The sequence below is a fragment of the Winogradskyella arenosi genome (genome assembly GCF_003337305.1).
Classification (GTDB): domain Bacteria; phylum Bacteroidota; class Bacteroidia; order Flavobacteriales; family Flavobacteriaceae; genus Winogradskyella; species Winogradskyella arenosi.
This window is the reverse complement of sequence record NZ_QPJO01000002.1, coordinates 634,387-865,072: the sequence shown is the minus strand read 5'-3', so window position 1 is coordinate 865,072 and position 230,686 is coordinate 634,387. Positions and strand designations below refer to the sequence as shown.

196 protein-coding genes, 3 tRNA genes and 2 other RNA genes (2 of these 201 running past the window's edge) are annotated in these 230,686 nt (G+C 35.6%); 101 read left to right on the top strand and 100 right to left on the bottom strand.

Annotated features, from left to right (window positions below; genetic code table 11):
* The 5 genes from DFQ08_RS08470 to DFQ08_RS08450 form a co-directional block, all read left to right on the top strand.
* A protein-coding gene (locus DFQ08_RS08470; RefSeq protein WP_114309560.1) for an AI-2E family transporter crosses the window boundary here: on the top strand, window positions 1-340 show its final stretch. 749 nt of this gene lie to the left of the window's left edge; the window shows 340 of its 1,089 coding nt (coding positions 750-1,089); its start codon lies beyond the left edge, outside the window; its stop codon occupies window positions 338-340.
* 4 nt (window positions 341-344) lie between these two features.
* Entirely contained in the window at window positions 345-1,526 is a 1,182-nt protein-coding gene (locus DFQ08_RS08465; protein ID WP_449441478.1) for a THUMP-like domain-containing protein, read from the top strand.
* Between the two features lie 348 nt (window positions 1,527-1,874).
* A tRNA-Ser gene (locus DFQ08_RS08460) sits at window positions 1,875-1,963 on the top strand.
* A 54-nt stretch (window positions 1,964-2,017) separates the two neighbouring features.
* A tRNA-Pro gene (locus tag DFQ08_RS08455) sits at window positions 2,018-2,092 on the top strand.
* 33 nt (window positions 2,093-2,125) lie between these two features.
* Window positions 2,126-2,199, top strand: a tRNA-Arg gene (locus tag DFQ08_RS08450).
* A 240-nt stretch (window positions 2,200-2,439) separates the two neighbouring features.
* On the opposite strand, the gene DFQ08_RS08445 is transcribed toward DFQ08_RS08450, so the two are convergent.
* Together DFQ08_RS08445 and DFQ08_RS08440 are read right to left on the bottom strand one after the other, a co-directional pair.
* Window positions 2,440-2,802, bottom strand: a complete 363-nt coding sequence (locus DFQ08_RS08445; RefSeq protein ID WP_114309558.1) for a hypothetical protein — start codon at window positions 2,800-2,802, stop codon at window positions 2,440-2,442.
* A gap of 257 nt (window positions 2,803-3,059) precedes the next feature.
* Window positions 3,060-5,111: an HD family phosphohydrolase gene (locus DFQ08_RS08440; RefSeq protein ID WP_114309557.1), complete on the bottom strand. Its 2,052-nt coding sequence runs from the start codon at window positions 5,109-5,111 to the stop codon at window positions 3,060-3,062.
* Window positions 5,112-5,226: 115 nt separating this feature from the next.
* Between DFQ08_RS08440 and DFQ08_RS08435 the strand changes: the two genes are divergently transcribed.
* Together DFQ08_RS08435 and DFQ08_RS08430 are read left to right on the top strand one after the other, a co-directional pair.
* Entirely contained in the window at window positions 5,227-6,405 is a 1,179-nt protein-coding gene (locus DFQ08_RS08435) for an acetyl-CoA C-acyltransferase (RefSeq protein ID WP_114309556.1), read from the top strand.
* A gap of 9 nt (window positions 6,406-6,414) precedes the next feature.
* A complete protein-coding gene (locus tag DFQ08_RS08430; protein ID WP_114309555.1) occupies window positions 6,415-7,164 on the top strand; it encodes a C40 family peptidase in 750 nt (249 codons plus the stop codon).
* Between the two features lie 46 nt (window positions 7,165-7,210).
* Here the strand turns inward: DFQ08_RS08430 and DFQ08_RS08425 are convergent, their stop codons facing one another.
* Complete coding sequence (locus DFQ08_RS08425) at window positions 7,211-8,497, bottom strand: tetratricopeptide repeat protein (RefSeq protein ID WP_114309554.1); 1,287 nt, start codon at window positions 8,495-8,497, stop codon at window positions 7,211-7,213.
* A gap of 35 nt (window positions 8,498-8,532) precedes the next feature.
* Window positions 8,533-11,070: a DNA gyrase subunit A gene (gene gyrA / locus DFQ08_RS08420; RefSeq protein WP_114309553.1), complete on the bottom strand. Its 2,538-nt coding sequence runs from the start codon at window positions 11,068-11,070 to the stop codon at window positions 8,533-8,535.
* Between the two features lie 425 nt (window positions 11,071-11,495).
* Between gyrA and DFQ08_RS08415 the strand changes: the two genes are divergently transcribed.
* Window positions 11,496-14,051 (top strand): ATP-dependent Clp protease ATP-binding subunit, encoded by a 2,556-nt coding sequence (locus tag DFQ08_RS08415; protein WP_114309552.1) that lies wholly within the window; start codon window positions 11,496-11,498, stop codon window positions 14,049-14,051.
* 72 nt (window positions 14,052-14,123) lie between these two features.
* A complete protein-coding gene (locus tag DFQ08_RS08410; RefSeq protein ID WP_114309551.1) occupies window positions 14,124-14,492 on the top strand; it encodes a hypothetical protein in 369 nt (122 codons plus the stop codon).
* Window positions 14,493-14,522: 30 nt separating this feature from the next.
* Here the strand turns inward: DFQ08_RS08410 and hutH are convergent, their stop codons facing one another.
* Window positions 14,523-16,052 carry a histidine ammonia-lyase gene (gene hutH, locus DFQ08_RS08405; protein ID WP_114309550.1) on the bottom strand — a complete coding sequence of 510 codons (1,530 nt, stop codon included), beginning with the start codon at window positions 16,050-16,052 and terminating at the stop codon, window positions 14,523-14,525.
* A gap of 351 nt (window positions 16,053-16,403) precedes the next feature.
* Here hutH and DFQ08_RS08400 point away from each other — a divergent pair, with 351 nt between their 5' ends.
* Window positions 16,404-17,441 carry a TlpA family protein disulfide reductase gene (locus DFQ08_RS08400; protein ID WP_114309549.1) on the top strand — a complete coding sequence of 346 codons (1,038 nt, stop codon included), beginning with the start codon at window positions 16,404-16,406 and terminating at the stop codon, window positions 17,439-17,441.
* A 68-nt stretch (window positions 17,442-17,509) separates the two neighbouring features.
* Here the strand turns inward: DFQ08_RS08400 and DFQ08_RS08395 are convergent, their stop codons facing one another.
* Window positions 17,510-19,063 (bottom strand): NAD(P)H-hydrate dehydratase, encoded by a 1,554-nt coding sequence (locus DFQ08_RS08395; RefSeq protein WP_114309548.1) that lies wholly within the window; start codon window positions 19,061-19,063, stop codon window positions 17,510-17,512.
* A 400-nt stretch (window positions 19,064-19,463) separates the two neighbouring features.
* Between DFQ08_RS08395 and thrA the strand changes: the two genes are divergently transcribed.
* The 11 genes from thrA (at window position 19,464) to DFQ08_RS08340 (ending at window position 29,713) form a co-directional block, all read left to right on the top strand.
* Window positions 19,464-21,938 (top strand): bifunctional aspartate kinase/homoserine dehydrogenase I, encoded by a 2,475-nt coding sequence (gene thrA / locus DFQ08_RS08390; RefSeq protein ID WP_114309547.1) that lies wholly within the window; start codon window positions 19,464-19,466, stop codon window positions 21,936-21,938.
* Window positions 21,939-21,941: 3 nt separating this feature from the next.
* Window positions 21,942-22,868 (top strand): homoserine kinase, encoded by a 927-nt coding sequence (locus tag DFQ08_RS08385; protein WP_114309705.1) that lies wholly within the window; start codon window positions 21,942-21,944, stop codon window positions 22,866-22,868.
* A gap of 22 nt (window positions 22,869-22,890) precedes the next feature.
* Entirely contained in the window at window positions 22,891-24,180 is a 1,290-nt protein-coding gene (gene thrC / locus DFQ08_RS08380; RefSeq protein WP_114309546.1) for a threonine synthase, read from the top strand.
* A gap of 51 nt (window positions 24,181-24,231) precedes the next feature.
* The gene (locus DFQ08_RS08375; protein WP_114309545.1) at window positions 24,232-25,050 is read left to right on the top strand and encodes a hypothetical protein; all 819 of its coding nucleotides are present in this window, start codon (window positions 24,232-24,234) and stop codon (window positions 25,048-25,050) included.
* A 2-nt stretch (window positions 25,051-25,052) separates the two neighbouring features.
* Complete coding sequence (locus DFQ08_RS08370) at window positions 25,053-25,403, top strand: ribose-5-phosphate isomerase (protein ID WP_114309544.1); 351 nt, start codon at window positions 25,053-25,055, stop codon at window positions 25,401-25,403.
* A 73-nt stretch (window positions 25,404-25,476) separates the two neighbouring features.
* Window positions 25,477-26,016 (top strand): TlpA family protein disulfide reductase, encoded by a 540-nt coding sequence (locus tag DFQ08_RS08365; protein ID WP_114309543.1) that lies wholly within the window; start codon window positions 25,477-25,479, stop codon window positions 26,014-26,016.
* 8 nt (window positions 26,017-26,024) lie between these two features.
* Window positions 26,025-26,801 (top strand): thioredoxin family protein, encoded by a 777-nt coding sequence (locus DFQ08_RS08360; RefSeq protein ID WP_245935396.1) that lies wholly within the window; start codon window positions 26,025-26,027, stop codon window positions 26,799-26,801.
* A 146-nt stretch (window positions 26,802-26,947) separates the two neighbouring features.
* Window positions 26,948-27,811, top strand: a complete 864-nt coding sequence (locus DFQ08_RS08355) for a helix-turn-helix domain-containing protein (RefSeq protein WP_114309542.1) — start codon at window positions 26,948-26,950, stop codon at window positions 27,809-27,811.
* A gap of 60 nt (window positions 27,812-27,871) precedes the next feature.
* Window positions 27,872-28,099, top strand: a complete 228-nt coding sequence (locus DFQ08_RS08350) for a hypothetical protein (protein WP_114309541.1) — start codon at window positions 27,872-27,874, stop codon at window positions 28,097-28,099.
* A 13-nt stretch (window positions 28,100-28,112) separates the two neighbouring features.
* Entirely contained in the window at window positions 28,113-28,973 is an 861-nt protein-coding gene (locus tag DFQ08_RS08345; protein WP_114309540.1) for an SDR family oxidoreductase, read from the top strand.
* 11 nt (window positions 28,974-28,984) lie between these two features.
* Window positions 28,985-29,713 carry a siderophore-interacting protein gene (locus DFQ08_RS08340; protein WP_114309539.1) on the top strand — a complete coding sequence of 243 codons (729 nt, stop codon included), beginning with the start codon at window positions 28,985-28,987 and terminating at the stop codon, window positions 29,711-29,713.
* Between the two features lie 115 nt (window positions 29,714-29,828).
* On the opposite strand, the gene guaB is transcribed toward DFQ08_RS08340, so the two are convergent.
* From guaB to DFQ08_RS08295, 9 genes are all read right to left on the bottom strand, one after another.
* Window positions 29,829-31,301: an IMP dehydrogenase gene (gene guaB / locus DFQ08_RS08335; protein WP_114309538.1), complete on the bottom strand. Its 1,473-nt coding sequence runs from the start codon at window positions 31,299-31,301 to the stop codon at window positions 29,829-29,831.
* Between the two features lie 56 nt (window positions 31,302-31,357).
* Complete coding sequence (locus tag DFQ08_RS08330) at window positions 31,358-33,784, bottom strand: TonB-dependent receptor domain-containing protein (protein WP_114309537.1); 2,427 nt, start codon at window positions 33,782-33,784, stop codon at window positions 31,358-31,360.
* Window positions 33,765-35,129, bottom strand: coding sequence for an HTTM domain-containing protein (locus DFQ08_RS08325; protein ID WP_114309536.1), 1,365 nt, complete (start codon window positions 35,127-35,129; stop codon window positions 33,765-33,767). The genes DFQ08_RS08330 and DFQ08_RS08325 overlap by 20 nt, the downstream gene beginning before the upstream one ends.
* Window positions 35,130-35,186: 57 nt before the next feature.
* Window positions 35,187-36,299: an imelysin family protein gene (locus DFQ08_RS08320; RefSeq protein ID WP_114309535.1), complete on the bottom strand. Its 1,113-nt coding sequence runs from the start codon at window positions 36,297-36,299 to the stop codon at window positions 35,187-35,189.
* A gap of 87 nt (window positions 36,300-36,386) precedes the next feature.
* Window positions 36,387-37,589, bottom strand: coding sequence for a DUF4856 domain-containing protein (locus DFQ08_RS08315; RefSeq protein WP_114309534.1), 1,203 nt, complete (start codon window positions 37,587-37,589; stop codon window positions 36,387-36,389).
* A 201-nt stretch (window positions 37,590-37,790) separates the two neighbouring features.
* The gene (locus tag DFQ08_RS08310) at window positions 37,791-39,986 is read right to left on the bottom strand and encodes a PepSY domain-containing protein (protein ID WP_114309703.1); all 2,196 of its coding nucleotides are present in this window, start codon (window positions 39,984-39,986) and stop codon (window positions 37,791-37,793) included.
* A gap of 8 nt (window positions 39,987-39,994) precedes the next feature.
* Entirely contained in the window at window positions 39,995-40,483 is a 489-nt protein-coding gene (locus tag DFQ08_RS08305; RefSeq protein ID WP_114309533.1) for a DUF2271 domain-containing protein, read from the bottom strand.
* Window positions 40,484-40,496: 13 nt separating this feature from the next.
* Window positions 40,497-41,984, bottom strand: coding sequence for an ankyrin repeat domain-containing protein (locus DFQ08_RS08300; RefSeq protein ID WP_114309532.1), 1,488 nt, complete (start codon window positions 41,982-41,984; stop codon window positions 40,497-40,499).
* 23 nt (window positions 41,985-42,007) lie between these two features.
* Entirely contained in the window at window positions 42,008-42,910 is a 903-nt protein-coding gene (locus DFQ08_RS08295) for a DUF6607 family protein (protein WP_114309531.1), read from the bottom strand.
* 101 nt (window positions 42,911-43,011) lie between these two features.
* Between DFQ08_RS08295 and DFQ08_RS08290 the strand changes: the two genes are divergently transcribed.
* From DFQ08_RS08290 to DFQ08_RS08275, 4 genes are all read left to right on the top strand, one after another.
* Window positions 43,012-45,150 (top strand): TonB-dependent receptor plug domain-containing protein, encoded by a 2,139-nt coding sequence (locus DFQ08_RS08290; RefSeq protein WP_114309530.1) that lies wholly within the window; start codon window positions 43,012-43,014, stop codon window positions 45,148-45,150.
* A 13-nt stretch (window positions 45,151-45,163) separates the two neighbouring features.
* On the top strand, window positions 45,164-46,246 hold the full coding sequence (locus DFQ08_RS08285) for an HmuY family protein (RefSeq protein ID WP_114309529.1): 1,083 nt from the start codon (window positions 45,164-45,166) through the stop codon (window positions 46,244-46,246).
* An 89-nt stretch (window positions 46,247-46,335) separates the two neighbouring features.
* Window positions 46,336-47,589 (top strand): T9SS type A sorting domain-containing protein, encoded by a 1,254-nt coding sequence (locus DFQ08_RS08280; RefSeq protein ID WP_114309528.1) that lies wholly within the window; start codon window positions 46,336-46,338, stop codon window positions 47,587-47,589.
* Between the two features lie 252 nt (window positions 47,590-47,841).
* Complete coding sequence (locus DFQ08_RS08275) at window positions 47,842-49,095, top strand: FG-GAP-like repeat-containing protein (protein ID WP_181858380.1); 1,254 nt, start codon at window positions 47,842-47,844, stop codon at window positions 49,093-49,095.
* Between the two features lie 59 nt (window positions 49,096-49,154).
* Here the strand turns inward: DFQ08_RS08275 and DFQ08_RS08270 are convergent, their stop codons facing one another.
* The 4 genes from DFQ08_RS08270 to DFQ08_RS08255 form a co-directional block, all read right to left on the bottom strand.
* Entirely contained in the window at window positions 49,155-50,018 is an 864-nt protein-coding gene (locus tag DFQ08_RS08270) for a hydroxymethylglutaryl-CoA lyase (RefSeq protein ID WP_114309526.1), read from the bottom strand.
* 138 nt (window positions 50,019-50,156) lie between these two features.
* Window positions 50,157-50,912, bottom strand: coding sequence for a hypothetical protein (locus tag DFQ08_RS08265; RefSeq protein WP_114309525.1), 756 nt, complete (start codon window positions 50,910-50,912; stop codon window positions 50,157-50,159).
* Window positions 50,913-50,916: 4 nt separating this feature from the next.
* Entirely contained in the window at window positions 50,917-51,534 is a 618-nt protein-coding gene (locus DFQ08_RS08260; protein WP_114309524.1) for a LysE family translocator, read from the bottom strand.
* A gap of 44 nt (window positions 51,535-51,578) precedes the next feature.
* Window positions 51,579-52,607, bottom strand: coding sequence for a quinone-dependent dihydroorotate dehydrogenase (locus DFQ08_RS08255; RefSeq protein ID WP_114309523.1), 1,029 nt, complete (start codon window positions 52,605-52,607; stop codon window positions 51,579-51,581).
* Between the two features lie 148 nt (window positions 52,608-52,755).
* Between DFQ08_RS08255 and DFQ08_RS08250 the strand changes: the two genes are divergently transcribed.
* The 6 genes from DFQ08_RS08250 (at window position 52,756) to DFQ08_RS08225 (ending at window position 57,366) form a co-directional block, all read left to right on the top strand.
* Complete coding sequence (locus tag DFQ08_RS08250; RefSeq protein ID WP_114309522.1) at window positions 52,756-53,586, top strand: universal stress protein; 831 nt, start codon at window positions 52,756-52,758, stop codon at window positions 53,584-53,586.
* A gap of 22 nt (window positions 53,587-53,608) precedes the next feature.
* Complete coding sequence (gene pepT, locus DFQ08_RS08245; protein ID WP_114309521.1) at window positions 53,609-54,838, top strand: peptidase T; 1,230 nt, start codon at window positions 53,609-53,611, stop codon at window positions 54,836-54,838.
* Window positions 54,839-54,945: 107 nt separating this feature from the next.
* The gene (locus tag DFQ08_RS08240) at window positions 54,946-55,314 is read left to right on the top strand and encodes a DUF2200 domain-containing protein (RefSeq protein ID WP_114309520.1); all 369 of its coding nucleotides are present in this window, start codon (window positions 54,946-54,948) and stop codon (window positions 55,312-55,314) included.
* 124 nt (window positions 55,315-55,438) lie between these two features.
* Window positions 55,439-56,002 (top strand): TetR/AcrR family transcriptional regulator, encoded by a 564-nt coding sequence (locus DFQ08_RS08235; protein ID WP_114309519.1) that lies wholly within the window; start codon window positions 55,439-55,441, stop codon window positions 56,000-56,002.
* A gap of 61 nt (window positions 56,003-56,063) precedes the next feature.
* Window positions 56,064-56,612 (top strand): carboxymuconolactone decarboxylase family protein, encoded by a 549-nt coding sequence (locus tag DFQ08_RS08230; RefSeq protein WP_114309518.1) that lies wholly within the window; start codon window positions 56,064-56,066, stop codon window positions 56,610-56,612.
* 115 nt (window positions 56,613-56,727) lie between these two features.
* Entirely contained in the window at window positions 56,728-57,366 is a 639-nt protein-coding gene (locus DFQ08_RS08225; RefSeq protein WP_114309517.1) for a DsbA family oxidoreductase, read from the top strand.
* A 106-nt stretch (window positions 57,367-57,472) separates the two neighbouring features.
* Here the strand turns inward: DFQ08_RS08225 and yajC are convergent, their stop codons facing one another.
* The 4 genes from yajC to DFQ08_RS08205 all read right to left on the bottom strand — a co-directional run bounded on the left by yajC (window position 57,473) and on the right by DFQ08_RS08205 (window position 60,732).
* Window positions 57,473-57,763: a preprotein translocase subunit YajC gene (yajC, locus tag DFQ08_RS08220; protein WP_114309516.1), complete on the bottom strand. Its 291-nt coding sequence runs from the start codon at window positions 57,761-57,763 to the stop codon at window positions 57,473-57,475.
* A 24-nt stretch (window positions 57,764-57,787) separates the two neighbouring features.
* Entirely contained in the window at window positions 57,788-58,354 is a 567-nt protein-coding gene (locus tag DFQ08_RS08215) for a DUF1573 domain-containing protein (protein WP_114309515.1), read from the bottom strand.
* 220 nt (window positions 58,355-58,574) lie between these two features.
* A complete protein-coding gene (gene nusB / locus DFQ08_RS08210) occupies window positions 58,575-59,486 on the bottom strand; it encodes a transcription antitermination factor NusB (RefSeq protein ID WP_114309702.1) in 912 nt (303 codons plus the stop codon).
* A 142-nt stretch (window positions 59,487-59,628) separates the two neighbouring features.
* Window positions 59,629-60,732 carry a Glu/Leu/Phe/Val family dehydrogenase gene (locus tag DFQ08_RS08205; RefSeq protein WP_114309514.1) on the bottom strand — a complete coding sequence of 368 codons (1,104 nt, stop codon included), beginning with the start codon at window positions 60,730-60,732 and terminating at the stop codon, window positions 59,629-59,631.
* 130 nt (window positions 60,733-60,862) lie between these two features.
* Between DFQ08_RS08205 and DFQ08_RS08200 the strand changes: the two genes are divergently transcribed.
* Together DFQ08_RS08200 and DFQ08_RS08195 are read left to right on the top strand one after the other, a co-directional pair.
* A complete protein-coding gene (locus DFQ08_RS08200; protein WP_114309513.1) occupies window positions 60,863-62,617 on the top strand; it encodes an ABC transporter ATP-binding protein in 1,755 nt (584 codons plus the stop codon).
* A gap of 63 nt (window positions 62,618-62,680) precedes the next feature.
* The gene (locus DFQ08_RS08195) at window positions 62,681-63,070 is read left to right on the top strand and encodes a PUR family DNA/RNA-binding protein (RefSeq protein WP_114309512.1); all 390 of its coding nucleotides are present in this window, start codon (window positions 62,681-62,683) and stop codon (window positions 63,068-63,070) included.
* A gap of 75 nt (window positions 63,071-63,145) precedes the next feature.
* Here the strand turns inward: DFQ08_RS08195 and DFQ08_RS08190 are convergent, their stop codons facing one another.
* Window positions 63,146-63,481, bottom strand: coding sequence for a tRNA-binding protein (locus DFQ08_RS08190; RefSeq protein WP_114309511.1), 336 nt, complete (start codon window positions 63,479-63,481; stop codon window positions 63,146-63,148).
* Between the two features lie 53 nt (window positions 63,482-63,534).
* Between DFQ08_RS08190 and DFQ08_RS08185 the strand changes: the two genes are divergently transcribed.
* The 4 genes from DFQ08_RS08185 to DFQ08_RS08170 all read left to right on the top strand — a co-directional run bounded on the left by DFQ08_RS08185 (window position 63,535) and on the right by DFQ08_RS08170 (window position 66,558).
* The gene (locus tag DFQ08_RS08185) at window positions 63,535-64,089 is read left to right on the top strand and encodes a thioredoxin family protein (RefSeq protein ID WP_114309510.1); all 555 of its coding nucleotides are present in this window, start codon (window positions 63,535-63,537) and stop codon (window positions 64,087-64,089) included.
* Window positions 64,090-64,171: 82 nt separating this feature from the next.
* Window positions 64,172-64,687 carry a GNAT family N-acetyltransferase gene (locus tag DFQ08_RS08180; protein WP_114309509.1) on the top strand — a complete coding sequence of 172 codons (516 nt, stop codon included), beginning with the start codon at window positions 64,172-64,174 and terminating at the stop codon, window positions 64,685-64,687.
* Between the two features lie 149 nt (window positions 64,688-64,836).
* A complete protein-coding gene (locus tag DFQ08_RS08175; protein ID WP_147269458.1) occupies window positions 64,837-65,475 on the top strand; it encodes a hypothetical protein in 639 nt (212 codons plus the stop codon).
* An 84-nt stretch (window positions 65,476-65,559) separates the two neighbouring features.
* On the top strand, window positions 65,560-66,558 hold the full coding sequence (locus DFQ08_RS08170; RefSeq protein ID WP_114309507.1) for a lipoate--protein ligase: 999 nt from the start codon (window positions 65,560-65,562) through the stop codon (window positions 66,556-66,558).
* A gap of 9 nt (window positions 66,559-66,567) precedes the next feature.
* Here DFQ08_RS08170 and trhA read toward each other — a convergent pair whose 3' ends face one another.
* The 4 genes from trhA to DFQ08_RS08150 all read right to left on the bottom strand — a co-directional run bounded on the left by trhA (window position 66,568) and on the right by DFQ08_RS08150 (window position 72,658).
* On the bottom strand, window positions 66,568-67,194 hold the full coding sequence (trhA, locus tag DFQ08_RS08165) for a PAQR family membrane homeostasis protein TrhA (RefSeq protein WP_114309506.1): 627 nt from the start codon (window positions 67,192-67,194) through the stop codon (window positions 66,568-66,570).
* 2 nt (window positions 67,195-67,196) lie between these two features.
* Entirely contained in the window at window positions 67,197-67,889 is a 693-nt protein-coding gene (locus DFQ08_RS08160) for a DUF4294 domain-containing protein (protein WP_114309505.1), read from the bottom strand.
* Window positions 67,890-68,095: 206 nt separating this feature from the next.
* Window positions 68,096-71,677, bottom strand: a complete 3,582-nt coding sequence (locus DFQ08_RS08155; RefSeq protein WP_317048383.1) for an ABC transporter permease/M1 family aminopeptidase — start codon at window positions 71,675-71,677, stop codon at window positions 68,096-68,098.
* A 90-nt stretch (window positions 71,678-71,767) separates the two neighbouring features.
* Window positions 71,768-72,658: an ABC transporter ATP-binding protein gene (locus DFQ08_RS08150; protein ID WP_114309503.1), complete on the bottom strand. Its 891-nt coding sequence runs from the start codon at window positions 72,656-72,658 to the stop codon at window positions 71,768-71,770.
* A 126-nt stretch (window positions 72,659-72,784) separates the two neighbouring features.
* Between DFQ08_RS08150 and DFQ08_RS08145 the strand changes: the two genes are divergently transcribed.
* Window positions 72,785-73,873 (top strand): M42 family metallopeptidase, encoded by a 1,089-nt coding sequence (locus DFQ08_RS08145; RefSeq protein ID WP_114309502.1) that lies wholly within the window; start codon window positions 72,785-72,787, stop codon window positions 73,871-73,873.
* 53 nt (window positions 73,874-73,926) lie between these two features.
* Window positions 73,927-74,493 carry an NUDIX hydrolase gene (locus tag DFQ08_RS08140; RefSeq protein ID WP_114309501.1) on the top strand — a complete coding sequence of 189 codons (567 nt, stop codon included), beginning with the start codon at window positions 73,927-73,929 and terminating at the stop codon, window positions 74,491-74,493.
* 505 nt (window positions 74,494-74,998) lie between these two features.
* Here DFQ08_RS08140 and DFQ08_RS08135 read toward each other — a convergent pair.
* Window positions 74,999-75,976 (bottom strand): helix-turn-helix transcriptional regulator, encoded by a 978-nt coding sequence (locus DFQ08_RS08135; RefSeq protein ID WP_114309500.1) that lies wholly within the window; start codon window positions 75,974-75,976, stop codon window positions 74,999-75,001.
* Window positions 75,977-76,070: 94 nt separating this feature from the next.
* Between DFQ08_RS08135 and DFQ08_RS08130 the strand changes: the two genes are divergently transcribed.
* The 6 genes from DFQ08_RS08130 (at window position 76,071) to DFQ08_RS08105 (ending at window position 83,189) form a co-directional block, all read left to right on the top strand.
* A complete protein-coding gene (locus DFQ08_RS08130) occupies window positions 76,071-77,327 on the top strand; it encodes a flippase (RefSeq protein WP_147269457.1) in 1,257 nt (418 codons plus the stop codon).
* Window positions 77,328-77,330: 3 nt separating this feature from the next.
* The gene (locus DFQ08_RS08125; RefSeq protein ID WP_114309498.1) at window positions 77,331-78,008 is read left to right on the top strand and encodes a PrsW family intramembrane metalloprotease; all 678 of its coding nucleotides are present in this window, start codon (window positions 77,331-77,333) and stop codon (window positions 78,006-78,008) included.
* A 130-nt stretch (window positions 78,009-78,138) separates the two neighbouring features.
* Window positions 78,139-78,615: an acetyl-CoA carboxylase biotin carboxyl carrier protein subunit gene (locus DFQ08_RS08120; RefSeq protein WP_317048382.1), complete on the top strand. Its 477-nt coding sequence runs from the start codon at window positions 78,139-78,141 to the stop codon at window positions 78,613-78,615.
* A gap of 140 nt (window positions 78,616-78,755) precedes the next feature.
* Window positions 78,756-80,195, top strand: a complete 1,440-nt coding sequence (accC, locus tag DFQ08_RS08115; protein ID WP_114309496.1) for an acetyl-CoA carboxylase biotin carboxylase subunit — start codon at window positions 78,756-78,758, stop codon at window positions 80,193-80,195.
* Between the two features lie 94 nt (window positions 80,196-80,289).
* Window positions 80,290-81,831, top strand: a complete 1,542-nt coding sequence (locus tag DFQ08_RS08110; protein ID WP_114309495.1) for an acyl-CoA carboxylase subunit beta — start codon at window positions 80,290-80,292, stop codon at window positions 81,829-81,831.
* 155 nt (window positions 81,832-81,986) lie between these two features.
* A complete protein-coding gene (locus DFQ08_RS08105; protein WP_114309494.1) occupies window positions 81,987-83,189 on the top strand; it encodes a multidrug effflux MFS transporter in 1,203 nt (400 codons plus the stop codon).
* 7 nt (window positions 83,190-83,196) lie between these two features.
* On the opposite strand, the gene DFQ08_RS08100 is transcribed toward DFQ08_RS08105, so the two are convergent.
* The 3 genes from DFQ08_RS08100 to DFQ08_RS08090 all read right to left on the bottom strand — a co-directional run bounded on the left by DFQ08_RS08100 (window position 83,197) and on the right by DFQ08_RS08090 (window position 88,102).
* On the bottom strand, window positions 83,197-83,817 hold the full coding sequence (locus DFQ08_RS08100; RefSeq protein ID WP_114309493.1) for an L-threonylcarbamoyladenylate synthase: 621 nt from the start codon (window positions 83,815-83,817) through the stop codon (window positions 83,197-83,199).
* A gap of 280 nt (window positions 83,818-84,097) precedes the next feature.
* The gene (locus tag DFQ08_RS08095; RefSeq protein ID WP_114309492.1) at window positions 84,098-86,434 is read right to left on the bottom strand and encodes an ATP-dependent helicase; all 2,337 of its coding nucleotides are present in this window, start codon (window positions 86,432-86,434) and stop codon (window positions 84,098-84,100) included.
* A gap of 99 nt (window positions 86,435-86,533) precedes the next feature.
* Window positions 86,534-88,102, bottom strand: a complete 1,569-nt coding sequence (locus DFQ08_RS08090) for a hypothetical protein (protein WP_114309491.1) — start codon at window positions 88,100-88,102, stop codon at window positions 86,534-86,536.
* 132 nt (window positions 88,103-88,234) lie between these two features.
* Here DFQ08_RS08090 and DFQ08_RS08085 point away from each other — a divergent pair, with 132 nt between their 5' ends.
* The gene (locus tag DFQ08_RS08085) at window positions 88,235-88,756 is read left to right on the top strand and encodes a DUF7935 family protein (RefSeq protein WP_114309490.1); all 522 of its coding nucleotides are present in this window, start codon (window positions 88,235-88,237) and stop codon (window positions 88,754-88,756) included.
* A gap of 76 nt (window positions 88,757-88,832) precedes the next feature.
* Here the strand turns inward: DFQ08_RS08085 and bshA are convergent, their stop codons facing one another.
* The 11 genes from bshA to DFQ08_RS08030 all read right to left on the bottom strand — a co-directional run bounded on the left by bshA (window position 88,833) and on the right by DFQ08_RS08030 (window position 101,757).
* Window positions 88,833-89,972 (bottom strand): N-acetyl-alpha-D-glucosaminyl L-malate synthase BshA, encoded by a 1,140-nt coding sequence (gene bshA, locus DFQ08_RS08080; protein WP_114309489.1) that lies wholly within the window; start codon window positions 89,970-89,972, stop codon window positions 88,833-88,835.
* Between the two features lie 178 nt (window positions 89,973-90,150).
* Entirely contained in the window at window positions 90,151-93,108 is a 2,958-nt protein-coding gene (locus DFQ08_RS08075; RefSeq protein WP_114309488.1) for a glycoside hydrolase family 3 N-terminal domain-containing protein, read from the bottom strand.
* Between the two features lie 128 nt (window positions 93,109-93,236).
* The gene (gene serB, locus DFQ08_RS08070; protein WP_114309487.1) at window positions 93,237-94,466 is read right to left on the bottom strand and encodes a phosphoserine phosphatase SerB; all 1,230 of its coding nucleotides are present in this window, start codon (window positions 94,464-94,466) and stop codon (window positions 93,237-93,239) included.
* Window positions 94,467-94,551: 85 nt separating this feature from the next.
* Window positions 94,552-95,037: an ABC transporter ATPase gene (locus DFQ08_RS08065; RefSeq protein WP_114309486.1), complete on the bottom strand. Its 486-nt coding sequence runs from the start codon at window positions 95,035-95,037 to the stop codon at window positions 94,552-94,554.
* Between the two features lie 34 nt (window positions 95,038-95,071).
* Window positions 95,072-96,580 carry a PH domain-containing protein gene (locus tag DFQ08_RS08060; protein ID WP_114309485.1) on the bottom strand — a complete coding sequence of 503 codons (1,509 nt, stop codon included), beginning with the start codon at window positions 96,578-96,580 and terminating at the stop codon, window positions 95,072-95,074.
* Window positions 96,567-97,091: a PH domain-containing protein gene (locus tag DFQ08_RS08055; RefSeq protein WP_114309484.1), complete on the bottom strand. Its 525-nt coding sequence runs from the start codon at window positions 97,089-97,091 to the stop codon at window positions 96,567-96,569. The genes DFQ08_RS08060 and DFQ08_RS08055 overlap by 14 nt, the downstream gene beginning before the upstream one ends.
* 248 nt (window positions 97,092-97,339) lie before the next feature.
* Window positions 97,340-98,122, bottom strand: coding sequence for a (Fe-S)-binding protein (locus DFQ08_RS08050; protein ID WP_114309483.1), 783 nt, complete (start codon window positions 98,120-98,122; stop codon window positions 97,340-97,342).
* Between the two features lie 8 nt (window positions 98,123-98,130).
* The gene (locus DFQ08_RS08045) at window positions 98,131-98,313 is read right to left on the bottom strand and encodes a hypothetical protein (RefSeq protein ID WP_114309482.1); all 183 of its coding nucleotides are present in this window, start codon (window positions 98,311-98,313) and stop codon (window positions 98,131-98,133) included.
* A 2-nt stretch (window positions 98,314-98,315) separates the two neighbouring features.
* Window positions 98,316-99,629, bottom strand: coding sequence for a (Fe-S)-binding protein (locus DFQ08_RS08040; RefSeq protein ID WP_114309481.1), 1,314 nt, complete (start codon window positions 99,627-99,629; stop codon window positions 98,316-98,318).
* Window positions 99,630-99,639: 10 nt separating this feature from the next.
* Window positions 99,640-100,587, bottom strand: coding sequence for an MlaD family protein (locus DFQ08_RS08035; RefSeq protein ID WP_114309480.1), 948 nt, complete (start codon window positions 100,585-100,587; stop codon window positions 99,640-99,642).
* A gap of 54 nt (window positions 100,588-100,641) precedes the next feature.
* The gene (locus DFQ08_RS08030; protein ID WP_114309479.1) at window positions 100,642-101,757 is read right to left on the bottom strand and encodes an N-acetylmuramoyl-L-alanine amidase family protein; all 1,116 of its coding nucleotides are present in this window, start codon (window positions 101,755-101,757) and stop codon (window positions 100,642-100,644) included.
* Window positions 101,758-101,866: 109 nt separating this feature from the next.
* Here DFQ08_RS08030 and DFQ08_RS08025 point away from each other — a divergent pair, with 109 nt between their 5' ends.
* The 7 genes from DFQ08_RS08025 (at window position 101,867) to DFQ08_RS07995 (ending at window position 111,205) form a co-directional block, all read left to right on the top strand.
* Complete coding sequence (locus DFQ08_RS08025) at window positions 101,867-104,632, top strand: putative LPS assembly protein LptD (protein WP_114309478.1); 2,766 nt, start codon at window positions 101,867-101,869, stop codon at window positions 104,630-104,632.
* Window positions 104,633-104,763: 131 nt separating this feature from the next.
* Window positions 104,764-105,144, top strand: coding sequence for a RidA family protein (locus DFQ08_RS08020; RefSeq protein WP_114309477.1), 381 nt, complete (start codon window positions 104,764-104,766; stop codon window positions 105,142-105,144).
* Between the two features lie 130 nt (window positions 105,145-105,274).
* A complete protein-coding gene (locus DFQ08_RS08015; protein WP_114309476.1) occupies window positions 105,275-106,324 on the top strand; it encodes a GNAT family N-acetyltransferase in 1,050 nt (349 codons plus the stop codon).
* Between the two features lie 241 nt (window positions 106,325-106,565).
* Complete coding sequence (locus DFQ08_RS08010; protein ID WP_114309475.1) at window positions 106,566-107,606, top strand: GMP reductase; 1,041 nt, start codon at window positions 106,566-106,568, stop codon at window positions 107,604-107,606.
* A 23-nt stretch (window positions 107,607-107,629) separates the two neighbouring features.
* Complete coding sequence (locus DFQ08_RS08005; protein ID WP_114309474.1) at window positions 107,630-108,400, top strand: TIGR02757 family protein; 771 nt, start codon at window positions 107,630-107,632, stop codon at window positions 108,398-108,400.
* Between the two features lie 53 nt (window positions 108,401-108,453).
* Window positions 108,454-109,944, top strand: a complete 1,491-nt coding sequence (locus DFQ08_RS08000; protein WP_114309473.1) for a S10 family peptidase — start codon at window positions 108,454-108,456, stop codon at window positions 109,942-109,944.
* A 70-nt stretch (window positions 109,945-110,014) separates the two neighbouring features.
* A complete protein-coding gene (locus tag DFQ08_RS07995; RefSeq protein WP_114309472.1) occupies window positions 110,015-111,205 on the top strand; it encodes a sensor histidine kinase in 1,191 nt (396 codons plus the stop codon).
* A gap of 84 nt (window positions 111,206-111,289) precedes the next feature.
* Here DFQ08_RS07995 and DFQ08_RS07990 read toward each other — a convergent pair whose 3' ends face one another.
* Window positions 111,290-113,182, bottom strand: coding sequence for a M61 family metallopeptidase (locus DFQ08_RS07990; protein ID WP_114309471.1), 1,893 nt, complete (start codon window positions 113,180-113,182; stop codon window positions 111,290-111,292).
* An 84-nt stretch (window positions 113,183-113,266) separates the two neighbouring features.
* Here DFQ08_RS07990 and DFQ08_RS07985 point away from each other — a divergent pair, with 84 nt between their 5' ends.
* From DFQ08_RS07985 to DFQ08_RS07965, 5 genes are all read left to right on the top strand, one after another.
* A complete protein-coding gene (locus tag DFQ08_RS07985) occupies window positions 113,267-114,274 on the top strand; it encodes a glycosyltransferase family 2 protein (protein ID WP_114309470.1) in 1,008 nt (335 codons plus the stop codon).
* A 164-nt stretch (window positions 114,275-114,438) separates the two neighbouring features.
* Window positions 114,439-116,364: a BatA domain-containing protein gene (locus DFQ08_RS07980; protein WP_114309469.1), complete on the top strand. Its 1,926-nt coding sequence runs from the start codon at window positions 114,439-114,441 to the stop codon at window positions 116,362-116,364.
* Complete coding sequence (locus DFQ08_RS07975; protein WP_114309468.1) at window positions 116,361-117,614, top strand: dihydroorotase; 1,254 nt, start codon at window positions 116,361-116,363, stop codon at window positions 117,612-117,614. The genes DFQ08_RS07980 and DFQ08_RS07975 overlap by 4 nt, the downstream gene beginning before the upstream one ends.
* A complete protein-coding gene (locus DFQ08_RS07970) occupies window positions 117,614-117,946 on the top strand; it encodes a hypothetical protein (RefSeq protein ID WP_114309467.1) in 333 nt (110 codons plus the stop codon). Before DFQ08_RS07975 ends, DFQ08_RS07970 begins: the two co-directional genes overlap by 1 nt.
* Window positions 117,947-117,948: 2 nt before the next feature.
* Window positions 117,949-118,593, top strand: coding sequence for an alpha/beta hydrolase (locus DFQ08_RS07965; protein ID WP_114309466.1), 645 nt, complete (start codon window positions 117,949-117,951; stop codon window positions 118,591-118,593).
* 54 nt (window positions 118,594-118,647) lie between these two features.
* On the opposite strand, the gene DFQ08_RS07960 is transcribed toward DFQ08_RS07965, so the two are convergent.
* Together DFQ08_RS07960 and DFQ08_RS07955 are read right to left on the bottom strand one after the other, a co-directional pair.
* Complete coding sequence (locus DFQ08_RS07960) at window positions 118,648-119,154, bottom strand: hydrolase (RefSeq protein WP_245935395.1); 507 nt, start codon at window positions 119,152-119,154, stop codon at window positions 118,648-118,650.
* Window positions 119,155-119,156: 2 nt separating this feature from the next.
* The gene (locus DFQ08_RS07955; protein WP_114309465.1) at window positions 119,157-119,918 is read right to left on the bottom strand and encodes an MBL fold metallo-hydrolase; all 762 of its coding nucleotides are present in this window, start codon (window positions 119,916-119,918) and stop codon (window positions 119,157-119,159) included.
* Between the two features lie 209 nt (window positions 119,919-120,127).
* Between DFQ08_RS07955 and DFQ08_RS07950 the strand changes: the two genes are divergently transcribed.
* Complete coding sequence (locus DFQ08_RS07950; protein WP_114309464.1) at window positions 120,128-121,588, top strand: TonB-dependent receptor; 1,461 nt, start codon at window positions 120,128-120,130, stop codon at window positions 121,586-121,588.
* A 68-nt stretch (window positions 121,589-121,656) separates the two neighbouring features.
* Here the strand turns inward: DFQ08_RS07950 and bcp are convergent, their stop codons facing one another.
* A complete protein-coding gene (bcp, locus tag DFQ08_RS07945; protein WP_114309463.1) occupies window positions 121,657-122,112 on the bottom strand; it encodes a thioredoxin-dependent thiol peroxidase in 456 nt (151 codons plus the stop codon).
* Window positions 122,113-122,148: 36 nt separating this feature from the next.
* On the opposite strand from bcp, the gene DFQ08_RS07940 reads away from it, so the two are divergent.
* On the top strand, window positions 122,149-122,805 hold the full coding sequence (locus DFQ08_RS07940) for an endonuclease III domain-containing protein (protein WP_114309462.1): 657 nt from the start codon (window positions 122,149-122,151) through the stop codon (window positions 122,803-122,805).
* Window positions 122,806-122,852: 47 nt separating this feature from the next.
* A complete protein-coding gene (locus DFQ08_RS07935; protein ID WP_114309461.1) occupies window positions 122,853-123,404 on the top strand; it encodes a hypothetical protein in 552 nt (183 codons plus the stop codon).
* 24 nt (window positions 123,405-123,428) lie between these two features.
* Here the strand turns inward: DFQ08_RS07935 and DFQ08_RS16155 are convergent, their stop codons facing one another.
* Window positions 123,429-123,572, bottom strand: coding sequence for a hypothetical protein (locus tag DFQ08_RS16155; protein WP_181858379.1), 144 nt, complete (start codon window positions 123,570-123,572; stop codon window positions 123,429-123,431).
* 57 nt (window positions 123,573-123,629) lie between these two features.
* A complete protein-coding gene (locus DFQ08_RS07930; protein ID WP_114309460.1) occupies window positions 123,630-124,214 on the bottom strand; it encodes an RNA polymerase sigma factor in 585 nt (194 codons plus the stop codon).
* A gap of 361 nt (window positions 124,215-124,575) precedes the next feature.
* Here DFQ08_RS07930 and uvrA point away from each other — a divergent pair, with 361 nt between their 5' ends.
* Window positions 124,576-127,365 carry an excinuclease ABC subunit UvrA gene (gene uvrA / locus DFQ08_RS07925; protein WP_114309459.1) on the top strand — a complete coding sequence of 930 codons (2,790 nt, stop codon included), beginning with the start codon at window positions 124,576-124,578 and terminating at the stop codon, window positions 127,363-127,365.
* A 119-nt stretch (window positions 127,366-127,484) separates the two neighbouring features.
* Here the strand turns inward: uvrA and DFQ08_RS07920 are convergent, their stop codons facing one another.
* On the bottom strand, window positions 127,485-128,561 hold the full coding sequence (locus tag DFQ08_RS07920) for a DUF3667 domain-containing protein (RefSeq protein WP_114309458.1): 1,077 nt from the start codon (window positions 128,559-128,561) through the stop codon (window positions 127,485-127,487).
* 191 nt (window positions 128,562-128,752) lie between these two features.
* Here DFQ08_RS07920 and DFQ08_RS07915 point away from each other — a divergent pair, with 191 nt between their 5' ends.
* On the top strand, window positions 128,753-129,892 hold the full coding sequence (locus tag DFQ08_RS07915; RefSeq protein ID WP_114309457.1) for a hypothetical protein: 1,140 nt from the start codon (window positions 128,753-128,755) through the stop codon (window positions 129,890-129,892).
* A 109-nt stretch (window positions 129,893-130,001) separates the two neighbouring features.
* Here DFQ08_RS07915 and DFQ08_RS07910 read toward each other — a convergent pair whose 3' ends face one another.
* The 4 genes from DFQ08_RS07910 to DFQ08_RS07895 form a co-directional block, all read right to left on the bottom strand.
* The gene (locus tag DFQ08_RS07910) at window positions 130,002-131,465 is read right to left on the bottom strand and encodes an oligosaccharide flippase family protein (protein ID WP_114309456.1); all 1,464 of its coding nucleotides are present in this window, start codon (window positions 131,463-131,465) and stop codon (window positions 130,002-130,004) included.
* Between the two features lie 46 nt (window positions 131,466-131,511).
* A complete protein-coding gene (locus tag DFQ08_RS07905) occupies window positions 131,512-132,801 on the bottom strand; it encodes a glycosyltransferase (RefSeq protein ID WP_114309455.1) in 1,290 nt (429 codons plus the stop codon).
* A gap of 54 nt (window positions 132,802-132,855) precedes the next feature.
* The gene (locus DFQ08_RS07900) at window positions 132,856-135,288 is read right to left on the bottom strand and encodes a YfhO family protein (RefSeq protein ID WP_114309454.1); all 2,433 of its coding nucleotides are present in this window, start codon (window positions 135,286-135,288) and stop codon (window positions 132,856-132,858) included.
* 86 nt (window positions 135,289-135,374) lie between these two features.
* Window positions 135,375-135,668: a DUF4834 family protein gene (locus tag DFQ08_RS07895; protein WP_114309453.1), complete on the bottom strand. Its 294-nt coding sequence runs from the start codon at window positions 135,666-135,668 to the stop codon at window positions 135,375-135,377.
* Between the two features lie 103 nt (window positions 135,669-135,771).
* Here DFQ08_RS07895 and DFQ08_RS07890 point away from each other — a divergent pair, with 103 nt between their 5' ends.
* Together DFQ08_RS07890 and DFQ08_RS07885 are read left to right on the top strand one after the other, a co-directional pair.
* The gene (locus tag DFQ08_RS07890; RefSeq protein ID WP_114309452.1) at window positions 135,772-136,740 is read left to right on the top strand and encodes a transporter; all 969 of its coding nucleotides are present in this window, start codon (window positions 135,772-135,774) and stop codon (window positions 136,738-136,740) included.
* Window positions 136,741-136,759: 19 nt separating this feature from the next.
* Window positions 136,760-137,878: a GNAT family N-acetyltransferase gene (locus DFQ08_RS07885; RefSeq protein WP_114309451.1), complete on the top strand. Its 1,119-nt coding sequence runs from the start codon at window positions 136,760-136,762 to the stop codon at window positions 137,876-137,878.
* A gap of 99 nt (window positions 137,879-137,977) precedes the next feature.
* On the opposite strand, the gene DFQ08_RS07880 is transcribed toward DFQ08_RS07885, so the two are convergent.
* The 3 genes from DFQ08_RS07880 to DFQ08_RS07870 all read right to left on the bottom strand — a co-directional run bounded on the left by DFQ08_RS07880 (window position 137,978) and on the right by DFQ08_RS07870 (window position 142,683).
* Window positions 137,978-139,237, bottom strand: a complete 1,260-nt coding sequence (locus tag DFQ08_RS07880) for an aminotransferase class I/II-fold pyridoxal phosphate-dependent enzyme (RefSeq protein WP_114309450.1) — start codon at window positions 139,235-139,237, stop codon at window positions 137,978-137,980.
* 275 nt (window positions 139,238-139,512) lie between these two features.
* A complete protein-coding gene (locus DFQ08_RS07875) occupies window positions 139,513-140,550 on the bottom strand; it encodes a PLP-dependent cysteine synthase family protein (protein WP_114309449.1) in 1,038 nt (345 codons plus the stop codon).
* A gap of 69 nt (window positions 140,551-140,619) precedes the next feature.
* Complete coding sequence (locus DFQ08_RS07870; RefSeq protein WP_114309448.1) at window positions 140,620-142,683, bottom strand: S9 family peptidase; 2,064 nt, start codon at window positions 142,681-142,683, stop codon at window positions 140,620-140,622.
* Window positions 142,684-142,758: 75 nt separating this feature from the next.
* Here DFQ08_RS07870 and DFQ08_RS07865 point away from each other — a divergent pair, with 75 nt between their 5' ends.
* Window positions 142,759-143,082: a YbaB/EbfC family nucleoid-associated protein gene (locus DFQ08_RS07865; protein ID WP_114309447.1), complete on the top strand. Its 324-nt coding sequence runs from the start codon at window positions 142,759-142,761 to the stop codon at window positions 143,080-143,082.
* On the opposite strand, the gene DFQ08_RS07860 is transcribed toward DFQ08_RS07865, so the two are convergent.
* Window positions 143,075-144,091, bottom strand: a complete 1,017-nt coding sequence (locus DFQ08_RS07860) for a threonine aldolase family protein (protein WP_114309446.1) — start codon at window positions 144,089-144,091, stop codon at window positions 143,075-143,077. The two genes, DFQ08_RS07865 and DFQ08_RS07860, sit on opposite strands and share 8 nt — an antisense overlap.
* 107 nt (window positions 144,092-144,198) lie before the next feature.
* On the opposite strand from DFQ08_RS07860, the gene prfB reads away from it, so the two are divergent.
* The 4 genes from prfB to DFQ08_RS07840 all read left to right on the top strand — a co-directional run bounded on the left by prfB (window position 144,199) and on the right by DFQ08_RS07840 (window position 148,784).
* Window positions 144,199-145,309, top strand: a protein-coding gene (prfB, locus tag DFQ08_RS07855; protein WP_114309445.1) for a peptide chain release factor 2 whose coding sequence is annotated in 2 segments (ribosomal slippage) — window positions 144,199-144,261 and window positions 144,263-145,309 — 1,110 coding nt in all. Because the reading frame shifts where the segments join, the coding sequence is not laid out codon by codon here.
* Window positions 145,310-145,321: 12 nt separating this feature from the next.
* Window positions 145,322-145,663 (top strand): arsenate reductase (glutaredoxin), encoded by a 342-nt coding sequence (gene arsC / locus DFQ08_RS07850; protein ID WP_114309444.1) that lies wholly within the window; start codon window positions 145,322-145,324, stop codon window positions 145,661-145,663.
* A gap of 11 nt (window positions 145,664-145,674) precedes the next feature.
* Window positions 145,675-146,130 carry a hypothetical protein gene (locus tag DFQ08_RS07845; RefSeq protein WP_114309443.1) on the top strand — a complete coding sequence of 152 codons (456 nt, stop codon included), beginning with the start codon at window positions 145,675-145,677 and terminating at the stop codon, window positions 146,128-146,130.
* Window positions 146,131-146,255: 125 nt separating this feature from the next.
* Complete coding sequence (locus DFQ08_RS07840) at window positions 146,256-148,784, top strand: TonB-dependent receptor domain-containing protein (protein WP_114309442.1); 2,529 nt, start codon at window positions 146,256-146,258, stop codon at window positions 148,782-148,784.
* Between the two features lie 90 nt (window positions 148,785-148,874).
* On the opposite strand, the gene DFQ08_RS07835 is transcribed toward DFQ08_RS07840, so the two are convergent.
* Window positions 148,875-149,537 carry an HAD family hydrolase gene (locus DFQ08_RS07835; protein ID WP_114309441.1) on the bottom strand — a complete coding sequence of 221 codons (663 nt, stop codon included), beginning with the start codon at window positions 149,535-149,537 and terminating at the stop codon, window positions 148,875-148,877.
* A 125-nt stretch (window positions 149,538-149,662) separates the two neighbouring features.
* Here DFQ08_RS07835 and DFQ08_RS16150 point away from each other — a divergent pair, with 125 nt between their 5' ends.
* A complete protein-coding gene (locus tag DFQ08_RS16150) occupies window positions 149,663-149,824 on the top strand; it encodes a hypothetical protein (protein ID WP_181858378.1) in 162 nt (53 codons plus the stop codon).
* 2 nt (window positions 149,825-149,826) lie between these two features.
* Here the strand turns inward: DFQ08_RS16150 and acs are convergent, their stop codons facing one another.
* From acs to DFQ08_RS07820, 3 genes are all read right to left on the bottom strand, one after another.
* Window positions 149,827-151,734: an acetate--CoA ligase gene (acs, locus tag DFQ08_RS07830; protein WP_114309440.1), complete on the bottom strand. Its 1,908-nt coding sequence runs from the start codon at window positions 151,732-151,734 to the stop codon at window positions 149,827-149,829.
* A gap of 35 nt (window positions 151,735-151,769) precedes the next feature.
* Window positions 151,770-152,126: a DUF779 domain-containing protein gene (locus DFQ08_RS07825; protein ID WP_114309439.1), complete on the bottom strand. Its 357-nt coding sequence runs from the start codon at window positions 152,124-152,126 to the stop codon at window positions 151,770-151,772.
* A gap of 68 nt (window positions 152,127-152,194) precedes the next feature.
* A complete protein-coding gene (locus DFQ08_RS07820) occupies window positions 152,195-153,694 on the bottom strand; it encodes an aldehyde dehydrogenase family protein (RefSeq protein ID WP_114309438.1) in 1,500 nt (499 codons plus the stop codon).
* Window positions 153,695-153,866: 172 nt separating this feature from the next.
* Between DFQ08_RS07820 and DFQ08_RS07815 the strand changes: the two genes are divergently transcribed.
* Window positions 153,867-154,787, top strand: coding sequence for an AraC family transcriptional regulator (locus DFQ08_RS07815; protein ID WP_114309437.1), 921 nt, complete (start codon window positions 153,867-153,869; stop codon window positions 154,785-154,787).
* A 7-nt stretch (window positions 154,788-154,794) separates the two neighbouring features.
* On the opposite strand, the gene DFQ08_RS07810 is transcribed toward DFQ08_RS07815, so the two are convergent.
* Window positions 154,795-156,171: an alanine/glycine:cation symporter family protein gene (locus tag DFQ08_RS07810; RefSeq protein WP_114309436.1), complete on the bottom strand. Its 1,377-nt coding sequence runs from the start codon at window positions 156,169-156,171 to the stop codon at window positions 154,795-154,797.
* A gap of 233 nt (window positions 156,172-156,404) precedes the next feature.
* On the opposite strand from DFQ08_RS07810, the gene DFQ08_RS07805 reads away from it, so the two are divergent.
* The 4 genes from DFQ08_RS07805 (at window position 156,405) to DFQ08_RS07790 (ending at window position 159,633) form a co-directional block, all read left to right on the top strand.
* Window positions 156,405-157,346, top strand: coding sequence for a mechanosensitive ion channel family protein (locus tag DFQ08_RS07805; RefSeq protein WP_114309700.1), 942 nt, complete (start codon window positions 156,405-156,407; stop codon window positions 157,344-157,346).
* Between the two features lie 96 nt (window positions 157,347-157,442).
* Window positions 157,443-158,531 (top strand): heparan-alpha-glucosaminide N-acetyltransferase domain-containing protein, encoded by a 1,089-nt coding sequence (locus DFQ08_RS07800; RefSeq protein WP_114309435.1) that lies wholly within the window; start codon window positions 157,443-157,445, stop codon window positions 158,529-158,531.
* A gap of 42 nt (window positions 158,532-158,573) precedes the next feature.
* Window positions 158,574-159,026 (top strand): hypothetical protein, encoded by a 453-nt coding sequence (locus DFQ08_RS07795; RefSeq protein WP_147269456.1) that lies wholly within the window; start codon window positions 158,574-158,576, stop codon window positions 159,024-159,026.
* Between the two features lie 133 nt (window positions 159,027-159,159).
* Complete coding sequence (locus DFQ08_RS07790) at window positions 159,160-159,633, top strand: nuclear transport factor 2 family protein (RefSeq protein WP_114309433.1); 474 nt, start codon at window positions 159,160-159,162, stop codon at window positions 159,631-159,633.
* Window positions 159,634-159,767: 134 nt separating this feature from the next.
* On the opposite strand, the gene DFQ08_RS07785 is transcribed toward DFQ08_RS07790, so the two are convergent.
* From DFQ08_RS07785 to DFQ08_RS07765, 5 genes are all read right to left on the bottom strand, one after another.
* The gene (locus DFQ08_RS07785; RefSeq protein ID WP_114309432.1) at window positions 159,768-160,322 is read right to left on the bottom strand and encodes a 1-acyl-sn-glycerol-3-phosphate acyltransferase; all 555 of its coding nucleotides are present in this window, start codon (window positions 160,320-160,322) and stop codon (window positions 159,768-159,770) included.
* 119 nt (window positions 160,323-160,441) lie between these two features.
* The gene (locus DFQ08_RS07780; RefSeq protein ID WP_245935394.1) at window positions 160,442-161,524 is read right to left on the bottom strand and encodes an iron-containing alcohol dehydrogenase family protein; all 1,083 of its coding nucleotides are present in this window, start codon (window positions 161,522-161,524) and stop codon (window positions 160,442-160,444) included.
* Window positions 161,525-161,717: 193 nt separating this feature from the next.
* Window positions 161,718-162,419 carry an HAD family hydrolase gene (locus tag DFQ08_RS07775; RefSeq protein ID WP_114309431.1) on the bottom strand — a complete coding sequence of 234 codons (702 nt, stop codon included), beginning with the start codon at window positions 162,417-162,419 and terminating at the stop codon, window positions 161,718-161,720.
* Window positions 162,410-163,138: a 3-deoxy-manno-octulosonate cytidylyltransferase gene (kdsB, locus tag DFQ08_RS07770; RefSeq protein WP_114309430.1), complete on the bottom strand. Its 729-nt coding sequence runs from the start codon at window positions 163,136-163,138 to the stop codon at window positions 162,410-162,412. The genes DFQ08_RS07775 and kdsB overlap by 10 nt, the downstream gene beginning before the upstream one ends.
* A gap of 327 nt (window positions 163,139-163,465) precedes the next feature.
* Window positions 163,466-164,905 (bottom strand): ATP-dependent DNA helicase, encoded by a 1,440-nt coding sequence (locus DFQ08_RS07765; protein ID WP_114309429.1) that lies wholly within the window; start codon window positions 164,903-164,905, stop codon window positions 163,466-163,468.
* A gap of 157 nt (window positions 164,906-165,062) precedes the next feature.
* On the opposite strand from DFQ08_RS07765, the gene DFQ08_RS07760 reads away from it, so the two are divergent.
* From DFQ08_RS07760 to DFQ08_RS07750, 3 genes are read left to right on the top strand one after another with little or no spacing between them, the layout of a single operon-like run.
* Complete coding sequence (locus DFQ08_RS07760; RefSeq protein WP_114309428.1) at window positions 165,063-165,788, top strand: hypothetical protein; 726 nt, start codon at window positions 165,063-165,065, stop codon at window positions 165,786-165,788.
* A 1-nt stretch (window position 165,789) separates the two neighbouring features.
* Window positions 165,790-166,620, top strand: coding sequence for a DUF3822 family protein (locus DFQ08_RS07755; protein ID WP_114309427.1), 831 nt, complete (start codon window positions 165,790-165,792; stop codon window positions 166,618-166,620).
* Window positions 166,611-167,159, top strand: a complete 549-nt coding sequence (locus DFQ08_RS07750; protein WP_114309426.1) for an RsmD family RNA methyltransferase — start codon at window positions 166,611-166,613, stop codon at window positions 167,157-167,159. The genes DFQ08_RS07755 and DFQ08_RS07750 overlap by 10 nt, the downstream gene beginning before the upstream one ends.
* A 45-nt stretch (window positions 167,160-167,204) precedes the next feature.
* Here DFQ08_RS07750 and rnpB read toward each other — a convergent pair.
* An RNA gene (gene rnpB / locus DFQ08_RS07745) (RNase P RNA component class A) lies at window positions 167,205-167,515 on the bottom strand.
* Window positions 167,516-167,660: 145 nt separating this feature from the next.
* Between rnpB and dnaX the strand changes: the two genes are divergently transcribed.
* The 3 genes from dnaX to miaE are packed head-to-tail and all read left to right on the top strand — an operon-like array spanning window position 167,661 to window position 170,558.
* Window positions 167,661-169,385, top strand: coding sequence for a DNA polymerase III subunit gamma/tau (dnaX, locus tag DFQ08_RS07740; protein ID WP_114309425.1), 1,725 nt, complete (start codon window positions 167,661-167,663; stop codon window positions 169,383-169,385).
* A gap of 4 nt (window positions 169,386-169,389) precedes the next feature.
* Entirely contained in the window at window positions 169,390-169,974 is a 585-nt protein-coding gene (locus tag DFQ08_RS07735) for a hypothetical protein (RefSeq protein ID WP_114309424.1), read from the top strand.
* 2 nt (window positions 169,975-169,976) lie between these two features.
* Complete coding sequence (gene miaE / locus DFQ08_RS07730; protein WP_114309423.1) at window positions 169,977-170,558, top strand: tRNA-(ms[2]io[6]A)-hydroxylase; 582 nt, start codon at window positions 169,977-169,979, stop codon at window positions 170,556-170,558.
* A gap of 82 nt (window positions 170,559-170,640) precedes the next feature.
* On the opposite strand, the gene DFQ08_RS07725 is transcribed toward miaE, so the two are convergent.
* From DFQ08_RS07725 to DFQ08_RS07710, 4 genes are all read right to left on the bottom strand, one after another.
* Window positions 170,641-171,171, bottom strand: a complete 531-nt coding sequence (locus tag DFQ08_RS07725) for a porin family protein (protein WP_114309422.1) — start codon at window positions 171,169-171,171, stop codon at window positions 170,641-170,643.
* A 105-nt stretch (window positions 171,172-171,276) separates the two neighbouring features.
* Window positions 171,277-172,182, bottom strand: coding sequence for a Ppx/GppA phosphatase family protein (locus DFQ08_RS07720; RefSeq protein WP_114309421.1), 906 nt, complete (start codon window positions 172,180-172,182; stop codon window positions 171,277-171,279).
* 3 nt (window positions 172,183-172,185) lie between these two features.
* Window positions 172,186-174,240, bottom strand: coding sequence for a polyphosphate kinase 1 (gene ppk1, locus DFQ08_RS07715; RefSeq protein WP_114309420.1), 2,055 nt, complete (start codon window positions 174,238-174,240; stop codon window positions 172,186-172,188).
* Window positions 174,240-174,725, bottom strand: coding sequence for a SixA phosphatase family protein (locus DFQ08_RS07710; protein ID WP_114309419.1), 486 nt, complete (start codon window positions 174,723-174,725; stop codon window positions 174,240-174,242). Before DFQ08_RS07710 ends, ppk1 begins: the two co-directional genes overlap by 1 nt.
* A 320-nt stretch (window positions 174,726-175,045) precedes the next feature.
* Here DFQ08_RS07710 and DFQ08_RS07705 point away from each other — a divergent pair, with 320 nt between their 5' ends.
* The 4 genes from DFQ08_RS07705 (at window position 175,046) to DFQ08_RS07690 (ending at window position 183,907) form a co-directional block, all read left to right on the top strand.
* Window positions 175,046-175,231 (top strand): hypothetical protein, encoded by a 186-nt coding sequence (locus DFQ08_RS07705; RefSeq protein ID WP_114309418.1) that lies wholly within the window; start codon window positions 175,046-175,048, stop codon window positions 175,229-175,231.
* 81 nt (window positions 175,232-175,312) lie between these two features.
* Window positions 175,313-181,012, top strand: a complete 5,700-nt coding sequence (locus DFQ08_RS07700; RefSeq protein ID WP_114309417.1) for a DUF6923 family protein — start codon at window positions 175,313-175,315, stop codon at window positions 181,010-181,012.
* Between the two features lie 14 nt (window positions 181,013-181,026).
* Window positions 181,027-181,962, top strand: a complete 936-nt coding sequence (locus DFQ08_RS07695; protein ID WP_114309416.1) for a PorP/SprF family type IX secretion system membrane protein — start codon at window positions 181,027-181,029, stop codon at window positions 181,960-181,962.
* 13 nt (window positions 181,963-181,975) lie between these two features.
* Window positions 181,976-183,907, top strand: a complete 1,932-nt coding sequence (locus tag DFQ08_RS07690) for an OmpA family protein (RefSeq protein ID WP_114309415.1) — start codon at window positions 181,976-181,978, stop codon at window positions 183,905-183,907.
* A 1,011-nt stretch (window positions 183,908-184,918) separates the two neighbouring features.
* Here DFQ08_RS07690 and DFQ08_RS07685 read toward each other — a convergent pair.
* Window positions 184,919-185,416: a CAP domain-containing protein gene (locus DFQ08_RS07685; RefSeq protein WP_114309413.1), complete on the bottom strand. Its 498-nt coding sequence runs from the start codon at window positions 185,414-185,416 to the stop codon at window positions 184,919-184,921.
* Window positions 185,417-185,639: 223 nt separating this feature from the next.
* Window positions 185,640-186,287: a pyridoxamine 5'-phosphate oxidase gene (gene pdxH, locus DFQ08_RS07680; RefSeq protein WP_114309411.1), complete on the bottom strand. Its 648-nt coding sequence runs from the start codon at window positions 186,285-186,287 to the stop codon at window positions 185,640-185,642.
* Window positions 186,288-186,369: 82 nt separating this feature from the next.
* Here pdxH and DFQ08_RS07675 point away from each other — a divergent pair, with 82 nt between their 5' ends.
* The gene (locus DFQ08_RS07675; protein ID WP_114309409.1) at window positions 186,370-186,789 is read left to right on the top strand and encodes a hypothetical protein; all 420 of its coding nucleotides are present in this window, start codon (window positions 186,370-186,372) and stop codon (window positions 186,787-186,789) included.
* On the opposite strand, the gene DFQ08_RS07670 is transcribed toward DFQ08_RS07675, so the two are convergent.
* The 5 genes from DFQ08_RS07670 to rpsA all read right to left on the bottom strand — a co-directional run bounded on the left by DFQ08_RS07670 (window position 186,776) and on the right by rpsA (window position 191,860).
* Window positions 186,776-187,684, bottom strand: coding sequence for a ribonuclease Z (locus DFQ08_RS07670; RefSeq protein WP_114309407.1), 909 nt, complete (start codon window positions 187,682-187,684; stop codon window positions 186,776-186,778). The two genes, DFQ08_RS07675 and DFQ08_RS07670, sit on opposite strands and share 14 nt — an antisense overlap.
* Before the next feature lie 59 nt (window positions 187,685-187,743).
* Complete coding sequence (locus tag DFQ08_RS07665; RefSeq protein WP_114309405.1) at window positions 187,744-188,076, bottom strand: ribonuclease Z; 333 nt, start codon at window positions 188,074-188,076, stop codon at window positions 187,744-187,746.
* Between the two features lie 3 nt (window positions 188,077-188,079).
* On the bottom strand, window positions 188,080-189,009 hold the full coding sequence (locus DFQ08_RS07660; RefSeq protein WP_114309403.1) for an aspartate carbamoyltransferase catalytic subunit: 930 nt from the start codon (window positions 189,007-189,009) through the stop codon (window positions 188,080-188,082).
* A 126-nt stretch (window positions 189,010-189,135) separates the two neighbouring features.
* Window positions 189,136-189,675, bottom strand: coding sequence for a bifunctional pyr operon transcriptional regulator/uracil phosphoribosyltransferase PyrR (gene pyrR, locus DFQ08_RS07655; protein WP_114309698.1), 540 nt, complete (start codon window positions 189,673-189,675; stop codon window positions 189,136-189,138).
* 358 nt (window positions 189,676-190,033) lie between these two features.
* A complete protein-coding gene (gene rpsA, locus DFQ08_RS07650; RefSeq protein ID WP_114309402.1) occupies window positions 190,034-191,860 on the bottom strand; it encodes a 30S ribosomal protein S1 in 1,827 nt (608 codons plus the stop codon).
* Window positions 191,861-192,152: 292 nt separating this feature from the next.
* Here rpsA and DFQ08_RS07645 point away from each other — a divergent pair, with 292 nt between their 5' ends.
* Window positions 192,153-192,530, top strand: coding sequence for a LysM peptidoglycan-binding domain-containing protein (locus tag DFQ08_RS07645; protein WP_181858377.1), 378 nt, complete (start codon window positions 192,153-192,155; stop codon window positions 192,528-192,530).
* An 88-nt stretch (window positions 192,531-192,618) separates the two neighbouring features.
* Here DFQ08_RS07645 and cmk read toward each other — a convergent pair whose 3' ends face one another.
* The 10 genes from cmk to DFQ08_RS07595 form a co-directional block, all read right to left on the bottom strand.
* Window positions 192,619-193,308, bottom strand: coding sequence for a (d)CMP kinase (gene cmk, locus DFQ08_RS07640; RefSeq protein WP_114309398.1), 690 nt, complete (start codon window positions 193,306-193,308; stop codon window positions 192,619-192,621).
* Window positions 193,309-193,311: 3 nt separating this feature from the next.
* The gene (gene porQ / locus DFQ08_RS07635; protein WP_147269455.1) at window positions 193,312-194,331 is read right to left on the bottom strand and encodes a type IX secretion system protein PorQ; all 1,020 of its coding nucleotides are present in this window, start codon (window positions 194,329-194,331) and stop codon (window positions 193,312-193,314) included.
* A 233-nt stretch (window positions 194,332-194,564) separates the two neighbouring features.
* On the bottom strand, window positions 194,565-197,018 hold the full coding sequence (lon, locus tag DFQ08_RS07630) for an endopeptidase La (protein ID WP_114309396.1): 2,454 nt from the start codon (window positions 197,016-197,018) through the stop codon (window positions 194,565-194,567).
* A gap of 357 nt (window positions 197,019-197,375) precedes the next feature.
* Entirely contained in the window at window positions 197,376-198,110 is a 735-nt protein-coding gene (locus DFQ08_RS07625; RefSeq protein WP_147269454.1) for a hypothetical protein, read from the bottom strand.
* 29 nt (window positions 198,111-198,139) lie between these two features.
* Window positions 198,140-199,519, bottom strand: coding sequence for an MFS transporter (locus DFQ08_RS07620; protein ID WP_114309391.1), 1,380 nt, complete (start codon window positions 199,517-199,519; stop codon window positions 198,140-198,142).
* Between the two features lie 130 nt (window positions 199,520-199,649).
* Entirely contained in the window at window positions 199,650-200,477 is an 828-nt protein-coding gene (locus DFQ08_RS07615) for a M48 family metallopeptidase (protein WP_114309389.1), read from the bottom strand.
* A 66-nt stretch (window positions 200,478-200,543) separates the two neighbouring features.
* On the bottom strand, window positions 200,544-202,961 hold the full coding sequence (locus DFQ08_RS07610) for a glycoside hydrolase family 31 protein (RefSeq protein ID WP_114309387.1): 2,418 nt from the start codon (window positions 202,959-202,961) through the stop codon (window positions 200,544-200,546).
* 208 nt (window positions 202,962-203,169) lie between these two features.
* A complete protein-coding gene (gene glgB / locus DFQ08_RS07605; RefSeq protein ID WP_114309385.1) occupies window positions 203,170-205,080 on the bottom strand; it encodes a 1,4-alpha-glucan branching protein GlgB in 1,911 nt (636 codons plus the stop codon).
* A 3-nt stretch (window positions 205,081-205,083) separates the two neighbouring features.
* Complete coding sequence (locus tag DFQ08_RS07600) at window positions 205,084-206,349, bottom strand: glucose-1-phosphate adenylyltransferase (RefSeq protein ID WP_114309383.1); 1,266 nt, start codon at window positions 206,347-206,349, stop codon at window positions 205,084-205,086.
* 7 nt (window positions 206,350-206,356) lie between these two features.
* Window positions 206,357-207,760 (bottom strand): glycogen synthase, encoded by a 1,404-nt coding sequence (locus DFQ08_RS07595; RefSeq protein ID WP_114309382.1) that lies wholly within the window; start codon window positions 207,758-207,760, stop codon window positions 206,357-206,359.
* A gap of 140 nt (window positions 207,761-207,900) precedes the next feature.
* Here DFQ08_RS07595 and msrB point away from each other — a divergent pair, with 140 nt between their 5' ends.
* Together msrB and lpdA are read left to right on the top strand one after the other, a co-directional pair.
* A complete protein-coding gene (gene msrB, locus DFQ08_RS07590; RefSeq protein ID WP_114309380.1) occupies window positions 207,901-208,392 on the top strand; it encodes a peptide-methionine (R)-S-oxide reductase MsrB in 492 nt (163 codons plus the stop codon).
* A gap of 168 nt (window positions 208,393-208,560) precedes the next feature.
* On the top strand, window positions 208,561-209,937 hold the full coding sequence (gene lpdA / locus DFQ08_RS07585) for a dihydrolipoyl dehydrogenase (protein WP_114309371.1): 1,377 nt from the start codon (window positions 208,561-208,563) through the stop codon (window positions 209,935-209,937).
* Between the two features lie 177 nt (window positions 209,938-210,114).
* On the opposite strand, the gene DFQ08_RS07580 is transcribed toward lpdA, so the two are convergent.
* Window positions 210,115-210,753 carry a porin family protein gene (locus DFQ08_RS07580; protein ID WP_114309696.1) on the bottom strand — a complete coding sequence of 213 codons (639 nt, stop codon included), beginning with the start codon at window positions 210,751-210,753 and terminating at the stop codon, window positions 210,115-210,117.
* Window positions 210,754-211,369: 616 nt separating this feature from the next.
* The gene (gene aroQ, locus DFQ08_RS07575) at window positions 211,370-211,795 is read right to left on the bottom strand and encodes a type II 3-dehydroquinate dehydratase (RefSeq protein WP_114309368.1); all 426 of its coding nucleotides are present in this window, start codon (window positions 211,793-211,795) and stop codon (window positions 211,370-211,372) included.
* A 138-nt stretch (window positions 211,796-211,933) separates the two neighbouring features.
* On the opposite strand from aroQ, the gene xerA reads away from it, so the two are divergent.
* Window positions 211,934-212,842: a site-specific tyrosine recombinase/integron integrase gene (xerA, locus tag DFQ08_RS07570; RefSeq protein WP_114309366.1), complete on the top strand. Its 909-nt coding sequence runs from the start codon at window positions 211,934-211,936 to the stop codon at window positions 212,840-212,842.
* 240 nt (window positions 212,843-213,082) lie between these two features.
* Window positions 213,083-214,264 carry a sensor histidine kinase gene (locus DFQ08_RS07565; protein WP_114309361.1) on the top strand — a complete coding sequence of 394 codons (1,182 nt, stop codon included), beginning with the start codon at window positions 213,083-213,085 and terminating at the stop codon, window positions 214,262-214,264.
* Window positions 214,265-214,303: 39 nt separating this feature from the next.
* Here the strand turns inward: DFQ08_RS07565 and rny are convergent, their stop codons facing one another.
* The 4 genes from rny to DFQ08_RS07545 form a co-directional block, all read right to left on the bottom strand.
* The gene (gene rny, locus DFQ08_RS07560; protein ID WP_114309357.1) at window positions 214,304-215,881 is read right to left on the bottom strand and encodes a ribonuclease Y; all 1,578 of its coding nucleotides are present in this window, start codon (window positions 215,879-215,881) and stop codon (window positions 214,304-214,306) included.
* A gap of 55 nt (window positions 215,882-215,936) precedes the next feature.
* A non-coding RNA gene (gene ssrS / locus DFQ08_RS07555) (6S RNA) lies at window positions 215,937-216,067 on the bottom strand.
* A 61-nt stretch (window positions 216,068-216,128) separates the two neighbouring features.
* Complete coding sequence (locus DFQ08_RS07550; protein ID WP_114309354.1) at window positions 216,129-216,416, bottom strand: cell division protein ZapA; 288 nt, start codon at window positions 216,414-216,416, stop codon at window positions 216,129-216,131.
* Window positions 216,417-216,436: 20 nt separating this feature from the next.
* Window positions 216,437-216,727, bottom strand: coding sequence for a hypothetical protein (locus DFQ08_RS07545; RefSeq protein ID WP_114309351.1), 291 nt, complete (start codon window positions 216,725-216,727; stop codon window positions 216,437-216,439).
* Window positions 216,728-217,065: 338 nt separating this feature from the next.
* Here DFQ08_RS07545 and DFQ08_RS07540 point away from each other — a divergent pair, with 338 nt between their 5' ends.
* The 3 genes from DFQ08_RS07540 (at window position 217,066) to DFQ08_RS07530 (ending at window position 223,325) form a co-directional block, all read left to right on the top strand.
* The gene (locus tag DFQ08_RS07540; RefSeq protein ID WP_114309347.1) at window positions 217,066-218,781 is read left to right on the top strand and encodes a M23 family metallopeptidase; all 1,716 of its coding nucleotides are present in this window, start codon (window positions 217,066-217,068) and stop codon (window positions 218,779-218,781) included.
* Window positions 218,782-218,896: 115 nt separating this feature from the next.
* The gene (locus DFQ08_RS07535) at window positions 218,897-221,365 is read left to right on the top strand and encodes a TonB-dependent receptor (protein WP_114309343.1); all 2,469 of its coding nucleotides are present in this window, start codon (window positions 218,897-218,899) and stop codon (window positions 221,363-221,365) included.
* Window positions 221,366-221,504: 139 nt separating this feature from the next.
* Window positions 221,505-223,325 (top strand): T9SS type A sorting domain-containing protein, encoded by a 1,821-nt coding sequence (locus tag DFQ08_RS07530; RefSeq protein WP_114309340.1) that lies wholly within the window; start codon window positions 221,505-221,507, stop codon window positions 223,323-223,325.
* Here the strand turns inward: DFQ08_RS07530 and DFQ08_RS07525 are convergent.
* A complete protein-coding gene (locus DFQ08_RS07525) occupies window positions 223,322-224,467 on the bottom strand; it encodes a cysteine desulfurase family protein (RefSeq protein WP_114309337.1) in 1,146 nt (381 codons plus the stop codon). The two genes, DFQ08_RS07530 and DFQ08_RS07525, sit on opposite strands and share 4 nt — an antisense overlap.
* 86 nt (window positions 224,468-224,553) lie before the next feature.
* On the opposite strand from DFQ08_RS07525, the gene DFQ08_RS07520 reads away from it, so the two are divergent.
* Entirely contained in the window at window positions 224,554-225,504 is a 951-nt protein-coding gene (locus DFQ08_RS07520) for a hypothetical protein (protein ID WP_114309335.1), read from the top strand.
* Here the strand turns inward: DFQ08_RS07520 and DFQ08_RS07515 are convergent.
* Both DFQ08_RS07515 and DFQ08_RS07510 read right to left on the bottom strand, forming a co-directional pair.
* Entirely contained in the window at window positions 225,501-226,058 is a 558-nt protein-coding gene (locus tag DFQ08_RS07515) for a Smr/MutS family protein (protein ID WP_114309332.1), read from the bottom strand. The two genes, DFQ08_RS07520 and DFQ08_RS07515, sit on opposite strands and share 4 nt — an antisense overlap.
* On the bottom strand, window positions 226,048-226,263 hold the full coding sequence (locus tag DFQ08_RS07510) for a hypothetical protein (RefSeq protein WP_245935393.1): 216 nt from the start codon (window positions 226,261-226,263) through the stop codon (window positions 226,048-226,050). Before DFQ08_RS07510 ends, DFQ08_RS07515 begins: the two co-directional genes overlap by 11 nt.
* 163 nt (window positions 226,264-226,426) lie before the next feature.
* Here DFQ08_RS07510 and DFQ08_RS07505 point away from each other — a divergent pair, with 163 nt between their 5' ends.
* Complete coding sequence (locus DFQ08_RS07505; protein ID WP_114309329.1) at window positions 226,427-226,729, top strand: DUF2752 domain-containing protein; 303 nt, start codon at window positions 226,427-226,429, stop codon at window positions 226,727-226,729.
* A 14-nt stretch (window positions 226,730-226,743) separates the two neighbouring features.
* Window positions 226,744-227,082 carry a CCC motif membrane protein gene (locus DFQ08_RS07500; RefSeq protein WP_114309326.1) on the top strand — a complete coding sequence of 113 codons (339 nt, stop codon included), beginning with the start codon at window positions 226,744-226,746 and terminating at the stop codon, window positions 227,080-227,082.
* Between the two features lie 81 nt (window positions 227,083-227,163).
* Here DFQ08_RS07500 and rocD read toward each other — a convergent pair whose 3' ends face one another.
* Window positions 227,164-228,408: an ornithine--oxo-acid transaminase gene (rocD, locus tag DFQ08_RS07495; protein WP_114309694.1), complete on the bottom strand. Its 1,245-nt coding sequence runs from the start codon at window positions 228,406-228,408 to the stop codon at window positions 227,164-227,166.
* A 233-nt stretch (window positions 228,409-228,641) separates the two neighbouring features.
* On the opposite strand from rocD, the gene rlmD reads away from it, so the two are divergent.
* The 3 genes in view from rlmD to DFQ08_RS07480 are tightly spaced (at most 3 nt apart) and all read left to right on the top strand, a layout consistent with a single transcriptional unit that may run on beyond the window.
* Window positions 228,642-230,093 carry a 23S rRNA (uracil(1939)-C(5))-methyltransferase RlmD gene (rlmD, locus tag DFQ08_RS07490; protein ID WP_114309322.1) on the top strand — a complete coding sequence of 484 codons (1,452 nt, stop codon included), beginning with the start codon at window positions 228,642-228,644 and terminating at the stop codon, window positions 230,091-230,093.
* A 3-nt stretch (window positions 230,094-230,096) separates the two neighbouring features.
* The gene (locus tag DFQ08_RS07485; protein WP_114309319.1) at window positions 230,097-230,675 is read left to right on the top strand and encodes a DUF6452 family protein; all 579 of its coding nucleotides are present in this window, start codon (window positions 230,097-230,099) and stop codon (window positions 230,673-230,675) included.
* Window positions 230,656-230,686 carry the 5' portion of a DUF6048 family protein gene (locus tag DFQ08_RS07480; RefSeq protein WP_220235577.1) on the top strand. The gene runs 713 nt beyond the window's last position, so only the first 31 of its 744 coding nucleotides appear in the window; it begins with the start codon at window positions 230,656-230,658; its stop codon lies beyond the right edge, outside the window. Before DFQ08_RS07485 ends, DFQ08_RS07480 begins: the two co-directional genes overlap by 20 nt.

Sequence of the window (230,686 nt, the reverse complement as noted above, 5' to 3'; positions counted from 1 at the left end):
TATAGGACCTGTAGTGAGCGGTTTTTTAATGCTGCTTTTAAGTATGTCTAGTAATTTGGGTGAAAATTTTAGTGCCGTTATTTTACCAAAAACAACTTATGTGATGATTGGGTTTATCTTTGCACAATTGGTCGATAATTTTTTTAGTCAACCTTATATATTTTCAAAGAGTGTAAAATCGCATCCCTTAGAAATATTTTTAGTCATTATCATTGCCGGAATTCTTTTCGGTGTTGTGGGTATGGTAGTTGCAATACCAACCTATACCGCCATAAAAGTGGTTTTAAAAGAATTTTTATCGGACTATAACATCGTAAAAAAACTGACCAAAGGTTTATAATTTTATTTTGAAAGACGCACTGCTCCAACCCCAGGTTCAAGACTATATTAATCAGCATCTCAATGCAGACCCGACCGAACTTTTGCTTCGTGGCCTTCCTTTTGAAGATATAGATCCTAAATTGATCATAGAACAGATTGAAGCGAAAAAACGATGCGAAAAGAAACTTCCGACGTGGTATAAGTCGGAAAATATTTACTACCCTAATAAGTTAAATATAGAGCAAACTTCTTCAGAACAAACCGCGGCTTATAAAGCGGCTCTTGTTTCGGGAAAAAGCCTTATTGATGTTACGGGAGGATTTGGTGTAGACACCTATTATTTTTCAAAACAAATAGAGCAGGTTATCCATTGTGAAATCAATACTGAGCTCTCTGCTCGCGTGGCGCATAATTTTAAGATTTTAGACGCTGAGCACATTACTTGTCTCAGTACAGATGGCGTACAAGCCGTAACGGAATTAAAAACGCCTTTAGATTGGATTTATATTGATCCCTCTCGAAGAGATCAGAGCAAACAAAAAGTATTTTTACTAACGGATTGCGCTCCAGACATTACGGTTTATAAAACTGTTTTTCTAAAGCAAAGTAAAAACGTGATGATTAAAACATCACCATTATTAGATCTTACGGCCACATTACGCGATTTAGAGCATGTTAAGGAAATTCATATCGTGGCGTTGCAAAATGAAGTAAAAGAATTACTTTGGATATTAGAACGGGATTATACCGCTAGACCCCATATTAAAACCATCAACCTATTAAAATCTGAACATCAGCATTTTGATTTTAATATTGACAAGGAATCATCCTCCATCGCGACCTATAGCAAGCCACTAGATTATTTGTACGAACCTAATGCGGCCGTCCTAAAATCTGGAGGATTTAATATTCTGAATCAAAAACTAAAGGTTGATAAACTCCATCAGCACGCACATTTATATACCTCAAACACCTTATTAGAATTTCCTGGACGACGTTTTAAGATTGAGAAGGTGTTACCGTATAACAAAAAAGCCCTTGCCAAGGAAAAGATTGCTAAAGCGAATATTACAACCCGTCATTTTCCAATCCCTGTAAAAGACCTTCGAAAGAAGTTTAAAATTAAAGATGGTGGCGAGGTTTATTTATTTTTTACCACGGACACTGACAACTCGAAAATCGTCATTGTCTGCTCTAAGGTTTAAAATAAATTTAGAAGCCTAATTAAAATATGCGTTTCAATAAATTTTATCCCTTTTTAATTTTTAAATGTACTCCAAAAAGGATCCTTACCATTTAAATTTTTCAGAGAAATGAAAACGGGTTTAACGCTGTAATTCTTTAGTTTTATTACGCTTTTAGCCTATAGACGCAAAAACCTTCAAAAAAAGTGAAATTTATTTTTAAGCATATCTCACTGATAAATATAGAGTTAAAAAACAAGCGTCTAAATCTTCTAATTTTTTTTCAAAAAAAGTCTCTAAAATGTTGTGTCCTTCTAAATGTTCTCTTATATTTGCACCCGCAATTCAAGGATTGCACATTGAAATACTGGAGAGGTGCCTGAGTGGCCGAAAGGAGCGGTTTGCTAAATCGTCGTAGGTGGAAACACTTACCCAGGGTTCGAATCCCTGTCTCTCCGCAAAATTTACTGCAGCTTATGCGACAGTATGTATTGAATTAAAGATAACCTATTCGGGGTGTAGCGTAGCCCGGTTATCGCGCCACGTTTGGGACGTGGAGGCCGCAGGTTCGAATCCTGCCACCCCGACTTTTATTGTAAATTTAGAGTTTAACTCTAAAGGGTCGCATAGCTCAGCTGGATAGAGCACCTGCCTTCTAAGCAGGCGGTCCTAGGTTCGAATCCTAGTGCGATCACAAAAAGCCTTACTATTTTTAGTAAGGCTTTTTTGTGCTTAATAACGCTAACGCGGTAAAAGAACAAAACGCTCGCATTACAGAACGGATCTTAAAATTCTAAATCCAGAACACCTTTATAATTGCTTTGATGCCTTTGCTTTAGCGCTAAAAGGTAAAATCATACGCCAATTAAATCACTTCTTAAAGCGTGTGTTAGGGTGCTTTATTTTATAAATCTTTTTTAGTTTTAAGTGATCACTATTTTAAATGTCCCAACCTTTTTACCAACTCTAATGGCAAAGATTGAAGGTGATAAGTTAAAATAACCATTAGCTTCAAACTAACTGGTGGACCGTATTCAAACTTTAAATTGAATTCAGATTCTAAATACTTAAAAGTTTGAGCACTGCATTTTATTTCTCCTTCCATCCAATTGGTCCAACCCAATACAATTTTTTTCATTCCTTTTCTTAGAATTAAAAAATTGTCATCAATCCCTGCATCGAACCCACAATATTTCGCCGAAACCCACCAACCGTAATTTTGCCATTCAGAAATGAGATGCATCCACGTTTCCGTTTTAATATTAATGGCCGTTTTATTCAAATTCAGTTTAAGCATTTAAGTTTTTAAGTTGGTCGTGCACTTACAAACATCACTAATTGGGCTTCGCTTTCAAATAAAAATAGCACATTTGAATCTAGCCTCCCTCCTACACGCTTTATTTTATTTACAATAAGGCCACGCTTTTAACTGTGTCTTCCTTGAGATCTTTTTTAAAACGTTTCCTAGACCTCAGAAAACATGGTAAGCTCTAAGCCTTATTTTTTATCGAAGGTTATAGCGGCCATTTATAAGTTGTCCTTTAGTAGGATTCATTATTCTGGATATTCAATACGTAAATGATAGATATTCGCCAACTTGGACTTTAATACTTTTTTTATCGATTGAATTTCTTTAAACGTAATATCCGCATTAAGAAACTGCCCGTTTTCCATCTGTTTGTTAATGATATTCTCTACGAACTCGTTAATCTTAGTGCTAGTGGGTTCCTTTAAACTTTTAGAAGCAGCCTCTACACTATCGCACATCATTAAAATAGCCGTTTCTTTACTAAATGGTGTTGGACCAGGATATCTAAAATCATTAACATCTACATTTTCATTTGTCGCCTTTTCCTTCATATAAAAATAGTAGACCAAACTAGTTCCGTGATGTGTTCTAATAAAATCTATAACCCGATCTGGTAATTTGTATTTCTTTGCAATCTCAATACCTTTAATGGTGTGATCTATAATAATTTTAGCACTTTCTTTGCTTGATAATTCATCATGCGGATTAAGAGCCGTACTTTGGTTTTCGGTGAAATACGTTGGATTATTCATTTTACCAATATCATGATACAAGGCCCCTACTCGTACCAACATGGCATTCGCTCCAATTTCATTAGCCGAAGATTCAGCCAAATTTGCAACATTTAAAGAGTGGTGAAAGGTTCCGGGTGCTCTATTCGATAATTCTTTTAATAATTTAGTATTCGTGTCTGAAAGTTCTAATAAAGACACATCCGATACTAAACCAAATATTTTTTCATAGATGTAGATCAGCGGCTGCACAAATAAAGTTGCCAATCCGCATAATACAAACAACCCAAAGGTTTCTAGTTTTAATCCGGTAAGTTGTCCTTCATGAATAACGAAAAAGGCAAAATAAGCGATAATATAAATCAGGGTAATTTGTCCTACAGAAATAAAGAGGTTTGCACGCTTATATAATTCCGACACCGTTAAAATAGTAACCATCCCCGCAATGATTTGTAAAAACATATACTCGTAACTATTAGGCACAACAAAGCCTAAAAGTAAGACCGTTAAAACATGTGTAAACAACCCTAATCTGGCATCGAAAAATGCTTTTAAGACCAAAGGCATGATACACAATGGTACAATATAAATAAATTGGGAATTGACATTAACCACTAAAGAAGTAATTAAAATCATTAAAGCGATATTGAAAAATATAAAGGTGACTTTAGTGTTGTTTAAAAACACCTCATTTCTATATTTTTGAAGGAATAGCAACAACATTAATAGCGTTAAGGCGACTAATACCGTATAAGATACCAAGACCCAGTTGTAATTGGCCGTATTCCATTCTTGAGACTCATATTCCGATTTTAAAGAACTTAAAATATCGTACTGAGGTTCTTCAATTACCTGTCCTTTAGAAATAATTAACTGATCTTTCTCTACCCGACCACGCGTTAAGGACAAACGCGATAATTCTTCCTCAAGAGCTTTATTCGTTAAGGTTTCATTGAGACTGATATTCGGTTGAATGACATCGAAAAAAATAGACACCATTCGTTTCTTAATCTCTACAGGAAAAGCATTTCCTAGGTCGGCCTCAATATGACCTCTAAGGGTACTGAGTTCATACAGACTGCCATATTGCACTTCTTTTTCCACTTTATTAGCCGTAGCTAACTTCACCACCCGATCGTCATCATACTTATATTCTAAATCTAAAACCCCTTGATCATAGAGTTTTTTAATTATAGATTGTCCTTTTTTATACAAATCTGATTTATCACTTACAAAATCATTAGATTCTATAAAAACTTGATTAAATCGCGCTAAATAATCCGACAAGACATTCTGCTCAACCGCCTTATCAAGCTCAAAATAAACCAAACTTCGACTTGTAATTTCGGCTTTTTCTTCTTTAATCTCTTTGGCCGATTTTTTAATCGCAAAATTAAACGGCGCGTAAAGATTTTCGGACTGCCAAGGCTTACCTTTTTCAAACGAATACTTAAACTTTCCTGTTTTAGGAAACAGGTACACAATAAACAGTGTTGTAACAATAAACAACAACACTTTATAGACTAGAGCGTGGTTCTTATACCACTTGTTATAGAATACATTCATATACAATCAAATGTAATAAATATTAAATTTTTAGAGGGCTAATATCATTAATACATTCTCAAATCTCTCAAAAAATGTTTAATTTCGCACGAAACAACAATCAAACAAATTTATTATGAATAAGGATGTCGTTATCGTTTCAGCCGTAAGAACGCCAATAGGTAGTTTTTTAGGCCGTTTATCTACCGTTCCTGCCCCAAAATTAGGTGCTACAGCCATTAAGGGAGCCTTGGACAAAATCAATTTAAAACCCGAATTGGTAGATGAGGTCATTATGGGGAATGTTGTACAAGCAGGTACAGGACAAGCCCCTGCAAGACAGGCCGCCATTTATGCTGGAATTCCTAACACCGTACCTTGTTCTACAGTCAATAAAGTGTGTGCTTCAGGGATGAAAACGGTGATGCAAGCAGCACAAGCTATTCAACTAGGAGATGCAGAAATCGTTGTTGCAGGTGGTATGGAAAACATGAGCTTAATTCCACATTATTATCATGCAAGGACCGCCACTAAATTTGGACCTGCAACCTTAGAAGATGGTATGCAAAAAGACGGATTAGTGGATGCTTATGACAAAAATGCCATGGGAGTTTGCGCAGATGCTTGTGCTACAGAATATGAATTTTCTAGAGAAGCTCAAGACCGTTTTGCTGTTCAATCTTACGAACGTTCTAAAGCCGCTTGGGACGCCGGAAAATTTAAAGATGAAGTTGTACCCGTAGAAGTTCCACAACGTCGTGGCGAACCTGTTTTAGTGGATACAGATGAAGAATACACAAACGTAAGAATGGATAAAATTCCTTCTTTACGTCCTGCTTTTAGTAAAGACGGCACGGTTACCGCTGCTAATGCCTCTACCATTAATGATGGAGCCGCCGCCTTAGTCCTTATGAGCAAAGCTAAAGCCGATGAATTAGGCTTAACTCCTTTAGCTTATATTAGAGGCTATGCAGATGCCGCCCAAGAACCAAAATGGTTTACAACAGCTCCTGCAAAAGCTTTACCTAAAGCCCTAGCCAAAGCAAACCTTGATCTCGATGCCATTGACTACTTTGAGTTCAATGAAGCTTTTTCTGTGGTTGGTTTGGCGAATATGAAAATTTTAGGTTTAGACGATAGCAACGTTAATGTAAACGGAGGTGCTGTATCTTTAGGACACCCATTAGGTTGTTCTGGAGCTAGAATCCTTGTAACCTTAATACACGTCTTACACCAAAATAAAGCAAAACTAGGAGCAGCCGCAATTTGTAATGGTGGTGGTGGTGCTTCTGCGATGATTTTAGAACGCGCTTAACAAAACTCTATGCAATACGGCATTTGCAATCTTGGGATTGTACCTATTAGAATTGAACCTACGGATACTAGTGAAATGGTAACGCAGGCCTTATATGGCGATTATTTTAAAGTGCTAGAACAGCGCAGAAATTGGAGCCGTATTCGTTTTGCTTACGATAATTATGAAGGGTGGATTGATAAGAAGCAATTTTTAGAAATTGATGCTTCTCAATACGCAGATTTATCTAGAGCGAATATTAACTTATCTAAAGATTTAGTTGAATTTGTAACAGATGATTCTGACCACTTATACCCGATTCCTGCGGGCTCTAATATGAATGGACTAAAATTATTAGGCCATCATTTTGACGGCTTAACTTTAACCTCTAAAAGTCCGAAGGAAAACATAGTAAAATCGTCTTTTCTTTACCTTAATTCCCCTTATTTATGGGGTGGAAAAACACCGTTTGGAATAGACTGTTCGGGTTTTACGCAAATGGTATATAAGCTTAACGGTTATAAAATTCAAAGAGATGCCTCGCAACAAGCCAAACAAGGCGAACCTTTAAGTTTTATTGAAGAGAGTGAACCTGGCGATCTTGCCTTTTTTGATAATGCTGAAGGGAATATCACCCACGTTGGTATCATTATGGAAAACAACTATATCATTCACGCTCATGGTAGGGTCCGTATTGACCGTTTAGACCATAGCGGTATTTACAATATTGATAGAAATATACACACTCACAAACTTAGAGTGATTAAAAAAATAGTATAAAAAAAAGCGACTGAAAAGTCGCTTTTTTTTGATCTATCTTTATTTCTTAGTTACCTGCAGCCGAAGCTTCAATCTCTTCAACTTTAGCACGCATTTCTTTAAATTTAGCTGTTTCACCTAATGCACTATAAATGTTCATTAAGGTTTTAGCGGCATCTACATTTGTGTTTCTTAACTCTAATGCTTTCTCTAAATAAGGAATGGCATCATGATATAATTGTGAACGTTGTGCTTTTAATTCATCATACTTCTTATTATCTGCTGCACTGGTTCCTAAACCATTCATCTCTTCTACGATCGCTGCTTCACCACCTAAAATTACAACGGCTAAGTTATTGTAAGCATCAACATAGTTAGGGTTAATTGAAATCGCTTTTTCATAGTATTTAATCGCTTGATCAGCGTTTCCACCTTCAGCAGCTAAAACCCCTAAGTTATATTGTAACTCTGCATTCCCTGGGTCTTTTTCAGTCGCTTCTTCCATTAAAGCTTTAAACTTTTCTTTATTCCCCATTTTCAAGTACACATTAGCTTCCGATAATAATAATCCTATATCATCTGGGTTTTCAGCTCTTGCATCTGCCATAGCACCTAAAGCTTTTTCATTTTCTCCTTGAGAGACATAAATAAGTGCAATGTTCTTTACAATCTCAGCTGTTTTAGCTTCAGATTTTTCGTCTTTAGGATCTTTATGTAATTTCGCTTTTACAGAAAAGTCACGTTGGTTTTTATCACCAAAAGATTCTTCTTTGCCTGTTTCAACATTAACAGCGGTATAAAGCATACGCTCACCTCTATATCCCATATTTTTCAATTGAAGATAATAGTCTAAAGCCGCATCATAATCTGGCTCAGAAACTGCTGATGAAGCTGCATAGTATAAATACATGGTATCTTTAGGCGACATTTTGTAGACCTTTTCAAAACCTTTAGCGGCTACTTTAAAGTTCTTATTTGTAAAGGCTTTATTGGCCTTAGTTAAATAAGCGTTCATCATATCAGTAGTCATCTTATTAGCCTCTGGAGTATATTTTAATTTCCCCATTTCAGACTCTAAAGTTTTTAGATTATCGATGCTAACGATTGCTTCATCAATATTAGCGTCAGATCCTTGTCCGTCCGCATATAAAGCTTGGGCTTTTAAATAATAAAATTTAGCTTTTAATTTATCGTCCATGCTTCCTAATAAAGCTTCTGCAGACGCTACCGCAGACTTGGCATCTCCGTAATTTGCATTTTTTATTGCTTTTTCAATTGCCTTTACTTCATTTTTTTGAGCAAAAGACATCGACGACATTGCCAAAAGCAACATTAATGTCATTAGTTTTTTCATCTCGTATTAAATAATTTAATTGTTAATTATAGTTTTTAGTTTTCAGTTTCGTTATTATCAATAGCCGTGCCATCTTCCTGCGTGTCATTAGCATCAAGAATTTCGGCGTCTAATTCTTCTATCACTTCTTCGTCCTCTTTCATCACTTTAGCAACGGCAGCAATAGAATCATTTCCTTTTAAGTTGATTAATTTAACCCCTTGTGTTGCACGCCCCATAACTCGTAAATCAGCTACGGCCATACGAATTGCAATTCCAGATTTATTGATTATCATGAGATCATCATCATCTGTAACATTTTTAATAGAGACTAAATTTCCTGTTTTTTCTGTGATAGAAATGGTTTTAACTCCTTTACCTCCTCTGTTGGTAATTCGGTAATCTTCTAAACTAGAGCGTTTTCCGTAACCATTTTCAGAAACCACTAAGATATTGCTTTCCATATCATCTACAGCGATCATACCAATAACTTCGTCTGTATTTTCATCTTGAAGACGAATACCACGTACTCCAGAAGCACCTCTTCCCATTGGTCTAGTCTTCGCTTCTTCAAATCGAATGGCTTTACCAGATTTCAAGGCTAGCATCACTTGGCTTTCCCCAGTAGTTAATTTTGCTTCTAATAACTCATCGTCATCTTTAATGGTAATGGCATTAATACCGTTAGAACGTGGTCTAGAATATTGTTCTAAAGATGTTTTCTTAACCTGTCCCTTTTTAGTTGCCATAATGACATAGTGACTGTTAATGTAAGCTTCATCTTTTAAATCTTGCGTACAAATGAAGGCCATAACCTTATCATCTTGCTCAATATTAATTAAATTCTGAATCGCTCTACCTTTTGAGGTTTTAGAACCTTCTGGAATTTCATAAACACGCATCCAGAAACATTTTCCTTTCTGCGTAAAGAACAACATGTATTGGTGATTGGTTCCTACAAACAAGTGTTCTAAGAAGTCCTCATTTCGGGTTGTTGATGCTTTCTGTCCTACTCCACCTCTATTTTGTGTTTTGTATTCTGACAGAAGCGTTCTTTTAATATAGCCTGCATGCGAAATGGTAATCACCACTTGTGCATCTGGAATCATATCTTCAATACTAAGATCTCCCCCTGCATATTCAATAATAGAACGACGCTCATCACCGTACTTTTCTTTAACAACTTCTAGTTCCTCCTTAATAATAGCCATTCGGCGTTCTTTCTTATCAAGAATGTCTTTAAGATCAATGATAGTTTTCATGATCTCATCATATTCAGAACGTAATTTATCTTGTTCCAGACCTGTTAACTGACGCAGACGCATCTCAACAATAGCCTTGGCTTGAATTTCTGATAATTTAAAACGCTCTATTAAACTGTTTCGCGCCTCATCAGCATTACCCGAAGCACGGATAATTTTAATAACCTCATCAATATTATCTGAAGCAATAATTAAACCTTCTAAGATATGTGCACGCTCTTCAGCCTTACGCAATTCGTAAGTTGTACGTCTTACAACAACCTCGTGGCGGTGTTCAACAAAATAGTGAATTAAATCTTTAAGATTCAATAACTGCGGACGTCCGTTTACTAAGGCAATATTATTTACACTAAAAGAGGTTTGTAAAGCCGAGTACTTATAGAGTTTGTTAAGTACGATATTAGGAATAGCATCACGCTTTAAAATAAAGACAATACGCATCCCTTTTCTATCCGATTCATCACGAATAGAAGCGATACCTTCCATCTTTTTCTCGTTTACCAAGTCAGCAATCTTCTTAATCATGTCTGCCTTATTCACTTGGTAAGGAATTTCAGTCACAATGATACATTCTCTTCCTTGAACCTCTTCAATAACCGCTTTACCACGCATTACAATACGTCCACGACCGGTATGAAAAGCTTCTTTTACACCATCATAGCCATAGATTGTTCCTCCCGTAGGGAAATCTGGTGCTTTAACGTGCTGAATTAATTCATCTATTTCAATATCATTATTGTCAATATATGCAATAGTCCCATTAACAACTTCTGTTATGTTGTGTGGCGGCATATTCGTAGCCATACCCACAGCAATACCAGAAGCCCCATTAACAAGTAACCCTGGAATACGTGTAGGAAGTACTGTTGGTTCTTTTAAGGTATCATCGAAGTTTAATTTATGATCTACCGTTTCTTTCTCTATGTCCGCTAACATATCTTCCGATATCTTGCGCATTCTAGCTTCTGTATAACGCATTGCTGCAGGGCTATCGCCATCTACAGATCCAAAGTTACCCTGTCCGTCTACTAACATATAACGTAAACTCCATTCTTGAGCCATACGCACCATGGCATCATATACAGAGGTATCTCCGTGTGGGTGATACTTACCTAAAACTTCACCGACGATTCTTGCTGATTTTTTATGTGCTGAATTTGCTCTAATACCAAGCTCATGCATACCATAAAGCACACGTCTATGTACCGGTTTTAAACCATCTCTTACATCTGGTAACGCACGTGACACAATGACCGACATTGAATAATCAATGTAAGCCGATTTCATTTCATCTTCAATGTTAATTGGAATGAGTTTTTCTCCTTCTGCCATATATAAAATTAATTAGTTTTTTTGTAAATCTTCATAACGTGCTAATATAACCAAAATACTACTGTTTACCGCTAAAATCCTCATCATTTTTGGGATTTTTTATTAACAATATAAGCGCGCATTTTAGTTAATAAGTATCTCTGTATTTCCTTTGATTTAAAATGCTTTTTCTGTCTCTTCGTTTAGAACATTTAATAACCTTAAAAGATCTTCTAAATTTATCTTAACAACAAGGTGACAACATGACTATAAATAACTTAAAAATAACAGGTTAACAAAACCGCTTTCAGGCTATTTTTAAATTGTGTGCCACCTCTTAGAGTTCGAGAATTTAGAATCCTTTTAAAATTTCATTATGTTTAGGTATAGTTTTTGAACTGTACTTCATATGTTTTTATTATTTTTAATGCAGAAAGGAACACACTATGGATGATAATTTTTCCCCAAGAGTTAAAGATGTTATAGCTTATAGTAAAGAAGAAGCTTTACGATTAGGTCATGACTTTATAGGTACAGAGCACCTTATGCTTGGTCTATTAAGAGATGGCAGCGGTAAAGCTATAGATATTTTAAGCGCTTTAGATATTGATCTAAATCACTTAAGGCGTAAAGTAGAGATATTAAGCCCTGCGAATCCTAATATAGTTACAACAACTTCTAACGAAAAAAAGAACTTACACCTTACAAGGCAAGCTGAACGTGCGTTAAAGACAACGTTTCTAGAAGCGAAGTTATTTCAGAGCACTTCAATAAATACCGCCCACCTGTTATTGTGTATTTTAAGAAATGAAAATGACCCCACGACCAAGCTTTTAAATAAGTTAAAGGTAGATTATGATAACGTAAAAGAAGAATTTAAATCTATGATTACAAGCGAAGATGATTACCTAGACACACCGAAAGCAGAATCGTTTTCTGATGATGATATAAATGAAGAGGAAGAGGATGCAAAACAAAATCCTTTTGGTGGACCGTCTAACAAGAGCAACAAAAAATCTAAGACTCCAGTTTTAGATAATTTTGGAAGAGACTTAACTGTCCTTGCAGAGGAAGGGAAACTAGATCCTGTAGTTGGACGTGAAAAAGAAATACAACGTGTTTCTCAAATTTTAAGCCGAAGAAAGAAAAACAATCCTTTATTAATAGGAGAACCTGGTGTTGGTAAATCGGCTATAGCTGAAGGTTTAGCCTTACGCATCGTAAAACGTAAAGTCTCCCGTACTTTGTTTAACAAACGTGTTGTGACTTTAGACTTGGCCAGCCTTGTTGCCGGCACAAAATATAGAGGACAGTTTGAAGAGCGTATGAAAGCCGTTATGAATGAGCTTGAAAAGAATGACGACATCATCCTTTTTATAGATGAAATTCATACCATCGTTGGTGCTGGTGGCGCTACCGGAAGTTTAGATGCTTCTAATATGTTTAAGCCTGCCCTAGCAAGAGGTGAGATACAATGTATTGGTGCAACAACTCTAGATGAGTATAGACAGTATATTGAAAAAGACGGGGCCTTAGAGCGTCGTTTTCAAAAGGTTATTGTTGAACCTACATCGGTTGAAGAAACGATAGAGATTCTTAACAACATTAAAGCTAAATACGAAGAGCATCACAATGTTAATTATACTCCTGAAGCCATTGAAGCTTGTGTAAAACTTACTAACCGCTATATGACGGAACGTTTTTTACCAGACAAAGCGATTGATGCTTTAGATGAAGCAGGTTCACGTGTTCATATTACTAATATTGATGTGCCTAAGCAAATTCTAGAATTAGAGAAAAAACTTGAAGAAGTTAAAGAAACCAAGAATAGCGTTGTTAAGAAACAGAAATACGAAGAAGCTGCTAAACTTAGAGATGACGAAAAACGCTTAGAAAAAGAATTAGCAACAGCTCAAGAAACTTGGGAAGAAGAAACTAAACTTCATAAAGAGATTGTTACTGAAGACAATGTCGCGGATGTTGTTTCTATGATGACTGGGATTCCTGTCAATAAAATAGCACAGACTGAAATTAACAAATTATCGCAATTGCCAGAGTTAATCAAAGGCAAGGTTATTGGTCAAGATCAAGCGGTTGCAAAGGTGGTTAAAGCCATTCAGCGTAACAGAGCCGGATTAAAAGACCCAAACAAACCTATTGGATCCTTTATCTTTTTAGGTCAGACTGGTGTTGGTAAAACCCAACTAGCTAAAGTATTAGCTCGCGAACTTTTTGAAAGTGAAGACTCACTAGTAAGAATAGACATGAGTGAATACATGGAGAAATTTGCCATTTCACGTTTAATTGGTGCACCTCCAGGATACGTTGGTTATGAAGAAGGTGGTCAGTTAACAGAAAAAATTAGACGTAAGCCTTACGCTGTTGTCCTTTTAGATGAAATTGAAAAGGCACACCCCGATGTTTTCAATATGCTTTTACAAGTATTAGATGACGGTTACTTAACGGATAGTTTAGGTCGAAAAATTGATTTTAGAAACACCATCATTATTATGACCTCTAATATTGGAGCTCGTAAGTTGAAAGACTTTGGTACTGGTGTTGGATTCGGAACTTCGGCTCGTGCTGCCCAAGAGACAGAGTATGCTAAAGGTGTTATTGAAAATGCTTTAAAGAAAGCTTTTGCGCCAGAGTTCTTAAATAGAATTGATGATGTCATTGTGTTTAACGCCTTAGAAAAAGAAGATATCGGTAAGATTATTGATATTGAAATGGCTAAGTTAATTACAAGAATCAAAGATTTAGGCTACGAACTTACCTTAACTGAAAAGGCTAAGGATTATATTGCCGAAAAAGGATTTGACAAACAGTATGGAGCAAGACCTCTAAACAGAGCCATTCAGAAATATGTGGAAGATGCCCTTGCTGAAGAAATTATCAACTCTAAACTTCATGAAGGTGACACCATCTTAATGGACAAAGAAGACGATAATGAGGTTTTAAGTATTAAAATTAAATCTTCTGAAAAGACGACTGAATCCTAAGAAATTTTAAATATTAAAGAAAAAAACTCTTTCCTATGAAAGAGTTTTTTTTTCATCCTTGATACAACACCAATGAATGCATCCCTATCATTCGATTTTTGTAATATCAAAGTTTTTGATTTTTACATCATTGTAACCTTTAACGAAGGGGTTACTGTTACACCCAAAATGAATAATACCCTAATTCATGTTACAGAAACACACTTCGATGATCAACCCTTTGTTTATATCTCAAACAGAATAAACTCTTATGCTGTAAATCCTGAAATCTATTTAGATACGGCTAAGATTAAGAATTTAAAAGGCTTAGCGATAGTCTCTACCAATTATCAAGCAAAAGTAAATGCACGTATAGAGAAGATGTTCTTTTCTAAACCCTTTGAAACTTTTTCTAATATTGATGATGCCATCTGCTGGGGCCAAATGCTTATTTCACGATAAATTATAAGCTTAAGACCGATCTATTACGGCTTATTTTAAATCATAATGATTTAGAAATAATTCTTCGATCTCAATATCCACATCTTTTAAAAATTGGATTGAAGCTTCTATAGAATCATGCAATACCTCATCTGCTTTTATAAACGGAACCACTTTTCTGTATTGTTCTAAAAAAGATTCTAGTAAAGGTGAGGTTTTTAATGGTCTTCTAAATTCTAAAGCTTGCGAAGCATTCATCAACTCAATAGCCACGACACGCTCTACATTTTTAACTAAAGTATACGCTTGGGTTGCTGCATTTGCCCCCATACTTACATGATCTTCTTGGCCATTACTAGACACAATACTATCTATACTCGCTGGAGATGCCATTTGCTTATTAGCACTTACAATACTTGCGGCAGTATACTGCGGAATCATAAATCCTGAATTTAAACCTGGGTTATCCACTAAAAAGGCTGGTAAACCACGTAATCCCGATACCAATTGAAACACACGACGTTCTGAAATATTTCCTATTTCAGCCATAGCGATCTTTAAATAATCTAAAGCTAAGGCTAAAGGTTGTCCATGAAAATTTCCTCCAGAAATAATTAAATCTTCTTCATGAAAAATGTTAGGGTTATCCGTCACCGAATTAATCTCGGTTAAAATTACTTTTTCAACAAAATCTAAGGTATCCTTCGTTGCACCATGCACTTGAGGAATACAACGGAAAGAGTAAGGATCTTGTACGTGTTCTTTCTCACGAGTAATAAGTTCACTTCCTTTTAAAAGTTCATTAAAACGACGCGCCACTTTACGCTGTCCTGGATGAGGCCTTACCGCGTGGACTAAATCGTGAAAAGGATCTAATCTACCATCAAAAGCGTCTAAAGAAATACCAGCAACAATATCCGCCAAGTACGATGTTTTATGAGACATTAAAAGTAAATACACCCCATAGGCACTCATAAACTGTGTTCCGTTTAATAGCGCTAAACCTTCTTTAGCTTCAAGTTGAATTGGCTTCCAATTAAATTCCTCTAAAAGGGCAGCCGCCTCATAGTCCTTATTTTGGTGCACCACTTTACCCTTTCCTAACAAAGGCAATGCTAAATGCGCTAAAGGCGCTAAATCCCCTGAAGCCCCTAAAGATCCCTGAGTAAAGACAAACGGAAATATATCGTTGTTAAAAAAATCAATTAGACGTAAAACTGTATCTAACTGCACACCACTATGCCCGTAACTTAAAGACTGAATTTTTAGGAGTAACATCACTTTTACCACAGATTCCGGAACACGTTCTCCTGTTCCACAGGCATGAGACATTACTAAGTTTTCTTGCAACTGACTTAAATCTGAATCAGATATTTTTACATTATATAAAGATCCAAAACCGGTATTAATCCCATACATCGGCTTCTTTTCCTGAGCTAATTTATTATCTAAATAGGTTTTACATTTTTTAATTTCATTAGCAGAAGCTTCAGAAAGTTTTAGTTTTTTCTTTTGATAAAAAATATTGTAAATCGTTACAATGTCTAGCGCTTCCGAAGAAATAATATGATAGTTGTCCATTTAGTTTAAAATTTATAGAGGCTCAAAATTGAGAAATATTTTGGGTTTTACCATGACAATTTTGAAATCTTTAAACCTTATAAGCAATCCTGTTTTTAGTTCCTTGAAATCAATTCATTATAACCATGCATCTCCCCTATTATCCCTTTACTAGTACCCTAGCCTTGTAAGAAATGTCATCTTGTTAAAAGCCTAAGCTAAGCTAAAACGTTTTGAAACCCAAAACGCAGCTCATATAAAAACGCTTCGCTGCTAAAACGCATTGAATACGCCGCGTCTTAACTTTATAACAATTTTAAATTTAATTTTCTGTTATATTTCTTACTTTTGAATTTAAACAAAATCATATTTATGAAACAATTATTATCACTTTGTATAGCTGTAACTTTAATGGCTTGTAAAGGAGAGCCTAAAGATTATGTAACCCTTTCTGGGAAAATTTCTAACCCTGATGAAAGTAAAACTTTAAAAGTCTTTAAAGGGAGAAGTTATGAAAAAATGATTTCTCTAGATGATGATGGTAGCTTTAAAGATACGTTAAAGGTTATTGCTGGAGATTATAATTTTCAACACGGAAAACAATATGGTCAGATTTATTTAGAAAATGACAATGTGTCTTCGTTTACTACGGATAACAATAACTTCATAGATTCTTTAAAATTTGGAGGTGACGATTCTGACCTTAATAACTTCACCGTACAGTCTTTTTTACTTTCTAAAAAATTCTTTTCACCTAAGTTAGTGGCGTCTAATGATGCAGAAGTATTAAATAAAGCATTAGAAGATTACCAATCTAATTATGACAAACTTAAAGAAAACTACACCGAAGTAGATTCGACACACAAAGCTTTAATGGACAAAAAGGTTGCTGGTACTATTAACCAAATTAGCAATTTTATAAAATCTAAACAAGCCACTAACAGCGCCTTTCCGGCAGGATCTCCTTCTCCTGGTTTTGAAGGCTATGAGAACCATGATGGTGGTACAATGTCCCTTTCAGATTTACAAGGTAAATATGTTTATATTGATTTATGGGCCACTTGGTGTGCACCTTGTTTAAAGGAAATTCCTTCTTTAAAACGTGTAGAAGAACAATATAAAGACAAGAATATTGAATTTGTAAGCATTTCTATTGATGAAGGTAGAGGCTATAAAAACGATAAAGCCGCCGCTTATAAAGCGTGGAAAAAAATGGTGGACGATAAAAATTTAGGTGGTATACAGTTATTAGCCGATAACGGTTTTAGATCTCAATTTGTTCAAGATTATAGAGTAAATGGTATTCCTAGATTTATCTTAATAGATCCTAAAGGTAATATTGTTAGTGCTGATGCGCCAAGACCTTCAAGTCCTGAGTTAATGAAGCTTTTTAACAAGCTTGACCTTTAGTCTTAATAACCTGAATAAAAAAAAGCCAGTTTCTGTTGAAACTGGCTTTTTTTTATTCCTATTAGAATTTACTTGTTAGAGGCCTCCGCTACTTTTGGTTGCTCTGGTTGTTTAAATAAATCGATATAAGCTTCACCCAAAGTCTCTATAATATGACTTGCTATTAAACTTTGATAACCATAATCTTCTAAAGAAATATCGGCCGATTTCCCATGTAGATAAACCCCAAATATTGTCGCTGTCAAAGGGCTGTAACCTTGTGCTATTAAACCAGAAATTATGCCCGTAAGCACATCGCCCACGCCACCTGTGGCCATCCCCGGATTCCCCGTGGTATTGATGTATAATTTATCTTGATCTACCGTAATAGAATTGGCGCCTTTTATAAGGACAATAACCTCATGGGTTTTAGAGAACGCTTTTACTTTTTCAAGCTTTTCAAAATCACCTTTCCATGACCCTATTAATCGCTCTAACTCTTTAGGGTGTGGTGTTAATACGGCGCCTTTTGGTAAATATTGCAATAAATCTTGGTGTTGCGCTAAAATATTAAGGCCATCTGCATCAATTACTAAAGGTACTGAATTCTGTTTTAAAAAGGCTTCAAATGTTTTCACGGTTGCTTCAGAAGTTCCTAAGCCGACTCCTATTCCAATAACGCTAGGCTCTAAATCAAATTCAATATTTGAAATTTCTTTTTCCGAAGCATCTGTAATGACCATAACTTCGGGGATTGCTGTTTGCAAACTGTGGTACCCACACTCAGGAAGATAAGCCGTTACCAATCCTGCCCCAGTGCTTAAAGCCGCTTTACTTGCTAATTGTACAGCTCCAATTTTCCCATAACTTCCACCTAAAATCAAAACATGCCCGTAGTTCCCCTTATGAGAGAATTTTTCACGAGGTTTATATAAAGGTAAAACCTCATGTTTCCCGATTAATTCTACTTCGGTTTTTATCTCCTTTAAATACTGGCGGTCTATCCCCACATCAATCACCTCCCATTGCCCAATAAACTTTGCGGTCTCTGGCAAGAAAAACACGAGCTTTGGTGACTGAAAACTTAAAGTATAATTCGCATAAACCACAGCTTTATCGTCGGTAATAGCTTCATCTGTATAAAGCCCAGAGGGAATATCTATAGCCAAAGTAAATGCTTTTGAAGCTTTAAACTTTTGAAACAATTCTGCTACCCATGATTTTGCCGCTCTGTTAAAACCTATACCAAATACGGCATCTACAATAATATCATCGCTCCCAATTTGAATTTCACTAAAATCATCTTCGCAACTTAACATTACGGGCCATTTTTTAGTCACATTTTTAATCTGATCATAATGCTCTAAAAAATCTTTAGAGCGCTTATCACTGTAATTCACAATATAAGTTATCACGTTATAGCCATGAGTAATTAAATGTCTCGCCATAACTAAACCATTGCCTCCATTATTACCAATACCGCAAAATACATGTATAGGAACTTGCGCACCTTGCATTCGGGTATGAATCCAATTAAACAATTGTGTTCCTGCCTGCTCCATTAATTGCGTCGAACTAATATTTAAGCGTTCTACGGTTAGTTTATCGCCTTCGTAAATTTGTGCTTTAGAAAATAATTTCATGTACTAATACTTGTTTTTTATATCTGTTGTTTCTTTAACGACTTTCTCGATTTTTTTTTAAGAATCCATATGCTCACTGAGAATCTGTCAGCAATACATTTAAAACTCTTTGCAAATATTCAATTTTGTTTCATTTTTCTTAATGAAAAACCTTATTTTTATGAATTCCTTAAAAAGATCTGAATTGTTTTTTTATTGTTATAAAAATAATACATTTGATACGTATAATGAGCACACAAAACCACATAACACAAAATTTATTAACGCCGATGATGCGCGTGTCTATGTCTATGTTCGTTATTTCTAGCATTATTACCCCTTGGGGTAATCTGTAATATGCTCTCCGTCCCTTTGTGTCATCCTTGACATTTTTTTTTATCCTTATTTAAATATAAATTATATGAAAGTTCTCAAATTTGGTGGAACCTCAGTAGGTTCAGCCGAAAACATCAATAAAGTCATAGCCATATTAAACCAGCAATCTCAAGATACTGCCATTGCGGTTGTCGTTTCTGCCGTTGGAGGCATAACCGATAAATTGCTAGAAGCTGGAACTTTAGCTTGCCAGAAAAATCTAGAATACAACCAAAAGTATGATACCATTTGGTCCATACACAACAGTGTTATTGAAGGTTTGTTCCCTACTACTCAAGACAACGAGGCCTTACGTAAGCAACAAGATGAACTTAGAGACCTTGTTTCCGAAAAATTAAACGACTTAAAACAGCTTTTAAATGGAATTTATCTCATCAATGAGCTCTCCCCTAAAACCTTAGACAAACTCCTCAGTTTTGGAGAAACCTTATCGTCTACAATCATTTATCATACTTTAAAATCGCGCGTGGTAGATGTGGTTTTAAAAAATTCGCAAGAGCTTATTCTTACCGATTCTACCTTCAATAATGCTACGGTTAATTTTGAAGTAACAAATAAAAACATCACTGATTTTTTCAGTAAGAATGCCAGTCCCATTGTTTTATTACCAGGTTTTGTCTCTAAGTCTATTCATGGTGAAATAACCACATTAGGCCGTGGCGGATCAGATTATACCGCCGCAATAATTGCTGCTGCTATGGAAGCTGAAGAATTACAAATTTGGACTGACGTGAGTGGAATGTATACCACAAACCCAAAGCTCGTTAAGCAAGCCTCTCCTATAGAGCAACTGTCGTATCAGGAAGCTGTAGAGCTATCACACTTTGGTGCTAAAGTGCTCTACCCGCCTACAGTCATGCCGGTGTTAAAAAAGAAAATTCCAATTATTATAAAAAACACTTTAGATCCGGAAGCCGTTGGAACTACCATTACTAAACAGGTTACTCCGAGCGGAAATTCTCCAATTAAAGGCATCAGTAATATTGAAAATGTTGCATTATTAACCTTACAAGGTAACGGTATGGTTGGTGTACCTGGTTTCAGTAAACGTTTATTTGAAACCTTGGCACAAGAGAAAATAAACATCATTCTTATTACGCAATCGTCATCAGAGCATACCATTTGCTTCGGAATTTCACAAAACGACGCTCAGCGTGCTAAAGAAGCTATAGACGCCATATTTGAATATGAAATTTCATTACAAAAAATAGATCCTATAGTCGTAGAAACCGACTTATCAATCATCGCTGTTATTGGCGATAAAATGAAAAACCACCAAGGTATCAGTGGAAAAATGTTTAGTACGCTAGGAAAAAATAACGTGAATATAAGGGCCATCGCACAAGGCGCTTCAGAACGCAATATCTCTGCAGTAATACATAAAAACGACGTGAAAAAAGCACTCAATAGTTTACACGAACAATTCTTTGAAATAAAAACCAAACAGATCAACTTATTTATCACCGGTGTGGGTAATGTTGGCGAGCGTTTAATTGAACAAATAAAGCAACAAAAGGCTTATGTTAAAGAGCAGTTTAAAATCAATTTAAGAATTACAGGCCTATCAAATTCAAGAACTATGGTGGTTAATGATGATGGCATTAATCTTAAACACTGGAAAACCGAATTAGAAAATGGAGAAAAGGCAAGTCTACAAAACTTCTTTGAGCATGCTAAAGCTTTAAATTTAAGAAACTCTGTTTTTATTGATATTACCGCTAATGAAGCTGTTTCTAACATTTACGGGCAATACCTCAAGGAAAGCATATCGGTGATTGCATGTAATAAAATTGCCTGTTCTGGTAACATTGAATACTATAATGAGCTAAAGGCACTATCAAGACAGTACAATGCTTCTTTTCTATTTGAAACTAATGTTGGTGCAGGCTTACCTGTTATTGATACCTTAAATCATTTAATCACTTCCGGGGATAAGATTAACACAATACAAGCTGTATTATCGGGTAGTCTAAACTTTATTTTCAATAATTTTAATACCGATACCACCTTTTACGATGTGGTAAAACAAGCGCAAGAAGAAGGTTATACTGAACCGGACCCTAGAATAGATCTCAGCGGAATTGATGTGGCAAGAAAAATATTAATCTTAGCTAGAGAGAGTGGTCATCAGATTGAATTATCTGAGCTAGAAAGTGATAGTTTCTTAACTGAAAACGCTAATAATTCTGATAGTGTAGACGACTTTTTTGAAACACTAAAAGCAGATGAAGCCTACTACCAAGACCTTTATAAATCCGCTCAAGAACACAACAGTCAGTTAAAATTTGTTGCTGAATTTAATGACGGTAAAGCCAAAGTCGGTTTACAAGAAATCCCTGAAGGACATCCTTTTTACAACTTAGAAGGAAAAGACAATATCGTTATGTTCTATACGCAGCGTTACCCCGAGCAACCTCTTATTATTAAGGGTGCCGGCGCCGGTGCGGATGTTACAGCCTCAGGATTATTTGCAGACATTATAAGAATCGCTAACAATTAAATGATGCAAAAAGAAATTAGATTATTCTCTCCAGCCACTGTAGCCAACGTTGCTTGTGGGTTTGATGTACTTGGATTTTGTTTAGATACCATAGGCGATGAAATGGTTATTAGAACAACCGAAGCTAAAGGCATTAAAATCACTAAAATTGAAGGTTACGATTTACCCTATGAAGCTGAAAAAAATGTAGCCGGAGTTTCAGCTCTAGCCATGTATAATGCGCTTGATCCCGATTGTGGTTTTGAAATAGAGATTTATAAAAACATTAAACCCGGTAGTGGTATTGGAAGCAGTTCTGCGAGCGCCGCAGGAAGTGTATATGGGATGAACGTTTTATTAGGATCTCCATTAGATTTCACGGCTTTAACAAATTTTGCTATGAAGGGGGAAGCCTTAGCAAGTCAGTGTGAACATGCCGATAACTTAGCTCCTGCTATTTTTGGTGGTTTTACCCTTGTAAAAAGTGCAAAGCCCCTAAAGATTTTAGAATTACCCACACCTGATGATTTGTATGCGACATTAATTCATCCGCAGATTGAAATTAAAACTTCAGAATCTAGAGCGCTTCTCCCAAAAGAAATTCCCTTGGATCATGCCATTACGCAGTGGGCTAATGTAGGAAGTTTGGTACACGCCCTTCACACTTCTGACTACGCTTTAATTAAAGACGCCTTACATGATGTGGTTATAGAACCGCATAGAAAGCAACTCATACCTCATTTTGATGCGGTAAAAACAGCGGTCCTAAAAGCCAGTGCATTGGGTTGTGCCATTTCAGGATCAGGCCCTTCTATTTTTGCGCTAAGTAAAGGTGAAAGCACTGCCAAAGATGTGGAAAACGCCATGCGCAATGTCTATGCCAATACCGCTATAGACTTTGAAACCTATGTGTCTAAAATTAATACCGAAGGCATAAAGAAAATAAACTAATACACCGTTAATCAAAAAGCTTATGAATTATTACTCTCTAAATAAAAAAGCGCCCAACACCACATTTGAAGATGCCGTTGTTAGAGGTCTTGCACCAGACAAAGGCTTGTATTTCCCTGAAATTATAAGACCTTTAGATCCTTCATTTTTTGAAACTATTGAAGACAAATCCAATACAGAAATAGCCTTTGAGGCCATTAAGCAATTTATTGTCCCAGAAATTCCTGAGGACGTTTTAAAGCAGATTATAGAAGACACCTTAAATTTTGACTTTCCTGTTGTTGAAATTAATGAGCATATTTCAACCTTAGAGCTTTTTCACGGTCCTACCATGGCTTTTAAAGATGTTGGGGCACGTTTCATGGCACGATGTTTAGGCTATTTTAATGAAAACAACACCAAAGATGTAACCGTTTTAGTGGCCACTTCAGGGGATACCGGAGGTGCCGTGGCTAATGGATTTTTAGGGGTTAAAGGGGTTAACGTTGTAATTCTGTATCCGAGTGGAAAGGTTAGTGATATTCAAGAAAAACAATTAACCACTTTAGGACAAAATATTACCGCCTTAGAAGTTGATGGTGTTTTTGACGATTGCCAAGACATGGTAAAACAAGCTTTTATGGATTCTGAATTGACTAGCAAAATGCAGTTGACTTCAGCAAATTCCATAAATATTGCGCGATGGCTGCCACAACTTTTCTATTTTATGTTTACCTATAAGCAATTAAAATCGAAGCATAAGGATTTAGTCTTTTCTGTACCAAGCGGAAATTTCGGAAATATCTGTGCAGGCATGGTGGCTCAAAAATTAGGTTTACCTATAAAACATTTTATTGCAGCCAATAATGCTAATGATACCATTGTTAATTATATGCTGACTCAGTCTTACGAGCCTAAACCTTCTGTGCAAACCATTAGTAACGCCATGGATGTAGGGAACCCTAGTAATTTTATTAGAATTCAAGAATTGCATAATAATGATTTTGACGCTTTAAAAGCTAATTTATCATCTTTCAGTTTTAATGATGAAGACACCGAAGCCGCATTATTAGAGTTGTATAATGATTACAATTATATTGCAGACCCTCATGGAGCCGTAGGATATTTGGGCGCTAAGACTTACTTAAAATCTAACGATGCCCACGTAGTTTTCTTAGAAACCGCACACCCTACTAAGTTTTTAGATGTGGTAGAAGAAGTGATTAGAGAGAACGTAGACTTACCGCCTCAGATAGAATCGGTAATGCATAAAGAAAAGACAGCTATAAAAATAGATACTTATCAAGGGCTTAAAGATTATTTGCTCTCTTAATGCAGTCATTAGGATCGTCACACCTTCAAAACTAACATCAAAATAAAATTTATGAACTACTTGCTTTATGCGTTTTTGGGTTTATTGGTCTTTCAGTCCTACGCACAACAAAAAGACCAAGACCTGCGCATAAAGTATGGGGTAATGCAAACTCAAATTAAAGCTTTTCAGTATGATAAAGGCGAGCTTATAAAACAGAAGCATCATGTTCTAACGTATGACCGTTATGGAAATCAGGTAGGCTTTAAAACTTTAAATACTGCTGGCGATTTAATCACTGAAACACGCTCCTATTATTCAGAAGATGGCCAAACAAAATACGATACTATTCGTGATGCCAATGAGGCCTTAAAACACCTCTCTATAATCACAAGACATAGAGCGCAGCGTTACACACAGTTTTTAAAAATATCGCCTAAAGGAGATACTTTGGTGCAGCAATTAAAATACGTCGATCGGAATTTAAACGATAGTATTTTATTCAACATTGAAAACAAAAAACGTCTTACCCTTCAGAAATGGGATTATAACGATGGCGGCATGTTAATTTCTAAATCTTGGTATGATGAAAAAGGACGCCTTAAACGACAAGATGAGTACACCTACCACATCAACGGAAAGTGTAAAAAAATAAGAAACAAAAATCGCTATATCGTTGGTAATCAATGTAAAGACAAACTCACAACTATTGACAAATTTTCTTATCACCAAAAAGCCGAACTCTATGGCATTACCCTCAATTATGAAAAAGGTGGCAAACGTATTATTACCAGAAATGATATGGGTTTAACTGAAAGTTTAGAGGTGGTATCCAAGAAAGGAAAACGGCTTGCCTTTATGAGTTTTAAATATCAGATGCTAAACGATTAATAATGCCAAAAACACTATATACCATATATGTTGTAGAGCTCTCTAAACGCGTTTTTACAGCAAACGCTAAATTTAGAAAAGCGAATCCGCATTATCATGGCGTTTTAGAATGTTTGTATGTCGGTATGACGAGTAAAACCCCTAAAGAACGCTTTATGCAACATAAAACAGGGCATAGATCGAAAAAAGGCTATAAAATAGCTTCGAAGATTGTGGAAACCTACGGCACTTATTTACGCCCAAGTCTTTATAATCATATTGATCCTTTCTTCACTCGTACAGAAGCTTTAAAAGCTGAAGAACAGATTGCCTTAGAACTGCGACGGGAAGGCTATGCCGTGTGGTCTAATTAAAAAATAAAGTTTTAATTAAACCTTTGTATTTTTCTGTAGTCTTAGTACAATAGACAAAATATATTATTTCCATATGCCATTTTCTTTACCGTATAAAACGCAGCTATACGCTCTTGTTTTCCTATTTATTTTCACTACCAATTGCAGCAATTCAAAATCTAACACAACAGCTAATACTGCGACTAGCAAACAAGTCAACACGGCTATTCCAGTATATGATTTTAAAACATTTGAACCCCTACTCTATACCGATACAGATAAAACCTATCTTGTCAATTTCTGGGCCATGTGGTGTGCCCCTTGTGTTAAGGAACTGCCCTATATTGAAGCTTTTGCTGAAAAGCGCCCCGATGTTGAAGTCCTTTTAGTCAGCTTAGATTTCCCAAAAGATATAGACACAAAGTTGAAACCCTTTTTAGAAGACAAAAACATAAACGCTAAAGTGGTTTTGCTTGATGATCCTGATGCCAACTCGTGGATTGATCAGATCAACCCTAATTGGACGGGTGCCATTCCTTATACAATACTATTTAATAAAGATAAACGCTTATACTTTGAAGGTTCTTTTGAAAGTATAAATGACATAGAAACACAAATCCAAAACCTTAATTAAAAACAACTATGAAAAAAATCAGTGTCTTAATGGCCATCATTGGCTTATCTGTAAGTGTACTCGTCTCTTGTAAGAATGAAGAAAACAAACAAGGAGCACCTTCTGCTGAAAATCAACAAAGTGAACCACGAGGAGAACGTCCTCCACGCCCACACGACGGTGACCGTAAAGGCCCACCGCATCACGGCGGCGATAGAAAAGGACCACCAAGAGGTGGTAGCCCAGAACAAACTAAGACCTTAGAAGAAATTGGTGGGTATAAAATTGGTGATGTTGCTACGGATTTCAACCTGAAAAATGTGGATGGTGAAATGGTTTCTTTATCTAGTTTTGAAAATGCAAAAGGCTACATTGTTACTTTTACTTGTAATGAATGTCCATTTTCGAAATTATATGAAGACCGTTTAATTGCGTTAAATAACGAATATGCTCCGAAAGGCTATCCTGTTATTGCTATTAACCCAAATAGTATAGCCAGCGAAAAAGAAGGTTTTGAAGCCATGCAAAAACGATCTGAAGAAAAAGGATTTACATTTCCTTACTTAGTAGACGATAAGCAAAGTATATACCCTCAGTATGGTGCTGTTAGAACTCCACACGTATTTTTACTAGATGCTGAGCGTAAAGTACAGTATATTGGGACTATTGATGACAATGCAAAGTCACCAGAAGATGTAAAAGTCAACTTTGTTAAAGACGCTATTGAAGCTTTGGAAAAAGGAGAAAAACCAAGTCCAAATTTCACAAAAGCTATCGGTTGTCCTGTAAAAGCAAGTAAAGCTTAAGAATATTCTAAAATAATAGTTATAAAGCAGCATCTTCTTGATGCTGCTTTTTTTCTTAATACTATTAACGATTTACTGTTCTGCATAACTCAGCATAAACCATTTTAAGTGTTATTTTTATTCAAAATTTATAAATCAATTCATTTTTGAATCATTTCCCTAATATAGATTTTAAAAGTAGCGAAGGAGCTACAGATATTGAATGTATTTCATTAGATGAATTATTTTCACGAATAAAAAAAGATCCTAATCACAACCCATATCAGCCTCACCGAATTTCCTTTTTCACCTTATTGATTGTCACAAAAGGTAAAGGTGAGCATCAAATTGATTTAAAGACTTACAACATCCAAAAAGGCTCTGTACTTAAAATTGCGAAAGGGCAGGTACATGCTTTTCAAGATCATTTTCAATACGATGGGTATCTCGTCGTATTTACAGAGGATTTTATTTTAAAATATTTCTCAAAATCTTCTATTGAATTTATTTCGCATTTATACAACTATCATATTTCAGATCCATTAGTTGAAAACAGCACTTTAACCGACTTTTTTTTAGAACGGATAACTGAAGAAATTCAAAGCAAATACACTTATGCTCAAAAGGAAATAATTGCTAAAATTTTAGAGCTATTTTTATTAAAATTAGAGCGCGAAGCTCATAAAGTTTCAGATGCCCCATTCAATAAAAAACATCAAAGTCTTTTTATCAATTTCAAAAATTTGGTAGAAGAACATTATATAAATACACGGAACGTCAAAGATTACGCACAACTGCTCAATATATCAACAAAACATCTCAACACCATAGTTAGAGCAAGCACCTTAAATACTGCTAAACATTTTATTGATAACTATGTGATTCTAGAAATTAAGCGCGACATTTTTAGTAACACTATAAGTCTTAAAGAAGTGGCTTACCAAAATGGATTTGATGAAGTCACCAATTTCTCTAAGTTTTTCAAAAAACATACAGGCCTTTCGCCTAAGGAATTCAAATCCTCACTTTAGTCTCTAGGTTTCATATTTACCATTTTTAATAATAGATTTACCTTTTACAATCGTAGTTATATGAAGACCTTTGCTATAAAACATATTATGAGCGAAGTTGCAAAATGCCCTTCTTGTGGGAGCTATTCTAAGATAAAGGTAAAAGAAGGAGAAACTACATATCAAGCGGTTCAGGATGAAGAGGCTTTTAAAAAAATCCAGCAACTAAAAAGGGCTATGGATAAATTTAAAATGAAAGCCGATCAACTTGAAAAAGAGTTAAACGAATTAAAATCTAAACATTCATAAATAAACACCTATTATGAAAATTGCAGTAACATCGGCAAGCGGACATTTAGGGGCAGCTATTGTAAAAGCACTCTTAAAAGCTACTAAAAAAGAAAATGTTATAGCCATAGCACGAACCACAGAAAAAGCAGAACACTTAGGAGTAGAAGTTAGAAAAGGAGATTACAATAGTCCTGAAGATTTCAATGCTGCTTTAAAAGGTATAGACACCGTATTGTTAGTTTCAGGTATGGATGAGCCACAGAAACGAATACAACAACACCGCAATGTTATTAATGCAGCTAAACAAAACGGTGTGCAGAAAATAGTCTATACGAGTATTGTAGGTACTGAAGAAAACAATGCTTTTAGTCCTGTGGTACAAAGTAATCGTCAAACAGAAGAAGACATCCGTAATTCCGGTTTACAATGGGTTATTGGTAGAAACGGCATTTATATTGAACCCGATTTAGAATATATAGATACCTACATAAAAGAAGGTGAGATAAGAAATTCTGCAGACCATGGTAAATGTACGTATACGAGTCGAGAAGAATTAGGATTTGCCTATGCTAAAATGTTATTAGAAGAAAAGCATAATGGTAATACCTATAATTTAGTCGGTGAAGCGATTTCCCAAAAGCAACTAGCCGATTTTATTAATCAGGTTTACGGTACAAAACTAGTTTATAATGCTCTTTCTGTAGCAGCTTATAAAGCAGATAGAATAGCTGAGCTTGGTGAGTTTCTAGGTACTATCATCGCCGGAATTTACGAAGGCATTAAGAATGGTGCTAATGATGTGCCTTCTGATTACGAAAGAGCTACTGGTAGAGCACATAAACCGGCTTTAGAATTAATAGAACATTACTATCAAAGTCACGTTCAAAACTAAATTTAAGACTATTGCGTATTTTAGAAAACATATTAAAAAATATAATCTTAGAAGAAGCTACTATTATAGAAAAGGTTACACTTTCTAAGAGTGCTTTTAGAATTCGTCTGCAAGGAGACAGCATTCGTAATGTATCGTTTACACCTGGTGCTTTTTTAAGAATGGCTGTAGGTATTGGCAAAGAAGAACTGTCAATGAAAGACAAAATAAGAAGTTACAGCGTTTGGGATATTGATAAAGAAAAAGGCACATTAGATTTAGCAATTGCTACACATAGCAATGGTGTAGGCTCGCAATGGGCAAAACATTGTAAAGAAGGCGATACCGTTTATTACAAATGGAAGAAAGGTAATTTCATAGCAGATGATTCAGCGGATAGCTATATCATGATAGGAGATCTTTCTGCTTTGTCTCATTTATACATGTTTAACCGAAATATTGGCAAGGATAAACAAATCGTTAGTGTCATCTACAATTCTAATAAAAGTGAATTATTTCCGGATATAGATGGGCATTTTCCTTTTAATTTTTATGAATTACCTGAAAATCCATACCGTGAAATCATCACTAAAATAAAAGACATCATCCCTACTCTTAAAGATAAAACGCTAGTTTATATTGCTGGTGATAGCAGAACCTGTATTGCTTTAAATCATTTTTTTAGAAAAGAATTACATTGGGACACCAAACGAATAAAAACAAAACCTTTTTGGAACCCTGAAAAAAAGGGTCTAGAATAATTCCAAATAAAAGAAGTTAAAACAACCCTTAGAATAATGTAGCAAAACAAAAACAGCATCCTAAAAAGATGCTGTTTTTGTTTTTATATAGATTTCTGCTTTCACAGGAATTTAGTTATCTTGAATAGTTTGGCGCTTCCTTGGTAATAGTTACATCATGCGGATGACTTTCATTAATACCAGAACTTGTAATTTTTACAAATTGTCCGTTTTCTTTCAACGTCTCAATATCTTTGGCACCGCAATATCCCATACCTGCTCTAAGTCCACCGATAAATTGGTGAATACTTTCTACCAATTCACCTTTATAAGGTACACGACCAACAATTCCTTCAGGAACTAATTTTTTAATATCATCTTCTACATCTTGGAAGTAACGGTCTTTACTTCCTTGTTTCATAGCCTCTACAGAGCCCATTCCACGGTAAGATTTAAACTTACGTCCTTCATAGATAATGGTTTCACCAGGACTCTCTTTGGTACCTGCTAAAAGCGATCCTAACATTACGGTATCAGCACCCGCAGCAATCGCTTTAGGAATATCACCTGTATAACGAATACCACCATCAGCAATCACCGGAACTCCGGTTCCTTTTATCGCTGCAGCAACTTCTAATACGGCAGAAAACTGAGGAAAACCTACACCAGCCACGACACGTGTTGTACAGATAGAACCTGGACCAATTCCTACTTTTACCGCATCTGCGCCAGCTTCTACTAAATATTTAGCCGCAGCACCTGTTGCAATGTTACCTACAATGACTTCAAGTTTAGGGAATTTCTTTTTAATTTCTTTTAGAACCATAACCACACCTTTGGTATGCCCATGAGCAGTATCAATAATAACCGCATCTACACCAGCTTTTACCAAAGCCGAAGCTCTATCTACAGCATCACCCGTAACACCGATAGCCGCAGCTACACGTAAGCGACCAAAAGAATCTTTATTAGCATTTGGTTTTTGCGTTACTTTAGTAATATCTCTAAAGGTAATGAGGCCTTTAAGTTTAAAGTTATCGTCTACAATTAGAAGTTTTTCAATTTTATTCTGTTGAAGAATGTGTTCTGCATCTTTTAGTGACGTTCCAACGGCAGCGGTAACCAAATTTTCTTTGGTCATAACCTCTACAATGGCCTTGCTCCCTTCATGTTCAAAACGTAAATCTCTATTGGTTACAATCCCTTTTAATTTCCCTTCTTCATCTACAATAGGAATACCTCCAATACCGTGCTCTGCCATATTTGCCTTAGCATCTAAAACCGTAGCCGTCATTGGTAAAGTAACAGGATCTATAATCATTCCGCTTTCGGCGCGTTTTACACGACGCACCTTATCGGCTTGCTGAGCAATGGTCATATTTTTATGTAACACACCAATTCCACCCTCCTGTGCCATGGCAATAGCCATTTTACTTTCGGTAACCGTATCCATAGCTGCAGAAATCACAGGAATGTTAATGGTTATATTTCTAGTAAATTTAGTTGTAATACTAACTTCGCGAGGAAGAATTTCAGAAAATGCTGGAACTAAGAGTACGTCATCATAAGTAAGACCTTCTCCAACAATTTTATTTTCGTGTGCTGTCATTGCAATTAAGATTTAATTGCGTGCAAAGATAAGCTAATATTTCCAAACTAGTGTTACTAAAACGTAACTTCTAATGTTGTAAACCAATTGCGCGGCGCAGATGGTATGATACCAGGACCTGGATAACCTGTAGCGCGTCTTGTAAAGTAAGCCTTATCCAATACATTATTAATCCCTGTTTCTAATTTGAACATTTTATAGCGATAGGAAATTGAAAGGTCTAAAATATCGTATTCTGGAATTTCACCAATAACACCACTTATATTGGATGCAACAGAATTGGTAGCGTCTGTAAATTGCCTTCCTAAATACGTGTATTGCATATTAGCCATAAGGTTTTTATAACCAAATTTTAAGCCTGTTTTTAAATTTAAATCTGGTACAAATTCTACCTTATTACCTTCAATTCCGGGTTGTTCAGACTTGGTATATTCTGAAGAAATAAAGGAAGTATTGATGTAATAATTGAAACTGAAATCGGTATTCAGTTTTAAGATTTTCTTCAAGTTAAAATCAAATAAAGATTCTACACCATACATTACGGCATCTCCAATATTACCACGTTCACTAACAACGCTTCCGTCTTCCTGTTCTTTTTGAACAAAACCTATTCGATTATTGTAAAATAAGGCGAAGGCCCCAACATCATAGGATACGATATTATTATAATTTCCTCTTAAACCAAAATCTACCGTAAACCCATCTTCATCCGTAATGTCAGGATTAATGGCAAAAGCAGGATTTACAATATTTATATCTGAAAAGGTAACAGAACGATAGTTTTGTGAAATATTAGCGTAAGCTTCTAAACTTGTAGTGGGTTTATAACTTAAACCCAAGCCTAATAACACAAAATTGCGTTCAAAATCACGATTATCTTCTACAGTCTCTTCAAAAATAACATTGCCTGCCGCATCTGTATTGATACGTTTATAAGCCCCTTCACTTTGTGTTTTTATATATTCGAACCTAAACCCAGGCGTCACAGAAAATTTATCATTCAGATAGAAGATATTTTCACCAAAGACTGCAACATTTAGATTTGGAAAATCAAAATCGGATTGATCTGAATAGTTAGGAAATTCATCGGCTCTAATATTAAAATCGGGACCTATTCCATCGGAACCTGGCCCTTGTTGTTGACTGTTATTAGCCTTGTAAAATTTAGAACCGATTAAGAAGGTAGCCTCTTTATTAAATATTTGATACTTGCTTAATAATCGCCCTTCAAAACCATAATTATTGAAATCCCCTTTTATTAAATCACGCTCTGTATTCGGATCTACCTGATCCACACGATTGGTTCTAAAGCCTAATGCATTTCTAGACGCATTCAACCCGAAAAAATTAAACGTAAAATTAGTAGCTTCTGAAAACTGATGGGCTAATTTAAAATTGTAGAGTAACCAATCTACTTCAAACCAATTTCGAGCTCTATTACTTTGGTAAGGGTCTTCATTAAACATTGTATCGGTTAAACCACCGGCTTGTTGTGCTAAATAATCTAAATATGTAAGTTCTGCTGTAACCGACGTATTTTTATTAAATTGATAACCAATATGAGCGTATATGTTTTTAGATTCGAACTCTGAATTTGGCCTAAAACCATCGCCTTTTTTATAATTAAAAAAGGTATAATAACTCCATTTATTACTGGTCCCACTAAGGCTGGTAAAATTAGTGTACAAGCCAAAACTTCCTAAGGTATTCCTTGTAATAACCTCTAATGGTTTTTTGGGATTGGGTTCTTTCATTACAAAATTAATGAGTCCTCCAAACTGCGTTCCATATTGTAAAGATGCCGCTCCACGGATAACTTGTATTTGTTTTAATCCTTCTGAAGCTGGGGAATAATAACTTTCAGGATATCCTAGTACGTCTGCACTAATATCGTAACCATTTTGCCTCGTATTAAAATTTGCAGTTCTATTGGGGTCTAAACCTCTACCACCGATATTGAGTTGTAGTCCGGCATCATCATTCTGATAAATATTTAAACCTGCCACTTGGCTATAAAGTTGTCTCGCATTATTTGTAGCTAAATTGGCCATAGATTCTTCCACTAAAACCACCTCAGTTTTCTTCCCAGCATAAATCGCAGTTTCTTCAACATCTTTTAATCTGCTTAAATTAAAAACTTTAGATCTTCGCGCTGTAATTTCAACGACCGTTAAAGCTTCGCCAAAGGTCTCTAACTGTTGGTTTAAAACAACATCATTTTCAACGGTGATTGTAATTTCTAGTATTTTAAATTCATAAGAAAAATACACCAAATTCAAGGTTTGCTTTTGGGTCGTGAATTCATAATAACCATTGGCATCGGACTTTGCCAACACCCCAGAAACTTTATCATAAACCTCTACATTTTTTACCGGTTCTTGTGTTTCCCGATTGGTAATAATACCAGATACCTTTTGTTGTGCATTGAGTGCAAATGCAGACAAAACAATTATTATAAATATACTAAAGTCCTTTAATGTCATCTTTAAATGGTAAAATCCAATTTTTGGGTTTAAATGATTCCGTTTGTTTTAGCAAATCCACTTTGGGGTCAATGTAGCGTTCACTAGAGCGACCGTTTAGAGCCACAAAACTATCGACGTAAATTTCAATATTTTTATGCCCTTGTGCTGCAAAATGTTGTTCTAAATATTTGGCATACTCTAGAATAAAATCGGGCTGTGTGCTCATTTGTTTCTCTTGAAACGGTGTTAAAAAATCTGAATTATTTACAGAAAATGAATGTCCAGATACAGCATCAACCACTTTAAATTCTGTATAACCTGCTTTTTCCATTAACATGACGCGCCAAGAAAACCGATAGCCTTCTTCGGTCCAAAATAATTCGTTAGGATACAACAAATAACGAAACGGCAAAAGTAATTGAATCGTAAAAAATAAACCTAAAATTGGCAAAATTATCTTTTGATTTTGAAATTTATAATTCGAAATTTCAATTGTAGAAGCTTTTAGCTTTAAAACGTTGCATAATTTTCGGAATCCATTTAAAATACGCTCATGTACAGCGGCATCGAAAAAAATTAGAGTTGCTACAATCATGACATAAGGAAACATGCCTATAGGAAACAACACTCTTGTAAAGACATGGAAAAACACAATTAACGCAAAAGCAAAACCCCGTGTGCGCTTATAAAGCATAAAAAAGGGAATGGTTAGATCATATAACATTCCAGACCAACTCATGGCCATGTGAAACCATTCTTGTTGCATCACATTTTCGCCAAGAAAAGGCAAATCATATTTAGAAGGTAACCATATTTTTAATGGCATGGCTTTACATAACCAATCACTATTTATTTTGGCCAAACCGGCATAGACATAAACGATCCCTAATAACAGTTTTATGCTATTAATAGTCCATTTCGGAATTTGATGGTATTGTTTTTTTCTAATAATAGCGTCTAAAGAGAAGTACGCATTGGCGGGTAAAAAACACATTAAAAAACTCAATATACTTATAAAATAGTAGTGATTGAGGTATGTGGTTTTATCCATAAATTCGATATAGGTAAAACTTATAAAGAACGTGATAATGGCGATGCGATATTTTAATCCTAAGGCCACAAAGAGTGCAGATAAACCGCATATTACAAATAGAAGATATGTATAATTGCCGATAGGTTTTACCCATTCGAAACCATAATACGAAAAGTGAAATTGAGGTTCTAAGTACAGTTTTTCAATCCAACCATAAGACCAAAACCTAATAATGCTTGCTAACATCATAAGACCAAAACCTATTCTGAACACCGCCAACGGCGCAGGATGGGTTTGTTTATTGAAATATGATGTAAGTTTAATTAGCATAATACAAAAAAAAGGATTCTTATTGAATAAGAATCCTTTTTGAATTTAATTTTAATTTTAGTCCCCATCAGCATCAACATAGTCGACACTAACATTTAAGGCTTGTAACATATCAACCTTAAGTAAAACCACTGCCATTTGCAAAGCATCATAAGCTTCGGTCATTTTAGTATTATCCATGGCAATCTGATCCGCAAAACTATCATCTAAGGTATTAATTTTAGATTGTGCGGTGTCAAACTGATTATTTATAAGTACACTTAAGTCTTCCCCATTTTTTATGGTATTTAAATAGTCTAAATAAGAGGATAAACTTTCTCCTGTGGTAGTGCTGTTGTAATGTTTTCCATTAAAAAAATCTTTCATAGCAGTTAATGCTTCTGTTGCTAGCATTTTTGAAATATCATTTCTATAATAAGCTTCTACTTTATCTGGCAACGGCGTTGTAGAGAAATTACCGGCAGGAATCCCAATTTTATTGGCTCTTAATCCTTTTTCGTAATAAAACATAAAATCGTTAATCAGTTTATTAATAGATCCTGTAGCCGTATTATTAGCATTATCAATAAACGTCTGACCGTAGGTTGCCCAACTTTGCGTCACATCTTGCGTTAGCGATTCCATTTGATTTACTAAATCTGAAACATAAGCCAAATATTTAGCCGCATCTGCATTTGATGTATAAAAGCTTAATATATCCATATCGTTATCCGCCAAGCCATATAACATATAGTCTAAAGCAGGAAAACCAACCGCGTCATTATTATTAACATTAGCTAAATCATAATTCTGAGATTGAATATTATTTTGAATATCTGTAATATTTGTAGGATAGATATTCATTTGGTACCCAAAATTAATCTCTTCGGCTCTACCTATGTTGAACATTTCAGCAGATTGCCATATTTTATAGGCATTATACCAAGCCGTCCTAAATGAATCTAGATTGGCTTGAGTAGGTGCATTTACAAAATTATCTTTTTCAGTTACCATATTGGTCACTGCGATATTTAAATCTTCATAAACTGGAACAATAATATTATCCGCCCAATTGGTTAACATCGCAGTTCTGTCAAAATTATCGGTTACACCTCCTGAACTCTCATCTGAAGTACTACACGCCATGGCTAGTACAGTGATTGTGAAGATTAAAAAAGCTTTCTTTAACATAGTTATTATTTTTTCAATTGTAAAAACAACGAAGTATAAATGTCCTAATAAAAGGAGGTTTATACTTTGAAGTTTTTGGCGTATTTCTTAGTTAATAGTTTGCGCAACGGTAAAGTCGAAACGATCTGCAATTGCCGTAGAAATAGCATCTAAAGTCTCTGGAGTTATGTCCCAAAATCCGTTACCTGCAGAGATCTGAGCCATAAATGCATCAACCTCTGACTTACTAAAATAAGGACTATTTGTACCAGGTTGACGTGTAAATTGAAGACTGTATACAAATCCAAAACCTTCAGATAATTGGTGGAATGCGCTTGCCATATCGCCTTCTGCTAAGACTTCTTTTCCTCTTTGTAAATAATAAACACCTCTAACGGCTAAAATTTTAGAAATATTTTCTCTTATGATTTCAGCTTGTGCATCTCTTACAGTATAATTTTTAGCCACAATTGCAGCTCTACCCAATTTAAAGGCATCGTATACCGTTTGAGCAATCCCAGCGAAATCTTGATCAGCCTCTACTCTATCCATATATTCGCTTAAAAATGAATCTGCATCTAAAGTTGGCATAGTCGCATCAGCTTCCGCACCATATAAATAGCCAAATGCTTCATCCCATTTATGCTCCATCGTTGTATAAGATTTTCCTTCTTCAACGATATCATTATCATTATTAGAAATATTAGAAGCTTCATCTAAAACCGCAGGACTTAAATAATTATTAAGAATTTGGTCTGTCATTAAACTTCCTATTAAACCTTTTGCAACAAATTGATTAAGTTCAAAACCTTTAGCGTTAATATATCTTACCGTTCCGCCACCAGCTTGTTGTAATTGTCCTGCATTTCCTGCACTTGCTGTATTATCCCAATTTGAAAATACATTTGTTGCTTGATCAGAAATCCAAGTATCAAATTGTGTTTTTATAGCATTCGCATCGGTAGTGTTTGCCGAAAAATAATCTTGAGAAGCAGCCACTTTACTTCTAAGACTTTTATCTGAAGCATTTAAATCTGCATCTAAAAAATCATTAGCCCCTTCAACGTGCGCAAACATAGCATCTAATTGAGCTTCTGAATAGGCATTATCTTTAAGTGCTGTTACAAATTCCTCACCCATTGCAATCCTTGTGGTTTGACCGCTAAAACTTACCGTAGAATTTCCGTCTCTTGAAAACTCATAAGTTACAGGTGTACTAACTTGTGGTACTGACGCCCCATTATCATCATCACTAGAACATGAGGTCAATACTGCTGCTATTGTAAATAAACTTAAGGCAATTTTTTTCATTTTTTAACTACTTTATTATTCTTATTAAGACTTGGTATAAATAATTTCACGCGAAAATAAGGCAAAAATTAATTCGACGCACTTTATTTAGATTAATTTTAAATAAAAATCGTAAAGAATATTAAATTACTCTTTGAAGAACACCATTATTCCACACTTCCCCCTTAGTTAGTGCGTTTAGATTTTAATAGTAATAAGAAATTAATAACAGTCCATTTTAATTTGTGATCGCGCTTCAAAGCTACTTAAGGGCTCGTTTAATTGCGACGTGGTAATTTCATCTAAGACCGCTAAGACCCGCGTTTGCATGGCAACAGAACCACAAATCATTACTGTTCCCTTATTTTTTAGGTGAGCTGCCACTAAATCTGATTGTTGAAGCAAAACATCTTGCACATAGATTTTTTGAGATTGCTCTTGGGAAAATGCCGTAAACAGCTCCGTTAATTTACGCGCTGCGAGGGCATTTTGCAACACTTCAGCGTACAAGTTTAAGGAGCTTTTAGTGCGTCCGCCCCAAAATAAATATATGTTTTTTTGTTTTTTGTTGCTATTAATCATTCCTAAAAAAGGTGCAATACCTGTACCATTGGCAATTAAAATAGCGGCTTTAGATTTTGGCAAGTGAAAGTCTGTATTACTTTTTATTGTGGCCGTAAACGTATCCTCTTTACTTAAACCGCTAAAATAGGTAGAGCACAACCCTTGTTCGTGCTTTTTAATACTCAGTAAAATATCGCCATTAGCAATTTCAGCAATTGAATATTCTCTAGCCGCTTCGTCTTTATTAGGTTTAAAAGCTAGCAAATCTCCCGATTGAAAAGAAATCCGTTTTAAAGGTCGCAACTGCAATAAGAAGGTCGCATCTTTATTTAGCGCTGTCCGTTTTACCACTATAAAACGTCGCGTTTTTTTAGGGTCTATTCTTTCTATAGGTTGGACAATCTGAAGCTGTTCTCCAGACCTATTATTCCACGCTAAGACCCAATTATGAAAGGCTTCATAGCTTTGATTATGAATTTTAACCAAGCCCATTTTTTGATTAAAATTTGGGTGGACTTGCAAGAGTTGATCAAGCTCTTCAGCATACTTACAATAATCAGGATATAATAGGGACCCAAAACCAACCACTGAAAAGACCATAGTATTAATTTGACTTGTAGTGCCTAAACGTTTTTCAAACTTATTCGCATTTATCGGTGCTTCCCCTTCTCCATAGGTTGCTGTAAATACCGTTAGTTCTTTAGCTTTTTTGTAGGTGGTGTACGTATTTAAAGCTGAAATATAAGCGCTTTTCCCTTCGGCTAATAATGCCTCGTAGAAACTAACGGCATATTTATAAGTACTTCCAGTTTCAGAACCTACCAGAAGAATATGTTCTGCCTCATCTTTCTTAAATGAATTCTTGATTTTAACACTTGATTTTTGACGTTTTAGAGTCATTGCAAATCCTGAATAAATAAAGAAAATTAAGGCTATCCCCACTAACGCTAAAACGAGTGCCCAAACAATAGTTCCTTGCCCTGTATGCAACCATAAACTCCATTGCGATAAACGGTGAACAATAGGATATGTTTGTTTACTCACCACTTCTCCAGACACTTGGTTCACTAAAAGTTCTTTATCCTTTAAAGTGAGATAGAAATAGTCTTCAACATCTTCTGAAAAAGGAAATTCTAAATTTTTGACTTCCGAAATAGGTATAGACTTAAAAACTTCGAAATCTGAAAATGCTATTTTATCTATATCCTCAGGTATATCTTCAGGATACGTATGTGTAATTTTTGATTCTGGTAAAAGAGAAAACTTTTCTAAGGATAAATAGACACCAGTGAGCGCTACTATAATCACAGGAATTAAAAACCATCGTCCTAATTGAACATGGTAATACTGCTGAAAATTTTCATTGACGACCTTTGAGAAAAAACGAAGCATACCGCCTTGCCGTTTGGCTATTAAGAGTACGCCAGTTATGGCCATTAAAAAGAGGAAAAAAGAAACCAATCCTACAATAAAGCGTCCGGTTGATTTTAAAAATAAGGAGCGGTGTAAGTTTGTGGTAAACTTAAAGAGCGGCGCTTTTTCTATGAGTGCGCCTAATTTCTCACCCGTTTCGGGATTGATATAAAAGGTGTCATTATCCCCTTCCGAAGTTATAACAGAAGCTACAACAAAATTATTCTCATCCGTGGAGATGGTCATAATTTCATCGTAGCGTTTATTAAGACTTTCTATTGTGGTTGCTAAAGTGGTATTCTCATTAATCTGATATGACTGTAACTGGTTAGACAAAGGCTCGAAGGCCAAAATTGTTCCTGTTATAGAGGCTAAAAGAATAAAAAGAGAAGACACAATAGCCAAGATAAGATGGCTAAATCTCCATATAGAAAGGGTCATTTGCAATCTTATTTTTGAGGCATCATACGGATGTAACGGATAAAGCCTTTACCTTCTACTTTACTTCTTACGTTTGCAGAGGTAAGTTCTAGCTCCACATCACTTTCGTAATACTCTTGATCTTCGACAGCAGATTCAAAACGCAGCTTGTACCCTTTGTCTAATTTATCGTTATCAATTTCAATAACATTAACGGTACGCTCCCCACCACTCACGGTTGCTCCGGTAATGGCATCGATATTATTTCGTTTTTTTCCGTAAAAATCCCACCAAGACTCAACTGTGTTATACCACTCATCATCATCTCCAATAACGTTTAAGGTTTCTAAATATTCGCCTTCAGGATTTAAAAGCGAAATTACAATATAAGCGCCTTCACCGGTGTAGTTGGTCATTTGAATCATACACTTATACTTCGTAGCGTCTTTAAACGGACGGAATGAGACTAAGCCTAAGGTAAGCGTTAAAATTAAAACTAATGCTTTTGTGTTTTTCATGGTTGCAATTATATTACTTTAAAAATTCAATAGAGATGTTACGGTCGCTTAGCAATTCATTTTCTTTAGCTAAATCGTAAGCTGTTTCTTCAAAATCAGTGACAAGGTTTTTCTTTGCCCCTTGATCTACTAAAAACTTCAGAATGGTTGTGTCTTTAGCTTTTAGTGCTGCAATATGTAAAGCGGTATTGCCTTCGCTATTTTTAGCATTAATATCTTGGTTCATGTCTACGGCAAGTTTTAACAAATCAAGACTATTCTGTTCAACGGCTAAATGGAACCAAGTGTTTCCGTTCTTTTGTACAGCCGTTACATCTGCACTATTCGATTTTAAGATCTCTAATTTTTTAGAAAAAGCCGCTTTGTTACGAGCCGAATAAGACCCAATGGCGTAAGCCACTAAGTTATTCCCATCAACATCTACGATGTCCGTTTTAAACCCTTTATCAATTAAGTACGCTACAACCTCTGGAGAATTGCCTGCTACTGCTAAAGTTAAAGCCGACTGTCCTTTTTTATTCGTCATGTTAACGGCGTTTAAATGCTGTGCTAATGTTTTTACAAGCTCTAGATTATTGTTCTCTGCGGCATTCATAAATGCTGTATTCCCTTTATGGTCTGGAGTACTCACTTCTAAACCTTTGCCCATTAAGTACTCTATAACTTTTAAATCTTTACCTCTCGCCGCAACAATATGTAATGGAGAAACACCTTCTTTATCAATAACCTTAGGGTTTAAGCCTACTGACTCTAAAAACGTATATACCTCAACACCATTAGTGGTTCCTCTAGCGCCATTAGCCGCCATAATAAAGGCCTGATCAGTTCCTGTTAAACCTTTATCCACAAGCATTTTTAATAAATCTATCTGCCCTTTTTTAACGGCATAGTTAAAAATTCCATTTCCATCATTATCCGTGCTTTTAATAGACAAGCCTTTAGAGAGAAAGTATGAAGTTAGTTTAAAGTCAGGATCACTCGGCGCCGCTAATAACAATGCATTAGCACCATCTGGGTTGGTTCTATGTACTAATTCTGAATTTTCTTTTAATATAAGCTCATAGACTTCAATGTTTTGCTGCCCTGCACTAGCAGCAAAATGGATAACAGTACTCCCTTTGTCATCCGTTAAATCGGTTTTTGCGCCGAGTCTTAAAAGTTGCTCAACCATTGTTGAATTCCCTTTATAGGCCGCCCAAAAGAGGTAGGTTCTACCATCATGAGTCAGTTTATTAACGTCATTTCCTTTTTGCGTCAATAAATAATTAATTGTTGCTGTTGGCGCATCTTGTAAAATGGCATACACTACAGGATCGAAGTTTCCTTTATTCGCTTCAGAAGGATTATTCCCTTCCTTAATTTTAGCTTTTACTAACGCGATACTAGGTTGTGTCCCCCAAAAATCACGATTTAAAAGGATATTCTCTTTCTTCTTTTGAGCGTGAGTTGGAAGCGCCAATACTAATACAAGCACTATAATTAGGGGTTTTAAAATTTTCATATTTATAAGGGTTTATTTTCGTCTTATTTTACAAAAGCGTCAATGATACTATTTATTTCTTTTTCTGAAGTCATTTCTTCATCTAATAGATACTTAAAAAGCACTTTATGATCTACTTTCTCTTCTAAGGTTAAATCTTGTTGTTTTTGGTACACTTTATTCCACTTAGCACGCACCAATTTCCATTTGTTCTGTTGGTCTTTCCACCAGTCTTTAGACGCTTGGCATCGGCTCTCATCTACACGTTTATAGGTATTAAACCCTTTCTCTTTAGCGATAATAATATCCTCTGCGCCAGCTTTTCGGACTACTTTTTCATTGTCTTGGTCATGCACCCAGCCAAAATTAGTAATTTCATGACGATTCCCTCTTAAGGTGATGTTATAATCGCTACGTTTTGTATATTCACGTCTTGGTAATGGTGCTGTGGTTGTATTTTCCCAATATTTTTTTCCATCGACAAATACCCAAGTTCCAGAACCTTCATAACGTGGACTATCATCTACTTGAAACACTTTTTGTGTCCACTGCCCTTTTACCTCATCTTTAGATTTTTTCTCATAGGTCCAATTATTATCACCATTGTACATGTAAAAATCTTGATTTTGAAATAACCAATCTTGTCTCCAATGTTTTACAATCATAGGTTGGTCTGGTCGCCCTACTTGTAATAAATGCTGAATTGATATTTTATTAGCTTCATCTTCTATAGCTACCGCATATTCTAAACCTTTTGCAATTTTAGTCTCTGAAGGTCTATAAAGCGAATCTTGACTATAGTTGAAGGTCTCCGTAAAATTAAAAGTCACTTCAAAACAACCACACATTTCTTTTATGGCCTCTTGATCTTGGGTTTTCTTTTGTTGGGCCTGAGCACCGAAGTTTAGGGCGACCACTAAGGATAATACTGGGATAAATCTCTTCATCATTTATTTTGAGTTATTAGGTTTTAAAAAAAATTAAAAAAACTATTCTTATTTAGAATGAATTAAAATAAGATTCTATATTTGCGACAAATTTATCAAGAATGAGTCTAAATAAAAATAAAATATCTATTTATTTTTCAATTATTTTCTTTTCATGGTCTTTTGCTCAAGAGAAGGGCTTTCCTACAGATAGCATACGTAATTCGTCCCTAGATGAAGTTATTGTAACAGGACAAATAAATCCGACGTCTATAAAAAAATCGGTACATAACGTCATTGTTATCAACCGTAAACAAATTGAGCAAGTTGCCGCAAACAATTTGGCTGATGTATTAAATTTCAACCTCAATCTTAATATTATCCCTAACGCTCAAACCGGACGATCTACCATTTCATTTTTTGGTTTGGACTCCGAATATTTCAATATTCTTATTGACAACATCCCTATGGTTAGTGATAATGGGGTTGGTAATAATATAGATTTAACTCAAATTAATCTCGATAATATAGAACGTATCGAAATTGTTGAAGGTGCTATGGGTGTAGAATATGGCGCTAATGCCGTTTCTGGCGTCATTAATATTATCACTAAAACATCTATTGACCATGATTGGCGTATACAAGCCTATATACAAGAAGAAACCGTTAGCGATGAATATACTTGGTTTGACCAAGGCCGACATATACAATCTATAAATGTTGCGCATAATATAAATGAAAAATGGATGGCGAAAATAGGCGTCAATCGTAACGATTTTGCAGGTTTCTTAAACCAAAAGCAAGGCGAAAATTATTATCAAAACGATGGACTTAGAGGTTATGAATGGTTACCTAAAGAACAATTAACTAGCAATGCCCTACTCAACTATAAAGGCAACAATTTTAGACTGGTTTATAAATTTGAATATTTTAATGAGCGTATTAATTTTTACGATGCTTCTGTAAGAGCGAATATAGAGACCGAAAACCAAACGAGTAATCCCTCTGCTACCGATAAAATATACACCACTAATAGGTTTGTAAATAACTTAAATATATACGGTCAGCTAAACTCTGGTGCAAATTATAATGTAGCGCTCTCTTACCAACAACAACAGCGCGATTTAAACGAATTTAACTATTATATTTTAAGTCGAGAACGCAGTAATGAATCCGATGAAACTTACCAATCGAGTAAGGTCTTATTTTCTAAGGGAACCCTCAATAATATATTTAAACGTGACGCTTCTAACTTTCAATTGGGTTATGAAGCGCGTTATATGGAAGGGTTTGATACGCAAGCTTCGGGCAGCATCACCCAACAAGACAAAACCAATACGCAGACCAATGTTGCGGTCTTTGGGACTTCTGAATTTAAGTTATCTCAAAAAATGTCTTTACGTCCTGGTATTCGTTATGAATACAATACGCTTTTCCATTCTAAATTTTTAGGCTCATTAAGCGCGCGTTATTTAATGGCGAACGGTTTTGAGCTGCGTGGAAACCTCGGCACATCATACCGCGTTCCTAATTTTGAAGAACTCTATTATTATTTTGTAGACTCTAATCATGATGTACAAGGTAATGAAGATCTAAAACCCGAAAATGGTTACTCTGCCTTTTTAAATTTAAAAAAACGAAGCTGGATTAACAACCTATCACTCATCAACAATTTAAAAATAAGCTATTTAGATGTTTCAGACAAAATAGATCTGGCAGTTGTAAATGCAACCCCTTTACAATACCAATATATCAATATTGACACGTATAAACTGATTGGTTTCACCTTAGAAAACACCTTAAAAATGGAAGATCTTTCATTCAATTTAGGTGCTACTGTTCAAGGGATTTCCAGAATAAATAATAGTGAAGCTAATAGTAATGACAAGTTTCTTTACAACCTTCAATTAAATACTAGCGCGTCCTACTTTGTTAAACCCATAGAGACGGCCTTTACCCTCCTTTTAAAATACAATGGCGACCAAGAGCAATATTACGCTACAGGAACAGATTCCGTAGGAAATTCAACCTTTTCATTAGCCAAAACTGAGGCTTACAGTTGGGTAGATGCGTCCGTAAAAAAATCGTTTTTAGACCGTAAAATAGAGGCCACCCTTGGTGCTCGTAACCTTTTTGATGTGACCAATGTTAATGTTAGCAGCAGCACCACAGGAGGGACACATAGCACTAGTAATAACTCCCTTTTACTAGGCTACGGACGTTCATTTTATCTTAAACTCTTATATAATTTAAATTTTTAAACCCTTAATAATTATGATAAACAAATATTTAAAAGTTGCCTTATGCTTTGGTATTATGGCATTGAATAGCTGTAGTAGCGATGATACAATTTCAGGACCAATTTCTGTTGTTATAGAAGGTGCAACAGTAACGCCAGAAGTTGGCGGATCTAATGAAGAAAACCAAGTGTATATAGACTTAAGCACAGATACCTCAATTGCTGTACAACGCGATTCTTGGGATTTAGGTTTTTATTCTGGCGATGAATTTAAAGTGGGCATCAACGGCTCTATTTATATGGCCACTTCAGCATTATCGACTACAGATATTGATGCGGTAAATTCTTCAACTGCAGAAGTCCAAGAATTACAACCCCTTGTTGCAGTTGGGACATTTGATGCTGATAATATGGAATTTATTGATGCGCCTTACGGTCAAATTACAGAAACGGCTATTGAAACAGTTTCATCTGTGGCTGATGAAAACCCTGTGTATTTAGTGAATTTAGGCTATGAAGTCGGTACCGAGGCTGCTCCTACCGGAAGCGTCGCTGTGGCAGGTGATGCAAGAGGCTGGAAAAAAATTAGAGTTCTACGAGATGGAGATAACTATGTGCTTCAGTATGCAGACTTAGATGCCAGTACACATCAAGACATTACAATTTCAAAAGACAGCGCTTACAATTTTACCTTCTTTAGTTTTAATACCGAATCTGAAATTAGCGTAGAACCGATAAAAACCAATTGGGACTTAAACTTCACCGTTTTTACGAATGAAATTGAAGGTTATGGCTCTTATGGCTATTCAGATTTTGTGGTGACAAATACTAAAGGCGGTGCTGTTTCTTATAAAATTGATACCGAAACGGAGGCTTACACTTATGACGATTTTACATTAACCGATGCCCTATCCATAGCTTTTGATACTGACCAACGCAACATTGGTAGTTCTTGGAGAGTTGGTGGAGGTCCAAGTAGCTCACCTGCCTTAATAGACAACGTTTTCTATATCGTTAAAGATAGCGATGGCAACTATTATAAAATGCAATTTTTAGCAATGTATAGTGATGATGGCGAACGTGGTCATCCAAAATTTGTGTACAGCTTATTACAGTAAACGTATTCACAACTATAAAGAAAGAGTAGTTCGCTGCTCTTTTTTTACAACTCATTTCAAACCTTAGAATCATTATAAATAAGAAACTTATGAAAACAATTTTACAATTTTTAACCGTGCTATGTCTTAGTGCTACAGCATTTGCACAAGAAACCATCGTTAACCTATCTATGCAACCGAGTTACACAGATCAGGTGTATTATAAATTAAGTACCGCAACAGCAAGCGCATTCACAGCAAACTCTTGGGATATCGCATTTTTAAGAACAAGTGCTTACAATTTTGGAATGCGCGTAAACAGTGGTATTGGTATTGAAGTCTTTGAAGCCGTTAATACGGCGGCAAGTTATAACACTATTGATGTCGCTAACGAAGCAAATTGGACTGCCCTTTATAACAGTGAAACGTCATGGAGTAACGGTGCTTTTGAGCAAGGCTCAGCAACCTATGGATTTGGAGAATATAATCCTATTACCCATGGTGTAGAAGGCAGTATTGTATTTGTTTTAAAATATGCCGATGGTACCTACAGAAAATTCATTAATGAAAGTTATGCTGCAGGCTATACCTTTAAGTATGCCACTTGGAATGCCGAAACGTCAACTTGGAGCGAAGACCAAACGGTAACACTCTCAAATACAAACAATCCAAATAACAAATTCAATTATTATTCTTTACAAAATAATGAAGAAGTTGTGGCTGAACCTGCAATTTCAGATTGGGATTTTGTATTCACTAAATATGCAACCGATTATTTTGGTGACGGAAGTTTTTTCTATCCCGTAACAGGTGTTTTACATAGTGATGAAGTTACTGTGGCACAAAACGATGAACAAAGTGGTATGCAAGCAAACCCGACATTAACTTATTCTGAAGACATCAATACCATCGGTTACGATTGGAAAACATTAAATGATGCTTGGGCTTATGATGTAAGCTCTAACCAGGCTTATTACATAAAATATGCAGACGATACTATTTACAGATTGTATTTTACAGCTTTTGAAGGAAGCAGTACAGGAAATCTTTCTTTCGCTGTTGAAGATGTAACCAATGCTTTAAGCATCGAAGATGTTAATAGTTCTGTTGCTTTCGGAATATATCCTAATCCTACAACAGACAAAAAAGTAAATTTAGTTTATGATGTAAATACATTAGCTTCAAATAACAACGAAGTCGCTATTTTCTCAACTACAGGTCAAAAAGTATATCAAACGAACTTAAATTCTAACTCAGGATTTTATAATAAATCCCTTGATTTATCTTCATTAACTAGTGGTATTTATGTTTTACAATTTACTTCTAGTAATAACACTGTAACTAAAAAACTAATTTTAAAGTAATTTCTATAATCTCATCATAAAAAACCAAACCTTAGAATCATTCTAAATAAAACAATAATGAAACCATATAAATTAATCTTACTGTTCTTTACTATCATTCAATATTCTCATGCTCAACAATTTATAGAAAACTTTGAAATTGAATTAAATGGTATTGTGTATGGAGAATCGCAATGGATAAATATAGATAATAATTCTAGCGAAGAACTAATCATATCCGGATATGATGATTATTACAATAGCACATCGGCTATGTATTCATATCAACCTGAAAATATTGGGCTAATGAGTTTTGACATGGAAGCTTTTTCCAATTCAAATATTGAAATTTTAGATTTTAATAATAATGGTTTTACCGATTTTATAATAAATGGATTTAACTCCAGTGACTTACCAGAAACCCTATTATATGTTAACGACACCAATGGTTCCTTTACCTCACAAAATTTATCCATTCCTGGAACATCAACAGGTGAAATGAAAGTTGGTGACTTCAATAATGATAATTTAGATGATATAATTATTACCGGTATGAATGCGAATTACACTTACATCGCTAAACTATACTTACAAACCAATGATGGTTCTTTTACTGATACTCCGACTCCTTTCTTTGGTAATTCCTACGGAAGTATTTTGAGTTTTGATGCCAATAATGACGGTAACTTAGATATACTTCTTACAGGTTTTACTAATAATTATATACCAGAAACGAAATTGTATCTTAATGATGGTAATGCTGTTTTTACAGAAAAAATAGATGCGGGTATAGCTGAAGTATATTTTTCTGCACTAAGCGCTGCTGATTATGATAATGATGGTGATGAAGATATTTTAATCTCTGGTTATGATTCAACATACAAGCCATTCACTGCATTATATAACAATGATGGTAATGCAAATTTCAACATCAATACAGAAATTAATTTAGCTAATTTATATTGGGGCGCAACTAATTTTGTAGATTATGACAATGATGGTGATTTAGATATTTTTATTACTGGTGCTGACGAAAACACTCTTCCTCATATAAAGTTTTATAATAACATAAATAATGTATTTACAGAAGACACAAACGCAAATACCGGTATTTATGCCACCTACGTTAGTTCTGCACATTGGTCTGATTATGATAACGATGGAGATATGGATTTTGTTTTAAGTGGACTTAACAGTAACAACGATGCAATTTCGAAAGTCTATACTAATCAGAATGAAAATTTAAGTATTGAAGTTGTCACTCATAATACACAACTATTGCTACACCCCAACCCTTCAGTAAACAAAACAGTTAATTTAGTTTATGATGAGAACAACTTAAATTCATCTAAAAATGCAGTGACAATTTATTCTTCTTTAGGGCAAAAGGTATACGAAACAGCATTGATTAATTCGTTTCATGAATACAAAAAATCTCTAGATTTGACGTCTTTAGAAAATGGCATTTATTTAATGCAGTTTACATTTGATAATAAGCGAATTACAAAGAAACTCATTTTGAAATAGCAAATAGTACAACTATTTATTACCGAAGCCCTCGCAACTCTTGTGAGGGTTTTTATTTTTTAATGATAGAACTTAAAAATTTTCGAGGCTTCATTATAAGCACTTTCAAAACACATGGCATTAAGATCATGAGCTTTCTTTTGGGTAAAGTAAGAAAACATTCTTTCGGTGGGCATGTTTCCTGTTAATTCATCTTTAGCCATAGGGCATCCGCCAAAACCTTGAATAGCACCATCAAAACGTCTGCAACCGGCAAGATAAGCTGCATCCACTTTTTCAAACCACGTTGTTGGTGTGGTATGGAGGTGAGCACCAAATTCTATATTTGAATATTCAGGAATTAAATTTGAGAATAAATAATTGATGTTTTCAGCATCTGAACTTCCAATAGTATCACTTAAGGATAGAATCTTTACGCCCATTTTAGATAAGCGTTCGGTCCACTCCCCTACAATATCTACATTCCACGGATCACCATACGGATTTCCAAATCCCATAGAAATATACACCACCACTTGCTTATTACTCTTATCGGCAATTTCAAGAATTTCAGATAGCGTTACTACAGATTCTGCAATAGTCTTATGCGTATTTCGCATCTGAAAGTTTTCTGATATTGAAAACGGAAACCCTAAATAATCAATCGCTTTATGTACAGAGGCATCGTTAGCCCCTCTAGTATTAGCAATGATTGCCAAGAGCTTACTCTTGGTTTTACTTAAGTCTAATTGAGCTAATACTTCGGCAGTATCTACCATTTGCGGAATCGCTTTTGGGGATACAAAACTTCCAAAATCGATGGTATCAAAACCAACGCGCAATAAGGATTGAATGTATTGTACTTTTTTTTCTGTTGGAATAAAAGCTTTAATGCCTTGCATGGCATCCCTTGGACATTCTATGATTTTAACCGGCTTGTTCATTAGTTCAAATATACATTAATTGAAATTGAATTTAAACTCGATATTAGATTTCAAAATAAAATAGTCAACTTGTAAATGCCATTGCTTTGGTATAAATAAATACTCATCTTGGACATACCACTAGTATTCAGAGCCTATTTACCAATTGAACACTGCGGGCCCTAAAAAACCAAACCACATAGCGTAACCTGCTACGCTACCAAGACCTCCTGCGAGGATAAATGAAAACCGATAGCTTAAGGGTATAATTTTAAATATCACATAACATGAAATGAGAAGTCCAATCACTAAGGCTAGTGTTGGTATCATCCATTCATTAAAGCCCAAATCTCTAGAAATCTTAAATTCATCTCCATGAAAATTCGATTGAGAATAAAATAGGGCTTCATAAGAAGCTAGTATAAAATTAAAGACCTCACGAAGCGCAAATAATACCATAAAAACAGCAAGCCAATCTAGAGTCATAAATTTAACCCGCCATTTTTTTCGTCTTAAAAAAAGAAGTAATACCCCGATACCACTTGTTAGTAAGGTTTGAGCGGGACCTCCAAGCGTAATCAATTTGTCGTGTAATTTATAGGTTTCATTGTAGGGATATCTTTCCATTACAATTTTATCTAAAGCTTCAAGTTTTATTTTTACATCTGCAGGCCATTCATCATAATCTAGATCGTCGTAGGGATCAGATAGTCTTTTAATCTCTTGTACCTCTCGATCTTCAGAAAAATCTTGAGTATACCCCATACTGCCGTAACTTAAGGTTGTGGTGTAACCAAAATAGTTTGCAACGGCAATATGACCCCATTCATGAGAAAGCGTACCGATAACAGTAAAAAGCATAAAAGAGAGGAAAATAGCAATAACAAATCTCGGAAGAATCTTAAACCTTAGCATTTCACTAAGTTAAAATAAAAATCGCAATCCCAACAAAAACAATTATTTGAAGCCATTTTAAGACTAAACCAGAATTTTTATGTTTTAAGGTATAGCGCTTTATTTTACCTGCCAATAAGGCTATGGCAGTAAAAATGATAAAAGATACGAGCATAAAAATACCACCCAAAATATAGAATTGAATCACGGTATTCATAGTCTCGCTAAATAAAAACCCAGGAAAAAAAGCCAGAAAGAAAATGGTGACTTTAGGGTTAAGCACATTCATAAAAAAGCCTTGAACAAAACATTTTTTTAGACTCTTCTTGGGCATATGCTCAGCACTAAAACGGATTTCAGCATTAGACCTAAATACTTTATAAGCGAGAAACAAAAGGTAACAGGCCCCTAAGATTTTAATTCCTAAAAATAAGTTCTCATTAGCTTTAATTAGGGCAGATATACCAAAAGCGAGTAAAGTGGTATGAATAATACAGCCCGAAATTAAGCCACAAACCGTGGCCATTCCATAAGACTTCCCGTTAGCGATACTTTGCACTAGTACATAGATATTATCTGGTCCAGGCGAAAGCGCTAGTGCAGAAGTGGCTATGATAAAAGAAATAAGAATATCGTAACTCAAAGGATCAGCATAAAAATTTCAAATGACGCAAACTAATGTATAGTTTACTTTAGTAAAGCCTTATTAATTTGTTTAATTAAAGCAGGCCCTTCATAAATAAAGCCGGTATAAACCTGAACCAAGTCGGCACCAGCATCTAATTTCTCTAAAGCATCTTCGGCAGAATGAATCCCTCCTACTCCAATAATTGGGAATGCCTTGTTACTTTTATCAGCTAAGTATTTAATGACTTTGGTTGATTTTGTTTTAATAGGTTGTCCACTTAAACCTCCATTTCCAATTTCGTCTAATCGGGCGTCACTCGTTTTTAAACCTGTTCTATCAATAGTCGTATTGCTTGCAATAACCCCATCGAGATTGGTTTCAGCAATTAATTCTATAATTTCATCCAATTGTATCTCGTTTAAATCGGGTGCGATTTTAAGAAGAATTGGCTTTTGGGTATCAAAAGTAGCATTAGCACTTTGTACACTAGAAATTAACTCTAATAAATAGTCTTTATCGTTTAATTTAGCATGGCTTCCTACGTTTGGACAACTCACATTAAGCACAAAATAATTGACATAAGGGTGTAAAGCATTAAAACATTCCAAATAATCTTTGGTATAATCTTCTGGACGGGTTTGCGTATTTTTCCCAATATTACCACCAATAATAAGTTGGCCTTTATTCTTTTTTAATTGCGTAATTGCCGCCTCAAGCCCTTCGTTATTAAAGCCCATTCTATTGATAATCCCTTTATCATCCTTTAAACGGAATAATCGTTTTTTAGGGTTTCCTTCTTGTGCTTTTGGGGTTACGGTTCCTATTTCAATAAAGCCAAATCCAAAATTAGCAAGATCATTATATAACACCGCATTTTTATCAAAACCAGCCGCTAAGCCTACAGGATTTTTAAAGGTAAGTCCAAATAACTGACGTTCTAATTGTTTATCTTCTACCACAAACAGCGCTTTAAATAAGGCTTTAAATCCTGGTATTTTAGATAAGGTTCTCACCATAGAAAAGGTGAAATAATGTACTTTTTCAGGATCGAAAGAAAATAAAATGGGTCTAATAATAGCTTTATACATAAGAAGAATTTTGCGAGACAAAAATAAACAACTCCTCGCTAAAATAAAGCATTCCATAAGCTAATAATTTTAACAGAAACTGTTATATATCATTATTTTTAGCTAAGAATTTTCTTAACTTTGAAATCCAAACCAAAATCAAATTATCATGAAAAAAATTATCGTTCCTGTTGATTTTTCAAAACATTCGGAATATGCTTTAGAAACCGCTGCTGAATTAGCGAAACAACACGATGCAGAATTAATTGTAATGCATATGCTAGAAATGTCTGAATCTATCTTTTCAGCTTCGTTAACAGAACGTAATGACGAAAATGCTTTTATGCTTTTGGTCGCTAAAAAGGAGTTTGATACATTTTTAGACCAACCATATCTTGAAGGTCTTAAGGTTACTCCTATGATTAAATATTTAAAAGTATTAAATGAAGTTGCTACAGTGGCTAAAGAGGTGAATGCCGATATCATTGTTATGGGCTCTAGAGGTCATAATGATTACGACGGTGTATTTACAGGTTCTAATACTGAAAAAGTAGTTCGTCATAGCGACACGCCAGTATTAATTGTAAAGTCTAAACCAAGCGCTGTTAACTTTAACCATATTGTATTGGCTACAGATTTTTCAGAAGAAAGTATTCCTGCAATAACTAAAGCCTTAAATTTATTAAACGAATTAGGTCAAGAGATTACATTATTAAACATTAATACACCAAACTTAGGCTTTTTAAGTACGGATGAAGTTGATGAAAAAATAGCTTTATTCTTAGAAAAAGCGAAATTAACAGAGAAAGATGTTACTATTGCACGTATTGCAGACCATAGTATAGAAGGTGGAATTTCTAGTTATATTAGACGTTCTAAAGCAGATGCTGTTTCTGTAATTACACACGGAAGAAAAGGCTTAAATCACTTTTTCAGTGGCAGTATTTCTGAAGATATCGTAAACCACGTGAAGCTTCCTGTGGTTACTTTTAAACTTTAATGATTACAATTTAAATAAAATTATGCAGCATATCATAGATCGTTTTATCGGTTATGTTACTATTGATACGGAATCTGATCCTAATTCAGAAACCACTCCAAGTACCACTAAACAATGGGATTTAGCCAACAAATTAGTAGAAGAGTTAAAAGCCATAGGATTAAGTGATGTAACCATAGATGATAACGCCTACATTATGGCCACATTACCTAGTAATGTAGAGCATGATGTTCCTGTTATTGGCTTTATATCGCATTTTGACACCTCTCCAGATTTTACAGGAGCCAACGTAAAACCTCAGATTATTGAGAATTACGATGGTAAAGATATTGTTTTAAATGCTGAGCAAAACATTATCCTATCTCCAGATTATTTTGAAGATTTGTTGCAATACAAAGGACAAACTTTAATTACGACCGACGGAACTACACTTTTAGGTGCTGATGACAAAGCTGGGATTACAGAGATTATAACGGCGATGGAATACCTTATTAATCATCCTGAAATTAAGCACGGAACTCTAAAAGTTGGGTTTACACCTGATGAAGAAATTGGTAGAGGTGCTCATAAATTTGATGTTGAAACATTTGGAGCCGACTGGGCCTACACTATGGATGGAAGTCAGGTTGGTGAACTAGAATATGAAAATTTCAATGCCGCAGGTGCCAGAGTAACCGTTAAAGGTAAAATTGTGCATCCAGGGTATGCGAAAGGTAAAATGATCAATTCAATGTACTATGCTACTGAATTTATTAATGTTTTACCACGATTAGAAACACCAGAACACACGGAAGGTTATGAAGGTTTTTTCCACCTCCATAATATTGAAGGTGATGTTGAAGCAACAACGCTTGAGTATATTATTAGAGACCATGACAAAGATAAATTTGAAGCCCGAAAAGCTTTAATGGAAAAAATTGTCTTGGATCTTAATACCAAATATGAAAGTGAGATTTTTAATATTGAAATTAAAGATCAGTACTATAACATGAAGGAAAAAGTGGCTCCGGTAATGCATATCGTAGATATTGCAGAAGAAGCCATGAAAGCCGTTGGTGTTAAACCGCTTATCAAAGCTATAAGAGGTGGTACAGATGGTTCACAATTATCTTATATGGGATTACCTTGTCCTAACATCTTTGCTGGCGGACATAACTTCCATGGACGTTATGAATATGTTCCTGTTGAAAGTATTCAAAAAGCGGTTGAAGTGATTTGCAAAATTGCTGAATTAACGGCTGAAAAAAAATAAGTGTCCTTAATGCAGAAGACTTTTAAAAGTTAGCAATATAATATTGCTAACTTTTTTTTTGCTTAACTTTAATCTATCCTAAGGGCTTCATTAAAAAGATTAAGACCATGACAACGACACCTGCTCATGATAAACGTATTGCTGAAATGACCTTCGCTTCCGTTTATCCTCATTATATCACTAAAGTGCAAAAAAAAAACCGTACAGTAGCAGAGCTTCATCAGGTGATAACGTGGCTTACCGGTTATACCGAAGCCGATCTTACCCAACTTCTAAAAACTAAAGTTACTTTTGAAACGTTTTTTAAAAACGCTACCCTTCACCCTAACGCTAAATATATTACAGGTGTTATTTGTGGCTATCGAATAGAAGCGATAGAAACCCCATTAACACAACAAGTGCGTTACTTAGATAAACTTGTGGATGAGCTGGCCAAAGGCCGGAAAATGGATAAAATACTTCGTCAACCTAGATAAACCCACTGCTCTACTTTGATTTTATGGCGCAAAAACTAAATTCATGTTAATTATTTTTTTATTTCTAAACGATTGGTTAGTTTTGTCCTGTAGTTAAATAGAAAGGTTATTATCAACCTCAGAAATGGCAAGAAAAAAAGAATACAATAAAGAAGAGGTTTTAGAAAAAGCGATGCAGCTCTTTTGGAGAAATGGTTATGAGACCACCTCTATGCAGATGCTAGAAAAGGAAATGGGCATTAATAAGTTTTCTATATATTCTGCGTTTGGTAATAAACAGGGCTTATTTTTAGAAAGCCTTAACCATTACAAATTGAGAATCAATTCTATTTTTGAACCTTTAATACAAGGAACAAAAGGCATAGAAGACATTAAGCAATTCTTTTATGATTCTGTTCGTTCTAATTTTAATGATGAGCCTTTAAAAGGTTGTTTAGTTACTAATACCTATAATGAATTTTCAGAAAGTGAAGACGTTTTAATCAAAGAACAAATGACTTCATTTATGGAAGATTTAAAAGCCATTTTTATTGAAAAACTACAAATGGATCCTAATAAAGATCAGGAAACCGTTTTAAAACAAGCTAATTATTTATTATTAGCAAAGCACGGTCTAGCGGCCGCAGCAAGGGTTAATACCCCAAAAGAAATTAAAGATTATATAGAAATGACCTTTAAAAACCTCTAAGGTTTTTTTTTACAACAAAACTAAACGATTGTTTAGATATTATAAATTAAAAAGAAAAATTATGACAACTTTAAAAATTCACGATTTAGAAAGTGCACCTAAAGAAGGAAAAGCATTATTAGAAAACTCTCAAAAAGCTTACGGTATGATTCCTGGATTACACGGTGTATTAGCAGGAGCTCCAAAAATATTAGAAGCTTACCAAACTTTACATGAATTGTTTACGCAAACCTCATTTAACGAGGAAGAATTAACTGTCGTATGGCAAACCATTAACGTAGAGCACGCGTGTCATTATTGTGTACCTGCCCATACCGGAATAGCGCATATGATGAAAGTTGATAATGATATCACTGAGGCCTTACGTAACGAAACCCCATTAGAAAGTGCTAAATTAGAAGCTTTACGCACAATGACCTTAACTATTGTTCGTAACCGTGGTAATGTAACACAAGATGATTTAGAGGCATTCTACGCTGCAGGTTATGGCGAAGCACAAGTCTTAGAAATTATCTTAGGATTATCTCAAAAAGTAATTAGTAATTACACCAACCATATTGCAAATACCCCTGTAGACGACGCTTTTAAGAAATTTAGCTGGTCTAAATAAGGGTTAAAATAATCCCTAGTTTACCCCTATTGATTAATAGTTTAAACCTTCCGATCCCTATCGGAAGGTTTATTAATTTTACAACACTGAAACGTAAATTTTAAACCTATCGACAATGACAAAGACTTTAAAAATAGATATTGTATCTGATGTGGTCTGCCCTTGGTGTACTATTGGCTATAAACGTTTAGAGAAAGCCATTTCAGAACTTGGTCTTGAAGACCGTGTAAACATTGAATGGCAACCTTTTGAACTGAATCCTAATATGCCTGCAGACGGTCAAGACCTCACAGAACATATTAATGAGAAATACGGTGCCACTTTAGAGCAACAAAAGGCCTCACAAGCCCAAATGGCAGCGCATGGAGAGGAGCTTGGTTTTACTTTTGACTACTTTGATAATATGCGAATGGTTAATACCTTTGACGCTCATATTTTATTAGACTACGCTAAGACCTTTAAAAAGCAAACTGCTTTAAAAATGCGTCTAACCACCGCTTTTTTTAGTGAACGTCAAGATGTATCTGATCGTGAGGTTTTAAAGCAAGCCTTATTAGATGTAGGTTTAAATGCTGAAGAAGCCTTAGCTAAATTAGATCTAGAATCAGAACAAAAAAAAATTAGAACCGAACAATCTTATTGGAAGAATTTAGGCGTTAATTCTGTCCCGACGTTTGTTTTTGACCGAAAAAGTGCCCTAACGGGAGCCCAACCTACGGACACCTTTAAGCAAGTCTTAAACGAATTACTTTAGAGGCTAAAAATGATCTGCCAAGAACAGCTTTGACTGTTCTGTATAAGGCATAAAAAAAAGACCATTCAAATAATGAATGGTCTTTTTTTATATAAATACCTTTAGCTTATTTAGTCGCTGCCGGTGCATTTAATTTATTACTCATTTCCATAGAAATTGCAGAACGGTCAAACTTAATTTTCCCTGCTAACGTTTCGATAATACAACTATTATCTTTGTCATTTAATTCTACAATCTTTCCGTGCATACCACTTTTGGTTATCACACGATCACCACGTTTTAATTCGCTGGCAAATTTTTTCTCTTGTTTAGAGCGTTTCATTTGTGGTGCAATCATAAAGAAATACATCACTGCAAAAATAGCGATAAACGGTAAAAATGATCCTATTGCGTCCATTTAGTAATTTGTTATAGGTAATAATTAATCGTGGTTATGTCCTTCATGACCTGGCTGCGTAGAGTATTTTCTAGGTGCAGCAGTATTATCAGTCGCTAAAGGATTAACTTTAGTTGTTGTCGTTTTTACTGGAGTTGTAGCAGCATTAGGATCTTTGTTAATGAATGCTGAAATTCTTACAGGAATTTGTCCTTTTTCAGTATTTGTAATCATCGTTAAAGACTTTGTTACTTTACCATTTCCTCTACCGTTAAATTTAACTGTAAATTCTCCAGTTTCTCCTGGCTGAACTTCTTTTGTATAGTTTGTTGGTACAGTACATCCACAAGTACTTTTAATATCACTAACCACTAACATAGAGTTTCCTGTGTTTGTATATTTAAAAACAGTTTCTTGTGGAGTCCCATTTTCAATATTTCCAAAATCGTGCTCTGTCTTGTCTAAAGAAATTACAGCAAAATCACCTGCATTTGCATCTCTTTCAGCAGCAACCGCTACATTTTCGTCTTTTACTTTGCTTGCTGCATCATCTTTACAAGATGTAAACGCTACCATGCATAATGCACTAAGTCCTAAAATTACTTTTTTCATTACTATTAAATATTTATTAAAATTAGATTTCAATTTCGGCAAGCGAAGTTAATAATTATTTCAAGGTATTAAAATTTTTAGCGCTTTGTTAACACTTCGTTTGTAAGGCCTGCCTTAGCTGCGGCGAAATATCAAAGCTCTAAACGTCTTCCCTTTTTTTATCACTCCTATGTAATGAGCTTTAATCTTTACATCTAATGTTCTCAGGTATAAGGCTTAACTACATTAAGCCTCTCCCCGTTTTCATATGAATATTATCGGCTTGGTATTCCTTAACAATTTTATCTAAAATACCATTAATAAAGTAGCTACTTTTTGGCGTCGAGTACTCTTTGGCAATTTCTAAATATTCGTTAATTGTTACTTTATGAGGAATAGATGGGAATTTCTGAAATTCACAAAGTGCCATCTTCAATAAAACACCATCTAAACTGGCTAAACGCTCCGAGTCCCAATTGGTTGTTTTTTTACTGATCTCCTCTGCAAACTTCGAATTGTTTAAGAAGGTTTTCTTAAATAATTCAATAGCAAAATCACGATCTTCTTCATCTTTATACAAGTCAGGCAATAAAGCCGTTTCAGGAGAACTTAATTTAAGTTTACGAAGTACTTTAAGCATGGCTGTATTTACCACTGGTAAATCATCAATCCACGTTAATTTTTTATCTTCAAAGAAATCAAAAAGCTTCTCGTTAGGCGCTATAATTTCAGTAAAAATATCAATTACAAACTGCTTATCTCTTTTAAAGTTCGGTTCCTCTTCTTCGGTATAGGCCTTGTAGATATCGCTCTTTAAAATGGCTTTAAAAAGAAGATCGACATAATCAAACTCTAAATCCCAGAAATTCAGCTTCTGGCTAGAAATCACATCCTTTAACATCGTATTACTACTGATGGCATGAAGGACTTGATTTTCTTGAAATTTAAGATCCGGATTTTTATCCGCCGCTGTGCCTAATAATTTATTCTGCAACTTTTGGTTATGACTCTTACTCTTCTTGTGAAGTTCTGTTAATAAAGCCAACAGTGATAAATACAAATCGTACATACCATCTAAACTCTGTAATAGAAACTTTTGTTCTTTTATTAAATCATCACTTTCTGTCCCCTTAAAAGCATACATAGATTGCATAACTTTAATTCTGATGTGTCTTCTGTTTAGCATGTGTAAGAACTCACTTTATTTATGGTTTATTAAAAAAAGGTGAATCTCTAAAAAGATTCACCTTGCAAAAATACTATTAATTAATTTTTATATCAGAATTTAATCTGGACTATTTTAAGTTTTCTCGCTTCCGCGTTTCAATGCGCTCTCTAGCAATATTTAAAGCCGCATCATTTGTGGTCAGTTTATTCACCTTAGCGTTATCTAAAATTTCTAATGTTGTATTATAGATATTTTCAGTTTTACGCATAATTTCTTGGCGATCGTAATTTTCTAATTCAGCATAAACGTTGATAATACCACCGGCATTAATTAAGAAATCTGGCGCGTAAACGATACCGCGTTCTTGTAAAATTAAACCATGCTTATTTTCTTCGGCTAACTGATTATTAGCAGCACCAGCAATAACTTTAGCTTTAAGTTTATGGATTGTATCATTATTTATGGTAGCCCCTAATGCACAAGGCGCATAGATATCCATCTCCTCGCTGTAAATATCATTACCACCGTAGATGGTTACACCATATTTAGAACGCACCTCTTCTAAACGCTCTTGGCTTATATCTGAAATCGTTACATTAGCACCTTCGTTAACCAAATGCTCTACTAAAGCTTCACCAACGTTACCGATACCTTGAACAAATACATTCTTATCTTCTAAGATATCAGATCCGAATTGAAATTTTGAAGCTGCCTTCATTCCCATAAATACACCATAAGCTGTAATTGGAGAAGGGTTTCCTGCACCACCTTTACTTTCTGAAATACCAGTAACATAAGGGGTCACCTCTCTTACAGTATCCATATCTTCAGTAGCCATCCCTACATCTTCAGCTGTAATATAGCGTCCGCTTAAAGAATGAACAAATTCACCAAAACGTCGCATTAATTCTGGTGTCTTTTGGGTTTTAGCATCGCCGATAATAACCGCTTTACCACCACCTAAGTTTAGGCCGGTAATTGCTGACTTAAAGGTCATTCCACGAGATAAACGCAGCACATCATTTAGCGCTTCCCACTCGTTTTGATAATTCCACATTCTTGTACCACCCAAAGCTGGTCCTAAAACTGTATTATGAATACCAATTATAGCTTTTAAACCAGTATCTTTGTCATTGCAAAAAACAATTTGCTCATGATCGTCAAAAGAATTTTGTCCGAAAACCGGATCTATTTTATGGAGTTCTTTTGAAGTAATTATTTCTGATGTCATGTTACTTTAAATTAAGGGTGTCTACAGATATTCTAAAAGGCATGCAAAAGTAAATTATAAATAAAGGATTAGCAAAACATTAACTATTAAATACGATTCTCGTAATACTTTTGAGGGATTAAAACCTAGTATGAAAGCACTAAAACACCTACACAAATACTTTAATAAATACAGATATCGTTTAATCATTGGTATTATTATTACCATCATAGCCAAGGTGTTTGCCCTGTTTACACCACGTTTAATAGGGAACTCTATAAACATTGTTTCCGAACGATTGGACGGTACTATTTCTGATGAAATTTTTAAGCACGATTTAACAATCAACATCATTTATCTTGTTGGCGCGGCCATTTTAGCTGGAATATTTACCTTTTTAATGCGCCAAACCATTATAAACGTATCCCGATTTATAGAATTTGATTTAAAAAATGAGATTTATAAGCATTACCAAGTCTTATCCCTCAACTTTTATAAAACTAATAGAACAGGTGATTTAATGAACCGCATTAGTGAAGATGTGGGTAAAGTAAGAATGTATGTTGGTCCTGCTATTATGTATACCATTAATACAGTGACCTTATTTGTTATTGCTATTATTTATATGATAGACCGATCACCATCATTAACCTTATACACCTTACTTCCACTCCCTATTCTATCGGTAGTGATTTACAGATTAAGTCGTTTAATTAATAAAAGAAGTACCATTGTACAGCAATCCTTATCTACATTATCAACCTATTCTCAGGAAACTTTCAGTGGCATCTCTGTGATTAAATCTTATGGTATTGAACCTAGAACAAATAAAGAGTTTGAAGACCTTTCTGCAACCAACCGCGAAAAGCAAATTAACTTAACTAAAGTACAAGCCTTATTTTTCCCTATGATGATTTTACTAATAGGTGTAAGTAACCTCATCGTTATCTATGTAGGTGGGATGCAATATATGGCTGGTGAAATTGAAAAAATAGGAACCATTGCAGAATTTATTATTTATGTAAATATGCTTACTTGGCCCGTAGCAACAGTTGGTTGGGTGACATCTTTAGTACAACAAGCCGAAGCGTCACAAGAGCGTATTAATGAATTTTTAAATACCCAGCCCGATATTCAGAATAATACCCCTGAATTAACCCCAATTAAAGGTGATATTACCTTTAAGAATGTTTCATTCACTTATCCCGATACAAATATAGAAGCCTTAAAAGATGTGAGTTTCACATTACAATCCGGGCAAACATTGGCTATTTTAGGTAAAACAGGTTCGGGTAAATCTACCATTTTAGATCTCATTGGTCGTTTGTATGATATTGATCAAGGCCAAGTTTTAATAGATCAAACTCCGATTTCAGAATTAAATTTAAACAGTTTACGAGAAAGTATCGGCTATGTACCACAAGATGCTTTTCTATTTTCAGACAGTATAAAAAACAACATCAAATTCGGGAAAGAAGACGCTACCGATGAAGAGGTTATTGCTGCAGCGACCAACGCTAAAGTTCATAAAAATATTATTGGCTTTACTAAAGGCTATGATACGGTTTTAGGGGAACGTGGCATTACCTTATCTGGAGGTCAAAAACAAAGAGTTTCCATCGCTAGAGCTATTATAAAACAGCCTGAAATATTGTTGTTTGATGACTGTCTCTCTGCTGTAGATACAGAAACCGAAGAGAAAATCTTAAAGAATTTGGTGAAATTAACGAAAGATAAAACCACCATTATTGTAAGTCACCGTATCTCTTCTGCCAAAAACGCAGACCATATTATTATCCTCGATGATGGAAAAGTTATAGAGTCTGGAAACCACGATACGCTTATTAATTCTGACGGGTATTATAAGGAGTTATACAACAAACAAAGCTCTGAAAAAGAAATGTAGTTATTTGTTGTTTAGCTTACTTTTTTTTTAGATTTTTGGATTGAAATTAAAATAGATTGAGTTATGAGTGATTATGAAATGACGGACAAAGAAGAAATATACTCTAAAGTATTACGTGCAGGGAGAAGAACCTATTTCTTTGATGTTAGAGCTACCAAAGCTGGAGATTATTATTTAACGGTTACTGAGAGTAAGAAATTTACGAATGATGATGGATCTTTCTACTACAAAAAGCATAAAATTTACTTATACAAAGAAGACTTTACGGAATTTAAAGAGATCTTAGCTGAAATGACAAACTATATCATTAGCGAAAAAGGTCAAGAAGTGATTAGTGAACGTCACCAAAAAGATTTTAAGCGTGATGATGAATTTGTAACACTTGAAGCTAAAACACCAGAAGATACTAAAAACGCAGAGAGTTTTACAGATATCAGTTTTGACGATATTTAAAACCAATCGTTTTAAAATAACCTAAATAAAGCCCTGATATATTTATCAGGGTTTTATAATTAGATGCATTACATTTTAAGACAGGATACTTCCATTTTTTACCGTTTGTTCGGGTTGTAATAAAAAGACATCTTTAGCTTTAACAGCACCAACCACTAAACATTCGCTCATAAAATTAGCAATTTGCTTCTTTGGGAAGTTCACCACAGCCACAATTTGCCGTCCCAATAAATCTTCTTTTTGATATTGTGTTGTAATTTGTGCTGACGTTTTTTTCACCCCTAAGGATCCAAAGTCAATGACTAACTGATATGCAGGACGGTGCGCTTTAGGAAAGTCATGAACTTTTATAATGGTTCCTATTCGTAAATCAACTTTTGTAAAGTCTTTAAATGTTACTATCTTTTCCATGTCTATAACAAAGGGCAATTTAATTGTCCACTAAAAACAAATATACAGAAATAATGGCTCGCACAGAATCTAACATGTTGCCCCTTGGCACTAAAGCCCCTCAATTTAAACTTACAGATACTGTAGATAACACCAAAAAATCACTTCAAGAATTAAAAGGCACTAAAGGTACTTTGGTAATGTTTATTTGCAACCACTGCCCTTTTGTACTTCATGTAAGTTCAGAGTTATCGCAATTGGCAAAAGATTATATTTCTAAAGGAATTAACTGTATTGCAATTTCAAGTAATGATGTTGCTAATTACCCACAAGACCGACCTGAGTTAATGGCAGAACACGCTATTAATGAAGATTATATTTTCCCTTATTTATACGATCAGACTCAAAATGTGGCCAAAGCTTATGAAGCCGCCTGTACCCCAGATTTTTTCTTGTTTGATTCTGATTTAAGTTTGGTTTACACCGGACAATTAGACGATTCTAGACCCGATAATGGTATTCCTGTAACCGGAAAAGACCTCAGAGCCGCCATGACCGCCTTAGTAAATAATACACCTATAAATCCCGACCAAAAACCAAGCTTAGGTTGTGGTATAAAATGGAAATAATACAGCAAGGGGTTTAGAAACTTTAGCTGAAGCCCTAGCCGCAATAAAACGATAAGCCTTAACTGTTTTTAAAGCCGTCCGTATGAGCTATAAAACCTTTGAAACCGACAGATTAATTATAAGACCGACGACTTTAGAGGACGCTAGTTTTATACTTCAGCTTTTAAATAGTCCTTCTTGGTTAAAATATATTGGCGACAGAAACGTACATACCGTAGCGAATGCCGAAGATTACATCAGCAAAAAAATTACAGCACAACTAAAACGGTTAGGGTTTGCCAATTACACCATTATACGAAAGCGAGATTTAACAAAAATGGGAACCTGCGGATTGTACGATCGAGAAGGTCTAGAGGGAGTTGATATCGGTTTTGCTTTTCTTTCAAATTATACCGGAAAAGGCTATGCCTACGAAGCTGCAAACCGAGTATTGACTGCCGCTTTTAATGATTTTAACCTTCAAGAAGTCTGTGCTATTACGGATAAAGATAATTTCGCTTCACAAAGACTTCTTGAAAAATTAGGTCTACAACCCGCTGGAGAAATTGCATTCCCTGAAAGTGAAGATCCTCTTTTATTATACAACATAAAGCGGTAAAAGCGCCTTTTCCTTATCCTTTTAAAGATTCCCTCCCCCTTAATAAAGGGCCTGTTATTTTTCAATTTTATTGATTATATTAGTCACATATTCAAAGTTATAAGCTAAGAATACAACGAGCAATCAATCTTTAATTAATGAACCCTTTTATGAGAAATGTATTGACCTTCATTTTACTTCTTACTTCTCTTTTCCTACAAGCCCAATATTTCCAAGCGCAATTACAATTAACAGATGGCAGTATCTTACAGGGTTATGCCAAATTACCTTCTAATAAACTTTTTGAAAATAGCGTTAAATTTAAAAGTATAGAGAAAGGAAAAACGGAAAAAATTAAAGATAGTGAATTATCAAAAATCCTTATTACATCTAAGCAAGGCGTTCAATTTTTATTTGAAAGGCTCAACGTGGTCCATTTATTTAAATCTTTGGGTAAAGATTACGAAATGGAAAAGACAAAAAAACATTGGCAATTACGCTACCATACCAATGATGTTCTCAACTGTTATGCCTTAGCGCAACGCTATAAATTAGACAAAAATGGTACAATGCATTCTATAACAGGAGCCAATTCCATGTGGGAGTTTTTATATTTCACTTTACAGCGACATGAAGAAGACAAAACCTATATTGTAAATGCCAAAGGCTTTTCACACAAGCAAGTAAGAAAGGCAATGGCCCTCTTTTTTAAAGACCATCCAGAATTTGTAGAACGTATAGAAAATAAAGATTTTAAGAATGCTAATGTTAGCGATGTGGCAGATGCCTATGCCGCGTTAAAATCCTAATGTTTTACACAATATTTAGAAGCCAAATCTTCTTAAGCCCAAGCAGAATATTATCTTTGTATAGCATCCAAAACAATAGGTTTTATGATTTTTATTGATAACGAAGGGCATACAGATCCTAAATTAAACTTGGCATTAGAAGAACACATTCTTAGACATTTTGATGCCTCCAAGGACTATTTACTGTTTTATATTAACGCCCCTTCCATTATTATAGGTCGTAACCAAAACACCTTAGAAGAAATTAACCAAGAATATGTTGAAGCGAACAATATTCATGTGGTTAGACGGGTTTCTGGTGGCGGTGCGGTGTATCATGACTTAGGCAATTTAAACTTTAGCTTTATTACGAATCACGATGGTAAAAGCATTAGCAACTTTAAAAAATTTACAGCTCCGGTCATTAAGGTTTTAAACGCTATGGGTGTTGCCGCAGAATTAAAAGGCCGTAACGATATCTTAGTAAACGAACAAAAAATTTCGGGAACCGCACAATTCTCTACAGGAAAGCGCATGATTAGTCACGGAACCTTGTTATTTAACACGGATATGAGTGAAGTGGTAAAAGCGCTTCAAGTTAAAATGAGCAAAATACAATCTAAAGGGCACAAATCTGTACGCAGTCGTGTGGCTAATATTAGTGATTTTTTAGAGACACCCTTAAGCATGTCCGATTTTAAATCGGAGTTACTTCAAGGCTTATACGAAGCCAGTGAGCCTTTTGAAACTTATAGGCTAACCGAAGCCGAATGGCAAGCGGTTTATGACTTAAAAGCCGAAAAATATGATCTATGGGACTGGAATTACGGACGCTCCCCGAAGTTTAATATTCAGCGGAATAAACGATTTCCAATCGGCGAAATTGACCTTCGTATTTTTGTTGAAAAAGGTTATATTTCAGATTTTAAAATCTTTGGTGATTTCTTTGGAAGACAACCGGTTTCAGACCTTGAAAACCTCCTCATTGGAGTGCCTTATGACAAACATGAAATAAGCAAAGCCTTAGAATCCGTGGCTATTGAGCATTATTTTGGAACTCTTGAAAAATCAGATTTCTTAACCCTGGTCTATGGAAATGATTAAGACAATCCCCTATAAAACATACCAATACACCATAAAAAAATGGCAAATAGCACCACCTAACACAAACAAATGCCAGATAACATGATTATACGGAATTTTATTAATGGCGTAAAAAATAATGCCTACGGTGTAGAATAATCCACCTGCAAAAAGCCATATTATACCGTCAGACCCCATTTCAATTGAAAGGTTTGAAAAATCAAATACAATAAGCCATCCCATTACCAAATAAAGTAATGTTGAAAATATTTCGAATCGGCCCGTAAAAAACAGTTTTAACATCACACCAAAAGCAGCGATACCCCAAACAGTATAAAACAACACCCAACCTAAACTATCGGGAAGAACAAGCAATAATACGGGCGTATACGTCCCTGCGATAAGCACATAAATACTAATATGATCTACAATTCTAAAATAGTATTTGCGTTGTTCATCTTCAACGGCGTGGTATAAGGTTGAGGCTAAGAATAAAATTATAATAGACAGCCCATAAACGATAACGCTAAACAGGCTCCACGGCGTAAGCTTATCGGCATTAAGAACTAATAAGACTAAGGCTACAACTCCTAATAAAGCCCCAATGCCATGCGTCCAGGCATTGAGTAACTCTTCTCGTTTTGTTTGAATTCTCATCTTTAATAATGCTTATCTGAAGTCGTTGCTTTTGGTGCCGCCCATTTACTTACACAGCTATAAAAATCAATTTCAAAAGCCGGATCTTGGCGCTTTAAACGTTCACTTTGGAATGCCCGTTGTAAAATATCTTCAATTAAATAATCTTCTTCAACATCAATTGGAGCAAACTCTCGTTTTAAAGAAATATCGAATAAACTTGCAGTACTATTAAACCAAAACGCTCGCCAACCATTTCGAAGTTCTTTAATAAGTTCAAAGGTGGTTCTTCCGGTTTGCCGATGTATCAGTTTCACTAAAATTTGCCCTTCCGTTTTGGTGAGTTTTTTTAGTTCTGCAGAAAATTCATCTTGAATATAATTCTGAATAATTTTAGCATATCGCTTTTTATCGCGTTTACTTTCTAACCCTTCCAATCTCGCTTGAAGTGTTTCTAAACGTTCTGCAGCCAATTTGGCATACGGATACACTTTTAAGGTTTTTCGTCTTAGAATAATATAACGAATTCGAGATTTGCGATCAGAAAATTTTAGAGGTGGTAAAACCAAAACCTCATTTAAATCTACGCTTGTTACAGGAATAGAGTCGCCTTCAATAATCATATAATGCACCACTGTAGAGTCTTGCTCAACGGGATCTATTTGGGCATTCAAAATCAATGAAAAAAACAATGCTATATAAGTACAGTACTTCATGAATAAATAGCCTACTAAAATCGTTCCAAAAATGCTTTTTGTTTCATTTCAAAATTACTAATATTTGTGCGCTCTATACTTAAATTCTTCAACTTATTCTCCTATTTTTTTTATTTGATGATCGCTGTGTATTGAAGTTAAAAGGTATAAAAAAACCTTTCAGAATACATACATCTGAAAGGTCTTTAACATCATTTTAATACGGATTACAGTTGCTGACGGTTGTCTACAGAGTTTCTATCTATGAGTTTATTATAAGGATCTACCCCTACCTCCGTTGGTTTTTCATCTACAATAATAGAAATGGTATTATGAATGGCCGTTATTTTGTGTTTCTTTAAATAAAGTTGCTTTTCTTCCATTTTTCCATCAACATTATGGGTCGTGAACACGCCAACATCAATATAGTCTTGTAAGGGCAGAGATAAAATAGGTTTGGTTCTCCCTTCAGGCACATAAGAAATAGAATCTCTACTAGTTTCAGAAAATAATTGCTTTCCTTTTTCGTCGTTTCTATATTTACTTACTTCAAATTCTATATCCACTTTATACTGTCCGTTGTCTAAGGCAGTACTGCTCACATTTTTTATACTATTATCATAAAGCGTTATGGTTTCAAACATATCTTTAATCACATATTGAAGGCTATCTGGAGTCACGGCTTTTATATGGTTTACCATGTCTATAGACGTTGTATAAGGAGGTTCTTGAAATTTCACCTTCTCTACATAGGTTTTTAAGGCGGCATTTAAAACCTTTTCACCTATATAATCGCTTAAGGCATAAAACACTAAAGAGCCTTTTTGATAACGAATATACCCTTGTCCGTCGTTGTACATCAATGGTTTTTCGCGTTTGCTCTCAAAGGTGCGTTGAAAGAGATAATCATCTAAAGCGCGTTTAAGAAATTTACGCATTTGAGGTTTTCCTAACTCCTTCTCTAAAACTTTAAGAGCCACGTATTCCGACAAGCTTTCAGATAACATCGTTGCTCCTAAAACATCAGCACCAATAACTTGATGAGCCCACCACTGGTGTGCCACTTCGTGTACCGTAATGGCGTAGGTATAATTAAGATCGCCATCTTCACTATCTTCAACATCAGCAATAAACCCGGCATCTCCAGAAAACGGAATAGTATTAGGGAAAGACTGGGCAAATCCGCCACTAGGAAATTCAACAATTCTAAGTTGTTTATGCTGATAAGGACTGAAGTTTTCACTGTTATAAGCTAAGGACGCTTTCATCCCATCCATCATACTTTTTAGATTGTACTCGTGCCCTTTGTGATAATAAATTTCAAGATCAACGTCCTTCCACTTGTCTTTTTTAACCTCGTATTCTGCTGAATTATATGCGTAAAAATTCAAGATTTTACTATCCATTTTGTAATGAAAATAGCGCCTCCCCTCTTTTACCCATTCTTTTTGCAGATAGCCCGGAGCAATGGCTATTTGCCCCTCTGAAGTGCTCACTGTGGTTTCAAAATCAATCCAATCACTATCTTTAGAAATATAAGTGTTCCCTAAAGCTGTAGAGTCTGAAGGATGTGGTTTTAATTGGTTTGGAGCTAAGCCATATTTTTCACGAGTTTTATCGTCAGTAAGTTCGCCTCCGTTATAACCTAAATTAGGAAAAAGCTCCATATTACTCACAAAAGTTCCATTCTTTATGACAGGTGAATTGTTAAGGAATAAGGTATTCGGTTTATTTTTAACTGTAAACTCTAAACGTAAAGAATCCCCGGGTTGAAGCGTTTGCTTTAACTGATATATGTTGAAATTATATAAGGTATCTTCAGATACGAGACTATTTTCTTTGTTGAATTTAAAAGTACTGTCATAATCGTTATAATTAAGAAAGATACTATCTATGCCCTGCTCCGTTTTATTAATCATAGTATAACGTCCTGAAGCTTCAAAATTTTGTGCTTCGGTAAAAAGATCTAAATCCACATCTACGGCAATAATGCGAGGTTGGGCATAGGCCTCATATTTTTTATATTTCTTTTCCCAATTCACTCTTAATTCTTCTTGTTCTTTAGAAGAATAGCGATCGTTCTGAATATTAGTTTCATGATAAATGGTATATCCTAGAAGAAAAAATCCAGCTAAAACGGCTACAAAAGTGATGGCAAATGGTGTTTTAAACCGAGCTTTAGCGATCTCAAAGCGTTCTGAAAAGGAACTCGGAAGACCACGAACCCAAAATAAGGCCGCGATAAGCATAAGTACTAAACCTCCAAGGGACCAATACAATTTATAAAACAAATAACGCGGTAAGGAATCTCCATAGCCATTCATGTCATTATAGCTAAACCCAGAATCATCATTATATCTAAATAAGGGTTGCTCAATACCCGCCAAACTCAACAGTGGAATTCCGATAGAAAGCACCAATAAAACAAATAATCCTAAGTACGGATTTCTAATTAAGGTTTGTACCGTAAGCGCTAAAAAGGCCCAAATGACATAATTAATGAGTTTTAACCCAAACAGTTCTTTGATATACAGCCCTAATTCTATATCGAAATAGCCTTGATAGAGTTGAAATAAAATCCCCGCGACCATAATTACTGAAAGCAGCAAAACCTGCATGAGTACAAGAGCTATAAACTTAGAGGCAAACAAGGACCAATTGGGTATTGGTGTGACGTCTTCTAATCCGTTAATATTAGCAATCTTACTCCGGTTGACTAACATTCCGGCATAGAGAAACGTACAGATATTTATGGCTATGACAAATATACCTCCGCCTTGTAGCATAAGCCATGTTCTTGGATAAGAAGAGGCGCCGACTTGACTTCCGGCTTCAGATAAGGCCACCAAAACAATAATAAGACCGACCAGCACAATGCTGATAAACGCCCAACTTTTTACAATATATTTAAATTCAACTTGAGTTATTTTCCAAGTCGCCTTCAAGTTTTGAATAAAAGAATAATCATAGGTTACCTTTGGTAAATCGATTTTAACAATACCGCCAAAATTTCGCTTTGTAGCACGCTCACCTTTCTTCTTTCTAAAAAATGAAAATGACATTGCATTTTGGCTGAATGAAAACAGTTTAAAAACAATTCCAAAAATTAAACTCGCAATACCTAACCAAAGCAAACGATTATAAATAATCACTTCTTTAATAGGAATATGGAGTTCATTTTGCTCATAAACCGTCCAATAACGGGTATAATAACTAACCGCCGATGACCCAAAAGGATCAAATAGAGACGCTAAATAACGGTAGTCTTGATCGTAAAGGAAATTGTCCGTGATACGTTGCACAAACAACAATAGAATAACGGTAATAAAACCCGCTGCAATATTCCTAGAGAAGGTCACAACCGCAAAAACAATAGCACCAAACAAGAGGATATTAGGTAAAATAAATAGCCAATAGGTATTGAGATACGACTGAAAATCAAAAGGCATTACTAAATCGGCATTTGTGCCAGGCAGTCGGTACCCGATAACCATACCAACCCCAATAGTCATTACAATTAAAGAAACCACCACAATAGCACTAAAAAATTTAGCAAATAAATAATTGGCCTTGGTAAAAGGATAGGAATATAAAATGGAATGCATTTCGCTTTTAAAATCTCTATTTATAGAAGCTCCAATAATTGAAGGAAATAAAAAGAAAATTAAAATGGCCAATCCGTTAAACAAACCATTAACCCCAAGCGGTGCATTTACAATTCGCGAAGAACCAGTTGTTGCGGTGATGCTATCAAAAATACCCGCTGTAGTTGCGGCCATAAACACGGCAATCACGAAAAAAATAGCCATATAAATATAAGTTACAGGCCTTTTTAACCAGAATTTTAATTCATGAAAAAATATTGTAGAAAACATAGACGTACGTTTAAATGATTAAAATTAAAGGGCTGCAACAGGTTCGTCTGTCTTTAAGGCAATAAAATAAACATCGTCTAGCTGAGGCTCCACAGCTATAAACTCGGCACTGGGCTGCACTGCATTAAACACACGGATATTGAGAGAGTTATCTTCGTTATAATTAGAAGACAACACATTAAATTGGGCTTCATGAGCTTCTAAATCATCTCTATCAATAGTTTTAGTCCAAATACGATTTTTTAATTCTAAACGGGCTTGGGTTGGAGTAGCTTGTTTTAAAATACGTCCTCCATTTAATATGGCCATATCATTACAAAGTTCTTTAACGTCTTCTACAATATGGGTAGAGAAAATAACGGTGCAGTTGGTCCCCACTTCTCTTAAAACATTTAAAAAACGATGGCGTTCTGCCGGATCTAAGCCTGCGGTAGGCTCATCTACAATAATTAATTTCGGGTTATTTAATAACAATTGAGCAATTCCAAAACGTTGTTTCATCCCTCCTGAATAGCCAGCCACGTATTTTTTACGCATCTCATAGAGATTGGTAATTTCTAAAACCTCTTTAATTAAGGCTTGACGTTCCGTTTTAGAATGAATGCCTTTCAAGGTGGCAAAATAATCTAATAACGCTTCGGCCGACATTTTTGGGTACACGCCAAAAGATTGCGGTAAATACCCTAAGATCTTACGCAAAGCCATATTATCTTCTAAAACATTAATATCACCAAAAGTAATAGTACCAGAATCGGGTTTCTGCAGTGTGGCAATGGTACGCATTAAGGACGATTTCCCTGCTCCATTAGGCCCTAAGAGCCCAAACATTCCGGTTCCGATTTCAAGATTAAGATGATCTATAGCTTTTACGCCATTTTTATAAGTTTTAGTAAGGTCTTTAATTACCAGCTTCATAATTGGGTTCGTTTTGGATGATTGTAATATAAGTCTAAAAATAGCTGAATTTGTTACAAAAATTTCTTAAAGCGTTTTATAGCTGAATAAATCCTTTTATTTTTACAGAAATTCAAAAATTTACATATGGCTTCTAAAAGCATACTTAATAAAAAATCACTCGATTTTCTTGAAAAATATTTAAATAATGCCTCTCCTACAGGTTATGAATGGGAGGGTCAAAAAATCTGGATGGATTACCTAAAACCTTACGTTGATGAGTTTATCACTGACACTTATGGTTCTGCGGTAGCTGTTATAAACCCTGAAGCCAAATATAAAGTGGTGATTGAGGGACATGCCGATGAGATTTCATGGTATGTGAATTATATTTCTGATAATGGCTTACTCTACGTGGTAAGAAACGGTGGCAGTGATCACCAAATTGCACCGAGTAAAATTGTAAACATTCATACCAAAAATGGTATTGTTAAAGGTGTTTTCGGTTGGCCAGCTATTCACACTAGAAATAAATCTAAAGAAGAAGCTCCAAAACCAGACAATATTTGTATTGATATAGGAGCAAAAGACAAGGAAGAAGTTGAAAAAATGGGCGTTCATGTAGGTTGTGTTATCACTTACCCTGATGAATTTCATATCTTAAACAAAGATAAGTTTGTTTGTAGAGCTTTAGATAACCGTATGGGCGGATTTATGATTGCTGAAGTTGCGCGTTTACTTAAAGAGAACAAACAAGAGTTAGATTTTGGACTTTACATTACAAACTCTGTACAAGAAGAAATTGGTTTACGTGGTGCAGAAATGATCACGCAGACCATTAAACCGAATGTTGCTATTGTAACGGACGTGACCCACGATACCACTACACCAATGATAGATCAGAAAACACAAGGTTACGCTGAGATTGGTAAAGGACCGGTTGTCGCTTATGCCCCAGCCGTACAACAGAAATTACGAGATTTAATTACAGAAACTGCCGAAGAGAAAAATATTCCTTTTCAACGTGCCGCACTCTCTAGAGCTACGGGAACGGATACCGATGCCTTTGCCTATAGCAATGGTGGTGTAGCTTCTGCATTAATTTCTTTACCACTACGTTATATGCATACCACTGTAGAAATGGTACATCGAGATGACGTAGAGAACGTGATTAAATTAATTTATGAATCGTTATTGAAAATTGAGAACGGGGAAACCTTTAGCTATTTTAAATAATAAATGAAAAGACCTGTTAGAGGTTTCAAATCTAACAGGTCTATTTTTTTACCATGGATGAATTCTTAGATATCGTTGACAAACAAGGTGTTTCTTTAGGGTATAGAGCTTTAAAATCTGAAGCGCATACTAAAGGGCTTTACCATAACACCATTCATCTATGGCTTTACACGCCAGAAGGCAAAATCTTACTACAACAACGCTCGCATAAAAAGGCCATATATCCTTTACTTTGGGATGTCTCAGTTGCCGGACATATAGATGCTGGGGAATCTTTTATACAAGCAGCACTGCGCGAAACAAAAGAAGAAATAGGTTTAGAATTAACAGCCAATGCCCTTGAAAAAGTAGGCACTTTTCTCCATGAAAGCCGTTACGCCGAAGGTCGTATTCAAGATAATGAATTTCATCAGGTATTCAAAGCCCAATTAAAAGTACCTATAGCCCATTTAGTTATACAAGAATCTGAAGTGGAAGCTATAAAGTTAGTTTCAATAGCAGAATTTAAAATGCTTTTAGACCACAGTGCAGAGAACGGACACTTTATTCCGGGTAACCGCGATTATTACTTAACGGTTATAGAAGCGATATCTACCACATTAGAATTACCTGAAGAATAGGTAAAAAGAATACAGATTAAAAACAAAACTGAGCGGATTATTTCTGAAGTGAGAATTAAAACAGGGTTAAAAAAATAAAAACCCCAACCCGTTAAGGTTGAGGTTATATCTAGTCAGTTCTTCTCAGTCAATAAGTCCCCCTTCGACTAATAGCTATACCCCTATATCTAATATATGACCTCGAATTATGACTATATCAAAATGTAAAAACGATGTTCATAAGAATATCTTTATTACGATTTGGTTGACACAAAAATACAAACGAAATGGACAAAATGTGTCCTTTTCAAATTTATTATGAGTAAAATACTTACTTTTTTTTCGGCTTGTCAGATAACATGCTCAGAACGTTAAGCTTATACCTGTAGGCACTTTCTTTCATTTTTAAAGAAAATTCAATCGCTAAAATTCCTCCCTTTCTTATAAAAAGTTAGATTTCATCCTATTAGTACTAAAATACAACACTATATTTTAATATCCTAGGGATTTTTCAATATAACATAACTTAATAATAATCAACCATCAAAGCCAAATGATGCTTTACATATTCTTTAATTGGCTGAGGACTTACAACTTTAACCCACAGATTATATTTTAAGATTTCCATTAAAAACTCATAATTAGGTTCAATATAGATTTTTATTTCTCCCCAAATATTAGGATTTTTATAATCTAAGCTTCTAGTATCCATCGCTTTAGGTCTATAAATAATTTCTTGAGAATGGTGTAAGGGATTATTTTCTAAATATTTAAAATGATGATTAGCCACCTGAATATAAATCCATTCTGGTTTTATATTGGTCTTTAAGACCCCAATGGCATGTTCAAAATAGGTTGAAGGATTAAAATCTATAGGATTTTTCACATGGCGTTTGCTTATCACTAAGGTTTTAAAACGGTCATCTAAACTAAACGCATAAATTCCATACTGCTCGTTATGCGCCATTAAATACCACGATTTATTAATTTCTTTAATATGTAGAGGTTGAAAAAAACCTTTAATCGTCTGAAAGTCGTTATCTTCATACCATCCCTGATACTCTAATTCTATACTAAAGTTCTGATCTATGGCATGGATTAAAGGAACTAAGTCTACCCGAGAGCTTAAGGAACTCCGTGCCGTACTTAGATGTGCTTTCCAAGCATGAGCATGGTGGTGCAGCAAGTAAAGTTCTGTCTTTTCGTAAACCTCTTTGAGCTTTTCACTAATTCCAGAACTGTCTACATAATAACCATAATTACGTTTGTGTAAAATTGTCGTATAGTAATACGATTTAATTTTTTCTAAATCGCGTTTTATCGTTTTCTGACTGTGAAGGTTTAATTTGTCGTACAAATCGTCTTCATTATGATTAGCGCGAATTCGATCTAATGTTCGCTGTAACTCTTCTAAAGGCACATAGCCATTATTATGAATACCGTAAACACTAGGATTAGATATGATACGTACAATATAGTAGCGGCGTAAAAACTCTGGGGTCATTAATTTTCTGAAATAAAAAAATCCAATTTAATCATAATATTTTAAATGCCTAAAAGGAATCGGTTTTATATATTTGAAAGCCCATATAGAAGATATGACATCAGTTTTTAGCCGAAAGGATTTTATTGCCACAAAATGGTTTACCCTTGAAAAAATCATCCAGTTTATAACCGGGGTTTTTATTGTTCCTAAAATTTTCAGCACTTTAGGGACTGTTGATATCGGTAAACTAAAATTTGTAGAATTGGTATTAGGTATGTTTACACCTTTGTTTTTATTGGGCTTATCTGCCATTTGCATCAGAGAAATCATTTTTAAACCCAAACAGAGCCCTCAAATTTTATCGACAGCCTTTTACCTTAGACTTGTCAGTTGGCTTTTAATTTTTATCGGCGTCTTTATCTACTTCGGTATAGCGAAGAGCAGTCCGTTATCCCATTTATATATCATTATTGCTCTCAGTTACCTCTTTAAACTCACGGATATTTTTGAATATTATTTACTGGCGCAAAAATGGACCAAAATCATATTCATCTGTAAAATTACAACTTTAAGCATTATTGTGGCGCTTCAGTATTACGGTGTTAAAAACCATTTAAGTGTGGACTATTTTGCGCAACTTATAGTCCTTGACTTTTTTATTCAAGGTTTTATTTACTTTCTTATTTTAAGACTGAAGAAACCCTTTTTATTTCAATCGTGGCACTTAAATTGGCCTTTAGGTAAATCCCTTTTAAAAATGGCCTTTCCGCTAATGATTTCTAATGCAATCATCATGTTTTACATTACAATTGATGAATTGTTTTTAAAATATTTTATAGGCGATCATGCTAATGGCATATTTGCTACTGTTCAATTTTTAGTGATTGCCTTAAGTTGGAATTTAGGATTTTCAATTATAAACGCCCTCTACCCCTCTCTCGCAGAATCGTATCAAAACGATACGGCCTTGTATCGAAAAAAAATCATCCGCCTGTTTAAAATTATGCTTATCCTCGGGACAGCTATTGGTCTATTATACACCTTTTTTGGAGGATATATCTTAAGCCAATATTTCTCAGAAAGCTATATTGAGGCCTTAAATCCCTTGCTCATATTCTGCTGGTCGCCACTAATTATATTTATAGGCATGATCTATGAAAAACACCTTATTAACACCAATGACCTTAATAAAAATGTTTACCGATTTAGTTTAGGCTGCGCCGTTAACGTTGTTTTGTGCTATTTGCTCATTCCTATTTTTAAAGTCGAAGGTGCCGCCATTGCCGTACTCCTCAGCCATTTTTCCACTAATATTCTATATATGTTCTTAGATCATAAGAGCAGACGACAACTCTTATCTTTTATTTAATCTATGACATTACTTCTTCTTGCCATCGCTCCTGTTTTTAGTATTATTCTTTACATCTATTTTCAAGATAAATATGATAAGGAACCCAAACGTCTTTTAGCCATTAGCTTTGTCCTTGGTGCCGTGATAAGTATTCTCATTGTATTTGTACTCTATCTTTTTACAGGCCGATTTATCCCTTTAACTGACGAATTTAGTATATGGCAACAATTTATTCAGGCTTTTGTAGTGGTAGCCTTAGCCGAAGAATTCAGCAAATATGTTATCGTAAACTATTATGCCCAACCGCAAAAAGCTTTTAATGAACCTTATGATGGCATTATGTATGCCGTTATGGTGTCTATGGGATTTGCTTGTACAGAAAACATCTTGTATGTTATTAATGGAGGTTATCAAGTAGCCTTATTAAGAGCGCTTACGGCTGTTCCGGCCCATGCGGTCTTTGGCATCATTATGGGCTTTTACATGGGGAAATCTAAGTTTTCAAACCGCAGCGTTTTATTTAATTTAACCGGACTATTTTTAGCCGTGTTATTTCATGGCGCTTATGATTTCTTCTTATTTATTAATTTTATTCCAGGCATTTCAATTGGGGCCTTTATCTCTCTAATTATCGGAATTTTTCTTTCAAAAAAAGCCATAAAGGCCCATCAAGATAATTCCCATTTTAGATCACTTTAATTTAGTATTCCAGCAACGCTAGACAAAGCGCGATTATCATATTTTCAATACTATTTGATAATTCGCCGTGTAAATTTGTTATTTTGCAATAGATTTAGGTCAAAACAATTAATCACGTAAAATTTCTACGATGTATAAAATTAAAGTTAATTCGTCTCACACTTTCAATCTCTCAAAAGAAAGCCTAGAGACCTTAGATATTATAGAAACAACGCCCCTACATTATCATTTACTTCATGAACATACCAGTGTTAAGGCAGAAATCTTAACCTCTAATTTCAACAAGAAGTTATATACGGTAAAAGTCAATAACAACACCTATGAGGTCAATTTATATGATGCCTTAGATCAGCAAATAGAAGCTTTAGGTTTCGAGATTGGTGCCTCTAAACAAATCCATGAAATTAAAGCTCCAATGCCTGGATTAATACTCGAAGTGCATGTTAAAGCGGGTGATGCAGTTAAAGAGAATGACACCTTACTCATTTTAGAAGCGATGAAAATGGAAAATGTGATCCATTCCCCTCGTGAAGGTGTGATAAAATCTGTCACCATAAAACAAGGCGAAACCGTAGACAAAAATGCCCTTCTTATTGTATTTGAATAAGACTGCGGAAGGGATTAGTGCGCAATACATGTTTTTCAAAGAAACAAAACACGTGCTCAATAGACACCCTTTGTCTATAACATAAAATAATTGATTCAATCTGTTCCTAAATTGTTAGGACGATCCAATTACAATCTTTCATGAAAAAAATATTAGTTGCCAATAGAGGAGAAATTGCTGTAAGAGTTATGCGTACGGCAAAAAAAATGGGACTTGAAACCGTAGCCGTATTTTCTGAAGCCGACAGAAACGCTCCTCATGTAAAATATGCCGATCAAGCTGTTTGTATCGGCCCTGCACCGTCTAGCGAATCGTATTTAAAAGCCGATAAAATTATTGAAGTGGCACAACAATTAAACGTTGATGCCATTCATCCGGGTTACGGGTTCCTTAGTGAAAACGCTGCCTTTGCTGAACTTTGTGAAGCGAACAACATCATATTTATTGGACCACGCTCTAAGGCTATTAAAGTTATGGGAAGCAAATTGGCGGCAAAAGAAACCGTAAAAGCCTACGATATTCCTATGGTTCCTGGTACGGAAAATGCCATTACAGATATTCCACGTGCTAAAGACATAGCCAAAGGCATTGGTTTTCCTATTTTAATTAAAGCTTCTGCCGGAGGTGGTGGAAAAGGAATGCGTGTTGTAAAAAATGAAGCCGAGTTTGAAAGTCAAATGCACAGAGCCATCAGTGAGGCCAAATCGGCCTTTGGAGATGGAGCCGTCTTTATTGAAAAATATGTGGCTTCTCCTCGTCATATTGAAATACAAATCATGGCCGATATGCACGGTCAGGTAATTCATCTTTTTGAGCGCGAATGCTCCATACAACGTCGACATCAAAAAGTTATTGAAGAAGCGCCGTCTGTTGCGATAACACCCGAATTAAGAGAAAAAATGGGGCAAGCCGCCATTAACGTGGCACGCTCTTGCGATTATATTGGCGCAGGAACTGTAGAGTTTCTTTTAGATGAAGATAATAATTTCTATTTTTTAGAAATGAATACGAGGCTTCAAGTAGAGCATCCGGTGACCGAATGGATTTCAGGTGTGGATTTAGTAGCACTTCAAATTAAAGTTGCTAGAGGCGAAAAGCTCAATTTAAAACAAGAGGATTTAAAAATTAACGGACATGCCCTAGAACTTCGGGTATATGCTGAAGATCCTATGAACGATTTTTTACCTAGCGTAGGCCACTTAGAGGTGTATCAATGGCCAGAAGGTAAAAATATTAGAGTAGATAATGGCTTTGAGCAAGGTATGGACATCCCTATTTATTACGACCCTATGCTATCTAAACTCATCACTTACGGCGACACAAGAGACGAGGCTATTGCGCAAATGATTAAGGCTATTGAAGCTTTTAAAGTTGTTGGCGTGCAAACGACCTTAGGTTTCGGGCATTTTGTTTGTCATCACGACGCTTTTAAAAGTGGACAATTTGATACGCATTTTGTAGAAAAATATTACGCTCCGGACCTCTTAAAACAACAAGACGAATTAGAAGCCGAAATTGCCGCTAAAATTGCCTTAAAAGAATACTTAAAAGCACAGCAAATGTTACGCGTTCCACAATAAATAAAACTTTACCTAGCCTAAATAAGGAACCCAATCAACACACGTTAAATTTTATTTGCAATAGACATTGCGATAAGATTAAAATATAAATCCCATGGATCAAAAAATAAAAACACTCAATGATAAATTAGCCTTAGCCAAATTAGGCGGAGGTCAAGCCCGAATAGACAAGCAACACGAAAAGAAAAAACTAACCGCTCGAGAGCGTGTGATGTACTTACTCGATGAAGGTTCTTTTGAAGAAATTGGTGCTTTAGTCACCCATAGAACCAAAGATTTTGGAATGGCAGACCAACAATATTACGGTGATGGTGTTGTTACAGGTTATGGGACCGTAAATGGTAAATTAATCTATGTATTTGCTCAAGATTTTACCGTATTTGGAGGGTCTTTATCTGAAACTCATGCTGAAAAAATTTGTAAAATTATGGATATGGCCATTAATGTTGGGGCCCCTTTAGTAGGTCTTAACGACTCTGGTGGTGCTCGTATTCAAGAAGGAGTACGCTCTTTAGGAGGTTATGCCGATATTTTTTATAAAAACGTGCAAGCTTCAGGAGTCATTCCGCAAATCTCTGCGATTATGGGACCCTGCGCAGGTGGTGCCGTGTATTCGCCAGCAATGACTGATTTTACTATGATGGTACAGGACACCAGCTATATGTTTGTTACAGGGCCTAATGTGGTAAAAACCGTAACTAATGAAGCCGTGACCAGTGAAGAGTTAGGTGGCGCTAGTGTACACGCTTCAAAATCTGGAGTGGCACATATAACCGCGACTAATGATGTAGAATGTTTGGAAGACATTAAAAAACTTCTTAGCTATCTCCCACAGAGTCATAAAGAAAAAGCCGCTTCAATCCCTTTTGAACTGAAAGAAGAAATAAGACCCAATCTCAATTCTATAGTTCCAGAAAATCCGAATAAGCCTTATGATATGCACGAGGTAATTACAGGGATTATTGATGAAGATTCTTTTTATGAAATTCATAAAAATTACGCTGAAAATATCATCGTTGGCTTTGCCCGCTTAGGCGGTCGAAGTATTGGTATTGTGGCCAACCAACCCATGTTTTTAGCGGGCGTTTTAGACGTTGATAGCTCTAAAAAAGCGGCCCGATTTGTGCGTTTTTGTGACTGTTTTAATATTCCGTTACTCGTTTTAGAAGATGTTCCTGGATTTTTACCCGGAACCGATCAAGAGTGGAACGGTATCATTGTTAATGGCGCCAAATTATTATATGCCTTTAGTGAGGCTACCGTACCAAGAGTAACTGTCATTACACGTAAAGCCTATGGTGGCGCTTATGATGTGATGAACTCTAAACATATTGGAGCCGATATGAATTTTGCTTGGCCTAATGCTGAAATTGCTGTAATGGGTGCAAAAGGAGCGGCCGAAATTATTTTTAAGAAAGAGATTTCAAATGCAGAAGATAAAGAGGCTAAATTAAAAGAAAAAGAGGCCGAATACGCCAAACTATTTGCCAACCCTTATAGTGCTGCCGAACGTGGATTTATAGACGATGTTATACTGCCACAAAACACAAGACGTAAATTAATTAAGGCTTTTAAAATGTTAGAAAATAAAGCGGTTTCGAAGCCTGATCGGAAACACGGTAACATTCCCTTATAAGAACGCATTAAGATAAGCCTACTAAAACCTGATAAGATATATGTCCTATCAGGTTTTTCATTTTCTAGAAGATAAATTTAGAGGAACTATTAAAATCAAATTTAAATTAACGTTAAGGCATTTTACACTACACACAATAGCCTTACATTTGCGGAATGCAAAATGAAGAAAGGTCACAACTAGAATTTGTTACATTAATGGCTGCCTTAATGGCTATGGTCGCCATTGCTATTGATGCTGTATTACCTGCATTACCAGATATTGGTGCCTATTTAAAAAGCACAGGAGATACTGAAAACCAAAAGTTAATTACCACTATATTTTTAGGTATTGGTTTTGGTCAACTCCTTTTTGGCCCGCTCTCAGATAGTTTTGGACGTAAACCAATGGTCTATTGTGGCTTTGTTATCTTCGTCATTGCCTCTATCATCTGTATGACAACTCGTAGTTTTGAGATGATGTTACTGGGTCGTATTTTACAAGGTGTTGGCTTATCTTCTCCAAGAACCATGAGTATCGCTATAGTACGCGATTCTTATAGTGGCGATCATATGGCTAAGATTCTTTCCATCGTAACGATGACTTTTATTTTAGTGCCCGTTATTGCTCCGATGCTAGGACAATTTCTATTGTTACATTTTGGATGGACCTCCATTTTTACGGTTAATTTAATATTTGGGTCTTTTGTAATGATTTGGTTTTGGAAACGGCAACCCGAAACGCTGCATAAATCGTATCAGAAAACATTTCACCTTTCCATTTTTAAATCAGGATCTATTACGTTTTTCAGAATTAAATCTGCCGTTATTTATACTTTACTCTCCGGATTGGTCACTGGATCGTTTATGGTATACTTAAGTACATCGCAGCAGATTTTTCAAGTTCAATATAATTTAGGGGAATATTTCCCCTACATCTTTGCGAGTTTGGCGGTCACTATTGGTCTGTCTACTTTTCTAAATAGTGCTATTGTGATGCGTTTTGGAATGTGGAATTTAGTCCATATTGCCTTACTCGTTTTTATCAGTACGGCCTTTATCTACGTAATATTATTCTGGTCGGGCGTTAACCCGCCTATTGGTGTTTTAATAGGCTTTTTAATGGTACAATTTGCGAGCGTTGCTTTCTTATTTGGAAATTATAGAGCTTTAGCCATGGAGCCTATGGGGCATATTGCAGGTATTGGGTCGGCCTTAAATGGATTCATTTCCACTGTCATGGCTGTTCCGATTGCGAATTTTATTGGTAGCTTTATCACCACCTCTGTTTTACCGCTGTTCTTAGGATTCTTAATTACCGGTATTATTGGTTTGGTCTTATTTTACAGTGTAAAAAAACCTGTAAGAGTAAAAGGATAATAGTCGCTTAAAAAATATCTAAACTCCCCTTGCCTTCTCTAATAATCTCAGGGGTTTCCGTTGATAAATCGATAATCGTTGACGCTTCATTATCGCCGTAACCCCCATCTATGACTAGATCTACTAAGTTATCCCATTTTTCGAGTATAAGTTCGGGATCTGTCGTGTATTCTAAGACATCATCTTCATCTCTAATAGAAGTTGACACAATAGGATTACCAAGGGCAGCAACTATTGCTAAGGCAATGGAATTATCGGGTACCCTAATCCCAACAGTTTTTCGCTTTTTAAAGGGGTTTGGTAAATTTTTAGAGCCTGGTAACACAAATGTATAAGGCCCAGGTAAGGCGCGTTTTAAAATTTTAAAGGTAGTGGTATCAATCTGTTTCACATAATCACTAAGATTACTTAAATCTTCACACACAAAAGAAAAATTAGACTTTTCAAGCTTTACACCTTTAATTTTAGCAATCCGTTCTAAAGCTTTTATATTGGTAATATCGCAACCTAAACCATAAACCGTATCGGTAGGATAAATAATGAGTCCGCCACTCTTTAAAACTTTTATGACTTTCTGAATCTCTTTTGGATTGGGGTTTTCAGGATATATTTTAATGAATTCAGCCATAATTTGTGTCTTTACAATAAGAAATACAAAGTAACTATATTTTTTTATAGGAAGGAACTAATTCTTTAAATCGTCTTTAAAAAAATCACGTAAACTTCGGTCTAGGTTCTTAAGTGATAAGTCGCTATCAAAATTTCAACCCTTAATTGTGATTCTACTTGTGATTATATGAAAGAAAAAAGAAACCCAATTTAAAGGCTTTATAAGCACTCTAAATTGGGTTAAATATTTTGAATGGTTTCAATAGTTGAGCATTAACGCTCCTATTAAATCATCATCTTTATTTGGTACGTAAGATATCTAATTTAGCAAAACGCAATAAGAGTTTTTTGACATCGCCATTCTGAAATTTTATTTCAGCTTTAGCATCAGCGCCGGTGCCTTCTAGTTTTAAAACTTCACCTCTACCAAATCGATCGTGATTTACGGTGTTTCCTTCTTTTAATTTGGTATCAAAAGAGCTTACACTGTCATCAGTATCGGCAAGGGGTTTCATTTTTTTTGGGGTACTAATTTGAAATTTTTCAGGTTTCTTCTTAGAATCTTTTCTCAAAATTTTTGCTTTTTTTGGTTTCGCAAATCGAATGCGATTAGGTTCTATGTCTCCAAAGATAGAATCGTCTAACATTGGGTTGACACGTTGTTGTTTTAAGGGTGTTACGATATTTACAAATTCCTCGTCAATTTCTTCTATAAATCGACTTGGTTCTGCGTCTATTAATTTCCCCCATCGGTAACGCGATAAGGTATAAGTTAAATAAGCTTGTTTTTCGGCTCTTGTTAAAGCCACATAAAATAAACGGCGCTCTTCTTCAAGTTCACTTCTTGTGTTCATACTCATGCCACTTGGAAACAAATCTTCTTCCATTCCCACGATAAATACGTGTCCGAACTCTAATCCTTTTGCCAAGTGAATGGTCATTAATGCCACGTGATCTGGATCTCCCTTATCACCGTCTAAATCGGTCGCTAGAGCAATATCCTCTAAGAATTCAGCTAAAGAATCACCTGCATCAGCCAATTCAATTTGTCCTTCAACGAAATCTTTAATACCGTTTAATAATTCTTGAACGTTATCCATCTTCACCACACCTTCTGGTGTTGCATCCTTGTTCAGTTCTCTAATTAAACCACTGGTTTTTGTAACATGCTCAGCCAAATCAAAGGCATTCGCTGTTTTATTCATCACTTGGTAGCTCTCAATAAGTGTCACAAAATCTTTCAACTTATTTTTTGTTCCGCCATTGATGTTTATATCTACTTTATCGATGTTTTGTAAAATCTCAAAAATAGTTTTTCCATAGGTATTAGCCGCCACAATTAAGCGGTCTACAGTAGTTTGTCCAATACCACGTGCTGGATAATTAATAACACGTTTTAAAGCTTCCTCATCGGAAGGGTTGAGCACTAAACGTAGATAGGCCGTTAAATCTTTAATCTCTTTACGTTGGTAGAACGATAAACCACCATAAATACGATATGGAATATCGCGTTTACGTAGGGCATCTTCAATAGCCCTAGACTGCGCATTGGTACGGTATAAAACGGCAAAATCACTGTTGTTCAGTTGCTCATTCATTTTAGTTTCCCAAATGGTACTGGCCACATAACGACCTTCATCACCATCGGTTAATGCGCGGTGAACTTTTACTTTTTCCCCTTCATCATTAGCCGTCCAAACAACCTTATCTAATTTAGTTTGGTTATGTTCTATAACAGAGTTTGCTGCTCCAACTATACATTTAGTAGAGCGATAATTCTGCTCTAAGCGGTACATTTTAACCCCGTCGTAATCTTTTTGGAAATTTAAAATATTACTAATATTGGCACCACGGAAGGCATAGATACTTTGGGCATCATCCCCTACGACACAAATATTTTGAAAACGATCTGCTAATGCTCTTACAATTAGATATTGCGAGTGGTTGGTATCTTGATACTCATCTACCATGATATATCTAAAACGGTCTTGGTATTGCGCTAATACCGCAGGAAACCGTGTTAAAAGTTCGTTAGTTCTTAGTAGTAAATCATCAAAATCCATGGCTCCTGCTTTAAAACAACGATCCACGTATTCTTTATAAATCTCTCCCATTCTTGGACGTCTTGCCATAGCATCGGCCTCCATTAATTCAGGGTTTTTATAATACGCTTTTACGGTTACTAAGTTATTTTTATAAGACGAGATACGGCTATAAACCTGTTTGGTTTTATAGATGTCTTTATCGAGTCCCATTTCTTTTATAATAGACCCCATTAATTTTTGAGAATCTTGGGTATCGTAAATTGTAAAATTACTTGGATACCCTAAGTGGTGCCCTTCAAAACGTAAAATCTTGGCAAAAACAGAGTGAAAGGTTCCCATCCAAAGATTTTTAGCTTCACTGCTTCCTACGATGTCTGCAATTCTACCTTTCATTTCCTTGGCCGCCTTATTGGTAAAGGTTAAGGCCAAAATATTAAAGGCATCAATTCCTTTGCTCATGAGATAAGCAATACGAAATGTAAGCACACGTGTTTTACCAGAACCTGCACCAGCAATGATAATCATTGGGCCATCAATCTGTATGGTAGGCGCCAATTGCGCCTCATTAAGTTGACTAAGATACTTTTCCAATCTAATATTTTTTGAAGCTGTAAATTTACGGATAGTCTCATAGTTTTCCGCATTGAATTGCTATAATTTATCAAGAATGTTATTAAGAGTCGCTTCAAATTAGGACTCCTTTTCGCCATCACCCGCCATAGCAGAAAGTAAAGCCGCTTTAATATTTAACCAGACAAAATTGAAAACGGATTTGGTGGTATCGCGTTCTACGGATTCTGAATGTCCAAAACGATAATTATTTTTTTCATCATCACTATCTTTAGAAACAAATAGATTCACTAGCGTCGATAAAAGCTTGTTTTTTTCCTTTCCGTCTTTTCTTAAAATGGCCACTTTAAAATCGTCATAATTCACTTTTAAGTCTATTTGCCCCACTCTAGAATCTCCTCCAATGGTGAAATAAGTTTGTTGCAACTCTCCTTGAAGATCTACATTGAGATTGGGTTTTGTGAATTGCGCTAATTCTGACGCTTTAAAATTTTGTAAATCGGCTTTAAAAATGAATTGATCTGTAGAATCGGCTACCTTAAAATTCCAATCTACATTTAAAGTCGCACTATCCATAAATTGTGTGTTAATACTAATCACTGTGTCTTCATCTAAAAATGTATTTCCTAAATGCCAAATGCGCGCATTCATCTCTGTAAAATCTAAACGACCAGCTGGTTCATATCCTTTCACTTTCTCTAAATAAGACAACGTCCCATTTTTAATTTTTAAGTTTTCTAATCCGAGCTGAAAATCTAAATCTCGCAACATCCGGCTGTAAAGTAATTTTGTACTGGTATCATCGGGAAGCAATTTATTTCTATAAATTTCAGCTTTCGGCGTGTTTAACAGCATTGATTTAGAAGAGAAGTAAAAGCGCTCTTCTTGATTAAATCCAAAATCTAAATCTTGCAACTCAATGTCTTTAATAAACACCTTAAAATGATCGCGCTCTTGTTTTAACACCGCATCATATTCTGGTTTTGAATATTTGGTACGGAATTGAAATCCGCTTAAACGGGCCGTATGGTTGGTAATATCAACACTATCAATGGCTAAATCTTCATAGGGGTTTGCTGCAAAATTTAAAGCTTTAGTTTGAAGATGATAGGATTTGTACTCTAGCTTTTCGTCTTTATTTTGGGCTTCGGCCTTAATTTTTAATTCTGAAATTTTAAAGTTTAAATCTGAAGTACTCAATATAACACTATCATTTACAGCATTCTTGATTAAAATATCGGCTTGCTTTAAAGCTAGACTTTCAATGCTAATATTCTGTTTTAATCCCTCTAAAAAGCTCTGCTCATAACTGCTTCGCTGCACAACAGGATTATGGTTATAGGTCGCAATGAGCTTTACCACATTTAATTTTTTAGCTGTAATTTCATTGTGCACGATATAATCCCAATAACTTAAATCATTCAATTCTATGGCTTGCAATTGCGCATCTAATAAGGTTTTACCCGTTGTTTTTCCGCTTAGCACAACTTTAGGTTGAGAAAGCGACACATCTCCTCCCCATAAGGCCACATGAAGATCCTTATAGGTAACTTTTACGGTTGGACTCAAATCGGCTAACGCGGCTTCTAGTTTTTGACTTACTACATAATTTGCCGCATAGGTTAATCCCCCAACAAGACAGAGAAGGACAATCCCTAGTATTGCTAATTTCTTATATTTTTGCTTCATATTTTTAGAGATAAAATTTCTAAATCTTTAAATTAAATTAACTTTACAGTTTGGCGTTATAAGGTACCCTTAATAGGGGAAGCGTTATAACCGGGAATCAATTAATGTTAACTCAATAAAAAATCTATTTTAATGGATCTTGACAGGATTATAGACTTACTTTTTAATATTACACCTGCAGCTCTTGTGGGTGCTATGGCATACTATTTTTTTAAGCAACATGTAAACAATGAAAATAAGAGACGGCATTTTTTAATGCATAAAGATCTGCAGAAAGAAAGTTTACCACTACGTTTACAAGCCTATGAACGAATGACACTTTTTTTAGAACGCATCTCGCCTTCTAAACTTCTAACGCGTGTTCACCCAACTTCTACGAGTAAAACCGATTACGAGAGTTTGCTTATTGCAACGATAGAACAAGAGTTAGAGCATAATTTAACGCAACAAATTTATGTGAGTGATCAATGTTGGTCTATCACTATTGCGGCTAAAAATGCCACCATTCAACTTATTAGAAAAGCGGCACTACCCGATACTACGGAAAATGCCTCAAAATTACGAGAAGTGGTATTAACCGAACTTATGGATAAACCTGCTCCAAGTAATGCTGCTCTTGCGTATATTAAACAAGAGGTCAGTGACCTTTGGTAAAACACCTTATAACTTAAATAAAAAAGGCTTCTCAATGAGAAGCCTTTTTTATTAAGGTCTTTATTAAAGAATCCGTTTATTCTGCCACTAAAAAGGCCTTTAGAGTTTCCTCATAAATTTTTTCGTACATCGGAACAATATTACGCAAATCGAATTTTTGCGATTGTAATTTTGCATTGCTTTTAAAGGTTTCTAAGGTCTTGATATCAGTAAGTATTTTTAACGCATTATCAGACATATCATGTATCGCATTAACATCACTCAAATAACCTGAATACCCATCTTCATTGACCTCCGATAAACCTCCTGTATTTGTAGAAATCACAGGAACACTGCTAGCCATAGCCTCTAAAGCCGCTAAACCAAAACTTTCGGTTTGAGAGGGCAATAAAAACAAATCACTAAAGCAGAGTATTCTATCTATTTCATTACTATTTCCGAAGAAAATAACGCGTTCACTAATTCCTAATTCTTCAGCCAATATTTCAGCAGCTTCTTTTTCAGGCCCTTCACCGACCATCATTAATTTGGCTGGTAATGCTTTTTGAATGTTATAAAACACCTTAATAACATCGGGAATACGTTTTACCTCTCTAAAGTTACTAATATGCGTAATGATGCGCTCATCATCTTCTGCCATCATCCCGCGTTGGCAATCAGTAAACTTATGTTCGTGTTTTTCTAAATCGATAAAATTAGGAACGACAGAAATTTCATTTTTAATATCGAACAAACGCATGGTATCTTGCTTTAAACTTTCTGAAACAGAAGTTACAGCATTAGATTTATTGATACTAAAGGTTACGGCTGGTTTATAAAACGGATGACTTCCTACAAGGGTAATGTCCGTACCATGTAAGGTGGTAACGATAGGCACATAAATCCCCTCATCTTTTAACATTTGCTGTGCCATGTAAGCGGCATAAGCATGCGGAATGGCATAATGCACGTGTAACAATTCTATGCCATGCAGTTTTACCATATCCACTAATTTACTAGATAAGGCCAGCTCGTAAGGTTGATATAAAAATAAAGGATATTCAGGTACATGAACTTCATGAAAATGAACATTATTACTCAACAATTCTAAACGTACCGGTTGGCTGTAGGTGATAAAATGAATTTCGTGACCACGTTTAGATAATTCTAAACCTAATTCTGTAGCGACGACACCACTACCTCCAAATGTTGGGTAACAAACAATTCCTATTTTCATTTTTTCTATTTAATATTAAAATGATCTGCGCCGCAGCCCAAATCTAAGGTTATAGTCGTAATTTATTAAGCCTCCTTTCTGTAGACGTCTTATAAAATGTACATCATAACCATTTCACCTTCCCAATAATTTAAAACTTAGAAAGTGCTCCTAAAGTATTGCTCTAATACAGTGCTCCTTAGTCTATAATAGCTTCGTAAATTAGACGTTGTATTTCTGTCCTTATATTTTCTCTAAGTAATAAGTTTTTACCTGCTTCAGGGTACGTTCGGTTGGCCAAAAACACATAGACAATTTCTTCATCCGGATCGGCCCAAGCATAAGTCCCTGTAAAGCCTGAGTGTCCAAAACTAGTCATGGATAAACAACCACAGGTTGGCCCTTCATCACCTAATTGAGGTTTATCGAAACCTATACCACGTCTGTTGTTATTTCCACAATAATAGCAGTAGTTAAACTTATCAATGGTTTCAGGATCTAAGTAGCGCTTTCCTCCGTAAAACCCTTTTTGCAAGTACATTTGCATAATCTTGGCCACGTCATTAGCATTACTAAAAACGCCGGCATGTCCGCCTACCCCATTTTGCATTGCTGCTCCCATATCATGCACATAACCATGAACTTCTTTATAACGGTAATAGTTATCAATTTCCGTAGGAACAATATCCTTTAAACTGAATTTTTTCCTTGGATTATAGGTGGTATAATTAGCTCCTAACGCTTTATAAAAACGATCTTCCGTGATTTCACTTAGCGGTTTCGCGTAAAAATCCTCCAAATATTTTTTTAAGATGTAATACGGTAAATCGCTATAACGATATCTTAAACTCGGTAACAAATCACTATCTCTGATAATTTTCTGTATGGTATCTTGATAATCATCACGCATAAATAAGGTGTTGGTGACCTCAGTTCTATAGCCTTCTGTACTTTTAAATTTGTAATATTTAGGATCTGGTAATTTGGTTACCGAATCTAAAGTGGCATAGTAAAATGGCACCCATGGCTTAAGACGTGCGTAATGCGACAACATCTTTTTTAAGGTAATATTCTTTTTGTTCGTGGTTTTAAACTCCGGCATTAAATCGCCTAGTTTATCGTCTAAACTCACAGAACCTTGCTCTTCTAACTCCATTAATACAGGAAGCGTAGCTAAAATTTTGGTTAACGAGGCCACATCGTAGAGGTCATTAAAATCTACAGGATTCTTCTTTTTATAAGTATGATACCCAAAATTCTTACTGTAAACCACCTTCCCTTTTCGGGCGACTAAGATTTGAATTCCTGGCGTCATTTTTCCTTCTATAGCATAATTGGCTATGGAATCTATGCGTAATAAACGATCGGAGTCCATCCCCACGCGTTCTGGTAAACCATAACTTAAACTCATAATAGAGTTATAGCTTTTCCCCGTACCGACAGGAAAAAATGGACCTGCACTTACAGGTAATTTACCTTTAGCATCGATAGCACCGAAAATTAACTGCGCTGATTTTTCTTGTGCAATAGCACTATTTTGGTAGCTGACCACCACACTTTCAATATTCTCTACGGTAAGCAAATCGTTTAAAGCATAAGGTCTGGCAAAGACATCTAAAACCACCGTATTGGTGCGTGCAATTTCATATAACCATGCCATTTCTTTTTGAGAAAACTTATAACTCTTCCAAGGGTTCGCATTCGATTTGTGAAAGCCAACAACAACCGTATTATAATTCTGAAGTTTAGCAATGACTTCATCTAGTTTATCAGCTTTTATCTCATGAACTTTAGTGTATTTCTTTAAAGATTCAAGAAAAACAGAGCCTGAGTCATCACCTAAGGCCACATACGCTATTTTCTTAGTTTCTAAATCTCTAAAAGGCAACAAGTCATTACTGTTTTTTACCACCGTAAGGGCGTTTTCCATGAGCTCTTCATATAGCAAATCGTCCTTTAATCTATTAAGATCATTTTTTAAATTATAAATCCCTATTGGCGAGTAATTATGAAGTCCAACTTTGTATTTTGCCATCAATATTTTCTTTACAGAATAGGCTAAACGTTCTTCTGTAATCACCCCTTGGTTAAGAGCTTCTGCAAATTTGGCAATACCTGCAGCAGGATCTTCAGACATGAGCATCACATCGTTACCTGCTAAAAAGGCCATCAAATCGATCTCGCCTCCTTTTACTAAACTTTTTGTTTTAGACCCATCAACATCTCGTGCCACATAATCCGCTGCGCCTTTCATGGTTAAAGCATCCGTAAAAATTAGGCCATTAAAACCTAACTGTTCTTTTAAAATATCGGTGACAATATGTTTAGATAATGACGATGGGAAATCTCTACGTGCCTCTAAACTTGGCACATTAAGATGCGCTACCATAACACTTGCTAATCCTTTTTTTATAAGGGTTCGGTAAGGATAGATTTCTATAGAATCGATTCGTTTCGCGCTAAAATTAATGGTCGGTAGTTTTAAATGCGAATCGTCTTCCGTATCCCCATGCCCAGGAAAATGTTTAGCATTGGCTAGGGTTCCTGCACTTTGCATACCTTTCATAAAGGCCAATCCTTTTTCGGTAACATTATCACGGTCTTCACCAAACGAACGGTTTCCGATTATAGGGTTCTTAGGATTGGTATTGATATCTACCGCTGGTGCAAAATTAAAATGCACCCCAAGGCGCTTACAATGTTCCCCTATTTGTCGTCCGGCTTGCTCTACCAATTTAGGATCAGAAATAGCGCCAAGGGTCATATTCCATGGAAAAGCATAGGTAGAATCTAAGCGCATACTTAGTCCCCATTCGGCATCCATTCCTATTAATAACGGCACCTTGGAAGCTGCCTGAAGCTCATTATTCAATTGGGCTTGACGTACGGGACCACCATTAGAATAAATTAAACCACCTATATGTTGATTCTTTATTAATTGCGCAATCTTAGTCTCATGGGCTCTCCCTTTATTAGAAAATACTTGCACCATAAAAAGCTGCCCAATACGCTCTTCTACAGACATCGCATTATACAGGCTATCCACCCATTTCTTTTGTTGAATAGAATCGGTAGTTTGAAGGGGATGACGCGCGCTGTTTTGAGCAAAAAGAAATTGAAAACAACCACAAATTAGAAAAAGGGCAATATATCGCATTAGCAATCTTTAAAGATTATAAATTTAGTACGTAAAATGACATCGATTATTGTGCCAAATTACCATAATTAAAAGGAAGTTAAAAAGACTTTAAGATAGATTTATATATCGATTTTAAAGGGTGTTGTTTAGCCTTCAGACACCAAATCAATTTGACGGTCGTGGTAGCCTAATAAGTACAGTACCCCATCTAAACCAATACTAGAAATAGAACTCTGGGCACTATCCTTAACCTTAGGTTTGGCATGAAATGCAATCCCTAAGCCCGCTAAGTTTAACATCGGTAGATCATTAGCACCGTCACCAACAGCAATGGTTTGACTAATATCTATGTGCATATTATCGGCTAACAATTGTAAGTATTCTGCTTTTTTATTACCATCTACAATATCACCAAGGTAGCCTCCTGTTAAGGCACCATCTTTAATTTCTAATTGGTTAGCGTAGACGTAATCTATATCTAATTTTTCTTGTAGGTAGTGGCCAAAATAGGTAAATCCACCCGATAAAATAGCGGTTTTAAATCCGTAGTAATGTAAGGTATCTATAAGACGTTTTGCGCCTTTAGTAATTGGCAAGCGTTGTGCCACTTCCTGTAAAACAGATTCACTTAAGCCTTCTAAAAGTTTCATTCGTCTTTTAAAACTTTCATTAAAATCAATTTCGCCTTGCATCGCGGCTTCTGTAATGGCTTTTACTTCATTACCAACACCCGCCAATTCAGCTAATTCGTCAATGACTTCAGTCTGAATTAAGGTCGAATCCATATCAAAACATACCAAACGTCTATTGCGTCTAAAGATATTATCTTCTTGGAAAGCGATATCGACATCTAACTCTCTAGAGATGGCCATCATTTTTTCAGTAAAATCGGACTTATCTCCTATTCGGCCTCGTATTGATAGTTGTATGGATGCTCTAGGATACTCTTCTTTATTAATTAAAGACGTACGCCCTGTAAGCCGTTTAATAGAATCGATATTCAGGTTTTTTTCTGAAATAACTTTAGTGACTTCAGAAATTTGAACCGCCGCTAAACGTTCGCCTACTATGGTTACAATATAACGATCCTTCCCTTGAAGGTTCACCCAATCTTCATAATCTTCTAAGGATATAGGAGAAAACTTTGCGGTCAACTCCAACTCGTAAGCCTTAAACAATAGATCCTTAAGTACGGCTGCCGATTTTTTTCCTGATTTTATTTCAAACATAATCCCTAGAGAAAGGGTATCATGAATATTTGCTTGACCAATATCCAATACTTTAGCATCATACTCTGCTAATACGCTGGTTAAGCTTGAAGTTAATCCTGGTTTATCTTGTCCTGAAATGTTTAATAAAAAAATGTCTGTAGCCACAATTGAGGTTTTGGGTTAGTCCTTTAATCTATAATGTAAAAGTGACTATTCTTGTTGAGATATAAAAATTTTTATCTTGAAAGTCTTATTTTATAAATCGACTGTGCCAACTTTCGCTCGCGGGAACCTCCCAGTTTTCGTTGAATTCGGCAATATTAGTCACCAAATTATTAAATACAATCGTATTTTTAGACACCGCTTTTTGTTGTGCCATTTTCTTAAAATCGACTAAGGGTTTATAGGCTATAAATTCTCCTTGTTTGTAAGATACATTCATCTTATCCATAAGGTCTACGTTGTACTGCTGTTCTAACTGTTGAATAAAATTTACTGAAGCATCAATAGAACAACCTGTAGCACTATTTAAAGACTGATCCATCGCTATAACGATAAACCTTTTGTACACTAATTTAAAACCTGCTTTTAAATCTTTACCGTGAGCGGTCCATGCTTCGATAAACGTTTCTAACTGTCCTTTTAATTGTACAATTTCATCATCTGAAAACGAACGGTTGGCTTGGTAAATCCAAACTCTAGACTCTTCGGGGAGGGTATTAAAATCAACTAGCATAAAATTATTTTTTCTAAGACACAAAAATAAGACTTTACATCCAATCTCGGTCTTGAGATTCTACCTTATATAACAAATAATTGTTAATCGAAAGGGCTTCAGATTTAGAAATATAGGGAATGGTTACAGACTGTGATGCAGTTGAAATTACAAGCGACACCACCTTTCTTGGTCTCTGAAAAATACTTTGCTTAAGTTTCACACTTTGAATTTTATGAATTTCTAGAATCTGAGTGGTCGTATCAATGACGCCACTGCCTATGGTAATAAAGTTTTCCGAAATTCTATAATAGGCTTTTCGGTAAGACGTAAGTACGTACAAAACTGCTAAGGGTATAAAAATGAGGTTAACCCATAGCGCGTCTATCCCTAAAAAGGCAAACCCTAAGCCATTAAGAACCGTAAAAAATAAAAGCATTTCTAAAGTGGCAATCCGCATATAATACGGACGTGGTTTTCGTTTTTCGCCTTCATCTTCAAAGTACCCTGATAATAGTTTATTGATTAAATAATGAAGCTGTTCTTTTTCTAAGGCTACTATATTAAAGTTCTTTTGCTGTTTAACATTGACCATAGCTTGTTTTACGGCCATACTATGTAAGCCTAATGCTTGTTTTAGACGGTTTGTGCTAATCACTAAGTTCTGAATACGACTAGGCGTTAAACTTAAAGACACTTTATCAAACAGGCCTTTATTAATCTCCACGGTCTTTTGGTGCTCTACCACTTCAAGATTAAAATTAATGATAAAGGTTTTCACCACCGAAAAGAGCAACGAAAATAATACAGCACCTAAAATTAAGATGGCATTGGTAAGTATTAAATTAAAGATCGTTTCTTCATCAAAATTCACATAGTCCTCTATACGTTCTTCAATATTTAAGGCTTTTAGATAGTCTTCCAATTCGGTATACAAACCAAAAACAAAAGTGGTTATTAATAAAAAACTCTTAAAATGATTTTGAGAAATACCTTCGAGTAGCAAACGGATAGGCGTCACTTTAAAAAAGACATCACGATCCTTTACTACGGCTTGCGTAGGGCTTTCCACAGCATTTACAACATTGTTTTTAGCAAACAACTTGGATTTTAAATCTAGGGCGGTGGCTTTATCTAAGGCATTAATTTCTATTTCAGATTTTTTATCGCCGGCGGTTTCTATTTTTAAGGAAACTACATTAATGACTTGCTGTAAAAAATTCTGCTTGATATAAACATTCTGAATTTTAGACTTCGGAATAATTGTATTGTCCTTATTAATTACCCCCGTAGCCAGATGGAAATCGTCATCACTTAAATGGAATTTAAAATTTAAATATTTTAAAATAGCTATGACTAAGATGACGATTAAAACCGTGATAAGACCTAACAGTAATCTAAACGGTGTGACTCCGCCTAAGGTCTGATTTTTAACGATGGACAAACCAAAAGCAATAAAAAGCACAAAGAACTTTTTAAAAAATGAGATGGTCTTAAACGCAAAAATGACTATAATTCCTTTTGACGATTGCCGTATGGGATGTGAAAAATCAGTTATCTCCATTAATCTTTGCGCTTATAACTTCTTTAATTTGCGTAGCTTCTAAATGCGGCAATCCACTTATACTTAAATCGCTACCAGACTCTCCTGCGGTATAAATTTTAAGGGTCGCCAATCCGAAATAACGCGCCAACCAACTCCTTGACTCTTCCACATGTTGAATTCTAGAAATCGGTACCGTCACTTTATTGTGCACTAGGAGTCCTTTCGCATAAATAACATCATGCGTTCTTAGGGCATATTTGCGCTTTTGAAAAGCCAAAAAACTCACCAAAAAATTTAACACACAAAACAATACCACAGCCACAAGAACATACCATATACTTATAGGCAAGTGGGCTTCTTTGTTTTCAATAAGATATTTACCAAGAAAAACTAAACCTATTAAAACCGTATAAATAAGTAATTTATTAAGGGCAATAATCTTTAAATAGGCTTTTGAAATGGGCTTAAGAATCACATCTTCAACACGAGGCAAGTCTTCCGTTTGTATTTGAGAATTTATAAAGGTCATTTTACTATTAATGTTTAGGACGAAAAATAAATACAACTCAATTTTAATTCTTGAGACCTTAATGCTGAAGTTAAAAAACTATAGATATGATACCCATACGTTCCAATAATGCCTTCTGTAGAACGTTAGATAACGATTAATAAGATGGATCTGAAAACTTTCAAATTAAGCCTCCATTCTATCCTGCAAAGTCCCAAAACATTGATCTCCTAGAATAAAATTCATAGACTAATTAATAACCGTATCGCTTAAGCGTTGGCAATTAATTCTGCAATATCCATGACTTTAATTTCAGCTTCTTTTTCTTTAAACTTTACACCGTCCGTCATCATGGTATTACAATACGGGCAGCCTGTCGCAATAATTTCCGGTTGTGTCTCTAAGGCATCCTCTGTTCTTAAAACATTGATTTCCTTATTTCCAGGTTCAGCATCTTTAAACATTTGTGCACCTCCCGCTCCACAGCATAACGCTGTTCCTTTATGGCGCTTCATTTCAATAAGATTGGCATTGGTTTTTTTGAGCACATCTCTAGGCGCGTCGTAAACACTATTGGCACGTCCTAAATAACAAGGATCATGGAAAGTAATCCGTTTTCCTTTGTAGGTATCTCCCCCTAAAGTTAAACGTCCTGAGGCAATAAGTTCCTCTATAAACTGTGTATGATGAATAACTTCATATTGACCACCTAATCCAGGGTATTCATTTTTTATACAATTGAAAGAATGCGGATCACAGGTTACAATACGCTTTACCTCATAAGCATTAAGCACTTCAATATTCATAACGGCTTGCATTTGAAACAAAAACTCGTTTCCTGCACGTTTAGCCACATCACCAGTGTTGCTTTCTTCAGTTCCTAAAACGGCAAAATCGACTTTAGCCTTATTTAAGATTTTCACAAAAGCTTTGGTTATTTTCTTTGCTCTATCATCATAACTTCCAGCAGAACCTACCCAAAATAAAATTTCAGGTTGTTTGCCTTCTGCCATATACTCTGCCATGGTTGGCACTTTAAGTTCTTCGCTCATAATGTCTCTTATTTTTTCTTATAGGTTACAATTAACCCAAATCCGATACCCAATAAAGCGCCTGCTATAAATCCACCTAAAAAACCGGTATCATTATTCCAAATGTAATAAAAGGCTATTGCAGATAAAACCGTGACCACAATTCCTAATTGCAGTCTAATGCGTGGTTTTAATTTAAGAAAATAATTCATTCTTATTCATCTTTCCAATTCAGACGGTCCATTTGGTTATATGGCCATGGTGCACCGTTATTCTCTATATTGGTCATCATTGTATTTAATTCCATAGGAGCCGCACTTTGCTCCATCACTAAATAACGACGCATATCCATAATAATAGACAATGGATTAATACTTACCGGACATGCTTCTACACAAGCGTTACACGTCGTACACGCCCAAAGCTCCTCATTGGTAATATAATCACCAAGAAGCTGTTTTCCATCGTCTTTAAATTCGCCGTTATTAGCATCAATATTTTTACCAACTTCCTCTAAACGATCTCGCGTATCCATCATGATTTTACGAGGTGATAATTTTTTACCGGTAAGATTAGCCGGACATTCACTAGTACAACGTCCACACTCGGTACAAGTATAAGCGTTGAGCAATTGAATTTGGCTTAAATCCATAACATCACTCGCTCCAAATTTAGCAGGCACGTCGTCTTCTGCGCCTTCTGGTGCTGCCGCAAAAGGATCGGCATCCGGATCCATCATTAATTTTACCTCTGCCGTGACAGCCTCTAAGTTATTAAACTTTCCTTTAGGCTCCACTTTTCCAAAATACACATTAGGAAACGCTAAAAGAATATGTAAGTGCTTAGAAAAGTATAAATAATTTAAAAAGATAAGTATGCCTACAATATGTAACCACCATGCGGTACGTTCAATAGCACTTAAGCCTTCAGGAGAAACCCCATCGAAGAGCGGTGCAATACATTGAGAAATAATATTACCAATCCCTAAGTTTTGAAATTCGGTATCCGTGGCATTCATCATTAAAAACAAAGCCATTAAAACCACTTCAAAATAAAGAATAATATTTCCATCGCTCTTTGGCCAACCTTTCATCTCTGAACTCAAGAAACGTTTTATCTTTATAACGTTTCTTCTAATCCAAAATACGCTTACCGCCACGAGCACTAAAACCGCTAAAATTTCAAAAGTGCCTATTAAAAACCCATAAACTGTATTGGGTAATATGGATAAACCTATACGGTGAGTCCCGAAAAGCCCATCGATAATAATTTCTAAAACTTCAATATTAATAATTATAAAACCAACATAAACAATAACATGCAGAAAACCAGAAATGGGACGTTTTACCATTTTACTTTGACCTAAAGCGATATAAGCCATGTTTTTCCAGCGTTGTGGTTTATTATCACTGGCATCAACCTCTTGTCCTAATTTAATATTACGAATCAGTTTTTTAATATTACGTGCAAAAAAACCAATCCCTACAATTAGGATTACAGCAAAAATGATATTCGGTATGTATTCCATGAGTGGCGGCTTAATTATTATTTAATTGCTCTGGCGTAGGCGCTTCATAAGGAATTTCTCTTTTAGACAAAATACGTCTATAGCGCGCAGGGTGTAATTTAATATCTAAAAGTAAAAGTTGTAACTCTTTAGAAGCATTATCTAAATTAGTGTAGAGGCCATCATCTTTTAATAATTTCCCTATAGTTCCTTCTCCGGCTTCAAGACCTGTAGCAAGACCGTTAAGCTTGGCCACCATAGCATCTAAATTTTTAACCGTATTAGACAATTTTGCCTCATTAAGATCCTTTATTAAAATAGCTAATTCTGCACTGGTCGCATCAAAATTTTCTAAGAGCGAGGCGATTTTTTTATCGTTCTCGTTAATTAGGTTATTCGCTGCAAATGCAACCGTTTTAAAGGACTTAAGTGTTGCGTTTAATTCTGCGATAGTTTGTTTAAGCCCGTCTTCAGACTCATCAACAACTAAGGCGTTTAAATTTGTTAATAAGGTATCTGAAGATCTTAAGGTAACGCCTAAATCTTCACTAATCCCTGAAAAATTCTTTTCTAATGATGAAATCATTCCGGGCTTTACTTCCGATTTAATAAAATCTCCTGGTTCTGCGTTTACACCACTATTTCCTTCAACAATAGCTAGGGCATTCCCCCCCATAAGACCATCTTGATAAAGTCTTACCTTACTATTATTAGAAAATTTTAATTTAGGATTTACGGTAAATGCAATACGTGTTTTACCGGTTTCGTAATCGTATTTAATATGTTCTATCTTCCCTATCTTATTCCCTTTAATCGTCACTGGAGATGACATACTAAGGGCGTTATAATCGAATTCTGTATAATAGGTATTTGAATTTTCAAATAAGTCTTCACCTTTAAGAAAGGTGAATAGGTAGATACAAAAGGCAATGCCGGCTAGGACTAGAATTGCGGTTTTAACTTCTCTTGAGATTTTCAATGGGCTTTATTTAGTTTGTAAACAAAATTAGGAATAAATATACTAATAAAGTTTTTAATTTGAATCAGATTTTAAGGCTTCGGAAACATCAATCTTTTTTCCGTCTTTAAAGGCAACAACAAATGCACCGGGATATCCGTTTAGTTTGGCTTGGTTTTGAAGCTGCTTAACCTCATTGTAGTCAGAGGTTTGTCCGCTGTAATATTTATAGACAGCTCCTGTTTTTTCTCTCGAAATATCAGCAAGCCCTTTAAAATTATACGACTTAGGTTCTAAAGCTCTAGAACTGGCCGCAATTTGCACTTTAAAAACAATGCCTTCAACAACACGAGGACTTTCTTTTTCCTCAACCATGGATTCCGCTTCAACCTGAAGAATTTTACTCCCCACGTTCTGATCGAGTTCCTTTTTATAGTCTAAAACCGCTTCTTTTATAGCGTTCGCCATTTTAGTCTGACCGGCCTTAGAGTTTAAAAATTTCCCTTCGCTATTATTGGTTAAAAACCCGACCTCTACCAATACACTTGGCATGTAGGTATTACGAATAACCAAAAGACTAGCTTGCTTTAAGCCACGACTTTTACGCTTTGCCTTCCCGATAAAATTATCTTCAATTTTACGCGCTAGAACCACACTTTGTTCTACATAAACTTCCTGTTCTATACCAATAGCAATTGAAGACTCTGGAGAGCTAGGATCAAAACCCGCATAGTTTTCTTCGTAATTATCCTCTAAGAAAATCACTTCATTCTCTTTTTTAGCGACATCAAAATTACGACCCGTATTTTTTTCACCTAAAACAAAAGTTTCAGTCCCGCTAGCCTGAGAGCTGTGCGCATTACAATGAATAGAGACAAACAAGTCTGCATCTGCCCTATTGGCAATATTAGCACGTTCGTGTAATTCTATAAAAACATCGGTTTTACGGGTATAGATCACTTTAATATCCGGATTTTTTTCTAGAGCCTTCCCTACCTCTAGGGTAACTTTTAAGGCAATATCCTTTTCACTATGTCCGTTTCCAACATTTCCAGAATCGCCACCCCCATGTCCTGCATCTAAAACAACAACAAATTTATTGTCTTGCGCCTGTAAATAGGCCGAAGATGTTAAAGAACTAATAAATATAAGAATGAATAATACTATTGTAGGTTTAGGTATCGTTTGCATATGTAATTTAACGTTTTTTCAACTTGGTTTAACACAATGTCCTCATTAAATAAGTTCGTAATTTTCATTTTCTAGTTTTAATAAACTAATCAAAAAAAATACTGTACTTTTGGCGTTTCAAAAACCGAGCCATACTTTTACAAAAATACACTTAAAAGCATTGCAGACAAAAAGCTTATACATACTTTTTACCCTTAGTTTTACAGTGTTTATTAACACGTTTAGCTTGGCACAAGAATTACCGAAAAAAGAAGGTCGTATTCCTGCTAAACAGCAGAAAGACACCACCTCAATTGTGTTAGATTCCATTATAAATCCGCCACAAAAGACCATAGAAATTGATTCTACTAAGCAAGATTCTACCAAACAGAAAGGCCTTTTAGAAGGTACTGTAAAGTATACTGCTGCGGACTATGTTTCTTTAAACCAAAAGAAAACCAAAATTTACCTTTACAATAAAGCCGAAGTTTTATACCAAGATATGGAGATAAAAGCTGGGGTTATTGAAATTGATTACAGCAAGAATTTAGTTTATGCTGGTCGTATAAAAGATTCCACAGGATATAGCCAACGCCCGGTTTTTACACAAGGACAAAACGTTATTGAACCCGATTCTATTGTCTTTAATACCGAAACAAAAAAAGCTTTGGTTTTTAATTCGAGAACGGAGCAACAAGGTTTTAAGGTTTATTCGCCTATAACGAAGAAAGAAAATGATTCGGTTTACTTTATGAAAAACGGTCGTTTTACAACGGCTGAAGATGAGGAGGACCCAGAGTATCAATTTGTGACCACTAAAATGAAAATGGTCCCGAATAAAAAAGTTATTGTAGGTCCTACTTATATGGAAATTTATGGCGTCCCTACCCCCATAGCGTTGCCATTTGCCTTCTTCCCGATGACCAAAAAGCAAACCTCCGGAATTATTTTTCCTTCCTTTGGTGAAGACAGTAATAGAGGGTACAACCTACAGAATGGAGGGTATTACTTTGCCATAAGTGATTATTTAGATTTGGCCGTTCTTGGAGACTATTATACCAATGGAAGTTACGGATTGCGTATAGAAAACAACTATGCCCTACGTTATAAGTTTAAAGGAAATATTAGCTTTAGATATGAAAATCTTCTTAATGAAGAGCGTGGTTTCCCCGACTTTAGTCAGAGTACCATTTACAACATCAGGTGGTCCCACAGTCAAGACACAAAGGCTAACCCAAATTCTAGATTCTCGGCCTCTGTAAACTTAGGAAGTAGCACCTATTACCAAGAGTCTATCAATCAGCTCAACCAATCTAATTTTCTTAACAACACCTTAGCGTCTTCTGTATCGTATTCCAAAACCTTTACTGGAGACCCACAAGTAAATTTAAGTTTAACGGCAACACACAGTCAGAATACCAATACTGGCGATATTAATCTAACTCTACCAACATTACAAGCGTCTATGGGAAGGGTTTACCCATTTGCCCCAAAGACAGGGTCTAAAAACGGGATTATTGAAAACATCAACTTTCAAGTCACCACCAGAGGGGAATATAGCATACAAACCAACGATTCTATTTTTGGAAAAAGTGAAATGTATGACGATGCTGAAATAGGCATGTCGCATAGCTTACCAATCACCACCAATTTTAAAATCTTTGATTATTTCAGTGTAAGTGCCAATGCAAGCCTTCAGGAAAATTGGACCTTAAAAACCATAAGTCGTTATTACGATCAGGCGAATGACGAAGTCGTTACCGTAAACAAAAATGGTTTTGATCGTTACTTAACCTATAGTGCTGGTGCCAGTATAGGAACCACCATTTATGGTATGTACGATTTTGAAAATGAAAATAAAGACGCGAAACTGAAAGCCATAAGGCACGTTATGCGACCTTCTATTAGCTACTCCATTACACCGGCATTTGATCAGTATTACGAAACCTACGACGTTATTGATGCTGATGGTACAACCACAGACCAAGTAGAATACTCACGGTTTGAAAACTCGCTTTACGGGGCTCCAGGAAATGCATTTTCAAGTAGCATTGGGCTATCTTTAAGTAATAATATTGAAGCTAAAGTACGCGCCAAAGATTCTACACAAACCGAACCTGAAAAAGTAACCCTATTAAATAGTCTTAATTTTTCTACGGCTTATGATATTGCAGCCGACTCCATAAAATGGAGTCCATTACGATTAACGGGAGGAACGCAGATTTTAAACAATAAAATGAGTGTTAACTTTAGCATGACGATGAACCCGTATGCTTTAGACAGCAATAACGACGTCATCAACACCTTTAACATTAATAATGGGGGAAGTTTATTTCGTCTAACCTCAGCTAACGTCAGCATGAGTTATACCTTATCTAACGATAGTTTTTCGGGTAAGGATGATAAAGAAAAGGAAGCCTCTGCTGCAGAATCTGCACGTTCAGGTGGCCGTACGGACGATTTATTTGGACGGACTCAAGATTATGCTAATAAGCGCCTCTCAGATGATGACCGAAGTGAAGATGAACAGGAAGAGAACAACGAATTTTACAACTATAAAATGCCTTGGAGTTTACGATTAGCCTATGCGGCCAATTACAACAATACGCAACGCCAAAACGAAATATCTAGCCATTCTTTAATGTTTTCTGGTGATGTAGACATTTCACCAAAATGGAGTATTGGAGCCTCTTCAGGTTACGATTTTGCCAATCAAGGGTTCTCATATACCCAATTACGTTTTGAACGCGATCTACTAAGTTGGCGAATGAATTTTTCATGGATTCCGTTTAGTGACCAAAGCTCTTGGAACTTCTTTATCGGTATTAAATCTAACTTATTAAAAGATTTAAAATACGACAAGCAAAAGCAAGCGGATCAAACTGTTGGGAATTAATTCTCTTGTCCTAGACCTTAAGAGAGAACTTACTTCTTTTTACTTCATAAGAGTGCACTTTCAAATTTTATCTTAAATTTGGTATTGAATAGAGAACAAACCTCTCACATCACTACATTAAATTAAGTTCTATGAAAAAAGTAATAAACACTCCTAAAGCACCAGCACCAATTGGCCCATACAACCAAGCCATCTTAAGCGGAAACACCCTATATACCTCCGGACAAATTGCTTTAGACCCTGAAACTATGGAGCTCGTTACTGACGATATTCAAACAGAAACAAAGCAAGTTATGGAAAACATGAAAGCGGTTTTAGAGGCTGCTGACATGAGTTTTGAAAACGTTATAAAGTCTTCCATTTTTATCAGTGATATGAATAATTTTAAAGACATCAATACCGTTTACGGTACTTATTTTGATGAAGCTACTGCGCCTGCTAGAGAAACAGTAGAAGTTGCCAACTTACCAAAATTTGTCAATGTTGAAATTAGCATGATTGCTATAAAATAATAAACAACTTAAATAAACCTCTTTTCTGAATCTCTAATTCTAGAGAAAAAGACTAGAGGTTTTTTTAATTCGTAAAGATTCTCTTTTTTACTTTTTATTTTGTTAACTTTAATCATAAATTTTTTCATAAATGATTGAGGTTATTACGAATAGACAAGAGTGGAATGCAGAATTAGACCGTATAGGAGCGGTCGATTTCTACCATACTTATAGCTATCATCAACTTTCAAAACGCGAAGAAGAACTTCCTGTTCTACTGAAGTATAATGAAGGACAATCGGTCATTTTTCTTCCCTTACTTCTCAGAAATATTGAAAATTCTGAATACAAAGATGCCACCTCTGTTTATGGCTATTGTGGTATTTTAGCTCAAAACATAGACCCTAATTTTAAGAAAGACAATTTTTACAGGGCCTTAAATACCTTTTTAAATAAAACCAAGATTATAGCCGTCTTCACCAGACTCCACCCCTATATTGATGAAGCCGAATTTATGCTTCAGAATTTAGGACAGATTACCTCCTTAGGAAAAGTGGTATATATAGACCTCAGCAAAACTCTAGAAGAGCAACGTGCAAGCTATAATAGACGCTTAAAAACCTATATCAATAAAGCCAGAAAATTATGTACGGTTATTGAAGGGACAACTGAAGAACACTTGGATATTTTTATCAGTCTCTATCATGACAACATGCGACGTATTGAAGCCACTGACGATTATTTTTTTGATACTGATTATTACCGCCAGTTACTTATGAATGACGATTATGAAGCCTCATTAATGATGTGTAAATACAATGCCACCGGTGAAATTATCGCTGGTGCTATTTTTATAAAATCGGGCAACATTATTCAATACCATCTCTCGGGTTTAAACCATTTATATTTTGATCTTCAACCTATCAAACTCATTATTGATGAAATGCGAATTAAAGGCACACTTCAGGGCTATCATTACCTTAACCTAGGTGGTGGAAAAGGCAGCGAAGAAGATTCCTTATTTGAGTTTAAAGCTAAATTCTCTAAGGATGTTAAGATTTTTAAAATCTGGAAATACATCGTTAATAAAGACGCCTACAAAGCGCTTTCGGAGTCTCACTTACAAACTGAGTTAAAATCAGAAGACCTCGATAAAGGATTCTTTCCAAAGTATCGCGCGCCGTTAAAATCTCTTTCTTAATTTCTTCCCCTATTCCCCTTTATAATTTTGAAGGTTTCCCTATTCACATTATAACTTTTAGTCTCAAAAACTAATATTGAGAATTCTATCTTCCCCGAAACAAAAGAGCTTTGTTATAAAGTCAACTACTCCTCTCCCCTATAAACAATTGTTAATAAAACAAATGCTGTTCTATCCAAATTTGTGCCGTCTGAAGGTAAAGAACTTGTATTTTTGAATAGCACCAAAATTCATTCTAATTATGCATATAGAACACGATATAAAATTAGGCTTTAAAGATGTAATGATTCGTCCAAAACGTTCGACCTTGAAAAGTAGATCGCAGGTTTCTTTAGAGCGTGACTTCAACTTTCTAAACAGCAAAATAAGTTGGAAAGGCATTCCTATTATGGCTGCAAATATGGATACCGTGGGTACCTTTGAAATGGCAACCGCTTTAGCAAAACAGCAACTATTTACCGCCATACACAAACATTATACACCACAGCAATGGAGCACATTTTTAAGTGAGGCCCCAGAAGATATTGTAAATTATATTGCTATAAGTACAGGTATCGGATCTGAGGATACCAAAAAACTAAAAACAGTATTTAAAGCGCATCCGGAATTAAAATTTATCTGTATTGATGTCGCCAATGGGTATTCTGAGCATTTTGTAGAATTTTTACAAAAAACAAGAGCCACTTATCCAGATAAGGTCATTATTGCAGGGAATGTCGTTACCGGCGAAATGGTAGAGCAACTTATTTTATCGGGTGCAGATATTGTTAAGGTGGGTATTGGTCCTGGAAGTGTTTGTACCACTCGTGTAAAAACAGGTGTAGGCTATCCTCAGTTATCCGCTATTATAGAATGTGCCGATGCGGCTCATGGTTTAGGAGGGCAAATTATTAGCGATGGTGGGTGTGCAACCCCCGGGGATATTGCTAAAGCTTTTGGAGCAGGGGCCGATTTTGTAATGCTCGGCGGAATGTTTTCAGGGCATACCGAAAGCGGTGGAGACCTCATCACCAAAGACAATCAACAATACAAGCAATTTTACGGCATGAGTTCTGCTACAGCTATGGACAAATACGTCGGAGGCGTTGCAGAATACCGCGCTAGTGAAGGTAAAACGGTTCAAGTCCCTTATAAAGGGGATGTACAAAACACCTTGCAAGATATTTTAGGAGGCCTCCGAAGTACCTGTACCTACGTTGGGGCAGCACGATTAAAAGAACTGACTAAAAGAACCACTTTTATACGTGTGGCAGAACAAGAAAACCAAGTCTATAACGGGTAATGCCCCATTAACTTTTTTGCAATTTGAAACTAAAAAAAGCTGAGCTAAAAGCCTTCCTTAATGAGAAGGTAGAGCTTTACAATCGACCTGATTTTATTAAAAGTGACCCTATACAAATTCCACATCAATTCACGCTTAAAGAAGATATTGAGATAGCCGGTTTCTTGGCAGCAACCATAGCTTGGGGTAACCGTAAAAGCATTATTAATAATGCAAATAAAATGATGAACTTGTTAGACCATGCGCCTTACCAGTTTATTACACAGCACCAAGATTCCGATTTAGAGCGCTTAGAAACTTTTGTACACCGTACGTTTAATGGATTAGATTTTATTCAGTTTATAAAAAGCTTACAACACATCTACGCGCAACACCAAGGCCTAGAAGCCGTTTTTAAAGCTCATGTAGAAAAGGATTCCATTCAGCGTAGTATTCACGAGTTTAAAAATTGCTTTTTTGAAATACCACATCTCAAACGCACCCAGAAACATATTAGTGATCCGCTTAAAAATTCAGCTGCAAAACGTATAAACATGTTTTTAAGATGGATGGTTAGAGCGGACAACACAGGGGTTGATTTTGGAATTTGGACAAGCATTTCGCCCGCAGTATTAAGTTGTCCTTTGGATGTACACTCCGGAAATGTAGCTCGGAAATTAGGCCTTTTAAAACGGAAACAAAACGACGGTAAAGCCTTAGCTGAATTGGATAAAGCCCTACGAAAACTGGACCCCACAGACCCCGTAAAATATGATTTTGCCTTATTTGGGCTTGGCGTGTTTGAAAACTTCTGATAATCCATTTGTAATTAGTACCTTTAAAGCATTTATTTTAAATTGCTCAACATATGAAATGGTACACCTCGTTTTTGCTTTTATTTAGTTTTCTATTTAGTTTTTCGCAAGACTTAAAAATTCCAATAGACACCGCTTACACCACACAAGGCAGTGTTAGCATTAAAGGAAAAACTGTAAATTATACTGCTGAAACAGGTTTTCAACCCGTTTGGAATGATGAGGGCAAAATAATTGCTTCTCTCTATTACACCTACTACAAGCGCAGCAATATTACTAAGGCCAAAAACCGACCAATTATCTATTCATTCAATGGAGGTCCTGGCTCTGCTTCCGTATGGATGCATATTGCCTATACCGGTCCTAAAGTTTTAAATATTGATGATGAGGGCTACCCTATTCAACCGTATGGAGTTAAGGATAATCCTTATTCTATTTTGGATGTTGCGGATATTGTTTTTATTAATCCAGTAAATACAGGTTACTCTAGAAAAGTGGCCGATAAAAACGGAAAGCTTCCTTCCGATAAATTATTCTTCGGAATTAATGCAGACATTAAGTACTTAGCCAGTTGGATGAATACCTTTACCACGCGTAAAGACCGATGGTCTTCACCAAAATACATCATAGGTGAAAGTTATGGGGGTACCCGCGTTATGGGCTTATCTCTAGAGTTACAGAATAAACAATGGATGTACTTAAATGGGGTAATTATGGTATCGCCTGCAGATTATAAAGTATTGCGTACCGGTGGCCCATTGGCATCCAGTTTAAATTTGCCATATTATGCAGCAACGGCTTGGTATCACAACAGATTGCCCGAAGCGCTTCAGCAAAAAGACCTTTTAGACGTTTTACCAGAAGTAGAAGAATTTGCTTTAAACGATCTTATGCCGGCCATAGCAAAAGGCGGATTCATTGCTCCGAACGAGAAAGCTGCTATTGCTAAAAAAATGAGTTACTATTCTGGACTATCTGAGAATGTAATTTTACAACACAACCTCGATGTGCCTACATCTTTCTTCTGGAAAGAACTCTTAAGAGACACTTCTGGAAAAACAATAGGCCGCTTAGATTCTAGATATCTCGGCATTGACAAGACAGATGCTGGCACACGACCAGATTACAATCCGGAATTAACCTCTTGGCTACACTCTTTTACGCCGGCGATCAATGCTTATATTCAAAATGAATTAGGGTTTAAAACGGACGTAAAATACAATGTGTTTGGTAACGTTGGGCGTTGGGACAACAGTAATGATAGAACAAGAGACAATCTGCGCCAAGCCATGGCTCAGAATCCTTATTTAAAAGTTTTTACACAGTCTGGCTACTACGATGGGGCTACCACATACTTTGCCGCAAAATACTCACAGTGGCAAATTGATCCTAGTGGAAAAATGAAAGATCGCTTCTTTTTTAAAGGTTATAGAAGTGGACATATGATGTATTTAAGACATGAGGATTTAATTAAGGCGAATGATGACCTCAGAGAATTTATTAAAGCGTCTTCTTCAAACGGAACATCTGCTAAATATGAATAAACTTACAATTTTAAGAAACCATTAAGACCCTATTTTCCGTATATAGTTTTTCCAAATTGATTTGATACCTATGAAAAGTCCTACATTTCCAAATAATGAAAACGAACGCTTAGCGGTTTTAAATTCTTACAACATATTAGACACGGCTCCTGAAAAGGATTATGATAATATTTCTGAATTAGCAGCTACAATTTGCGACGTTCCCATTGCTCTGATTACAATTCTAGACCGGAATCGGAATTTTTTCAAATCTCATTTTGGAACCCCATTAACCGAAACACCGCGAGATGTTTCTTTTTGCGGCCATACCATTCTTGAAGATGATATTTTTATTGTTGAAGATGCCGCTAAAGACCATCGCTTTTTTGACAATCCTTTAATTAACGAGCAGAATATATCCTTCTATGCGGGAGTTCCTCTTATTAATCATTCAGGACATAAATTAGGGACTATTTGTGTTTACGACCTAAAACCAAGACAGCTTAACAGTTCTCAAATTAAAGCGCTTAAAACCTTGGCAAAACAGGTGGTTAATCTCTTTGAATTAAAGAAAAACAACGATCATTTAGAAGCGATTAAACAGGAATTAGAACGCCGGAACAAGCAGCTAAAATCGTTTGCCAGTTTAGTGTCTCACGATTTAAAGTCGCCTTTATCTAATATCATCTCTTTAACCGATTTATTAAAAGACGAGAACCAAAATAACTTATCGGAAGATTCCCTTCAGTATTTGGATTATATTGAAGAGTCCACCACCATTCTTAAGGATTATATTGACGGTATTTTACTGTATTATTCTGCAGATGAACTCTTAAACTCTAAAACCGAGGATATAGAATTACGTACGGTTATGGAAGATATAGAACTCATTCTTATTTCTGAAAATGATAGTCTTATTTACAAGGATAACCTCATTGAAAACATCAATAAAGCAGCCTTAACACAGATATTAATTAACCTAATAGACAACGCTCTTAAATACAATGATAAAACAGAACGCTCTGTAGAGGTTTCTTATCATAAAAATGATACGCACCATAATTTTAGCGTTAAGGACAATGGTATTGGTATTCCTGAAGACCAGCAGACACAAGTCTTTGAAATTTTTAAAACCGTTAAAAACGACAAGATAAAATCGAGCACTGGTATTGGACTGAGTACGGTAAAAAATCTCGTAGAAAAACTCAATGGACAGATTAGTGTTACTTCAAAATTAGGAGAAGGAAGTACTTTTAGTTTCAGCATTGCACAAACCGTATAAGCACCATCCTTTTTTTATAACATAAAAAAGCTGATAAATATTAAATTTATCAGCTTTTTTTTAGCTTTATAAATAAGAGTAAACTTAGCCTTTTAACCAAGCAGCTCTTAATGATTTTTGACCTTCTGTTGCTTCTGGATTCTCAACAAGACCTTCAGATTTTGCAAAAGCTTTAGTTAAGGTTGTTTTAATAACAACAGGTTCGCCATTACGCTCTAAGTCCATAGTTATTTCCTGACCTTCTTGCCATGAAAACATACCACCAAGCACTTCTTTAGCGTTTAATAAGTTTAATTCTTTACCATTAACCTTGGTAATGATATCTCCTTCTTGTACGCCTTGAGCTTTCCAGAAAGAATTCTTTAAAGCCATTGCAGAAAAGAAAAGAATTCCTTTTTCCTGATCAGCATCAAAAATTATGTTCTGTCCACCGGCAAAAATGTAGTTGGTTTCTACTTCAGTTTCCCCTTGTACTAAACCTACCATTTCAAAAAACGCATTATAATTGATAGGGACATCTCCTTGTACATGCGTATTTAAAAATTCACCCACACTTGGGTAAGTCATGGCTGTAATTTCAGCAATAATCTTATCATCATCAAACGGTTTATTTTTACCGTATTCAGCCGATAATTCTTTCATTAAAGACAACATACTACGTTCTCCATGACTTTCTTTACGCATTAAAATATCGATACACATTCCTATTAAAGCGCCCTTTTGGTACACATTATAATAGTTAGAAGCGTAAGGTTCTTTTAATACATTCTCACTCATTACGGTAAAGCTCATGGCATCATCCATACGTTGCGAGATCTTAATTTTAGACTGCATGGTGTTGTAAAACGTTTGGGCATCCACTAAACCTTCGTACACTTGAAAGTGCTGTGCAAAATATTCTGTTACCCCTTCATACATCCATAAATGCTTAGAGAATGTAGGTTGGTTATAGTCAAAATAATGGACATCTTCAGAATGTACTGATAAAGGCGTTACAATATGAAAAAATTCATGGGCCACAACATCCACAATTGAAGCCGCTAAAGCTTCTTTAGTTGACGATTCTGGTAATACAACAACCGTAGACGTATGATGTTCTAATGCGCCAAAACCTTTAGGTGCCGTCTCTGAACCATCTGATAAATACAAATAAATATCATAACGTGGTGTACTATTTACGTCTCCTAAATAGGCTTTTTGAGCTTCCATCATTTTAAAAACGGTTTCTTTCTGACTTTCAGCCGTATGAATCCCGTTTGGAGAATAGACGCTTAATACAATTTTAATATCACCTACCATAAACTCTTCAACATCCAATTTCCCATACATCATAGGATTATCGGTAATATCAAAATAACGTGGTGCAAAATAACTCGTCGTTACAGACTGTCCATCTTCGCTGGTAGTACTCCCTTTTGTTTCTAAAGCTGAAGTTCTAACGAAATCTGCCGGTGCCGTAACATCTAAAGCATATTGGTTGTTTTTTAAACTATCAAAATACCCCACAAATCCATGAAGGTTTAATACGTAATTATCATCTTCAATATTGGTCCCTGCAGGAGAAAAAGGTTGCTCTCCTCCAATTCCACCAACTTTCTCCACATCGAAAGTATCATTCACGTAATACTGAATCACGTCTAACTTAGTGGCCTCAGCTATAGTCCAAGTATTATCATCAACCTTAGTTACGGTTAATTCATTTCCATCATAATCTAAAGCTTTAAAATCATCTACATATTTCCCAAAATCACTAACCGAGTAGGTTCCTTGCACCACACGCGGTAATCTATAGGTTACCGTTTCTGTAGTAAAACGTCCTGGATTAATAGTTACAGGCACTCTATCACTGTTTACTGCTGTTAAATCTAAAGCGGTGACAATAGGATTGCTTACTGCTAAATCATTAATGTTTGGCTTTGCTGTACCGCAACCAACCAAAACGACGCTTAAGCCAAAAATGGCTAAATAATTCTTCATGTTTAAGTTTTTGTTTTTATAATAGACTCACAAATCTACAATCTGTTACTATTAAAAACCTAAAGGTTTTGTTAAATTCGCAGCATGTCAGAACCCACAGTAAGCATCATCATCCCGTTTAAAAATACGGAAGCATTTATCACTGAATGCCTTAGCTCTATTCTAGAACAAACCTATACGCATTGGAAAGCTATTTTCATAGACGACCACTCGACCGATAATTCGTACAAAATAGTGCAATCTTATGCTGAAAAGGACCAAAGAATCCAACTCTTAAAAAATAAAGACTATGGAATTATAGCAGCCTTACAAACGGGATATTCTGTAAGTTCGGGCACCTATATTACCCGTATGGATAGTGATGATAAAATGGCATCCATCCGTTTAGAAACCATGGTGAAAAATTTAAAAACCTACGGCCCAAAACATCTCGCTATTGGGCAAGTAAAATACTTTAGAGCCGATGGGCTTAGTGATGGCTTTGCAAGGTACGAAGCCTGGTTGAACCAGTTAACCCTAACCGGCCAAAACTATACGGAGATTTATAAAGAATGTGTGGTGCCCTCTCCTTGTTGGATGCTACATCGTGACGATTTTGAAGCTTGTGGAGGTTTTAATAGCGAGACCTATCCTGAAGATTATGATTTAGCGTTTCGATTTTACAAAGCCCAATACCAGTGTATTCCTTGTGATCAGATTTTACTCTATTGGAGAGATTATAGCTTTAGAACCTCTAGAACCCATCACCATTATGCCGAAAATTCCTTTTTAGACCTCAAAGTTGACTATTTTTTAGAATTAAATTACAATCGTAGCAAACCTTTAGTGATTTGGGGCGCTGGTAAGAAAGGGAAAACCTTAGCTAAAATTCTTCAAAATAAAGCCATTCCTTTTTATTGGATCTGCGACAACCCAAAGAAAATTGGAAAACATATTTATGGCGAAGAGCTTTTAAATTTTAATTATCTCACTCAAATTAATCAACCCCAAAGTATTGTAACGGTGGCAAACACAACGGCCCAAGAAGAGATTAAAGCCTATTTTAATAAACAAGGCATGAAAGCCATGCGCGATTATTTCTTTTTCTGTTAAATTTATTAGAACCAAAACAAGCTAATCGGGTTACGTTACTTATATTTGAAATGACTAAAATGGTTTTTATAAGAATTATCAAAAGAAGTACCGCAACATTATTATAACGGTCGCATTGACTTTAATTTTATAAAACGCTTAATCAGTAAATTTAAAGATCTAGAATGCATTTTAAACATCCCGAGTTACTCTACGCCCTTTTCTTACTGATCATTCCTATTTTAATACACTTGTTTCAACTCCGTAGGTTTGAAAAAGTGACTTTTACCAATGTTAAATTTTTACAAGCCGTAAAACTTCAGACCCGTAAAAGTTCGCAAATAAAAAAATGGATAACATTGTTTACAAGAATGCTTTTACTAACCTGTATTGTTCTTGCCTTTGCCCAGCCTTTTATTCCAAAAACGACAGCCTTTGATAAAGCTCAGGAAACAGTGATTTACTTAGATAATTCGTTTAGTATGCAAGCCAAAGGACGAAATGGCTCTTTGTTTAATGAAGCAGTACAAGATATCATTAACAGTATTCCTGAAACTGAAAGCATCAGCTTATACACCAACACCGAAACCTTTAGAAATACCAGTCTTAAAACCTTAAAAAAGGATTTAATTCAACTGGAATTCGCTCCAAATCAATTGAGTTACGAAGCCGCTTATTTAAAAGGGAAACAACTATTCTTAGACCAAGGCGATACAAGCAAGCACTTAATTTTAGTTTCCGATTTTCAACAACAGACAAAAGCCTTACAATTTGAAGCGGATTCTACAGTGCAAGTCACCTTAGTACAGCCACAAATTAACGACCGCTCTAATATTAGTATTGATAGTGTTTACATTTCTAATACTTCAGCAAAAACTATAGAGCTTACCGTAACCTTAAGCAATCAGAATACGCCTGTAGATAATGTCTCTGTAGCCTTATATAACGATGATATTCTAAGTTCTAAAAGTGCCATTGCGCTTGATAAGGAGGCAGAAGTTATATTTACGATGCCTTATAATGAAGAAATTAATGGAAGATTAAGCATTGAAGATTCTGGGTTAGAATTTGATAATTCATTCTACTTTAACACTAATGCGAAGCCTAAAATTAAGGTCTTAGCGATTAATGAAGACGCGGAGGATGCATTCTTAAAACGAATTTATACCAATGATGAATTTGACTATCAAAGCGCTGCCTTAGACCGTCTGAATTACAAGCTTATTTTAGATCAGAATCTTATTGTTTTAAACGAACTCAGCAGCATCCCTAAGGCCTTAACTGAAGCGCTGATTAATTTTACTAAAAACTCGGGGAAACTTTTAATTATTCCAAAAGACGAAATCAACATAAATAGTTATAACCAACTCCTTAAAAACACTAATCTTAATCCGTATGCACATATTAAAAAGCAAGATAAACGGGTAACTAAAATACATTACAGCCATCCTTTACTAAAAAACACGTTCTATAATAAGGTTAGTAATTTTCAATACCCAAAGGTTGAACACACACAGCAATTCACCTCAAATTCTAGCGCGGTACTCTCTTATGAAGATGGTACAGCCTTCCTTATGGGGAACTCTGAAAATTATGTGTTTGCCTCACCGCTGAACCAGAGCAATTCAAATTTTAAAAATTCACAACTTATTGTTCCGGTCTTGTACAATATAGGGTTACAAAGTTTAAACCTCTCTAAACTTTTTTATACCATAGGCGAAGCCAATTCCATAGCCATCCCAACTTCTATTGGTCAAGATGATATTTTAACGTTAGCCGATGCTGAAAGTGCTGTGATTCCTTTACAAAAAACCTACAGTAAAACGGTAGTTTTAGAAACAGGGGAGTTCCCCAATACAGCAGGAATTCTGGAGGTGAAAAACAAAAATAAGGTCATACAAAAATTAAGTTTCAATTATGACAGAGCAGAAAGTCAGCTTAATTATTACGATTTAAATGCTTTAGAAAATGTAAGCCTCGCCTCTCGTTTAGAAACCACTATTAATAATATAAAAAGTCAGGCAAATGTTAATGCGCTATGGAAATGGTTTGTTATTTTTGCACTAGCATTTTTAATAATAGAGATGTTACTTCTAAAATATCTTAAATGAACGCACTCATAAAATCTGCAACCATCGTTGATTCTAAAAGTGATTTTCACAATGAAACGGTTGATATTTTAATTGAAAAAGGTCGGATTTCCAAAATTTCAAAAGACCTTGACAATCCTAATAATTACCAAGAAATAGCATTAGACAACCTTCACGTTTCCCAAGGTTGGTTTGATAGTAGCGTTTCATTTGGAGAACCTGGTTATGAAGAACGCGAAACTATAGCAAATGGTTTAAAAACAGCAGGACACTCGGGCTTTACAGCTGTGGGTCTTAATGCTAATTCACGACCAGTCATTGATAGCTATGCTGATATCGCATTTGTAAAATCTAAAGCCGCTAATAATGCCGTAAGCCTCTATCCTATTGGAGCACTAACGCAATTAAGTGAAGGTGAAGATTTGGCCGAATTATACGACATGAGTAATGCAGGAGCTGTAGCTTTTTATGATTACCAATATCCTATTTCTAATCCTAATCTCATGAAAATTGCGCTGCAATACGCAAGTAATTTTGATGGTCTTATATGCTCCTTCCCACAAGAGTCTCGCATTTCTGGACTTGGCGTTGTTAACGAGCATATTAACAGTACCAAATTAGGACTAAAAGGTAATCCGGCTTTGGCTGAAGAATTACAAATTGCAAGAGATTTATTTATCTTAGAATATACGGAGGGAAAATTACATATCCCAACTCTATCTACGGCAAAATCTGTAGAACTTATTAGAGCCGCGAAAGCTAAAAACCTTAATGTCACTTGTAGTGTTGCTATTCATAATCTCAGTTTTACCGATGATGTGTTGCACGACTTTGACACCCACTATAAAGTTTTACCGCCATTGCGAACGCAAAAGGATTGTGAGGCTTTAATTGAAGGTTTAAAAGACGGCACTATAGATATGGTGACTACAGATCATAATCCTATTGATATAGAACATAAGAAAATTGAATTCGATTTTGCGCTTAATGGTACTATTGGTCTTGAATCGGCTTTTGGTGCACTTCAAAATATCTTCACTACGAAGAAAACAATAGCTTTATTAACACAAGGAAAAGCACGATTTGGAGTTAAAACAGCAAGCATCAACGAAGGGGAACTTGCAGATATCACTTTATTTAACCCTGATAAGTCCTATAACTTTAGTCAAGCTGATATTTCATCTCGATCTAAGAATAGTATGTTTTTAGGATCGGCTTTAAAAGGTGTTGCTTACGGTGTTATTGCTAATGATAAAATGGTTTTAAAATAATGGATCAAACAACTATAGAAAAAGGTAAAACCTTAGCCTTTGTCGCTTACTTAACTTTAATGGGGACTCTCATTGCCTATTTTATGAATAAAGAAAAAGAAAATCCCTTTACTCATTTTCATATTAGACAAGGCTTAGGATTGGGTTTAGCTTATATCTTAATAGCCATTGTCATAGGCGGTTTAGACAATATGATGGTGAGCATGTCTTTCTGGATCTTTTTCTCTGTACTCTATATTTACGGTATTGTAGGAGCTATCACTGGAAAACTTAACAAAATTCCCTTACTCGGCAACTATTTTCAAAACGCTTTTAAATCTATTGGCCAATAAATATGTCGCAACTACATTATATTACAAGACCTTCTACTTTAAAAGAAAACGCACCCTTATTAATTATGTGCCATGGTTACGGGAGTGATGAAAATGATCTCTTTTCTTTTGCTTCGGAATTGCCAGAGGAACTTTTTATTATTTCCTTAAGAGCACCGCACCCTATGCAACCTTATGGAAATGCATGGTATGCTATTAATTTTGATGCTGATAGAGGAAAATGGAACGACGTAGATCAAGCTAAAGCTTCCATAGCATTACTCTCTGATTTTATAGATTACGCCGGAAAAACCTATGCTGTAGATGCTAACAATGTGACCCTTTTAGGTTTTAGCCAAGGTTCTATATTAAGCTATGCCGTAGCCCTTACCTTTCCTGAAAAAGTAAAAAATATCATCGCATTAAGTGGTTATATTAGTGAAGATATGCTTCCTTCAACCTTAGACAAGTCTAAATTTTCACATTTAAACTTTTTCTGCTCACATGGTACGGTAGATCAGGTTATCCCTGTGGCATGGGCACAAAAAACGCCTTTGTTTTTAGACGCTTTAGCGATTAATAATGTCTATTCGGAATATCCTGTAGGCCATGGTGTTGCACCTCAGAATTTTTACGATTTAAAAGCTTGGTTAGAAAAGCACCTTTAAACCTTCAACTTTTATAAGGTAAAATAGGTACTTTTATAAAATCTTGCTTAGCGCTTAATTAAGTATAGGGTACATTAAGTACTCTACCAATTTATACTTAAGATCGTTATTTTCATCAATAGAATAACTCACGAGAATTTCTCCCCAATGTTTACCATCTGTAAAATTGGCAATAATCCATTTATGGTTTAAAATTCTTACTTTATTAATAAGTAATTTAGAGTCGGTCATAGAAACATAAGGCACTAAAGGATGCTCCTCGCCTTCATAGTCGTTGGTATTATAAAGCCCTTCAACAATCGCAGGAATTAAAGCCTCCGTATCATAACCTAAAGCCTCAAAATAACTTAAGGCATCCTCATTGCCTTCAATATTAAAATAGCTAAGTTCAAAATTCTTGTCTTCTAAAGCTTCTATTTCTTTGTCTTTTTCTACCACTTTAGCCTTAACCTTGACGATATCGGTTTCATATTTGTCAATGATATTTTTAGAACTCACGTATTGAAATAACAGTAACAATACAGAAAAAATAAACAAATACATTAAAATTTTACTCTTCATAATTAGATGGTAATTTGTAGGTTATCGTAAGCTAAAAACACGTTTTCTGGTAATTCTTTTTCAACATCATCATGAAATCCTAAATGCGGACTGATGTGGGTTAAGTAAGCACGCTTCGGATTCACCTTAGCGATAAAATTAAGAGCTTCTTCTAAATTAAAATGAGATCGGTGAGGCGTTATTTGTAAGGCATTAACCACTAATACTTCTACCCCTTGGAGTTTTTCTATTTCAGCATCAGAAACTGTTTTCATATCTGTTAAATAGGCAAACTTATCAAAACGATAACCAAAAACTTGAAGTTCATGGTGTAAACCATCAATGGGCACTATAGACAAATCGCCTGCTAAAAAGGGTTTATTTTCAACCACATTTTTTATAACCCCTGGCGCACCGGGATATTTGTTTTCGGTAGCAAAAATATAATCGAAACGTTTTTCTAAAGACGTAAAAACGCGTTGGTGTGCGTATAAAGGAATATCACCTTGTCTAAAGAAAAATGGACGAATATCATCTAAGCCCATGGTGTGGTCGGCATGCTCATGCGTAAATAAAATACCATCTATTTTAGACACCTCAGCCCTAAGCATTTGCTGTCTAAAATCTGGACCACAATCTACAACAAAAGTATACGCACCCCACGAAACCAAAATGGAAACACGGAGACGTTTATCTTTAAAATTTTCACTTAAACATACCGGATGATCACTTCCTATAACAGGAATGCCTTGCGAGGTACCAGTGCCTAAAAACGTAATTTTCAAACCTTTTCAATTTAGTGCAAGCCTTTCTCAGTTAAAAAAATCGCAATAAAATTGTCTTTTTTTCGTGTAGAATTCACGATAAAATAAAAAAGACATCTAATTTTTATTATATGCTTTTAAGTCAGAAATGCTAAGACAAAAATAAACTTATTTTTTTGTTTGCAACAGTAAAACCTTACCTTTGCTTAAACGATAGAAACCCAAACTTAATGAAGGACATAACGTATAAAGGCGACACGGATTTCGAGAATATTCCATCTCTAAAAGATAAAGCATTACGAATCAATTTGAATGCCGATATTTATGGAACATTTTCAGAAATTGGCGCTGGCCAAGAAACGGTACGACACTTTTTTAGAGCCGGTGGTGCGTCTGGAACAATTGCTAAAGCAATGTCTGCTTATGACAAAGATTTTAGTGATGCCATTTATGGTATAGAAGATGATCGTCGTTACGTCACTGAAGCCAGACTTCGTAAGATGTTAAACCATGAAGTGAATTTAATGGAGGAACGTATTACTAGAGATAAGCATCCTAACAAGATCTTTTTCTCTTATGCTAATACCGTAGCGACCATTGATTTCGCAAAGCAATATAAAGGTCATGGTTGGGTTGGAATTAAGTTTCAAGTTGAACCAGGACAAGACGAAGAATACAATGAAATTGTGCTTCATATTCGATTTAAAGAAACCGATGCACGTTTACAACAAGAAACCCTTGGCAAATTAGGAACTAACCTTATTTATGGGGCGTTTTATAAATACAATCAACCGCGTAAATTATTACGTTACCTCTACGATCACTTAGATAAGGATCAGTTAGAAATTGATACCATTAATTTCTCCGGACCTGTTTTTGAAGACGTTGACAACCGTCTTATGAGCTTACAATTGGTTAAAAACGGAATGACAGATGCCGTGATGTTTGCACCAGATGGAAACAACGTTTTACCAGCAAGAGTCCTTTACAAGAAAAATATTTTAGCCTTAAGAGGAAGCTTTAGACCAGTTACTAAAGTGAACATGGACATGCTAGAGAAGTCTTATGAAATGTTCATTAAAGAGAACAAGGTGGATAAGGATAGAACTCAGGTCATTTTTGAAATTACTTTATCTAACTTAAGAGCTGAAGGAAAAATTGATGAGCAAGATTTTATGGATCGTGCAAAACTCTTATGTTCTTTAGGACAAACGGTTTTAATTTCAAACTTCCAAGAGTATTATAAGCTAGTTGAGTATTTTTCTCAATACACGAAAAACCGAATGGGCTTAGCTATGGGCGTTAATAACCTCGTAGATATTTTTGATGAGAAATATTACCGCCACTTAAGTGGAGGTATCCTAGAGGCCTTCGGAAAATTATTCTATAAAGATCTACGTGTTTATCTTTACCCAATGGAAAATGAAGATGGTACGTTAACGACTAGTGAAAACCTTAAGGTTCACCCACGTATGAAAGAGTTGTTTAAATTCTTTAAATACAATGGTAAAGTGGTTGATATCTCTGATATTGATGCCTCAAACCTGTCTGTTTTCTCTAGAAAGGTCTTAAAAATGATCGTTAATAATGAAGACGGTTGGGAAGCTATGCTCCCTGAAGGTGTAGACGAATTAATTAAAGAAAAAAGCTTGTTTGGATGGGAGTCTGAAGAGATTATTCATAAGCGTTAGACTAAGCATCACTAGATATACAAAAGGGGACGATTTTTTATAAAAATCGTCCCCTTTTGTATATGCGCTTAAGCTGGCAATATTTGCTCAGCATGCGCTTTCGTTTTCACTTTAGAAATAATATCTGTAATCACGGCATTTTCATCAATTACAAAAGTCGTTCTATGGATGCCATCATACTCCTTCCCCATAAACTTTTTAGGCCCCCATACCCCAAAGGCTTCAATTACATTTTTATCCTCATCGGCCAATAAAGGATACTTAAAATCATATTTATTCTTAAAGTTAGATTGCCTTTTTGCACTATCTGCACTAACTCCTAATATCGCATATCCTAAACTTTTAAAACGATCGTAATTATCATTTAAATTACAAGCCTCGGCTGTACACCCGGGTGTGCTTGCTTTTGGGTAAAAGAAAACTACTAATTTCTGACCTTTATAATCGGATAAAGAGACGGTATTTCCTTGTTCATCTTTTGCTGAAAAATCTGGAGCCTTATCTCCTACTTGTAAATGCGTCATATTGCTTAAATTTGTCTTTCTGTAAAAATACAATGAATGACTAAACAAGAAAAGGTAGATTTTGTTATAAATACGTTAAATCAACTATACCCTGAAATTCCGATCCCTTTAGATCACAAAGATCCTTACACGCTATTAATTGCTGTTTTAATGTCTGCACAAAGTACAGACGTACGCGTCAATCAAATAACACCTTTGCTGTTTGCGCGTGCCGATAACCCGTACGACATGGTTAAACTCAGCGTAGAAGAGATTAGAGAAATCATTAAGCCCGTTGGCTTATCGCCTATGAAAAGTAAAGGAATTCATGGCTTATCGCAAATATTAATAGACCAACACAACGGGGAAGTTCCTAATACTTATGAAGCTCTTGAAGCATTACCTGCAGTTGGTCATAAAACGGCAGCGGTGGTCTTGTCTCAAGCTTTTGGTATTCCTTGCTTCCCTGTAGACACCCATATCCATCGTTTGATGTACCGTTGGAATTTAACCAGTGGTAAAAACGTAGTTCAGACCGAGAAAGATGCCAAACGCCTCTTCCCTGAAGAGCTATGGAACGACTTGCATTTGCAAATCATTTGGTACGGAAGAGAATATTCTCCGGCTCGAGGTTGGAACTTAGATAAAGACATCATTACGAAGACTATAGGACGAAAAACGGTTTTAGAGGCCTACTATAAAAAGAAAAAATAGCTTAATTTAAAAAGCCCTCTTGTTCTACAATCTACAAGGCAATACAGATGAAAAATATTTTTCTTATAATTTTAGTGCTCTTTGTTTGGGGATGTATCCCTGTGGTCGTGGCGCCAAGGTTTAAGCGACACGACTATAAGATTATGCAGGCCAAAAGGTTTCAGAAAGATTTGCCTAGAGAAATTGCTTTTATTTTTAAAGACTCTAAAGAAGCCGAAGAATTTTACAACTATATCAATAAAAAGTACCAGTTACAGCATAAAAATGTAGGTTACAATGTGCCTTTTCAATTACAGAATCAAACCCTGTATCTTAGTTATCACGAAGCCCAACGAACAGACAAAAAAATCAATGTACCTCTAGCGGCTATAGATAGTAAACGTAAAAGCAATGGAAATTCAGCCTTATTTGAAGGTCACTATGTCTCAAGAACTGGGCATTGGTATCTTGTACTTACAGTTTACGATAATAACATCAAAAACTGCTTAAAAGAGAATCACCCTTTAAGAGCAGAGACCATTGCCTACTTAAAAGCTTTAAAAGCGGAATATCTAAGCACTTACAATTATGAAGAATTGCTATTCAATAAAAAATCCTGAAGTGAATACTTCAGGATATCTTTTTTAGTTGAGCAGCGCTTCAGACTCTAAATTATTACAATCTAAAACGTTTAAAGCTTTAGAGTAATTTAAGATCCACCGTATGGTTTCATCTTTAGGTTGTAAGAGATTAGGCCTTGAAGACACTTGTGTGTAGTTTTTTGCCATTTTCGCTGTTTAATAGTTTATATATAGCAAAAACGCAGAATTAAACACTTTATTGTTTTAATTTGTTAAAATGATATTATTTTGATCAATAACCTTACGCATATTTATAAGGGCATAACGCATACGCCCTAAAGCGGTATTTATACTCACTCCTGTACGTTCAGATATTTCCTTAAAACTCATATCTTGATACATACGCATTAGTAAAACCTGTTTTTGATCTTCAGGCAACTCTTCAATAATACGTCTTACATCAGACTCCACCTGATTTTTAATCAAGGTTTTCTCCGCATTTAAACTGGAGTCACTTAATACAGAAAATATGCTAAATTCGCCAGTATTATCAAATTTAGGCATACGGCTACTTTTTCTAAAATGATCAATCACCAAGTTATGTGCAATACGCATTACCCATGGTAAAAATTTGCCTTCCTCGTTATATTTACCGCGTTTTAGATTTTTAATCACTTTAATAAAGGTATCCTGAAACACATCTTCAGTCACATCTCTATCGTAAACTTTAGAATAAATAAAACTGTAAATTTTTTGCTTGTGCCTTTCAATCAAAATCGAAAGTGCGTACTCATGGCCGTTTATATAGTTCCGAACCAACTCTGAGTCTTGGATAAGGTCGTGTGTCATAATAATTACTTTAAGTCCTAGTAGTAGCCTACTAAGGTTGGGATTTAAGCTTTTTTTTTAAAGTAATCTTATGCTATAAGCAGATGTTTTTTAAGTGAATAGATTTCAAATATAACAACATTCCGATTGAAAAAGCAAAAAATACTTCTAAAATTTAACAATTTATCGGATAAAAAGTTCCTTTTATGGATGAAACCTCTAGAAAACTTAAGGCTAAGGTTACGCGCTTTAAGCGACTTCAGAGGGGTACAAACCGCTTCACTCCTAATTTCATCATTTAGCGATAAGGAATTCTAATCTAGAGTTTATGGGTTATTTGGTATTGTAGTATCTTTGCAAACTTAGATATCTAAAAAGACTTATGAATACAATTGACCTCGACGTTAACCCAAAGGAAAATATCATTATTAAAGGTGCTAAACTGCATAATTTAAAAAATATTGATGTCGTCATTCCTAGAAATAAATTGGTAGTCATTACCGGGTTATCAGGTTCGGGGAAGTCTAGTTTAGCTTTTGATACCTTGTATGCAGAAGGTCAAAGACGCTATGTAGAAAGTTTAAGCAGTTATGCCCGTCAGTTTTTAGGTCGTTTGAATAAACCTCAAGTAGACTATATCAAAGGAATTGCCCCAGCTATTGCTATAGAGCAAAAGGTAAACTCTACCAATCCACGCTCTACGGTTGGGACCACTACCGAGATCTATGATTACCTAAAATTGCTGTTTGCAAGGATTGGTAAAACCTACTCTCCTATTTCTGGTCATGAAGTTAAGAAGCATACGGTTTCAGATGTAATCAATTACATTACGACGTTCGAGGAGCGTTCAAAATTATTGCTCTTAGCGCCGCTTATTTTGGAAGAAGGCCGAACCTTAGAAAACAAACTACAAACTTTGCAGCAGCAAGGTTATGCGAGAATTAAGGTTAAGGATGATGTGGTTAGAATAGACGACGCTTTAAAACTAGATCTAAGCATTTCTGACGATTTATTCCTAGTGGTAGACCGTATTGTATTTAAAAATGATGAAGATTTTCTTAACCGCTTAGCCGATGCTGTGGGTACGGCGTTTTTTGAAGGTGTAGGAACTTGTATCGTTGAGTCTTTAGCTGATAACAAACAAATGCTTTTTAATAATAAGTTTGAAATGGATGGCATGGTCTTTTTAGAACCTAATGCGCATTTATTCAGCTTTAACAATCCTTATGGGGCTTGTCCTAAATGTGAAGGTTACGGTGATGTTATAGGTATTGATGCTGACTTAGTTGTTCCTAATACCGAATTATCAATATTCGAAAATGCCATTTTTCCATGGCGCGGTGATAGTATGAGTTGGTACAGAGACCAATTGGTTAATAATTCTCATCATTTTGACTTTCCTATACACAAACCTTATTTTCAGTTAAGCGAGGCTAATAAAGCCTTAATCTGGAAAGGAAATAAATATTTTGAAGGCTTAGATTCCTTTTTTGCAGAGCTCGAATCTAAAGCTTATAAAATTCAAAACAGGGTTATGCTATCCCGTTATCGTGGTAAAACAAAATGTAATGTTTGCCATGGAAAACGTTTAAGACAAGAAGCCAATTACGTTAAGGTTGGCGAGGCTACAATTACGGATTTGGTGGATCTTCCTATAGATGAACTCGCTCAGTTTTTCAAAACCCTTAAACTTAACGAATTCGATGCTAAAATAGCCAAACGTTTATTAATGGAAATCCATACCCGATTAGAGTTTTTATCTAATGTAGGGCTTAATTATTTAACGATTAACAGAAAATCCAACACCTTATCGGGTGGAGAAAGTCAGCGTATTAACCTTGCAACCTCTTTAGGAAGTAGTTTAGTAGGGTCTATGTATATTTTAGATGAACCAAGTATTGGCTTACACCCTAAAGATACCGAACGCCTTATTGACGTCTTAAAATCACTTCGCGATTTAGGCAACACCGTAATTGTGGTAGAACACGATGAGGATATTATGAAGGCTGCAGATGCGATTATAGATATTGGTCCTGAAGCCGGAACCTTAGGTGGAGAAGTTGTTGCTGTTGGTGATTTTAAAGAGATTTTAGCTGCAGAAACTCTTACCGCTAAATACTTAAATGGCGATTTAGAAATTGAAACCCCTAAGAAACGTCGCAGCTCTAAATATCAAATTGAAATTATAGGTGCTCGCGAAAATAATCTTAAAAATATCGATGTCACCTTCCCTCTAAATATGCTTACGGTTATTACCGGCGTTTCTGGAAGTGGAAAAAGTACCTTGGTAAAAAAGATTCTTTTTCCTGCTATTCAGAAGAAATTAACAGGGTTTAGTGATAAAATAGGTCAGTTTTCTGAGATGAAGGGAAACATGAGTAATATACAACATGTAGAGTTTGTAGATCAAAATCCTATTGGGCGTTCTTCGCGCTCTAATCCGGTGACCTACATTAAGGCTTATGATGATATTCGTGCTTTATTCGCGTCTCAAAAATTAAGTCATATTAGAAATTTTGCGGCGAAACACTTTAGCTTTAATGTTGATGGTGGACGTTGCGAAACCTGTAAAGGTGAAGGCGAAGTGACGATAGAAATGCAATTTATGGCCGACGTACACTTAACCTGTGACACCTGCGGTGGTAAGCGCTTTAAAAAAGAAGTCTTAGAAGTCAAGTTTGAAGACAGGTCTATTGACGATGTCTTAAATTTAACTATTGACGATGCTATTGCGTTTTTTCAAACCCATAACGAAACCAAAATTCAGAAGAAATTACAACCACTACAAGATGTAGGTTTAGGATACGTTACTTTAGGGCAATCGTCCTCTACCCTATCTGGAGGGGAAGCGCAACGTATTAAATTAGCCACTTTTTTAGGTAAAGGCTGTAAAAGTGATAATACCCTGTTTATTTTTGATGAACCCACTACAGGACTTCATTTTCACGACATTAAAAAACTATTAAAATCGTTTCAAGCCTTAATTGAAAAAGGCCACTCCATAATTGTTATTGAACATAATATTGATTTAATAAAATGTGCAGATTATATTATAGACCTTGGTCCAGAAGGTGGTAAACACGGAGGGCAATTGGTAGCTGAAGGGACACCTGAAGCCATTGCAAAAGATAAAAATTCAGTAATTGGCGCATACCTACAGGATAAACTATAAAAGGTTTTTCGTATGATGAGTCCGTATTAATCAAAGTCCTTTATCTACGTTTTTATAATTTTATAGTAATGTAGATAGAGGATTTTTTGATACGTTTTACTTGATCAATTCAAAAGCCATTAATAAAACAAAAATGCCATAAGGCCTATTAAAACCACAGTGGTGGGAATCACAATGGTGGTAAAAATAAATCCAATTACCCCCGACTTAAAGAAACTTAAAAACCAGCCTTGCCCATAGAAATTCTTTAACGCGATAAGTAGGTAGACAAAAGTTGAAAGTCCTATAAACCAATTAAGGGCACCAGAAATTTCCCAAATTACATTTAAGCCATATAGCAGGCTAAACACCATAAATAAGAAAGAGAAAAAATACAGACTAAAGACTAAGTGATGCGAATAAGGCCCTCTGTAGAAGTATAAAATCTTTAATAGTAAAGCGAAAATCGGCAGTAAAAAGAATAAGGCAATCGGGATGGCATCAAAAAATGCTTTAAGGATATTACCTCCATCTCTCATTTTATAAAATTTCAAGCCTTGGGAATAAAACTGTCTTTGAAACCAGTTATCGCCCTCTTTAGCGCCCATATATTTATACATCTCCTCATCAGAAGCATTCGCATCAATAAGCGAATCTAGTCCTGGTTTATTAAAATTCCATTCTATTTCAGGATCATTGAGATCTTTCACCACAAAAATCGAATCCACTTGTCGAGCTGTAAGGCTATCTAATGCTTTTGCATTGATAGAATCTTTCAAAATTGTATTTAAACGCTCTAAATCTTCTAAGTTTAAAGAAGTACCTTCTTCTTCCGTTATAGCAGGCCCCTTCTTTTTAGAACTTGAAGACAGTGTTTTTTTTAATTCTAGGTTCACCGCATCGCGCTGACTATTTACAGAGAATGATAAGAGTGCAAAAAAGACAATGGTAATAAAAAAGTACAATTGAGCAGGATGCAGATACATGGCACGCTTTCCACTAATAAAAGCTTTAGCCAAATAGCCAGGTTTAAACATTAAAGGAATAAAACTTTTGAAAAACCGGGCGTCTACTGAAAAGTAGTTATTTATGGTATTAGAAAATAAAACCCTTAGTGTGAGTTCGTCATTTACCTTCTGACCGCAATAAGGACAAAATTTAAAATCGTCATTTAAAGGTCGTTCGCAATTTTTACAGGATTCTAACTTATCGCTCATGATGGGTCGTTGATGGTTTAAAAATAATCAAATTTATGAGATCATTCTTAGCTATTTGTTGCATTCAGCACCTAAGCGTTACAAACAGCACAACACAGAAACACATAAGTTGCTAACGACTAGTTGATTATATTTTTTGGCACGCTGTTTGTTTTAAACCCAATGTGTTTAATTTTTAAAACTTATCAATTATGAAACGAATTATATATCTACTTGCAGCTTTTGTCGCATTTGGCAGTACTGCATTCGCGAGCAATACTAATACCACAGACCTTGAAGCTTCTCCGCAGAGCACCGTTAGAGGCTATGGCAATTCTTTCATATTTGAAGAAGCAGGCATTGAATTTTCAGTTTTCGCTGATGGGCAGTTTGATTTCTATTTGCCTAATTATGGTCCGGATGTAAGCGTTGGTATCAATACCCCTGGTTTTAGTTTAAGCTTTAATACCGGTTACGATTATAATCCTTATGTGCAGTATGATAGTTACGGTGCAATTATTCAGATTGAAAACACACCAATTTATTATGACTATTACGGTCGTGTAAATCAAATAGGTAATATCGTAATTCAGTATAATACCTTTGGAAGAATAAGCCGTTTAGGTGGTTTATATGTCTATTATAAAAACAATGTATTCTACCGTTATGATGGGTTTATTAATAGTTACAACAGAACTTATGTATATAGACCTTGGCACCGATTTTACAGCATACCCACAGCACAATATTGTGTTATTAACGTAAAACCTTATAGACAATATTATTCCCCAGTAAGACATATTTATTATAGACCTTACACAAACAATGTCCGTTACTTTAATAGAAATGGCCGAAGAAGTACAACGGTAAATACCCGTTATGTACAAACCCCTAGAAACCGTGCTGAACGTGCACTAAGAACGCAAGTGCAACGTAATAATAGAGCGATTGTTAACACAAGAGCTACACGATCTAGAAGTGCCGTTACAAGAACAACGACCACACGTACTCCTGTAACAAGAACGACACGAACGACTACAACAACCCGAACGGTAACGCCTAATAGAACGTCAAATCGATCTACAGCGCGCCAAGTAAGTTCAAGAAATGTAAAACAAAATGTGACGAGAAGTAACAGGACTGTGTCTAATAAAATGAATCAGAGAACTTCGGTAAAAAAACCAAGTAGCACAAAATCTCGTACATATAATAAATCAGTAACGCCAAGCGCTAAACAACGCAGTGTTACCACAAGTAGAACCAAATCATCGTCAGTAAAAACGAGATCAAATTCAAGTAGAACGAGCAACCAAAGTTCAACACGATCTCGAACAAGTCGATCTAGAGGATAAAAAAGTTTTTTTGGTTGGTTAGTAGAATGTCCCGTGAGAGTTTGCCTCAAAGCGCCTTGCGGGACTTTCTCGTTTTAAGACTCAAGGCGAAAGGTCCTTCGGCTAAAGGCTAGTTTTTAAGTTTTAAATATTTAATCAGTTGATTTGAAATATCCTCGGAGACCTTCAACTTAAAAATTAAAATCAAATAAATAACGCCAAGACTTACAGATTTAAGTCCCATATTTATTAGGGGATGAAATGGAAATTCCCAGAAGTAAAACAAAAAGCCTAAGCTCATAATAGCCAAAAATACTTTTAAAGTGCCCATTGAATAGGGAAGCATATTAAACTTCCGCTTTACAAAAATAATCTTAATCGTATTATAGATTGCAATGGCTAAAAAGGTCGCAAATGCAGAGCCTTCAATACCATAAACGGGAATAAAAAGGGCGTTTAAAACAATAGCCATAACTGCCAATAAAACTCCGAAAATTAAAACCATACGGTAATAATCACTATTAAATAAAATAGCATTATTGTTCCCTAAACTATTATCGTAGAGTTTCGCTAAACTAACAATAAGCACTACAAAAAGTCCTCCTGTAAATTTATCAGGCAATATTTGGTATAATTGATTGATGTTTACGATAATTAAGAGGAAAATAAACCCACTCACCACCAAAAGCGTCATAGAACTCCGTTGGTATAAATCTCTTAAAGCCACATCCTCTTTTTCACTAAGATATTTAGCCGTTAATGGCAACATTATTTGATGCATAGCGCGTTGTGGAACCGCTATAACTGTAGCTATAAAAATTGCGACACTATAATAGGCGACTTGTTCTATTTGTGGCAATAATAAGCCAATCATAAATTTATCAATATCCAAGATTAGCATGGCAATAGACCCTGCAATAATCATGAGTCCTGCGTATTTTAATATCGAAGATTGATGCTTTAACTTTTGAAATTTTAATTTTGGAAACCTTAACGTGAAGGCATACAATTTCATAATCATCATGCGTAAAACGTAAACGAAGACAAGCGCCGTGATAAATTGATCTACCGTAAGCCATTGTAAATAGACTGCAAATAGTAACCCCATGATACAAACGCGATGAAATATTTCTTTCATAACATTACCAAAAACGGTTTGCATTTGCACTTTAGTCCAAGCAAAGAAAATTTCAAAATAAGCCATGGCTACCGCTAAAATAAAGATATGCCACACATAGTGTTTTACAATCGCATTTTCATTGCTGAGCCCATGAACGATAGCATCATAAGCAACATACCCTACCAAAGCCGCCGGTATGATAAAGATTAAGGGTAAGAACAACATTAAGGTTAGAAAACTATTAATGCTATGTTTGGTTTTAAATGAGGCATAAAACTTTACAATGGCATTGTGCACCCCAAAAGCCATAAAAGGCATCATAAGATTTGCTGCTGATAATAAAAAGGCGACTAAACCATAATACTGGTCCGTTAAAAAATTGGTATAAAGAAAAAGGGTATTTATGGCTCCAATTCCAAATCCTAAATAGGTTGTAATGGTATTTTTAAAAGACTGATTTAATACAATTCCCATAGGGTAGCAAATTACAATAATTAAACCCTAAGACAACCCTAGACCATTAACAATCTTTTATAATAGCACTTAACTTTTCGGTTAGAGCTTTTCTGCTATACGGTTCTAAACCTTGAGCATTAACCTTAAGGGTATTAGCATTAAACGCTTCAAAATACGTTAATAATTGAGCTTTAAGCGCCTGTTTCTGATCGTAACTAAAGTACGTCCCCGTTTGGGTGTTCGCGATTATATGCGCCACATCGGCATCTTTAGGCCCTAGCGCTAAAATAGGAGTTTTTGAAATGAGGTATTCAAATAATTTCCCTGGAATAATTGCTTTTGTATCTTCAGAATCTATTTCTATCAGCAAAAGCAATTGAGATTGCATTTGAAACTTTATGGCCTCATCATGGCTCACATAACCCACAACATCAACATAGTCCTTCAAACCATATCCATAAATGGTCTCTAACACATCATCGCTAACCACCCCTATTAACTGCAGTTTAAAATCTTTAGCAAAGTCGGGCTGTTGGTTTATCAATTCTGAAAGCACCTCCCATAAAACTGTTGGGTTACGTTCAGATAATAAGGACCCAATATGCGATAAGGAGAATAGCATATCTTTCTGCTCAACCTTCACCTCATGGGCATCGTAACCATTAGTTATAACCGTAATAGGTTGTTCTGTTTTTAATGCAAATTCGTTTTTAGTATGTGTGCTAGTCACAATAATATGATCTGCCGTATTTAGAACCTTATGTTCTAAGTCTATATGTTTTGCTTTAGAAGCCGCAGTAAGTTTTAACGCTTTATGGTAGCCAATAGTGGTCCAAGGATCTCTAAAATCGGCCACCCAATTAAGGCCTAAAGCGGCTTTTAATTGTAAACCTATAATATGCAAGCTATGCGGAGGCCCCGTGGTGATAATAGTATCTATATGATGCGTTTTTATATAGTCCGATAAAAATGAAACCGATGGCGAAATCCAATTTTTACGAGCATCTGGAATAAAGAAATTCCCCCGCACATAAAGCATTCCTTTTTCTATAAGAGACTGCTTTTTAGCTTTAGGGATCACCCCAGAACTTATCTTAGTGGTACTCCCTTTTGAAAACAACCTCGCCAAAGCATAAGGTTCCTTAATCCTTTGTTTTAAGATTGTAACGCTTTCAGGGATTTCATTAACTAAGCTTTGATCTTGAATCGGGTAATTGGGATTTTCCGGACAATATACAATGGGTTCTACTCCAAAATCGGGTAAATATTTTACGAATTTTAACCAACGTTGCACTCCAGGCCCTCCTGCAGGTGGCCAATAATAAGTGATGATCAGTGCTTTTTTTGTCGTCATAGTGATTCCCATATACAGCGGCATCTCTGTATTTTAGAAGCTTAGCTATTTACCTTAATTCGTTTTATTGTTGAACTTGAAATATAAGCCCACTAATAATAGAACAACTAAAATAATTGAACTTGATAAGGCGATATAGCTTCCTGTTTTAACCACCTGAGGTTCAAACTTAAATTCTAAAGTGTGTTCGCCTTTAGGAAGCGTTAAAGCTCTTAAGACATAATTAACACGGAAGTGTGGTACTAATGCGCCATCGAGATAAGCATTCCATCCTTCTTTATAATAGATTTCTGAAAACACCGCTAAGCCATCATTCGAATTTGAAGTGTTGTATTTTAAATAATTAGGTTGAAATTCTTTTAGTTCAATTGTTGCTGTAGAATCTAAGGCGTAATTGGATTTTAAATTAAAATCGCTTGCCATTGTCTTTTGAATAACCGCTGTGGTTTTTGTATTCAAATTTTCTAAAGCCAACAGTTCTTCATTCGCATTATCTACTTTTTTTAGATTGGATACAAACCAAGCGTTTCCATTAGCGTCTGAATTGGTATAAGGAAAAATAGTGTTTTGTTCTTCAGCAATAATATACTTTGTATTAAGCATATTAAGAACATTCATATTGTTTTTATAGACGTAAAAATCTAACAACTCATTTACACGGCCCAACTTCACCGCACTATAGCCCAGAAGTGAATTATGAAAATACGCTGCTTTTGCCGGCATACGTTGTCCTTCTGTAGACAAATCCATCACTCTATAATGTCCTTTATCCTTTAAGATTTCTTTATCTGCATTATTAGCACGATAAGGTTTATCGACTTTTAAGGCTGAAACAAAATTATCATTATTTACGTATTGTCGATCCACACTAACTAAATCGAAAAGAATCAATACTGCAAAAACCACGGCAAGCAGTTGCTCTGATAATTTCTGCTTTAAGAACATAAAGATTGTTCCTGCGGATAACAACACCAAAATCAATGTTCTTATGGTATCTGAGGTCATTAAAGCTTTTCTATCTTCAATGATGGCCTCTATAAATGCTGGTCCGTACGCACTGATATATTCCTTATCTCTTAAGCCTTCAAAATCAAATAAAGCCGATTTAAAGACTAAGAAGATCACGGCCAAACCTGCGGTAATTCCAACAGAAAAGGCTAAAGCTCTTAGTTTTTCTTCCTTTTCTAAGCCCGCCTTAAACACTTGCGATAAGGCCATAATTCCTAAAGCTGGGATACACAATTCTAAAATGACTTGTATAGAACTTACCGCTCTAAACTTATTATAGAAAGGTACATAATCAATAAATAGATCTGTGAGTAGGCCAAAATTCTTACCGTACGACAATAGCAAGGATAAGACCGTCCCTCCTACTAACCACCATTTTACACGTCCTTTGACTAGAAATAAACCTAAGACGAAAAGAAAAATAATAACGGCCCCTACATAAGCAGGTGCTTCTACAATAGGTTGATCGCCCCAATACATCGGTGCATTTCTTGAGGCCTCTAATGCTTCAATTGGCGAGGCGCCCAAACGGATATAGGCTTCATAGGTTTCAGAATCTTTTCCGACATCTTCATAATTACCGCCTCCCATAAACTTAGGGATATATAGATTAAAAGTTTCTAAAATCCCATAACTATATTCCGTAATATAAGCGCGGTCTAAACCAGAGGTTACTTCTTTTTCAGAACCATCTGCATTAATGGTTAAAGGACTTGGGCCCCTTGTACTTTCCTTAGCATATTGTTGCGTTGCCAATAAACTGGTAGCATTAAGGCCAACCGCAAGTATAGCAGCAACCGTCAATACCCCCACAGATTTAAAAAAATGAGGTAAGATTTTTTTCTTGTACGCCTCTGCCAAATAAGCTAAACCTAACACCAGGATAAGGAGTAATAAATAATAACTCATTTGTGGATGATTGGCTACTAACTGTAAACCTGAAGCGACTGCAGTCAGCAAAAAGCCTAAAATATATTTTCTTCTAAACGTGAGAATAATACCTGCTAAAACCATAGGCATATACGCAATAGCATGCGCCTTAGCATTGTGCCCAACCCCTAGAATAATAATGAGATAGGTAGAAAATCCAAAAGCTAATGCCCCTAAGGCTGCCAATTTAAAATCGACTTTAAGCGCTAGCAAAAGCATATAAAATCCTAAAAAATATAGAAATAAATAGTCTGCTGGTCGTGGTAGAAACCGCAGAGCTAAGTCTAGTTTTTTAATGTAATTGTGCGGATACTTTGCTCCTAATTGATAGGTGGGCATACCGCCAAAAGCACTATTAGTCCAATATGTTTCTTCTCCCGTGGTTTTAGCAAACTCTTTTTGTTGTTCTGCCATACCAATATAGTGCATAATATCACTTTGGTTGATTTTCTTACCTTGTAAAACAGGACTAAAGTAAGCTAATGACAAAACCACAAACCCTATTAAAACTAGGAAATGTGGTAATAAACGTTTAATAGAAAATGACATGTAAATGCTTTAAAGTGATTGATTCTGAAAAGTAAGTATTTATTTTGAAACCTCACAAAAGATTTCAAAGGGTACAACTTTAGCGATTACTCTATTTCTTCGTAATCGATATATTCGCCAACATCAGGGTTAGAAGATCCCTTTTCGTTAGGCATTTTATCAATAACCGTTTCGCCTTCTTTACGCTTTTGCGCTTGTTGCTGTTGGTTCTGATTTTGAAATCCGCCAAATTGTCCTCCAAATTTTTCTTCTGCTTTTTTGGCCACAAATTTCAGTAATAGTGGCGCAAACAAACGAGCTAATATCTTAAACCCGAAATAAACAAGTAAAATAATTAATAGCGTTCTCAGTAATCCCATGGCCGAAGCTTCTTGTATCATAAGTAAAATAATATCAAAAATACAATTATACTCATTTATAATCCGTTATTATTCCTTAAAAAAAGTATAAAATATCTATATTTGAATTTAAACCAAAAATAAAATGCGATTACTCAAATCAATTTTCATCCTACTATTCTTTATTAGTTTTACCAACGCTAACGCCCAATACACGGAAGTGATCAACTCTAACCGACCAGGAGTTTCAGAAAGTGCTTTTTCTGTAGGAACCGGTGTGCTTCAGTTTGAAGCTGGTGCTTTTACCGTAAAAGAAGAACACGCCTTATCTAATTACGAGGTATCAGGTTTCGGACTTGATTTTGCCTTACGTTATGGCTTGTTTTTTGAACAATTGGAACTCGCCGTTGACGGAGTTTACCAAAACGACACTAAAACCAATAACAGTTCTTTTACCCCTGTGGACAATAAGCGTTCTAATTTTAAGAATTTAACCATAGGCGCCAAATACTTAATTTACGATCCTTATAAAAATGCAGGAGAGGAAAAACCGAATTTATACAGCTACCATGCCAACAATAGATTTAGTTGGAAATCTCTAATACCAGCCGTAGCCATTTATGCCGGTGCTAATTTTGATAGTGAAAACAACCCTTACACTGCACCAGATGTAGAAGGTGTGAGTCCTAAAATAATGATCTCTACCCAAAACAATTTTAACGGGGGTTGGGTGTTTGTTATGAATTTAATAAAAGACCGTATTGGCTCAGAGTATTCTGATTTTCAATACATCTTTACCTTAACCCATTCATTTACCCCACAATGGGTTGTATTTGGTGAGGCACAAGGGATAAAGAGTGACTTTTATGCAGATAATATTTTTAGATTTGGAGGCGCTTATTTGTGGACTAAAGATTTTCAAATTGATGCTAATATCGCCTTTAACGCCAAAGACACCCCTACTGTTTTTAATGTGGCTTTCGGAGCCTCTTACCGTTTAGATTTTCATAAAGATAAAAAGATCGACAACGGAAATTCTGCCAAAGAAGAAGGCAAACGCAAACAGCGAAAAAACAAAAATAAAAAGAAGAAAATAGACGATTTCCAGTCTTAATATAAGCCTTGCTTAACCAATGATAACAATAAAAGAAGCTAAATCACAAAGCGAATTAAAAGCCTTTGTAAAATTCCCTTTTAAACTCTATAAAAACTCGCCATATTGGGTCCCTCCCATTATAAAGCAAGAGTTAGAAACTTTTAATAAAGATAAAAATCCCATTTTTAAAGATGCTGACGCTCGTTTTTTCCTAGCTTATAAAGCAGGCGAAATTGTAGGTCGTGTTGCTGCCATTACCAATTGGCTTGAGGTGAACAAACAAGACATCAAGAAAATGCGATTTGGATGGTTTGATTTTATTGACGATTTAGACGTCAGTAAAGCATTACTTGAGACTGTCGCTACCATTGGGAAATCGTATCAATTAGAATATTTGGAAGGCCCTGTTGGGTTTTCTAACCTCGATAAGGTTGGTATAATGACTGAAGGTTTTGATCATTTATCAACGATGATTACTTGGTATAACCATCCGTATTACGTTAATCATTATAATGCTCATGGATTTACGATTGAAAAAGCCTATTCTGAAAGTAAATTTCCATTTGAAAATGTAAAACCTGAACATTTCAAAAAGGCACAAGAATTAATAAAGCGACGCTATAAGCTTAGGGCTCTTAAGTTTACTAAAACCGAAGAGGTTATGCCTTATGCCGACAGAATGTTTGACCTCTTTAATGAGAGCTATGCTTCGCTGTCTTCTTTTGTGGAGATTACAGATATACAAAAGGAGTATTTTAAGAAAAAATTTATCAGTTTTGTAAATCCGGAATACATAAAATTTGTAGTGGATGACCAAGATGAATTGGTAGGATTTGCTGTGGTTATGCCTCGATTTGCTTCGGCATTACAAAAAGCTAATGGTAAATTATTCCCTTTTGGTTTTACCCATATTCTAAAAGCAAAAAAACACAGTAAGGATGTTATTTTCTACCTTATAGGTATTCATCCAGATTATCAGAACAAAGGTGTTCATGCGGTGATCTTTAATGAATATTACGAGACTTTTAGAGAGAAAGGCATTGAAACCTGCTATCGTACGCCAGAATTAGAAGACAACCATGCCATTAAACAAATCTGGAAGCATTTTAATCCTAAAGTATACGTTAGACGTAAAACCTTCAGAAAAGACTTATAATTTCTAAACAAGCGCAGAGAAACGTTTCATAAAGCCCTAAGAAAACGGCCAATACTTTTAAGAAGTATTGGCCGTTTTTAGTTGTTATATTCAGAGAAATTATTCTCCCATTGCAGCAATAAGGGCTGCAGACATTCTTTTATAAGTTCCGTTAACTAAACGCTCTCTAATAGCATCGAATGCGTCAAGTGTTTCTTTAACATCTTCTAAAGTATGTGTCGCTGTAGGAATCATTCTTAAAAGAATTAAACCTTTAGGAATTACAGGATATACCACGATAGAACAGAAAATACCATAGTTTTCACGTAAATCTCTCACTAAAGCCATAGCTTCAGGAATACTTCCTTTTAAATAAACAGGAGTCACACAACTTTGCGTTGTTCCAATATCAAAACCACGCTCTTTCAAACCTGACTGTAACGCATTTACAATAGTCCAAAGATTCTGCTTAAGTTCTGGCATGCTACGTAACATATCTAAACGTTTTAAAGCCCCAACAACCAATTGCATTTGTAAAGACTTCGCGAACATTTGCGAACGTAAGTTATATTTTAAATAATCTATTATTTCTTGGTCAGCCGCAATAAACGCTCCTGTACTTGCCATTGATTTTGCAAAAGTTGCAAAATATACATCGATATCATCTTGAACACCTTGCTCCTCACCTGTACCTGCACCTGTAGCACCTAAAGTACCGAAACCATGTGCATCATCGACAAATAATCTGAAGTTAAATTTTTTCTTTAACTCTACAATCTCTTTAAGACGACCTTGCTCACCACGCATACCAAACACACCTTCAGAAATCACCAAGATTCCACCTCCAGTTTGCTCAGCCATTTTAGTAGCACGCTCTAAGTTCTTTTCTAAGCTTTGTACGTCGTTATGTTTATAGGTAAAACGTTTTCCCATATGTAAACGTACACCGTCAATAATACAAGCATGAGCGTCCACATCATAAACAATAATATCGTCTTTAGCGACTAAAGCATCAATAGTAGATACCATTCCTTGGTAACCAAAGTTTAATAAGTAAGCGGCCTCTTTATTAACAAAAGCAGCTAACTCATTTTGTAATTGTTCGTGCAAATCTGTATGACCAGACATCATTCTAGCTCCCATTGGATATGCAGAACCATACTTAACACCAGCTTCACCGTCTACCTTCCTCACTTCAGGATGATTTGCTAAACCTAGGTAATCATTAATACTCCAGGTGATTACGTCTTTCCCTTGAAATGTCATTCTATTAGAGATTTCACCTTCAAGCTTTGGAAACACAAAATAACCTTCAGCCTGAGCTGCCCATTTTCCAAGTGGTCCTTTATCTTTATAAATCTTTGCAAATAAATCCTTCATGCTTTAAGTTTGCTATTAATCAACACATTACACATAACATCACGTGTAAGCACTCATTAATATTTAATTAATTTAATATATTTAGTGCTCGCAAAATTAATTAATTATATTATGACTGCATAATTTATTTAATTAAGTATTAACTAAGTTTTGAACAATAGCGTACAACCTGTTAGTTTTATATTTTTTAATTTAACTGTAAAGCAAGTTTTAAACAAAATAAAACCTACCACAGTTTCCCATGGTAGGTTCTTTATAATAATATAAATCGTAATTTACTTTATATATTCAATAGTCGCCTGCACTTCAGATTTACTATCAAAAAAGCCTTGATCCTCCATCCACTTATCGTTATAAACTTTACTCATATAACGCGATCCATGATCTGGAAATATAACGACAATTTTATCTGTAGGCTTAAACTCACCTTCTTCTTGTAATTGCTTAATCGCTTGCATTGCTGCTCCACTTGTATACCCTACAAAAAGACCTTCAGTGTTAGAAATTTCTCTTGCAGTATGCGCACTTTCTTCATCTGTAACTTTTACAAACTTATCTATAGCATCAAAGTCAGTTGCCGTAGGAATTAAATTCTTACCTAAACCTTCAATTCGGTAAGGATAAATTTCCTTATCATCAAACTCACGCGTTTCATGATATTTTTGCAATACAGAACCATAAGCATCCACACCAATAACTGTTACATTAGGATTTTGCTCTTTTAAATACTTTGAAATTCCAGAGATGGTTCCTCCTGTTCCACTACACGCCACTAAGTGCGTAATTTCACCATTGGTCTGATCCCAAATTTCTGGACCAGTAGTATTGTAATGGGCATCAATATTTAATTGGTTAAAATATTGATTGATATAAATTGAACCTTTATTTTCTTCGTGCAAACGTTTTGCAACTTCGTAATAAGAACGTGGATCGTCTGCTTTAACGTGTGCCGGACAAACATAAACCTTAGCTCCCATAGATTTTAACATGTCTATTTTATCTGGAGACGACTTAGAGCTAACAGCCAAAATACACTCATAACCTTTTATAATACTAACCATTGCTAAACTAAAACCGGTATTACCAGACGTTGTTTCTATGATGGTATCACCAGGAGTCAAAATACCTTGACGTTCTGCTTCTTCTATTATATGTAATGCAATTCTGTCTTTTGATGAATGACCTGGATTAAACGCTTCTACTTTTGCATAAAAATCGCCGTCAAAGGCGGCAGTCATTCTATTTAATTTGATTAGAGGAGTGCTACCTATTAATTGTAACACATTATCAAATACATTTTTGTTTTTGTTCATAAATGAATTTTTTCAGTAGTCGTTATTTATTAGACACCTAAAACCGAGCAAAGGTAACATTTTTTCTAATTATACCGAAATGCCTTCTAAATCAAGTAAGAAAGCAAACTCTTCCGCATCTTCTTTTAAGCTTTCGAAACGTCCAGAAGCACCACCATGCCCCGCATCCATATTTGTTTTTAAGTACAATTTGTTATCATCTGTCTTTAGCTCTCTTAGCTTTGCCACCCACTTTGCAGGTTCCCAATATTGCACTTGCGAATCGTGCAAACCTGTAGTGATTAACATATTAGGATACGCTTTAGCTTCAACATTATCGTAAGGCGAATACGATTTTATGTAGTCGTAATAAAGTTTATCATTTGGATTTCCCCACTCATCATACTCCCCTGTTGTTAAAGGAATAGAATCGTCTAACATGGTTGTTACCACATCTACAAACGGCACTGCTGCAATAATCCCATTATAAAGTTCTGGTGCATCATTAACAATGGCCCCCATAAGTAAACCTCCTGCACTTCCGCCCATAGCATATAAATGCTGAGACGAGGTGTAACGTTCTTTTATTAAATGAATAGAACACGCTATAAAATCTGAAAATGTATTTTTCTTGGTTAGAAGTTTCCCGTCTTCGTACCAGTCGCGCCCTAAATACTCTCCTCCTCTAATGTGAGAAATAACGTAAACAAACCCACGATCTAATAAACTTAATCTAATAGTAGAAAAATAAGGATCTATTGTAGAGCCATAACTTCCGTAAGCATATTGTAATACAGGATTAGTTCCATCCTTTTTAAGGCCTTTTTTATAAACCACAGACATTGGTATTTTAGTGCCATCGCCTGCTGTAGCCCAAATCCGCTCTGAAGTATAATTGTCTTTATTAAATTGCCCCCCTAAAACCTCTTGTTCCTTTAAAATCGTTTTAGTTTTGGTGCGCATATTAAATTCAATCACAGAAGACGGCGTTGTTAGCGAATTGTAGGCGTAACGCAGTGTTTCCGTATCAAAATCTAAATTGGTTGCCGTAAAAGCGGTATAAGTTTCGTTATTAAAAGGCAAGTAGTAATCTTCAGTACCATCCCAACGTTTAATACGTATTTCATTAAGTCCATTTTTACGTTCACTTAGCACCAAATAATCTTTAAAAATATCAATACCTTCAAGCAACACATCTGCTCTATGTGGAATTACATCTACCCAATTCGCCATTTCTGTTTGGGCTTCAGGCGTTTTCATGAGTCTAAAGTTCGTCGCTTTATCTAAATTGGTCATGATGTAGAAATGATCACCATAATGTGAAATACTATACTCTAACCCTCTTATTCTAGGCTGAAATACTTTGAATTTTCCTTCAGGATCATTTGCGTCTAAAATATGGTATTCATTAGTTAAGGTACTATAACAAGCGACAATAATATATTTTCTAGATTTAGACTTATACACTGCCACACCAAAGGTATCATCACCTTCTTCAAAAACCAATTCGTCTTCAGATTGATCCCCCAAACGATGCTTGTATATCTGGTATGCTCTTAAGGTAACTTCATCTTTTTTGGTATAGAAAAGCGTGGCATTATCATTCGCCCAGCTTGAAGAGCCTGTGGTGTTTAAAACTTGGTCTGTAGCAAACTCCTGGGTTTCTAGGTTTTTTACAAAAATGGTATAGTTACGTCTTCCGGTAGTATCAATCCCATAGGACACCATTTTATTATCCGGACTTATGCTAATGCCTGTTAATTTAAAATAGCTAGTTCCTTCCGCCATTTTATTACAGTCAAAAAGTAATTCTTCAGGATTATCAAGGTGTTCCTTTTTACGCAAATAAATAGGGTAATCTTTTCCTTTTTCAAACTTAGTGATATACCAATACCCGTTAAATTTGTAAGGCACAGAAGAATCATCTTCCTTTATACGCGCTTTCATCTCCTCAAAAAGATCTTTCTGAAAATCTTTAGTATGAGCCATCTGCATATCGCAATACTCGTTTTCCGCGTTTAGGTAATCGATGACTTCAGGATGCTCACGGTCTTTCATCCAAAAATAGTTATCGATACGGATGTCGCCATGCTTCTCTAACTGATGAGGAATTTTTTTGGCTTTTGGCGGGTGCATTACTAAAGTATTTGTCATTTGTTCGTCTAAATTATTCTGAAAAAAGGCGCAATTTACTAATTTTGCACCTTAATAAATTTAAAAGACAAGATTATGTTTGGAGATATGATGGGAATGATGGGTAAATTAAAAGATGCCCAAAAGAAAGTAGAAGCTACAAAAGAGCGTCTGCATACGGTTTTAATTGACGAAGCAAGTAATGACAACAAGTTAAAAGTTACTATTACAGCCAACAGAACAATTAAAGCTATTGATATTGACGACCAATTGCTTCAAGATAAAGACATGCTAGAGGATTATTTAATTTTAACCCTCAATAAAGCCATTGAAAAAGCCACTCAAGTTAACGAAGCAGAAATTGCTGCTGTTGCTAAAGAGGGAATGCCAAATATCCCTGGTATGGACATGTTTAAATAGAACCTAGTTCATTGAGCAACTTATCATGCATTTGGTCTGTATAATCTAAATGCGTTACCATGCGTAACTTACCACTGCCCATCCCAATAATATGGATATTTTTTTCGAGCAGTTGGTTTAAAAAGTGAGCTTCATCAACATCATCATTTAACTCAAAAATGATGATGTTGGTTTCAATAGGTTCTACTTTTTTGATGAAAGATAATTGTGCTAACACAGCGCCTATTTCCTTCGCTTTTTTATGATCTTCAGCTAAACGCTCTACCTGATGATCTAAGGCATACAACCCTGCAGCGGCTAAATACCCTACTTGTCGCATATTACCACCAAACAATTTTCTAAGGCTTAACGATTTTTCCATTAAAATTTCATCACCAAGTAACACCGACCCTACAGGGCAGCCTAAGCCTTTACTGAGACAAACGGAAATACTATCAAACGCAGCTCCGTACTGCAAAGGGGTTTCATTTTTAGCCACCATAGCATTCCACAAACGTGCACCATCAAGATGAAAGCCTAAGTCATGGGTTTTACACACGGTTTTTATCTTTTCAATTTCAGAAAAATCCCAACAGGCTCCGCCTCCTTTATTGGTGGTATTCTCTACTTCTACTAAACGAGATTGACTGTAATAATAAGCTGAAGGACTAATGGCTTCTTCCACTTGTCGAGCAGTAAACATACCACGATGACCGTCTAAAAGTTTACATGTAGCGCCACTATGAAACGCCACACCACCTACTTCATAATTATAGATATGCGCGTACTTATCACAAATCACCTGATCACCGGGTTGGGTATGCAATTTTATAGCCACTTGGTTAGCCATACTTCCTGAAGGAAAAAACAAGGCTTTTTCTTTTCCAAACATCGTTGCTATACGTTCTTCTAAAGCATTCATTGTAGGGTCTTCTCTAAAGACGTCATCTCCTACTTCTGCAGACATCATAGCATCTAACATTCCTTTAGAAGGCTTAGTCACCGTATCACTTCTTAAATCTATAATCATTCGTCAAAAAAATTTCTAAGCTCAAAATTACGGATTTCCTAAAAAACCGATTCAAAATTATGGCACTTTAACAACGCTGCTTATATTTGTATAAAAATGTACGATATATGATTACTTCAGATCAAATTAAAGATCTTAACTCCCGTCTAGACATACTTAGACAATATCTTTGACTTAGATGCCAAACGCATAGAAATCGCTAACGAAGAAGAACAAACTTTCGACCCTAATTTTTGGAATGACTCAAAGGCTGCCGAATTGGTTATGAAATCCATTCGTGAGAAAAAAAGCTGGATTAATGACTACGAAGCTGCCGCCTCTCTTGTTGAGGATTTAGAGGTGATTTACGAGTTCTATAAAGAAGATGAAGCCCCTATGGAAAACGTGGAAGCACGTTATGACTTGGCTGTGAATGCGATTGAAAAGTTAGAATTTAAAAACATGCTTTCTGAAGAAGGAGATGGCTTAAGTGCCGTACTCCAAATTACAGCCGGCGCCGGAGGAACAGAATCTTGCGATTGGGCCAGTATGTTAATGCGTATGTATCTTATGTATGCTGAAAAAAATGGCTTTAAAGTTAAAGAACTTAACCTTCAAGAAGGTGATGTCGCTGGTATAAAAACTGTAACCTTAGAAATTGAAGGTGATTTTGCTTTTGGTTGGCTTAAAGGTGAAAATGGAGTACATCGTTTAGTACGCATCTCACCGTTTGATAGTAACGCCAAACGCCACACCAGTTTTGCCTCGGTTTATGTCTATCCTTTAGTGGATGATACCATTGAAATTGACATCAATCCTTCAGATATTGAAATTACAACCGCCCGATCTAGTGGTGCTGGAGGACAAAACGTAAATAAAGTAGAAACGAAGGTGCAACTTTTACACAAACCTTCAGGCATACAGATTCAGTGTTCTGAAACACGTTCGCAACACGATAACAGAACAAGGGCCATGCAAATGCTTCGTTCGCAATTGTACGAGATTGAATTGCAAAAACAAATGGCACAGCGCGATGATATTGAAGCGGGTAAAATGAAAATTGAATGGGGAAGCCAAATACGAAATTATGTTATGCATCCTTATAAACTAGTTAAAGACGTACGTTCTGCTCATGAAACCGGAAATGTTGATGCCGTTATGGACGGTGCCATAGAACCTTTTTTAAAAGCCTACCTGATGATGATGGGACAAAAAGAAGAGCAAACCGAAAACCTATAAGATTTTATAGCAATGATAAAAATATACCACAATCCTCGATGTTCTAAGTCCAGACAAGGGCTCGCCCTTTTAGAAGCTTCGGGTCAAGAATTTGAAGTCATTAAATACTTAGACCAGCCTTTAAGTTCAGAAGATTTAAAAGCTATTGTTTCTAAATTAGGGATTAAACCCTTAGAGTTAATCCGTAAAAACGAAGCCATTTGGAAATCGGATTACAAAGGCAAAACCCTAACGGATGACGCCATAATTGAAGCGATGGTCGCCAACCCAAAACTTATAGAACGCCCTATCGTTGTTAATGGAACTCAAGCCGTTATTGGCCGCCCAACCGAGTTAATTTCAGACATTATTTAATATTCTTAAACATGAAAACGAGCCTTTTAGTAATTTTCACAGTTTTGTTAGGTCTTAATGTAGAAGCCCAACGCAGCCGTAATAGAAACATGAATAACATCCCGCAATCTAACCGGGAACCTACGGAACAAGAAATCGCAAAACGCGAGCGTGAAATGGAGGAACGAAAAGAAGAATATATTGATAATTTTTTAACAACTCTAGAGGCTGATGATTTTCAGAAACACATCATTAAGCAAAATATTTTAAGCTTTTTTGATGAAAAAATGGCCATTTTTAAAACGCAATATGAGCATTCTTTAGACCGTAAAGAAGCCATTAAAAATTTAGAAGACACCCACTTTGTAGAACTTGAAGAACTTATTTCAGAACCAGATATGGTCAAAATAAAGGAAATGATTAAAGGGGAGTTTGATGAAAAAGATGTAAAAAAGAAAAAGAAACGCGAGCGTAAAAACCAAAACTAAACTTAATGTTTTGTTAAAAAATAAATAGAGCGAAAGTCCTTTAACAGTAGGGCTTTTGCTTTAACATAAGATTAACCAAATAGACCACAAGGAAGTGTATTTTTGCCAACTAACAAACCCTTGTGATGAAACTAAATTTATTAACCGCTACCCTTCTACTCTTATTCCTGAATTTATCATTCGCTCAAAATGATGTAAAAATTCAAGGAAAAGTATTAGAACAAGACACTAATATTCCATTGGAATATGCCACTGTTGTGGTCAAATCTAAATCAGACAACAAAATAATTACGGGCGGAATTACCGACCCTAAAGGAAAATTTGAAGTCGAAGTTGCCCCTGGACGCTACGAAATTTCTGTAGAATACATCTCTTACCAAACCAAAACATTTCCAGAACAAAACATTACTAAAGATACTAATTTAGGGACTATTAATCTTGCTTTAGATGTCTCAACTCTAAATGAAGTGATGGTTGTTGCTGAAAAAACTACGGTTGAAATTAAGCTAGACAAAAAAGTCTATAATATAGGTAAGGATTTAACTACAGCCGGCGGAACAGTTAGTGACGCTCTTAACAATGTTCCTTCTGTAACGGTAGACGTTGAAGGCGCTATAAGCCTTAGAGGTAACGAAAACGTACGTATCCTAATTAACGGAAAACCATCTGCTATGGCCGGTTTTGGCGATAGTAATATCTTAAGCCAACTTCCTGCAGAAGCTATTGAACGTGTAGAGGTGATTACCTCTCCTTCTGCTCGTTATGATGCTGAAGGAACCGCAGGAATTTTAAATATTATTCTAAGACAAAAAGAAACCCTTGGTTTTAATGGTTCTGTAACCTTAACCGCAGGAAACCCTGACAACTTAGGCGTTTCTGCTGCTCTTAATTACCGAACAGAAAATTATAACTTATTTTCTAACTTTGGATGGCGTTATTTTGATTCGCCTAGAAACACCTTCACCGATGTTAATTATTACGACACTTTAGAAGATGATGGTAGCTTTTCAGATCCTGAATACAGACGTATTGTAGAAACCAAAGAAGTAGAGCGTTTAAATAGAAACTACAATGCTAATATTGGTATGGAGTACTTTTTAGACGAGACGTCTTCCATTACCGGTAGTTTATTCTACAACTTTGGAAACGATGCCGATACGTCACTAAACTTTAGTGATCGTTATAACAACGGAAGTATTGTAGAAAACACGTTACGTAGAGAAAAAGAAACGGAGGAAGATAACAGATACCAAGTAGCCTTAAACTACGTTAAACGTTTTGGTGAGGATAGTGACCATAAATTAACTGCTGATTTTCAATTTGAAACAGAAACAGAAGATGGTTACACTTATTTAAATGAAGATTACGTCTTTACGAATCAAACCAACCCTGAGCCATTTCAGATAGAGCAAGAATTTACTAAAGAGAAAAATCATGAATACCTCGTTCAAGCGGATTACGTGCTACCTTTAGGTGAAGATTCGCGCTTTGAAGCGGGTTACCGTGGTAATTTTAAAAACAGCAACACCGATTATCAATTGGACCAAGAAAACCTAACCACTGGCGAATTGGAAATTAATGAAGGTATTTCTAATATTTTTGACTATACCGAAAACATCAACGCTGTTTACACACAATACGGCTCTAAAATTGGTAAGTTTTCTTATTTATTAGGGCTTCGTTTAGAGAACACACAATTAAAAGGAACCATTGATTCTGAACTTACTGATGAAGAATTAAATGACCAATACGATTTCCCTATTGATACTGATTTTAATAATAACTACTTAGGTTTATTCCCTACAGTTAACCTTATTTACAATCTAAACACCTCAGAATCTGGAAACGAAGAAAGCATTACTTTAGGGTATAACCGAAGAATTAACCGTCCTCGTGGTTGGTACATTAACCCTTTCCCTTCACGTTCTAGTAGAACCAATATTTTTCAAGGAAATCCTAATTTAGATCCTGCTTTCTCTAGTACGTTTGATTTAGGTTACCTAAAACGTTGGGAAAAGTTTACTTTAACCACCTCTGTATATTACCAACATGAAACAGATTCTTTTGAACGTGTTCAAGAAAACACCGGACAACAAACTACAGATGGTATTGACATTATTAGAACCATACCTATTAACCTTTCTACGAATAAAAGAACAGGAACGGAACTTGGTTTAATGTATACACCAGCAAAATGGTTACGTTTAAACTCTAGTTTTAACTTCTTTCAATTTGAAACCGAAGGAGAATTTAACGGTACGGATTACGGATCTAAAAACACAAGTTGGTTTGCACGTTTTAGCTCTAAAGTAACCTTACCTTTAGCCATAGATTGGCAAACAAGTGCGTTTTATAGAGGCGCTAGACAAGATGCACAATCTGATATTGAAGGGATTTTCTCTTTAGATTTAGCCTTCAGTAAAGAGATCTTAAAGAAAAAAGCAACCATTTCTGTTAACGTAAGAGATTTACTAAATTCTAGAAAATACAAAGCTTTAACGACTACTGATTTCTATGACAGTTATAGTGAATTCCAGTGGAGACAACGTCAAATTAACGTCTCATTTATTTACCGATTTAACCAACTGACAAATAATAAAGATCGTAAAGGGCAACGTGGAAACAGTGGCGATGACATGGAGTTTGAAGGTTAGACCTGAGAACACCACTATTATAAAAAAAAATGTTGCTAAAATTTAGCAACATTTTTTTTTACATTTTTTTAAGCTTAGACAGGCTTAAATTTAAGACTTAAAAAAGTCCTTATGTTTAGCGTAAGCAATTTCACTAAAATCAGAAATGACGTAATCTGCATTGTCATAATCTTGATTTTTAGAATTAACACTTTTATAGCCCACGCAAAAGATATTAGCGGCATTAGCGGCTTTAATCCCATTTGTAGAATCTTCAATAACCATACATTCCGATTTATCAAATCCGGTATGTGCTGCGGCTTTAAGGAAAATTTCAGGATGTGGCTTAGATTCTTTTAAATCTGCACCACTAAATTTAGCACTGAAATAAGGATTGAGATTAAAACGTTCAAAAATAAGATTGATTCCTGGCATAGAAGCCGATGATGCCACCACTAACGTTAGTCCATTGTTATAAAAATCTTGAATACGATCAAAAACCCCTTCAATAAGATCGAGCTCCCCGTGATCAAACAAGTATTTATAATGTTTACGTTTTAAGCTCACCAGGTATTCTGGCGTTTCATTCAAACCAAACTGATCGACTACACGTCTACAAACATTAATGGTTGACTGTCCTGTAAAAGATTCAAATAAAGGTTCTGACACCTCTATATTCACCTCATCGAACATATGAAAATAGGCTTTTCGGTGTAAGGGTTCGGTATCTACAATTACCCCATCCATGTCAAACAAAACGGCTTTCAGCTTCATATTTTTTTATTTGTTGGCGAAGATAAAAAACAAAAATGGCATAGTAGCCTAAAAGCAGACTACAATGCCATTAACAATATATTAAATTATGCGTAATTTTGTGCCTTGATACTTATTCCGAAATTATGCCTAAAAAAGGACGTGAAAAAAATACCGTAAACAAAGCTAAACACAGCAGGTTAATCGCTCAGAAAAAGAATAAATTGAAGTCTAAATCTGAAGAACGAAAAGCGCGCTTAAAAGCCATTGTAGAACTTGCTAAGACTAAAAAAGCCAACGATTCTTAAAACTACAAGACATTATCCATAATTTCCTGTACAATTTCAGGATTTAATAAGGTACTTGTATCGCCAAGGTTACTGGTATCATTGCTGGCTATCTTTCTTAAAATACGACGCATAATTTTACCACTTCGGGTTTTAGGTAATCCATTTGTAAACTGAATTTTATTCAACTTAGCAATAGGACCAATTTGCTCCGTAATGAGCTGATTGATTTCCTTACGTAGGTTGTCATGATTTCTACTTTCTCCCGTTTCTTTTAAGGTCACATAACCGTAAAGGGCATTTCCTTTCACATCATGAGGGAAACCAACAATAGCACTTTCTGCCACAGCAGGGTGTTCGTTAATCGCATCTTCAATAGGAGCAGTTCCTAAGTTGTGCCCTGAAACAATAATTACATCATCCACACGACCCGTTATTCTGTAATAGCCCACCTCATCACGTAAGGCGCCATCACCTGTAAAATATTTACCTTCATAGGCTGAGAAATAGGTGTCTTTATAACGCTGGTGATCGCTCCAAATGGTACGTGCCATACTAGGCCATGGAAATTTTACACACAATCGTCCGTCTACTTGGTTTCCTTTTATTTCCTCGCCATGTTCATCCATTAACGCCGGTTGAATACCAATAAAAGGCAAGGTGGCATAGGTGGGTTTTGTAGGCGTTGCAAAAGCAATGGGTGTTATCATAATTCCACCTGTTTCGGTTTGCCACCACGTATCCACAATAGGCGATTTTTTCTTTCCGACGTTATCATCGTACCAGTGCCAAGCTTCTTCATTAATAGGTTCACCAACGGTTCCTAAGACTTTAAGCGATGATAAATCGTGCTTTTCTAAATGCTCTACCCCTTCTTTTGCCAAGGCTCTAATGGCTGTTGGCGCCGTATAAAATTGATTCACTTTATGCTTTTCTACAATTTCCCAGAAGCGACCGAAGTTAGGATAACTTGGAACCCCTTCAAATAAAACGGTCGTCGCGCCATTACACAGCGGCCCATAAACAATATAACTATGTCCGGTAATCCACCCAATATCGGCCGTACACCAATACACATCTTTTTCTCTATATTGAAATACATTCTTAAACGTATAGGCGGTATACACCATATAGCCTGCCGTGGTATGCACCATACCTTTTGGTTTTCCTGTAGAGCCTGAAGTATATAAAATAAATAAAGGATCTTCAGCTTTCATAATTTCAGGTTCACATTGCTCGGCGGCATTTTCCAATAAAGGTTGTAACCAAAAATCACGTCCGGCTTTCATCTCAATTTCTGAATGGATTCGCTTTACCACTAACACATTTTTAATTGAAGGACAGCCTTCTAGAGCTTCATCAACGATGCCTTTTAAATCAATGGCTTTTGATCCGCGATAAGACCCATCGCTAGTAATTACCATTTTACATTCAGAATCATTTATTCGGGTTGCCAATGCAGAAGATGAAAATCCCGCAAACACCACAGAGTGAATAGCTCCGATACGTGCACAAGCTAAAGTAGCAATGGCTAATTCGGGGATCATCGGTAAATAAATACAAACCCGATCGCCCTTTTCAATTCCTTTTTCTTTAAGAACATTTGCGAATTTACAAACCCGTTGGTGCAACTGCTTGTAGCTAATATGTTCGGCCGCTTCAGAGGGGTCATTAGGCTCAAAAATAATCGCCGTTTTATCTCCTCTCGTATAGAGATGCCTATCTATACAGTTTTCTGTAATGTTAAGCTCCGCCCCTTGAAACCACTTAATATCGGGTTTGGAAAAATCCCAGCTTAAGACCTCATCCCATTTTTTGCGCCACATAAAATGTTCTTCAGCAATTTCTTCCCAAAACACTTCAGGATTCCTTACCGATTTACGGTATACTTGATAATATTCTTCTAAATGTTTTATATGATAATTACTCATTTTTATTTTCTATTGTTTTCAGTTTAAAAAGATAGTTATTTTGAATTAAAAAATAAAGATTCTTCTTCGGTTAATAATCTAGAATGAATCAAAAACCGCAGTCCTAAAGGAATTTCTAAAGAAAAACTTGCCCCTCGTCCTTCGGTAACATCTACGGTAAGATGGGTATGTTTCCAATATTCAAACTGATCTTGATGCATGTAAAAGTCAACACCTTCAACATTGCCTAGATGCACATCACTGTCGTCTAAATACATCTCCCCTTTTTCAAAAATCATTGGAGCAGACCCGTCACAACATCCCCCACTTTGATGGAATATCAACTCGCCATGTTTGGCTTTTAATTGCCTTACAACTTCTGCCGCTTTATCTGTTATTTCTACGCGTTTCATAATGTCTTAGTATTAAAAAAGGCTGAATTATTGATTAACAATTCAGCCTTATCGCTATTAATCAACTTCTAAAAAAAGCCTAATTTATTTTTATCGTAAGAGATTAACATGTTCTTGGTCTGTCTGTAATGACTCATCATCATTAAGTGATTTTCTCTTCCAAATCCAGATTTTTTATAACCTCCAAACGGCGCGTGTGCAGGATAAGCATGGTAACAGTTCACCCAAACACGTCCGGCTTTAATGGCACGTGGTATTCGATATAGCTGGTGTGCATCTCGCGTCCAAACCCCGGCCCCTAAACCATAAAGTGTATCGTTTGCAATAGCAATAGCTTCCGCTTCATCCTTAAATTTGGTAACACATACCACAGGACCAAAAATCTCTTCTTGGAAAACGCGCATTTTATTATGTCCCTCTAAAATGGTAGGTTTAATATAATAGCCATTGGCCAATTCGCCGTCTAATTTATTAGCTTCTCCTCCGGTTAACACCTTTGCGCCTTCTTCTCTACCAATTTTAAAATACGATTGTATTTTTTCATACTGATCATTAGAAGCCTGAGCGCCAACCATAGAGTTTATATCGTAAGGACTGGTTTGTACAATGGCTTCAGTGCGCTCTATAACTCGCGCCATAAAAGCATCGTAAATATCTTCTTGCACTAAAATTCTAGAAGGACAAGTACAGACTTCACCTTGATTAAAAGCGAATAAAACTGCACCTTCAATAGCTTTATCTAAATATGCATCATCCGCATCCATTACACTATTAAAGAAAACATTAGGTGACTTTCCACCCAACTCCATTGTCACAGGATTGAGGTTTTTAGAAGCATACTGCATAATTAATTGTCCGGTCGTCGTTTCTCCTGTAAAGGCAACTTTATCTACATTAGGACTCGATGCTAAGGGTTTTCCGGCTTCCGGACCAAAACCATGCACAATATTTAAAACTCCAGGAGGAAAAACATCTGCAATTTTTTCCATGAGTAAAGTTGCCGATGAAGGCGTTTGTTCTGCAGGTTTTAAAACCACACAATTCCCTGTAGCTAAAGCCGGAGGCAGTTTCCATGACAACATTAAAAGTGGAAAATTCCATGGAATAATTTGTCCGATCACCCCTAAAGGTTCTTTTATATTCATAGACAAGGTGTGCTGGTCTAATTCGGTGGCACTTCCTTCTTCCGATCGAATACAAGCAGCGAAATAACGCCAGTGATCTACAGATAATGGAACATCCGCATTTAGAGTTTCGCGGATTGGTTTACCATTATCACAGGTTTCTACGACAGCAAATTCTTCTAAATTCTCTTCAATTATATCGGCCACTTTATTTAGAAGTGTTGCGCGTTCTGTTGCTGAAGTATTTCCCCAAGCCTCTTTAGCCGCATTGGCAGCCGCTACAGCATTTTCCACATCTTCCTTCTGCGATCTTGGATACTTTGCAATTAAAGTGCCGTCTACCGGAGAGGTGTTTTCAAAATATTCTCCACCTACTGGTGGCACAAATTCTCCGTTAATAAAGTTGGAATACCTCTCTTTAAATTTTGGTTTTGAATAACTCATACCTTTTTGTGTTTATTTATTATTTTAGTGTTTTATTAGCTAAAAAATTATCTAATTAGTAATTTTGATAAAGTTATTTTATCAATTTCTAAACAAATTGAACATATTTACTTTATTTTTGAACATATCTATTATATCAAAATATTTTAATTCAATTCTTGAAATACAGACCATGAACGCCTTAATTAACCATCAGAGAAGTCAACGAAAACTAAGTACTTTAGTAGAAAACAGAACTATTTATAGTGCTGAATATGCCGAATTAAACATTTATGAAACCCATAAACAGGCCGAACAAGTGGCACTTACCTTCGATTTCCCCATAATAGCTAGTATGCTTACAGGAAAAAAAGTGATGCATATTGACGGCTTTGAAGCCTTTGATTTCTTTCCTGGCGAATCTGTAGTGATGCCCGCACATAAAGAAATGCTTATCGATTTCCCGATAGCGAGCTTAACAAAGCCTACCCAATGTTTAGCATTAGGGATTGATGCGATTAAAATAAAAGAGGTTGTTGGAAAATTTAATTTTAATGCGGCTATTGAAGATGAAAATAACAAATGGAATTTAGATGAAACCTCATCTCACTTAATCAATAATGAAGATGTGAACCACCTTATAAAGCGTCTCACCTATACGTTTACCGACAACAACAGCTCTAAGGACGTTCTATTAGATTTAATGCTACAAGAATTAATTGTACGCCTCCTTCAGACCAAGGCCAAACGTTTAATTACTAGTGATACCCATAGTTTTTCAGATACACGTATTGGTACTGTAATTAAATTTATCAAGGATAATTTAACGAATAAAGATATTACGGTAGACCTCTTAGCGAAGAAGGCCTATATGAGCACCTCGCATTTTCATAAACAATTTAAAAACACGTTGGGGATTTCACCTATTGATTATATCAATTCTGAAAAAATAAAATTTGCCAAGAAGCTTATTAAATCTTCCAAAAACTTAAGGATGTCTGAAATCGCATTTCAATCTGGCTTTAATAATACCAGCTACTTTAACAGACAATTTAAAAAAATGGAACTGATGACCCCTCAGCAGTTTAAAGCCTCCATTAGCCCTTCGCATTAAACAAAGACTAAGACGCTTTCATCCGTTTGGTATAACGCTTTAATTCCTTGGTCACCTTTGGCGCTAAAATAATAGTCGCCACCATCGTTGGAATGGCCATGAGTGCAAACACCCCATCAATAAGATTAATCATCATACTTAGACTTGTGGTTGCCCCAATAAGAATACTTAAAATATAGAAGTAGTTATAATAGTGCTTTTTATCGGCTCCAAATAAGAAGGCCATACATTTTGTACCGTAGTAGGAGTATGAAAACAGTGAACTCATACTAAAGACGGCAATACAGATCAGTAGTAGATACTTTCCATAAACCGGCATTACATCCGCAAAGGCAGAGGCCGTAAGACTCACTCCATTATTCGATGTTGTTTCCCAAACCCCAGTTACTAAAATAGCCAAAGCGGTAAGTGTACAAACCACTAAAGTATCAATTGCAGGACCTAGCATAGCCACCAAACCTTCTCTAATAGGCTCGTCGGTTTTTGCCGCTCCATGCGCCATAGGGGCGGTACCAATACCCGCTTCATTAGAAAATGCACCACGCTTAATACCGTGTAAAATTAAAGCTCCTAAAACCCCACCTAAAAAAGTATCGTCTTTAGGATAATAATTGGCTGCAAAAGCATCTGTAAAAATGAGTTTTAAATAATAGCCTAAAACATCATAATGGGCAATTAAAATAATGATCACCAAAATAAAATAGAGAAACACCATACTAGGCACCAAACGCGAAGCGACTGTACCGATACGCTTAATCCCTCCTAAAATCACCAAAGCAGTAATACTTATCAGTATAAGTCCTATAATAATATTGGTTTTTAGACCAACTTCAACCCCATTAGGAATCAGTAAAATATCATTTAAGGCTTGTGTCAGTTGATTCACATTAAACACTGGTAAGGCGCCAATAAGCCCACAGAAACTAAAAAAAACAGCTAAGGGTTTCCAAGATTTCCCTAGTCCTTCTGTAATAAAATACATGGGGCCGCCCTGTATATCGCCATTACTATCTTTACCTCTAAACATTATGGCTAAAGTGGAGGTAAAAAATTTAGTAGACATTCCTATTATAGCACTAAGCCACATCCAAAACACCGCACCTGGTCCACCAATAGAAATAGCGACTGCAACCCCTGCAATGTTTCCCATCCCTACGGTCGCCGACAACGCGGTTGTTAGCGCTTGAAAATGCGAGATGTCACCAGGATCATTAGGGTCATCATATTTGCCTCGAAGTATATTTAAGGCATGCCCAAGGTATCGAAACGGTGCAAAATGAGATCGTATTAATAAATATAAACCGCCTCCTATTAATAGGATGAGTAAGGGTAATCCCCACGCTAAAGATGAAAACTCGCTAAGTAATTGATTTATAAAATTCATAAGTTAATAGGCGGTCTGTTAAGAGATGATCTATTTTTAATTCCAAATCAAAGCTAAATAAAACAAGCTTAAAAATGGGCATTTAGCATTAGTTTACCATAAAATTATGTTTGAACCCGCCTTAAAATCATTTCAACTAATATTTTTTTGAGATGAATTAAGGATTTACGTACATTTCTAGGAGATTGCCAAACGAAAAAAATATTGAATTAACGCTAATACTTATTGTTATTATGAAAAGATCCTTGCAGCTTATTATTTGTATTTCACTTATTCTCATTTTTTTTAATATTGAAGGCATTATCAATGTCATTGCAACAATGACCAATAATGAGGGTTTCGAAAGCAGTATATTAGTGCCTCAAAGGAATAATTTTCTCATTATATGTTTTGCTTGGCTTTTAATTATCCTATTAAGAAAAGGAAAGGCCTTATTTTTAAAACGCTATGATATTAATGCTGAAGATAATCTTGAAGCTAGAAAAATGTACACGCAGATTAATCTGCTTGAAAAAATCGTCATCTTTATTATTGGCTTATTCGCGGTAGGCTTTATTCTTTTATCCTTTAATAGTATTAAGAAAATTGGCTACGGAATATTTGCTTCAGCAGGTTTAGCCGGGATCATAATAGGTCTATCGGCACAGAAAGTTGTTGGTGCCTTACTGGCAGGAATTCAGATTGCTTTTACACAACCCTTTAGAATTGACGATGCTGTTGTTGTGGAAAATGAATGGGGTTGGATTGAAGAAATTAATCTTACTTACGTAGTGATCCGTTTATGGGATAAACGAAGATTGGTACTGCCTTCCACATATTTCTTAGAAAACCCTTTTCAAAATTGGACCCGAACCTCTGCAGATATTATAGGCTCCGTCTTTTTACATACCGATTACCATGTTCCGTTTGATGAATTACGACAAGCTTTAACCACAATCCTAGAAAACTCACCACTTTGGGATAAGCAAGTCAACGTTTTACAGGTTACAGACTCTAAAGCCGATTCCGTAGAAATTAGAATTTTAGTAAGTGCGAAGAATTCTCCAACAGCATGGGACTTAAGAGTTCATGTTCGTGAGAAAATGATTGACTTTATTCAAAAGAATTATCCTCAGAGTTTACCGCGTACACGTGTATATTTAGAAGATAAGAAAGCAACTTCTAAGCCCTCTTAGTCGCACATTTAAAATTGAGTAGAATGCTTTAAAAAAAGACGATAAAATTTTTTTACAAGTCTAAAATAGTACATTTGTACTCCAACCAATTTTAGCTTGAATAGTAACCGCTTATATTTTATTGATGCTGTAAGAGCATTTGCCATCCTTATGATGTTGCAAGGCCACTTTATAGACACCCTTTTAGAAGTCTCCTATAGAGATCAAAGTTATCTTGCCTATAGGGTTTGGGAATATTTTAGAGGAATTACTGCGCCGACCTTTTTTACGATTTCCGGACTTATTTTTTCTTATTTACTGATAAGAGCTAAAGAACGGGGGAGCACAAAAATCCGAATTAAGAAAGGGCTCTCTAGAGGCTTGATGCTTATAGGCATTGGATATTTGCTACGTGCCCCTATTTTAGAATGGTTGTTCGGACACTTCAACACCTATTTCATGGTTGTCGATGTTTTACAATGTATAGGGCTATCTTTAATTTTGGTGGTGGGTATTTATAAACTCACATTTAAAAACACTTTAGCTTTTTCCATAACCATGCTGCTTATTGGTTTGGCTATTTTTATTACCGAACCCTTATACAGAACTTTAGAATTACCCAATGTACCGGTCTTTTTTTCAAATTACTTAAGCAAGGCCAATGGTTCTGTGTTTAATATGATTCCTTGGTTTGGCTATGTAGCCTTAGGGGCATTTATCTCTACGCTCTTTTACAAATATTTAGAGCGACCAAAATTTAAAGCCTGCATCGTGTCGAGCTTTTTTGTGGTGGGGATGTTATTAATTTTATATTCGTCACAAGTGTTTATCGCCATAAGTGATTTTTTCCATATCTCCATTTTTAAAGCTATAGCCAGCTACAACTATTTATTTATACGTTTCGGAAATGTCTTAGTGATATTTTCCATCTTTTATCTTGCAGAGACCTATATAAAACGTCCTCTCATTTTAAGAATCGGACAAAAAACACTATCTATTTATGTCATACATTTTATCATTATCTATGGCAGTTTTACTGGTATTGGCTTGCATCAACTTATTGGAAAATCGTTAAATCCGTACCAAGCGGTATTAGGCGCCCTTCTCTTTTTATCTACGGTATGCTTTATTTCCTTTTACTACGCTAAGACCAATGCCTTTGTCTATTCTAACATTCAGAAACTAATGCAGCGGATTAAAAAATAGTTCGATAAATTTATTTACTTTAGAAGACCAAAATTCAACCTTTTGAAATACACACAACTATTTACGGTTTTAACCATGCTATGCCTTACCTCTTGTAATCGCATTACAAATACCACTAAAGATGGTATGAACAAAGGCGGTGAAGTCGTAGGAGAAGCGGCTACAGAATTTTTTGAAGGCGTCTCTAAAGGCGTTGACCATACTCTAGATTGTGAAATTATTTTTTCAAAATCATTGAAAAGCAAAGGGGTTTCAATGGGCGTTTATGATATTGATAGTCATGCGAACAACAAGAAGAATCAGCTTACGTTGTATCTTATTTTTGAACAAAATTTTGAAGGTGATTTAACCGCTAAAGTATATAACAAAAAGAATTTAGAAATTGGCAGAGCTCATAGTACTATTACTGCAAAGGCCGGTGATGCGGCGTATTATGACTTTCAATTTGATAAACGCACCGATATAGGGTATAGAAATACAATTGTTATTGAATAAAAAAAGGTTAACCTCATCGTGCTAACCTTTTTAATTTTCATAGCAATTAAATCCCCTTCTCGTATAGAATAATCATTAACTACACCCAACTTACGATATTAAATCAAAGTCGGTTTTATAAACCTCTGCTGTTATGACCAATATTTTAGAAACTTTTTACACCGCATTACAGAATTGTGACGGCCCCACGATGGCAAATTGTTATCATGACGAAGTTATCTTTGAAGATCCTGCTTTTGGCATCCTAAGCGGAGAACGCGCCAAGGCGATGTGGTTAATGTTATGCAAAACCCAAAACGGCAACAATTTTAACGTTGATTTTTCGCATATAGAAATAACAGAAAATAAGGGTTCTGCGCATTGGGAAGCCCAATATATATTTAGTAAAACCGAAAGACAGGTCCACAATAAAATTAACGCCTCCTTTGAGTTTAAAGATGGTCTTATTATAAAACACTACGATGAATTTAATCTTCATCTTTGGGCCAAACAAGCTTTAGGTGTTAAAGGTATCTTTTTTGGTGGCATGACCTTTTTTAAGAACAAGCTTCAAAGCCAAACCAACAGGCTTCTAGACCAATTTATGGAAAAAGAAAAGCTATCGTAATTAACGATAGCTTTTAGATTATTTTTTACAATGTTTCTTTTTAGGGACTTAAGTTTACTTTATGTTTCATTGCATTTAGCAAACCGCAAATAACATGCCAAAACATTAAAAATCAAACCTTAAAGCAAAATTTACTAATCGTAACTATAAGCTTTAACTTTCCCCTCTACTCCTTTAAAAAAGGCTTTCATAACTTTTAAATCGGCTTCAATATCATCCGTTGGATAAAACGGTTCTGATATTTTATTTTGTTTATTTTTGAAATCCAGGGTAAACATAATAATGGGTACATTTGCTTTCTTAGCAATGTAATAGAAACCCGTTTTCCATTCTGTCACTTTTTTACGAGTTCCTTCCGGAGCTAATGTTAATCGGAACTCATCTGTAGATTCAAACAACTTTGCAATAGCTTCAACCTTATTTTGCCCTGAAGTACGGTCTAAGGATCGGCCTCCAACAGCCCTAAAATAATAGCCTAATGGCCAAACAAATAGTTCTTTTTTACCCACAAAATTGGTTTTAACATCAGCAATTTTTCTGAGTAAAACACCAATATAGAAATCATGCCAACTGGTATGAGGTACCGCAATGATTATGGATTTTTTCACGGTATCTTTAGAAAAGTTGGTATTCCCTAGCACTTTCCATCCTAAAATTTTAAAATATATAAATTTAGCTAACCAACGCATTTTAAGCTCTGTCTTAAGTTATTTTATAAGGTCCTAATAAATTTCAGCAATCCACCGCTAAAAATAACATTTAAAGCAAGATTTCGTGATAAGTCCTTATCGCTCTTGAATGATAGAAATTACATCTTTTTGTAAAGCTCAAGCAACTTTTCTCTTGTAATGATGGTTTTCCAGTTTTTACCGATAGCATTTTCCCATAAAGGTTCTAAACTTAAAGCCACATCAATCATTGTATCAAACTGTTCGGGCTCTAAATCGGCACAAACCCCTTGAGGAATTTCAATATTATGTTTGGCTTTCATCTTTTTAAAGATCGCTACACCTTCAGGATAGTATTCTTCTAAATGATCAAAAACGATACAGTTTCCGACACCGTGTTTAATTCCTAATAAATAACCTAAACCATAGCTCATAGCATGAGCCACTCCCACTTGAGAGTACGCAATACTCATTCCGCCGTGCCAAGAAGCCATCATAAGCTTATCTTGAGCTTCTTCTTCAGATAAATTCCCCTCTAAAAAGATTTCTTTACATAACTCAAACGCTTTTTCACCATAACTTTGGCTAAAGGCATTGAGATAGGTCCCTGTTAAAGACTCTACACAGTGAACAAAACAGTCCATCCCGGTAAAAAACCATTGGTCTTTAGGAACATCTTTTGTCAATTCTGGATCTAAGACCACTTGATCAAAAGGCGTATAGTCACTGTTAATCCCCAATTTACGTACCGGACCGGTTAAAATTGTTGTTCTAGAGACTTCGGCTCCTGTCCCTGATAAGGTCGGAATCCCAACGTGATAAATAGCGGGTTGTTTTATAAGATCCCAACCTTGGTAATCTTTAGACTCTCCTGTATTGGTTAACATTAATGAAACCGCTTTAGCAACATCTAAAACAATACCTCCACCAATACCTATAATTCCCGAAGGTAATTCACTGTACTCTAAAATAAGGTCTTCAACCAACTGATCGATTTGATCTGTAGAAGGCTCTTTTAACGTTGGAATATAGATAATTTTGTCTTTATATGAAAGCGGTATTCTGGAGGTTAACCAATGATTTCCTTTAAAGACCTCATCTACATAAAAGATGAACGGCGCCTTTGTTCCTTTGCGCTTTAAAGCGAGAATTTCGTCGAGTTGATTAAAGCTTCCGCGCCCAAAAACCACTCTGGACACCATTGGATAATTTTTAAATTTCATTGACTTTCTATCTTTAACAAAAATAAGAACTTTAGTTAATTATTAGTATTGAAGGCGTCTAAACTTTTACTTTTATTCTATTTATTTTGAAGTGAATTCTTACTTTTATACCACTCCTTTAACGTTATAATTTGGTCAGCACATCATTTAGAGCCTCTTATTGTAATTTTCTTATAAACTTTTGGCTGTTTTTTTAGAAATAATTTAAAATCTCTGTTAAACTCGAAACAGTTTTATAAGCCAATCCATGGGTTTCTTTTTGTGTAACACGCTCATGCTGCCATGTGGTATGAAAAGGAACATGAATTGCTTGCGCTCCAATTTTTACTAACGGTAAAATATCTGATTTTAATGAGTTTCCTACCATTAAAAAGGACTCAGGCTCAATATCTAATCGCTTTAATAACTGTTTATAGTTTTCCTCTTTTTTCTCACTTAAGACTTCAATGTGATGAAAATATTTTAACAAGCCCGATTTTTCTAACTTCCGTTCTTGGTCTAACAAATCGCCTTTAGTCGCCACAATCAATTTATAATCTTTAGAAAGTCCTTTAAGCACCTCTTCTACCCCATCAAGCAACTCAATAGGTTTATTTATCATGGCCTTACCAAGTTCTAAAATCTTTTCAATAATGGTATTAGACACCGTACCATTAGAGAGGTCTAAGGCCAATTCTATCATTGATAGTACAAATCCTTTCACCCCATAACCATAGGTTGGCAAATTTTTAATTTCAATTTTAAACAGTTCTTGATCTATTTTATTTGGTGTTTCAAAATGTGATAATAACAGCCCAACTTCTGCTTCAGCTTCTCTAAAATAGGTTTCATTAACCCATAGCGTATCATCGGCATCAAAACCTATAACTTGTATATTTTTATAATCTACTTCCACAAACGCTTTGCTTTTTCTAAATCTTCAGGCGTATCAATTTCTACACCTTCAATTGAGGTTTCAACCATTTTTATTCGCTTTCCGTATTCTAAGTAGCGTATACATTCAATTTTTTCAGAAGCTTCTAAAAACTTCATCGGTAACACTGTAAAATCTAATAAGGCCTGTTTTCTAAAGGCGTAAATTCCTTTGTGTTTAAAATAACGTACTCCAACCGCTTTATCTCGTGGATAAGGAATAGGGCTGCGTGAAAAATATAAGGCAAAATTTTCTTGATCTACAATAACCTTAACTGCATTAGGATTGCTAATTTCCTCCCAATCCTTAATCTCTACCATAAGAGAAGCTAAATCAATCTCTTTTGCTTTATCATCTTTAAAAACTTCTAAGACTTTTGCCAAGCTTTCACGTTCTGTAAAAGGTTCGTCACCTTGCACATTTACAACGATGTCGCAATCTACATTAGCCACAGCTTCTGCAATTCGATCGCTCCCCGATTCGTGTTCCTTAAGGCTCATAATAGCTTTTCCGCCATGATTTACAATTTCATCATAGATAATCTCGCTATCCGTCACCACATAGACGTCGCTAAACAAATTGGTTGCCACCGTAGCTTCGTACGTTCTTAAAATAACAGATTTTCCGGCTAAATTTTGCATTAATTTACCTGGAAATCGCGAAGCACTGTAGCGTGCGGGAATCATGGATATTATTTTCATTGATGTGATGGGTGTCTTGAAAGTTTTCAACTTCAAAAATAAGATTTAAAGCTGATTTTATTCTATATCTGTCTAACTTTTTGCTGTCTTCAAGATAGCGCTTTGTATTCAAAGTCTATAAAAAACGGGATTTAGATCTATGATATATAGTCAAAATATTGCCTTTAGCGTCTTCTTCCTTCTGAAAAGATAGGTATTCCAATATTCCGCCTTAAAACTAGCCATTCTTTATCGCTAATTAAGTTTGCACGACCTTATGAGGAAAACTCCTGCGCAGCCCTACCAAGGCAAAAGTTCACTTTCCCAATTTATAGGAGTGTTTTCTATTTAGAAGGTTTCGTTATCTACAAACATGTCATCCTTAAACCCTATAAGGTATAACTTGTTCTTTGCTCTTGTAATGGCGGTATATAACCAACGGATATAATCCCTATCCATACCATTAGGCAAATAAGGTTGCTCTACAAAAATCGTATCCCACTGTCCACCTTGAGATTTATGACAGGTTATGGCATAAGAGAATTTCACCTGCAAAGCATTAAAAAACTTGTTGTTCTTTACACCTAAAAACTGTTTGTATTTGGTTTCATCAGCATAATCTTTAGACACTTCTTGATATAAACGGTTTGAGTCTTCATAACTCAGAGAGGCACTTTCTACTTCTATTGTGTCTAGCAACAATACCGTTTCAAAGGGCTTCATTTGAGGATAATCTACCATTCGTACTTTTACTTCTGCAAACCTAAAGCCGTACAGCTCTTTAATACTAAAGATTTCGAGGACTTCAATAATATCACCATTGGCAATAAAGCCCGCTTCTGTGTTGGGTTTAATCCAAAAATAATTATTCTTTACAACCATTAAGTAATCGCCCGAAGACAATTCACTTTCATTAAATAAGATCCGCTGTCGTATTTGTTGGTTATACATATTGGCACGTTTATTACTTCTTACTATAATAGCGGTTTCTTCATAACCATTTTCACTATAAGCATCATTAATGGCATCCATAATTTCATAACCATCTATAAGTCTCACGCTATCCGTAAAACCATTCAAGTTAAATTTAAAGCTTTCATAAATGGTAGAATCTAAAACTGCTCTTAATTCGGTGGCATTACTTAAAATACCCGAATCATATTCTTGTCGCACCACTTCATCTAACTCAATCCCTAAAACATCCTTGACATAAGTTAAGCTGAGATTGTTTTCATCTAAAGCCGGACTTAAATCAGACTTTACCGGTGGTAATTGGGCTTTATCCCCTATTAATAAGAGTTTACAATTCTGACCCGAATACACATAAGAAATCAAATCATCTAATAACGAACTGCTATCAAAGGATTTAGAATCTGGAGGCGTATCTGAAATCATAGAGGCTTCATCAACTATAAATAAGGTGTTTTTATGTTTGTTGGGTTGAATAACAAAATTAACACCCCCGCCTTTCTCTTTTTTAGGAAAGTAAATCTTCTTATGAATGGTAAAGGCTTCTTTCTTTGAATAATTAGAAATCACCTTAGCCGCCCTTCCGGTAGGTGCCAATAATACGGCACTCTTTTTAGCGTGCCATAAATTAGAAACTACAGTACCTATAATACTTGTTTTACCGGTACCGGCATAACCTTTAAGGAGATAGATGGCATTTTTATTCGAATCAAAAATAAATTGAGACAATTGCATTAACACCATATCTTGTTTAGACGTTGGTGTAAAGGGAAATTTAGATTTTAGTAGCGAATAAAATGCGGATGCATTAGAAATCATATAAGAATTTAAATAATAGAGCAAGATAGCATTATTCTCTCTTTTTAGAGCCCATTATACCTGAAGTTAATTATTTTTTTTGATTTTTATTTTAGATAGTTTTTAGCAACAAAAAAAAATTGTAGATTTGCGTTAGACCTAATTAATAAAAACTAATATGAACGTAATTATTGCAATTGTAGTTATTATACTTTTAACCGTAGGAATCGTATGGTTAATTGACAAATTTGTACCAAGAAAAATAAAACCAGTTATTAATATCTTACTTTGGGTCTTAATTATTTTCTTAGGCTATATTACTTATAATTCTGTTTACAAAGAAATAGAATTTAACCAACTTAAAAAGAAACGTTACGCTGTTGTTATTGACCGTCTTATTGACATTAGAGATACACAATTAGCTTATAAAGATGTTAACGGTGCTTACACTGCAAGTTTTGATTCTTTAATTAAATTTGTTGAAACAGGAAAAGTGCCAATTACACAGCGTCGTGATACTTTAGTTTTAGATGAAGAACGTACACGTGCTTTTGGTGGTGTTGAAACCATGAAGACCTTAACACTTATTGATACCTTAAGTTATTACTCAGTTAAAGATTCTGTCTTTAAAGGAAGTGACCGTTACAAAACCATGATGAATGTTGGTGTTGGTAAAGAAGGTGCTAAATTTACGCTTAAAGCTGATAAGTTAGATGAATTTCCAGTTTTTGAAGCAAGTGTAGAGAAAGATGTTATCTTAGCTGACCAAGAAGCTTACTTGGTAGAAAAAGAAAAGCAAGTTGTTTCTGTTGATGGTGTAAATGGACCAACTTTAAAAGTAGGATCTATGGAAGAAGTTTTCACAAAAGGAAACTGGCCAAAAAGCTACACTAATAAAGAATAGTTTGAAAATAAACGATATTAAAGAACTGTCCATTCAAATTAATTTGAATGGGCTTTCTTTTTGTATACTAAACAAAACTCAGAATTCTATTGAGTTTCTTAATACCATTACCTTTGATGTTAAGCAAACTCCAGACGAAGTCCTTCAACTTTTAAAAGAGGAACTCAGTCAACAAACGGTGTTTTCTGAAGATTTTAATGCTGTTAGAGTTATTCACCAAAACGAACTGTCAACCTTAGTTCCAGAAGAACTCTACGATGAGCAATATAAAACCGACTACTTAAAGTTTAATTCTAGAATTTTAAGAAACGATTTTATCACTGAAGATCGCCTCTCTACCAACAACAGTGTTAATGTTTATGTTCCTTATGTCAATATCAACAATTACATTTTTGACACTTTTGGGGCGTTTGAATACAAGCATGCCTCCAGTATTCTTATAGATGCATTATTAAACCTAACTCAAGAGCCCGAGGAAGACCTAACGGCTAAAGCTAAAGTCTATATTCATGTTAATACCGCAAGCATTGAATTGTTAGTAGTTAATGGCACGCAATTAGAACTGTTTAACACGTTTGAATACTACAGTAAGGAAGATTTTCTTTATTATATTTTATTTGTGTTTGAGCAGCTAAAACTCGACCCCGAAACCACTGAAGTAGAACTTGCAGGCCACATCTCTCTTGGCGATGAACTTTATGTTTTACTCTACACTTATATTAGACATCTTAACTTTGTAGATAAAGACTATAATTACGCTATAGATACAGACTTAGATAGACGCTATTTATATCATTATTTTTTAATCTTAAATTCCTTTGAATGCGCATAATTTCAGGATTATTTAAAGGCAGACGTATTACGGCGCCTAAAAAGTTACCCGTAAGACCTACCACTGATATGGCTAAAGAAGCCTTATTTAATATTCTTAATAATCAATATTATTTTGACGATATCTCTGTTTTAGATTTATTCTCGGGCACTGGTAATATTAGTTACGAATTTGGATCGCGAGGCACTACACAAATTACTGCTGTAGACGATCACTATGGTTGTATTAAATTTATAAATGAAACGGCAGATGCTTTTGATTTAACCATCAGCACCATTAAAAGTGATGTTTTTAAATTTTTAGAAAGATCGAAACAAAAGCATACCATCATTTTTGCGGATCCTCCTTACGATTTTGAGGTGGAAGCCTTTTCTAAAATTCCAGAATTGGTCTTTCAGAATGCCTTATTAGAAGATGAAGGCGTTTTAATTGTAGAACACTCTAAGCATACTGACCTAAGTCATTTAGAGCATTACGCCTACTCAAAGAGTTACGGTGGAAATATGTTTAGTTTTTTTGAACCGGACAGCGAATCGTAACACACTTATAAAAAACAAAGCTTCATGAAAATCATGAAGCTTGTTTGTTTAAGCATATCTATAAGCCGAATTCTGTACTCCAAAAAAGGAGCCCTTATCATTTATCTACGTTTACTGTTACCAGCAAACTTTAGCTGCCTACCCTCTAACAATCGCGCGTGTACGCTCAAGCGTTAGTATACATGACATTGCACCTCATAGAGTTTACCTGGTTTCACTACAGCATGACCTGTACATACTTTCTGTTGCACTTTTCCTCACCTTCCGGCGGGTGGCTGTTAACCACTATGATTACACTATGGTGTTCGGACTTTCCTACCCTAAATACATTTAGAATCGATAAGGCGATATACTTGCCGCAAAAGTACATAAATTGTTAATAACTCCTATTAAATTTCAATCCTTATAAAGAGCATTTAAATGGTTATTATTAAATTTGTCATTCAGTAATAAATTTTAAGTCTCACAACACCGAAAGGTATTTAATTAGCACAGTAAACATTGGAACACTTTGTAGTATCGGCTCGAAAATACAGACCACAAACCTTTAAGGATGTTGTAGGTCAGCAAGCTATTACAAACACTTTACTGAATGCTATAGAGAACAATCACTTAGCCCAAGCCCTATTATTTACAGGACCAAGAGGGGTTGGTAAAACTACCTGCGCTCGTATTTTGGCTAAAATGATTAATAGCGACGGACAGACTAGTGAAGACGAAGATTTTGCCTTTAATATATTTGAACTTGATGCCGCGTCTAACAACTCTGTAGATGACATTAGAAATCTAACAGACCAAGTACGTATTCCGCCTCAGGTTGGAAAATACAAGGTGTATATTATTGATGAGGTCCACATGTTGTCTCAGTCGGCCTTTAACGCTTTTCTTAAAACTTTAGAGGAGCCACCAAAGCATTGTATTTTTATACTTGCAACAACTGAGAAACATAAAATTATTCCAACCATATTATCACGTTGTCAAATTTTTGATTTCAAACGTATAACGGTTTCAGATGCCAAAGACTATTTAAAATATATTGCACAAGAGCAAGGTATTGAAGCTGAAGATGATGCTTTACACATTATTGCGCAAAAGGCTGATGGGGCCATGCGAGATGCCTTATCTATATTTGACCGTGTGGTTAGTTTTTCTGGAAAGCACCTTACACGACAAGCGGTTACAGAAAACCTAAACGTATTAGACTACGAAACGTATTTTACCAGTACAGATCTTATATTAGAGAATAAAATTCCGGAGTTATTAGTACAACTCAACAGCATTCTCTCTAAAGGTTTTGATGGCCATCATTACATTTCAGGTTTAGCTTCTCATTTTAGAGATTTAATGGTCTGTAAAAATCCTGCCACCATCCCTTTATTAGAAGTTGGTGAAGATACCAGTCTTAAATACAAAGAACAGTCCCAGAAAACCTCGCATGGGTTTTTAATGCAAGGCATACAGCTCGCTAACGACTGCGACCTCAAATACAAGACCAGTAAAAATCAACGTTTACTCGTTGAACTCACGCTTATGCAACTTGCCTCTATCACTTTTGATGGAGAAAAAAAAAATTCTAAGCACTTCATAATTCCACCGTCTTATTTTAGAGCCAAAGGCATAAACCCTATTGCGGTTACAAAACCTAAGCCAGCGGCCACTAAGACTGCAGCAAATACAAAGGCCTCACAAACCACAGCACAAAGTGCACCGCCTGCTGCCGAAACGCCAAAGCCTAGTATCCCTAAGTTATCCTTAGATCAAGCTAATAAACGCACCTCAGGGCTTTCCTTAAAAAGTATTAGGGAAAAAAAACAACATCAATTACGTCAAATGGACGTGGTTATTGATGAAGACAATCTACCTAAAGAACCTGTTACACAAGAAGCTTTAACGGAAGCTTGGCAAGAGTACACCAACGAAATGGATAAAAAAGGTGAAAAAATTATGGCCTCTATTTTACAAATGGATGCTCCTAAATTAAACGGAACAACCATCCATTTAACTTACTCTAACAGCACCAATAAAATAGAATTACAGCGTGCCGAATCTGCTCTAATGGGCTTTTTAAAGAAAAAGTTATTAAATTACGATTTAGCGCTAGACATTTCAGTGAACGAAGAAATTGCAAAAAAGTTTGCTTATACACCTATTGAAAAGTACGAAAAGCTAAAAGAGAAAAACCCAAACGTTGAGATTTTAAGATTAAAATTTGGACTAGACATTTAATACCATGCGACATACTATAGCTATTTTTATCCTAATTATTTTTGGCACTATTAGCTGTCAAGGACCCAAAAGTAAGCGTCAAGCCTTGTCCGAAAGTATTACCGAATTTAAGAACAACGTCACTTTAGAAAAACAAGTTTTTATCCCTAAGGCGTATATAGAACGTGAGGTAGATACCTTATTACACAACGGGTATCGCGTTAAAATTAAGACCTACGCAGATATGAGTCAAAGCGTGTTAATTTCTAAAATAAAAGATACCGTCAATTACCAAACGCACTACCGTAATTTTAACTTCGATATTCGTGTTGAAAAAGAAGGTCAATTAATTTACGAAGAACATTTTAACAAAGCGAAAGCCAACGCCTTATTAGGGTATCGTGATAATTACGCAGCAGATTCGCCTTTTTATAATTTCCATTCCTTAGGCGTATTACAATCTATTCAGGTTGATGATGAGCCCGCATTAAAAGATGAAGTTCTTATAGATGTGGTTTATAGCATTCCTGAAACGGATCGTTTTGCCCAACACACCTTATTTATTAATGAAGATGGGAACCTACAAATGGTACATGTAACACAAAATTAATTATGCTAGGATTAAAATTACCAACTGACCCAAGATGGGTTAATATCGTTGAAAAAAATATTGAAGATATTTTAACAGACCATGCTTACTGTGAGCAAAAGGCAGCAAGTACGGCTATTTCTCTTATTGTAAGTTTTCCGGAATACACAGAATTAGTAGAGGAAATGATTGCTTTGGTCAATGAAGAAATGAGCCATTTTAAAATGGTGCATGATCTCATCTTAGAACACGGATGGACGTTAGGCAGAGACCGTAAGGACGACTATGTTATTGCGCTTTTAAAATTCTTTCCAAAAGGCGGAAGCAGAACCACACAATTGGTACACAGACTCCTTTATGCGGCTTTAATTGAAGCCCGAAGCTGTGAGCGTTTTAGATTACTTTCAGAAGCTTTAGAAGATCAGAAACTCGCTAAATTTTACCGTAAATTAATGATTAGTGAAGCTAACCATTATACGATGTTTTTAAATTTTGCGAGAACCTATGGCAACCGTATGGAAGTTGATGAAAAATGGGAAGACCTACTTATTTATGAAGCCGAAATTATGAAGGACCTAGGGAATAAAGAAACCATTCATGGTTAAGCTAAAAACCTCTTGAAATCACTCATAAAAAAAACGCCTTAACTAAAGTTAAAGCGTTTTTTTTTATAGGTTAGTAATGTGTTTATAATTTTATTCCTATACCAAATTGTAACACATGATTATTGGCTTCTGTATCTGTAAAATCTTCATCTAAAATATTAGTAATTCCGTAGTAATACCTTGCATCTACAAATAACTCATCGGTAATCATATATTCTAATCCCGCCACACCAGAAAAGGCAAACGTCTCAAAACTGTCTTCGTAAGCCCACGTTTTTAAAGCTATTTGAGGTCCATAACCTAAAGTAAGGTTATCCGCTATATTTACTCTAAAAAGAATAGGTAACTTTATATAATCGGCTCTAAGATTATGTTCTTTTGCGCCTTCCGCAGACCATTGTAATTCTGTAAGTAATGAAACACGGCTAGACAAATTAAACTCTACAAAACCTCCAAATGCAAAACCGTTTCTATGTTGGTTTTCAAAGGTTGCATCGGGTTCAAAATCTAAATTAGACACATTTAATGCGCCTCGAACACCATACAGGATATCTTGTGACATTCCGATAGAAGTAGACGCTACGAACAATAAGGCAACAATGTATTTTTTCATAATTTTCAATTTGAGAATACTAATATATATAAATTCTGAAACGAAGATGAATTAATAGGTCTATATAGAGAAAAATCGGACAAATGGAATATTTAGCACTTATAACTATACAGTTACACTTGAAACGGTCTCAAAATACATGCTTTTTATAATCCCATCAGAGAGTCCAATTTTAGGAACATAAATATCTTTTGCCCCACTCCATTTCATTGCTGAAAGGTAAATTCGGGTTGCAGGAATAATCACATCAGCCCTATCTTGATTAAGGTTGAGTTTGGTAATACGTTCCTCATAAGAATAATTTTGAAGCATCTTATAGTAACTCGTTAAATAGAAATAGGTCAACGGTTTTCCGGCGTCTTTACCCGAGATTTTAAAAATCTTATTGATATTTCCACCAGAACCGATAAGCGCTATTTTTTCGTAAGGACTTGTATGCTCTTTAATCCAACGTTCTAGCTCTATCCAGGTCTCATTCTTTACAATATCATTCAATAACCTTACGGTTCCAATTTTAAAGGAACGCGATACTTTTTTATCGCCATTATGGATCACGGAGAACTCCGTACTTCCTCCACCTACATCTACATACAAATAGGTTTTATTAGGATTTATAAAAGATTGTAGATCTGTGGCTGCGATTATAGCTGCTTCTTCTTCTCCATCAATAACTTCAATATGAATACCACAAGACTCTAAGACTTTTTCTGCTAAAGGCGCACTATTGGCCGCCTCACGCATCGCAGATGTGGCGCAGGCTTTATACCTTACCACACCATGCGACTTTATTAGAAGACTAAAAGCCTTCATGGTGTCTAACATCCGTTCTTGGTTGTATTCTGAAATTTCACCTTTAAGAAACACATCTGCACCTAATCGAATTGGGACTCTAACCAGTGAGTTTTTTTTAAAAACCACCTTGGTGTCATCTTGTTCTATAATGTTTGAAATTAATAATCTTACAGCGTTAGATCCAATATCAATAGCTGCATATTTTTGTATTTTCAGCATGTTCTATCCTTCAAATTTATTTAAATAATACTTGTACGTATCAAATTGTGCTCTCACTTTTGGTTTATTGTTTCTAAGATAAGTATTATTTTGCGTTTCATCAATGATTCTAGCTTTAACATTGTCATTCCAGCAAATCTCATATAAATCTTGAAGCTCCTGTTTAATGTCATCGTCATAGATTGGGCAACTCACCTCTACTCTATGATCTATATTTCTCGTCATCCAATCTGCTGAAGAAATATAAATTTTTGGATCGTTATCATTAGAAAAAATATACAAACGGGTATGCTCTAAAAACTTATCGATAATACTAATTATTTCTATATTTTCACTCATTCCTTTTACACCAGGAACTAAGCAACAGATCCCTCTTACAATCATTTTAATTTTAACACCTGCCCGACTTGCTTCATACAACTTATCAATCATCTTATAACTGCTAATACTATTCATTTTCAGCTTTATATAAGCGGTCTTTCCAGCTTTGGCACTTTCAATTTCCTTATCAATTAAACTAAAGATTTTAGTCTTAGTATAATGTGGAGATGTGATAATATGTTTGTAGCGATTTACCTTATAATTCACCTCAAAAAAGTTAAAGACCTTATTAACATCTTTAAGAATTTTAGCATCCGAAGTCATCAATGTAAAATCTGTATAAATTTTAGCTGTAGACTCATTAAAATTCCCTGTACTTATAAAACCATACCTTACAAGCTTGTCATTCTCTTCGCGCTCAATAACACACATTTTACAATGTACCTTTAAGCCGGTTACACCAAAGAGCATAGTAATGCCTTCGTCTTGCATCTGCTCTGCATAATTAATATTAGCCTCTTCATCAAAACGGGCTCTAAGCTCAATAGATACAGTAACTTTTTTTCCATTTTTTGCGGCATTAATTAAGGAACTGGCCACGTGAGAAATTTGCGCCAATCTGTAGATGGTAATTTTTATAGTTTTTACTTGTGGGTCTAAGGCTGCTTCACGTAAAAACTTAACAATATAAGAGAAGGTATGGTAAGGCGTATACACCATATAATCCTTCTTAGCAATGGTTTTAAAAATACTATCTTCAAAACTAAGCCCTTTTACAGGAAGTGGTTTAATTTTATCATAGAGCAAATCTGTACGACCTAAACTTGGAAAGCTCATATAGTCTCTTCGATTGTGGTAACGCCCTCCTGGAATGATACTTTCTTTTTCATCTATAGCCATCAATTTTAGAAGAAAGGTGAGCGTATCGGGATCAATATTCATATCGTAAACAAAACGCACTGGTGCCCCACTTTGACGATCTTTTACACTTTCAGATAGTTTATCGATAAAACTTTTACTCAAGTCACTGTCAAAATCCAATTCTCCATCGCGAGTAATCTTAATCATATGGGCACTAATCGCGTCGTAAGTAAATATATTAAAGATATCATCGAGGCAATACCTTAAAATATCATCCACCATGATAATATAGCTGATCCCGTCTAAACTTGGTAAGACTACAAAACGATCCATGGTAGAGGAGATCTCTATAAGCGCCACTTGATCTTTACCTTCCTTGGTACTCATTTTTACGGTAAGATAGGCCGATATATCCATAAGTTCGGGTAAGGCCACCTCTTCATTTAACATGATGACCACTAATGCCGGACTCAACTCTTGATAAAAATAATTTTTTATAAAATCGTGATGGCGTTCATCAATTTTAGTCTCATTAATAACATATATATTCTCCTTTTGGAGTTCTAAATCAATTTCCTCTAAAATTTCTAAACTATAACTTTGTTGTGCAATTACAATTTGTGTAATCTCCTCTAAAAGATCACCAGCACGGATACCACCAAGCTCTGATTTCCCACCTTTTCCCGCTTCATAAATACGTTTTACCGTAGCATATCTTACCTTAAAGAATTCATCTAAGTTATTAGAGAAAATTCCAAGGAAACGCAAACGCTCAATAAGCGGTACATCCTTATCGGCCGCCTCTTGAAGTACACGCTCGTTAAATTTTAACCAACTTAATTCTCTATTTATATATATGTTTTTATCTTTTGTCATTATCTTAAATCCTTTGGAATAATAATTAGTTCTGTGGTTCCTTTTTTCAACGCATTCCAATCTTCAATGTCCACGCAAATTTTCACCAAACCACTTGTAGGAAGATTATCTATATATTGATTTCCAAAGATATTAGAAATTGACGTTAAAGCGTGGTTGTGACCAAAAATCATAACCTGAGCAACATCATTTCTTAACCTTTTTATAAAGTCAATGACATTTCTACCGTCAAAATCGTATAGTTCCTCCTCAATTGTAATCTGATCCACTTCCCTATTAAATATCGTAGTGAAAATCTTACAAGTATCGAGCGCTCTTTTCGCTGGACTAGAAAAAACGTTTAACGGTGCGCTATTTTTCTTACAAAACTCTTTAGCTACTAATGCCGCATCTGTGCTACCACGCTGTTTTAAAGGCCTTTCGCGATCTAATACATCATATTCCCATGATGACTTTCCGTGTCTAACAAGTATAATTTCCTTCATTTTTTATCGATAAAATACATTTATTCTCGATAAAGAGTTGCATATGTCCGTTTTGACGAGTATATTGCCTCTTCAACTCAAATATTTGTGTATGCTTTTAGTTATAAGTTATTTTGCTTTGTAAAACTAATGTAAATGACCCCAAATTTAAAACATATTGATAAATCCATTTACTAGTCTTACAAAACAAAATTCCCTCCCTCAAAATATTTAATGATGTTATTAAACAACATATGTTTAATAAAGAATTGATATAATATAAAAATTGAAAATAAAACATCGCAGTGCGACTATAAAAATTTTGTTAATCAATATTAAGTATGAAAACTATGTTAACCAAAATATTAATAGGGACTAAACGCTATAAGTCTGCTTTATTAGACTTAGCGCTATTACTTATAAAACATTATAAACAACATACTGAAGACTTTTACACTGCTATAAAAGTCAACCATGGACTTACGGTTCAATGCCTTTTCTTAAATCACAATTTAAAAACAATATAACGCTACCAATATTTACCTTAATTAAATCACACAATCAAATTTTAAAGCAATCATAGCCTGGTTAACTTAAAAAAGTTTACGATGAAACACTTATACAATCCCAAATCGAAAATACCATTTAGACCTTTGATGACCTTAGCGTTATTCGCCGGTCTAATGATGGTGAGTCTCCAATCTTATGGACAAGGTGTAAAACCTTTGCGTCATAGCGCATCTCAGACTATTAATGTTCCTTCTGAGGACATCAATTTAACGAACGCGCGTTTGAATGCGTATCGCGCTTCAGACTACAATGACTTACAAATTGAAGTCAACGGAAACGCCAATGTAGCCTTTAACTGTGCAGATGGCCTTGGTTATATCTTAACCAACGTGAGCAGTCCTAACGGAAATGTTACGGGTTTATATTCCTTTGACCTCTCTACCAACACACTTTCAGTGATTAAAGATCCTTTAATCGCTACCACAAACACCTCACAGTTTGTTAATGCCATTGGTTACAATGTTGTTGACAATTTTTTGTATGGCTATTTACAAGGAAGTGATAAAGTGGTGAAAATTGACAGTAATGGTGATATAGAGTTATTAGATATTGTTGGTCTTGTTGGCACTAATTATCCTTCAGGAGATGTTGATGAAAATGGAATTCTATATTTATTTGGTCAAGGCCGCTTTGTTTCTATAGATTTAAACGCCACAAGTCCAAACTATTTAGTTGCTAATACCTTATTACAACACTCCGTATCTATAAATGATATGGCGTTTAGTCCTGTAGATAATAACATCTATATGATTACGAGTTCTAGCAGCAGAACATTACTTCGTTTCAATACAACTACCAATACCATGACCACTTTAGGTCAGGTTTCAGGATTAAGTTCGGAAAGCTCTTATTCTTTTGGTACCGCTTATATGGATGCCTTAGGAAATATGTATATTGCGAATAACGCTTCTGGAAACACTTATAAAATTGCGACACCTCATTTAGGAGGCTTAACAGCAACTTTTTACAGCAATTTACCAGGCGTAAGTCCTGGAGATGGAGCGCGTTGTCCGTCTCAACCTACAAAACCAATGGCTATTGCCGATAGCGTTTGTATGACCGCTTCAGAGAGTGAATTGACCTTTAATATCGCCACTAATGACTCTGAAGGAACTTATGCTCTAGATCCTAATTCGGTTCAACTTATAGATCCGGTAACATTACAACCCACAACTACAGTAACTATTGCTGGGCAAGGTACATTTACTTTAGGTGCTAATGCAGAATTAACCTTTGAAGCTTTACCGACTTTTACAGGAGCCTCTTTAAGTTATACTATAAAAGATGTTATTGGTTTTACCTCTATCCCTGCGGTTATTACCATTAATTTAAACGATACAGCAGCACCAACAGGTGAAGCAACACAAGTATTTTGTGAGAGCGAAAGCTTAACGGTTGCCGACCTTCAGGCCAATGGAACAAATATTCAATGGTATACTTCTGCAACAAGTACAACTCCATTAAGTACAACAGAAACTGTTGATGCTGGAGAAACGTACTACGCGTCTCAAACTAGTGCTGAAGGTTGTGAAAGCACAACACGATTTGCGGTTACGGTTGCCTACGCTCCTAAAATCACATTAATAGCTCCTGAAAAAACAGACTGTACAGTCATGAACGGTACGTCTTATACCATTCAAGCCACCTTTACAGGAACAGCACCTTTTACAGCGACCGGAGATGGTCAGTCAGGAACTTTTACAGCTAATAATGATGGTACTACAACTTGGGTTTCAGGTCCTATTGATAGTTCTGTTGAAGTTTATAATGTAACGATTGAAAATGAATGTGAAAGCTTAGTCTTAAGCGGAGACTCTCCTTCTGAATGTTTAAATACACCTTTTGATTGTGAAGACGGATTTGCTTACATCATTATCAACACGGGAACCGGACAGCAAAATTACGTTTCCGGTCTATACACTTATGATTTAAATACAAACAGTCAAAGTCTTATTAAGTATCCATTGATTGAAGATACTTCGGGGTCTCAATTTATTAATGGTATAGGATACAATGTTTTTGATAATAATATTTACGGCTTACAACAAGGAACTCGAAATATCGTAAAAATTGACGCTTCTGGAAATATTGAATTTTTACCAATCGTTGGCGCTTTCGATATTGGAAACTACAGTTCTGGTGATGTTGATGAGAATGGTATCTTATTCTTACATGGTGAAAATAAATTTGTTTCTATAGATTTAAATCCTTCAAGTGCGAACTACTTACAATCTACAACCTTATTAAATTACTCGGTTACTATTAATGACCTTACTTTTAATCCTGTAGATGGTAACCTCTACATGATGACAAGTACACCGGCTAAAAAGTTACTTCGATTTAACACCACAACCAATGTCTTAGAAGATTTAGGTTCGGTAACAGGTTTAAATTCTGAAGCTGATAACTCTTTTGGTACTGCCTTTATGGATGCCTTAGGAAATATGTATGTGGCGAACAACCAATCTGGAAACATCTATAAGATTTCACTTCCACATAACGGTAATTTAGCAGCAACTTATTATAGTAATCTTATCGATGTTCATCCTGGTGATGGCGCACGTTGTCCTGCACAAATTACGATTCCTGTAGCGATTGACGACTATGTATGTCTTACTTCTGAAGAAACTTCAGTAGATATTAATGTCTTAGACAATGATACTTCTGGAACCTATGAGCTTAACCCTAACTCGGTTCAACTTGTAGACCCAGTAACGTCAAACCTTACTAATACTGTAACGATTGCAGGACAAGGTACATTTACTGTAGGAAGCAATGGCGTTGTATTATTTGAAGCCTTACCAACATTTACAGGAACATCTGTAGACTACGTTATGGCAGATATCATTGCAACATCATCTATGCCAGCAACAATTACGGTGAGTGTTAATGAAACTACTGCACCAACAGGAGATGCAAATCAAGATTTCTGTGCATCTAGCGATCCAACTGTTGCGGATTTAATGGCAACAGGAGAAAATATCCAATGGTATGCAACTTCAGACAGCACTACAGCACTTGAGGCTACTGAGGCTCTAGTAGATGGTAACACTTACTACGCCACACAAACAACAAGTTTAGGTTGTGTTAGCTTAGAGCGTTTTGCGGTTACAGTAAACTTTACAGCCGATATTACATTAGTAGCTGAAGAAGAAATTACTTGTTCTGATGATGGAACAACCTACACGGTTAGCGCTACTTTTACAGGAGAAATGCCATTTACAATAAATGGAATGGCTCCAACAGGAACTTGGATTGAAAATGATAACGATACCTTTACATGGACGTCTGAAGCTTTACCAAGTGATCAAGATTACAACTTCGAAATTCAAGATGTAAATACTTGTAACCTTATCACCTTAGCAGGTGTTGCACCAAACTGTTGTGAGTTTGAAGTGACATGTCCTACGTTTGAACCAACAACTGTAGCATGTTATAGCGATTTACCAACGGAAACAGCGTATACAATCGATGCTTTTGAAGCGCTAGGAAACGCTGATGGAATGGTTGGAGATAATGCTTGTGGTATTATTGTAATTACAGCAACGAACAGCGAAGATCAAGGTTTATGTGAGCAAACAATAACGCGTACCTACAGTATTATATCTTATGAAGATACCAATGGAAATGGCGTTCATGATACGGATGAAACTAACGTTATAAATAGTACAGAATGTACGCAAACTATAACTGTTGCTGATACTGAGGCACCAAGCTTTACAGTCCCAGCGGATCTTACAGTAGAGTGCGATGTAGACGTTACTGATTTAACTATCACAGGAGATGTTACAGATGAAGCTGATAATTGTGCTACTGCACTTGAGGCAACGTACACAGATACTGTAGAAGCAGGAACATGCCCAACCGTATCTTTAATCTCTAGAGCATGGTCATTAACGGATGCATGTGATAATACAACAACTTATACGCAAGTCATTACGGTACAAGATACAACGGCTCCAACATTTACAGCGCCAGCAGATATCACTATTGAGTGTGATGTTGATGCGACTGATTTAAATCTTACAGGAGAAGTTACTGATATAGTCGATAATTGTGCGACAAACCTTGAAGCGACTTACACGGATACAGTTGAAGATGGTACTTGCCCTAGCCTTTCAGTAATATCTAGAGTTTGGTCTGTAACCGATACTTGCGATAACACAGCGACTTACACACAGATTATTACAGTTCAAGATACAACAGCCCCAACCTTTACAGTACCTGCTGATGTGACTTTAGAATGTGGTGTTGATGTTTTAGATTTATCAATTACAGGAGATGTAACGGATGAAACGGATAACTGTGCTACTGGATTAGAAGCTAGCTTTACAGATACAGTAGAAGACGGAACTTGTCCTAGCCTGTCTATTATTTCTAGAGAATGGTCATTAATGGATGCTTGTGGAAACACGACCTCTTTAACACAAATCATTACGATTGAAGATACTACGGCGCCTACCTTTACAGTTCCTGCAGATATCACTGTAGAATGTGATGTGGATGTTACCGATCTATCAATTACAGGAGACGTAACGGATGAAGCGGATAACTGTGTTACTGCACTTGAAGCAACCTATACAGATACGGTTATAGACGGTTCTTGTCCTATGGTATCAGAAATTTCAAGAGTATGGACATTGACTGATGCTTGTGATCATACAACAAGCTACACACAGACCATTACGGTTCAAGATACTACTGCTCCTTCATTTAATGAAACCTTACCTGCAGACTTAGCCGTAGAGTGTAATGCAGTACCAACGGCAGAGACCTTAACAGCTTCAGATAACTGTGGTACAGCAGAGGTAAGCTATGAGGAAGTTATTACAAATGGAGCTTGTGTAGGAGACTACATTATAGAACGTACTTGGACAGCGACTGATGCTTGTGGAAACGATGCTGTACATACACAGATCATCACCGTTCAAGATAATACACCACCAACGGTATTAACCGATTTTGAAGCGAATGTGAGTGTAACTTGCGATAATATTCCTGAGGTGCCTAGTTTAGTGTTTGAAGATTCTTGTTCAAGTAATATTGACGTTTCTTTTACTGAGGAGTCTACACAAACAAGTACTTCTGAAGATTACATTATCACAAGAACGTGGTCTGTTATTGACGACTGTGGAAATGAAGCCTTATTCACACAAGAAATTTCTGTAGAATTGACAAGTACAGTAGTAGGAACAGATGCTAATCTATGTATCTTAGATAGTGAAATTGATTTATTTGACTTACTAATTGGTGATTTTGAAACTAACGGTTCTTGGACTGTTGTTTCTGGAGAGGCGACTTTAGATGGAAGTATCTTTGATCCTTCTTCGGCACAGGTTGGAGAATATACCTTTAGTTATGACGCAAGCAGCCAAGCTTGTCCTATAACTGCAGAAGTGACAATTACTTTAGATGACGATTGTGTAGTATTAGCTTGTGGAGAAGATGATGTTGTAATTTCTAAAACGGTGACCTCTAACGGAGACAATATTAACGAGTTCTTTACTGTAACTGGTGTTGAAGATTGTGGATTTGTAATTGAATTACAAATATTCAACCGTTGGGGAGCTGAGATTTACAAGTCTAACAATTACGGAAATGACTGGGCTGGTGAAGCTCATGGGTCATCAATTGGAAGTTCAGGGAAAGTCCCAACTGGTACATATTATTACATTATTAACTTAAAAAATAGTGGATTAGAACCAATAGCAGGTCCTATCTACGTAGCTACAAATTAATAAAAACTTAACCGATGAAGTTATCAAAAATTCTAAGTATTGCGGTACTATTCTTGAGTGTATCTTCTGCATTTGCCCAGCAGTTACCTCAGTTCACCCAATACATGTTTAACACGATTTCGATTAATCCTGCCTATGCAGGAAGTAGAGAAACACTAAGTGTTGTAGGTTTACATAGAAGTCAATGGGTAGGTTTAGATGGAGGACCAGAGACGCAAACCCTGTCTATACATACGCCATTACGTAATGAAAATATGGGTTTAGGCCTTTCATTTATCAACGATAAATTGGGTTATGAGAACTTCTCATACCTCTATGCCGATTATTCTTATACCATTCAGGCGACTGAAACTGTTAAATTAGCCTTTGGTATTAAAGGAGGTTTAACACATTACAGTTTAGATGAAGAACTTTTAACAGATCCCTCTGTTGTAAGTGATCAATTCTTTAACGATGTCTCTAACCGATGGAGTCCTAATATTGGCGCTGGTTTGTATTTACACTCTTCACGTTGGTACCTCGGGTTATCAACACCAAGAATTCTAAACACTGATTATAATAATGGTCGTAACGGTTCTGTAGACTATGTAGCTTTAGAACGTATCAGTTATTATTTCACCGGTGGATATGTATTCGATTTAAGTGAGAGCGTAAAACTTAAGCCTTCTGCCCTATTGAAAGCTACGAATGGTGCACCATTATCATTTGATCTTTCGGCCAACTTCTTATTCAATGAAAAGTTATGGTTAGGAGGTGCCTATAGAGTTAATCAATATGCCGCAGCTATTGGAGGAATTGCAGATTTCCAAATCTCTAAGCAACTCCGCATTGGTTATGCCTATGAATACCCAGTTTCAGATCTTAAACCTTACACTAGTGGTACCCATGAAGTATTATTAATGTTTGAAGTATTTAAAAGTAAACGTATAAAATCGCCTAGATATTTCTAAAAAGACCCCAATTATGAAGATTAAAATATTAGCGCTCGTAATAATTTTAAGCAGTTCTTTGTCTTTTGCACAAACGAAACTAGCCGATAAATTCTTTGAAAATTATGGTTATGTAAAAGCCATTGAATTGTATGAAAAAGCCTATGAAAAGGGAGATGAAAGTGCTCACGTTCTAACACGTTTAGGAGATGCGTACTATAACAACTCTAATTCTGAGAAGGCTGTATACTGGTATGAAAAAGCTTTGAACCAATACAACGATATTGAAGCAGAGTTTGTCTATAAGTATATTCAATCTTTACGAAGTATTGGTAACTATGAAGAAGCCGATGTTTGGTTTAAGAAATTAAGTGATGCTCAACAAGGTGATAGCAGACTTAAAGGGTACAACCCTGATGAAGTTGACATTTTCGATAAATTAACGTCGAAGAATGATGAGCTTATTGTAACCATTGAAAATTTAGATTTCAATACTGAAAACTCAGATTTTGGTCCATATATGTTTGGTAACACACTTTACTATGCCTCTGCCAACAATGATGATAAAAAAGTGTACAACTGGAATAAAGAACCTTTTTTAGATCTTTTTGAAATTGAAGTCACTGATGAAGACGATGGGTCACAATCTTATGGTTCTGCAACCTCACTTAATGCTATGGATATTAATACCGATTATCATGAAGCTTCTATAGCAATTACTAATGATGGGCAGACCATGTATTTTACACGAGACAATACTAATAAACGTAACCGTTTAGAATACGATAAAGAAGGAACCACTCACCTTCAAATCTATAAAGCCACATTAGTAGACGGTGCTTGGGATGATGTAGAGGAATTACCTTTTAATGATGATGTCTTTTCAACAGGTCACCCTGCTTTAAGTCCGGATAATAAAACCTTATACTTTGTATCGGATCGTGAAGGTGGTTTTGGACAAACCGATATCTATGCGGTAGAAATCAACGATGATAACACTTATGGATCTCCAGTAAACTTAGGTGAAGGAATCAATACAGAAGGACGTGAGATGTTTCCATTCGTGGCCGCTGATAACACCTTATACTTTTCTTCAGACGGACATTTAAATCTTGGTTTATTAGATATTTTTAAATCTGATGTTTTACAAGTAGAGATTGCTTCAGATCCTGTGAATTTAGGAGCTCCTTTCAATAGTGGTTATGATGATTTTGCATATTTTATTAATAACGACAACCAAAAAGGATATTTCTCATCGAATCGTCCTGGTGGAAAAGGTAGTGATGATATTTATAGTTACACCGTAACAGAATGTAAACAACAAATTACAGGTACTGCTAGAGAGGCGAGAACCGATATTATTCTTGCTGATGTAAAAGTTCAACTCATTGATGCAACAGGTAAAATTATTGAAGAGGTTACAACGACGGCTGACGGTACTTATAGCTTTGATGTAGACTGTAATCAGACTTATACCGTATTAGGTAGTAAGGCCGATTATAAAGATGATAAGGCGACGTTAACAACGACGAATACCAATGAAGAAGTTCATACTGCAGACTTAACCTTAAGTCCATTAATTTCTGAAGATCAAATTGTCATTAACCCAATATTCTTCGACTTTGACAAATGGAACATTAGAACGGATGCCGAATATGAATTAGAAAACATTGTAGATGTGATGCGTAAGCACCCTGATATGGTCATTAAAATTGAATCGCATACCGATAGTAGAGGTCGTGATAAGTACAACTTAAAATTATCTGACCGTCGTGCTAAATCGACTAAAGACTATCTTTTATCTAGAGATATAAGTCCAGACAGAATTGAAAGTGCCATTGGTTATGGTGAAACACAGTTATTAAACGATTGTGGTAATGGTGTAAAATGTACAGAAGAGGAACACCAATTAAACAGACGTTCTTACTTCTACATTATCGATAGTAATAAAGATAAAGAAGAATAAGTCTCCTAACTATAAGGCTTATACTAAGAGAAAAAGCAAACTCAAAAATGAGTTTGCTTTTTTGTTTTTATAAGAGATAGTTATAAACGAATCTTAAAGGCCCATTAGCGTCAAAATTCTACGACCTAGCCCAATCGATCTCCCCCCCTTATTCTCGTCAGCTTAAAAACCATCATAGCCATATAACCCTATTTAACTTAAAATCTATAAGACGATAGTTCATGATTCGTTCTATGGTTACGTATCTAACTTAAGAAATAAAACAGAGTAAGCATATTCCGCAGGAATGGCCGTCCGTTAGTAGTGATATAATAACTCCTTACAAAAAGTGTTCGTCTATGTTTTTTTTCATGCTATGGAATTTTTAGACTTTTTTTTTATAGTCGTGACTTCATATTTAATGGTATCCATTTCTCAATTAAACCTTCAATTATTCTCGGGTTTAAATTCCTTATGCGCCTTATAAACTAATCAATCATTTCAGGTAAGACCATTGTAAATCCAGTCCTGTATTTTAATTCCCTAAAGAAATTCAAGATTTACATGGGGTAGGCTATAAAATCCGGAATGAGAGGAGTGATGACGGTATATTCAAAATCCCGTTACAGAACTATGACATATAGAAAAACACCTATGAGCACCCCCTACTCTAACGGCATAAGACTTTTAAATAGGCTTATAAGATTAGTTAAACTTAAAAAGAATACTAATATCACCTCTAAAAGAAAAGCCTCTTAGACGGCTTTTATCCTTCACTACTAAAAGGAAACACATTAACGCTCGCTCTACGTTAAATGATATGCTTATACCAAAGCTATTAAACAAAAAAAAGTATAGAATATTAAATTCTATACTTTCTAAATAGAGTCTAAGACCCATTATTATATCTAAAAAAATTGACGCTTTAAGACTTTAGAGTTTCAACGCATCACTTAACGGATACTCCTGGAGTCTATAATTCAAAACGATTTATTACAATCTCTTCGTTTACTACAACCTAAAGGGAAATGCTTATCGTTTAATAAACATATTGGTAAAATACCATTTTCCGTTACTATTCTGTTCTGCAGACACATCAAAATCCGTGTAATCTCCGACAATATTATCTCTATGTCCAGGGCTTGCAATCCAAGCGTTAACTACAGATTCTGCAGAGCTAAAACCATAGGCTACATTTTCTGAAACCACATCTGCATCGGCATTTGCTTGTAAACTTTGTTTTCTTAAAAAGAAGTTATCGTGAGAAACGTTATTTACTTCAATCATATACTCCGTATGTGTAGAAGCAACCGCTTTTACCGTTGTATTATTTGTTAACGTATTTAAACCTTCATTAATCCTATACGCATTAATAAGCTCCATGATTTCAATTTCAATCTCTTTGGCATCAGGAGCAACAGGAACTTCAATAGCGTTTAAAGAAGCGTCATCTGCAGCATCAGTTGCACAAGAAGTAATACTAAGTAGGGCGAAAACAGCCACGAAAGGCAGTAGTTTAGTAATTTTCATAATGTAGGTTAATTAGGTTTGGGACTGCTAAATTAACCTCACATCTGAGCTAAACTGTTAATAAAATGTTAAAATCGATAAACAACGTGCATTTTATCGTCTTTTCATGCAAATAATCGATGAAATACACTTTCTCTGTCAAAAAAAATGAATTACAGCGTCAAAATCATGCATTTCATCGGAAATATATAAAAACTGACGCTGCTCATTTTTAACTTCTAATTTAAGGGGCTAATCGGTCTATTTTCCAATTGTAATCTTCTTGCAATTGAAAGCGAATTCTATCGTGCAAACGATTAGGACGTCCTTGCCAAAATTCCATTTCTACAGGTTTTACTATAAATCCACCCCAATGTTTAGGACGTTCTATGGTTTTGCCTTCATAGGCTTTCTCTAAGGCCTTTAGTTGGTTCTCTAACTCAGAGCGGTCTTTTACCACTTCACTCTGATGGGAGACTAAGGCGCCTAATTGGCTGCCACGCGGACGGGATTCAAAATAGCCATCACTTAAGTTTTCTGAAATCTTTTCAGCTTTCCCTTTAATAATAATTTGCCGTTCGGCTGAAGGCCAGAAAAAAGAAATACAAACATTCGGATTTGCTACAATCGCTTTTCCTTTTTCACTGTTATAATTGGTATAGAAAATAAACCCCTCATAAGTATATTTTTTAAGCAGCACTACTCTACTTTTTGGAAAGCCATCTAGACCTATTGTAGACACCGTCATCGCATTGGCTTCTTCCACATCAAAATTCTGATCGACCTCATAAAACCATTTCTGAAATAATTCCATAGGATTATCTCCAATGAAGGCTTCTAAAAGTTCTTGTTTCTCGTAAGATTTTCTATAATTACCTAGGTCTGTATTCATTACAATTAAATTTATATTTTTCTTAAAAAAATATTTCTACAATTAATATTTTACCCATAAATTTAAGCATTAATCCCTATAAATGAAGTTTGAAGACAGTAAATATTCCGACCTTTTGGAATATAAAAAAGTGTGTTTCTCATTCGGAACGGTTTACCTCACGGAACGGTTCTTATTATCAGAATTTAATGAAGGTGTTCATGTTAATTATGAGATCGCCGGAGAATTAGTCACCAAATTTAGTGCACTCATAGACAAAAAAATACAGGTTGGATATATTGCCAATCGTTACAATTCTTATTCTTTTGATCCGCAATTGTGGGTGGACTTTAATAATGAGTATGATACCTTTCTCGCCTCGGCAATTGTCACCTATTCCGATTTCAGTTATCTGAATGCTTCTTTAGAAAAACAATTTTTCAGTAAAAGTTTAAAGCGATGTCGTAGCTTGGAAGAAGCTATTGATTGGATGTTGCAATTACGAGAATTTAATCAAAGTTAAAGACCTTTCCGTCTTTTGCCAGAACAACATTTTCAAAAACCGTTTGCGCCTCCGTTTTAAAATCCTCATAACCATTATAACGGGTTGAATAATGCCCTAGGATTAAAGTCTCTACTTCGGCTTTTTTAGCGATTGTAGCCGCTTGTTTTGCCGTACTATGGCGTGTAGGCAGACATAGTTTTTCGTTTTTCTCTAAGAATGTCGATTCATGATACAAAACCGTACTTTTTTTAATCAGCGGCACGATGGCCTCATGGTAAGCCGTATCACTACAATAAGCGTAACTCTTAGGTGGCACCGCATCTTTGGTTACTTTAGCATTACTTATTAAAACACCATCTTCGTTAACCACATCAAAACCTTGTTTTAACTTTCGGTAGTAGGCGACATCAATATTGGCTTCTCTGACCAAATTAATATCTAGTTTTCGCTCATTTTCCTTTTCATTAAATAGAAAACCATTGGTATAAATACGATGCTTTAAAGGAATGGTATACACCTCTACTTTATCATCTTCGTAGATTAACTCAGACGCTTTAGAACTTAATTCATGAAATATTAACGGATAATTGGTCCAACTCCCAGACAATTTCATCTGTAAGGTTATCACCTCTTTTAAACCTTTGGGCGCATAGATGTGCAATTCAGTTTCACGATTTAGCAAACTAAAGGTATTCACTAAACCAATTAAACCAAAGTAATGATCGCCATGCAAATGAGAAATAAATATATGCTTAACCCGTGAAAATTTTACCTTATTCCTCCTTAATTCTACTTGAGTACCTTCGCCACAATCAATAAGAAACATATGGTTTTTTATTTCAAGAATCTGAGCTGTGGGATTGGTATTGGTCCGTGGTGTTGCGCTATGGCAACCTAGAATTGTTAGTTTCATTGATACAGGTAAAGGATTATAGGGAACAAACTTTTAGAGTCATCTCCTTAAAGAAGAATTTAGAATCCTAAGTCGCGCTCAATATCTTCCATTTCAATGATATCGTAAGCTTCTTGTAGTGTCGGTACTACAACCATTTCTACAGGAACAAGATCTAGGTCTACTTTTTCAGATACAATAACAAAACTCTTTTTATCGGCTCTGTGGTTATTACTTAAACGTAAAAACTCTACCACCTCTTCTAAAGCGACCTGTTCTAAACTCGATAATTTAATGATGAGATGATAATTTTTATGGGTATCATATGCCGCTTCAATATTACTAACTAAGGTTTTAACTGAAGCTGTTTCTTGTGTAATAATGGTAGTGTTACCGTCTCTATCTATAATCATAATCTATTGTTTTATTTTAGACGCCAAAAGATAAATTACAGCCATCCTAACCGCTACTCCATTTTCTACTTGATTGAGAATAATAGCTTGTTTAGAATCTGCAACATCACTTGTAATTTCTACACCACGGTTTATTGGGCCGGGATGCATAATAACAATCTCTTTATTAAGGCTATCTAATAGTTCTTTATTAACGCCAAATTGTTGTGTATATTCTCTTGTTGAAGGAAAATAACTAATATCCATACGTTCGTTTTGTACACGAAGCATATTAGCCACATCACACCACTCTAAGGCTTTCTTTAAATTGGTCTCTACTTTAACCCCTAAATCTTTGATATATTTAGGAAGTAAGGTTTGAGGACCACAAACCATCACTTCTGCACCTTGCAACTGCAGGGCGTAAATATTTGAAAGTGCTACCCTACTGTGTAAAATATCACCAACAATAACGACTTTTTTACCTTTTACAGTCCCTAATTTTTCTCTTATAGAATACGAATCTAATAAGGCCTGTGTAGGATGCTCGTGAGCACCATCACCGGCATTGACAATACTGGCATTCACATGTTTAGACAAAAACACCCCTGCGCCAGGATTAGGATGCCGCATCACCACCATATCTACTTTCATAGATAAGATATTATTTACGGTGTCTATTAAGGTTTCTCCTTTTTTAACTGAAGATTGAGACGCCGAAAAATTAATCACATCTGCTGAAAGTCGCTTTTCAGCTAATTCAAAAGATAATTTTGTTCGTGTTGAATTTTCAAAAAACAGATTGGCAATGGTAATATCTCTTAGAGAAGGCACCTTTTTAATAGGTCTATTGATGACTTCCTTAAACTGATCTGCGGTTTCAAAAATAAGATCGATATCTTCTTTAGTAAGATATTTAATTCCTAATAAGTGATTGACACTTAATTCGCTCATTTCTTTCAGTCTTTATTAGCTAGTGAGCCTTAGTTATAGGTCCTTAGCAATTTACTTTTATGTTTGTCTTAATTCTAAATCCCATGTTGATTTACAGCGTCTGTTCTATCAACATCATGATCGGTTTTATTTATCTACCAAGTACACGGCATCTTCCCCATCATTCTCTTGCCATTTTACAATAACCTTTTGGTTGTCTATAGCATCGACTTGCCGGCCTCTATAATTAGGTTGTATAGGCAAGTGTCTACTAAAACGTCTATCTATTAAGGTTAGTAATTCTATATCTTTTGGACGTCCAAAGGACTGAATGGCGGTAAGGGCAGATCGTATACTTCTACCTGTATATAATACGTCGTCTATAAAAACAACATTTTTATCTTCTACAATAAAATTGATGCTGGTGGTATTGGCCTCTAAAGGTTTGTCACCGCGTCTAAAGTCGTCTCTAAAAAAGGTAATGTCTAAATGTCCGAGTTGAATATCCTTGATCTTATAGTCATCACTAAGCATTTTAGCTAATCGATCGGCTAAGTATTTTCCGCGTGGTTGAATACCGATTAATACCGTTTCAGAAAAATCATCATGATTTTCAATGAGTTGACAAGCCAATCGGTGAAGGGTAATATTGACTTCTTTAGAGTTAAGTAAAACTTTTTGACTCATATCGTTTCCTAGCATTATGGTTTACAAAGTTAAGGTAAATATATTTGTTTACAAGGGATATTTTAAGCTCTTTCGGCAGTGAATTTTGAGAAGAACACCGTATCGTATTCCAGTTGTAATGAAGAAATCAACTCTCATTATAACCGAAAGGAAAGCCACCTCATTCTAGAAGGCTCTTAATTAAGACCTTGTATAGTGTTGCGATTAGTTTTAGAAAATTTACATAGCGTTATAGGTTTTGTACTAGTTCTTAAAATAAGGGCATAAAAAAAAGCCTCTCTAAAAATAGAGAGGCTTTTATATAATTAATGGTTTTTCTTTACCACCAAACTAAAGCTCGGTGTTGCGAAAAAAGGAATTATTTTTTCCCGTCCATTTTATCTTTAAGTGCTTGTAAAGCATCATTTGCATCACCTAAAGTAGGTTTAGCTTCTGCCGCTTGAGCTTCTGCTTTTTTCACAGCTTGCTTAACGATTTTAGCTTCTTCTTCTCTAAAGATTGCAGTATGAGATGCTACTACACGTTTGAATTCTTTATTAAATTCAATGATCTTGAATTCTGCTTCTTCACCTTTACCAAGTTTAGAACCATCTTCTTTCTCTAAGTGACGTGCAGGAACAAAAGCAACGATATCTTCATTAAAATCAATTGTAGCTCCTTTATCTACCATCTCAGTGATCGCAGCTTTATGAGTTGTACCTAAAGCAAATTCAGTTTCATATTTATCCCAAGGGTTTTCCTCAGTTTGTTTATGACCTAAAGATAATTTACGTCCGTCTACATCTAATTCTAATACTACTACTTCTAGAGTATCTCCTACGTTACAGAACTCAGATGGGTGCTTAATTTTCTTAGTCCAAGATAAATCAGAGATATAAATTAATCCGTCGATACCTTCTTCTAATTCAACAAAAACACCAAAGTTTGTAAAGTTACGTACAATACCTGAATGCTTAGAACCTACAGGATACTTCGTAGTGATATCAGTCCATGGATCTGGCGTTAATTGCTTAATACCAAGAGACATTTTTCTGTCTTCTCTATCTAAAGTTAAAATTACAGCATCGATTTCATCTCCTACAGATACGAAGTCTTGAGCTGAACGTAAGTGTGTAGACCAAGACATTTCACTTACGTGAACTAATCCTTCAACACCTTCTTCTACTTCAACAAAAGCACCGTAATCAGCGATAACGACAACTTTACCTTTTACTTTATCTCCAACTTTTACGTTTTCACCTAAAGCTTCCCAAGGATGCTTAGATAATTGTTTAAGACCTAATTGGATTCTTGATTTGTTTTCATCAAAATCAAGGATTACAACATTTAATTTCTGATCTAACTCAACAATCTCATTTGGATGGTTGATACGAGACCAAGATAAATCTGTAATATGAACTAAACCATCTACGCCACCTAAATCGATAAACACACCGTAAGAAGTAATGTTTTTCACAATACCTTCTAAGACTTGTCCTTTTTCTAATTGACCAATGATTTCTTTCTTTTGCTCTTCAATATCAGCTTCAATTAAAGCTTTATGAGAAACAACTATGTTTTTGAATTCGTGGTTGATTTTCACAACTTTAAACTCCATAGTTTTGTTTACATACTGATCGTAATCTCTAATAGGCTTCACATCAATTTGAGAACCTGGTAAGAATGCTTCAATACCAAATACGTCAACGATCATACCACCTTTAGTTCTGCATTTTACAAAACCGTTTACGATTTCACCAGTATCATGTGCGTTATTTACACGTTCCCATGCTTTAATAACACGTGCTTTTCTGTGCGATAATACTAATTGACCTGTTGCATCTTCACGAACATCAATTAATACTTCAACTTTATCACCTACAGCTAGGTTTGGGTTGTAACGGAATTCGTTAAGTGAAATAACACCTTCCGACTTTGCATTAATATCGATAATAGCATCACGGTCTGTGATAGTAATTACAGTACCTTCTACAACTTCATCATCTAAAGTGTCAACGAAATTTTCTGATACTAATTTTTCAAATTCTTCTAATTTCGTATCCGCTACTTGCTCAATTCCTTCTTCGTAATTGTGCCAATCGAATTCTTTTAAGAATTTTTCTGGGTTTGCTTGTGCTTCAGAGATTACTGGAGCTGCTGCTTCAGTTGCTTCAACTTCAGCTTGGTTTGTTTCTTTTTCAGACATGTGTGCTGAATAAAAATTTGTATTCTGTAAGTTTTGAAAGATTTGCGAAAAATCTACAGAAGTTATTATTAAATTTGTTTTTCTTTCCCTTTCCTTACTTTCTTGTATTCGCTAAAAAGGAGTGCAAAAGTACTACATATTATTCTGAAAACCAAATACTAAATCATGTGACTTTATTTTTTATTTGGGGTCTTAACTTATAGAAGATCAAATTGATGGTTTACAGTTTAAATTTTAAATCATAAATTCTTATCTTTACAAGTAACGATTAACAATTCAAAAAACAACTATTATGGTAAAAGCAAAATATCAAGATGTTCTTGATTTAGGAGAAAAATTAAATATTAAAGAAGGAAAAGTTGAAGAGGCTGATGGGAAACTAAAAGTTTGGGGAACTGCAGCAACACCTTACGAAAAAGATTTAATATGGGATAAGATTAAAGAAATCGGAGGTGAATCTCCTTCTGATATTATGGCCGATATTAAAGTTGAAGACGATTCTGTCTATGCAAAGCACACGGTTAGTTCTGGTGAAACTTTAGGTAAAATTGCAAAGCAATATTATGGTGAGCCAGGGAAATACCAAAAAATATTTCAGGCTAATACCGATATTTTAAAGAACCCAGATGTGATTCATCCTGGTCAAGAATTAGTGATTCCTAAATTATAATCAGAGACCTTAACATCTTAAATTATATAAAAAAGCGACTTCCCTTATGTTTAGGAAAGTCGCTTTTCATCTTTAATAAGATTATATTTTATTCTTCTATTAAAGTCTTGGCCATAAACACTAACCTATCAAGTTGCGTTTCAATACTTAAGTCTGAATTATCAATCTCTACAGCATCTTCAGCTTTTACTAAAGGCGAATCTTCTCTAGTAGAATCGATATGATCTCTGGTGGTGACGTTTTCAAGCACTTCTTCGTAACTTAATTGATGCCCACGACCTAATAATTCTTGATAGCGACGTGTAGCTCTCGTTTCTGCAGAAGCCGTCATAAAGATTTTTAATTCTGCCTCCGGAAACACCACCGTACCTATATCACGCCCGTCCATTACAATGCCTTTATCTTTTCCCATGAGCTGTTGTTGCTCTACTAACTTTCGTCGCACTTCCGATAAGGTTGCCACGGGACTTACGTATTTAGAAACCTCTAAAGTTCTAATGGCCGCTTCTATATTTTCTCCGTTTAAATATACCTCAGCAAAACCTAAGTCCGGATTAAACTTAAAGGTAATATGGATAGAATCTAAATTTTGAATCAGTGCTTCTTCCTTAAAAAAACCTTCTCCTATATACTGCTGCTCTAAAGCAAAATAGGTAACCGCCCGATACATCGCTCCGGTATCTACATAGATATAGTTTAACTGCTTTGCTAATTGTTTCGCAATGGTGCTTTTACCAGTGGATGAAAATCCATCTATGGCAATGACTATTTTACTCATATATTATTGTAAATCGATTTGAAGCCCAAAAAAACTTGTGTTTGAAGCTCCTGAATATCTAGCATGCGTATAACTGAAACGCATTTTATTAAGTTTAATTCCGACACCTACTGAAAGTCCAGAAAAGTTTCTCTGGTCTACAATACGTAATTCTTCCGCACGTCTAAAATTATATCCCAAACGAATATTGAATCCGCCTTCTGGGAATAATTCTGCTCCTAAAATTAAATGTCTCAGCCCTTCGTTTAAAAAGCTGACCTTCTCTTCTGTTTGATTACCATCTAGATCTGTGGTAACACGTGCCGGATTAGCTACTGAAATTGGCCATTTCTGTAAATTCTCTAAAGTAAGATGCCAACGTAAAGGCACATTTTCTAGCGTTTGAGACATCCCAAAATTAACCTCTAAGGGTAAAGGCTCGTTTTGACCAGCATAGGTAGAAAATTGAGTTCCTAAATTTCTAACGGTTAAAGCGGCATGGAAATCTAGTTTTTCGTTGATGTACATCACACCAAAATCTAAGGCGCCACCCACTGAATTATATTGTTCTAAGGCCGAAGTAATCACTTTTAAATTAGCACCGACATAAATATCTGAAAATGGAATCTTATAATTATATCCGGCTGAAATTGCCGTTTCGTTACCACTAAATGTTCCTGTAGAGTTTCCATCTAAATCATAACCATCAAAAGAACCATAGTTTATATAAGTGACTCCGATATGAAAGGTTTGTACATGCCGATCCCAAGTATACGCATAGGCCGCAGTACCATAACTGATATCACCCAAATAGCTTGAATAGTTTATAGCAAGCTGATTATGCATTTTATAGTTTATTGAAGCCGGATTGTATAAGGCTTCCGTGACATCATGATCAAAATTGGTAATAATTTTACCACCTAAAGCAGCCTGTCTTGGCGAAGACACCAAGTTTAGAAATTGATACGTTGATTCTCCACCTAATTGTGCGAATACAGAACATGCTGAAAGCATTAAAATAAAGGTAGAAATCCTTTTGATCATAGACTTGCAAAATAAGTAAATCTATCTTAAAACGGTGATATGATTTTTTTATTTTTTTTAAGCTTTAGATATTGTTGCACTTTTTTCTGTTATCGTGTATCTCTGCTCCTATATAGACATAAAAAAAGCCTTTTAAAAAGGCTTTTTATTTCAGAAATGGTAGGTATTAACTTTGCCTTACCTCAATTGTTGTAGGGTAAGGCAAAGTTATACGTCTCTAGAATCCTAAACGCCTATAGCTGTTTAGCATTATCAACTTTTTGTTTGGTAAGGGCTAGTTTTAACACATCACTCATATCTTTTACGTAATGGAATGTTAAGCCTTTAAGGTATTCTGGTTTAATTTCGTCAATATCACGACGGTTGTCTTCACACAATAAAATCTCTTTTATACGCGCTCGTTTAGCCGCTAATATTTTCTCTTTTATACCACCGACAGGTAAAACCTTACCTCTTAAGGTAATTTCTCCCGTCATGGCTAAACTCTTTTTCACTTTACGTTGCGTAAACAAAGACACTAGTGACGTTAACATCGTAACTCCAGCACTAGGACCATCTTTAGGTGTTGCTCCTTCTGGAACGTGAATATGAACGTTGTATTTATTAAAGACCTCAGAATTGATTCCGAATTCCTCTGCATTCGCCTTAATATATTCCATGGCAATAGTTGCAGATTCTTTCATCACCTTTCCTAGGTTACCGGTAATAGAAAGCGTGCCTTTTCCTTTTGAAAGAATTGATTCGATGAATAAAATATCACCACCTACACTGGTCCAAGCTAAACCTGTAACTACACCAGCAACGTCATTATTTTCATATTTATCGCGCTCTAACCTTGGACTTCCTAAGATTTCAATAATATCATCATTAGAAATTTTGATATTATAATCCTCTTCCATCGCTATATTTTTAGCAGCATAACGCACCATTTTGGCGATTTGCTTTTCTAAGCCTCTTACTCCAGATTCGCGTGTATAGCCTTCCACTATTTTTTCTAATTGCGGTTTTGCAATTTTTAATGCGCTACTATCTAAACCATGCTCCGTCAATTGTTTTGGCAATAAATGTCTTTTAGCGATTTCAACTTTTTCTTCAATAGTATATCCCGTAACATTGATAATTTCCATACGGTCTCTTAAAGCAGGCTGAATGGTATTTAAACTGTTAGATGTCGCAATAAACATAACCTTAGAAAGGTCGTAGCCCATTTCTAAGAAATTATCATAAAACTCATTGTTTTGCTCCGGATCTAAAACTTCTAACATGGCAGAAGACGGATCCCCTTGACTTCCTGTTGAAAGCTTATCAATTTCATCTAAAACAAATACAGGATTAGAAGTTTGGGCCTTTTTTAAACTCTGAATAATACGTCCTGGCATAGCACCAATATAAGTTTTACGGTGTCCACGTATTTCGGCTTCATCACGTAAACCTCCTAAAGAAATTCTTACATACTCTCGGCCCAAGGCTTCTGCTATAGATTTTCCTAATGAGGTTTTACCCACACCTGGAGGTCCATAAAGACATAAAATTGGCGATTTCATATCGTTACGTAGCTTTAAAACCGCTAAGTATTCAATAATTCGTTTTTTAACATCGTCTAAACCAAAATGATCACGATCAAGAATTTTCATGGCACGTTTTAGGTCAAACTTATCCTTACTAAACTCGTTCCATGGTAAATCTAAAAACAGATCTAAATAGTTACGTTGTATAGAATACTCGGCAACTTGAGGATTCATACGTTGCATTTTAGACAATTCTTTTTCAAAATGCGCTTGTACTTTATCGTCCCATTTTTTCTGCTTTCCACGCTTTTTCATCTCTTCGATTTCTTCTCCCGAAGACACACCACCACCTAATTCTTCTTGAATGGTTTTCATTTGTTGGTGTAAGAAATACTCACGTTGTTGCTGGTTCATATCGCTCTGAACCTTTGACTGTATGTCGTTTTTAAGTTCTAACTTTTGAAACTCTAAATTCATGAATTTCAACGTTTGAAGCGCGCGTTCTTTAAGATCATTAATCTTTAAGAGTTCTTGCTTTTCTTCAACATTAAGATTCATGTTTGAAGACACAAAATTGACTAAAAACGAATCGCTTTCAATATTTTTAATCGCGAAACTCGCTTCAGAAGGAATATTTGGACTTTCTTTAATGATATCTAAAGACAAATCTTTGATCGAATCTATAATCGCTCTAAACTCCTCATTATCTTTCGCTGGTTTAGCTTCAGCAATATCAGAAATGGTTGCCGTTAAATAAGGTTTTTCAGAAACTACTTCTTTAATTTCAAAGCGTTTTTTTCCTTGAATAATTACCGTTGTATTGCCATCAGGCATTTTTAAAACCTTTAGAATACGTGCCACCGTACCGGTTTTGTAAATATCCTTAGCGGTAGGGTTTTCTACAGACTCATCAATTTGAGAGACCACACCGATAACTTTACCACCTTTATTGGCATCATTAATTAACTTGATAGAAGCGTCTCTTCCCGCTGTAATTGGGATAACAACGCCCGGAAACAATACCGTGTTTCGCAATGGTAATATTGGCAATGATTCTGGTAAAGATTCATTGTTTATTAATTCTTCATCTTCAGGTGTCATTAACGGAATTAATTCTGAATTCTCATCAAAATCCTGAAATGACAGATTGTCTAAGTTTAAAAAATTTGATTTTCCCATATATATTTTTAAGTCATTCTGTCACTCTTACCGACAGAATCCTATGATTTTTAAATGTATTAATAATTAACTTTATACTGAATACCAAAGCATTACAAGATATTTAAAGTTATTCACATCGTAATAAATTCAATTGTTATGCCATTCATTTTATAATACTAAATAAATCGTAAAATAATTTATTGACTAGAGCAGTCTGTTATCCTAAATGAATAGTGTAACCTTCTGTAAAAGTAACCCTCGATTAGTAAAAGCCATTATCTTTTTCACATCATCCTAATTCCCTTTTCTTAAGCTCTAAATAAAAAAGGCTACCCTTTTAGGTAGCCTCTTAAATCTATTTCGTTCTAACCTCAATTAGTTAAGGCTATAGTTTACTAATGTCCCAGAACTTAAATTGCCAACAAATTCTATTAATCCTACATCTTTCGCATAAAAATAATCTACAGTCGTTGTCGGTGCGCCTAAAGCTTCCAATTCCAATCTAACTTGCAAAACGTTGTCATACTCTACGCCTTCCACGGTACGCGTTAAATCTCTAGCTATCATTTCAAAATTATAGGTAGCACTATAATCTACATTAGGAATCTCAGGATAATTAGAATCAGTAGCGGTATATGAAATGGTATAACTCACATGACTCGCCCATTCATCACCCGCTTCAGCAGAATCTACTAACATTTTTGTTGTAATATAACTTGTTGTAATCGCATATCCAGGAATATCATACCCTCCAACTGCGGTTCTTATATAATAACTATCTCCAGACTTAAGTAACCAAGACTCAGAATTTAATAAGTCGTCAAATTTGTAATAGGTATCCCCATCAATAACCTCAGTCCCTACCATATCATAAGTTACACCTCCATAGAAGGTATCATTAAAATTCCAAACATTACCAACAGCTCTTGGCCAATAATCTCCAGTGGAAGCTGCTCCTGTACCATCAGTATCACCTCCATCTGATCCTCCGTCATCATCAGAAACCCCTGACGTTAAGTCTGAATCTAAAGGTTCATTTTCACAAGACTGAAATGAGGCCAAAGAAATTAAAAAAATAAAAGCGAAGGCTAGTTTGGTAATTTTCATCATAATTGGTTTTATATTTAAAAATAATTTATTTATTTTTTTAATGGCACTCGGAATAACAAGAAAATTCCTGCTAAAAAAAAGACGACCAAAAACAAAATGGCGTTTCTCATACTGCCTGTAACCTGATCTATCGTTGCAAAAATGACCATCCCAATAACAATACCTATTTTCTCAGCAACATCATAAAAACTAAAATACGACGTGGTATCATTAGTCTCTGGTAAAAATTTAGAATACGTAGATCTTGCTAAAGATTGAACACCACCCATAACCAAACCGACAAGTCCTGCCGCAACATAAAATTGAAATGGCGTGACCATGAAGTAAGCATAAAAACACAGGGCCATCCAAAAGCCATTGATAACAATTAATGTTTTAAGATTTCCAAAAACAGAGGAGGCTCTAGAGGTTAAAAATGCTCCTAAAATAGCAACCACTTGTATAATTAAAATACTAGAGATCAATCCGAAGGTTTTAGCATCTGCCCCACCCCAAGCAATCTCTTCTTCTCCAAAATACACAGCAACCAGCATAATGGTTTGAACCGCCATACTAAACACGAAAAAAGCAATTAAGTAACGCTTTAGACGTAAGTTAGATTGCAACTGCAACCAAACTTGCTTGAGCTCTCTCAATCCGTTAAAAACAACATCTTTGGTAACTTTACCACCTTTAGAAACACCTTTAGGAAGGATATAAAAGGTGTACTGACTAAAGAGCATCCACCATAACCCCACGGTAATAAAAGACAATCGCATAGCTTCAAAAGACGCCTTATTTTTAGCCGCCTTTAAGGCTTTTGCAACTTCTATTTCTGTCCCTGTTTCTTGAAGTGACACCGGGGTGCTAATATCAAACCCGAACCATTGTGGATACATCACCATGGCCAAATTCAGAATTAATAATAAAACACTCCCTAAATAGCCCAAGCTAAACCCTTTGGCACTAATGCGGTCTTGCTGTTCTGGAAACGCGATATCAGGCAAATAGGAATTATAAAACACTAGACTTCCCCAATAGCCAATAAGTCCCATAAAATAGAACAGCAAACTTAAATGAATATGATCTAGATTAAACCAATACAATCCTATACAACCTAAGCCACCGACGTAGCAGAAGAATTTCATAAAATTCTTTTTATTCCCAATGTAATCTGCAATACCAGAAAGAATTGGAGATAAAAACGCCACGATTAAAAATGTAAACGCCGTGACATAAGTAATTAAAGCGGTACTTTTAAAAAGCACCCCAAAGGCCATAACATTCTTTTCTACCTGACTTACAAATAAAGCGGAATAAAAAATTGGAAAAATAGAAGAAGCAATTGTTAAGGTATACACTGAATTAGCCCAATCGTAAAAAGCCCATGCATTTAATAATTTTTTACTTCCTTTTTTAATTTCACTCATAGTTACTTATCCTTTATAAAGTTCTCTTCTTAGATTAACCAAGCGTATGATGTAGAACTCCGACCTATTAACACAAAAAAAAGCTGCTCAAAATGAGCAGCTTCGAAAGTAAACAAATATTCTTAAATTTTTAATTTATCGGTCTAAATGATGTCACCCCAAATTTTTGAGCTTCTTGCTTAGCTTTCGGCGCTAAAGCCGTTAAGTTTTCTATCCTAGAATCGTTGCTAGGGTGTGTGCTTAGAAATTCTGGAGTAGTAGATTCACCACTATTCGCTTTCATACGACCCCATAATTCTGCAGCTTCATCGGGGTTGTAACCTGCAATTGCCATAAGGTAGAGCCCAATTTTATCAGCTTCCGTCTCATGAGAGCGACTAAAAGGCAACATTCCTGCGACATTAGACACCACACCAAAAGACTGGTTAAAAATTCCTAAAGCTTGATCATCGTTAGATAAGGCCACATTACCCACTACAGATACCCCTTGCTGAATATACGCCGCACTCATACGTTGTTGACCATGGTTTGCTAAGGCATGCGCTACCTCGTGCCCCATAATTGCGGCTACACCAGTTTCGTTATCGGCAATAGGAAGAATTCCTGTATAAAACGCAATCTTCCCTCCTGGCATACACCACGCGTTAACCTGATCTGATTCTATCAGTTTATACTCCCAAGCATAATCTTCTAAATACCCTTCAAAACCATTAGCGGTAAGGTAGCGCTCTGCAGCAACGGCTATACGTTGCCCTACACGGGTTATCATTTCGGCATCAGAAGTTCCTGTCACCACTTTATTTTCAGCAAGCACTTCATTGTATTGTGCAAAAGCCGTTGGAAATAATTGATCGTTTCCTACAAATGCCATTGTTTTTTTACCTGTAAAAGGGTTTGTAGCACAGGATACGGCTACCACTACAATGGCAAGACTTGAGACTATTTTATTAAGTTTCATATGTTTCTTTTTTGTTTAAACGTTATTCGCTCTATAGGCTTAGACACTAAATTAAATATTTTGTCACTATTTAATGACCTCTTTTCCTTTAATATGTAACTGAGAAAAATTCTTACAGATTCTTATAGATTGCCCTTTCTCACTATCAAAAGGTTCAATTTCCATTTTTTCATTATCTAAATAGATCTCTGAAATCTCAAATGGTAGACCGTGAAATTGAATATTAAACTTTTGGAACGTCGCGTCAAATTTCCCTTCTTTATGTTGATTAATAATCAATTGCTTGGATTTTCCTGAAAGACTAAAATTTCTAAGACTATAGCGGCCTTTCGTATAATCGAAGCCATCATTAGCATCACTATACAATTCACTGCTCTCTTTCCCTTTTTTATAATATACATCTAGAGTTATCTCTGTAATCTCTTTTTCTCCTACATACTGCTGTATTGGATACTTTGGAATAATAGCCCCAGCTTTTACATAAATTGGCATGCTATCAATATCGGCATCAACCCACATTTCTCTACCTCCCTTTACAACGGTATCCGTCCAGTAGTCGTACCATTTTCCTTTAGGAAGATACATGCGACGCCCTTTAGCGTTAGGTTCTAAAATTGGGCAAGCCAAAATTTGTTCGCCAAAAATAAACTCATCCGTTCTATAATGCGTTTGCACATCATCTTGATCATACAGTACTAAGGATTTTAGCAATGGTGTTCCATGATCTACATAATTCCAAAAGGCGGTATATAAATATGGCAACAATTGGTATCTAATTTCAATAAATTTTCTAACAATATTGGTTACATCTTCATCAAAAGCCCATGGTTCTTGATCGCCATGATCTCCTGAAGAGTGCACTCTAAAGAATGGATGAAACGTTCCTAACTGTACCCAACGCGCAAATAACTCGCCTTGTGGCTGCCCGGCAAAGCCTCCGATATCACTCCCGGCAAAAGAAAAGCCCGACATCGCCATACGTTGTGCCTGAATGTTTGCAATCCACAAATGCTCCCAGGTTGCTACATTGTCTCCTGTCCAGGTAGAAGTGTAACGCTGTGTTCCTGAATAGGCGGAACGTGTTATGACGAATGGTCGTTTTGGAAATGAATAACGCTTTAAACCTTGATAGGTAGCACGTGCCATTTGCATACCATAAATATTGTGTGCTTTTCTATGGCTACAAGGGTTACCATCGTAATCATGACGCACATCATCTGGAAATGTTTTATTAGGGACTTCCATCACGGCGGGTTCGTTCATATCATTCCAAACCCCTTTAATTCCGATATCTTCAATAAGTTCTTGAAATAAGCCCGACCACCAATCTCTAACTTCAGGATTCGTAAAATCTGGGAAATAACATTCACCAGGCCATACTTTCCCTTTCATATAATCACCGTCGGCACGCTTACAGAAGTAATCATTCTCTAAGGCTTCCTGAAACACCGAATAGGTTTTATCAATCTTAATTCCTGGATCTATAATAGCTACGGTTTTAAAACCGTCATCTAACAGTTCTTTCACCATACGCTTCGGATCTGGGAAATAGCTTTTGTTCCATGTAAAACAACGAAAGCCTTCCATATAATCGATATCTAAATAAATAGCATCGCATGGAATTTGTAATTTTCTGAAGGTAGAAGTGATTTCTTTCACCTTACTTTCGGGATAGTAACTCCATTTACATTGGTGAAAACCTAAGGCCCAAAGTGGAGGTAAATGGTGAGGCTTACCGGTTAAATCCGTATAACTCTCTACCACATCATTCATCTTAGGACCATAGAAAAAGTAATAATTCATCTCACCTCCTTGTGCCCAAAAACTGGTTACATTTCTGCGTTCATGTGCAAAATCGAACGAAGACTCAAAAGTATTATCAAAAAAGACCCCATAAGCTTTTCCTTGATGTAAACCTGTGTAAAATGGAATGGCTTTGTAAATAGGATCAGTATCTTTTCCGAAAGCATAAGAATCAGACACCCAATTGCTATAACGCTTCCCTTTTAAATTGAGATGGTTTGGTTTATCTCCAAGTCCGTAATAACTCTCGCCATCTCTAGAAACTTTACTCATTTTAACGACATTACCACCATGCTCGTAACTTTCTTCCCAATGGAATCCACGTTCATCCTGACTTATTAAAACGTCATCAATAGCATCGTAAATTGAGATTTTCATATCTGACTTTGAAATCTCACATCGTAACTTAGAGGTGATAATTTCATACGTATTTTCCTTCTCTTCAATCTCTAGTTTATTATACCCTATACTAGCGTATTTGGTAATGGCGTACGAAAAGTCGTTTTTAAAGTTCCCTACCGTTGTATATCTAAAACGAAGTAAACTATCTCTAACTACTGTTAATTCTAAAATAACGTCATTATCTGCAGTGAAATAAAGTTTATCAACGTCCTTTTTGAAGTCTATGATTTTTGAAGGAAATAAGTTTCCTTTATTTTCTAATTCAGTATTTATAATCATAAGTCGATTTTTAGGAACAATAAGCAGTAAAAAAACGGAAAAAATACAACATTAGAAAGCGTTCGCCCTTGATATTACAAATTGTTATCAACGAAAACGTTTTCAATTTGTGAATTATAGACCTCTGACAGCGAAAAGAATAGGGTTAAAAACCAACAAAACCTGTTAGTTTTTACACCTAACAGGTTAAGATTTTATTGGTCTTAAGTTATTTTGAATATTTAAAAGCTACCATACCCAATGGCGGAATATCTATTTTAATAGAATGATCTCTAAAATTCCACGGTTCAGCTTTGGTTGCTTTCACTTTGTTTTTATACTGTCCGGAGCCAAAATAGGGTTTAAGATCGCTATTAAAGATTTCTTTTAAACGTCCTTTTTTAGGCAGTCCTATTTGATAGCCTTCCCTTGGTACCGGCGTCATATTGCAGGCCACAATAATAGTATCCTTATCCTGATGTCCTTTTCTCATATACGTAAATACGGCATTTTCTGAATCTCCATAGTCAATCCACTCGAAACCTTCCATTGAAAACTGCATTTCATATAAAGCAGGTTCATTTTTATATAAGGTATTTAGATCTTTAATGAGTTGTTGTATGCCTTGATGCGGACTATAGTCTAACAAGAACCATTGCAGACTATTTTGAAAATCCCATTCTTCGCTTTGTCCGAATTCCGCCCCTTGGAACAATAAATTTGTTCCTGGATGTGTAAACATATAACAATACAACACCCTTAAATTGGCAAAACGCTGCCATTCATCTCCAGGCATTCGTCCTAAAATAGAGCGTTTCCCATAAACGACTTCGTCATGACTTAGTGGCAGCATAAAATTTTCTGTAAAGGCATAGGTCATTGAAAAAGTTAAATCATTCTGATGGTAAGGCCTATGAATAGGATCTTTAGCAAAATACTGTAGCGTATCATGCATCCAGCCCATCATCCACTTCATTCCAAAACCTAAACCACCAATAAAGGTAGGTTTAGACACCATTGGGAATGCCGTTGATTCTTCGGCTATAGTTTGTACATCGGGATAAGACGCATAGACAGCCTCATTCATTTCTCTTAAAAATGACATGGCTTCTAAATTTTCGTTTCCACCGTACATATTAGGCTCCCATTCCCCGTCTTCCCTACTGTAATCTAAGAATAACATCGAAGCTACAGCATCTACCCTTAAGCCATCGGCGTGGTATTGGTCTAACCAAAATAAGGCATTACTAATGAGAAACGACTTAACTTCATTCCGTCCATAATTAAAAATTAAACTCTTCCAATCTTGGTGATAACCTTTTCGTTTATCGGGATGCTCATAGAGCGCAGAACCGTCAAAAAATCCTAAACCATGCGCATCTTCAGGAAAATGCGACGGTACCCAATCTAAAACAATTCCGATATCGTTTTGATGAAATTTATCGACCAACAATTTAAATTCTTCCGGGTAACCAAATCGCGATGTAGGTGCAAAATACCCCGTAACTTGATATCCCCAAGACGGATCATAAGGAAATTCCATGACCGGCATCAATTCTACATGGGTAAAATTCATAGCTTTAACATAGCTCACCAATTCATCTGCCATTTCTACATAAGACAGAAATCGTCCCTCTTCAAAATGTTTTTTCCAAGAACCTAAGTGCACTTCGTAAACCGAATATGGCGCATCTAAGGCATTATGCTTAGCCCGTTTTTTTAACCAAGTGTTGTCTTGCCACTGGTAATCATCTTCCCAAACAATAGAGCCTGTACTTGGGTTATGCTCACAACGCCGTGCATAAGGATCTGCTTTTTCGGTAACAATGCCATTATTATGGCTATGAATTTTATATTTATAAATACTGCCTTTACCAACATTAGGAATAAAGCCTTCCCAAATACCACTAGAATCCCAACGGACGTTTAATGGATGTTCTTCTTCATTCCAAAAATTAAAATCGCCTACCACAGAAACCTGCTTAGCACTAGGAGCCCAAACGGCAAAATAAGTCCCCTTAACCCCTTCTAAAGTGGTGATATGAGATCCAAATTTTTCATACAATCGGTAATGCTTACCTAATTTAAAAAGGTTGATATCAAATTCTGTAAAACGACTGTGTACAATGACTTTTCCCATAGATTAAAGTACAAAACCTTTAGGAATCACTGTACCTTTTTTAATGACTACAATACCATCTTTAATTACATATTTATCCGTTTCGGTATCTTCAAGATGCGGACCGCCATTAATTCTAACGTCGTCACCGATACGTACATTTTTATCGATAATGGTATTTTTAATAAAACAACGCTCTCCTATTCCCACTAAAATTTCTGTATTATTTTTATTAATGCCTTCTAAAGACTCATAATCGTCATTCCCCATCATATAGGTATTTATTATTGTAGAATCTTTCCCAATTCTAGATCGAATACCAATGACGGATTTTTCAATTTTTGCTGCACTAATAATACAACCTTCAGAAACCACAGCCTTATCTAAACTTGTTCCTGAAATTTTTGAAGTTGGTAGAATACGCGCATTGGTATAAACACGTTGTTTAGAATCGTAGAGATTAAATTTAGGAATATCGTCGGTTAAACCAATATTTGCCTCAAAGAAGGAATCTATATTTCCAATATCCGTCCAATACCCTTCAAACGGATAACTTACCGTTCTGTATTTTTCAATGGACTGTGGAATAATTTCTTTCCCAAAATCTACGGTACTCTCATCGGCCATAAGCTCAATCAATAAATCTCTATTAAAAACGTAGATTCCCATTGATCCTAGGTACTCACGTCCTTGACTTTTCATTTCTTCTCCAACGTCAGATTTCCAATCCACTAATAGGTCTGACGAGGGTTTTTCGATAAAAGAGGTGATCAAATTATTCTCGTCCGATTTTAAAATCCCGAAAGAGGTGGCGTCTTTCGCATTTACGGGATAAGTGGCCACTGAGATTTCGGCCTTACTTTCTATATGTTTATTAATAATATCGTTATAATCCATTTGGTAGAGCTGATCTCCAGAGAGGATGAGCGCAAACTCAAAATCGTGCTGTAAAAAATGATCCATACTTTGTCGTACTGCATCGGCAGTTCCTTGAAACCACTTATCACTTTTAATGGTTTGTTCTGCAGCCAAAACATCTACAAACGCAGAGCTAAAAAAACTGAAATGATAGGTGTTTTTTATGTGTCTATTTAGAGAGGCAGAATTAAACTGCGTTAACACATACATACGTTTCATATCAGAATTGATACAATTAGAAATAGGAATATCCACCAACCTATATTTACCAGCAATCGGCACCGCTGGCTTAGACCTTTTTTCTGTTAATGGGTAGAGCCGAGAGCCTTGACCTCCTCCTAAAATAATTGATAATACTCTGTCGTTAATCATAGTGTTGTTAGTTTATTGAATTGTACAAGTTTATGTAGGTTTTTGCTAAAGTTTTCCATGAGTGATCAATACTCATTATAAATCTTCTATTGGCTTGAAATTGGGCTGTATCATTATAAAATTCTAAAGCACGATGCACCGCATAGGCTATATCAGAGACCGTAACATCGTCGTGACAAATACCAAAACCGTTGTCATTAAGGTCTACAACGGTATCTTTTAATCCTCCAATCCGTCGAACCACAGGAACCGTTCCGTAACGCAGACAATACATTTGGTTAAGTCCGCACGGCTCAACACGCGAAGGCATCAGAAGGAAATCGGCCCCTGCATATATAATATGAGACAATTTTTCATCGTAGCCGATGTACACGTTGTAATTTCCACTATAGTTGGCCCTTAATTGGCTTAATTGTTCTTCTGTATCTTTATGTCCTGACCCCAAAAGCAAAATATTCACAGCTTCTTGTTGCAAGACTTTATGAAACACTTCTGGTAATAATTCTGCACCTTTTTCACCCACTAGACGCCCAATAAAAGCTACTAGAGGTTTTTCTTCATCTAAATTGAATAGCTTACAAAGCCACTTTTTATTTGCTTTTTTTCCTGCACCGACTGTTGTGGCGTTATAGTTTTCAATAATATAATCGTCCGTTTCAGGATTCCACACTTCGGTATCAATACCGTTTAAAATTCCAACGGCTTTGCCACTTTCGTGCGCTAACAACTGTTCTAATCCGTTGGCATTTTGCTTCAACTCTTCCATATAGCTCGGCGATACGGTGGTAACCCGCCAAGCACATTTTATTGCTGCGGCCAAAGGATTAATCACCTTATCCCAATCTAACAAACCAATATGTTCCATATTAAATGGAGGAATTTTATGCAAATGTTCATACGTCATCCATCCTTGGTATTGCGCGTTATGAATGGTTGTAATAACAGGAATTTTATTTAGGGCTTCATATTTATAACACTCTTGTGTCATAAAAGGAATTAACCCCGTATGGTGATCATGGCAATGCAGAATATTTGGAAATTGCTTTAAGGTTAAAATCCAATCTAAAGCTGCAATCTGAAAGGCCAAAAACCTATCGACATCATTTTCAGAATATACAAATGGTGTATGTAATAAGGTATCAATAGCAACAAAATACACCTCAAACCCTAAAGACACATCGGATGTCTTTAAAATTTGATACGCATAAGACGTATTCCCTAAATGCACATGCCCCTCAAAAACAGAGCTAAAATTATGGGTGGTTGTAAACGGATTTTTATAGAAAGGCATAATAACGGCACTGTCTTCTCCATTATCATTTTGGTATTTTGGTAAAGCCCCAACCACATCTGCTAAGCCCCCAACTTTAGCTATAGGGTAACATTCTGCGCTTAAATGGAATATCTTCATCTATTCGGTCAATTTGTTTCTAAATTTAACAAATATTTTTGGGAAAATTCAACCATTTCCTAAAATAAATAAAAGAAATAAGTAATTCTCAAGAGGATTTTACGACCAAGAGAATAAAATCAATTTTAAAGCTCTTGAAAATGAAAAATCTCCTTATAATTACCTTCACCATTTTTTTATTTAGCTGTAACGGTACGGCTCAAAAAAACGATGAGAATAAAACTAAAAACATTCCTTTCGCTATAACAAAGACGGATGCCGAATGGAAAGCTCAGCTTACCGATCTACAATACCAAGTTCTTAGAGAAGCAGGTACGGAACGTCCGTTCTCTAGCCCATTGAACGACAACCATGAGGAAGGCGTCTATGTTTGTGCTGCTTGCGACACCCCTTTATTTAAAAGTGAACACAAATTTAACTCTGGTACTGGTTGGCCAAGTTTTGACCGCCCTATTGGAGATAATGTAGCCTTTGGTAGCGACACCAAACTGGGCTATACAAGAGATGAAGAACACTGCGCTACTTGTGGCGGCCATTTGGGGCATGTTTTTAACGACGGTCCAAAGGCGACAACTGGAAAACGCCATTGTATTAACGGTGCTGCTCTGAAGTTTATCCCTACAGAAGATTAATGTTCTCATAGCCGCTTTCTCTCCCGTAAAACATTCGTTTTAAGCAAAACGGGTCTAAATAGCTTGGTCTTGTATTTTAATGCAATTTAAAGGCTTCTGATGTTGGGATTTTCTTTTTGGAATTTGTTACTTTTGTAAATACAAAAATTCAATAAAAAAAACTTACCCATGAGTAAATACGATATTATAGTATTAGGAAGTGGTCCTGGTGGCTACGTAACTGCAATTAGAGCATCACAATTAGGATTTAAAACTGCGGTAGTAGAAAAAGAAAGTCTTGGTGGTGTGTGTTTAAATTGGGGTTGTATTCCTACAAAAGCCCTTTTAAAATCGGCTCAAGTCTTCGAATATTTAAAACATGCTGGAGATTACGGATTAAAAGTTAACGATGCAGAACATGATTTTGATGCCATTGTTAAACGTAGTCGTGGTGTTGCTGATGGAATGAGTAATGGCGTTAAGTTCTTAATGAAAAAGAACAAAATTGACGTTATTGAAGGTTATGGAACCTTAAAAACTGGAAAGAAAATTGATGTGGATGGTAAAGAATATTCTGCCGACCATATTATTATTGCTACAGGAGCACGTTCTCGCGAACTTCCTAGCTTACCACAAGATGGTAAAAAAGTGATTGGTTACAGACAAGCCATGACTTTAGAAGAGCAACCTAAGAAAATGATTGTTGTAGGTTCTGGAGCTATTGGTGTAGAGTTTGCTTACTTCTACAACTCTATAGGAACTGAAGTTACCATTGTAGAGTATTTAGATAAAATTGTACCTGTTGAAGATGATGAGGTTTCTAAACAATTAGAACGTAGCTTTAAGAAATCGGGTATCAAAATTATGACCTCTGCTGAAGTAACGTCTGTAGACACTTCTGGAAGTGGTGTTAAAGCAACCGTAAAGACTAAAAAAGGAGAAGAAGTTTTAGAAGCAGATGTCGTACTTTCTGCAGTTGGAATTAAATCGAACATTGAAAACATTGGTTTAGAAGATGTAGGAATCGCTGTTGATAGAGATAAAATCTTAGTCAATGATTTCTACCAAACTAACATTCCTGGTTATTACGCAATTGGAGATGTGACTCCAGGTCAAGCCTTAGCTCACGTAGCTTCTGCTGAAGGAATTCTTTGTGTAGAAAAAATAGCTGGACAACATGTTGAAGCTTTAGACTACGGTAACATTCCAGGATGTACCTATTGTTCTCCTGAAATTGCTAGTGTTGGTTTAACTGAGGCTCAAGCTAAAGAACAAGGTTTAGACGTTAAGATTGGTAAATTCCCTTTCTCTGCTTCTGGTAAAGCTAGTGCAGGTGGAAATAAAGAAGGTTTTGTAAAAGTAATCTTTGATGCTAAGTATGGCGAATGGTTAGGTTGCCATATGATTGGTGCCGGTGTAACCGATATGATTGCTGAAGCTGTTTTAGGCCGTAAATTAGAAACTACAGGTCATGAAGTCTTAAAAGCTGTTCACCCTCACCCAACAATGAGTGAAGCGGTAATGGAAGCCGTTGCTGCAGCATACGATGAAGTTATTCATTTATAAGAAGACCGTATCCTTATAATTAATAAAGTGATTTGAAGTTTTTCAAATCACTTTTTTTTAGGTTGCGACCTTAAGCAAACTAGTCTACACATTTAGACTTAAAATGATAAGGTCGTTTAGAAAGTAAAAAAGCCTCAGATTAGTCTGAGGCTTTTTTATCTTTATTAGCGTTTAGGATTAAAACATAAACCCTAAACCAAACTGCCATACATCATTTTTACCATCTACACCGTCAAATACAGTATCATCTTTAAAAATACTGGTTACACCAATATTATAGCGTGCACTTAAAAAGAAACCGTTATCAAATTTGTACGATGTTCCTAAGGCCACACTCGTGTCAAAATCCTTTACATAAGAGTCGTCGTTATCAATTTCAATATCACCACCATCATCGTTAGGTTGTGAATCAAACTCTTCATGAATTTTAAATCCGAATTGAGGTCCTGCTTCAACACTAAGTCCTTTCACTAAATACACTTTAAGTAGTAAAGGCACTTGAATATAATCTAATTGATATTCAATATTTTCATCGGTATCAAAGACATTATCCTGATCTCTTTCAGCGATATCGAATCCTTGTCCGGAATAAAACACCTCGGGTTGAAAAGAAAGACGTTCTGAAATTGGAATTTCAGCGACCAATCCGGCATTAAAACTTGTTCTTGAATCGACATCATCAAAATCGTCACCACTAAGCTTAGAAAAGTTAACCCCTCCCTTAGCTCCAAGTTGTACCATTTTTGAATCTGACTGTGCATTAATTGAAGTTAATGCTATTAAAAATACGCCGGTAAATGCAATTAATTTTTTCATTTTAATCATTGTTTTATTTGGGTTAATACCACAAAGCTATAAGCCCGAAACCACCTAGCCATAGGACTTAACAGCAGTTTAACAAGTTGTTAATCAAACACATAAATCAATCGGAAAAGTTTTATTTTAAAGGCTGCTCAAATCAAGAAATCATTAACTCTTATGCCATTAAAGCACCTATTTTGAAATTTATAGCGCATCGTCAAAAAGTGGAATTTTAAGTGAGCTTCCCTTAAAATAAAAGGTTTATCAAATTTAATTTCTGGAAGACGTTGTCCCTTAAAGTTAAGGTCAACTGTAAATCATTTTATTGAAGAGCTATAAAACATTACAGCGCTAAGTGAAGCATACCTCGTAGCATCCATACAAGACGTATCATATGTCAACGTCGTTATTCCGAAGTAAAACGGATTTTATAACATAAAAACGCCCGAAGGTAAATTGGCATTAAAAAAACAAAAAAAAGATATATTTCCTATTGTTTATGACCACCAACACATCATTAATACGCAGCCGATCCCTATTCCGGATTGTATTAATTCCATACAAAAGCCGTGGCATTCACCAACGACTTCAACTCCAATAACCCGTTGTTCAGTGTTATTTCTGAAAGATTTTAAGAGGCACTGATAAAGCTCTCAATAGCCAATTCATAACTTTGTAGACCAAAACCTAAAATAACACCTTTAGCATTTGGTGAGATATACGATTGATGCCTAAATTCTTCTCTAGAAAACGTATTAGAAATATGCACTTCTACAACCGGTGTAGTAACAGCCTTAACGGCATCACCAATGCCTACTGAAGTGTGTGTATAAGCGGCCGCATTAAGAATAATACCATCATAACTAAAGCCAACTTCCTGAATTTTATCAATGAGTTCTCCTTCTATATTAGACTGATAATAGGTTAAATCGACATCAGGATATTTTTTCACAACAGCTTCATAAAACTCGGTGAAGGTTAAATTACCGTAGATATTTGTTTCGCGTTTTCCTAATAAGTTAAGATTAGGCCCATTTATTATAATCAACTTTTTCATAAAGTAAAGATATTAAAATTACAGTATAAAAAAATGTAGCCTTCACTTCGGTTTTCATTTTAATCCTTTTCCACACGCACAAAAGAAATATCCTTGAGATATTAGATTCTATAAACTTTTAAATACTTATTTTTAACTATGAAATGGGATCAGGCACTCGCAGACTACAAACATTATCTTCAAATTGAACGTGGTTTATCTAAAAACTCTATTGAGAATTACAGTTACGATATAAAAAAACTAATGACCTATTTGGCTGCTGAAGACCTAAAGGTAACACCTCTAACTATTGATACAACGGTGGTGAAGTCTTTTATTTATTCGGTTTCAAAATCAATAAACCCCAGGTCTCAAGCCCGGTTAGTATCGGGACTTCGTAATTTTTTTGACTATCTCATTTTTGAAGATTACAGAACAACCAATCCCTTAGACCTTATTGAAACCCCGAGAATTGGCCGTAAACTTCCCGATACCTTGTCTATTGAAGACATTGATAAACTTATAAATGCGATAGATTTAACCTACACTTATAGTGGTATTAATCTAGGTGAACGCAATAGAGCCATGCTCGAAACCCTATACAGTTGTGGGTTACGTGTAAGTGAGTTAATTGCCTTAAAAATTTCAGATCTTTATTTTGAAGAAAGCTTTATTAAAGTGAACGGAAAAGGGAATAAAGAACGTTTTGTTCCGATTGGAAAATCGACCCAAAAATTCATTTCTATTTGGATGGCTATAAGAGCTCATATTGCTATCGAGGCCGACTCTAAAGACATACTCTTTTTGAATTACAAAGGACGTCAGCTCACGAGAGCTATGGTTTTTACCATCATTAAAAAACTCGTAAAGACCACTGGAATAGAGAAAAACGTCTCTCCACACACCTTTAGACACTCATTTGCTACACATCTTTTAGAAAATGGAGCGGATTTAAGAGCTATACAAATGATGCTAGGTCATGAAAGCATTACAACAACAGAAATTTATATGCATGTAAACCGAACACACCTTAGTGATATCTTAGAGCAGTTTCACCCTAGAAATTAAAGACTCCAAAATCAAGAAAAAAAGGGCTTTACAAGCTCAAAATCATAACAACTGAAACGTGAAATCTTCACAAAGACTTATACAATTATTTTCAAGGTCTTCATCTATACGCCATTCTGAATAAAAGTGCCATAAATCCAGTAAAGGCAAGGCCAAACGTAATACTGTTAGAGTTGTTAAACAAGGTTTAATATTGTGACCTTCTGAAAAGAAAAGGGTCTCAAAATAAAGCCCACTAGAATGAATTTTATTGCCCTAACGCTAAAAAACATTAAATCAATATCTTATAACATTTTTAATTCTCAAGCTGCAACTTTTGAAGCTAATAAATATAAGCATGCTCTAGAATTATCGCAAGTCGGCTTTTGGGATTGGCATATCCATAAAAATGAGGTCCATTTTTCTAAAGAATCTAAACATATATTAGGCTATCCTGAAGACTACTCCTTTAATAATGCACAATATTGGAATGAGCAAGTACATCCGGAAGACCGCGAAGCGTATTTTGAAAGTTTTAAACAGTTCTTAGAAGGTCCTAATTTACTTTACGAACATGAATACCGTATAAAAGGTATAAATGGGCAATACAAATGGATTTTAGACAAGGCGAAAGTTGTAGAGCGCGATGCCAACCAAAAAGCCACACGGATTATTGGAACGCACACCGATATTTCTAAAAGCAAACAAAGTGAAGACCTCTTAAAAAAGAAATTAGACGTCATTACCAATCAAAATAAGCGGCTATACAGTTTTACGCATATTGTGTCTCATAATCTAAGAACACACATTGGAAATTTTAAAAATATCTTAGAATTTTATAATGAAGCCACTAGCGAAACTGAAAAAGGCACCCTAATGGGGCACTTGCAGACTATTTCTAAATCTTTATCAACGACCATTAAAGATCTCGATGATATTGTAAGCATTAAATCTAAATCAAAAATTAGCGAACTTAATGAAAGCGTAGAACTCTACCCTTTTACGTCCACGATTATAAACAGTCTGTCCTTAGAAAGTGAAAAAAACGAGGTCCGTATCCACAACGACGTTAGAAAAGAGGTCGTTTTATTGACCAATAAAGCTTATTTAGAAAGTGTTTTATATAATTTAATCTCTAATGCCATTAAATATTCAGACCCTAACAAACAATCTGAAGTTACTATAGCATCTATGGAAACCGAAAGCCATGTCAGGATTTTAATTTCGGATAACGGAATTGGTATTGATCTGAATAAATTTAAAGATCAAGTTTTTGAAATTTATAAAACCTTTCATGGCACCAAACGCAAAGACTCTAGAGGCATTGGTCTCTTTATTACTAAAACTCAAGTGGAGGCATTAAATGGTGAGATTCAAGTGGAAAGCAACCTTAATCATGGCACCGCTTTTTCACTTAGCTTTAAAAAGCAAAACGCACTCTAAATTAGAGTGCGTTTTAGGTCTATATAATGTGAAGCGTTTTTATTTTGCAATATTTACCGCTCTTGTTTCTCTTATCACAGTAACTTTTACTTGTCCTGGATAAGTCATATCCGTTTGTATTTTCTGAGAGATTTCAAACGATAAACTTGCAGCCTTATCATCCGATACTTTTTCACTTTCCACAATAACACGTAACTCTCTACCAGCTTGGATTGCATAAGCTTTCTTTACCCCTGTAAATCCGAAGGCCACATCTTCTAAATCTTTTAATCGTTGGATATAAGAATCTAAAACCTGACGTCTTGCTCCTGGTCTTGCTCCTGAAATAGCATCACAAACCTGAATAATTGGAGATAACAAAGTGGTCATTTCAATTTCGTCGTGGTGTGCTCCAATAGCATTACAAACCTCTGGTTTCTCTCCATGTTTCTCAGCCCATTGCATACCTAAAATAGCGTGAGGTGTTTCCACATCGGTTTCTGATGATGGTACTTTTCCTATATCGTGTAGTAAACCAGCACGTTTGGCTAATTTCGGATTTAATCCTAATTCTGCAGCCATCACCCCACATAGTTTTGCAACCTCACGTGAGTGTTGTAATAAGTTTTGACCGTAAGACGAACGGTATTTCATACGTCCTACCATTTTAATTAATTCTGGATGTAATCCATGAATTCCTAAATCGATGACCGTACGCTTTCCTACTTCAATAATTTCTTGTTCAATCTGCTTTTCTGTCTTTCTCACCACCTCTTCAATTCGTGCCGGATGTATTCTACCATCGGTAACTAATTTGTGTAAAGATAGGCGTGCAATTTCTCGTCTTACAGAATCGAAACAAGATAAAATTATAGCTTCAGGAGTATCATCAACAATAATCTCTACACCCGTTGCAGCTTCAATGGCTCTAATATTTCGCCCTTCACGTCCAATAATACGACCTTTAACGTCATCCGACTCGATATTAAATACAGAAACACAGTTATCTACAGCTTCTTCTGTACCGATACGTTGAATGGTGTTTATAATTATTTTCTTAGCTTCTTGTTGTGCGGTTAATTTAGCTTCTTCAACATGGTCTTGAATAAAGGCCATGGCATCTGTTTTGGCTTCCTCTTTCAAAGACTCTACTAATTGCGACTTCGCCTCTTCTGCAGATAACGATGAAATAACTTCTAATTGCTTAATTTGATTTTTATGCGCTTTTTCAATTTCTTCTTGCTTCTTGTCTAAAAACTCCAATCTAAAATCGTAATCTTTTATTTTACTCTCTAAAGATTGATTTGATTTTTTTGCTTTACTTAACTCGCTAGAAAGTTGAGATTCTTTATCTCTAATGCGTTTTTCAGTTTCAGCCATTTTTTTATCGCGAGAAAAAATCACCTTTTCATGTTCTGATTTTAACTCAATAAACTTCTCTTTGGCCTGCAGTATTTTATCCTTTTTTAAGGAATCACCATCAGATTTGGCTTGTTTTAAAATTGATTGTGCTTCGATTTCTGCGCTGGCAATCAACTTAGACGCTTTACCTTTTTCTAAAGCTTTAGCGATTAAATATCCTATTATTATTCCTCCTAGTATTCCTCCTACAATAAACATTATTGCGTAATTATCCATCTTTATAATTTAGTTTTAGTGTATAAAAAAGCCTACACTAGTATCGGTTTTGTATAAACTCCTTAAAAACAAGTTTAGGGCTAACAAGCTGATCAAAAATCTGTCTAAGCTACTGAAGCAAGTTCAGCACTAACAGCACGATTTTACAACTTAAACTCACCCTTTTTAAAGAATTGATCGTTGAGTTTATCAAAAAATATAACTAATGTAGGCAGTAACCTTTTATTTATTTTAAAGAACGTACGAGTTAAACATGTTGATTTAAAAGTTCATTTAAAGCTTCTAACTTTTCCTGTACTTCTTCATTAACATACTCTTTATCTATTGACTTTTGCTCTACTTGAGCTGCAAATTGTAAAGCACACATGGCTAAAACATCTTGCTTGTCTCTTACAGAGTAATTCTGCTCAAATTGCCCAATCATTGCCTCAATATTCTTTGTGGCTTTACGTAAACCTTCCTCCTGACTAGGGTTTATCGTCAACGGATAAACTCTATTGGCTATAGAAAGTTTAATTTTTAATTGTTCAGGCATTATAATCTAAATTTACAATATTATTCTGAGAGTTGTCCAATACAATGGTCTATATCTCTAATAAGTGCATTTATTTTGAGTTTTGTTTCTCGTTTATTTTCGTCACTACCTAGCATTGAATTTACCATTTTGAGGGTATCATATTTTTCTACCCATGCAGAAATTTCTTCTTGCTGTTCTAAAAGCTTTTGTTGTTGCTGTTCTAATTGACTTTCTAGCTTAGCATTGGTTTGTTTTAAAACGGTTTGCTTGTGTAAAATCTTACTGATTTTATTTTCTAGTGCATCAACAATGTCTTCTATTTTACTCATAAAAGCAATTCAATACTATTAAAACAAAGTTAACATACCTATTGAATAATCACAATTCTTTTACAATTATTTTTTGTTAAAGCCACCGATTTTTTAAGCTTATCGTTCTAAAATTTCACAGCAATCTGTTTCTATGACAGCTAACCCCCAAGTTTCCCAACAGTTAAGCTTTCATTTTACTTTCATTCTCAAAAATCAGACCCAAAATTTAGCCTTGTGTCTCACATTTATTTCAAACGCATATAAGTTCTGTTAAAATAAGACGTTACTAAATTTATCCCCTTGAACAGTTTGGAAACTGTAAGCAAATTAATATTTTCGCTATTATAGCTATTTCTATGAAACAATTTTTAATTCTCTTTCTTATCTCTTGTTCCCTTTATGGGCAACCTGATATCACTACAGGTGAAGAATCAGAATATCCGCAAGATTATTTTAGACAGCCCTTAGACATTCCATTAGTCTTGTCGGGAACCTTTGCTGAATTACGATCTACCCATTTTCATGGTGGCTTAGATATTAAAACGCAACAACGCGAGGGTTTAAAAGTTTATGCTGCTGCGGAAGGCTATATTAGTAGAATTAAAATTTCACATTATGGTTACGGTAAAGCGCTTTACATTACACATCCTAATGGGTACACCACAGTGTATGGTCATCTTCAAAAATTTTCTAAACGCTTAGAAGATTATATTAAGCAATGTCAGTATGATAAAGAGCGATTTGAGGTGGAGGTCTTTCCGCATTCAAAAGAACTTTTAATTGCACAAGATGAAGTTATTGGTTATTCGGGTAACACTGGTGGCTCTGGAGGGCCTCATCTACATTTTGAAATTAGGGATAATTTAGAACGCCCTATAAATCCCTTACTTTTTGGTATGGAGGTTAAAGATTCTATATCTCCATACGTTACGGCTGTATTTGCTTACCCCAGAGATGAAAATGCTACGATAAATGGAAAAAATGAACGTGTTCCTTTAAGACTTATTCCTAAGAAAAATGGTGATTACGCTGTAGAAAAAATTACAGCTTACGGCAATATAGGTTTCGGGATTACCGCCAATGACAAACAAGATTTGGCCCCAAACAACAACGGTGTAAGTAATATTCAATCCTTTTTTAATGGTAATAAAAGTTTAGAGATCGATTTTAAGCGTTTTAGTTTTGATGAAACTAAGCACATAAGGCGCCTGGTGGATTATGAGTATTACATTAAACACCGAACAAAAATTCAAAAGTTATTTATTGAACCTAATAACCCACTTAGTCTATATAAAGATGCTTATGATCAAGGCTATGTACACGTTGAAGATAGCACAGCTTCTGTTTATAAAGTAAGAGTAAGAGATTATCACGGTAATGAATCTTGGGTAGTTATCCCTATTGATGGTAAATATGAGCCTTTAAAAAAAGACGATAATCCTGTTAATCGCTCCAAACAATCTTTAGTCTACAACAACAAAAAGAGTACATTGACTTCTGGGAATTTTACGGTAGACTTTTATAAAAACACTTTATATGATGATGCTTATATCGATTTTAAAGTAAATTCAGATACGCTCTTTTTAGGAGAGGATAAACTACCGATGCAACAGAATTTTTATATTAATTACGATTTGAGTCACTATAAAGCAGAGCACCAAAACAAGTTGTACATTGCGCGTTTTTATGGAAACTATAAAAAACCCTATTACGTTTCCACCTCTCGTAAAGGCGATCGTTTAATCGCAAAGACAAAAGCTTTAGGAACTTATGCCTTAGCTATGGATACCGAACCTCCTGTGATTACTCCGGTAAATTTCACCAATAAAAAATGGATTAGCAACTACCGTTATCTAAAATTAAAGATTGAAGATAAACTTACAGGCATCAGCAAGTACAGAGCTACGGTAAACGGAAAATGGATTTTAATGGAATACGATTATAAAACCAATTCATTGGTCCATGATTTTAATGATAACGTGGTGAAAGACACTAAAAACGAATTAAAAATAATTGTCACGGATAATGTAGGAAATAGTTCTACATTTGAAGCAACATTTTTTAGAAAGTAGTAAATTAGAACCCAGATAAATACCTGTTAGACTTTTATGCTTTTAACGCCTATTACAGGTGTTTTCTTAAATTTATTATGACCTTGGCTTCCTAACCACACTAAAAACATCATATTTGAAACGCTCATATCTTACCGTCCTCATTGGCTTATTTTTTAGTCTTTTGTCTTTTTCGCAATCTGCAATCGTTAGAGGTGTAATTCTCAATGAAGCCCACCAACCTATTGAAGGTGTCAATATTACCACCAATACAGGCGAAGGAACCTCCACCAATAGCAATGGTTTTTACGAGCTTAAAATTCCATATGGCATAGAGGTAACGGTAGTTTTTAGTCATGTTTCTCACGAGCGTGTAGAACAGAAATTTCTCTTAAAGAACGGTCAAGAAATAGAATACAATCCGGTAATGCTTATGGATGTTGAGCAAATTGCCACGGTGGTTATTAACACCAATACTCGGCAATCTGTAGATGGGGTTACCTCTATTTCGCCACAAATGATAAGAACGATAAAAGGCGCACAACCTGGCGTAGAGAATATTTTAAAAACATTACCCGGCGTTAATATTTCTAATGAATTAAGTACACAGTACTCTGTTAGAGGGGGAAATTTTGATGAAAACTTAGTCTATGTTAATGATATTGAAGTTTACCGACCTTTTTTAATCCGCTCAGGAAACCAAGAAGGTTTAAGTTTTGTGAATACCGATTTAGTTCAAAATGTGGATTTTTCTGCGGGTGGTTTTCAAGCCCGATATGGCGATAAACTATCTTCAGTTTTAGACATTACTTACCGAAACCCTGTAGATTTCGGAATTAGAGCCGATTTAAGTCTCCTAGGCGGTAGCCTTGCTGCAGAAACAGTTTCTAAAGATGGAAAATTCTCCGGTATTGCCGGCGTACGTTACCGCGATAACAGCTTACTTTTAAATAGTCTTGAAACCGAAGGTAATGTAGAACCCGTTTTTGCAGATGCTCAAACCTTCCTGACTTATAGGTTTTCTAGTAAATTCCACCTTAATTTCTTAGGAACAATTTCATCTAACAAATACAATTTTCAACCTGAAAATAGACAAACCAATTTCGGAACCATAGATGATCCTGTTGCACTTTTAGTATTTTATGACGGTCAAGAAAAAGATCAATATCAAACCTATTTCGGGGCCTTTAAAGCCAATTATTTTCTAAATGATCAAGTGACGCTAAAACTTTTAGCTTCAGCCTACCAAACTACAGAGCAAGAATACTTTGACATCTTAGCACAATACCGATTAGGTGAAGTTAATACCAGTATTGGAGACGAAAATTTAGGGGACGTTGAATTTAGTGAAGGTATTGGATCTCAATTAACTCATGCCCGTAACGATTTGGATGCTTTTATTATCAATGTAGAACATCGTGGAGATTATAAAATTGATGATGAAAGTACTTTAGAATGGTCTGCGAAATACACTCATGAAGATATTAGAGACCGTTTGGTAGAATATGAAGTGATAGATTCTGCCGGTTTTTCCATTAGACCGCCTTTAGTTAGCGGGAACAACCCACAACCTTATGAGGCGTTTTCGGGACCTTTAACCGCCTATCAGAATATTAGAGTAACCAACCGCGTTCAAATTAACAGGTTTCAAGCCTTTTTACAATACAGTAAGCAGACCGAGTGGAATGGCCATGAGGTTTTTTACAACGCCGGTGTAAGATCGCATAGTTGGGTGGTAAGCGGTGATACGTTTAGCACAGGCGATTCTCAGACCATTATAAGTCCAAGAGGGCAATTTGCCATCAAACCCAATTGGGATAAGGACATGCTGTTTAGAGTTGCAGCCGGACTTTATTACCAACCGCCTTTTTATAGAGAGTTGAGGGATTCGTCGGGAACCATTCAACCCAATGTAAAAGCACAAAAATCTTTCCATGTGGTTTTAGGTAATGAATACAGTTTTGAAATTTGGGAACGCCCTTTTAAATTAGTAACTGAAGCTTACTATAAAGGCATGACCGACGTGAACCCTTATACCCTAGAAAATGTTAGAATTCGTTACAGTGCGAATAATGATGCTGTTGCTTATGCCTATGGTTTAGATTTAAGAATAAATGGGGAATTTGTACCAGGAACCGAATCGTGGTTTAGTTTTGGTTACCTAAAAACCGAAGAAAACATTGATGATCGTGGTTATATTGCAAGACCTACAGATCAACGCTTAAAATTTGGAGCATTATTTCAGGATTATGTTCCTAATATGCCCGATCTTAAAATGTACCTTAACTTGGTTTATAACACCGGAGTCCCTGGAGGCTCTCCAAGTTATGCTGATCCTTACGACTACCAATTGCGATTACGAGATTACCGCCGTGCAGATTTAGGGATTTCTTATCAGCTGATAAATCCAGAAAAAACATACAACGCCCAATGGAAAACAGCCTTTAGAGAACTCTCAATTGGTTTTGAAATTTACAACATGTTTAACAACCAAAACTCCATTACCAATACTTGGGTGAGAGACGTGTATTCTAAAGCTCAGTATGCCATTCCTAATTATTTAACACCACGTGTGTTTAACCTAAGAATGTCCGCACGATTCTAAGGCTCAGAATATTAAGAGCAAGAAATGAGTAAGGTTTTGAAAGAATTCAGCAACTAACACGCGTTTAATTTTCTTATATTTGATACAATAAGGTGCTTTAAGTCAACTTATTAGACTTTAGTGATAAAAATTAAGAACTATGAAACTATCCCTCTTTTCATTTCTGCTATTAAGTTGTAGCCTATCTTTTGCCCAACTTAGCGTTCAGAATAACGCTTATATCTTTGTAAAAAATCAATACCTCTACGTTACCGATGACGTTAATATTAATGATACCGATTCTAAAATATATTTAAGAGACGAAGCCCAACTTCTACAAGGTGATGGCCTTACCGGTAATTCCGGTGTAGGCCAATTAAGTGTCTACCAAACAGGGACAGCTAACCAGTGGAGTTATAATTATTGGTGCTCACCGGTGGGCAATAATTCGGCCGCCTTTGGTAATGAACCCGCCCGTGTTAACTTAATCGATGCAGCTACAGGCATACCAACCGCTAACGACCCTTTAGGCTTAACCTCTAGTACGGATGCCTTATTCACTAGCAGTTACGACGGAAGTTCTAGCCCGCTTACAATTTCTGAACGTTGGTTATGGACTTTCCAAACCTCTACAAACTATGCCGATTGGATTTATGTGGGTAGTTCTGGAGCTATTCTACCTGGATTAGGATTTACAATGAAAGGAAATGGAACCAATGACACAGGCAGTCAACGTTACGATTTTAGAGGCAAACCTAATAATGGTACAATTACCAATAATGTTGTCAATGGACTAAACACCTTAATAGGTAATCCCTACCCGAGTGCTTTAGACGCTGCAGCATTTATTCATGATTCAGACAATCAAGCCGCTATAACAGGAACTTTACTATATTGGGAACAAGACGGCTCCGTTAATTCGCACATCTTACAAGAGTATAGAGGTGGGTATTATGCTTTCACCATTGATGCCACAGGAACTGTAATCACAGATTCCCCTGCTGAATTTATGACTTATGATGAGCAAGACAATACGTATCCCCTCTCCACACCTCAAGATGGGGTAAAATCGGCACGACGTTATATTCCGATAGGGCAAGGTTTTATGATAGAAGGCGCTGCGGGAACAATTTCTGCACCAGCAATGGTATATACAAAAAATGAACATCGTGCCTTTGCTAAAGTTTCAGATGGAAACAGTTATTTTTTCAGAAATCAAAATGATAATGAAACCCAAGACGATGGAGGTATTCAATACCAAACTAATGGACTCCCTATAGTTCCAAGTGATTTTAAACGCTTCAGAATTAATGTAGATTTCGCTGTAAATGGCACCTTTTTCACTAAACAATTGCTGCTGAATTTTCACGATACCGCCACAGCAGGATTTGATTATGGTTTAGAGTTAAAAGGTAGTTCTTCAAGTGCTAACGACGCCTATTTTTCATTGGGTGATGTCATCTATTTAGCACAAGCCTATCCTTTTGAAACGGAACTGAGTATTCCTATAACTTTAACTATTGAAGCCCAACAACCTTTACGTTTTAGAATTTTCGACATTCAGAATTTTGAAGAGACACAGAGCATTTACCTACATGATACCGCCACGAACACGTATACCGACCTTAGAGCTAATGATTACGAATTAGATATCGCACCCGGCCTCTACACCGACCGTTTTGAAATCGTTTTTGCTACGGAAAACACTTTAGACATCAATCATTTAGATAGCGAAAACTTAAGCATTAAGCAATTAAATAAAACACAAGAAGTATCGGTAGAGAATCCAACAGGCTTAGATGTCCAAACCATCAGTCTTTATGATGTTTTAGGAAAACAAGTGGTGAAACAAACCTACACCACTACGCATACGCAATACACCATACCGACAACTAATTTAAGCAACGGTGTTTATGTGGTACATATTAGCACCCGTACGCAGAACGCTTTAAAAACACAGAAAATCATCATTAAGCATTAAGCGGTTGTAAAGGCTTTGAGTACATCAATAACATAATCTACATCATCCTTGGTATTAAAAATACTGAATGAAAACCGAACGGAAGGTTGTTTTAATTGTTCAACATCTAAAATAGCTGTTAATACATGAGACTGTTGGTTACTTCCACTTTGGCAAGCACTTCCTCTAGAGCAGGCAATGCCTTTTAAATCTAACTGAAACTGCAACATTGAAGCTTTCTCAGGTGCAATAGGTAAACACACATTAAGTAGGGTAAACGTGCTGTCTTCCTGGGATTCACAACGTCCGTTAAAACTTGTTTTAGGAAGCTCTTTTTTTAATGCTTCAACAAAATAGGTCTTAAGCTCTAAAATGTATTGTTTTTCAACCTCAAGATTATCATAAGCTAATTTAAGCGCTTCAGCCATTCCTACTATATTATGTATAGCTTCGGTTCCTGCTCTATACCCGCGCTCTTGTTCACCTCCAAAAATTAAAGGTTTTAATCCCGATTCTTTTCGTATAAAACAGAAGCCAACACCTTTAGGACCATGAAACTTATGGGCACTGGCCGCCATAAAATCAACAGAAATCGCTTCCAAATCGATTTGGTAATGTCCTATGGATTGCACCATATCGGAATGAAATAAGGCCTTATAACTTTTACAGAGTTCTGCCACACGTTTAAGGTCTAAAATATTTCCAATTTCATTATTAACATGCATTAAACTTACAAGAGGCTGGTCTGCGGCTTGCAATAATTCTTCGAGATGGGTATAATTAACCCTACCGCACTCATCTAAATCCACATACTTTAGCGTTATTGCATATTCTTTTTCCAATTGCTCTACGGTATGTAAAACAGCATGATGTTCAATTCTCGAGGTAATAATTTCCTTAATTCCAAGATCCCTTACTGCACTTCTTAGTGCTAAATTATCAGCTTCGGTACCCCCTGAGGTAAAAACTATTTCTGAGGCCGAAACCTTAAAATAACGGGCAATATCCTTTCTACATTGTTCTAAAAGCACTTTAGAAGAACGTCCAAAACTATGACTAGACGACGCATTACCATAGGTTTCATTTAATACTTGCGTCATTCGTTTCACCACTTCTGGTCGTAATGCCGTTGTGGCTGCGTTATCGAGATATACTGAATTCATGACGCAAAAATATTGTAAATAAAATTATTTAGTTAATCCAACGTTATAATTTTACAAATCCATTATTTTTGTTGAAAATAGAATCTATGATACGCCCATTATTAATCTTCTTTTGTCTTACCCTATTTACCGCCTGTGATGATGGCGATATCCTAACTATAGATTTAGATTTTGACGAAGAACTCGCCTATTGCGACAACTTTGAAGAGTATCATTTGGTCTATGACACCCGTGAAGATCCTAATGAAGCACTGATTTTAATTTTTGAAAAAGGTGAAGACATCAACGATGCCTTCTTTACTCATGCTACAACTGAAGGTTCTCCAGAAACTCTAACTATTGATGCGAGTACCACTAGATTTATATACAGAACCTATAATAGAGCCTTAACCTCAGACGATGTCTGTGCCGTTGTATCGCCTTCAGGTCTTTCTGTTAAAGAAGATTACGAAGCGGGTTCTGGCACAATATACGTAACTTCTACAGTTGAAGATGATGATAACGATGGCGTACCAACTGCAGATGAAGGCCTCGCTGGTTTACCTGATGAAAATGGTATTTACTGGGATTCTCTAGATACGGATGGTGACGGTATCCCAAACTATTTAGATATTGATGATGATGGAGATAATGTACTAACGGCAAACGAATTGGACGACGATAATGCCGATGGAGATGATGACCCTTTAACAAATCCTTTAGATACGGATGGTGATGGTATTCCTAATTATTTGGATGCTGATGATGATGGTGATAACGTTCCTACACGCTTAGAAGATGCTAATGGCGAAAATGGTCCTGGTGACGACCGTATCTCTGTTAACGGCATATTGGTTGAACTTTACCTTAATAGTGAAGAAGCTACGCCTTATACTTTTGAAGATTACGATGCGTATACCAATTCTTACACAAGAACCGTTGAAACCTCTTTTGTAGTCACGGATACAGATTTAACCATTTTTAGATCTACTGAAATTAATTTAGGAACCTTAACTACAGAAATTGAAGATTTTAATCCTGATGATTACGACAATTAAGGCGCTACATTCTGAAGAATACGAACTTCAGTAGCTCCTAGTCCATAAGTTTTATAATCGGCATCATAAAAAGTAACATTATTATAACGGCTGAAAAGGGTTTCTAATTCTTGACGTAGAACGCCCTCTCCCACACCATGAATAAATACAATTTTTGGTATGCGTTTACGCATGGCAAATTCTAATTGTCCCTTGGCCGTATCTAACTGAAGATTGAGCATATCAAAACTTGTCATATGCTTATAAGATTTCGTCAGATGGTGAATATGGAGATCTACCTCAAATTTTGGAGCATTTCGTTCCTTAGGCTTCACAGTAGGTGCCGATTTTCGCTTTTTAGAGGCTTTCTCTCTTTTAACAGCTTCAAAATCTGTATTATAAATAGAGCGTTCCAATGAATGTCCAGAAGCGGCAAGCATCAATTCTCGGGCTTCAAACTGAAACTCAAATCCTTGTACATCCTCTAGGGTCACTATTTCATCTGAAACCTTAGTAACTACACCTGTAATAGCATCGTCTATAGTTTCAACCTGATCTCCTTTTTTAAACTTCATGTTCGTTTTCTGTTTTTACAAACGATTCTTCTGGCTTATCGTATTTACTCGGAATATTTCTAGAGGTTCTATAAATTCCAAACATTAATAAAGAGACCCCACCTATTAAAACGTAAGGGTTAGAATCGGCCTGACTTTGTGCGTATAATGCTAAAACACCACCGACAATAATAGAAATGGTATTAATGACTCTTGAGATATTCATATATAAGTATTGTATTACGGTGCAAAAGTAATATTTAGAAGTATTAATTGACGCTATTTTATAAAAGAAATCAAGACGTCTAGAGACAAACCAATACTGCGTGGTGTTATTTTTATATTGAATTGGACTGTAATGTCTAATACAAATTAATTATTTTAGCCGTATGTTATTACTTACAACAGGACTTGAAGACTATATGTTACCCTGCTTATGGAAGCAAACCTTTAAGGTAGACTGTATGGGTTGTGGCACTCAACGTGCACTTAATCTATTGTTAGAAGGTGATTTTGTTGGAGCCTTCTATATGTATCCTGCCATATACACCTTAATTATAATGTTTGCTTACTTGGTTTTACATCTTAAATTTCAGTATGCTAATGGACATCGTATCATTTTAGGCCTTTTTTTATTAAATATTAGTATTATTGTTACAAGCTTTATAATCAAAACTTTTTTAATCAACTAAAAATCAAATTAATTATGGAAAAACAACCAATACCTAATGGAACTTTAATTCTCATCATGGGAATTTTATCAATAATAGGCTGTTGTTGCTACGGTTTACCGGGACTAGTCTTTGGTATCGTCGCTATTATACTCGCCGGAAAAGCAAGCAAACTTTTTATGGAAGCTCCGGAAAGCTACACAGGTTACGGAAATGTAAAAGCTGGTAAAATTATGGGGATTATTGGTGTTGTACTTAGTATAGTAATGGTTATATTGATCATTTGGATGTACACCGCTATAGGTATAGAAGCCATGCAAAACCCTGAATTAATGGAAGAAAGAATGCAAGAGATTTTTGGGCCACAACCTTAAACTTATAAATTCTTTACTATAAAAAAAGCGATTTTCAATTCAGAAAATCGCTTTTTTTATAACTATACTTTAAGCGCTAGATTAGGCTTCAAATTCTTTTAAGGTTTTAGTTATAATAGATACACAATCTAACAATTGCGCTTCAGTCATAACTAATGGTGGTGCAAAACGAATAATGTTACCATGTGTTGGTTTTGCTAATAAACCATTATCTCTTAATTTCAAACAAATATTCCAAGCGGTATCGCTGTCTTCAGAATCATTGATTAAAATAGCGTTTAATAATCCTTTTCCTCTTACAGAATTCACAATAGAACTGCTCTCAATAAACTTAGAAAGTTCACTTCTAAATAACTGCCCTAAAGTTTCAGCGTTTTCGGCTAATTTTTCATCCTTAACGACGTCTAAAGCTGCAATAGCTACTGCCGCAGCAATTGGGTTTCCTCCAAACGTACTTCCATGATTTCCTGGCTTAATCACATTCATCACAGCATCATCAGCTAATACTGCCGAAACCGGATAAGCGCCACCACTTAAGGCTTTACCTAAAATTAAAACATCAGGTTTTACATTTTCATGATCAACAGCCAACATTTTACCCGTTCTTGCAATCCCTGTTTGTACTTCGTCTGCAATAAATAATACATTATGTTTTTCACATAAGGCTTTGGCTTTCGATAAATAACCTTCAGAAGGCACATAAACACCAGCTTCCCCTTGAATAGGTTCTACTAAAAACCCTGCGATATTAGCATTATCTTTAAGAGTTGCTTCTAAAGCTTCTAAATTATCGTATTCAATTTTAATAAAACCATTGGTATAAGGTCCAAAATTTTTACGCGCTACAGGATCATTACTAAAGGAAATGATTGTAGTAGTTCTTCCATGGAAATTGTTCTCACAAACAATAATCTCGGCATCATTTTCATCTATTCCTTTAACTTCATAAGCCCACTTTCTACAGATTTTTAAAGCCGTTTCAACAGCTTCTGCTCCTGTATTCATTGGTAAAAGCTTATCGAAATTAAATGTTTCCGAAGCATATTTTTCATACTTCCCTAACATATCATTATAGAAGGCTCTTGAGGTAAGCGTTAAGGTTTTTGCCTGCTCGGTCATTGCACCTACAATTTTTGGATGACAATGCCCTTGGTTTACTGCAGAATAGGCCGAAAGAAAATCGTAATACTTTTTACCTTCTACATCCCAAACATACACACCTTCTCCCCTGCTTAATACTACAGGTAACGGATGGTAATTGTGTGCACCATACTTGTTTTCTAAATCTATCGCTTGTTGCGAATTTAATTGCTCTAAAACAGCCATTTTAAAAAGTTTAAACGTTAATATCCACATCAAAAATGGATATCTAAAATAACCATTCCTTATCTACCTTTATCCTTTCGAAGTGTCCGAAAATTCAGCGTGGGAAAGAAATCATCCCTAGAGAGTTGCAAATTACAAAAATATTAGAGAATTGCTACTAGCTTATGACGCAATTAACGTTATGCCATTTGTAAAATTGCACCTATCTTTGCAGTCAATTTTATAGACACACAATGCCAAAAAGAGAACGAAACAAATTTGTTAGACGCGGAGAAATAATTGAAATCTTAATAGAAGATTATGCCTTTGGAGGTAAAGGTATAGGACGTATTAGAAATGAACACGGCGAATTTGTGGTCTTTGTTCCTAATACATTACCGGGACAATTAGTTAAAACTCAGATTAAAAAAACGAGTAAAAAATATGCCGAAGGAAAACTTTTTGAAGTCTTAAAAGCTTCTGATGATGAAGTTGATATGCCTTACCAAAGTATTCCTGGTGCACCTTATATTCAGTTACCCATTGAAAAACAACACCAATATAAGAAGCAAAGTACCTTAGAGCTTTTTAAAAGAATTGGTAAAGTTGCCGATATAGAAGACAAATTTGACGAATTTGTAACTTCTCCAAATACCTTTCATTACCGAAATAAGATGGAATATGGTTTTTCTGCCATAGGCTATGATCACGATCTTAAAACTGATGTTGATGAGTTTACCTTAGGCTTTAAAAAACGTGGTACTTGGTGGTGTGGTGACGATCTTAAAAAAGATTCAGGTTTATTTGATGCCGAATTTGAAAACCGTTTAAAGGAGATTAAAGCCTATTGTGTTAACACCGACTTAGCACCTTGGCACCCACCAAAGCGAGAAGGTTTCTTTAGGTATTTTGTAGTTAGAAAATCGTATAAAACCAATCAGTTGTTATTTAACTTAGTAACGACTTCTTACGACCTTCCAAAGTTTGATTTAAATGAATTTGCTAAGTTTTTAGTTGAATTATTTGGTGATCGTGTTGCAGGATTATTACACACCATTAATGATGAAACTGGCGATAGAACTATTGCCACTACAGGAAGTATTTCCTTGGTCTACGGCGATGATAAAATTGTTGAAGAGTTATTAGACCTGAATTTTGAAATAAGCATGAAGAGCTTTTTTCAGACCAACCCAAAATGTGCCGAAAAACTCTATACTAAAGTTGTAGATTACGCGCTAGAAAATAAAGATGCTGTAGATAACACTGTGGTGTTAGATTTATTCTGTGGCACAGGAACCATAGGTCAAATTATTGCGAATAAAGCTGAAAACACAAAAATTGTAGGGGTAGATATTGTTGCTGCGGCCATTAAAGATGCTGAAGAGAATGCCAAACGCAACGGTATAGAAGGCCTTAAGTTTTATGCTGCCGATGTTGGTAAATTCTTAACCGAGCACCCTGAATACACCAACAAGATTAGAACTATTATTTTAGATCCTGCCCGTGCTGGTATTGCTCCAAAAACCTTAAAAAAGATAATAAACCTCAATGCAGAACGTTTGGTTTATGTATCTTGTAATCCTGCTACTCAGGCTAGAGATACCGAGCAATTAATGGCATCAGGGTATACCATTAAAAAGATGAGCTTAGTAGATCAATTTCCGCACACCGCACATATAGAAACGGTTGTGTTATTTGAAAAATAATCGATGAAAAACGCAAAATTTTTAATTCTATTTATAGCTATTGCACTGATTAATTGCGAACGCGATGATATCTGCGCCGCTACAACGCAAACGACCCCGCGATTAATTGTGGAGTTCTATGATGCAACGGATACCGATGAGTTACTCAACGTTTCTAGAATTACCGTTTATGGGGAAGGATTAGTAACGGATGAAGATGGTAATAGTATTGAACCTACAGAAGAATCGGATGCTACACTACTCTTTAATGAAAATGCAAATTCAGTAGAGTTACCTCTAATTATCGATGCGGAAGGTGTAGAAACAACAATCACTACCCGTTATGTGATAGAAAAAGACACTGATTTAAGAATTGAAGATGAAGATGATACCACCAACTCTAATATAGACATTATAGAAATTTCTTATAATACTGAATTTGTTTATGTCTCTAGAGCCTGCGGATATAAAAGTAATTTTAACAGTTTAGGTGTTGCCAGAATTACCGATGCCGACAATTGGATTTCCAATATAGAAATTGAAGAAACGACACAAGCAAGTATAGAAAATGAAAATACAACACATGTACGCATCTATCATTAGAGGTGTTATTT

Coding starts and splice junctions, on each gene's coding strand:
- DFQ08_RS08445 (WP_114309558.1), bottom strand. CDS start 2,802: ATGCTTAAACTGAATTTGAATAAAACGGCCATTAATATTAAAACGGAA.
- DFQ08_RS08440 (WP_114309557.1), bottom strand. CDS start 5,111: ATGAATGTATTCTATAACAAGTGGTATAAGAACCACGCTCTAGTCTAT.
- DFQ08_RS08435 (WP_114309556.1), top strand. CDS start 5,227: ATGAATAAGGATGTCGTTATCGTTTCAGCCGTAAGAACGCCAATAGGT.
- DFQ08_RS08430 (WP_114309555.1), top strand. CDS start 6,415: ATGCAATACGGCATTTGCAATCTTGGGATTGTACCTATTAGAATTGAA.
- DFQ08_RS08425 (WP_114309554.1), bottom strand. CDS start 8,497: ATGAAAAAACTAATGACATTAATGTTGCTTTTGGCAATGTCGTCGATG.
- gyrA (WP_114309553.1), bottom strand. CDS start 11,070: ATGGCAGAAGGAGAAAAACTCATTCCAATTAACATTGAAGATGAAATG.
- DFQ08_RS08415 (WP_114309552.1), top strand. CDS start 11,496: ATGGATGATAATTTTTCCCCAAGAGTTAAAGATGTTATAGCTTATAGT.
- DFQ08_RS08410 (WP_114309551.1), top strand. CDS start 14,124: ATGAATGCATCCCTATCATTCGATTTTTGTAATATCAAAGTTTTTGAT.
- hutH (WP_114309550.1), bottom strand. CDS start 16,052: ATGGACAACTATCATATTATTTCTTCGGAAGCGCTAGACATTGTAACG.
- DFQ08_RS08400 (WP_114309549.1), top strand. CDS start 16,404: ATGAAACAATTATTATCACTTTGTATAGCTGTAACTTTAATGGCTTGT.
- DFQ08_RS08395 (WP_114309548.1), bottom strand. CDS start 19,063: ATGAAATTATTTTCTAAAGCACAAATTTACGAAGGCGATAAACTAACC.
- thrA (WP_114309547.1), top strand. CDS start 19,464: ATGAAAGTTCTCAAATTTGGTGGAACCTCAGTAGGTTCAGCCGAAAAC.
- DFQ08_RS08385 (WP_114309705.1), top strand. CDS start 21,942: ATGCAAAAAGAAATTAGATTATTCTCTCCAGCCACTGTAGCCAACGTT.
- thrC (WP_114309546.1), top strand. CDS start 22,891: ATGAATTATTACTCTCTAAATAAAAAAGCGCCCAACACCACATTTGAA.
- DFQ08_RS08375 (WP_114309545.1), top strand. CDS start 24,232: ATGAACTACTTGCTTTATGCGTTTTTGGGTTTATTGGTCTTTCAGTCC.
- DFQ08_RS08370 (WP_114309544.1), top strand. CDS start 25,053: ATGCCAAAAACACTATATACCATATATGTTGTAGAGCTCTCTAAACGC.
- DFQ08_RS08365 (WP_114309543.1), top strand. CDS start 25,477: ATGCCATTTTCTTTACCGTATAAAACGCAGCTATACGCTCTTGTTTTC.
- DFQ08_RS08360 (WP_245935396.1), top strand. CDS start 26,025: ATGAAAAAAATCAGTGTCTTAATGGCCATCATTGGCTTATCTGTAAGT.
- DFQ08_RS08350 (WP_114309541.1), top strand. CDS start 27,872: ATGAAGACCTTTGCTATAAAACATATTATGAGCGAAGTTGCAAAATGC.
- DFQ08_RS08345 (WP_114309540.1), top strand. CDS start 28,113: ATGAAAATTGCAGTAACATCGGCAAGCGGACATTTAGGGGCAGCTATT.
- guaB (WP_114309538.1), bottom strand. CDS start 31,301: ATGACAGCACACGAAAATAAAATTGTTGGAGAAGGTCTTACTTATGAT.
- DFQ08_RS08330 (WP_114309537.1), bottom strand. CDS start 33,784: ATGACATTAAAGGACTTTAGTATATTTATAATAATTGTTTTGTCTGCA.
- DFQ08_RS08325 (WP_114309536.1), bottom strand. CDS start 35,129: ATGCTAATTAAACTTACATCATATTTCAATAAACAAACCCATCCTGCG.
- DFQ08_RS08320 (WP_114309535.1), bottom strand. CDS start 36,299: ATGTTAAAGAAAGCTTTTTTAATCTTCACAATCACTGTACTAGCCATG.
- DFQ08_RS08315 (WP_114309534.1), bottom strand. CDS start 37,589: ATGAAAAAAATTGCCTTAAGTTTATTTACAATAGCAGCAGTATTGACC.
- DFQ08_RS08310 (WP_114309703.1), bottom strand. CDS start 39,986: ATGACCCTTTCTATATGGAGATTTAGCCATCTTATCTTGGCTATTGTG.
- DFQ08_RS08305 (WP_114309533.1), bottom strand. CDS start 40,483: ATGAAAAACACAAAAGCATTAGTTTTAATTTTAACGCTTACCTTAGGC.
- DFQ08_RS08300 (WP_114309532.1), bottom strand. CDS start 41,984: ATGAAAATTTTAAAACCCCTAATTATAGTGCTTGTATTAGTATTGGCG.
- DFQ08_RS08295 (WP_114309531.1), bottom strand. CDS start 42,910: ATGAAGAGATTTATCCCAGTATTATCCTTAGTGGTCGCCCTAAACTTC.
- DFQ08_RS08290 (WP_114309530.1), top strand. CDS start 43,012: ATGAGTCTAAATAAAAATAAAATATCTATTTATTTTTCAATTATTTTC.
- DFQ08_RS08285 (WP_114309529.1), top strand. CDS start 45,164: ATGATAAACAAATATTTAAAAGTTGCCTTATGCTTTGGTATTATGGCA.
- DFQ08_RS08280 (WP_114309528.1), top strand. CDS start 46,336: ATGAAAACAATTTTACAATTTTTAACCGTGCTATGTCTTAGTGCTACA.
- DFQ08_RS08275 (WP_181858380.1), top strand. CDS start 47,842: ATGTATTCATATCAACCTGAAAATATTGGGCTAATGAGTTTTGACATG.
- DFQ08_RS08270 (WP_114309526.1), bottom strand. CDS start 50,018: ATGAACAAGCCGGTTAAAATCATAGAATGTCCAAGGGATGCCATGCAA.
- DFQ08_RS08265 (WP_114309525.1), bottom strand. CDS start 50,912: ATGCTAAGGTTTAAGATTCTTCCGAGATTTGTTATTGCTATTTTCCTC.
- DFQ08_RS08255 (WP_114309523.1), bottom strand. CDS start 52,607: ATGTATAAAGCTATTATTAGACCCATTTTATTTTCTTTCGATCCTGAA.
- DFQ08_RS08250 (WP_114309522.1), top strand. CDS start 52,756: ATGAAAAAAATTATCGTTCCTGTTGATTTTTCAAAACATTCGGAATAT.
- pepT (WP_114309521.1), top strand. CDS start 53,609: ATGCAGCATATCATAGATCGTTTTATCGGTTATGTTACTATTGATACG.
- DFQ08_RS08240 (WP_114309520.1), top strand. CDS start 54,946: ATGACAACGACACCTGCTCATGATAAACGTATTGCTGAAATGACCTTC.
- DFQ08_RS08235 (WP_114309519.1), top strand. CDS start 55,439: ATGGCAAGAAAAAAAGAATACAATAAAGAAGAGGTTTTAGAAAAAGCG.
- DFQ08_RS08230 (WP_114309518.1), top strand. CDS start 56,064: ATGACAACTTTAAAAATTCACGATTTAGAAAGTGCACCTAAAGAAGGA.
- DFQ08_RS08225 (WP_114309517.1), top strand. CDS start 56,728: ATGACAAAGACTTTAAAAATAGATATTGTATCTGATGTGGTCTGCCCT.
- yajC (WP_114309516.1), bottom strand. CDS start 57,763: ATGGACGCAATAGGATCATTTTTACCGTTTATCGCTATTTTTGCAGTG.
- DFQ08_RS08215 (WP_114309515.1), bottom strand. CDS start 58,354: ATGAAAAAAGTAATTTTAGGACTTAGTGCATTATGCATGGTAGCGTTT.
- nusB (WP_114309702.1), bottom strand. CDS start 59,486: ATGCAATCTATGTATGCTTTTAAGGGGACAGAAAGTGATGATTTAATA.
- DFQ08_RS08205 (WP_114309514.1), bottom strand. CDS start 60,732: ATGACATCAGAAATAATTACTTCAAAAGAACTCCATAAAATAGATCCG.
- DFQ08_RS08200 (WP_114309513.1), top strand. CDS start 60,863: ATGAAAGCACTAAAACACCTACACAAATACTTTAATAAATACAGATAT.
- DFQ08_RS08195 (WP_114309512.1), top strand. CDS start 62,681: ATGAGTGATTATGAAATGACGGACAAAGAAGAAATATACTCTAAAGTA.
- DFQ08_RS08190 (WP_114309511.1), bottom strand. CDS start 63,481: ATGGAAAAGATAGTAACATTTAAAGACTTTACAAAAGTTGATTTACGA.
- DFQ08_RS08185 (WP_114309510.1), top strand. CDS start 63,535: ATGGCTCGCACAGAATCTAACATGTTGCCCCTTGGCACTAAAGCCCCT.
- DFQ08_RS08180 (WP_114309509.1), top strand. CDS start 64,172: ATGAGCTATAAAACCTTTGAAACCGACAGATTAATTATAAGACCGACG.
- DFQ08_RS08175 (WP_147269458.1), top strand. CDS start 64,837: ATGAGAAATGTATTGACCTTCATTTTACTTCTTACTTCTCTTTTCCTA.
- DFQ08_RS08170 (WP_114309507.1), top strand. CDS start 65,560: ATGATTTTTATTGATAACGAAGGGCATACAGATCCTAAATTAAACTTG.
- trhA (WP_114309506.1), bottom strand. CDS start 67,194: ATGAGAATTCAAACAAAACGAGAAGAGTTACTCAATGCCTGGACGCAT.
- DFQ08_RS08160 (WP_114309505.1), bottom strand. CDS start 67,889: ATGAAGTACTGTACTTATATAGCATTGTTTTTTTCATTGATTTTGAAT.
- DFQ08_RS08155 (WP_317048383.1), bottom strand. CDS start 71,677: ATGGCTATTTTTTTCGTGATTGCCGTGTTTATGGCCGCAACTACAGCG.
- DFQ08_RS08150 (WP_114309503.1), bottom strand. CDS start 72,658: ATGAAGCTGGTAATTAAAGACCTTACTAAAACTTATAAAAATGGCGTA.
- DFQ08_RS08145 (WP_114309502.1), top strand. CDS start 72,785: ATGGCTTCTAAAAGCATACTTAATAAAAAATCACTCGATTTTCTTGAA.
- DFQ08_RS08140 (WP_114309501.1), top strand. CDS start 73,927: ATGGATGAATTCTTAGATATCGTTGACAAACAAGGTGTTTCTTTAGGG.
- DFQ08_RS08135 (WP_114309500.1), bottom strand. CDS start 75,976: ATGACCCCAGAGTTTTTACGCCGCTACTATATTGTACGTATCATATCT.
- DFQ08_RS08130 (WP_147269457.1), top strand. CDS start 76,071: ATGACATCAGTTTTTAGCCGAAAGGATTTTATTGCCACAAAATGGTTT.
- DFQ08_RS08125 (WP_114309498.1), top strand. CDS start 77,331: ATGACATTACTTCTTCTTGCCATCGCTCCTGTTTTTAGTATTATTCTT.
- DFQ08_RS08120 (WP_317048382.1), top strand. CDS start 78,139: ATGTATAAAATTAAAGTTAATTCGTCTCACACTTTCAATCTCTCAAAA.
- accC (WP_114309496.1), top strand. CDS start 78,756: ATGAAAAAAATATTAGTTGCCAATAGAGGAGAAATTGCTGTAAGAGTT.
- DFQ08_RS08110 (WP_114309495.1), top strand. CDS start 80,290: ATGGATCAAAAAATAAAAACACTCAATGATAAATTAGCCTTAGCCAAA.
- DFQ08_RS08105 (WP_114309494.1), top strand. CDS start 81,987: ATGCAAAATGAAGAAAGGTCACAACTAGAATTTGTTACATTAATGGCT.
- DFQ08_RS08100 (WP_114309493.1), bottom strand. CDS start 83,817: ATGGCTGAATTCATTAAAATATATCCTGAAAACCCCAATCCAAAAGAG.
- DFQ08_RS08090 (WP_114309491.1), bottom strand. CDS start 88,102: ATGAAGCAAAAATATAAGAAATTAGCAATACTAGGGATTGTCCTTCTC.
- DFQ08_RS08085 (WP_114309490.1), top strand. CDS start 88,235: ATGGATCTTGACAGGATTATAGACTTACTTTTTAATATTACACCTGCA.
- bshA (WP_114309489.1), bottom strand. CDS start 89,972: ATGAAAATAGGAATTGTTTGTTACCCAACATTTGGAGGTAGTGGTGTC.
- DFQ08_RS08075 (WP_114309488.1), bottom strand. CDS start 93,108: ATGCGATATATTGCCCTTTTTCTAATTTGTGGTTGTTTTCAATTTCTT.
- DFQ08_RS08065 (WP_114309486.1), bottom strand. CDS start 95,037: ATGCTAGTTGATTTTAATACCCTCCCCGAAGAGTCTAGAGTTTGGATT.
- DFQ08_RS08060 (WP_114309485.1), bottom strand. CDS start 96,580: ATGGAGATAACTGATTTTTCACATCCCATACGGCAATCGTCAAAAGGA.
- DFQ08_RS08055 (WP_114309484.1), bottom strand. CDS start 97,091: ATGACCTTTATAAATTCTCAAATACAAACGGAAGACTTGCCTCGTGTT.
- DFQ08_RS08050 (WP_114309483.1), bottom strand. CDS start 98,122: ATGAGCGAAGAACTTAAAGTGCCAACCATGGCAGAGTATATGGCAGAA.
- DFQ08_RS08045 (WP_114309482.1), bottom strand. CDS start 98,313: ATGAATTATTTTCTTAAATTAAAACCACGCATTAGACTGCAATTAGGA.
- DFQ08_RS08040 (WP_114309481.1), bottom strand. CDS start 99,629: ATGGAATACATACCGAATATCATTTTTGCTGTAATCCTAATTGTAGGG.
- DFQ08_RS08030 (WP_114309479.1), bottom strand. CDS start 101,757: ATGCAAACGATACCTAAACCTACAATAGTATTATTCATTCTTATATTT.
- DFQ08_RS08020 (WP_114309477.1), top strand. CDS start 104,764: ATGAAAAAAGTAATAAACACTCCTAAAGCACCAGCACCAATTGGCCCA.
- DFQ08_RS08015 (WP_114309476.1), top strand. CDS start 105,275: ATGATTGAGGTTATTACGAATAGACAAGAGTGGAATGCAGAATTAGAC.
- DFQ08_RS08010 (WP_114309475.1), top strand. CDS start 106,566: ATGCATATAGAACACGATATAAAATTAGGCTTTAAAGATGTAATGATT.
- DFQ08_RS08000 (WP_114309473.1), top strand. CDS start 108,454: ATGAAATGGTACACCTCGTTTTTGCTTTTATTTAGTTTTCTATTTAGT.
- DFQ08_RS07995 (WP_114309472.1), top strand. CDS start 110,015: ATGAAAAGTCCTACATTTCCAAATAATGAAAACGAACGCTTAGCGGTT.
- DFQ08_RS07990 (WP_114309471.1), bottom strand. CDS start 113,182: ATGAAGAATTATTTAGCCATTTTTGGCTTAAGCGTCGTTTTGGTTGGT.
- DFQ08_RS07985 (WP_114309470.1), top strand. CDS start 113,267: ATGTCAGAACCCACAGTAAGCATCATCATCCCGTTTAAAAATACGGAA.
- DFQ08_RS07980 (WP_114309469.1), top strand. CDS start 114,439: ATGCATTTTAAACATCCCGAGTTACTCTACGCCCTTTTCTTACTGATC.
- DFQ08_RS07975 (WP_114309468.1), top strand. CDS start 116,361: ATGAACGCACTCATAAAATCTGCAACCATCGTTGATTCTAAAAGTGAT.
- DFQ08_RS07970 (WP_114309467.1), top strand. CDS start 117,614: ATGGATCAAACAACTATAGAAAAAGGTAAAACCTTAGCCTTTGTCGCT.
- DFQ08_RS07965 (WP_114309466.1), top strand. CDS start 117,949: ATGTCGCAACTACATTATATTACAAGACCTTCTACTTTAAAAGAAAAC.
- DFQ08_RS07960 (WP_245935395.1), bottom strand. CDS start 119,154: ATGAAGAGTAAAATTTTAATGTATTTGTTTATTTTTTCTGTATTGTTA.
- DFQ08_RS07950 (WP_114309464.1), top strand. CDS start 120,128: ATGAAGGACATAACGTATAAAGGCGACACGGATTTCGAGAATATTCCA.
- bcp (WP_114309463.1), bottom strand. CDS start 122,112: ATGACGCATTTACAAGTAGGAGATAAGGCTCCAGATTTTTCAGCAAAA.
- DFQ08_RS07940 (WP_114309462.1), top strand. CDS start 122,149: ATGACTAAACAAGAAAAGGTAGATTTTGTTATAAATACGTTAAATCAA.
- DFQ08_RS07935 (WP_114309461.1), top strand. CDS start 122,853: ATGAAAAATATTTTTCTTATAATTTTAGTGCTCTTTGTTTGGGGATGT.
- DFQ08_RS16155 (WP_181858379.1), bottom strand. CDS start 123,572: ATGGCAAAAAACTACACACAAGTGTCTTCAAGGCCTAATCTCTTACAA.
- DFQ08_RS07930 (WP_114309460.1), bottom strand. CDS start 124,214: ATGACACACGACCTTATCCAAGACTCAGAGTTGGTTCGGAACTATATA.
- uvrA (WP_114309459.1), top strand. CDS start 124,576: ATGAATACAATTGACCTCGACGTTAACCCAAAGGAAAATATCATTATT.
- DFQ08_RS07920 (WP_114309458.1), bottom strand. CDS start 128,561: ATGAGCGATAAGTTAGAATCCTGTAAAAATTGCGAACGACCTTTAAAT.
- DFQ08_RS07915 (WP_114309457.1), top strand. CDS start 128,753: ATGAAACGAATTATATATCTACTTGCAGCTTTTGTCGCATTTGGCAGT.
- DFQ08_RS07910 (WP_114309456.1), bottom strand. CDS start 131,465: ATGGGAATTGTATTAAATCAGTCTTTTAAAAATACCATTACAACCTAT.
- DFQ08_RS07905 (WP_114309455.1), bottom strand. CDS start 132,801: ATGACGACAAAAAAAGCACTGATCATCACTTATTATTGGCCACCTGCA.
- DFQ08_RS07900 (WP_114309454.1), bottom strand. CDS start 135,288: ATGTCATTTTCTATTAAACGTTTATTACCACATTTCCTAGTTTTAATA.
- DFQ08_RS07895 (WP_114309453.1), bottom strand. CDS start 135,668: ATGATACAAGAAGCTTCGGCCATGGGATTACTGAGAACGCTATTAATT.
- DFQ08_RS07890 (WP_114309452.1), top strand. CDS start 135,772: ATGCGATTACTCAAATCAATTTTCATCCTACTATTCTTTATTAGTTTT.
- DFQ08_RS07885 (WP_114309451.1), top strand. CDS start 136,760: ATGATAACAATAAAAGAAGCTAAATCACAAAGCGAATTAAAAGCCTTT.
- DFQ08_RS07880 (WP_114309450.1), bottom strand. CDS start 139,237: ATGAAGGATTTATTTGCAAAGATTTATAAAGATAAAGGACCACTTGGA.
- DFQ08_RS07875 (WP_114309449.1), bottom strand. CDS start 140,550: ATGAACAAAAACAAAAATGTATTTGATAATGTGTTACAATTAATAGGT.
- DFQ08_RS07870 (WP_114309448.1), bottom strand. CDS start 142,683: ATGACAAATACTTTAGTAATGCACCCGCCAAAAGCCAAAAAAATTCCT.
- DFQ08_RS07865 (WP_114309447.1), top strand. CDS start 142,759: ATGTTTGGAGATATGATGGGAATGATGGGTAAATTAAAAGATGCCCAA.
- DFQ08_RS07860 (WP_114309446.1), bottom strand. CDS start 144,091: ATGATTATAGATTTAAGAAGTGATACGGTGACTAAGCCTTCTAAAGGA.
- arsC (WP_114309444.1), top strand. CDS start 145,322: ATGATAAAAATATACCACAATCCTCGATGTTCTAAGTCCAGACAAGGG.
- DFQ08_RS07845 (WP_114309443.1), top strand. CDS start 145,675: ATGAAAACGAGCCTTTTAGTAATTTTCACAGTTTTGTTAGGTCTTAAT.
- DFQ08_RS07840 (WP_114309442.1), top strand. CDS start 146,256: ATGAAACTAAATTTATTAACCGCTACCCTTCTACTCTTATTCCTGAAT.
- DFQ08_RS07835 (WP_114309441.1), bottom strand. CDS start 149,537: ATGAAGCTGAAAGCCGTTTTGTTTGACATGGATGGGGTAATTGTAGAT.
- DFQ08_RS16150 (WP_181858378.1), top strand. CDS start 149,663: ATGCCTAAAAAAGGACGTGAAAAAAATACCGTAAACAAAGCTAAACAC.
- acs (WP_114309440.1), bottom strand. CDS start 151,734: ATGAGTAATTATCATATAAAACATTTAGAAGAATATTATCAAGTATAC.
- DFQ08_RS07825 (WP_114309439.1), bottom strand. CDS start 152,126: ATGAAACGCGTAGAAATAACAGATAAAGCGGCAGAAGTTGTAAGGCAA.
- DFQ08_RS07820 (WP_114309438.1), bottom strand. CDS start 153,694: ATGAGTTATTCAAAACCAAAATTTAAAGAGAGGTATTCCAACTTTATT.
- DFQ08_RS07815 (WP_114309437.1), top strand. CDS start 153,867: ATGAACGCCTTAATTAACCATCAGAGAAGTCAACGAAAACTAAGTACT.
- DFQ08_RS07810 (WP_114309436.1), bottom strand. CDS start 156,171: ATGAATTTTATAAATCAATTACTTAGCGAGTTTTCATCTTTAGCGTGG.
- DFQ08_RS07805 (WP_114309700.1), top strand. CDS start 156,405: ATGAAAAGATCCTTGCAGCTTATTATTTGTATTTCACTTATTCTCATT.
- DFQ08_RS07790 (WP_114309433.1), top strand. CDS start 159,160: ATGACCAATATTTTAGAAACTTTTTACACCGCATTACAGAATTGTGAC.
- DFQ08_RS07785 (WP_114309432.1), bottom strand. CDS start 160,322: ATGCGTTGGTTAGCTAAATTTATATATTTTAAAATTTTAGGATGGAAA.
- DFQ08_RS07780 (WP_245935394.1), bottom strand. CDS start 161,524: ATGAAATTTAAAAATTATCCAATGGTGTCCAGAGTGGTTTTTGGGCGC.
- kdsB (WP_114309430.1), bottom strand. CDS start 163,138: ATGAAAATAATATCCATGATTCCCGCACGCTACAGTGCTTCGCGATTT.
- DFQ08_RS07765 (WP_114309429.1), bottom strand. CDS start 164,905: ATGATTTCTAATGCATCCGCATTTTATTCGCTACTAAAATCTAAATTT.
- DFQ08_RS07760 (WP_114309428.1), top strand. CDS start 165,063: ATGAACGTAATTATTGCAATTGTAGTTATTATACTTTTAACCGTAGGA.
- DFQ08_RS07750 (WP_114309426.1), top strand. CDS start 166,611: ATGCGCATAATTTCAGGATTATTTAAAGGCAGACGTATTACGGCGCCT.
- DFQ08_RS07735 (WP_114309424.1), top strand. CDS start 169,390: ATGCGACATACTATAGCTATTTTTATCCTAATTATTTTTGGCACTATT.
- miaE (WP_114309423.1), top strand. CDS start 169,977: ATGCTAGGATTAAAATTACCAACTGACCCAAGATGGGTTAATATCGTT.
- DFQ08_RS07725 (WP_114309422.1), bottom strand. CDS start 171,171: ATGAAAAAATACATTGTTGCCTTATTGTTCGTAGCGTCTACTTCTATC.
- DFQ08_RS07720 (WP_114309421.1), bottom strand. CDS start 172,182: ATGCTGAAAATACAAAAATATGCAGCTATTGATATTGGATCTAACGCT.
- ppk1 (WP_114309420.1), bottom strand. CDS start 174,240: ATGACAAAAGATAAAAACATATATATAAATAGAGAATTAAGTTGGTTA.
- DFQ08_RS07710 (WP_114309419.1), bottom strand. CDS start 174,725: ATGAAGGAAATTATACTTGTTAGACACGGAAAGTCATCATGGGAATAT.
- DFQ08_RS07705 (WP_114309418.1), top strand. CDS start 175,046: ATGAAAACTATGTTAACCAAAATATTAATAGGGACTAAACGCTATAAG.
- DFQ08_RS07700 (WP_114309417.1), top strand. CDS start 175,313: ATGAAACACTTATACAATCCCAAATCGAAAATACCATTTAGACCTTTG.
- DFQ08_RS07695 (WP_114309416.1), top strand. CDS start 181,027: ATGAAGTTATCAAAAATTCTAAGTATTGCGGTACTATTCTTGAGTGTA.
- DFQ08_RS07690 (WP_114309415.1), top strand. CDS start 181,976: ATGAAGATTAAAATATTAGCGCTCGTAATAATTTTAAGCAGTTCTTTG.
- DFQ08_RS07685 (WP_114309413.1), bottom strand. CDS start 185,416: ATGAAAATTACTAAACTACTGCCTTTCGTGGCTGTTTTCGCCCTACTT.
- pdxH (WP_114309411.1), bottom strand. CDS start 186,287: ATGAATACAGACCTAGGTAATTATAGAAAATCTTACGAGAAACAAGAA.
- DFQ08_RS07675 (WP_114309409.1), top strand. CDS start 186,370: ATGAAGTTTGAAGACAGTAAATATTCCGACCTTTTGGAATATAAAAAA.
- DFQ08_RS07670 (WP_114309407.1), bottom strand. CDS start 187,684: ATGAAACTAACAATTCTAGGTTGCCATAGCGCAACACCACGGACCAAT.
- DFQ08_RS07665 (WP_114309405.1), bottom strand. CDS start 188,076: ATGATTATAGATAGAGACGGTAACACTACCATTATTACACAAGAAACA.
- DFQ08_RS07660 (WP_114309403.1), bottom strand. CDS start 189,009: ATGAGCGAATTAAGTGTCAATCACTTATTAGGAATTAAATATCTTACT.
- pyrR (WP_114309698.1), bottom strand. CDS start 189,675: ATGAGTCAAAAAGTTTTACTTAACTCTAAAGAAGTCAATATTACCCTT.
- rpsA (WP_114309402.1), bottom strand. CDS start 191,860: ATGTCTGAAAAAGAAACAAACCAAGCTGAAGTTGAAGCAACTGAAGCA.
- DFQ08_RS07645 (WP_181858377.1), top strand. CDS start 192,153: ATGGTAAAAGCAAAATATCAAGATGTTCTTGATTTAGGAGAAAAATTA.
- cmk (WP_114309398.1), bottom strand. CDS start 193,308: ATGAGTAAAATAGTCATTGCCATAGATGGATTTTCATCCACTGGTAAA.
- porQ (WP_147269455.1), bottom strand. CDS start 194,331: ATGATCAAAAGGATTTCTACCTTTATTTTAATGCTTTCAGCATGTTCT.
- lon (WP_114309396.1), bottom strand. CDS start 197,018: ATGGGAAAATCAAATTTTTTAAACTTAGACAATCTGTCATTTCAGGAT.
- DFQ08_RS07625 (WP_147269454.1), bottom strand. CDS start 198,110: ATGATGAAAATTACCAAACTAGCCTTCGCTTTTATTTTTTTAATTTCT.
- DFQ08_RS07620 (WP_114309391.1), bottom strand. CDS start 199,519: ATGAGTGAAATTAAAAAAGGAAGTAAAAAATTATTAAATGCATGGGCT.
- DFQ08_RS07615 (WP_114309389.1), bottom strand. CDS start 200,477: ATGAAACTTAATAAAATAGTCTCAAGTCTTGCCATTGTAGTGGTAGCC.
- DFQ08_RS07610 (WP_114309387.1), bottom strand. CDS start 202,961: ATGATTATAAATACTGAATTAGAAAATAAAGGAAACTTATTTCCTTCA.
- glgB (WP_114309385.1), bottom strand. CDS start 205,080: ATGGGAAAAGTCATTGTACACAGTCGTTTTACAGAATTTGATATCAAC.
- DFQ08_RS07600 (WP_114309383.1), bottom strand. CDS start 206,349: ATGATTAACGACAGAGTATTATCAATTATTTTAGGAGGAGGTCAAGGC.
- DFQ08_RS07595 (WP_114309382.1), bottom strand. CDS start 207,760: ATGAAGATATTCCATTTAAGCGCAGAATGTTACCCTATAGCTAAAGTT.
- msrB (WP_114309380.1), top strand. CDS start 207,901: ATGAAAAATCTCCTTATAATTACCTTCACCATTTTTTTATTTAGCTGT.
- lpdA (WP_114309371.1), top strand. CDS start 208,561: ATGAGTAAATACGATATTATAGTATTAGGAAGTGGTCCTGGTGGCTAC.
- DFQ08_RS07580 (WP_114309696.1), bottom strand. CDS start 210,753: ATGAAAAAATTAATTGCATTTACCGGCGTATTTTTAATAGCATTAACT.
- aroQ (WP_114309368.1), bottom strand. CDS start 211,795: ATGAAAAAGTTGATTATAATAAATGGGCCTAATCTTAACTTATTAGGA.
- xerA (WP_114309366.1), top strand. CDS start 211,934: ATGAAATGGGATCAGGCACTCGCAGACTACAAACATTATCTTCAAATT.
- DFQ08_RS07565 (WP_114309361.1), top strand. CDS start 213,083: ATGAATTTTATTGCCCTAACGCTAAAAAACATTAAATCAATATCTTAT.
- rny (WP_114309357.1), bottom strand. CDS start 215,881: ATGGATAATTACGCAATAATGTTTATTGTAGGAGGAATACTAGGAGGA.
- DFQ08_RS07550 (WP_114309354.1), bottom strand. CDS start 216,416: ATGCCTGAACAATTAAAAATTAAACTTTCTATAGCCAATAGAGTTTAT.
- DFQ08_RS07545 (WP_114309351.1), bottom strand. CDS start 216,727: ATGAGTAAAATAGAAGACATTGTTGATGCACTAGAAAATAAAATCAGT.
- DFQ08_RS07540 (WP_114309347.1), top strand. CDS start 217,066: ATGAAACAATTTTTAATTCTCTTTCTTATCTCTTGTTCCCTTTATGGG.
- DFQ08_RS07530 (WP_114309340.1), top strand. CDS start 221,505: ATGAAACTATCCCTCTTTTCATTTCTGCTATTAAGTTGTAGCCTATCT.
- DFQ08_RS07525 (WP_114309337.1), bottom strand. CDS start 224,467: ATGAATTCAGTATATCTCGATAACGCAGCCACAACGGCATTACGACCA.
- DFQ08_RS07520 (WP_114309335.1), top strand. CDS start 224,554: ATGATACGCCCATTATTAATCTTCTTTTGTCTTACCCTATTTACCGCC.
- DFQ08_RS07515 (WP_114309332.1), bottom strand. CDS start 226,058: ATGAAGTTTAAAAAAGGAGATCAGGTTGAAACTATAGACGATGCTATT.
- DFQ08_RS07510 (WP_245935393.1), bottom strand. CDS start 226,263: ATGAATATCTCAAGAGTCATTAATACCATTTCTATTATTGTCGGTGGT.
- DFQ08_RS07505 (WP_114309329.1), top strand. CDS start 226,427: ATGTTATTACTTACAACAGGACTTGAAGACTATATGTTACCCTGCTTA.
- DFQ08_RS07500 (WP_114309326.1), top strand. CDS start 226,744: ATGGAAAAACAACCAATACCTAATGGAACTTTAATTCTCATCATGGGA.
- rocD (WP_114309694.1), bottom strand. CDS start 228,408: ATGGCTGTTTTAGAGCAATTAAATTCGCAACAAGCGATAGATTTAGAA.
- rlmD (WP_114309322.1), top strand. CDS start 228,642: ATGCCAAAAAGAGAACGAAACAAATTTGTTAGACGCGGAGAAATAATT.
- DFQ08_RS07485 (WP_114309319.1), top strand. CDS start 230,097: ATGAAAAACGCAAAATTTTTAATTCTATTTATAGCTATTGCACTGATT.